Source organism: Roseivivax sp. GX 12232 (assembly GCF_021272185.1).
Taxonomy (GTDB): Bacteria; Pseudomonadota; Alphaproteobacteria; order Rhodobacterales; family Rhodobacteraceae; genus Roseivivax.
The window spans coordinates 55,266-255,605 of sequence record NZ_JAJSEC010000006.1 but is presented as its reverse complement, the minus strand read 5'-3'; the positions used below and the strand labels follow the sequence as shown (position 1 = coordinate 255,605).

Below are 200,340 nucleotides of genomic sequence, written 5' to 3'. Positions count from 1 at the left end.
AAGCTGCGTAAGCCCGCCCCTTACTCCGCGTAGTGCTGCGCCCAGTTTTGGTAACACTCCAGGCTCTCGGGGTAATCCGCCGGGCGCTGGTCGCCGTAGGCGCGCATGCGCAAGGGGGAGCCTAGCGCCTCGCGGTACTCCTCGACCGGCACGTAGTAGAGGAACTTCAACACCCGGCTTTCGAACCGCCAGACGCCCCCGTCGCGCCGGTAGCGGTCGTCGTAGCGCAGGCTGCCGATCAGCGTCTGGCCGTTCCGGTGGGCCTCGGCGTGGCAGAAACATTCGCCGGTGCCGCGGTCAGGGTTCCCATCGTCGAAGCTGATGATCGTGTCATGCGTCCAATGCACCGAAATATCGAGCACTTCGAAGCGTTTGCGGTAGGTCTGCATGACCGCCTCGAGGCCCTTGCCCTGCATCATGCCGTCCTGGGAGCGGACCTCGGCGTCCTCGGTGAAGAGCGACCGCAGGAGCGGCACGTCGCGGTCGTCGCAAGCCTTGCAGTATTTCGCGATCAGCTCGAGGATCTCGACCCGGCTTTCGAGCCGGTCGATGCGGTGCAAAAGGGCGTCGTCCATGGGGTCCTCCTCAGACAGTGGCCGATGTTCCGAAAACCAGCGTGGCCTGGCTCGAGAGCACGCCGCCGTTGCCGTGGCTGACGGCGATCTCGGGGGCTTCGAGCTGACGCTCGCCGGCCTCGCCGCGGAGCTGGCGGATGCTCTCCACCATGGTGAAAAGGCCGTACATCCCGGGGTGGCAGCAGGAGAGCCCGCCGCCATTGGTGTTGACCGGCAGGCTGCCGCCCGGCGCGATGGCGCCCGAGGAGACGAAGCCGCCGCCCTCGCCCTTGGCGCAGAACCCGAGATCCTCGAGGAAGAGGATCGTGTTGATCGTGAAGGCGTCGTAGAGCTGCAGGCAGTCCACGTCGCGGGGCGTGATGCCGGCCTGGCCCATGGCCTCGGGGCCGGTGCGGGCGGCGCCGGTCACGGTAAGATCCGGCATGGCGGCGATTTCCTTGTGCGTCACGGTCTGCGCCCCGCCGAGAAGGGGGACCGGCGCGCGGGTGTCCCGGGCGCGGTCGGCGCGGGTCATGACCACGGCGGCGGCCCCATCGGTGACAAGGCAGCAGTCCCGCGCGGTGAGCGGGCTGGAGATCATCCGCGCGCCCAGCACCTCGTCGAGGCTCATCGGGCCGCGCCGGAAGGCCTCGGGGTTGAGATTGGCCCAGGCCCGTGCGGACAGCGCGACCTGTGCCAGGTCCTCGCGCGTGGTGCCGTGGTCATGCATGTGCCGCGCGGCGGCGAGCGCGTAGCCGCCCACCGGCATCATCGCGCCATGGGGCTGCTCGTAGACCGAGGATTTCAGCGCCGAGACCAGCCCTCCCGAGGCGGTGCGCTGGTTCGAGCCATAGGCGATCAGCGCCACGTCGATCAGCCCGGCGTCGAGCGCCAGGGCCGCGTGGATCGCGTGGCAGAGGAAGGACGAGCCGCCGGTACGGTTGTTGTCGGTGATGCGCGGCGCGATGCCCAGGTATTCGGCGAAGGCCAGCCCGCCGAGGTAGTCGTCGGGCAGCGCCACGAAGAGCCCGTCGACCGCGTCGAGCGGCAGACCCGCGTCGTCGAGCGCCAGATGCGCCGCGCGGGCGGTCATCTCCAGCGCGGTGTAGCCGGGGCATTCCCCCAGGCCGAAGGTCGCGGCGCCGACGGCGGCGGTGCGGGCGCGGGGGAAGCCGGTCATGGCGCCTCTCCTTCGGGCTCGAAGACCACATGCGGCACCTCGGCCTCGCGCGCGATCCGGGCACGGACGGGCGCGCCGATGGCGATGTCCTCTGCGCCCGCGCCGGTGAGGCGCGAGAGCATCCGCCCGCCTTCGGCGAGGTCGATAAGGGCGATCACCCGGGGCGGCCCGTCGCGACGGTGCTGCAGGGTCACCGAATGCACGGTGCCGCGGCCCGACATCTCCTGCCAGTCCTCGAGCGGGGCCTGGCCGCCCGGCGCGCGCAGCCGCGGCGGGAAGACGGCCTGTCCGGTCTCGGGGCCGCGTTGCAGCATGAACCGGCCTTCGGCGAGATAGCCGAGGTAGCGGGCTTCGGGACCTAAGTCGGGCACGGGCGGACCTTTCAGATGACCTTGCGGCTGCGCAGAGCCTCGATCTCTTCCTCGCTGAGCGTCAGGCGCTCGCGCAAGAGCTGGGCGGTATGTTCCCCGGCGAGCGGCGGCGCGCAATTGTAGACCACGGGCGTCGCCGAGAACTTCAGCGGGCTGCCGACCACGCGCACATCGCCCATCTGCTCGTGGGTCAGGGTGACGAACATCTGGCGGTCGGCGAGCTGTTCGTCGGCCTCGATGTCGGGCATGTCGTTGATCGGCCCGCAGGACACCTTGGCGGCGTTGATGGTCTTCATCCAGTGCTGCTTGCCGTGATGCGAGAGCGCCTCGGTCATGTCGCGGGTCAGATCCCTGCGGTTGGCCAGCCGGTCGCGCGAGCGGGCGTATTTCTCGTCCTCGGCCCATTCCGGATGGCCCAGCACCTCGGCCAGGCGGGCGAACTCGCGGTCGTTGAAGGTTGCGATCAGGATATGGCCGTCGGCCACCTCGAAGACGCCGTTGGGCACCGCGGTCGGATGGTCGTTGCCGGTCCGGGGCAGGGGCGCGCGGGCGTTCAGCCAGGCCGACAGCGAGTTCAGCAGCAGCGCGACCTGCGAGTCGAAGAGAGAGATGTCGACGTGCTGGCCCTTGCCGGTCTTCTGGCGGTCGATGATCGCGGCCAGGATGCCGATCACCGCGTTGTTGCCGGCGGTGATATCGGCGATCGGCACGCCCACCCGCATCGGCCCGGCCCCGGTCATGCCGTCGGGCAGGCCGGTCACGGCCATCTGCCCGCCCATGGCCTGCACCAGGTAGTCGTAGCCGGAGCGGTCGGAATAGGGGCCGGTCTGGCCGAAGCCGGTGATCGAACAGTAGATCAGCCCGGGATTGATCTTGGCGAGATCCTCGTAGCCCAGCCCGTAGCGCGCCAGCGTGCCCGAGCGGAAGTTCTCGATGAAGACGTCGGATTCGGCGATCAGCCGGCGCAGGATCTCGGCTCCGTCGGGGTCGGAGAAGTCCAGCGTCAGGGATTTCTTGCCGCGGTTCACGGTCTGGAAATAGGTGCTCTGTTCCAGCGCCCGGTCGGGCGAGGTCACCCAGGGCGGCCCGAGGGTGCGCAGGTCGTCGCCGCCGTCCACCCGTTCGATCTTCACGACGTCGGCGCCGAGATCGGCCAGGGTCTGCCCGGCCAGCGGGCCGGCCACGACGCGGCTGAGGTCGAGGACCTTCACCCCGGCCAGGATCCCGCCGGAGGCCGGCGCGGAGACCGCGGCACTCTCGGGCGTGGGGCCCGGCGTCACCGAACTGTGGTTCATGCATGTCCTCCCTTCGGTTGGCGTTCCCCGGATTCGCACCGAAGATATTCGCAAGCCTGCTTTTAGGTATACAATAGTTTGGCGATCATATACATGTAAAGGACTATCCGCGGCTTTGCCGGTTGCGCCCGCGGGGCGGCCGTCAGACCATGGCAAAAAGGGAGGAGCAGAAGGATGGAGCTAGGCCTCAGCGGGATGAAGGCCGCAGTCACGGGCGGCAGCCGAGGCATCGGCAAGTCGATCGCCACGCATCTGGCCGCCGAGGGCTGCGACGTCTCGATCTGCGCGCGCGGCCCCGAGGCGATCGCAGAGACCCGGGCCGAGATCGAATCGCATGGGGTGGCCAGTTTCGGCACCGCGCTGCAGGGCCGCGACGGCGAGGCGGTGCGCCGCTGGACGCAGGACACCTGCGCGGAATTCGGCGGGCTCGACGTCCTGGTCTGCAGCCTTTCGGCGGGCGGCGGCACCAATGACGAACGCTACTGGTATCGCTCCTTCGAGATCGACCTCATGAGCGCCGCCCGCGCCGTCGAAGAGGCCTATCCCTATCTGAAGAAAAGCAAAAACGCCTCGATCCTGGTGGTCTCCAGCATGGCGGCGGCGGAAACCTTCGTGGCGCCCATGGCCTATAACGCCATGAAGGCTTCGCTGGTGACCTGGTCCGAGCAACTGGCCCAGCAGTACGCGCCCAAGGGCATCCGGGTGAACTGCCTCGAACCCGGCCCGACGATGTTCCCGGGCTCCAACTGGGAGATGATCAAGGTGGCCCGCTCGCGCACCTACGCGGGCGTGATGCGCCAGCAGCCGACCCGCCGCATGGGCACCGCCGAAGAGATCGCCCGGGCCGCCGTCTTCCTGTCGAGCCCCGCCGCGCGCTGGGTCGTCGGCGCCACGCTCCGGGCCGACGGCGGCTACACCAAGGGCGTGCAATTCTGACATCGCGTGAGGGAAAAGAGATGACCATCCAACGAGTGTCCGAGGGCGATTTCACCAAGACCCCGATCGACAAGACCCCCGATCCGGGGCTGGGAACCGAGATGATTCCCAAGGAACGGTATACAAGCCGGGAGTTCATGCAGAAGGAATGGGAGCGGCTCTGGACCAAGGTCTGGAACTGGGGCTGCGCCTCCGAGGACGTGGCCGAGCCGGGCGACTACATCGTCACCTCGCTCGGCAAGGAGGAGATCCTGATCACCCGCCAGCACGACGGGAAGGTGAAGGCCTTCTACAACGTTTGCCAGCATCGCGGGAACCGGCTGATGATGGGGCAGGGCAACGCCGAGACCTTCCGCTGCAACTACCACCACTGGGAATACCGGCTGAACGGCGAGTTCGAGAACATCCCCGATGCGGACAGCTTCCCCCAGGGCGCGCCGCCCTGCGGCGGGCTGACCGAGGTCCGGGTCGAGGAGTGGAACGGCTTCGTCTTCTTCAACCTCAACCCCGAGGCCGAGCCGCTTCTGGAGTTCCTGGCCCCGCTCGACACCCACCTCGGCCCCTATCACTTCGACCGGATGGTGAAGGTCACCGACTGGACGGTGGAATGGGAGTGCAACTGGAAGACCTCGGTCGATGCCTTCAACGAGTCCTACCACGTTCAGGGCATCCACCCCGAGCTTCTCTATTTCATCGAAGACAAGCACATCCAGATCGACACCTACGAGCGGCACAACCGCTATCTGATCCCCTTCTCGACCATCAGCCACCGGGTCAACGAGACCACCGAGATCCCGCATCTCATCAAGCACGCGATGAAGGAGGCGGGCATGGACCCGGCGGATTTCGACGGCCGGGTGAGCGAGGTGCGCCGCGCGCTGCAGCTCTACAAGCGCAAGCATGGCGCCGAGATGGGCATCGATTACTCGGATCTGAACGACGATCAGCTGACCGATGATTACCACTACATGATCTTCCCCAACATCACGATGAACACCCATGCCGAGGACCTCATGCTGTTCCGCCAACGCCCGCATGAGAGCGACCCGGACAAGATGTATTTCGACGTGCAGATGTTCCGCCTGCTGAAGAAGGACGAGCCGCGCCCGAAGAAGCCCAAGAACGAACGCTTCAAGCACGGCGAGCGCAGCATGGGGCTGGTGATCGACCAGGACGCCGCCAACCTGCCGGGCGTGCAGCGCGGCATGCATTCCGCCGCCTTCGAGGGGCTCTGGCTGGGCGACCAGGAGCTGCGCATCCGGCATTTCCACAAGGTGCTGATGGATTATGTCGGCGAAGACTGATCCTCACCCCGCCCGCAAGTGGGAAGACCTGGAGCTTGGCGAGACCACCCGCTCGGACCCGGTGACGGTCACCGAGGAAGACATGCTGGCCTTCGCGACCCGCTACGACCCGCAGTATTTCCACTCCGATCCCGAGGCCGCGAAGGACAGCCTCTTCGGCGAGCTGATCGCCTCGGGCATCTATACCGCGGCGCTCTGGCGGATCCTCGATCATTCGGTCAACGGCGACGTGGACTGGGTCTGCGGCGTGCAGTGGGACGAGGTGCGCTGGCGCAAGGCCGTGCGCGCCGGCGACGTGCTGACCGCCTGCTCCGAGGTCATCTCGAAGCGGCCCTCGAAAAGCCGCCCCGGGGTCGGGCTGGTGGTCCTCGCCCATCACGTCGAGAACCAGGACGGCGCGGTGGTCTTCAGCTTCACCTCGACCGACCTGGTCTACCGCCGCGACACGTCATGAGCCTGCCGCCGCGCTGCGAGGCCCTGCTGATCACCGGCGGCCCCTATCACGACATGGACCACGCGCGGCTCGCGCTTCTGGGCTTCATGGCCGAGGAGGAGCGCCTGCGGGTCACCTGTCGCGACAGCTACGACGCCGCGGCCATCGCGGCGGCCGAGGTCATCGTGACCTACACCTGCGACATGGTGCCCGATGCGGCGGCGCTCGACGCGCTCGAGGCCTTCCTTGCCCGGGGCGGCCGCTGGTTCGCCCTGCATGGCACCAATTCGCGCATGGTGCTCGACGGCGACGCCCCGGTTCGCTGCCCGCCGCTGCCCGAGCGGTTCCGCGCGCTTCTCGGCAGCCAGTTCGCCGCCCATCCAGCGCCCGGGCGCTACAAGGTCCGGGTCGCCTCTGACGATCCGCTGACCGAGGGGCTCGGCGACTTCCACGTCGAGGACGAGCAATACCTGCAGCACGAGGACCCCGGCAACGAGGTGCTGCTCTCCACCAAGTTCGAAGGCGCCACGCCGCTATTCGAGACCCGCGACTGGCCGCTGCGGGAGCACGCGGTGCTCTATCGCCGAAGTCACGGGCCCGGCGCGCTGCTTTATCTCACGCTTGGCCACAGCCGGGGGCGTTACGACATGCGCCCGCTGACCGAGCATTACCCCTTTGTCGAACGCGGATCCTGGCCGCATCCGGTCTTTCAGAGACTGGTCCGCCGTGGCATTCGCTGGGCCATGAAAGAGGAGCCCTTCGCATGACCCAGGCCCTGGCCGAGGACGACGCCCGGATCGTCGAGTTTCACACCGACGACGGGCTGCGCCTGCGCGGCGAAGCCTATGGCGACCCCGCTGCGCCGGGCGTGCTGCTGGCCCATGGCGGCGGGCAGACGCGCTATGCCTGGAGCCGCGTCGCCCGGCGGCTCGGCGCGGCGGGCTGGCACGCCCTGGCGCTCGATCTGCGCGGGCACGGCGAAAGCGACTGGGACGCGGGTGAGAACTACACGCTCGACCGCTACGGCGCCGACCTTGTTGCCGTGGCGCGGGAGTTCGCCGCGCCGCCGGTGCTGGTCGGGGCCTCGCTTGGCGGCAACTCGGGGCTCCTGGCCGCGGGCAGCTTCGGGCAGGAGGCCTTCCGCGCGCTGGTGCTGGTCGACATCACCCCGAAGATCGACGCCAAGGGTGTCGACAAGATCATCGACTTCATGGGCAAGCACCTCGACCGCGGCTTCGGCAGCTACGAGGAGGCGGCGCAGGCGATCTCGGACTACCTGCCGGAACGGCGCGGGCGGCGCTCGAACGTCACCTCGCTGGCGCGCTACCTGCGCGAACGCGAGGACGGGCGGCTGCGCTGGCACTGGGACCCGGCCTTCATCAAGGGCCGCCGCTCCTCGCGGCTGACCTCGGGCACGCTGGAGAAGCTGAACGCCGCGCTTGGCGCGATCTCGGTGCCGATCATGCTGATCCGGGGATCGAACAGCGAGCTGGTCAATGACGAGAGCGTCGCCGAGTTCCTGCGCATCGCCCCGCACGCGGAGTTCCGTGACGTGACCGGCGCCGGGCATATGATCGTCGGCGACCGCAACGACGTCTTTGCCCGGACGCTCGAAGACTTCCTCGGGGGGCTCAGCGGCTAGGCCGCACCAGCACCCGGCGTCCCTCGATCTTCACGTCGAAGCGCGGCAGGTTCGGGCAGGGCGTTTTCGCCCGGCCCGTCCGAATGTCGAAACGCGCCCCGTGGTGGGGGCAGGTGATCTCTCCGTCCTCGACCGCGCCGCCTTCGAGCTTGCCCAGCGAATGGGTGCAGAAGCCCGAGAAGGCCACGATCTCGCCCGCAGCATCGCGGGCAAGCATGACCTCCTGGCTGCCGATCGTGGTGAAGAAGACGCCGCTCTTCGGCACCTGCATGGTCGAACAGGCGTCCTGGTAGTCGGTCTGACCGCTCGGCAGCATGATCCCTCCTCAGCCGACACGCTGGTTGAACCGTCGGCCGATCATGGCCGAGGCGATGTTCACCTTCTGAATGTCGATGGCGCCGCCGGCAATGCCCCAGCCCCAGCTGTCGCGCAGGCGCCGCTCCATCGGGTATTCCTTGGAATAGCCGTAGCCGCCCATGAGCTGCACCGCCGTGCCGGTCACCTCGCGGCTGATCTCGTTGGCGTAGCATTTGGCCACCGAGCTCTCGAGGATCGAGGGCATCCCGTCCTGGGCGTTGCTGGCGGCGCGATGGATCAGCAGGCGGGCGCCTTCGACGCGGATCTTCATCTCCGCCAGCTTGATCTGCACGCCCTGGAAATCGACGATCGGGCGGCCGAACTGCTTGCGCTCCTGCACGTAGTCCTGGACGTCCTCGAGCGCGCCCGAGGCCTGGCCCAGCGACATGGTCGCATTGCCGCAGCGTTCGAGGTCGAAGGCCTCCATCAGCTTCTTGAAGCCCCCGGCGGGCACGATCACGCTGTCGAGCGGCAGCTCGACGTTGTCGAAGTTCAGATCCGAGGAGGGCACGCCGCGGAAGCCCATGAGCTCTTCCTGCGGGCCGAAGGACAGCCCCGGGGTGCCCTTTTCCACGTAGACCGCGCCGATGCCCTTGGCGCCGGGATCGTCGGACATGCGGCAGTAGACGACATAGCCGTCGGCATGGCCGCCGCCCGAACACCAGCGCTTGGTGCCGTTCAGAATCACCTTGTCGCCCGAGATCACCGCCCGGGTCTTGAGGTCCGTGAGCGCCGAGCCCGCGTCGGGTTCGGACATCGAGACCGCGACCACCGCCTCGCCGGCGCAGACCCGCGGGATCACCCGTTCCTTCAGGCTGTCCTGAGCGAAATGCTCGATCGCCCGGACCGGGCCGACGCAGCTTTCGAAGACCGGGAAGGCCACGGCCGAGCTGATCTTGGCGAACTCCTCGACCACCAGCAGCGCCTCGAGGTTGCCGAGACCCAGGCCGCCGTATTTCTCGGCCACGTTGATCCCGAGAAAGCCCATCTCGGCATAGCGGGAGAGCCAGTCGGCCGGCACGGGCTCGCAGGTCGCCTCGAGCGTCTTGGCCAGCTCCGGCAGTTGCTCCTGCGCGAACCGCCTGGCGGCCTCTTGCAGGCTTCGCTGATCATCGGTCAGTTTGAAGTCCATCTGACCTCCTCCTCCGCTGTGAATACAAAACTATACCTTTTCATATACACAAAAATCTGAGATGGGTATATGCAATCGCTGAAAATGCGGAAAGTCTGACGTTGTTGGGCGGCTAGGGAGGAGACAATGCAGCAAAACCCGGACCAGATCCGGCAGGCCTATCGGCAGATGCGGTTGATCCGCGAGTTCGAGGAACGCCTGCACGTCGAGAACCCCAAGGGAGAGATCGCGGGCTTCACCCATCTCTACGCCGGCCAGGAGGCCATCGCCGTCGGCGTCTGCGAGACCCTGCGCGACAGCGACTACATCATCTCCACCCACCGCGGACACGGCCACTGCCTGGCGCGCGGCTGCGACCCCAAGGGCATGATGCACGAGATCTACGGCCGCGCCGACGGGCTCTGCAAAGGCCGCGGCGGCTCAATGCATATTGCCGATCTGGACCGTGGCATGCTGGGCGCCAATGGCATCGTGGGCGGCGGCCAGCCGATCGCGGTGGGCGCCGCGGTGGCCTGCAAGGCGCGCGGCGACGGCTCGGTCTCGGTCAGCTTCACCGGCGACGGCGCTTCGAACCAGGGCACCGTCTTCGAGGCGATGAACATGGCGGTGGTGCTGAAGCTGCCCAAGGTCTTCGTGCTCGAGAACAACGGCTATTCCGAACACACCGGCGCGAGCTACGGCATCGGCGGCGAGCTGAAGACCCGCACCGAGGGTTTCGGCATCCCGGTCTGGGAGGCGGACGGCTTTGACTACTTCTCTGTATACGAAGCCGCCAGCCAAGCCGTGGAACACGCCCGGTCCGGCAAAGGTCCAAGCGCCATCCTGGCCACCGCGACGCGGTATTTCGGCCATTTCGAGGGCGACCCGCAGGCCTATCGCGCCAAGGACGAGGTGAAGACCTTCCGCGAGACCAAGGACGCGCTGATGCGCATCCGCGAGAAGGTCACTGGGGCGGGCATCTTCACCGCCGAGGAACTCGACAAGATCGACGAAGAGGTCCTCGCCCAGATCGAGGCCAGCGTCGAAAGCGCCCGCAGCGGGCCCACGCCGGACGCCGAGATCCTGATGTCCGACGTCTACATCGACTACTGAGAGGGCGCGTTATGGCTGAAATGACAATGCGCGACGCGCTGAACCAGGCGCTGCACGAAGAGATGGAGCGCGACCAGAGCGTCATCGTCATGGGTGAGGACGTGGCCGGCGGCTCGGGCGGCAGCTCGGGCAACCCCGAGGCCGCGGGCGGCATCTTCGGCGTGACCAAGGGGCTCAAGACCAAGTTCGGCGGCGACCGGGTGATCGACACGCCGATCTCGGAAAGCGCGATCGTGGGCCTGGCCAACGGCTCGGCGTTGGCCGGCATGCGGCCGGTGGCCGAGCTGATGTTCGCGGATTTCGTCGGGGTCTCGCTCGACCAGATCTTCAACCAGATGGCCAAGTTCCGCTACATGTTCGGCGGCAAGGCCAAGACCCCGGTCGTGCTGCGCATGTCCATGGGCGCGGGCATGAACGCCGCCGCCCAGCACAGCCAGACGATCTATCCGATGCTGACCATGGTGCCGGGCCTCAAGGTGGTCGTGCCCTCCAACCCCGCCGACGCCAAGGGCCTGATGAAACAGGCCATCCGCGACGACGACCCGGTGGTCTTCTTCGAGCACAAGGCGCTTTATTCCAAGAAGGGCGAGGTGCCCGAGGGCGAGCTGCTGACCCCCTTCGGCGAGGCCGCGCTTCTGCGCGAGGGCTCGGATGTGACCGTCGTGGCGCTGGCGCGCATGGTGCCCTTCGCCATGAAGGCGGTCGACAAGCTCGCCGCCGAGGGCATCAGCTGCGACCTGATCGACCTGCGCACGACCTCGCCGCTCGACGAGGAGGCGGTGCTGGAAAGCCTCTCGCTCACAGGGCGGCTGGTGGTGGTCGACGAGTCCAATCCCGTCTGCTCCATCGCCTCGGAGATCGCCGGGCTCGCCGCCTCGCGCGGGTTCAAGAGCCTGCGCGCGCCGGTTCAGAAGGTGACTGCGCCGCATACACCCGTGCCCTTCGCCCGAGAGCTGGAGCGCATGTATGTGCCCAGCCCCGCCGATATCGAAGCCGCGATCCGCCGCGCCATGGATGGAGTGTGAGATGACAGAGATTACACCGATCACGCTTCCCAAATGGGGGCTCGAGATGTCCGAGGGCACGGTGACCGGCTGGCATCTGTCCGAAGGCGACAGCGCCGAGAAGGGCGCCGAGCTGGTGGACGTGGAAACCGACAAGATCGTCAACGTGGTCGAGCTCGACCGCCCCGGCACGCTGCGCCGGATCCTGGTGCAGCCGGGCGATACGGTGCCGGTGGGCACGCTGATCGCGGTCATGGCCGACCCGGCGGTCGAGGATGCCGCGGTCGAGGGCTTCATTCGCGACTACAGCCCGGTGGATGCCTCCTTCGATCCCGACGAAGGGGCGGGTGAACCCAAGGCCGAGGCTCCCGCAGAGGCGCCCGCCGCCGAGGCCCCGCCCGCGACCGAGACGCGCGCCACCCCGCTGGCCCGCCGCGCGGCGGATCGCGCCGGGGTCGACCTCGCCGCGGTGCCCGGCAGCGGGCGCGGCGGCAAGGTCCTGCAGAAGGACGTCTCCGGTGCCGCCACCCCGCGCGACCCCGAGGCGGTCAGGGCCGAGAATGCCGCCATCCCGGCCAGCGTCATCGCGCGCAAGTTCGCCAATGGGCTCGGGCTGTCGCTCGCGGGCATCGCGGGCACCGGCCGCAAGGGCCGGGTTTCGCTCGAGGATGCGCAGGAGGCCGCCCGGGCCGCCGGGCTCTGGTCGCCGCCGGCGCCCAAAGCCGCCCCGGCCGGTCAGGTCGCGCCCGAAGCGGCCGCCGGACAGGAGCAGCCTTTCACCGGCATGCGCAAGTCCATCGCCGCGGCGCTGACCCGCTCCAAGCAGAGCATCCCGCATTTCTACACCACCGTGGACATCGAGGTCTCCGCGCTTCTCGACCTGCGCACCGCGATGAACACCGCCGCCGAAGAGGGCGCGCCGAAGCTCTCGGTCAACGACTTCCTGCTGCGGGCCTGCGGGCTGGCGCTGGCGCGTCACCCTGAGGTCAACGTGCATGTCTCGGAGACCGGCGTGACCGCCTTCGAGCAGGTCGACATCGCCATGGCCGTGGCCGTCGAGGGCGGGCTTGTGACCCCTGTTCTGCGCGACGTGGCGGGTCGGGGGGTGCGTGCGCTGGCCGCCGAGGCGCGCGACCAGGCGGCCCGCGCCCGCGACCGCAGCCTGACCAGCGCCGACCTCGCGGGCGGGACCTTCACGCTTTCCAACCTCGGGATGTTCGGCGTGCGCGAGTTCGACGCGATCATCAATCCGCCGCAGGCCGCGATCCTGGCGGTGGGCGGGCCCCGGCGCGAGCCGCGCGAGACACCCGAGGGCATCGCCTTCACCTCGGTGATCTCGGTCACGCTGTCGGCCGATCACCGCGCCGTCGACGGGGCGCTGGCGGCCCAGTTCCTGGCCACGCTCAAGGGTCTGATCGAGGCACCGGCGCGGCTCCTGTCCTGACGGGAGCCCAAGCTGGAAAAGCCGCCGGGACCTCCTCCCCCGGCGGCTTTTCCTATGCGCGGTGATGGGTCTTAACCGGCGGCGTTGGCCCGCAGCGCCTCGCGGTCGCCAAGCGCGATATACTCCGCCAGCACATCTCCCTGCACGTTGGTGTGCTTGCGGAAGAGCTCGGCCGCGAGCTCGTATTCGCCGCCGCAGATCGCTTCCATGATCTTCTCGTGGTCGCGCAGGTTGTTCTCGGAGCGGCCCGGGTAGGAGAGCTGGAAGCGCCGGTAGGGCACCAGCTTGATGCCCAGCCGATTGGTGGTCTCGATCAGCTCGTGGTTGTGCGTGCCCTCGATCACCATGAGGTGGAACTTGCGGCTGAGGTGGTAATATTCGTCCTCGCGCCCGGCCTTGAAAGCCGCCTCGGAGGCCTCGTGCAGCTTGCGCAGGTCGGTGCGCTCCTGCGGGGTCATGCGGCGGGCGGCGAACTTGGCGCAGATGCCCTCGAGCTCGGACATCACCTCGAAGAGCCGGATCATGTCCGACAGGTCGATCTGCGCCACGATCGCGCCCTGGCGCGGGCGTTTCTCGACCAGCCCGGACTGGATGAGCTGCAGCATCGCCTCGCGCACCGGCGTCCGCGAGACCGAGAAGCGCCGCGCCAGCGCCTCTTCGTCCAGCGAGGCCCCGGGGGCCAGCCGGCCGGCGAAGATGTCGTCTTCCAGTGCCAGCCGCACGGTTTGCGCGTGTGTCATGCCCGAAGTTTTCGCCATCGGCTACCAGCCCTTTCCGAAGTCCAGTGGATCAGCTTCCGTGTTTTTAGTCATACCAGTCTGAATACGTGCATTTCCAGAAAATTGCGCCGCCCCTGCACGATCGCCCCTAGGGTTGCAACATCTCCGGCACGGTTTTCAGCCAGGCAGGCGCCTGCGGCACCGTGAATTGCTTTGCATTGTATTCCATTGAAGTTGTATAAGTATACCCAGCAGGAGGGGCGATGAACAGCGTTTTCGGAGACATCCGCCAGATCGCCTATGTGAGCGACGACCTCGCGCGCAGCCTGGCCTATTTCACCGGGACGCTCGGCATCGGGCCCTGGTTCGTCAAATCCGACTTCCGCATCCCCGACTGCCGCGTCCGCGGCCTTGAGACGGAGGTGGTCGTCGACGCGGCGCTGGCAAGTGCCGGGACGCTGCAGCTCGAGATCATCGTGCAGAAAAGCCCCGCGCCAACGCTTTATTCCGAGTTTTTGGCGCAATTCGGCGCCACCCATCTGCCGCACAGCTGGTGCGCCTGGCCCGAGGATTTCGACGCGGTGCTGAGGGCGGCCAAGGCGCGCGGCTTCCGCCCGGTGCTCGAGGCGCGGCCCGGGCTTGGGCGGATCGCCTATCTCGAACACCCCGCGCAGCCGCATTTCGCCTACGAGCTGGCCGAATACACGCCCGAGCGCCGCTCGATCTTCGCGCAGATCCGCGCGGCGGCAGAGGCTTGGGACGGGTCGGACCCGATCCGCGACGCCTGGCCCGCACCATAACCAGAAGGACCAACAGGATGACCGGACGACTGCAAGGCAAACGGGCGATCGTGCTGGGCGCGGCGCAGGCCGGCAACCTGGGCCAGGTGACCGCCCGCCGCTTCGCCGCCGAGGGCGCGCGCGTGTTGGTGGCCGGGCGCCATGAGGCGCCGCTCCGGGCCCTGACCGAGGAGATCGGCGGCGCCTGGGTGCTCTGCGACATCACCGAAGAGGCGCAGCTCGAAGCCCTGGTGCAACGCTGCCTCGATGCCTTCGGCGGGCTCGACCTCGCGGTGAACTGCACCGGCTGGGGGCTTCTGACGCCCTTCCTCGACAACACCCGCGAGGAGCTCGAAGCCATGGCGGCGCTGCAGTTCGTCGGGCCCTTCCAGTTCTTCCAGGCGGTCCTGCGCGAGATGAGCGACGGCGGCGCGCTGGTGCAGGTCTCCTCGGCCACCGCGAAGATCATGATGGAGGACCACGCCGCCTATATGGGTACCAAGGCGGGCATGGATCACGTGATCCGCTGCATCGCCAACGAGTTCGGCGCCCGCGGCATCCGCGCCAACAGCGTGGCGCCGGGCTTCACCGCCTCGCCGATGACCGAACGGGCGGCGCGCAATCCCGCCGTGGTCGGCGCCTTCGCCAAGGAATACCCGCTGGGCCGGGTCGGCACGCTGGAGGACACCGCCGAGGCCATCACCTGGCTTTGCAGCGACGCCTGTTTCATGACCGGAGAGGTCCTTCAGGTGAACGGCGGCGTCACCCTGCGCCGCAACCCCACCAACGACGAGATCGTCGGCGCCGCCCGCAAGGCCCGCGCCGAGCGCGAAGCTCAGGGCTGACGCGCCCGGGCCTTGGGGTCGATCTTCTCGGAAGGCGCGAAGTCGCGGGGCAGCTTGAACTTCTGGATCTTGGTGGTCGACATCGGCCAGTCCTCGACGATCCGCACGTAGCGCGGGATCTTGTAGCTGGCGATCTGGCCGATGCAGTGGTCGACGACCTCCTCGGGGGAGAGCCGCGCGCCGGGCACCAGTTCGACGAAGGCGGCGGCGACCTCAAAAAGATGGTCGTCCGGCACGCCGATGACCTGGGCGATCTGGATCTCGGGATGGGCGCAGAGGAAGGTCTCGATCTCCAGCGCAGCGACATTCTCGCCGCCGATCTTGAGCATGTCCTTCAGCCGCCCGTCGTAGGTGATATGCCCGTCCGCCGAGACGTAGCCCATGTCGCCGGTGCGCAGCCAGCGGCCGCCCTCGACCAGCGTGCGGGCGGTCTGCTCGGGGTCCTTGTAGTAGCCCTGGAAGAGGCAGAAGCCGCCGATCCAGATTTCGCCACGGGTTCCCGGAGGCAGGTCCGCGAGGGTCTCGGGGTCGACGGCCTTGGCCCGCACCCCGTCGAAGACCCGGCCCGAGACACGCGGCGCGTCCTCGGGCGGGTCCTCGGGGTCGGTGAAGCAACAGACGCCGGTCGCCTCGGTCAGCCCGTAGGCGTTGATATAGGCCACGCCTGGGAAGGCGCGGGTGTATTTCCCCATCAGCTCCGAGGGGCCGACCACATGCAGGTGCCGCAGCGCCGAGAGGTCGCGCCGGGCGAACTCGGGGTGCTGCACGATCTGGTTCACCAGCGTCGGGAAGGAGAGATAGCCGAAGCTCACCCGCTCGCGTTCCATCTGCGCAAGCGTGCGCGTGGGATCGAAATGCCCGGTGCAGATCTGCGCCGCGCCCGAGGCCCGGCAGGCGGCCATGGGCAGCATGGTGGACATGTGGAAGAAAGGCAGGGGGTTCATAACCCGGTCGGCCTCGGTCAGTCCGAAGCGCTCGGCGAAGCTGGTGCCGATCATCGACAGGGTGCGGTGGTTGATCATGCAGGCCTTGGGCTGCGCGGTGGTGCCCGAGGAATAGATCATCAGCGCCGGATCCTCGGGGTGGACCGCCTCGCGCAGCGCGTCGATCCGCGCGGGCGGCACCGTCTCGGCCCCGGCCAGAAGGGCGTCGCGGTCCGGCCAGCGGTCCTCGCGCGGATCGTCGAGGTTGTAGACGGCCCGCAGCCGGGGCGCCTCCTCCAGGTCCAGCGGCCCGCCGTTCCAGATCCCGAGGTCGGGAAAGATTCGCGTCAGCATGCTGCGGAAGTCCATATGCGGCAGCGCCTGCCCGCCGATGAACAGCAGGTCCATGTCGGAATGGCGCACCGCGTAAGACAGATCGTCGTCGCGGAAGCGGGCGTTCAGCGTCAGCGTCACCGCCCCGATCATGCCCGCGGCGTAGAACAGCCGCACGTAATCCAGGCAATTGGGCATCAGCACGCCGATATGCGCGCCCGGCGCGACGCCCGCACCCCGAAGCGCCCGCGCCCAGAGATGGGCGTCGCGGTAAAGCTCACTCCAGGTCAGGCGGTCGTCGTCGAGGATGATCGCGGTGGCCTCGGGCCAGCTTTCGGCGGCGCGCGCCAGCATGGTGGCGGCGGTTTCCTGTCCCGCGGCGCGGAGGCTGTCGCTCAGATCGTCCATCGGTCCTCCCGCTCGTGGCTCCCGGGCGCGCCTCAGGCGGCGGCCCAGGCCGCGGCCTCCTCGCTTGTCACCCAGTCGATGGCGTTCCGCAGGAGCTTGCGGAAATTCGCGTTGCCATAGGTGTCGGCGTCATTGCCGCAGAGAATGGTCACCGTCGGCGCCTGTCCGGCCTTGCGGGCCCAGGCCACGAGGTCGGTGCCCGGCCCGTGGGACCAGCCGTCGCGGGTCCACATCCGCGCTTCCAGCGCATTGGCGGCGGAATAGAAGTTCTCCTGCGTGAAGTCGAACTCCGCCCGCAGAAGCGGCACGACATCCGGCTCGAGCAGCGGCATCAGGTAGAGCTCGTCGGTAAGGGTGAAGCCCTCGTCCAGACCCTCGGTGACCGGGTGCTTGCCCTCGGGGCGCAGGCGGTAGTCCACCGGGAAAAGGTAGCCGCTGTCGGGATAGTCCCGCCCCTTGTAGCGCCCCGGCTGGTAGAAGAACCGCGCGCCGATGGCCTCGGCGTAGTCGTCCCAGAGCGGCCAACCCGCCACCGCGTGGTGCAGGAAGATCATCGGCTTGCCCGCCGCCAGCAGCGCCCGGAAGCCCTGTTTCATGCGCTCGGGCGGCTCCTGCAGGGCGGGCGGCTGAGGCGTGCGGAACTGCAGCCCGGGCACGTCGTAGAACAAGAGCGCGTCGAAGTCCGACGCGCTCTCGGGGGTCAGCAGCGCCGCGGTGGCGGGCTGCTCCACATGGGTCCAGGTCATGCCGCGCATCGCGTCGAACATGCCGAAGAAGGCCGGCTTGTCGAACGGGTGCCCCTTGGTGGACACCAACAGGTTCAATGGCGCGTCGTAGCGGATGACCATGGGGCGTCAGAACTGCACGCGCTTGGTGAAGCCGCCGTCCACGATCAGGTTGGTGCCGGTCACCCAGCTGGCCGCATCCGAGGCCAGGAAGGCGATGCATTTGGCCACCTCGTCGGCCTCGCCCATGCGCCCGTCGGGCTGCTGCGCGAGGATCGAGTTGAAGAAGGCCTCGTCGGACTGGCGGATCTGGTCCCAGTTGCCACCCTCGATCAGGATCGGGCCCGGCGAGACCACGTTGAAGCGGATGCCGCGCTTGGCGTGGAACTGGCTCATCTGCTTGGCATAGGTGATGAGCGAGGCCTTGATCGAGTTGTAGGGCATCGGCGCGATGAAGGTCTCGACCGCGGCGGTGGTGGAGATGAAGACCACCGAGGCGTTGCCCGAGGCCTTCATGTAGGGAAACAGCGCGTCGAAGCCGCGGACGCAGCCCATGAGGTCGATCTCGAAGGCCTTGTACCAGCTCTTCTCGCCCTCCATGCCGCCGCCGGCGCTGACGCCGGGCACGAAGATGTCGCAGCCGCCCAGTTCCTCGGCGGCGTCCTTCAGCCACTGCTGGTAGCCCTCGACCTCTTTGACGTTGGCGCTGCCGCCGATCACCTTGACGCCAAAGGCTTTCAGCTCCTCGGCGGTCTTGGCGACCTCGTCTTCGCTGCGCGCGCAGAAGGCGATGTCGCAGCCCTCTTCGGCGAGGATCGTGAGCAGCGACCGGCAGATGCCCTTGGTGCCGCCGGTGACGATTGCCTTCTTGCCTTTCAGGCCAAGATCCATGCCTTTTCCTCCCATGTCAGTTGGCCCGTACCGGCCGCTGTCTTTCCGTATACACAGAAACGGTCTTTCTGTCCATTGGCAAGCCAAAACCAGGTGGGATTGCGTGGCGTGGCGCGTGACGCGTCTCTATTTGCCTGTAAAGGCTCACAAATATCGAGCATATCTCTGAATACGGAAATTGCCTTCTTTACACACAATGCGCGCATTCTGTATACGGGTCGGCAGGAGGAGCGACCGATATGACGGCGGAACGGGGCAGGAGATCCGGCTGTGCGGCTCGATGAGGTGATCTTCGGCGCCGGGCGGCGGACGCCGCTGGGCAACTTCGGCGGCGCGCTGCGCGGCGTGTCCCTGGCCGACCAGGCCGCCCATGCCATCCGGCACAGCCTTGCCGCTGCCGGGCGCGCGCCCGAAGAGGTCGACCACTGCGTTTTCTCCACCACCGTGCCCACCGACCGCGACAGCCTTTTCGCCGCCCGCGTCGTCGGCATGCGCGCGGGCCTGCCCGAGGGTGCTCCGGCGCTCTGCGTGACGCGCGCCTGCGCCTCGGGGCTGCAGGCGATGATCTCCGGCGCCCAGCAGATCGCCGAGGGCCAGAGCCGCCTGACCGTCGTCGCGGGCGCGGAGGCTTTTTCCCGCGTGCCGCACGCCGTCTCGGGCCTGCGCTGGGACGGCGCGCGCGGCAGCCGCCCCTTCGAGGACATGCTCGACTGGGCCTACCGCTGCCCCTTCAGCCAGGACTACATGGGCGACACCGCCGAAACGCTGGCCGAACGCTTCGGCCACGCCCGCGAGGCGATGGACGCCTGGGCCGAGATGAGCCAGTCCCGCGCGCTGGGCGCCCGGGACTTTCTCGCCCGCCAGATCGCCCCGATGGAGATGCTGGCCGAAGACGAAAGCCCGCGCGCCGATGCCGATGCCGACAAGCTTGCCCGCCTGCGCCCCGCCTTCCGCGAGGGCGGGCGCGTCACCGCGGGCAATGCCTCGGGCGTGACCGATGGCGGCGCGGCGATGGTCGCCTGCGCGCCGGGCGAGGCCCTGCCCGAGAATCCCTTCCGCATCCGCGCCTGGCGCGCGGTCGGCGTCCCGCCCGAGATCATGGGCATCGGCCCGGTCCCGGCGGTGCGCGCGGTGCTCGAGGCGACGGGTCTCGGCATTGCGGACGTGGACTACTTCGAGGTTAACGAAGCCTTCGCCGTGGTGAATCTGCACGCCGAGGCCGAACTCGGCATCCCGCGCGAGAGGCACAACCTCTACGGCGGCGGGATTTCCCTGGGCCATCCGCCCGCGGTGACCGGGCTGCGCATGGCGATGACCGCCGCGCAGCACCTGCACGAGACCGACGGGCGCCTGGCGATGCTGACCATGTGCCTCGGCGGCGGCCAGGGCATGGCCATGCTGATCGAACGCATATGAGGAGAGCTGCATGAGCGAGCTTGTGACGGTGACGATCGAGGGGGCGGTGGCCGAGCTGCGCTTCAACCGCCCCGAGGCGCTGAACGCGCTGGACCTGCCCCTGGCCCGGGCCTTCGCCGAGGCGGTGGACCGGGTCACCGCGGACCCCGCGGTGCGGGCGATCCTGCTGTGCGGCGCCGGCCGGGCCTTCGTCGCGGGCGGCGATGTCGCGGCCATGGCCGCCGATCCCGACCGCGGCCACGAGGTCGTCGACGCGCTGCTCGAGGTACTGAACCCCGCCGTGCTGGCGCTGCGCGCGGGCGACGCCCCGGTGATCGCCGCGGTGCGCGGGGTCGCGGCGGGCGCGGGGCTGTCGCTCGTGGCCAATGCCGACCTGGTCGTCGCCGATGCCGAGGCGCGCTTTGTCATGGCCTACGACCAGGTCGCCGGGGTGCCCGATTGCGGCGGCACCTGGTTCCTGACCCATCGGATTGGCCGGGCGAAGGTGCTCGAGATGATGCTGACCGGCGCGCCGATGACGGGCGCGGAGGCGCAGGCCGCGGGGCTGGTCACCCGGCTCTGTCCCGAGGATCAGGTCGAGGGCGAGGCCCGGAAGCTCGCCAGCCGCGTCGCGCGCGGGCCGACGCAGAGTTACGGGCGGTTCCGCCGGCTCATTGACGCCGCGCCGCACCACACGCTGGTTGAACAGCTCGCGGCGGAGCGCAGCGAGATCGTCGCCGCCGCCCATAGCGCCGACTTCCGCGAGGGGGTCAGCGCCTTCACCGAGCGGCGCAAACCCGAGTTCAGGGGGCAGTGATGGCTGACTACGACATCCTCGTCATCGGCGGCGGGCCGGGGGGCTATACAGCCGCGATCCGCGCCGCGCAGCTGGGCTTCAAGGCCGCCGTGGTCGAACGCGAGCACCTGGGCGGCATCTGCTCGAACTGGGGCTGCATCCCGACCAAGGCGATGCTGCGCTCGGCCGAGGTGCTGGGCCAGATGCGCCATGCCGCCGACTTCGGGCTGAGCCTCTCGGGCGATGTGAGCCCGGACATCGCCGCCATCGCCTCCCGTGCGCGGGGCATCGCCGAGCGGATGAATGGCGGGGTGGGGATGCTGTTGCGCAAGAACAAAGTCGACGTGATCTGGGGCGAGGCACGGCTGACCGGCCCCGGCCAGGTTAGCGTCGGCGCCCCCGGCAAGGCGCCCTGCGCGCCGCAGGCGCCGAAGCCGCGCGGCGTCAAACCCGAGGGTGACTACACCGCCCGGCACATCGTGCTGGCCACCGGCGCCCGCCCGCGCGTGATCCCCGGGCTCGAGCCCGACGGAGACCGCATCTGGACCTATTTCGAGGCGCTGAAACCCGAGGCGGTGCCCAAGCGGCTCGCCATCGTCGGCTCCGGCGCCATCGGGGTGGAATTTGCCAGCTTCTACGCCGCCATGGGCAGCGAGGTCACCGTCGTCGAGATGGTCGACCGCATCCTGCCCGCCGAGGATGCCGAGGTCTCGGATTTCATGCGCAAGGCCCTGGAAAAGCGCGGCATCATCTTCCGCACCGGCGCCGCGATCACCGGCTCCAAGGTCACCAAGTCCGGGGTCACGCTGACCCTCGGAGAGGGTGAGACGCTGAAGGTCGATCGGGTGATTTCGGCCGCCGGCGTGGTGGCGAACACCGAAGGTCTCGGGCTCGAGGCGCTGGGGCTCACGCTGACGGGCGGCGTGGTCCCGACCAGCGGCGCGGGGCGGACCTTGGTGCCGGGGCTTTACGCGATCGGCGACATCACCGGGGCGCCGATGCTGGCGCATAAGGCCGAACACGAGGCGGCGCTCTGCATCGAGGCCATCGCCGGCGAGCCGGGGCCCGAGCTGAACCGGAGCCGCATCCCGGCCTGCACCTATTGCGACCCGCAGGTCGCCTCGATTGGGCTGACCGAGGCCCAGGCCGAGGCCGCCGGGCACGCGCTGCGCGTCGGGCGCTTCCCCTTCCTGGCCAACGGCAAGGCCATCGCCATGGGCGAGGATCAGGGCATGGCGAAGGTGATCTTCGACGCTGACAGCGGCGAGCTTCTGGGCGCGCATCTCGCCGGGCCCGAGGTGACCGAGCTGATCCAGGGTTTCGCCATGGCGATGGAGCTCGAGGCCACCGAGGCCGAGATCATCGACACGGTCTTCCCGCATCCGACGATCTCGGAGGTGATGAAAGAGGCCGTCATGGCCGCCTTCGGCCGGGCGGTGAACATCTGAGACCCTCCCGCGCCCGGGCCTTGGGGTCCGGGCGTGGGGTGCCCGCGGGCGCGGGGCTCAGTCCGGCAGCGACCAGCTGCGGACCAGCGCCACTTCCTCGACCTCGGGCAGCACCAGCCGGCCCTCGCTGTCGAGATGGCCCAGAACGCCGGTGCGGAAGAACCGATCGGTGAAGCCCGCGCCGGGGCGTCCGGCGTATCCCTGGAACACGCCCGCGCCGCGCAGCCAGACCTCGCCGGTCTGATAGAGCAGCACGTCCATGCCGGTGCGGGGATCGACCACCATGACCTCGATCCCGCCGAGCGGGCGTCCACAGGTGGCCACGACGGTCGCCGCGGGGTCGCGCGGGTCGCTGGTCAGCGCCAGGCCGAAGGTCTCGGGCAGGGTCAGCCCGTTGACGAGCCGCGTGCCGGGCAGGGCTTCGGCGACCTCGGTGAGGTGCGCGCGCCCGGTGCGCAGATGCAGCCGCGCAAGCCCGGGGGCGGGGCGGTAGTCCGCGACGGCCCCGGGCTCGAGCAGCCAAGCGGTCGTCGCCGCCTTGAGCTCAGCCGACAGGTCGAGCTGCGCGCCCGAGGCCAGGCAGGCGGCCAGGACCGGCCAGAACCCCGGGTCCTCGGGCCGGGCGGCCAGCGCGACGCGGTCGTCCGCCGTGAGCGCCTCGCGCCGGGCCAGCGCGGCACCGAGATGCGCGGCGTCAGCGGAGGCATGGCAGAGCACCTCGTGCGCGCCGTCCCGCTCGATCGCGAAGCCCATGTCGCTTTGGCCGGACAGCGGATCCGTGGCATCGCCGAAACGGACGACGCTGCCCGAGCCCAGCTCGCCGAGCACCTCAAGCACCCGGCCCAAAGCCCCCGTGGCTGGCCCCCTGCCGGCGCGCACGGCTTCGGCGACCGCGCCCCAGGTCAGGCTGGTCTCGCCGTCGGTCAGCCCCGGGCGATCGGGGTGGTCTCCCGCAATCGAGCCCAGCAGACCCGCGAGGCCCTGCCGTTCCGATACTCTGGGCCTGTCCTGCGCATCCGCCGCCATGGCGCTTCCCTCACCTGATGAATTGTGTTTCTAATTACCTATTAGCGTATACAGGAGTTTCGGTCCATGCCATTGGCTTTCATCACGGGCGGCGCGCGGGGTCTGGGCCTTCGCATCGCACAGGAGGCCGCGGCGCGCGGCTACGAGGTCGCGATCTTCGACATGGCCGCCCCCGAGGCGCCCGTCGATCCGTCCTGGCGCTGCCTGACCGGCGATGTGACCGATCCCGAGAGCGTGACCCGCGCGCTCGAGGCGCTGGGCGCGGCGCCGGACCTGGTGGTGAACAACGCCGGCATCGTGCGCTTCGCCACGCTTCTGGAGACCTCGCCCGAGGACTTCGCCCGGACCATCGCGATCAATCTCAGCGGCGCCTACACGGTCGCCCGCCTGGCCGCGCCGGGGATGCTCGAGCGCGGCTCGGGCCATATCGTCAACATCACCTCGACCGGCGGCATCGCCACCTCGCCGGGCACCAATGCCTATGCCGGGGCCAAGCGCGGGCTGGCGGCCATGACCGAGCTCATGGCGCAGGAATGGGGGCCCATGGGCCTGCGGATCAACGCGGTCGCGCCGGGGATGATCGACGGCGGCATGTCCTCGGGGATCTACATGAACGAAGCGGCCCGCGCCCGCCGCGCCGGGGCCGTGCCTTCGCGCCGGCTGGGGCGCGAAGAGGACGTCGCCCACGCGGTGATGTGGCTCGACAGCGCCGAGGCCAGCTACGTCAACGGCCATGAGCTGGTTGTCGACGGCGGGCTGACCAAGGCCACCATGTCGATGATCCCGCGCGACTAGAACTTCTGGAAGGCCTCGGGCACGCCCGCGGGCCAGACCGTGCCCCACATCCGCATGCCGCCGTCGATGGTCAGCACCTCGCCGGTGATGAAATCGCCGCTCGGCGCGGAAAGGTAGACCACGCCCTCGGCCACGTCCCAGCTGTCGCCCATGCGGAACATCGGGTTCACGTTGTTGAAGCGCTGCGTGGCCTCCGGCGGATAGGCCGAGAGCCCCTCGGTCGCGATGGCGCCCGGGGCCACGCAGTTCACCCGGATGCCCAGCGGGCCCCATTCGGTCGCCACGGTGCGGCTGAGGTAGATCACCCCGGCGCGCGCCGCGCAGGTATGGGCCGCCTGCGGCATGCCGCGTTCCACATGCGCGACGTTGGAGACCACATGCCCCGGCTCGCCGCGGTCGCGCCAGCGCTGGGCCGCGCCCTGCATCATCCACCATGTGCCGTTGAGGTTCAGGTCGATCACCGATTTCCAGCCCTTGCGGGTGAAGTCGATGGCGCCCTGCGGATACTGCCCGCCGGCGTTGTTCACCAGGGTGTCGAGCCCGCCGAACTCCTCGAAGGTCTCGTCGAGCAGGGCGTCCACCTGGTCCTCGTCGCGGATCGACATGGGGCGGTAGTGGATCTCTGCGCCGATCAGCTCCTTCGCCTGGTCGCGGGTCTCCTGCAGAAGCTCCTCGCGGCGGCCGCAGATCATCACCTTCGCGCCGAGGCGGGCGCAGAGAAAGGCCATGGCCTTGCCCATGCCCATGGAGCCGCCGGTGATCAGGAAGCGCTGCCCTTCCAGCAGGTCGGGGGCGAAGATCGTCTTCTGGGTGGCAAGCTCCTGCGGCGAAAGCCCCCAATCGGGCTTCTGCGGGGTGGGGTCGGTCATGGGGTCCTCCCGAAGTCGGCGGCGCGCTTCTCGGCGTAGGCGGCGATTCCCTCGCGGCTGTCCTCCGAGCGCATGAGCCGGTCTGCATTGGCATGTCCGCGGTTGATCGCCGCGGGAAGCGGTTCGTTCTGCGCCTCGTTGAAAAGCGCCTTGGCGAATTGGATGGCCTGCCATGAGTTGCCCAGCATGGCCTCGGCGAAGGAAAGCGCCTCGTCGAGAACCCGCTCGGCGGGCACCACCCGGTTCACCACGCCCAACTGTGCCAGCCGTTCGGCGGGCAAAAGCGTGCCGCAGGTCACCAGCTCCATGGCGATCTGCCGGGGAAGCTGCTGCGCCAGCCGCTGCACGCCGCCGGTGAAGGCGACCATGCCGCGGGCGACCTCGGGCAGGCCGAAAAGCGCGCCTTCGCGGGCGATCAGGCAGTCGCAGGCCAGGGCGATCTCGAAGCCGCCGGCCACCGCCGCGCCGTTGATGGCGCCGATGACCGGCTTGGCGATCACCCGTTCGGTCACACCGCAGAAGCCCGCGCCCGGCACGAGGCCGTGCCCGGCCCCTCGGGCCGCGGCCTCCTTCAGGTCCATGCCGGCGCAGAACGCCTTGTCGCCTGCGCCGGTCAGAACGATGGCGCCGACCTCAGGGTCGGCCTCGGCGGCGCGCAGGTGGCGGTCGACGAGATAGGAGCCCTCGGCGTCCATCGCGTTCGAGGCCCGCGGCCGGTTGAGCGTGATGAGGCAGATGGCCCCCCGCCGCTCGACGCGGACCGGGGGCTCTGCGCCGGGCGCGGCCATGGGGGTCAGCCCTCGGCCGGCTCGGTGGTCTTGGCGGCCTCGGCGGGGGTGAAGGGGCTCACCCAGTCGCCCAGCCTGTCCGGCACCCGCAGCGTCTCGGGCACATCCGCGGCGCCGATGCATTTGTCGAGTTCGGCGTGCCAGTGGTAGATCCGGCGCTCCTGGTAGTTCAGCGGGAAGCCCCGCAGACCGGCGCTTTCCACCGACTTCTGGATCTTGTCGGCGAACTGCAGGTCTTCGTCGAGGATGTGCAGGAAGTTCTTCAGCCGCATGTCCCAGACCTCGGGGCGCGGGCCCTCGCCCCAGGAGGGGGCGAACCAATGCACCTCGATGGTCATCGTGTCGATCGAATCGGGCCAGAAGCACAGCACCGGGATGCCGGCGGGCGCGATCGGCGAGACGAAGTTCGGAAAGGCGAACATCGAGTAGTTGGTGCTTTCGAAGAAGGGGTCGGCGCCCTCGACCTCGGGCAGGCCCTTGACGCCGGGGTCTTTCCAGCCTTCGCGCTTGTAGGGGGTGACCATGCGGCTGTGGCCCTTGTCCCAGAGCGTGATCGCCGTGCCGCGATGGTCGAGGAAGCGATCCACCGTGTTCTGGTGGATGGACTTCAGGTGATAGGTCTCCATGAAGGCATCCAGAAGGATCTTCACGTTGCAGTTCACCTGGATCGCCTGCTTGTCGACCAGGATCAGCGTCTCGGGCTTTACTTCGTCGAGGTCGCGCGCCGCGGGGCCGAGGTAGTCGCGCAGCGGCTCGGCCTCGGGGTCGAGGTTGACGAAATAGAGGTTGCCGATGTTCTCGCAGCGCACCTGGATCAGGCCGCGGCAGGACATGTCGAGATCGACGAAATCGCGCCGGTCGCGCAGATTGATGAGCTCGCCGCGCGTGTTGTAGGTCCAGCCGTGGTACTTGCAGGTGACGCCGCGCGACTTGCCGTTTTCCTCGGTGACCACCGGCGCGCCGCGATGGCGGCAGGTGTTGTAGAAGCAGCGGACCTCCTGGTCCTCGCCGCGGATGAAGAACAGCGGCTCGCCGAGGCGCGTCCACTGCACGTAGGAGCCTACTTCGGGCACCTCGTCGGCATGGATCGCGTAGACCCAGGTCTTGTGCCACATGCGCGCGATCTCGAGGCGGTTGAACTCGGGGTCGACGTAGCGGCCGCCGGGGATGTCGGGCAGCTGCGGGAAGCCCTCTGGCGGTCCGCCGCGCTTGGATTCGTAGGCTTGCTGGTCCTTGATGGACTGGACTTCACGGGGATCCATAGGCTCTCCTCCCTGCCTTGCGGGCGCACCCGGCCGGATTTCTTGTATTTTACTCATGCCTCTCGTATATGCAAACCTCAATTACCGTATTTTTGAGGGCAGGTCAGATGGGGCAGCGTTTCGGCAGGATCATGCAGATGGGCTATGTCGTGCCCGACCTCGACGCGGCCGTGGACCACTGGGTCAACGTGCTGGGCGTGGGGCCGTTTTTCGTCACGGGAACAGTGCCCTACGCCGAGGTCACCTTTCGCGGCGCGCCCTGCGACGCCGAGACCCGCGTGGCGATTTCCAGCCACGAGGGCCTGCAGATCGAGATCATCGAACAGACCGGGGGCGGGGCCTCGACCTTCACCGAGTTCCTTGCGGCCACCGGCGGCGGGCTGCACCATGTCTGCGCGCTGACCGAGGACCTCGAGGCCGCGCTGGCCGACTGGCGCGCCAAGGGGGTGGAGCCGGTGCAACATGGTGTCACCAAGGCAAAAATCCCCTTTGCCTACCTGGAGACCGACGACCAGCACCAGGGCCGGATCCTGGAGCTGGTGCAGCCCAGCCAGGGCCTCCTGCGGTTTTTCGACAAGATCGAGGAGACCGCGGCGGCTTGGGACGGCGAGACCGCCCGCATCGAGCTGTGATTGTATGCGTTGACGGTGTTTTCTGGATACATTAATCCTGAAAGCCAGCAGAGGAGGACGCCATGCCGACGATTCACGCCACCGACCGCGACGGAACACAAAAGGTCATCGAGGCCGAAAACGGGCTCTCGCTGATGCTGAACCTGCGCGACAAGGGCGGGCTCGACATCGCGTCGATCTGCGGCGGCATGTGCTCCTGCGCCACCTGCCACGTCTATGTCGATCCCGACTGGCTGCCCAAGACCGGCGAGCAGTCGCCCGACGAGTTCGAGCTGGTCGAGTTCTCCGACCACTACCAGGAAAACTCGCGCCTCTCCTGCCAGATCGAGATGTCCGGCGAGCTGGACGGCATCAAGGTCACCCTCGCCCCCGAGGAGTGATCCGGCGCGGCCCTGAGGGCCCGCCCACCCTGAACGCAAAAAGCCCCCGGCCGGGGGCTTTTCTCGTCTCAAGGCCGGTGCCCGCGCGGCCCCGAGGCCGCGCACCGCCTCAGGCCAGCATGTCCTTCAGCTTGAACTTCTGGATCTTCGAGGATGACATCGGCCACTCGGTCACGAAATGAACCTCGCGCGGGACCTTGAAGCTGGAGATCTTGCCCTTGCAGTAGGCGATGATCTCCTCGGGCGCGATCTCGTTGCCCGGCACCAGTTCCACGAAGGCCACCGGCACCTCCTGCAGGCGCGGATCGGGCTTGCCGACCACCTGGCAGAGCTTCACCGCCGCGTGGCCCGCGACCATGGCCTCGATCTCCTGCGCGGCGACATTCTCGCCGCCGACCTTCAGCATGTCCTTCAGCCGCCCGTGGAACATCAGCGAGCCATTGGCGTCGAAGGCGCCCAGGTCGCCGGTGTGGAACCAGCCGTCGCGTTTGGCCTCGGCGGTCTTCTCGGGATCCTTGTAGTATTCGGTGAAGACCGAGAAGCCGCGCACGCAGATCTCGCCGATCTCGTCGGGGCCGCAGGGGCCGGTCTCGGGGTGCAGGATCTTCACCTCGAGCCCGTCGAAGGGCTTGCCGAGGCGGCGGGTGCGTTCCTCGTAGCTGTCGGTCGGGAAGCTGGTGGTCACCGTGCCCGAGGTCTCGGTCATCCCGAAGGTGCCGACCTGGATGGCATTGGGGATCTTCTCCTGCAGCGCCTTAGCAAAGCTCGGCGGCTGCATCGCCATGTTGGAGTTCATGATGCGGATCGAGGACAGGTCGCGGTCGTCGAAATCCGCATGGTAGATCATGTCGCCGATGAAGGTGCCGAAGCTCGGATAGGTCACCGTCGCGCGTTCGGCCTCGATCATCTCCAGCGCCACGCCGGCGTCGAAATACTGCATCGAGAGATAGGTGGCGCCGACCGAATAGGCGGCGCAGAGCGGGAACATCGCCCCGATGTGATACATCGGCAGCGGCGACCAGAAGACGTCCTCGTCGGTCATGTCGTAGCGCTTGGCCATGGCCTGCCCGGTGCGGATCAGGCTTTCATGCGCGATCATGCAGCCCTTGGGCTGGGAGGTCGTGCCCGAGGTGTAGAGCATCAGCGCCGTGTCGCGCACGCGCACGCGGTTGCGGATGGCGTGGATCTCCTCCTGCGGCACCTCGGCGGCGGCGCGGCGCAGCGCGGCCTCGGAGGTGAAGCCGGGCGCGCTCTCGTCGCCGGTCAGGAGGATGCGCTTCAGGCGCGGGGCCTCGGCCAGTTCCAGGGGCTGATCGGCGGGCGCCTCGGCGAGCGCCGGGAAGGCCTCGGTCAGCCGCGCGACGAAATCCACCGTCTCGGCGACCTTGCCCTGGGTGATCAGCGCGGTGAGATCAGCGTTCTCGACCACGAAGGACAGCTCCGAGCTGCGGTAGCGCGCGTTGATCGGCACCGAGACGGCGCCAAGGAGCGCGATGGCGAAAAAGCTCTCGACCGCCTCGATGCAGGAGGGCAGCAGCATGCCGACGTGATCGCCCGGCCCCACGCCCAGGGCCCGCAGGCCGCGCGCGCGCTGGATCGCCCGGGCCTCGAGCTCGCGGAAGCTCAGGCGCCGGTCGGGGAAGACGATGGCGTCTTTCTCGGGGAAGACCGAGGCCACCCTGAGCAGCAGGTCACCGACCGTGGTGATGGCCGTATACGCCTTGAAATCCAGCATGGTTGTTCCTCCCGTGGTCGCCATGATCAGCCCTCCCTGGCTTTTTGAGTATGAAAAACACTCGCTCCGTATACAAGAGCAATTCTCCAAAAGCCTCAGCCTGGCTTGGGTTTGGCGCGTGTTTACAGGGGGTCGGGAGGGGTGCGGCGTGCCGTGAACGCCACATTGCTGCGCCGCGGCGCGACAGAAATTCATTGATCAGTGTGTATATTTATGACCAACTCGCTAATACAAAGATGTGGGAATGGCATGGCCGTCAGCCCGATCCTAGCGAAAAGCGGACAGAGTGCACGGCTGTTTATAGGGAGGAAGACATGAAAATTCGGACACTTACGCTGACAGCCGCCAGTACATTGGCAATGACGCTCGCAGGGGCCTCTGCGCATGCGGAAGAGTACAAGGCCGTGATTCTGCAGTCCCTGACGGGCGGCGCAGCCTTCATCGGGAAGAACGTCGCCGACGGTGCGGTGCTGGCTGCGGAAGAGCTGAACGAACAGGGCTTCTTCGGCGAGGGCAACTCGCTGGTCTTCGAGGTCGAGGACGATGCCACCGATCGCACCCAGACGCTGTCGCTGATCACCCGGCTCGCCGCCGATCCCGAGGTGCTCATGGTGGTCGGCCCGACCTCCGGCTCGGTCGCCATGGCCGGTGCCAATGTCGCCAACGAGCGCGAGTTTCCGGTGATGACCACCACCAACTCCATGGAGGTGCTCGAGAACGGCCCTTGGTCCTTCATCATGACCCAGCCGGCCAGCATCACCATGCCCTTCATCGCCGACTACACCGCCGAGACGCTGGGCGTGGAGACCTGCGCGGTGATCGGCGTGAAGGACAACGAGGCCTATGTCGCCCTCCAGCGCATGTATGAAGATCTGATCACCGAGGCCGGTGTCGAGATCGTCTCGAACGATGGCGTGGCGCTGGCCGACAGCGACTTCTCGGCGGTGGCGACCAAGATTGCCACCTCCGACCAGGACTGCGTCTTCGTCGGCACCCCGGCGGCGCAGGGCGCGAATATCATCCTGCAGCTCAAGCAGGCGGGTCTCGACCCCGACACCGCGATCCTCGGGCACAACGCCTTCGCCTCGCCGACCTTCATCGAAAAGGGCGGCGCCGCGGTCGAGGGCGTCTACCTGATCGGCGCCTGGGTGCCGGGCGGCGACACCGAGTTCTCCTCGGCCTTCGCGACCAACTTCGAAGAGAAGATGGGCTTCCCCGCCGACGAGTGGAACGCCATGGGCTACTCCGGCATGCAGGTGGTCGCCCATGCGATCCGCGACGCCGCCGAGGCCGGCAATGCCACCCGCGAGGGCGTGCGTGACGCGCTGGGCGAGCAGAAGGACGTGCCGGTCGTGGTCGGCACGCACACCTACAGCCTCAATGAAGAGCGCGTCCCCTACTTCGGGATGAAGGTTCTGCAGGTGAAAGACGGTGAGTTCACCGTCGCGCCGCAGTAATCCTTGGAAAGACGGCGCGGCGCCCCGGTGCCGCGCCTCACCGGAAAGACAGGGTAGAACCCTGCTCAATTGGTGGATGACATGCTTGCACAGCAAATCCTGAACGGTCTGGTCTCGGGGTCGGTCTACGCGCTCTTCTCGCTGGGCTTCACGCTGATCTTCGGAGTCCAGAAGCTTCTCAACTTCGCCCATGGCGCGACCTTCATGGCGGGCGCCTTCATCGCCTACTACTGCACGATCAGTGGGCTGCCCTTCGTCATGGCGATCGGTTTCTCGATGCTGGCGACGGGGATCATCTCGATTCTGGTCGACCTCATCGCCTTCCGCACGCTGCGCAAGCGCGGCAACGCCGAGTTCCCGGCGCTGGTCTCCTCGATCGGGGTCGACCTGATCCTGGTCTCGATCGCGCAACAGGTTTCGAACACGCAGGTGCTGAACTTTCCCTTCGGCACCTTCCCGATCCAGTTCTACGACCTCTTCGGGCTGCGCATCTCGCTCTTGCAGATCGTCATCCTGGGCGTCGTCGCGGTGCTGGTCACGGCGCTGATCTTCTACCTCAAGAAGACCACCTTCGGACGCCAGGTCCGGGCGGTGGCCACCAACGAGCGCGCCGCGGCGCTGCTCGGGGTCAATGCGCAAAGCGTCTACATCCAGACCTTCTTCATCGCGGGGGCCCTGGCGGGGCTCGCAGGCGTGCTGATCGGGCTGCTCTTCAACTCCATCCAGTTCCTGATGGGCGAGCCCTACATGCTGCGCGCCTTCGTGGTCGTGGTGATCGGCGGGCTCGGCAGCGTGCAGGGCGCCATCGTCGCCTCGCTGATGCTGGGCGTCGCACAGTCGCTGACGGTCGCCTACTTGCCGTCGGGCCTGACCGACGCGATCATCTTCGGGCTTCTGTTCCTGGTGCTGCTCGTGCGGCCGAACGGGCTCTTCGGTGACATCAATGCCGTGGCCGGGGGGACGCGCCAATGATCCAGCTCTACTACGCCTATCAGCCGATCATCGACTTCTTCCTGCTGTCGGTGGGCTTCGGCTACAGCCAGCAGATCGCGCTGCGCGCCGGGGTCTTCTCGATCGCGACGGCCGGCTTCGCGGCGCTCGGCTCCTACTGCGTGGCGATCCTCGCGACGACCACCGGCGTGCCGATCTTCCTGACGGTGATCCTCGGGACCGCGCTGGCCGCGGTGATGGGCGGGCTCCTCGCCCTGCCGCTGGCCCGGCTGCGCGGCGCCTTCCAGGCCATCGCGACGCTCGCTTTCGTGCAGATCGTCCTGTCGCTCCTGCTCTATGGCGAGGGCTTCACCGGCGGCGCGCTCGGGATCGTCAACATCCCCCGCGAGGTGAACACCTGGATCCTGCTCCTGGTCACCGGCGCGACCATGTATGTGATCTGGAACATCGGCCGGTCCGGCATGGGGCGGGTCTTCAACGCCCTGCGCCAGGAGGAAAGCGTCGCTGCGTCCCTCGGAGTGAACATCGGCAAGTATCACATCCTTGCCTTCATCCTCTCGGGCGCGATCGGCGGGCTCTTCGGCGGGCTGCAGAGCCTCTATACCTTCCAGATCGAGCCACATAACTACGGCTTCGCCTTCATCGTGAATACGCTGACGGTGGTGATCCTCGGCGGCCGGACGACGCTGCTCGGCCCGATCATGGGCGCGCTGATCATGGCGCTTCTGCCCGAGATCGCCCGCCCGCTCGCAGAGCACCGCCAGGCGGTGAACGGCGTGATCCTGATCCTCGTCATCACCTTCCTGCCCAACGGCGTCGGCGACGAGATCGTCTTCTGGTTCCGCCGCCGTCGCCAGGCGCGCCTACAGCGCAAGACCGCAGCCGCAAGGGAGGCCCGCGATGCCGTCACTTCGTCTTGACAATGTCGCCAAGTACTTCGGCGGGCTGAAGGCCGTCGACGGGATCACCATGGAGGTCAAGCCCGGCGAGATCACCGGGCTGATCGGTCCCAACGGCGCCGGCAAGTCGACCGTGGTGAACATGATCTCGGGGGTGCTGGCGCTGACCAAGGGCGACATCACCGTGGACGGGGTCAGCCTGGCCACCGACCGCGCCGATGTCGTCGCCCGCAAGGGTGTCGCCCGGACCTTCCAGAACATCCGCCTCCTGCCCGAGGCGACGGTGCTGGAAAACGTGCTGATCGGCTTTCACCGGCGTGAGGAAGCCTCGCTTCTGAGCCAGCTCCTGGGCCTGCCGCAGGCGCGGCGTGACACCCGCCGCTTCGAGGCCAAGGCCTGGGACCTCTTGCACCGCTTCCGCATGGAGGAGTTCGCCGACTACGAGGCGGGCAATCTCGCCTACGGCCATCAGCGCCGGGTCGAGATGATGCGCGCCATCGCCGCCGAGCCGGACATCGTGCTGCTCGACGAGCCGGTCGCGGGCATGAACGACGTGGAGAGCGACGAGCTGGCCACGATCTTCCGCGAACTGGCCGAGAGCGGCATGGCGCTCCTGCTGATCGAGCACAACGTCGGCTTCGTGACCCGGCTCTGCCGGCAGGTCTACGTGCTCGACAGCGGGCGCATGATCGCCGCGGGCGATCCGGACAGCGTGACCCGCGATCCCGAGGTGGTCGCGGCCTATATCGGGACTTCGGGGCACTGACATGACCACATTGAAGATCAACGACCTGCATGTGTCCTACGGCGGCGTGAAGGCGCTGCGCGGGGTCTCGCTGCACATCGACGAAGGCGAGATGGTGGCGCTGATCGGCTCCAACGGGGCCGGAAAATCGACGCTGCTGAACGCCCTGTCGAACGTCGTCAAACGCCAGGGCGGCGAGATCGTCTTCGAGGGCCGCGAGACCCGGGGCATGTCGCCCTACGCGGTGTCGCGGGCGGGGCTCCTGCATGTGCCCGAGGGCCGGCAGGTGCTGGCCGACATGAGCGTCTACGAGAACCTCCAGGTCGGGCTCATCGCCCGCGGCAAGCGCGAGACGCTCTACACCCTCGACCATGTCTACGAGCTGTTCCCGGTCCTGCAGGAGCGGCGCGACCAGATTGCCGGCACGCTGTCGGGCGGGCAGCAGCAGATGCTGGCCATCGGCCGGGCATTGATGGGCGGGCCGCACCTTCTGCTGCTCGACGAGCCCTCGCTCGGGCTCTCGCCCCTGATCACCGACCAGGTCTTCGCCGCGCTCAAGCAGCTCAACGCCGAGGGGCTCACCGTGTTGCTGGTGGAGCAGAACGCCCACCGCGCGCTCGAGGCGACCAGCCGGGCCTATGTGCTCGACCGGGGGCAGATCTCCTTTGAAGGGGCCAGCGCCGAACTTGCGGGCAACAAGGCCGTGATCGACAGCTACCTCGGCGCCTGAGCGATGTTTCCGCTTGCGCTCCACCAGCTCTGCCTGCGCGACACCGGGCCGCTCGATCTGCCGGGCATCGCGCGGGGGGCGGGGCTCGACCGGGTGTCGGTCTTCGTCATCCCGCCGGCGCCGAACCTGGACATCTTCCCGCGGCTGACCGCGCAGGACCTGGCGGCCTTCCGCACCACCTGCGCCGCCCATGCGGTGACGGTGCACAACATCGAGGTCTTCTCGATCACGCCCGAAACCGAGGTCGCGGAGTTCACCCCGGCGCTCGACCTCGGGGCCGAGATCGGCGCGCAGCGGCTGACGGCCCTGGTGCAGGACCCCGAGGCCGGTCGCGCGGGCGCCCGGCTGGCCGAACTGGCCGATGCCGCCGCCGCGCGCGGCATGGCGGTGAGCCTGGAGTTCATGAAGTTCTCGCAGTGCCGCTCGATCGGCGCGGGCGAAGAGCTTTTGCGCGCCATCGGACACGAGAATCTCAGCCTGCTGGTCGATCCGCTGCACCTGTTTCGCACCGGCGGCACGGTGGCCGACTTGGCCGCGACCGACCCCGCGCTGATCGGGGCCGCGCAGCTCTGCGACGGGCCGCTGACCGCGCCCGAGAGCCCCTTTGCCGAGGCGGTCGAGGACCGCGGATTGCCGGGCGAGGGGGCCTTCCCGCTCGCCGCCTTCCTCGCGGCGCTGCCGCCGAAGGTGCCGCTCGATCTCGAGGTGCCGATGCAGCGGCTCGCCCGCGCCGGGCTCTCGCCCGGAGAGCGGGCCGAGCGCCTGGTCGCGGCCTCCCGGGCCGTGCTCGAGGCCGCCGCCCCCGCCGGGGCCTGAGCCCCGCGCGCCCTTACCCGTCACATCCTTTGCGAATGGACCAGCCATGACCCGAACAGCCTATATCGCCGGCTATACCCGCACGCCCTTCACCTTTGCCCGCAAGGGCGCGCTGGCGGGCACGCGGCCCGATCACCTGGGCGCCGCGGCGATCCGGGGCCTGCTGGCCCAGACCGGCCTCGCCCCCGACGCGGTTGAAGACGTGGTCTGGGGCTGCGCCTTCCCCGAGGGCGAGCAGGGGCTGAACATCGGCCGCGTGACCGGCCTGCTGGCCGGGCTGCCCGAGACTGTCGCCGGGGCCACGGTGAACCGCTGGTGCGGCTCCTCAATCCAGGCGGTGCAGATGGCGGCGGGCATGCTGATGATGAACGCCGGCGACTGTTTCATCGCCGGCGGCGCGGAAAGCATGTCGCGGGTGCCGATGATGGGCTTCAACGTCCTGCCTCCGCCGGAATGGGAGGCCGAGGCGGTGTCGGATTTCGTCAACGTCGGGCTGACCGCCGAACGGGTGGCGCGGGACTACGGCGTCGACCGCGCCGCGCAGGACGCCTTTGCCTATGCCTCGCAGCAGAAGGCGCTGGCCGCCCAGGCCGATGGCCGGCTCGCCGCCGAGATCACGCCCGTCGAGACCGCGGCAGGGCCGCTCGACCGGGACGGCTGCCCGCGCCAGACCACGCCCGAGAAGCTGGCCGACCTGGCGCCCGCCTTCCTCGAGGGCGGCAGCGTGACGGCGGGTTCCTCCTCGCCGATGACCGACGGGGCGACGGCGCTGATCGTCTGCACCGAGGAGGTCCTCGAACGCCACGGGCTCACGCCCCTGGCGCGGATCGCGGGCTTCGGCGTCTCCGGCTGCGCGCCGGGCATCATGGGCATGGGCCCGGTGGAAAGCTCGAAGAAGGCGCTGTCCCGCGCCGGGCTGGGTATCGCGGACATCGACATCGTGGAGATGAACGAGGCTTTCGCCGCCCAGGCCGAGGCCTGCCGCCGGGCGCTCGAGATCCCCGAGGAGAAACTCAACATCGACGGCGGCGCGATTGCGCTCGGCCACCCGCTGGGCGCCACCGGCGGACGGCTGGTCGGCAAGGCCGCGCAGCTTCTCAAGCGCGAGGGCGGGCGGCACGCGCTGGCCACGCAATGCATCGGCGGCGGCATGGGCATCGCCATGGTTCTGGAGGCAGCATGAGGACGGACATGAAAGCGGCATTCGGCAGCCAGGACACCGGCGTCCGGCGGGCGGCGGTGATCGGCGCGGGCTCCATGGGCGGCGGCATCGCGGCGCAATTTGCCAATGCCGGGATCCCGGTCGACCTTCTCGACATTCCCGGCTCCGACAGCCGCAACGGCCCCGCCGAGGCCGGCATCGCGCGCCAGCTCAAGAGCGGCGGCTTCATGGCCCCCGAGGCGGCGGCGCTGGTGCGCCCCGGCAACGTCGAGGACGACCTGCCGCGGCTCGCCGAGGCCGATTGGATCGTCGAGGCGATCATCGAGGATTTCGATCTGAAGCGCGATCTCTACCGCCAGATCGAGGCCCATCGGAAGCCGGGCAGCACGGTCTCGTCCAACACCTCGACGCTGCTGCGCCGGGACCTCGTGGCGGGTCTGCCCGAGAGCTTCGCCCGGGACTACGTGATCAGCCATTTCTTCAACCCGCCCCGGCAGATGCAGCTTCTCGAGGTGGTCGCGGGCGCGGATACGGCCAAGGAGAGCGCGACCCGCGCCTGGCGCGCGGGGCGCGGGCTCTTGGGCAAGACGGTGGTGGAATGCCGCGACACGCCGGGTTTCATCGCCAACCGCATCGGCTGCTACTGGATCGCCATGGCGGTGCTCGAGGCGGCGGAGCAGGGCCTGAGCGTCGAAGAGGCCGACGCGGTGATCGCCGCCTTCGGCGTGCCGCGCACCGGCGTCTTCGGGCTTCTGGACCTGATCGGCATCGACCTCATCCCGCTGGTCTGGGGCAGCCTGATCCGCTCCTTGCCCGCGGGCGACGGGGCGCATGCCTATGACCTGGCGGGCTCCGAGCTTTCGGCGAAAATGCAGGCGGCGGGGCGCTTCGGGCGCAAGTCCGGCGCGGGGTTCTACCGCAAGGCCGAGGACGGCAGCCGCGAGGCGCTGGACCTCGCAAGTTTCGAGTATCGCCCGCGCCGCGAGGTGGCGGATCTGCCGGGCGGCGGCCGCGACCTCGCCGCGCTGATCGCCGCGGGCGGGCCGCTGGGCGACTATGCCTGGTCGGTGCTGCGCAACCTCGCCCTCTACACCGCCTTGGTCGCGGGTGAGATCGCCCATGACCTGCCCGCCGTGGATACCGCCGTGGCGCTGGGCTACGGCTGGCGCGAGGGCCCGTTCCGGCAGATCGACCGGGTTGGCGCCGGTGAAGTGGTCGCGCGGCTCCGGTCCGAAGGCCGCGAGGTGCCGAAGCTGCTGGAGGGCGCGGCCCAAGCCGGCGGTTTCTACGACGGCACCGCGCCGCGCATCGACCTGTCGGGTGCGCCGCTGGCGGCGGATGACGCCCCGGGCGCTGCCGCCGAGGCCGCGCCGCGCATCCTGGCCGAGACCCCGGGCGGGCGGCTCGAGGATGGCGGCGAGGGGCTCGGCATCCTGCGCATCACCACCAAGATGGGGACCTTCGCGCCCGAGGTCTTCGACCTCTTCGAGGCGGTGCTGGCGCGCGGCGATCTCAAGGCGCTGGTCATCGCGCCGGGCTCGCCCCGGGCGCTGTCGGCGGGCGCGGATCTGTCGCGCTTCCTGGAACTGGCCGAGACGCCGGAGCGGCTCGAGGCCTTCCTGGCGCGCGGCCAGTCGGTCTTTTCCGCGCTGCGCCGGGCGCCCTTCCCGGTGGTCGCCGCGGTGCGCGGCTTGGCGCTGGGCGGCGGCTGCGAGGTGACGCTGCATGCCGACCGCGTGGTCGCCCATGCCGAGGCCCGGATCGGCCTGCCCGAGACGCAGCTCGGCATCCTGCCGGGCTGGGGCGGCTGCACGCGGCTCTTGGCACGGCTCGCCACGCCCGGCAGCGGCCCGCAGGGCCCCGGCGCGCTGGCCGCCCGGCTGGTCGAGACGCTGCTGCCCGGGCCCGTCGCCCGATCGGCGGTCGAGGCGCGGGGCCTCGGGCTCCTGCGCGAGGCGGACGAGATCGTCATGCACGCCGATGACGTCGAACCCGCCGCCTGCGCCATCGCGCGGGCCCTGGCGCGGGACTACAGCGCGCCGGAGGAGGAGCTTTTCACCCTCGCCGGGCCGTCGGGCCTTGCCGGGGCCCTGGCCGGCGCGCGGGCCGCGCGGCAGGCGGGCCGGATCGAGCCGGCGGCGCTGCGCGTGGCCGAGGACCTGGCCGAGGTCGTGACCGGCGGTCCCGAGGGCGACCCGTCGCGGCCGCTCTCCGAGGCGGAGATGCACGCGCTCGAACGCGCGGCGGTGCTGCGCATGGCCGCCCGGCCCGAGACCCGCGCGGCGATGCAGGCCACGTTGAAACGGTAGGAAGTGCACCGGCCTCGCGGAGGGCGGGGCCGGTGTTCAAGCCTTGGAGATCGTCGGAGACGGGGGTCTTGCTGCGGCTGTCGCGAGACTTGGTTGGGGTCCGAGGCTTTGCCGGGAGCGGTCCGCCGTCACCCCGGCCCCCGCAAGCCCGTCCTCAGACCAGCTTCTCCACCTCTTCGCGCAGGATCTTGCCGCTGACCGACCGGGGCAGCGCGTCCATCTCGACGAAATGCACGTCCTTCGGGCGCTTGTAACCCGCGAGCTCGGCGCGGCAGAGCGCCAGCACCTCCTCGGCCTCGAGCGGTGCGGCGCGGGCGACCACGGCGACCGGCACCTCGCCCCAGCGCGCATCCGCCCGGCGCACCACGATGGCATCGGCGACGCGCGGATCGGAGAGCAGCACCCGCTCGATCTCGGCGGGGTAGATGTTCTCTCCGCCGGACTTGATCAGATATTTCGACCGCCCGGCGAAGAGGTAGCCGTCTTCGGTCTTGCGGAACATGTCGCCCATGCGGAACCAGCCCCCGGCAAAGTCCTTTGCGGTGACCTCGGGGTTGTTCCAATAGCCCGAAAAGAGCGCGGGCCCGCGCACCCAGGCCTCGCCCGGGTCGCCCTCGGGCACCTCGCGGCCCTCGCCGTCGCAGAGCCGCAGCTCCACCAGGCTCGAGAGCCGTTTGGGAAAGCGCGTCGCGCGTGTGCCGGGCGGGATCACCGCGCCCGACAGGGGGCCCATGCCGGTCTCGGTGGCGCCGAAACTGTCGAGATAGGGGGCGCCGACCAGGGTGGTGATCTCGGCGATGACCTCCGAGGGCACGAGGTCGGCCATGCAGCCCACCGCGCGCACGCCCTGGATCGCGGGTTTCCGCGCCTTCAACTCGGCGATCAGCGGCTCGATGGTCGCGGGCACCAGCAGCAGCCAGCCCACCGGGAAGCGTTCGAGCGCGTCGAGGATCGCGCCCGCGTCGAAGCCGTCCACCACGTAGCCCGGTGCGCCGGACATCAGGGTCGAGACCAGGTGCTCGGTGCCGCCGATGTGGAACATCGGGGCCCAGGCGACATAGCCGTCGCCGGGCAGGATGCCGAGGTCGAGCCGCAGCGTGCTCATCCGCGCGATCTGCGCGCGATGGCTGATCACCGCCGCCTTGGGCCGCCCGGTGGTGCCCGAGGTGTAGATGATGAAGAGCCCGTCCTCGGCCTCGGCGGCGACCTCGGTCTCGCCGGGGGCGGAGAGCTCGGCGAACCCCGCGACGGGGCAGGGTCCGGCCACCGCCGCGGCCATCTCGGCGTGGCGCGGCGAGGCGACGATCAGGCCGGGGCCGACAAGCTCCATGCAGTAGCGCAGCTCGGGCTCGGTCAGGCGGGTGTTCTGGCAGGCGTTGATCAGCCCCAGCTTGGCGCCCGCGAGCTCCAGCACGGTGTAGTCGATCGAGTTCTCCGACAGGACCGCGACCCGGTCGCCGCGCCGGAGCCCGCGCTGGGCGAGGGCCGCGGCGCAGCGGTCCACCCGGTCGATCAGCTGGGCATAGCTCAGGTCGGTCGTCCCGTCGGTCAGTGCAAGCGCCCCGGGCCGTTCGTGGGCGCGCATCGCCACCAGCGGATAGACGGTCATCTGGGCGGCCCGGGCGGTGTCGGTCATTCCTGGTCTCCGAAGCGGAAGGTGGCGGTGAGAAGCGGCGCCTCCTCATCCGCGCGATAGAGCGCGGCGCTGCCGCCGTCGCGGCGCGCGCAGAGGTGATCGCCCTCGCGGACATTGCCGAGAAACCGCGCCTCGACCTCGCGCAGCGCGCCTTCGTTCTCGCCGTCGAGAAGCGCGTTCATCAGCACGGCAAGGTTCGCCGGGCCCGGGTTGATGCGCAGAGGCCCAAGCCCCGCCGCCTCGGCGGCGTCGCGCGACAGGTGGATCTCGTTGTCGTCGTTCAGAAGCGCGCACCATCGCGCCATGTCCGCGCCCGAGACCGGGCCGAAGCGGAAGGTCGGGGCGTCGGTCATTGGGCCTCCGGTGCGGGAAAGACGATGTGCAGCGCGATCTCGGACGCGGGGGTGCCGCCCTCGGTCAGCGCCACGGCGAGATGCAGGTGATCGGCGGCGCCATAGGCCCGGCTGGGCCGCCGCTCGAGGCCGGCCACTTTGGCCTCGACGGTGTAGTCGCGGTCGATCTGGAGCGGCGCATGCAGCGTGATCCGGCAGCCCGCCAGCACCGGGCCCGCGGCGAAGTCCAGCCCGAGGCTCTCGCTCAGCTCCTTGATCGGCTGCGGCAGCCCGCCGAGCGCGCCGAGGAAGGCGAAGATCGGATGCGCCCCTGCGCCTTGCCGGGCCAGCGCGCCCGACATCCGCCGCACCGCGTCGTCCGCCTGCCGGGTGAGGCGGTAACGGCTCTGAGGGATGGGCGGATGCGCGGCGGGGGCAGGCATGAGGTCAGGCGCCGGGTCCGAGGGCCGTGCTGGCAGAGCAGGGGCGTAGGGGCATGAGGCGAGACCTTCCGTGGCGCGTGGCGCGCGGTCTAGAAGCCGCGCGGTAGGGGTGTGACGCGCGGGTGAGAGGTGATGGGTGGGGCGATCATTGTGTGAATAGAGGTATCTGTCAATATGCAGATGAGGCGCATGTGTATGCAAATAGGGTAAGCCTGTGTGCGCTTGCGGGGCCTTTCGGCCGCCCGTGGCAGGAACAAATGCACGCACATAGCGTGGCATCGGGGGCTTTTGGAACAGCGGCGGTCCAACGGGTGGGCTCTGCGCGCCGCCTGCGGGGATGATGCGGCTGGTATCCGACCCGCTCTCGCGGACGCCGCTGGATCAAAATGAGCCGTTCTGGATACACAGGAGTGTCGCGCCCAAACCTTGCCGCGTTGCGGCGCAAACGGCGGGCGGCAGGGCAATCGCCAGCACTGCTTGGGTATCTCCCTCCCGGCCGCTCATGCCACGCCACCCAACCCCGACAAAGCCCTTTGACCACATCCCGGATTTCGCATACAAAATACTACCCGCGCTCCGCCTCGGGCCGTCCATCCGGCGGCGCGGCGGCACGCTTTCTTGCGCCGTCCCGGGCGCGCTTTCAGCACGGATCCGCGCCCCATGACAGCCGCTGCCCAGCCGAAGATGAACGCCACCGAGCAGGCCTACCAGATCATCCGCCGCGACATCCTGACCGGCAAGCTCGAAGAGGGCGAGCGGCTGACCGAGACGCGGCTCTCCGAGGACCTGGGCCTCAGCCGGACACCGATCCGCGAGGCCATCGGGCGGCTCATTCTCGAGGGCTTCATCGACCGGCAAAGCGGCTATACCACCAGGGTCGCCTATTTCCCCGAGGACGAGGCCGAACAGGTCTACGAGATCCGCCGCCTGGTCGAATGCTACTCGGTCCAGCGCGCCGCGCGGCTCGCGACCGAGGAGGACCTGGCCGAGCTGCGCCGCATCCACGCGGTCATGCAGGCCAACACCCCGCCGCGTGACGACAGTGCCTACCAGGTGCTGGTCACCGCCAACGAGGAATTTCACCGCACCATCGTGAATGCCGCACGCTCGCCGCGGCTGACGGCGCTGATGACCACTGTGCTGGATGTCAGCATGGTGGTGCGCACCTATTCGATGTTCTCCGAACACGACCTGCGGCGCAGCCTGCACCACCACGCCGAGATCATCGACGCCATCGAGGCGCGCTCGCCGGAATGGGCCTCCAGCGTCATGTCGGCGCATCTCCTGGCCGGGGCCTCGCGGGTGGCGACGCATATTCAAAGCTCGCAACAGGCGAAGGACGGGGCGTGAGCCTGCCCTTCGAGGAGATCGCCGCGCGCGCGACCCGCTGGGGCTTTTGCGAGGCGCCCGAGGTCTCGCTGCCGCTGGATGCGGCCAAGGCGCCGGGAGCGGGGCCCTTGGCGGGCCTGACCCTCGGGGCGAAGTCCAACTTCCGGGTCGCGGGCCAGGCCTGGACCGCTGGCATCGGCGCGCGCGCGGGCGAGCTGGCCGAGGCCGATGCGCCGCTGGTGGCGCGGCTGCGCGGCGCGGGGGCGCGCATCCTGTCGCGGCTTTCCATGGACGAGGGCGCGCTGGGGGCGGCCTGCGACAACCCGCATTTCACCCGCTGCGAGAACCCGGCCTGGCCCGGGCATTCGCCGGGTGGCTCCTCGGGCGGCTCGGCGGCAGCGCTGGCGGCGGGGGCGGTGGACCTCGCACTTGGCAGCGACACCATGGGTTCGGTGCGCATCCCGGCGGCCTATTGCGGGGTCTTCGGGCTGAAGTTCGGCGCGGGGGCGGTGTCCGATGCGGGGCTCTTCCCGCTGGCGCCGAGCCTCGATGCGCCGGGGATCTTCGCGCGGGATGCGGATGGGCTGACGGCGCTGCTGGATGTGCTTTTGCCCGAGACCCGCGCGGCGACGCCCCTCGGCTGGTACGCGCCGGACGCGGCGCAGCTGGCGGGCTGCACGCCCGAGGTCCAAGCGTTCTATGACGCCTGCCGCGATGCGCTCGGCGCCTCCCTCGGCCCGTCCGACCCGCTGCCGCCCATGGACTTCGAAGAGCTGCGCGGCACCGCCTTCCTGCTGACCGAGATCGAGGCGGCCCAGAGCCTCGGCGGCGTGCCCGGCCTCAGCCCGGGGCTGCGCAAGCTCATCGACTACGGCGCGGCGATCCCGGAGGAGAAGGCCCGCGCGATCCGCGCGTCGCTCGCGGAGACCGCATCCGCCGTGCAGTCCGCCCTCGAGGGCCCGCGCGTGGCGCTTCTGCCCACGGTGGCGGAGCCGGCCTTCCCGCTCGGGGGCCGCCCGCCGCGGGGGCAGGCGGATTTCACCGTCATGGCCAATGTCGCGGGCTGCCCGGCGCTGGCGCTGCCCGCCCCCGGGGCGCAGCCGCCGGTCTCGGCGCAGCTGGTCGGGCCGAAAGGCAGTGAGCGCCGTCTGGTGGCGCTTGCCGAAGAGATCCTCGCGCGGCTCTGAGCCGCGCTCAGCCGCCCGCCTGCCGGGCCGCGCCGGGGGCGAAAAGCTCGGCGCATTCCTCGCGCAGCACGTTCTTCTGCACCTTGCCCATGGTGTTGCGGGGCAGGGCCTCGCGCAAAACGTAGCGCTTCGGGCGCTTGTAGTTGGCCAGCCGTCCCGAGACCTCCTCGGCGATCCCGTCGAGGTCGGGGCCCGCGCCCTCGGCCACCAGCACCGCCACGACGCCTTCGCCGAAATCCGCGTGCGGCACGCCGATCACCGCGCTTTCGCGCACGCCCGGCAGATCGTCGAGCAGCTGTTCGACCTCCTTCGGGTAGACGTTGTAGCCGCCTGAGATGATCAGGTCCTTCTCGCGGCCGACGATGGTCACATAGCCCTCGGCGTCGATCCGCCCGAGGTCGCCGGTGATGAAGAAGCCGTTCTCGCGCAGCTCCTCGGCGGTCTTTTCCGGCATCTGCCAGTAGCCCTTGAAGACATTGGGCCCGCGCACCTCGATCATGCCGGTCTCGCCGGCGGGGAGCGGGGTGCCCTCCTCGCCCATGATGCGAATCTCCACGCCCTCGAGCGGGAAGCCCACGGTGCCCGCGCGGCGGTCGCCGTCATAGGGGTTCGAGGTGTTCATGCCGGTCTCGGTCATGCCGTAGCGTTCGAGGATGGCGTGGCCGGTGCGTTCGCGGAAGCGGTCGTGGGTCTCGGCCAGAAGCGGCGCGCTGCCCGAGGTGAAGAGCCGCATATGCCCGGCGCGGTCGCGGTCGAACGCGGGGGCGTCGAGAAGCCGGGTGTAGAAGGTCGGCACGCCCATCATCGAGGTGGCGCGCGGCAGTGCCTCGAGCACGGCCTCGGTCGAGAAGCCCGGCAGCCAGATCATCGACCCGCCGGCGTTCATCAGCACGTTGCAAGCCACGAAGAGCCCGTGCGCGTGGAAGATCGGCAGGGCGTGCAGCAGCACGTCCGCGTCGGTGAAGCGCCAGGTGCGGGTCAGCGTCTCGGCGTTGGAGGCGAGGTTGCCATGGGTCAGCATGGCGCCTTTTGAACGCCCGGTGGTGCCCGAGGTATAGAGGAAGCAGGCCAGGTCCTCTTGCGTGCAGGGGGTCACCTCGGTGACCGGGGCCGCCTCGGCGACCCGCGCGGCGAAGCTGCCCTGTTCCTCGGCGTCGAGCGTCAGGAGAAGCGCGCCCGCGGCCTCGGTGATCGGGCGCAGCGCATCCTCGGCGGAGGGGTCGGTGACGACGATCTTGGGCGCCGCGTCGCCGACGAAATAGCCGATCTCGTCGGGCGTATAGGCGGTGTTCAGCGGCAGGAAGATCACGCCCGACTGCAGGCAGGCGAGGTAGAGCGCCAGCGCCTCGGGGGACTTCGGGCATTGCATCGCCAGACGGTCGCCCTTCTCCAGCCCCTCGGCACTGAGCATCCCGGCGATGCGGGCGGCGCGTGCGGCCATATCTGCGTAAGACAGCACCTGCCCGCCCGGCAGATGCAAAAGCGGCGCCGGGCTGTCGGCGCGGCCTCCGATCAGCATGTCGTAGAGCGGATTTGTCATCTCGTCGTCTCCTGCAATGTCACGCCGCCGCGTGAAGCCTGACCGTCATCGCCGTGGTGCCATCGGGGCGCCGCGCCCAGAGCTCGGCCCCCTCGGTGCTGTCGCGCCCCTCGAGCGTGAAAGGCGCGGTGACGAAAAGCGGGGCCATGGCGCGGATCTTGATCGCCGAGAGCGCCCGGCCCTCCAGCCGTTCGAGGCCCAGCCCGATGAGCAGCGTCGCGGTCAGCGGGCCATGCACCACCAGCCCCGGGTAGCCCTCGGTGCCGCGGGTGTAATCGGCGTCGTAATGGATGCGGTGGCCGTAGAAGATCAAGGCCGAGTAGCGAAAGAGCAGCACCGGGTCGGGGTGGATCTCGCGGGTGAAATCGGCGTCCTCGGGCACGGGTTTGCCCGGGGGCGGGGGCGCGTCCGGGTCCGGCGCGGCGCGGTAGACGATGTTCTGGGTCTCGCGCAGCCGGTGTTCGCCCGCGACGCTGAAGTCGTGGTCGACGGTGACGAAGCAGAGCCGCCCCGAGCGGCCGGTCTTCTCTTCGACGCTGCGGATGGTCGAGAGCTTCTGCACGTGTTCGCCCAGGCGCAGGGGTTTGTCGATCTCGACCCGCCCGCCGGCCCACATCCGCCGCGGCAGCCCGAAGTCGGGGATGAAGCGCCCGAGCTTCTCATGGCCGTCGGCGCCCAGTTCCGAGGCGCGGATCTGGGGATTGAAATAGAGGTAGTGCCAGAAGGGCGGCAGCGGATCGCCCTCCTCCAGCGTGGCCTCCTGGTCGAGCGTCAGCTGCATGAGCCGCGCCTGGCGCAAATCGAGGCTGTCCTCGGCCCGCTCGCTGCGGCCGACGGCCTCCTGCAGGGCCTTGTCCCGGGTTTCGGTGCTCATGTCATCGGCCCTCGAACCGGGGTTTGCGCTTCTCGGCGAAGGCGCGCTGCCCCTCCTGGTAGTCGGCGCTGTCGAAACAGGCGCGCACCAGCGCCTCGACCCGTTCGGGGTCGCGGGCGCCCTCGGGGCGCGCCAGTTCCAGGAGCGCCGCCTTGACCGCCCGGATGGTCAGCGGCGCATTGGCGGCGAGCCGGTCGATATAGGCGGCGCATTCGGCCTCGAACTGGTCGACCGGGTAAAGGAAATCCGCGATGCCCGCCGCGCGGGCCTCCTCGGCGTTGAGCCGGCGGCCGGTGAAGAGCAGATCGGCGGTCCGCGCGTGGCCCAGCCGCGACAGGAGCGAGGCGACGCCCTCGTAGCCGTAACCCAGCCCCAGCTTGGCGGGCGTGATGGCGAAACGCGCATCCGCGGCGGCGAGCCGCAGGTCGCAGCGCATGGCGATGCCGAGCCCGCCGCCGATGCAGTAGCCCCGGATCAGCGCGAGGACCGGCACCGGCATGACCTCGACCGCGCGCTCGGCCCGGGCGACGGCGGCGTTGTAGCGCGCCGCCCCCGTGGCATCGCTGCGGGTCTCGCCGAACTCCGAGATGTCGGCGCCCGCGACAAAGGCCCGGTCGCCCGCGCCCTCCAGCACCAGCACCCGCAGGTCCGGGTCCGTGGCAAGCTCGTCGCAGATCTCGGCCAGCGCCTCCCACATGGCGAGCCGCATGGCGTTCATCTTCTCGGGCGCGTTGAAGACGATCCGGGCCACGCCGCCCGCGCGGCGCAGCAGGATGCGGCCCTCGGCAAAGGGCGTCTCGCGCGTCACGTCCCCGTCCATTGGCCGCCTCCGTCGATGTCCACCACGGTGCCGTTCAGATAGCCCGCGCGCGGCGACAGAAGCATGACCGCCAGGGCGGCGACCTCCTCGGGGTCGGCGGGGCGGCCATAGGGGAAGCGGTCCGGGTCGACCATCTCGCGCCAGCGGGCCGCGTCGCCGAGCTCGGCCTGGGCCTTGCGCTTCATGAAGTCGGTCATCCGGTCGGTCAGCGTCGGCGAGGGGTTGATGCCGAAGACCCGCAGCCCCGCGCCCTGGGCCTCGGCCCCCAGCGCCTGGGTGAAGGCGATGAGCGCCGCATTGGCCGCCGAGCCCGAGATATAGGCCGGCCGGTTCGCCCGTCCCGCCATGCCGATGATGTTCAGCATCGCGCCCGAGCCCCGCGCCGCCATCTGGGGCAGGAGCTGCTGACACAGGTGGATGTAGCCGAAGACCTTGAGCTCCCAGTCCTGCCGCCAGTCTTCGATCGACAGATCGCCCAGCCGCCCGGCGCGGATGGCGCCCGCGTTGTTGATCAGGATGTCCGGCAGGTCGACTGCCTCGAGCAGCGCCGCCCGGCCCGCGTCGCTGCCGAGATCGGCGGGCAGCACCGCGACCCGCGCGGGGTCCTCGGGGGCCAGCGCCGCCTGCGCCTCGGCGAGCCGCTCGGCGTCGCGGGCGACCAGCGTGACCCGCGCCCCCTCGGCCAGGAGCGCCGCGGCGATGGCCCGCCCGATGCCCTTGGAGCCGCCGGTGATCAGCGCGTGCCGTCCAGAAAGCCCAAGGTCCATCAGCCGTCTCCGTCGATGTAATACTGGATCTCGAAGAAGCTGCAGCCTGCCTCAGAGGTGAAGGGCCCGTGTTCGGTGCCGGGCGGGCGGCAGGCATAGGCGGGCGCCTCGAAGGCCGTGCCGCCTTTGCCTTCCGCGTCGCAGCCGGTGACCAGCACGCCCGAGAGCAGATAGACCTCTTCCCAGTAGTCATGCACGAAGACCGCAGGCGCCACGGCGCCGGGCTGGAAGCGGATCAGACGGGTGCGGACGCCGGTCTTGGCCTCTTCGTCCAGCGCGCCCGAGAGCATCTTCATCTCGACCCCCGGCGCGCCGCCGGGCACCGGCTCCCAGCCGGTCTCCTCGTTCAGGGCATGGAAGGGCACGGCGGGTTTCAGGGTCATGGCACGGGCTCCGGTTCGGGGGTGACGGCGCGGGTCAGCGCGCGGTGCAAGGCAAGAAGGTCGGGCGCCTCGGGCAGGGCGGTCACCGCCTCGGCCAGGGCGCGGGCGGCGGGCGGCGGCACCCGGCCATGCGCGGCGTTGAGGTGAAACTTTTCCAGTAGGTCCGCCTCGGACATCGGGTTTTCCGGGTCGCCCCAGGCCGCGGGGCATTCCGCGCTGCGCTCGGGCCCAGAGGACCGCGCGACGGTGACCCTGGCGCCATAGGCCTCCGGGAAGGCGGCGTCATGGGCCGGGTCCTGTTCCAGCCGCACGCGGGCGCGCAGCGCGGCGATGCCGGGATCGGTCAGCGCGGCGCCCTCGAAATCGGCCACGCCCGGCCGTCCGCGCAGGAGCGTCACCGCCACCGCGTGCTGCAGGCTGAAGCGCGCGGCATCGCCGCTCCGGGGCTCGGGCGCGTCGCAGAAGTCGATCGCCGCACCATAGGTGGCGACGCGGATCTCCGCGGCCTCGGTCACGCCGTCCTCGCGCAGCGCCAGCGCCGCCGAGATCGCGGGATGGGTGTGGCGGCAGGCCGGGAAGGGCTTGTAGCTCATCTCGGTGATCGCCCAGGGGCCCGGCGCGGTCAGCGGCGCGGGATCGGCGCCGGGGTAGTGGCTCGCGAAAAAGCCCATGCGCCCGGTCAGGATCGCCCGCGGCCCGCGGAAGCCCGCCGCGCCCAGTTCGGCCGAGAAGACGCCGGCGCGGGCGGCATGGGCGGTGGCGAGCTGCTTGGAAAAGCTGGGCTCCAGCCGGCACTGCCAGATCCCGGCGGCCTGCATGCCCGCCTGTCCCAGTGCATCGGCGGTCGCCTCGGCGTCGAGCCCGCGCAGCCGGGCAGCACTGAGCGTCGCGCCGAAGACCCCGCAGGTGCCCGAGTTGTAGAAGGGGGTATAGCCGCCCGAGGCCGCGACCCGACCGATCCGCGTGGCGATCTCGTAGCCCGCGACCAGCGCATCGAGAAGACCTGCGCCCGGGGTCTTGCGGCGCAGGCCCAGGGCCAGGGCGGCCGCGCAGATCGTGTCGCCGGGATGCAGGATCGAGGCGCGGTGCAGATCGTCCATCTCTAGCACATTGCCGAGCGCCCCCAGCGCCAGCGCCGCGGTCTGCGCGTCCGAGCGCAGGGGCGCGAAGGCCATGCCCAGAAGATCGCCGCCCTCGACCCCCAGCGCCGCCGCCAGCGCGCGGGCCTGCGGCGCGCCGCGCGCGGCCAGGATGCAGCCCAGCCAGTCGAGCAGGCAGAGCCGCGCCGCGGCCCGGGCCGGAGCGTCCGGCGCGGCGCTGGAAAGCGCGATCAGAGCCGATTCGGCGGAGGCGGGGTCATGGGTCATTTCGCATACAAAATCCGCTATACACCCTCAGGATTGCCCCGATTCTGCGTGCAGATCAAGCGCCATGAGCCTGCATATAACGCTGGAATCGCATGTTCTTGGGCGGGCCCCACATATTTCGCAATGATTTTCAGCAGCTTGCAGGAATCTTCATTCTGCATACAAAAAAATTTTGCAATCACGCCGTTTCGGGACATACTCGATGGCAAGAGCAAGGGCGTGTCCGGCCTGAACCGGGCCGCCCGGCGGCCGCGAAGATCGGCCGCCATGCCATTGGGGCAAGACGATCGGGACAGACGATCCACCCTGCCGGCTGGTCGGCGGGCCCAACCAACAGGAGAGTTCGCATGAACCAAGCTGAGTTTAACCGCCGCACATTCATGGCCCTGATGGGCGCCACCGCCGCCTCGGGCGCCTTCGGCACCGCGGCCCGCGCGCAGGAGGCGCTGAAGCTCTGGGCGCCGGGCATCGCCAAGGTCGGCGCGCAGGACTGGTCCGACATGGAGTCCCAGGCCGGGATCAGCATCAACGCCATCGCCAAGTCGGCCCGCGCCGATGAATCGATCCAGAAGATGGTCGTGGGCGACGGCAACGCGCTTTATGACGCCATGACCGACAACGGCGGCGGCATGGAGGACGCGCTGGCCTCGCAGGGGGCGATCGCCGAGCTCGACATCTCGCGGATCCCGAACTGGGCCAATATCCTCGAGAGCTACCAGGAGGGCGGCGACAGCGCCGACACCATCCGCCACGACGGCAAGGTCTATGCCGTGCCCTATATCTCCAACGCCGACAGCCTGGCCTTCAACCACGAGGTCATCGGCGAGGAGCTGACCTCCTGGGAGGCGCTTTTCGACAGCCAGTTCCGCGGCCGGGCGGCGATGCAGAACGACTTTGGCCCGACGCTGACCAATACCGCGATCTACCTCAAGCAGTCCGGCAAGGGCGACATCGACAACCCCTCGGACATGACCGAGGACGAGGTGCGCCAGACCTGCGAGTTCCTCATCGACCTCAAGAAGAAGGGCCACTTCCGCACCTTCTGGGACGGGGTGCAGAACGGCGCCGACCTTCTGTCCTCCGAAGAGGTGCTGGTCTCCTCCTGCTGGGAGGTGATCCAGATCTTCGCGGCCCGCAAGAACGGCCAGGACATCCGCTACGGCACGATGAAGGAAGGCCACCAGAGCTGGAACAACATCGTCATGCTGACCCGCGGCGGCCAGGAGCGCGGCATGGAAGAGGCCTTCTACAGCCTCGCCAATGTCTACCTCAGCCCCTGGTTCGGCGCGCAGACCCTGGCGGGCCTGGGCTTCACCCCGCAGATGACCGGCGTGTCCGAATTCGTCGAGGCCAACGGCGACATGTTCGACGATGACACCAAGGCGATCATGGCCGAGCGGCTCGAGCGCAAGCAGGCGCGCCGCGCGGTGGCCGGCAACTCCTGGCAGAACGTCTTCCCGACCAACATCCGGGCCTACCAGGACTGGTGGTCGCGCGTTCAGGCGGCCTGATCCACATGGCGGTGCAAAGCACAGAAACGGTCGGCGGGGCACGTCCCGTCGACCGGACCACGCCCCCCTGGCGCGAGCGGCTGGTGCCCTGGGTCTTCCGCGCACCGCTGATCTTCATGGTGATCTTCTTCGCCCTGCCGATGGCGATGACCGTGGTCTTCTCGGTCTTCGAGCGCACGATGTTCTGGATGGAGCCGGGCTTCACCCTGTTCTCCTACGAGAACTTCTTCTTCTCGGCACGGCTGACGAACTTCCTCAACTCGATGAAATACTCGCTGATCTCGGTGGCGATCTGCTTCGTCTTCGGCTTCCCCATCGCGGTCTTCGTGCGCAAGTCGATCCCGCAGGTGGCGCAGCACCGAGTGGTGCTGCTGTTCATCCTGCCCTTCATGGTCTCCGAGATCATCCGCGTCTTCGCCCTGCGCCCGGTCCTGCAGCGCAACGGGCTGGTGAACACCACGCTGATGGACCTGGGCATCATCGACGAGCCGATCACGGCGCTTCTTTACACCCATACCGGGGTGGTGATCGGCGAGGTGCTGTCCTTCCTGCCCTTCATCGTCTTCTCGGGCTTCCTCGCGATGGAGGCGGTGCCGAAATACATCTTCGAGGTCTGCGACGACCTGGGCGTCGGCCCCTGGCGGCGCTTCAAGGACGTGATCCTGCCGCTCGCGGCGCCGGGGATCTTCGCGGGCTCGGTCTTCATCTTCGTCAACGGGCTGGGCGTGGCGCTGCTGCCGAACATCCTGGGCGGGGCGGGGGCCGTGAACGCCGGGCTGATCGCCACGCAGGCGATCACCGCGCTCGACTTCCCGCTCGCCATGGCGGTGAGCGCGATCATGATGGCCACCCTGATGACGCTTCTGTGGATCGGGCACCGGCTTTTCGATCTCACCAAGATCCTCACCCCGCTGAGCTGAGGGCGCGCGCATGAACGACTACGACAATCCCTGGCTGCATCGCCTGAAGTGGGCCTACCTGCTCTTCGTGGTGCTGACGCTGATGACCCCGGTCCTCTACGTCATGTATGTCTCGTTCAACGCCAACGGTTTCGGCGCGAACGAATATGTCTTCACGCTCGAGTGGTACGGGCTGATCTTCTCGGACGAGCTGTTGATCGGCGCCTTGCGCTGGACGCTGATGCTGGCGGTGGTGGTGACCGTGATCACCGTGCCGATGGCGCTCTTGGCGGCCAAGCACTACAAGTCGGCGGGCAACAAGATCTTCCCGGTCTTCCTGCTGCTGGCGCCGCTGTTCGTGCCGCCGGACATCCTGGGCTCGGCGCTCCTGGTGTCCTTCAAGAACCTCAACATCGCCTTCATCTGGCTGGGCGACCAGCTCGGCACCGCGATGTTCGACGGCTGGTTCCGGCTGAGCTTCCTGACCGCGACGATCGGGCTGATCATCTACACGATCCCCTATTCCTTCGTGGTGATCCTGATCACCATGGGCCGTTACCGCCCCGAACAGACCGAGGCCGCGCGGGCCTGCGGGGCCAACGGCTGGCGCGCCTTCTGGGACATCGAGTTCCCGCAGATCCGCGCCGGTGTTTTCTCGGCCTGCGCCTTCACGGTGATCCTGGTCTTCAACGAATACACCCGCACGAGCCTTCTGAAGGGCGGGTTCGACACCTTCACCACGGTGCTGATCAGCCAGATGCTCAACACCGGCATGTCGCCGCAAAGCTATGCCATGTCCGCCATGGTCAGCTTCGTCGCCATCGCCGTGATCGGCTCCATCATCCTTTTCACCATGATCCGCGCCGAGAGCCTCTCGCGCGTGGCCCGCGCCAAGGCGGCGCCGGTGGGATCGTGACCCAGATCGAGACCCAGGGGACCCAGCAGATGACCGACAGCCAAGCTCCCGCCGTCGAGGTGCGCAACCTCGCCAAGCACTACGGTGACTTCGTGGCGCTCCAGAACGTCAATGTCTCGATCGGGGCGGGCGAGTATTTCGTCCTGCTCGGGCCCTCGGGCGGGGGCAAGACGACGCTCCTGCGCACCATCGGCGGCTTCCAGAAGCCGACCCATGGCGAGGTGCTGCTGCATGGCCGCAGCGTCGGCCACCTGCCGCCCGACAAGCGCCCGACCAGCATGGTCTTCCAGGCCTATGCGCTGTTCCCGCACATGAGCGTGGAGCAGAACGTGGGCTACGGGCTCAAGGTCGCGGGGCTGCCGCGCGCGCAGGTCGCCGAAAAGGTCGCCGCGGCGCTGGAGCAGGTCGGGCTCACGCCCTTTGCCGCGCGCCGTCCGCACGAGTTGTCGGGCGGCCAGCAGCAGCGCGTGCAGCTCGCCCGGGCCATCGTGCTCGACCGCGACATCCTGCTGCTCGACGAGCCGCTGGCGGCGCTGGATGCGCAGCTCCGCAAGGACATGTGCCTCGAGCTCAAGCACCTGCAGGAGAAGGTCGGCATCACCTTCATCCATGTCACCCACAACCAGGAAGAGGCGATGACCGTGGCCGACCGGATCGCGCTCATTGCCAATGGCGAGCTGGTGGAGTTCGGCCGCGCCCGCGACATCTACCGCGCGCCGGAGAAGACCTTCACCGCCAGCTTCGTGGGCGAGAACAACGTGCTGAAGGGCCGCGTCGCCGAGGCCGCGGGCAGCGAGATCATCGTCGACGTGGCGGGCTCGCGGCTGCAGGTCGACAAGCGCGGCCTCGCGGTCAGCGACGGGCAGGAGGTGACGCTCTCGATCCGTTCGGAATGCGTGGCGCTCGACCGGGTGAACGGGGCCGAGACGCCGGCGGACGGCTTCTCGATCACCGGGGCCTATGACGAGTCGGTCTACCTTGGCCTGACCACCTCGCACCTGGTGCATCTGCCCGACGGCACCGAGATGGTCAGCCGCGAGATCGCCGACAGCGACGAGCGCCTGCCCGAGGCCGGATCCCGCGTGCGGCTGTCCTGGAAGCCCTCCGACATCCGCCTGCACGTGGAGTGATCCCCATGCCCTCCAATCCGCGCATCCCCTTCCAGCTGTCCTCGGACCGCGCGCCGCTCGACGGGCCGGACGGCAAGCCGCTGATCGTCCATATCGTGATGAACATCGAATACTGGCCGATCGAGCGGGCCATGCCGCGCGGCATCATCCCCGCGCCGCATGGCGCCACCCCGGCGCCGCCGGATGTGCCCAATTTCTCCTGGGTGGAATACGGCATGCGCTGCGGCATGCCGCGCATCCTCGACATGCTCGACCGCAAGGGGCTGCCCTGTTCGGCCTTCATCAACGCCCAGGTTGCGGACGTCTACCCGACGCTCATGGGCGCGGTGAAGGACGCCGGCTGGGAGCTGGTGGGCCACGGCTGGTTCCAGCAGTCGCTGAAGCAGGCCGAGGACGAGGCCGACGTGATCCGCCGCAGCCTCGACCGGCTGGAGCGGGTGGCGGGCCACAGGCCCCGCGCCTGGCTGGGTCCGGGCCTCGGCGAAAGCGAGGACACCCCCGACATCCTCAAGTCCGAGGGCGTGGAGTTCCTGCACGACTGGGCGCTCGACGACCTGCCGGTCTGGATGAAGACCAAGCACGGGCCGCTTCTCGGGCTGCCCTATACCTTCGAGCTGAACGACGTGCCGGTCTACGCCATCCAGAACGGATCGAGCGACGAATACCTCAAGCGCGTCGAGGCGACGCTGGCCACCTTCGAGCGCGAGCTGGCCGCGCAGCCCCGGGTCATGACCCTGGCGCTGCACCCGCATATCATCGGCGTGCCGCATATCGCGCATTTCTTCGAGGCCGCGCTCGATCTGCTCATGGCGCGGGAGGACACCGTCTTCCTGACCTCGAGCGGCATCGGCGACTGGTATCTCGGGCAGGACCCCGACGGGGCCGCCCGGCTGATGGAGGCGCAGTGATGGCGGATCGTTCGCTTGCCCTCGACGGGCTCAAGGTTCTGGACCTCACCCGGGTGCGCGCCGGGCCGACCTGCTGCCGCGTGCTGGCCGATTTCGGCGCCGATGTGATCAAGATCGAGGCGCCGGTGGGCGCCGACCCCTCGGCCGGGGTTTCGGGGGCGCGGCACGGCTACGACATGCTGAACCTGCACCGCAACAAGCGGTCGCTGACGCTGAACCTCAAGGCGCCCGAGGGCCGCGCGCTCTTCCTGCGCATGGTCGAAAGCGCCGACGTGGTGGTCGAGAACTTCCGCCCCGACGTGAAGGACCGGCTGGGCATCGCCTATGACGACCTGAAGGCGGTGAACCCGCGGGTGATCCTGGCCTCGATCTCGGGTTTCGGACAGGACGGGCCCTATGCCCGACGGGCGGGCTTTGACCAGATCGCCCAAGGCATGGGCGGGCTCATGGGCGTCACCGGAGAGGCCGGCGGCGGGCCGATGCGCGCGGGCGCCGCGGTGGCCGACAGCGCCTCGGGGCTCTACGCGGCGATCGGCATCCTCGTGGCGCTGCAGGAGCGCGAACGCTCGGGGCAGGGGCAGTGGGTGCAAAGCTCGCTGCTCGAGGCACAGATCGCGATGATGGACTTCCAGGCCGCGCGCTACCTCGTCGAGGGCGAAGTGCCGCAGAGCTCGGGCAACGACCACCCCTATGTCACGCCCATGGGCGTGGTTGCGACACGGGACGGATACCTCAACCTCGGCATCGGCAGCGATGCCCAGTGGCGGGCCTTCTGCGGCCTGATCGACCAGCCCGACTGGGGCGAGGACGCGAAATGGGCGACCAATGCCGCCCGCTTCGAGCGCCGGGCCGAGCTTTGGGACCTGCTGAACCCGATCTTCGCCGAGCGCGACACCGCCGATTGGGTCGAAGCCCTCGAGGCGGTCGGCGTGCCCGCCGGGCCGATCTACAAGATGGACGAGGTCTTCGCCGATCCGCAGGTCACCCACCTCGGCATCGCCGCCCCCGTCCACCACCACGCCCGCGGCGAGACGCGGCTGGTGGGCCAGCCGGTGACGCTCTCGCGGACGCCGGCCTCGATCTACGTGTCCGCGCCCGATGCGGGCGCCCATTCCGAGGCGATCCTGGCCGAGGCCGGCCTGTCGCCCGAGGAGATCGCCGCGCTGAGGGCGCGCAACGTCATCTGAAGGACAGAGCCATGAACCACTACGATCCCGACATGATCACGATGCCGGTTGCCCCGGCCTTCGAGGATATCCGCGACGCGGTGGCGCGGCTCTGCGACGACTTCCCCAATGAATACTGGCTGAAGCTCGACAAGGAGGACGCCTATCCCCACGACTTCGTCACCGCGCTGACCGAAAGCGGCTTTCTCGGCGCGCTGATCCCCGAGGAATACGGCGGCTCGGGCCTGCCGCTCGCCGCCGCCGCCGCGGTGCTCGAGACGATCCACGCCAAGGGCTGCAACGCCGCCGCCTGCCACGCGCAGATGTACACCATGGGCACCGTGCTGAAGCACGGCTCCGAGGCGCAGAAGCAGAAATACCTGCCGAAGATCGCCACCGGCGAGCTGCGTCTGCAGGCCTTCGGGGTGACCGAACCCACCACCGGCAGCGACACCACCCAGCTCAAGACCCGGGCCGAGAAGACCGACAAGGGCACCTATATCGTGAACGGCCAGAAGGTCTGGACCTCCCGGGCCTTCGAGTCGGACCTGATGCTGCTCCTTGCGCGGACCACCCCGGCGGATCAGTGCAAGAAACGCTCGGACGGGATGTCGGTCTTCCTCATCGACATGAACGAGGCGCGGCAGAACGGGCTCTCGCTGACCAAGATCGACGCGATGATCAACCACAACACCTGCGAGGTCTTCTTCGACAACGTCGAGATCCCCGCCGACACGCTGGTCGGCGAAGAGGGCAAGGGCTTCAAGTATATCGTCGACAGCATGAACGCCGAGCGCATCCTGATCGCCAGCGAATGCATCGGGGACGCCAAGTTCTTCATCGAGAAGGCCTGCGAATACGCCAATGACCGCAGCGTCTTCGGCCGGCCGATCGGCGCCAACCAGGGCATCCAGTTCCCGCTCGCCGACGCCTATGCCAAGGCGCAGGCGGCCGAGCTGATGGTCTCCAAGGCGGCGGCGATGTTCGACGCGGGCCAGAAGGCCGCCGCCGAGGCGAACCTCGCGAAGCTGCTCGCCGCCGATGCCTCCTGGGCCTGCGCCGAGGCCTGCATGCAGGTCTATGGCGGTTTCGCCTTCGCCCGCGAATACGGGATCGAGCGCAAGTGGCGCGAGGCGCGGCTCTATCAGACCGCGCCGATCTCGAAGAACATGATCTTCGGCTACCTCGGCCAGCACGTCCTGGGGCTGCCGCGAAGCTACTGAGCGCCGGGCCCTTTCGGGGCGGCGTCACCGGCGGGCGGGGGGCAAGCCCCGCGCCGCCGGACCGCGCGGGTGGGCTCCCTGTGCCGTCCGCGCGTTTTTTCTCACCCGCCGGGTCCGGGCCCGGGTGGGAGGCCTTTCCGCGCCCGCGCGTCAGATGCTTCATGTTTAAATTATTGATTTATGAAGGATCTTTCCCGCGCCCCCGGGGCCGCATCTGCCGCCCGGCGCGGCTTTGAGCGCAAGACCAAGGCACCAAAGGCTTTCCGCGCCGCGAAAGTGACCCAGGGAAAGGCGCCGGCTTCCTTGCGGCCTGCTCTGACTTCGCTATCATCCCAATTCTCGAACGGGGCCAAAGAGCTCCGGTTCAGTCACAGGGAGTATTCTTATGAAATCCACCGGCATTCTTGCCGCGGCGCTTCTTGCCAGCACGGCATTGAGCGCGCAGGCCGAAACGCTGCGCTGGGCGCGCGCGGGCGACAGCCTGACGCTCGACCCGCACGCGCAGAACGAAGGTCCGACGCACACGCTGTCGCACCAGATCTACGAGCCGCTGATCATCCGCGACATGACGGGTGAGTTCCAGGCCGCCCTGGCGACCGACTGGGCGCCCAAGGAAGACGATCCGAACGTCTGGGTCTTCAACCTCCGCGAAGGCGTGACCTATCACGACGGCGCCGAGTTCACCGCCGAGGACGTGGTCTTCTCGATCAACCGCGCGAAGTCCGAGGACTCGGACATGAAGGAGCTGCTGAACTCCATCACCGAGGTGCGCGCGGTCGACGACCTGACCGTCGAGTTCGTCACTGACGGGCCGAACCCGATCCTGCCGGCGAACCTCACCAACCTGTTCATGATGGACAAGGGCTGGGCCGAGGCCAATGACGCCACCGACGTGCAGGACATGGAAGGCGGCGAGACCACCTTTGCCGCGACCAACGCCAACGGCACCGGCGCCTACAAGCTCGTCAGCCGCGAGCCCGACGTGCGCACGGTTCTGGAACAGAACCCCGATTACTGGGGCATGGACCAGTTCCCGATGGAGGTGACCGAGATCATCTACACCCCGATCCAGAACGCCGCGACCCGCGTCGCCGCGCTGCTCTCGGGCGAGGTGGACTTCATCCAGGACGTGCCGGTGCAGGACCTCGGCCGCGTCGGCGACACCGAGGGCCTCGTGGTCAAGACCGCCCCGCAGAACCGGGTGATCTTCTTCGGCCTGAACATGGGCGCCGATGACATCGCCAACGACGACGTCGAGGGCGAGAACCCGCTGGCCAGCAAAGAGGTGCGCCAGGCCATGTCGATGGCGGTGAACCGCGACGCGATCCAGCAGGTCGTGATGCGCGGCCAGAGCCAGCCGGCCGGCATGATCGCCCCGCCCTTCGTGAACGGCTGGACCGAAGAGATGGATCAGTCCACCACCGACGTCGAGGCCGCCAAGGCCCTGATGGAGGAAGCGGGCTACGGGGACGGATTCTCGATCCAGCTCGACTGCCCGAACGATCGCTACATCAACGACGAGGCGATCTGCCAGGCCGTCGTGGGCATGCTCGCCCAGATCGGCGTAACCGTGAACCTGGACGCCAAGCCCAAGGCCCAGCACTTCCCGCTGATCACCAACGGCGAGACCGACTTCTACATGCTCGGCTGGGGCGTTCCGACCTATGACTCGGAATACATCTTCAACTTCCTGGTCCACACCCGCGGCCCCGAGCGCGGCAGCTGGAACGGCACCGGCTTCTCCGACAGCGCGATCGACGAGAAGATCGTGAGCCTCGCCTCCGAGACCGACCTCGAGGCGCGGAACGCGACCATCGGCGAGATCTGGCAGACCGTCCAGGACGAGACGCTCTACATCCCGGTGCACCACCAGGTGCTGAACTGGGGCATGACCGAGGGCGTCGGCATCGAGGTCAGCCCGGAAGACGACCCGAAGTTCAAGTTCTTCGAGATGAACTGAGGTTTGGCCGGCGCCTGAGCGCGCCGCCCATGATCCCGGACCCGGACGCGGCTGGCCCGCGTCCGGGCAACCGCATTAGCTGAAGGATGACTGCCATGAGACTGCCCCTCGCTCTTGTCGCGGTTGCGGCGCTGACCGCGCCTGCCGCCGCCGAACCCTTCCGCTGGGCGGGACAGACCGACCCCAACACCATGGACCCGCATGCGGGCAACTCCGCGCCGGTCCTGGGTTTTCTGAACAATGTCTACGAAGGCCTCGTGCGCCGGAACCAGGACATGGAGATCGAGCCCGCGCTCGCCACCTCCTGGGAGCCGCTCGAGGACGGGCCGGGCTGGCGGTTCACCCTGCGCGAAGGCGTGACCTTCCACGACGGCGCGGAGTTCACCGCCGAGGACGTGGTCTTCTCCTATGAGCGCGCCTCCTCCGCCGAGGCCGATACCGCGAGCTGGTTCTCGGGGGTGACCGAGGTCACGGCGCCCGACGATTACACCGTGGTGATGCGCACCGAGGCGCCGAACCCGATCTTCCCCGACAGCATCGCCAACTGGATGATGATGGACAAGGGCTGGTCCGAGGCCAACGACGTGACCCGCCCCAACATCGAGCGCGGCAACTACGCGACGATCAACACCAATGGCACCGGCGCCTTCATGGTGACCGAGCGCGAGCCGGGCCTGCGCACCGTGCTCGAGCCGCACGAGGGCTGGTGGGGCGAGGCCGACCACAACGTCACCCAGGGCATCTTCACCCCGATCGAGAACTCCGCGACCGCGGTGGCGGCGCTGCTCTCGGGCGAGGTCGACATGATCAACCCGGTGCCCGTCCAGGACGCGCAGCGCATCGACCAGGCCGAGGGCGTGCAGCTCCTGCGCGGCATCGAGGCGCGGGTGATGATGTTCGGCTTCAGCCAGGACAAGGAGACGCTGCTGGCCTCCGATGAGGAGAACCCCTTCCAGGATCCGCGCGTCCGCCAGGCGGTGGGCCATGCGATCAACGTGCCGGCGATCCTGCAGACCACCATGCGCGGGGCGGCCGAGCCGGCGGCGCAGCTCGTCAGCCCGGCGATGCGCGGCTATTCCGACAGCCTCTCCGAGCGGCCGGCCTTCGACCCCGAGCGCGCCCGCGCGCTCCTGGCCGAGGCGGGCTACGAGGAAGGCTTCTCGTTCCAGCTCAAGTGCCCGAACGACCGCTACATCAACGATGAATCGGTCTGCCAGGCGGCGGTCGCCATGCTGGCCCAGGTCGGGCTCGACGCCCAGCTCGAGGCCATGCCGGTGCGCAACTACTGGCCCGAGCTTCGCGCCGACAACTACGACATGTATCTGCTCGGCTGGTCGCCCGGCACCTTCGACGCGGAACATCCCTTCCGCTTCCTGGTGCACACCCCGCAGGAGAACATCGGCACCTGGAACTTCGGCGGCTATTCCAACCCGCGGGTGGACGAGCTGATCCCGATGGTGCAGGCCGAGATCGACGAGGAGGCCCGCCAGGGCATGCTCGACGAAATCGCCGGCATCGTGCAGGAAGACGCGGTCTACCTGCCGCTTTATGTGCAGCCGCTCCTTTGGGGCGCGGCCGAGAACGTGGAACTCACCCAGCGCGAAGACAACTTCTTCATCCTGCGCTGGGTCACCGTGAACTGAGGGCTCATGCTCGCCTATATCATCCGCCGGGTCGCCCAATCGATCCTCGTGCTGTTCGTCGTGGGCCTGGTGGCCTTCTCGATGTTCCGCTTCGTGGGCGACCCGATCGACAACATGCTGGGGCAGGAACGCACCCAGTCCGACGTTGAACGCCTGCGCACCGAGCTGGGGCTCGATCAGCCCTTCCCGGTGCAATATTACCGCTTCCTCGAACAGGCGGTGCAGGGCAACTTCGGGCTGAGCTACCGCCAGGGGCGTCCGGTCTCGGAGATCCTCCTGGAGCGGCTGCCCGCCACCCTGGAACTCGCCACCGTCTCGGGCATCCTCGCGCTTGTCGGGGGCATCGGGCTCGGGATCTTCACCGCGATCCGAAGGCGGGGCACCGCGGCCAATGTCATCATGACACTGTCACTGGTGGGGGTGTCACTCCCGACATTCCTGATCGGCATCCTGCTGATCTACGTCTTCTCGGTGGAACTTGGCTGGCTGCCCTCCTTCGGGCGCGGCGAGGTGACCTGGATCGGCGGCTGGTCCACCGGCTTTCTGACCGAAAGCGGGCTGAAGGCGCTGATCCTGCCGGCGATCACGCTGGGGCTCTACCAGATGACGCTGATCATGCGGCTGGTGCGCACCGAGATGCTCGAGGTGCTGCGCATGGACTACGTGCGCTTCGCACGGGCTCGCGGCATCAAGGAACGCGCGATCAACTTCCGCCACGCGCTGAAGAACACGCTGGTGCCGGTGATCACCATCACCGGCCTGCAGCTCGGCTCGATCATCGCCTTCGCGATCATCACCGAGACGGTCTTCCAGTGGCCGGGGGTGGGGCTGTTGTTCATCAACGCCATCCAGTTCGTCGATATCCCCGTGATGGCCGCTTACCTGATGCTGATCTCGGTGATGTTCGTCGGCATCAACCTGATCGTCGACATGCTCTATTTCGCCATCGACCCGCGTCTCAGGGTCGACCGGACCGCAGGAGGTCACTGATGTCCGAAGTGCAGACCGAAGCCAAGGTGCGGCCGGGACGGCTGGCCCGCGCCTGGGACAGCGATCTGGCCTATTCCTTCCGCCATACCCCCGTCGCGGTGGTCTCGGCGGTGGTTGTGTCGATCCTGATCCTCGCGGCCGTCTTCGCGCCGCTGGTGGCGCCGCACAATCCCTTCGATCCCGCCACGCTGAACCTGATGAACGGTTTCACCCCGCCGGGGCAGCCGAACCAGTTCACCCAGGACTACTTCCTGCTCGGCACCGACGACCAGGGCCGCGACGTCTTCTCGACGATCCTCTACGGGATGCGGATCTCGCTTTTCGTGGGTTTCGCCGCGGTGATGCTGGCCATGGTGATCGGGGTGCTGCTGGGGCTGCTCGCGGGCTACCTCGGCGGCTGGACCGAGACGGTGATCATGCGCATCGCCGACATCCAGCTGACCTTCCCGGCGATCCTCGTGGCCATGCTGATCTTCGGCATCGCCAAGGGCATCACCCCGCCGGAATACCGCGACCAGATGGCGATCTGGGTGCTGATCCTGGCGATCGGCCTGTCGGACTGGGTGCAGTTCGCCCGCGTGGTGCGCGGCGCCACGCTGGTCGAGAAGAACCGCGAATACGTCCAGGCGGCGCGGCTCATCGGGCGCTCGCCCTTCTCGATCATGCTGCGGCACATCCTGCCCAACGTGCTGAACCCGGTGCTGGTCATCGCGACCATCAGCCTCGCGCTGGCGATCATCGCCGAGGCGACGCTGTCCTTTCTGGGCGTGGGCGCGCCGCCGACGAAACCCTCGCTCGGCACGCTGATCCGCATCGGCCAGGAGTTCATGTTCTCCGGCGAATGGTGGATCCTGTTCTTCCCCGCCGTGACCCTGCTGGCGCTGGCCCTGTCGATCAACCTTCTGGGCGACTGGCTGCGCGATGCGCTCAATCCGAAACTGAGGTGAGGCGATGAGCACACCCGTTCTGTCCGTCCGCGACCTGGTCGTGGAAATTCCAACGCGCCGTGGAGTCCTGCGGCCGGTGAACCAGGTGAGCTACGACATCCACGCCGGGGAGATCCTCGGCGTGGTGGGCGAATCCGGCGCCGGCAAGTCGATGACCGGCAACGCGGTGATCGGCCTTCTGGACCGGCCCGCGCGCATCGTCTCGGGCGAGGTGCTCCTGGGCGGCGAGCCCGTGCACCAGCTCAAGGGCGAGCGGCTGCGCAAGCTGCGCGGGCGCAAGATGGGGATGATCTTCCAGGATCCGCTGACCTCGCTGAACCCGCTTCTGACGGTGGGCGAGCAGCTGACCGAGACCATCACCGAGCACCTTGACGTGGGCCAGTCCGAGGCCCGCCGCCGCGCCATCGCGGCGCTCGACGAGGTCGGCATCCCGGCGGCCTCGCAGCGCATCGGCTCCTATCCGCACGAGTTCTCGGGCGGGATGCGGCAGCGCGTGGTGATCGCGCTGGCGCTCTGCGCCGAGCCCGACCTGGTGATCGCCGACGAGCCGACCACCGCGCTCGACGTCTCGGTGCAGGCCCAGATCGTGGCGCTCCTGAAGCGGCTCTGCCGCGAAAAGGGCGTGGCGGTCATGCTGGTCACCCACGACATGGGCGTGATCGCCGAGGCCGCCGACCGCGTCGCGGTGATGTATGCCGGCCGCCTGGCCGAGCTCGGCCCGGTGCGCGAGGTGATCACCAACGCCCGGCACCCCTATACCGCGGGGCTCATGGCCTCGACGCCGCTGGCCAGCCGCGGCCAGAAGCGGCTGCGCCAGATCCCCGGCGCCATGCCGCGCCTCGACAACCTGCCCGCGGGCTGCGCCTTCCATCCGCGCTGCGACCGGGCCGAAGCCGCCTGCCGCCAGGACCCGCCGCCGAGCCTCTCGGCCTGCGACGGGCGTGCGGCCTGCTGGTTCCCCCTGACCGACAAGACCAAGGCCACTGCATGAGCGCGATCGTCAAAGTCTCGGACCTCACCCGTATCTTCGATGTCTCGAAACCCTGGCTGAACCGGGTGATCGAGCGCAGCCCCCGGGCGCTTCTGACCGCCGTCTCCGAGGTCAGCTTCGAGATCGAGGAAAACTCCGTCTACGCGCTGGTGGGCGAATCCGGCTCGGGCAAGTCGACCATCGGCAAGATCATCGTGGGCCTGGTGCCGCCCTCCGAGGGCCACGTCGAGGTCGACGGCGTCGATCTCGCGACCGAGACCGATGCCGAGAAGATCGAGTCGATCCGCTCGGAGATCCAGATGATCTTCCAGGATCCCTATGCCTCGCTGAACCCGCGCTGGACGGTGCGCGACATCATCGCCGAGCCGGTCGCCGTGCGCGGCGGCAAGACCGACGGGCTGGCGGAACGGCTGCTCGAACAGGTGGGCCTCTCGGGGGCGGATGCGGGCAAATATCCGCACGAGTTCTCGGGCGGCCAGCGGCAGCGGATCTGCATCGCGCGGGCGCTGGCGGCGGGTCCGCGGATCATCGTCTGCGACGAGCCGACCTCGGCGCTGGACGTCTCGGTGCAGAGCCAGGTGCTGAACCTGATGTCCGACCTGCGCGAGGAGCTGGGGCTGACCTATCTCTTCATCAGCCACGACCTGACGGTGGTGCACCATATGGCCGACAAGATCGGCGTGCTCTACCTCGGCGGGCTGGTCGAGGAGGCGCCGCGCGACCGGCTCTTCGATGATCCCAAGCATCCCTATACGCAGATGCTCTTCGACGCCGCGCCGCGCATGGATGCCTTCGGGCGCGAGGTCGAACCGCCGAAGGGCGAGATCCCGGATGCGATCAACCCGCCGCCGGGCTGCCCCTATCACCCGCGCTGCCCGATCGCGGTGGACCGCTGCCGCAAGGAGCGTCCCGAGCTGCGCCGCCTGGGCGAAACGCGGGTCGCCTGCCACCTGGCCGAATAGGGCCGGGCGGGCGGTCTTGGGCGTGTCCTTGAAGAGGTTGTAGGACTGAGGCCGGGGGAGACCCCGGCCCGGGGCCTCAGCCCATCCGCTGCGCGTCGCTGGGAACCGCGCGGGGGTAGTCCTCCTGCGCGCCCTCGGCGAGCTGGGAGGTGATGCCCGCGGCCACGCGCATCGTCTCGGAGGCGTTGTTGCGCATCATCGCCACCACGACCTTCTGCAGGTTCTCCTGCAGCGCGCGCCAGCAGCCGTCGGGGTCGGCGGCGTAATCGGCCACCCGCCAGCGGATCACCCGCCAATGCGCCACGGTCAGCGCATGGGCCAGCACGTCGTCGGGCAGGATCGAGGCCATGGAGCGGCAGATGCTGATCGCGTAGCGGGCGTAGAGGTCCATCGAATGTTCGGTGGTGTTCTGGGCGACCAGCGACTGGCCGACCATCTCGATCTTGGCGCCGTCGTCGACCTTGGCGCCGACGCAGCAATTGGCGGCGGCGGTGGCGATCTCGGCGTAGACCTTGAAGGCCATGCCGCGGTCGGTGTCATAAAGGCTAGAGATCACCGTGCCGACGCCCGGCCGGGTTTCCACGAGCCCGGCGATGGCCAGTTCCTGAAGCACCTGACGGACTGGCGTGCGCGACACGCCCAGCTCTTCGGCCAGGGCGGTTTCATGCAGGACGGTTGTCGTGTCGGTGGGTGCGAGCAGGACCTTGGTCAGCACGACATCGAGCGTATCGTCGTAGGTGCGTAGCTCTGTGGTGGCCATGGGATTCCCAGATCAACTGCCGAAAACATGTATACAGCTGGACGCTGCAAGTCAAGCGTGTGTCGAAACGTGCTAAATACACGTTAATAGTTTAGGCCAACCCGCGAGAAAAAGGCGATAAAGCTTGCCATAGTCGCGAAAAAGCCACATTGTCGCCCGAAAGTGCCGAGCTATATCCCGGTATACAGGTAGATAAACTTTGAGCAGTATTGTGGCCATTTGTCCAGAGGACATGGGCGGTCACGCCCGCCTTTCCCGCGCCTCCGCGCGCGAGGAAACCCAGTGATTTTTCTGCGAATTTCCCTGAAATCCCGGGTATCCAGCCGGGGTGTCGGGGAATTCCCGGCGTTTTCAACGCCTTTCCCCACCCGCCCCGCGATCTGCCCGCGAACCGGGGCGGCACGACCCTCTGCGGGGAAAATGCCGAAAATCCCGCGCGCCAGCCGCGGACGTGAGCATTGTTTTACCTTCTCGCGATACAAAGAATCCGGCAGAATTGTGGAAACAGAACAATAATCCGAGGCAGTGCAAGATGACCGAGATCCTGACAGAGATCCTGACCGAAGGCGTGCCCGACACGTCGATCGACGCCTCCCTGCGCAGGCTCTACTACCTCGCCTCGGACGCCGATCGCACGATCGACGAAAAGGCGCAGGAACTGCTCGAGCTGGGGTGCAGCACGCTGGGCCTGTCGCTCGGCATCGTCAGCCGCGTGCAGGACGGCCGCTACGAGGTGCGCTACAGCGCCGGCCTCGAGCTCGATCCCCCCGAGCCGGGCACCATCTTCGAGGTCTCGGGCACCTACTGCTGCCACACGCTGGCCGCCGAGGATGTGACCAGCTTCCACCACGCCGGCAAGTCCGAGATCGCGGAACATCCCTGCTATCTCGACTTCGGGCTCGAAGCCTATATCGGCGCACCGCTGATCGTGCATGGCCAGGCCATCGGCACGCTGAACTTCTCGGACCCCGCCGCCCGCCAGCGCCCCTTCTCGATCAAGGAGGTCGAGCTGGTGCGCTTCTTCGGCAAATGGCTGTCGAAGGAATGGCAGCTCGAGGTCGAAAAGCAGGAGCTGCTGGATACATCGGCGCTTCTGAAGGCGGTGATCCAGGCCATGCCCGACGCGCTGATCGTGGCCGACCGCGAACGCCGGATCACGCTCACGAACGAGGCCTTCGGCAAGACCTTCGGCTACCGCACGCAGGAGCTGGCGGGCCGGCAGACATCGGTGCTTTACGCTGACCTCGACCAATATGATTCCACCGGGCAGCGCCGCTTCAACCCCGGCGCCAACGGCGTCGGCGACCCCTACGAGATGACCTACCGCCGCCGCGACGGCGAGGCCTTCACCGGCGAGACCCATGCCGCGCCGCTGACCACCCAGGACGGGCGACGTCTGGGCTATCTCGCGGTGATCCGCGACCTGACGCGCCGCAAGGCCATCGAGGCGCAGCGCGACCACGCCATCTCGGTGGTCAGCCACGAGATCAAGACGCCGGTCTCGGTGGTCTCGGGGGCGCTGCAGCTTCTGGGGAACTACGCCCACAAGCTGCCCGAGGAGGGTCAGCACCTGATCACCATGGCCGAGAACGGCATGACCCGGACCGAAAGCCTGATCGAGGACATCCTGACCTCGGGCCGGCTGCAGGCCGAGGACGGGCAGTCCCCCTTCGAGGAGGCCGACCTGGCCGTGGTGCTGAAGCAGGCGATCCAGGGCATCCAGCTTTTTGCCGATACCAACGACGTGAGCCTCGATTTCGTGGGCGCCGAGGGCGGTGGGGCGGAGGTCTTCGTGAACATCTCGCGGGTGCAGCAGGTGGTGACGAACCTCTTGTCGAACGCAATCAAGGCCTCGCCCAAGCACGGGCGGGTCAAGGTCGGGCTGGTGACCAACCCCGCCGGCTTCTGGATCAGCGACAACGGCCCGGGCATCCCCGAAATGCTGCAGCCGGTGCTCTACGACCGCTTCACCCGCAGCGGCGAGGAAAGCTTCCGCTTCGGCGGCGGCACCGGGCTGGGGATGAGCGTGGTGAAGGCCATCGTCGACCAGCACCGGGGCGAGATCACCTTCGACACCTCGAAATCCGCGGGCACGACCTTCGTGGTGCGCTTCCCCAACCTCTCCGCCGAGGCCACGCCCGGCGCCGAGGTGATCGACCTGCCGGGTGTCTCGGCGGAGTGAGGCCGGGGCAGGGCGGGGGCCTGCCGGGTGGATGCGTGATGTGAGGTCGGCGGCGGGCTCGCCGGATGGAAGAAGGCGTTGGCCCCGAGGCCGGGTGCAAGCCCAGCGTGCCGAGCCGCGCTGTCTTGGTCTGGATCAGGTCTGAACTCCCGCGAGCTTGCCGGTGCCAACCTCGCGCTCCCTCAAGCCTGCCCGGCGCCAATCTCGCCCTCCCGCGAACCGCTCGACCCCAAGCCGTCCCGACCCCTCACCCCCCGGGCCGCAGCACATGCGACTCCCGCGGCACCAGCGGGCATTCCAATCGCACCTGCTCGCCGTCCAGCTCCGCCGCCAGCAGCCGCTTCACGCAGAGCTGGCCCATCTCGCGGTGCGGCAGCAGCACCGTGGAGAGCTGCGGCGAGAGATGCTGCGCCACCTCCTGGTCGTCGTAGCCCATGACCGCGATGGTCTCTCCGATGGTCTCGCCCAGCTCCTTCAGCGCCTCGTAGCAGCCGAGCGCGGTCAGGTCGTTGGCGCAGTAGATCGCGTCGGGCCGCAGCGGCCCGCGCATCAGCTCCAGCGTGGCGCTGCGCCCGCCGCTGGGCAAGAAATTGCCCTCCTTCACCAGCGCCGGATCAACGGCGCGGCCCGCGGCGCGCAGGGCGCGCTCGTAGCCCTCGAGCCGCTGTTCGGAAGCCTCCATCCAGGGCTCGCCCGAGATATAGGCGATGCGCGCATGGCCCGCCGCGATCAGCGCGCGGACCGCGGCCTCGCTGCCGCGCCGCTCAGCGGGCACCACCGAGGGAAAGCGCGCCTCGGGATCGTGGCAGTTCAGCAGCACCGCGCGGTGCTGGGCCAGCCCCGGCGGCGGCTGCGCCTCGCGGGTCAGGATCGCGCCGTAGATCACCCCGAGCACCCCGTCCTGCTGCCATTTGCGCAGCACCGCGGCCTCGTAATCGGGGTCGCCGCCGGTCATCACGACCTCGGTCATCACGCCGCTTTGCCAGGCCTCCTCCTGGATGCCGTCGACCGAGATGGCGGCGAAGGGGCTGGTGGCGATCTGGTCGAACATCACCCCGATCACCCGCAGACCCAGCTGGCGCGGCGGTCGGCCCGCGCCGCGCGGGCGGTAGCCAAGGGCTTTCACCGCCTCGAGCACCCGGCGCCGGGTCTCGCCGCTGATGCGCATGTCCTCTTGCCCGTTCAGCACGAAAGAGACCGTGGACTGCGACACGCCGGCCTGGCGCGCGACGTCCTTCATGGTGACGCGCTGGGGTTTGCCTGTCTCCTCCGCGGCCATGCCTGGGCTCCCCGCCTGTTGCTCCCGTCACCGGCCATACACCGGCGCCCCCGCGCGCGAAACACCGGCCCCGGAGCCCCGGCGCAGGAATGTCTTGCGTCCCGCTAATAAATATTGCTAAAAATATTAGCACAAGCGGAATCAGCCCGCGGACCGCCCTTTGCGGCGGGTCCGGCGCGGCGATCACCGCAAGAGTCCGGGGCGGGCGCGCCAGAGGAGAGGCCGCGCAAGCCCCGAGGCAGAGGACACGGGCCAAGGACGGGGAGGAGACCGATGCCGCTGCGACCCAAGATCGGACGTTCGCTGAGCCAGGCGCAGGCGGCCTATGCGCTGCTTCTGCCCTTCCTGGCGGTCTACGCGCTGTTCCTGATCTATCCCTTCTTTCGCGGCGTTTGGATCAGCCTGCACGACTGGAACCTGCTCGAGGTCGCCTTCAACCCGGCGGCCAAGGAATACGTGGGCCTGCGCAACTACGAGCGGGTCATGTGGGGCAAGGACATCGAGTGGAGCCTCTTCGCCGCGCCGCTGATCCAGCTTGCCGGACTGGCCGCGCTGGCCGGTGCCGCCTTCACCGGCTGGACCGGGCGGCTGAGCCGGCCCACGGCCCTGGCGCTGGGTGTCGTGGCGGCGCTGGTGGTGCTGATCGCCGGGCTGCACCCGGGCGAGGAGGGCCGCTGGTACGACCGCCGCTTCTGGCCGACCGTCGGCAACACGCTGGTCTTCGTCGGGCTGGCGGTGCCGGGGGTGACGCTTTCGGCGCTCGTGCTGGCCGCGGCGCTCAACCGCGAGAGCCGCGCCATGGCGGCGCTGCGCACGCTGTTCTTCCTGAGCCAGGTGCTCTCGGTGACGGTGGTCACGCTGATCTGGCAGATCATGTTCTCGCCGCGCCAGGGGCTCATCGCCAATATCACCGAGCTCTTCGGCGGCACCCCGATCAACTGGCTGACGGATGCGCAGTTCGCCATGGCGGCCATCGTGATCGCCACGATCTGGTGGTCGCTCGGGATCGCGCTGATCCTCTTTCTCGCCGGGCTTCAGGACATCTCGAAGGACCTCTACGAGGCCGCGGCGCTGGACCATTGCACCGGCGTCCGGGCCTTCCGGCACATCACCCTGCCGAACCTCAAGCGCACCATCACGCTGGTGGTGATCCTGCAGATCATCCTGCACTTCCAGGTTTTCGGCCAGTCGCACCTGATGACCCAGGGCGGGCCCAACGACAGCACCCAGGTGCTGGTCCGCTACATCTACCAGACCGGCTTCCGTGACAGCGACCTGGGCCGCGCCTCGGCCATGGCGGTCTTCCTCTTCGTGGTCATGGGCGCCTTCTCGGTCATCCAATTCATCGTCGGAAGGGGGAAGAGCCAATGACCCGCGGAACCTCCTGGCTGGTGATCGCGCTGGCGATCCCGGCCTTCCTCTGGCTGGTGCCGACGCTCTGGATGGTCTCGCTGTCCTTCCAGCCGAACGACGTGCTTGCGCGGACCACCTCCTCGACGGCGCTGGGGCTGGTACCCTGGCCCTTCACCGCCGAGAATTACGCCGCGCTCTTCGCCTTCGGTCAGACGCCCTGGTGGTTTCTCAACTCGCTGATCGTGGCGACCGGCATGACGCTGGGGGTGCTGGCGGTCTCGACCACGGCGGGCTACGCGCTGGCGCGGCTCGAGTTTCCCTTCAAGAAGACCATCGCCACGATCTGCCTCATCGGGCTCATGGTGCCGGAACAGGCGGTCTTCATCCCGCTTTACACGATGTTCGCGGATTTCGGCTGGCACAACAGCTACCACGCGCTGATCCTGCCGCGCATGGCGGTGCCGATCGGCGTCTTCCTGATGATGCAGTTCTTCCGCGCCATCCCGCAGGACATCGAAGAGGCCGCGCGGCTCGACGGGGTCGGCTGGCTGCAGATCTTCTGGCACGTCATGCTGCCGCTGGCGCGCCCGGCGATGATGACGCTGGCGATCCTGACGTTTCTCTACGCCTGGAACGACTACCTCTGGCCGCTCGTGAGCGCCCAGCAGCGGGAATATTTCACCATCACGCTGGGCCTCGCCTCGATCCAGTCGAACTTCGCCCAGTCCGAGGGGCTGGGGCGGGTCATGGCCTCGGGGGTGATCGCCTCGCTGCCGGTGGTCGTGCTGTTCCTGATCTTCCAGCGCTACGTGGTCCAGGCGATGACCGCCGGCGGGACCAAGGGCTGACCCGGGGCAGGGGCCCCATCCATCTCAGAGGGAGGACACCATGAGACAACTCATCATCTGCGGGCTTGCCGCGGCCACGCTGGCCAGCGGCGCCACGGCCCAGGAGGTCACGCTGGGCCGCTTCTTCGGCGCCTGCGAGGACGCGGGCACCGACACCAAGGCCTCGGTCGGCGAGGCCTGCATCATCCAGTCGATCATCAACGCCGCCTCGGCCGAGATCGACGGCGTCTCGATCGAGACCCTGCCCACCGACTGGGGCAATTACTACGACCAGATCAAGGCGGCCTATGCCGGCGGCACCCCGCCGGATGTGCATGTCATGCACCGCCACCGGATCCCCGAGTTCGCGGGCATCGGCGCCCTGGCCGAGTTGTCGGGCGATCTCGAGGCCGCGGGCATCGACCCCGCCGACTGGAGCGAGGCGGCGCGCGCCGCGGTCACGCATGACGGCGGCATCTACGGCGTACCGATGGATATTCACGCCAACCTCTGGCACGTGAACATGGACATCATGGCCGAGGCGGGCCTGGTCGAGGACGGCAAGCCGGTGCTGCCCTCCTCGCCCGAGGAACTGATCGCCCATGCCGAACAGGTGAAGGAGGCGACCGGCAAGAGCTACCTCGCCGCCGATTTCGCGCAGTTCCCGCTTGGCGTGCGCATGGTGCTGGCGCTGCTCTGGCAGCAGGGCGACAACATCTTCACCGAGGACGGCACCGCGACCCTCGACACCGAGGCCGCCCGCCGCGCCGTCGAGACGGTCACCCAGCTCTTCGACGCGGGCCATGCCGATCCGCGGCTGAACTACGCCGACAGCCAGCAATCCTTCCTGAACGGCGAGGCGGCGGTTCTGGTCAACGGCACCTGGGTCGTGGATTTCTACGACGCCGAGGCCGCCAAGGAGGAAACCGGGCTCGACAGCTACTATGTCGCGGATTTCCCGACGCTCTTCTCGGAAGGGGCGACCTGGGCGGACAGCCACATGTGGGCGATCCCGGCGCCGCTCAAGGCCGATGACCCCGAGACCTATCAGGCCGCGCTCAAGGTCCTGGCCTTCATCAACGACCACAACATCGACTGGGCGCGCACCGGGCACATGGCCGTGCGCAACTCGGTGGTGGACAGCGCCGAATACGCCGAGCTGCCGCATCGCGGCGAATACGCCGGCACTGCCGCCATCGCCACGGACACTCCGCCGTCCGAGCGCTACGGCGCGATCCAGGACGTGCTGAACCGCGAGTTCCAGGCGATCTGGCTGACCGGCAAGCCGGTGGGCGACGCGCTGGCCGATGCCGAGATCGAGGTCCAGGACCTGCTCGACCGCTGAGACCCCGTGCCCCGCCGCCCGGAGCGGCGGCGGGGCCCCCAGAGATGCCGGAGACGACAGATGCAGGTTTGGAGCCCGAGCCGGGCGCAGGATTGGTGGCAGCGCCGCGGCTGGGTCTGCGGCGCCAATTTCCTGCCCTCGACGGCGGTCAACTTCCTCGAGATGTGGCACCCCGAGAGCTTCGACCGCATCACCATCGCGCGCGAGCTGGGCTGGGCCGCCGAGGCTGGGCTGAACGCGCTGCGGGTGAACCTGCACAGCCTGGCCTGGCGCCATGACCCCGAGGGGCTGATCCAGCGGCTCGACTGGGTCATGGACCAGGCCGCGCGGCAGGGGATGCGCGTCGCGCCCTGCCTCTTCGACGATTGCGGCTTCGGCGGGCAGGAGCCCCACTGGGGCCCGCAGCCGGACCCGCTTCCGGGCGTGCACAACAGCCGCGCCGTGGCCTCGCCGGGCCGCGACGTGGTGGTCGCGGGCACCGATCGGGACGCGCTCGAATCCTACGTGCGCGGCGTGGTGCGCGCCTTCCGCGACGACCCGCGGGTGCTGTTCTGGGACATCTACAACGAGCCCGGCAACCGCATGGAATTCACCGCCGAGGGCTTCGCCCAGTACCCCCGCGACCTCGAGCCCGCGGCGATCGCGCTGATGGAAATGGCCTTCGGCTGGGCCCGCGCCGAGGCGCCCGAGGCGCCGCTGACCGCCGCGGCCTGGAGCACGCCGCTCCCGGGCGAGGACGCGGCGCCTTACCAGACCGAGGCCGACCAAAGGGCGCTCGATCTCTCCGACATCGTGACCTTCCACGCCTATTGGCGCCGCGAGGCCGTGGCGGGCTTCATCGACCACCTGGCCGCGCGCGGGCGGCCGATGCTCTGCACCGAATGGATGGCCCGGGCGGTGGGCAGCACGATCCCCGACCAGCTGCCGCTCTTCCGCGCGCGGGACGTCGGCTGCTTCCAGTGGGGGCTGGTGCGCGGGCGCACCCAGACCCATCTGCCCTGGCCCGCCGACCTGGTGGCCGCGCATGGCGGCGACCCCCGGCGCGACATCTGGTTTCACGATCTCCTGCACCCCGACGGGCGGCCCTACGACCCCGAGGAGATCGCCACGATCAAACGGCTGCGCGCCGCGCCTCCCGGCGGAGCGCAGGGCGGGGCGGCTGCGGGGTAGGGGTACCCCGCGCCGCTCAGTCCAGACGGCGGCCCTCGACGATCCACATGGTGGCCGGCCAGGCCAGGGGCAGGGTCAGCCCCTGCGCCATGAGCCAGCGCCCCGAGGCCCGGATCGGGCCCGTCTTCAGGCGGTTCGGCCCGCGGCTCTGCGGCGGCGCGTCCTCGGGGTTGGCGAGGCGCAGCTCGTAGCGCGCCGCCGGGTCGAGCCCGGTCAGCCGCAGCGGGCGCGGCAGGCTCTGGCGGCTGGTCTGTGACTGGCCCGCAAAGAGCGCGAAGCGGCTGCCGTCGGCAGCGACCTGCAGCTCGCCGGTCATCGCCGGGTCGTCGCTGTCGAGCCGGTGCAGCGCCGCGCCGAAGAGCCAGCCGCGCGCGGCTTTCCACCAGGCGGTGAGCCGGGTCAGCACCGCCTCTTCCGCCTCGGTCAGATCGCGCAGGTCCATTTCGAAGCCCATGTGGCGGCTCGCGGCCACCCCGGCGCGAAAACCCATGGGCAGGCTGCGCCCGCTCGAATGGCTGTCGCGCGCGCCCACATGCGCGCCGGTCACCGCCGCGGGGAGGAAGAGCGCCGCGTCGTGCTGGATGCGCAGCCGCTCCAGCGCGTCGTTCGAATCCGACAGCCAGACCCGCTCGGTCCGGGACAGGATGCCGTAGTCGATTCGCCCTCCGCCCGAGGCGCAGGTCTCGAACTCGATGCCCGGATGAGCCGCGCGCAGCCGGTCGAAAAGCGCGTAGACCCCGCGCGCCTGGGCGGCATCGGCGACGGGCAGCACCCGGTTGTGATCCCATTTCACGTAGTCGATCCGATGCGCCGAGAAGACCGCGTCGAGGGCCTCGAACAGGTGGTCGCGCACCTCCGCGCGGCTCATGTCGAGCACGTATTGCGCCCGCCCCAGCGTCTGGTCGGCGGGCCCGAGGATCCAGTCGGGATGGGCGCGGAAGAGCGCGCTTTGCGGGTTCACCATCTCGGGCTCGACCCAGAGGCCGAAGCGCATCCCCAGGGCCTCCACCCGGTCGATCAGCGGGCCCAGGCCCTCGGGCCATTTCCGCGCATCGACCTGCCAGTCGCCGAGCGAGGTGGTGTCGTCGTCGCGCGCGCCGAACCAGCCGTCGTCCAGCACGAAGCGCTCCGCCCCGATGCGCGCGGCGCGTTCGGCGATGTCTGACAACACCTCGAGGTCATGGTCGAAATAGACCGCCTCCCAGCAGTTGTAATGCACCGGGCGCGGCCGCGCGGGGTCGCGCCAGGCGACGTGGTCGTCGCGCAGATAGGCCTGGAGCCGCACCGCCGCCGAGTTCAGCCCGGCGTTGCCATGCGCGGCGTAAAGCGTCGCGGTCTCGAAACTGGTGCCGGGGGCGCGTTCGGAGCCCGCCGCATGGCCGAACTGCACCTGCCGCCGCCCGTCCGACAGCTCCTCGGCGAGGAAGCGATGCCCGCCCGACCAGCCGTAATGCAGCGCCTGCACCGCGCCGCGGGTTTTGGCGGCTCCGGCCTCCAGCAGGTAGGCGCCGGGAAAATGCTCGTGCCCGGAGCGCCCGTTCAGCGCCTCCTGCAGGATCGCGCCCTGCCGCCAGGGCTGCCGGTCGAGCTGGAACTCCGAGAGCCAGCGCCCGCTCACGGTCAGCACCTCGGCGCTCGACTGCGGCGCGGCGAGGACCGGCGCGGAGAGCCACTGCAGCCGCACCGGCGCCTCCGAGGTCAGCCGCGCCGAGAGCTTCAGCACGTTCGAAGACGTGGTCTCGATCCGCGCCTCGTAGCTCAACCCCAGCGCCGCGTCGCGCCCGCGCACCCGCGCGCGCGTGCCGTCGCAGTCCACCGCCTCGAGGCTCAGACGGGGCAGCAGCGGCGCGCCATCCGCGTCCGCGAGGCTCAGCCCCGGCTGGCCCGGAAAGCCGGCGCCATGGGTCGGGCAGATCGTCAGCTCGGGCAGCGCGTCGAGCATCCCGCCGCCGATGTCCGAGCGCGTGGCCCGCGCCAGTTCGGCCAGGTCCTCCTCGGGGGGCAGCGGATCGCCCCAGTAGATCACGCCGGGCAGCTCCGTGCCGGTCGCGGCCAGAACCAGGGTTTGCGTCGCGTCGTCGATACGCCAGGGGCCGGTCATCGCGGGGCTCCTTCTGTCATGTGGGGGGATGGAAAAACCCCGGCCCCGCCCGGGAGGCGGGGCAGGGCCGGGCGGGGCCGGGGCCGTGGGTCGCCGCCTCAGCGCAGCCCGTCCCAGCGCTCCTGCACGCGTCCCGCCGCCTCTTCGGCGCTGGCGCCGACGGTGTAGTCGATCATCGCCGACCAGAAGGCCGAGGTGCCGATCTCGCCCGGCATCAGGTCCGAGGCGTCGAAGCGGAAGGTGGTGGCATCGGTCAGGATGCGCCCCTGTTCGCGCAGCATGTCGCTGGCATAGGCGTCGGGGTTCGCCTCGGTGAAGGGCGTGAGGAAGCCCGACTGCGCCATCCAGACCTCATGGGCGATCGGCGTCTTCAGGAACTCGATGAAGGCGCGCGCGGCGGGGCTGTCCTCGGTGATGACGAACATCGTGCCCGCGCCCAGCACCGGGCGGCCGAGGTCACGCTCTTCCGAGGCGGGGAAGTAGAAGAAATCCACGTCCTCGCCCATCTCGACGCCCTCGGGGAAGAAGGTCGGGATGAAGGTCGCCTGCTTGTGCATGTAGCACTCGTTCGGCACCGAGAAGAGGCCCGCCGGGCTGTCGCGGAAGTCGGTGGTGGCCGCCGCCTGGGCGCCGCCCGCGACGAAGCCCTCGGTGCGGGCGAACCAGCCGTATTCCTCGATCGCGTCCAGCACCTTGGGGTCGTCGAAGGGCATCTCGTTGGCGACCCAGGCGTCGTAGTCCTGCGGCGGATGGAGGCGCAGCATCAGGTCCTCGACCCAGTCGGTCGCGGGCCAGCCGGTGGCGTCGCTCGATCCCAGGCCGATGCACCAGGGGGTGCCGCCCTCCTCGGCGATCTCCTCGGTCAGTTCCTTCAGCTCTTCGAGGCTTTCGGGCACGTCGTAGCCCATCTCGTCGAAGGCGCGGGGCGAATACCAGACCAGCGACTTCACATCGACTTTGTAGAACAGCCCGTAGAGCCCCTGGTCCCCCTCGGGGCCCGCGAAGCTGGCCAGGTCGACCCAGCTTTCGCCCGCGGAATAGTTCTGCCGCACCCAGTCTGCGGTGTCCTGGCCCAGCGGCGTCAGCAGCCCCTTGGCGGCGAGGTCGCGGGCAAGGCCCGGCTGGGCCACCGCCGCGACACCCGGCGGTGTGCCGGCGTTGAGGCTCACCACCACCGATTGCTCGAAGTTGCCGGTGCCGGAATAGCGCGCATCGGCGCCGGTGGCTTCGGCGAAATAGGCGACCACTGAAGAGATCAGCGCCGCGTCATTGCCGGTCCAGGGCCCGAGGATCTCGAGGCTTTCGCCTGAGAGGTCATGCGCCTCGGAAAAGCTGGTGAAGCTGTTCCAGCTGAAACGGTCCTCGGCGCCGGGCGCAAAGGGCAGCTCTTGCGCCGTGGCGGGGCCCGCAAGGGCGCAGGTCAGCGCGGTTGTCGCGATCAGCTTGTGCATCAGTCAATCCTCCCGGTTGCTGGGCTTGAGGTAACGCGGCCCCGCCCCTTCGTTCTTCCGGGAAATGACGATAGTCTTCCGGGAATCGCCGGAGAGATGCCATGCCCCAGGAGGACGCGCCGCCCGTCACCGCCCACGAGGGCCGGATCGAGCCCTCGCTGTCGCCCGACAGCGGCTTCCTGATCGAGCGCCACCGCCCGCGGCGCTTTCGCGAACCCTATCACCACCACGCTTCCATCGAGGTGAACTACCTCGACGGCGTGTCGATGACCTATGCCTTCTCGGGCGAAGAGGTGACCCTGCCCGAGCGGCGACTGACGCTGTTCTGGGCCATCGCGCCGCACCGGGTGACCGAGGTCGCGGGCCGCGGGACGATCACCAATATCTACCTGCCGCTCGGGCATATGCTGCAAAGCGGGCCGGGTGGGGCCTTCCTGGATGCGCTGTTTCGGGGCGCGGTGCTGAGCGCCCGGCCGGGGGCCTCCGAGGACGGCGCCTGGCTCGACCGGCTCTTGCGCGAACAGGGCCAGAGCGATCCGCGCTGGCGGCGGCTGCACCTGGCCGAGATCGACGCGCGGCTGGCGCGGTTCGCGCTCGAGGGCTGGGAGGTTTTGCGCGCCCCCGCCCCCGGCAGCCGGCAGGAGGACCGCTCTGCCCGGGCGCTGGGCCAGGTGGAGCGGATGCTGCACCATATCTCGGAGCATTTTGCCGGGGATCTCTCGGTGAGCGATGTGACCGGCTGCACCGATCTCTCGCCCAGCCACGCCGGCGCGCTTTTCCGGCGCGTCACCCAGCGCTCGATCAAGCAGCACATCGACCGCACGCGGCTGTCGCATGCCTGGGTGCTTCTGTCGGAGACCGACCTGAAGATTTCCTCGGTGGCGATGGACGCAGGCTACCGCTCGCTCTCGAGCTTCTACGAGGCGGTGACGCGGCACTACGGCATGTCGCCCGGCGCGGTCCGCAAGGCGGCACGGCAAGGGCGGATCTGAGCGCGCGGGGCGCGGCCGGATATGCGGAAATTTTGGTGGGAGAGGCCCGGCGGGGCCAGTTTTCTCAACCATTTGCGGGGAAAGCCGCAAATGGTGCCCAGGAGAGAATTCTCGGCGGCGGAGACGCGATTTCCGCCGCCCTGAAAAAGCTCCCACTTTGTAGGCACTTGGAGCCAGATCGGGTCGCCTGAACGAGAGAGATCCGCGGCTCCGTTGTGTGGCAATCTGTGGAGCACCCTTATTATGACCGTAGCTAACTGTGTCGACGGCGTCGAGCGCCGCGGCAGTGTCTATTACCTGCGCTGGCGAGTTCCGGCCGAGTTCAAGGCTGTAGAGCCACGAACCGAGATCAATCAGTCTCTGAGAACCCGTGATGAAGCAGAGGCGCGGGGCGTCGCCCTCCTGAAAAAGAAGGCGCTGCAAAAGGTCTGGAAGGCGCGCTTGCTGCAGGAGGATCAGGGTCCTTCTCTCGAGGCTTTCGAAGCTGCAGTGGCATTGCTGGACGACCTTGAGCTACCCTATGTCCCAGTCGATGGCCTCCTCGCCGGGAAGATCGAGAAGCTGGTCAGCAGAATAGAAAAGCTCGCTGGAATACCGGCGGACTTGCCCATGATACCGGCAGCACTCGGCGTCCTCGACGTCCCTCACGTCAAGATCCTTGAAATGCCAGCGGTCATAGAGGATCGCTGTAAGCATAAGTTGAAGGGAATGCACGCTGACCAAAAGCGGCAATGGCGCAACCGATACAAGCACGCTGCTCGTATCTTCGCCGACGTCGTCTCCAATAAGTACGTGCACGAGATCACCGAGGACGACGCGCAGCGATATTGCAATCACTGGCAAGCAAGGGTGAATTCGGGGAGTATCTCTGATGATCAGGCGATCAAGCGTCTTCGCTACCTTCGCCAGATGGTTGCAGAATTTCACAGCCTTGCGGGGACTCTCCCGAGCCAGCTTGTCAATCCGGTCGTCGGGTTCAAGATCGAACCAAGGCCGAAGAAGGACAGATCCTCGAACCAAGGAGGCAAGGCCAGTCTTCCTGTCGCATGGGTGCGAGACCTGGTCAGCGGCACACTAACAGAAGGGATCGAAGTCGATGAGCGCGTCGACATCGCAATCGTTCTCGCTGAAACTGGAGGTCGGCAGACGGAAATCGTTCATGCACCGCCCGAGGACATCATCCTCGACCATGAAATTCCGCATATGTTGATCAGGTATGTCGAGGACGGTGAGTTTTGCCGTCACATCAAAAATGTATCATCTATCAGGGCTATTCCTCTCCTCGGCCGTGCTCTGGAGATAATGCGTCGCTATCCGGATGGGTTCTCTCGATATCGGGCGAAAGGGACGTTCTCAGGTGAGATCAACAAATTCATGCGGGACAACAACCTTTTCCCTGCACCACCCGAAGGCCTGAACGGGTACACGTTCGGCGGCACAAGGCACACATGGGAAGAACGGGGTCGCGCTGCAGGCATGGATAACGAGGAGCGCGCATTCATGCTCGGGCATTCGGTTGGCAAGGTCAGAGGGCGTCCGGTCTACGGCGATGGACCGAAACTCAAGCTCCGGGCCCTCCTGGCCGAGCTGGTTGCCTTCCCGACTGAATCATGGCGGCCCCGACCGCAAAAGGAGATCTGGCGTGTCATCAAAGCGGTGCTTGATGCCGAGGGTTTTCGCGTAGAGTAGGCACTTTTCCGTCCATCTCGAAACGATCCGACCTCTTCCAGAGGTAAGAGGAAGGATCGTTTTATGACCCCTGAAAGGCTGGAAGGCGCATATCAGCGCATCTTGGATATCCTACGGGCAAGGCCCGAAGATGGACGGAAGTTCGTTCCGATCGCGCAGCATCTGGAGCGCGAGCTTCAGAAGGTCAGGAGCAAGGAGGATGACTACGAGCGCTATATGCGCATGGAGGCTTGAGGCTTTACATTCACTTCACCACTCGCAGTCGTGGCGTGACCTGCGGCATTGGATGTAGCGCGTGAAGGTCCTCTTCGCTTGAACGGAGCGCTTGCGCGAGATCAGACACGCCGTAGCCGAGTTCCTCGAGATGCAGCCTCACGATCTCCGGAAGGACGGTGGGTGACTCGATCTTGAGATCGAGCTCGGTCGGCTCTGTTCGGCGATAGCCCATCGAGCTCATCTGCCGCCAGAGATACTGGCTCTGGTTGTCGGTAATCGCCCCGATCTCTTTTGCCCGGTAGAGAAGAGCTGCCATGGACACGTGCCAAACCGGTTTCAATGCGGCGAGTCGCTGGATCGTAAGGCGCCGGCCGGAAAGATGGGGCCGAACATCGCGCGCCGGCATGAGTAGCGCCGAAGCGAACTCGTTCGCCTCGTCTTCCATTTCCGGCGACGGCACCTGATGCATAACAACATGCCCAAGCTCGTGCGCGAGGCTGAACCGCTGCCGATCAGCCGGCATGTTGCGGTTGAGGAAGATGCACGGTGGCATGTCCGGTATCTGAACCGTGAAGCCATCCACCTTGAGCGCGGCGAAGTCGCAATGAACGACTATGCAGCCTGCTCGTTCTACCCATCCGACAAGTTCCCGGATCGGTCCCGAAGGTACGAGCCAGGTGCGCCTGATGAGATCCGCGATACGTTCTGGGTCGCCACCGTATTCGTCGACATCCAGGCGCGGAAGAGACAGCTCCGGCTCCAGTTCGGCTGCATCAAGCAGTCTTCGGATATGCAGGATCCTGATGTTGAGTTCGGCTTCCAGGCGCTCGATCGCCTTCTGTCCGACGCTCGCTCGCTTTCGGTATTGCACGCTCATCGGCAGGCCAATGACCCGGTCATTCTGGAAGAAGAAGTCGACCGGAAAACCCAAGGCTTTGCCGACGCTCTTCAACACGTCTTCGGTCGGCCCGATCAGCCCGTTCTCGAGTTTCGATAGATTGGCCTGTGACACACCTGAGCGCGAGGACAGCTCTGTCTGACTCCATCCTCGCGCCTGCCGCGCTATCCGCAGCAGGTCCTGATTGAAATCGGCGGGCATTAGTCTTGACGCTTCTTGCGGTCGTCCGCGGCGCCCTTGAGCTTGACGATGGGCGCAGCGGGACGTTCGGGTTTCGGCTCGGGCATCGGCAACGAAATCGTAGACTCGTCCGTATCCAGAAAGCTGTATTCCCAGGCGATCTGATCGCCGTTGCGGGCGACAACGCAGATATCGTCGATCTGCGTTTCAAGACGATTCAGTTTGTAGACGACCTCGACGCGCTGGACCTCCGGCAAACCGAACAGATCCTCGTCATGATCGTGAAAAGCGAGCGCCAGTTGGGTAGCAACGTTCGACGAGCGTCCCGTCTCATCTGCTTTCTTGAATCGAAACAGCACCGTGTCCCGAACGAGGAACTTCATCGTCTCGTGGCCGTCGATCACATGGACGGCATCATGTCCAAGGAGGGCATTATTCGCGCGTTCGATGATCTGCTCCCAGACGAAATTCGCGCGGCTGCGTTTGTAACGCCAGACGCCGTTGCGATCGCTGACCAGCCAGTCCTCCCACGCCTCTCGGATCGCGGAGACGATGGGGGCGCGGATTTCATCCAGAATGGACCGGACGGTAGCTTCACTGGGAACCGGCATGCTCAAGCCTCTTTCGTTTCCCAGACATATAGTGTCCGGGATCTACAAAAGCAACAGCAAATTATTCATGCGAAAATTCTCACCGCGCCTGTGGTTGATTGGTCCGATTGTCTGCTCCCCTATCAGTGCCCCAGACGGCGTGCCGACGCAGCGAACGGCCGGACTCCGCCCGTCCTGAAATCCACACCTATCAGAGCGCAGCAACTGCGTTCCTCATCTGATCAGTCATCTCGACGCCGTGGGCCACCTTCCGCACCATAAGGAAGACGTTCCCCGTGGTGCGGGCCCATATCCGCCCGATCGCATCTTTCTCGCGCGCCTCGGGCGCACCTATCAGGTGCTCGCCCTTGTATTCGACGACGAAGACGCGACCATCGCGGAGCTTCGCCACGAAATCCGGGTAGAACCGACGACTAATCCTGGGCAGCGAAAAGGAGTCCGGGTGCCGCGCCACGTTGCGGACCCACACATCGACGTCATCAAGGCTGTCGAGGCTCCAGGCGCACTGGAATTCCTCGCCGTTCAGGTCTCCATCGATGAGTGGGGCGCGATCGGCGCCCAGCAGGTGGCGCTTGAACCGGAAGGCCCCGATCGTCTGCGTAGGCACGTTCTGGTAGATCGTGTCGTCGAAGCGAACCACGCGGCTGTCGAACCACGTCGGTTTCGCCTGATCATCGAACAACGCAATCTGATGCGCTCGGATCTTCTCCTCGTTGCGGATCGTCTGGATCTTCCACCGGATCCGCGCGGCGATCTGGTGCTGCCAGTCGATCAAGGTGCGGATATTGACCTCCCTGTTCGTTACCAGGTCCGCCACCACGGCGACGATCCACGGCAGCATCTCGGCTTGGGGAATGTCCGACACCCGGCATTCCCGCTCCAGCCATTGCACGAGTGATGCCTCAAGGTCCGCATCCGAAGGGACATGCAGGCCGGACAGGATCGGCTGCTCTTCCGTCATCCGGCTGTAGACCAGCTTCTCTCCCTCGAGGTCGATTTCGATGACGTCCTGTGACCGGTGGAAGGTCAGCTCCTGTTCGGTCAGGCGCGCCGGATGGCGATCCAGGGACCAATCGACGCGCTCCATGATCGCATCGGTCTCGGCGAGGAAGGTCTCTCCCTCCATCTCCACCAGGAGCTGGGGGATCTCGATGACATGGCCCTTCTGGGCGAGCGTGCGGCTGGCCTCGATGGTAGCCCGATGTTTTTCGAGCTGAGCATTGAAGTGGGCATGATCCTCCTCGGGCGTCATTTCGCGGACCCCTTCGGCGACCTCGTCGGTCACCTCGCCCTTCACGCCGACGACCAGCGTCCCGTCGTCGCGGTGGATGTAGTCGACGCCCGCATCTTGCCATGCATTCAGGCGCTCACGGGCATCCTCGCTGTCAGGCACCGTGAACTGGAGGACGGGCTTCGGGCGCACAGGATCCGGGTCAAATAGCTCCCCTTGGTCATTTTGCTCGACCCCGCGCGGCTTCAGGGACTCTCGCACCTCCTCGTCAGTGAAGCCCATGTCGATCAACTTGTCGGTCAGGGCCTGAGCAGCCTCCCGGAACGATGGCTCCGAGACGTGGGCGTAGGCGCAGTTCAAGGCCGCGTCCCTCCTTCGGACCGCGTAGGGCATCCGCAGGACCCGCCCGAGGAGCTGTTCGACGGCACCCCGGCTCTGCAGCCTCTGGGTGGCGCAGAGGACATAGGCCGAGGGGCAGTCCCAGCCCTCCTTCAGCGCGTCCACCGTGATCACGTGGCGGGTCTGCTCCGCGGGGTCGCGCAGGTTGACGCCATCCAGCTCTCGCTGCTCCCCGGTGGCGATCTTAATCCGGTCCTCGGGGATCAACTTCTCTTCGATCAGGTATTTCTTCAGCTCTGCCACAGTCGGGTGCCCGTTCCTCGCCTGGGCCTGGTAGAGCACTACGGGCCGGATATGGTTGCGGTCCCGCTTCGCCTTCTCCTCAAGCATGTTGCGGGTCGCAACGGCGCCCGTGACAGCCTCACGCCAGTCATCATGCGGCCGGACCCGGATCGGGAGCTTGATCATCTCCTCGTCCTTGAGCGCGCTCGCCGTAACGGAATGAAGGATGTTGTTCCGGCCGCGCGGGGTCGCAGTAAACTCCACGATGGCAGCCGGCCGGATCCGGGCCTGGACCTCGCGTGTAAGGCCCGAGACAGCGTTGTGCGCCTCGTCGACGATCATCAGGGGCCGCTGATGGTAGAGCAGGTTGGCGAAGGAGAACTTCACCGCCCCTTCGGTCAGCATGTCGTTCTCGGTCGCCTCCTCGGGCGACACGACCTCCATTCCCTCGATGGGCACGCCGGAGAAATGGGGCTCCAGCTCCTCGTGATGGGAATATACCTTGCGGCCGGTTGTGTTGGCCACCCGGAACGCCTGGATCGTCGAGACGACGATGCAGGCCGACCTCGACAGGTCCTGCGGGCGCAACATCTCGAACTCTGCGATGTCGAGCACCCGGACATGGCCGCCGAAATTCTCGTCGAGCCGGCGTCGATAGGGGTGGGTCCGGTCCTTGAGCGCCTCCAGCGTCTGGCTCTTGATCGCGTCCGAAGGCACGAACCAGAGCGTCAAGGGCCATGTGCGGCGCAGGTAGCTTCGGGTGGCCAGGCGGATCGTCTCGGCTGCCAGCAGTGTCTTGCCGCCGCCGGTCGGCAGGCGCAGGCAGACGTAGGGCACGTCAGGAAGCGCCTCGAGGGGCTTGTAGGCCCGTGGCTCCGGTTTTTGACCCTCGAGGCGCGCGAGCTTCTCCTGCTCTTCCACGCAGTGCTGGAAGGCATCGGACGGCCCCGTGGCGAGGGCCCGGGTGAAGAAGGCGTCGAGAGTGTCCAGCGTGGCCTTCTGGTAGGTTTTGAGCTGCATGGTCACGTCCGCGCCGAGATGTCGTAGGGTGTCTGGCGGAACTGGATGCCCTGTTCCTTCAGCGTGGCCTCGGACAGGCGACAAGCGGCGCCGTAGACGACCAGATCGCCCTCGAAATCCGGCTCAGCCGCGGCGAGGTCGTCGCGGATCAGCTTCAGCACCGCGCGGGTCAGCACGTTGCCGCCACCGGGGCTGCGGTCTTTCAGGATGCCGTTGTAGAGCAAGGCGACGGCGCGCTCGCCATGCACGCCGAGGAGCGGGCCGGTGGGCGGGACAATCATGGGCTGCCGCGTCTCAGAGAACCAGACATGGTGGGCGAGGTCGGCAAAGAGGATGGCAGAATCGATCCGACCGTCCTCGTCGAACACAGCCGAGCCGAGGGCGCAGAAGCGAAAGCCGCCGCCGCCCTCCCAGCCGACGTCCTTTGAGATGCCGCCCTGTTCTCCTTCGACCACCTTCTGCAGGCGCAGGGCGCAGTGGGTGCGGGCATGCTCGCCCATTTCGACACCGATCCATCGGCGGCCCATCTTGTGGGCGACGGCCGCCGTGGTGCCGGAGCCGAGGAAGCTGTCGAGGACCAGGTCGCCCGAGTTCGTTGCGATATGGAGAATGCGTTGAATGAGGCGCTCCGGCTTCGGAGTTATGAATATCTCACCTTCGGAGAAAAGTCTCTTCGCTTCATCTTTGGCTTGCGCATTATGTCCCGCGTCTGAGTGTGTCCAAAGATTACCCGGGACCACCCCTTGTTTGACTTCGTCCAAGAAGGTTTTTTTTCGAGGGGCGTTAGAACCATGAGGACCCCACCAGATACGTGACTCTTGATCAAGACGCCGAAAATTCTCTTGTGAAACGCTCCAGTAGCGCCCCTGCGGCGGGCTGAACTTTTTGCCAGAAGGAGAAATTACTTCATAGCTACCTTTGCTATAGAAATTTCGGGCATGCATGGCGCTATCGATCCAACTCCCTCTCGGATCATTGTCCGGATTCTTGAAGTTTTTGTTCTGCTCCTCGCTGCGCGGAAGCATATTGAACAGCATCGAATCTTTATTCTTCGCGTATGGCAGAATGAACTCAGTCTGCCCGGTGAAGTAACGTGCAGAATTTTTCCGAGTATAGATCATTTGCCAGGTCACGGTATCGACGAAATTCCGCCGCCCAAAGATCTCATCCATGACGACCTTGAGGTAGTGTCCCTCATTGTCATCGATCGACACCCAGATCGAGCCGTCTTCGCTCAGGAACTCGCGCAGCAGCATCAGCCGAGGCACGATCATGGCCAGCCACTTCGCGTGTTCGAGGCTGTCGTCGTAATGCTCGAAGGCCGAACGGGTGTTGTAGGGCGGGTCGATGTAGATGCACTTCACCCGGCCCGCGTAGAAGGGCAGGAGCGCCTTCAGCGCCTCGAGGTTGTCCCCCTGCACCAGCAGGCCCTCGTCGCCCTCTCCGGCGCTCAGATCGGGCACCTCGTCAAGCAGCCGGTACGGCACCCGATCCGCCGCCCGCAGATCCTCGTCCCTCGTCAACCAATGCAAAAGCGGCATGCCCGTCCCCCGGTTCTTGATCCCGTCTTCGATGCCGGGTTCACCGAGACACTATCGCACCGAACAAAAACAGAAAAGACGCCGCGCGAAGCGGCGTCTTGAGGATCGTGGAGTGGCGTCGAGGCGCGACCTCACATGCTGGGAGAGAGCGCAGAGATCATGTCGAGTTTTTCTCGTAGCACACCTCCCGATAACGCAAGATGCACCGATCCTCTTCCGACAGGCCATCGAGTTGAAACGAAAGGTGGGGAGGATATCCTTCAGCCTTCTCACGCTCAAACCAGTCAAAGGCTGCTGCACGCTCATCTTCGAGGTGCTGGAGGACTTTGGCTGGAACGGGACGAGTTGCCCGTTCCAGACGTTGATGGGCGCTGCCGGTTTGCCGCAACTTCAACTCCCGCGTGGCCATGAGGTGGAGCATCAGAGCCGAAGCATCCTCCACCGAAAAATGGAGATGTTGCCGAAAATTGGGAAGCTTTCGAATGAGCTCGGCAAGAACTTCATCAGATATTCTGTCTGGTCTCAGAAGTCCGAGCGGTTCGAGCCTCTTTGCCTCCAGGCTGGCGCACCATCGCAGAAAAGGCACCCAGAGCTCCCTGGTGCCGTGCCACGACGATGAGAGAAAGCGAATGGTTGTTCCGAACTGGAAGGGCCATGGCTCTTTGGATTTAGTATTTTCGGCGATGTGGACCTTCTTTAGGGATCCATTCTTATGAAACGATAGCGAGCAATGCACGGGCATGCGGAAATCGTGACCCTTGAGCAATCGGCGAGCCTCGGCAAGGGTCATATCGTCGTATGTACGGAGAAATCTCGAGACTTCGGTCGTCAGTTTCTTCTCGAGGTTGAGCGGGATATCTGGTGCTGGAATGAGCATTCTTGCCTCCTGATCGCGACTGATGATCGGGAGATTGGCTTGGCCGGTCAGGTGCAGAAGCGGTTTGAGAAAAAGATTTCCGCAGAAATACAGGACATTCTTGCAAGTCAAAGTCGAACCTCGGTTACGGCCCTAATCCTGGCTGTCACCGCGGTCTCGCGGTGCAGGGGATATCGCCGACCTTGGACTACCGGTGGACCGTCGGTCTCGCGCAGGAACGGTGGCCGAGAAGGGGCGCGCCAGCATTGCCACCGAAGATACGAAGCACGCATGGGGGTTCCCCCTAATTCTATGGTTGCTACGTGATTCTCCTGTAGGATTTCAGATGCAAGGCAATGCTTTGCGCTTCATCGGAAGCCACCGGCACGTCGTAGAAGGCCGTGAATACGTACCAGCGCGCCACGCATGCGGGAAAAACATCTCAAAAACAGGACAGTATGACCGGCTGTAGAACCGGCCTGGCCAGCTCCGCGGGTCGTTTGGCTATTCGTGCGGTTGGTTTGACCACCTGAACGGGCAGGTCTTCGCATTTCCCTCTTCACGCCGTGAGACCCAGCTCCCGGTGGCAAGGCAAGGAGGTCCCCATGCATATAAGCCGGCAGTACAAGCTTCCCCACAACGCCGCTCGTTTTCTTTCGACCCGAATGCCATCGCTTCAGGCGGCGCGACTGGTGCACGGGCTACTATGCCAGGTGGCGATCTCCTGTGGAGGGCTACCCGCAGCAGGACCGTCGCTGATGCGAGAGCGAACGATCTGGTGCGCGGACATCGCCGATCTGACTGCCGCCCGGGGCTGTCGTGATCACCGCTGGATCGACCGAGGGCTTGCAGACCTTGCAGACGTGGGTCTGTTCAAAGCGCTAAGACGGGAGGATCCCAGACGCCTGACCTTCCTCTTCACAGAGCGCTTCCGCGACACCCTCAAGTCGAACAACTCGGAGGGCGGGTTCGGGATGTTGCAGACCGAAGACCTCGCCGCTGCCGTCACGACCGAGGAGGCCATATTCGTCATGTTGGTGCGGCTCGTCGAGGGGCGTGACTGGCCGGTCATAGACCTGCCGTTCCGGGCAGCGCCCTCGAAGGCAAGCCTCAGGCTGGGCAGTGCTGACGGCCAGAGACAAGATCGTTTCGGTACTGCGCGCGCGAGTGATCCGCAGAGCCCGAGCCAGCCGGACTGGCATGCTGTCAAAAAGCGCTGGTGCCGTGCCGTCGAGCGCGTCGCCAGCAGGCTGGACCATTCCTACCTGATCGCGCCCCAAAGAGGTCCGCTCGACGACAGGCCCACTCGTGTCGTCGTAAAGGTTCAGCACGCCAAGACGTCGTGGCAACCGGAGCGCCTCTACAAGTTCGGTGCGGGCACCGGGCGCGTGATCCAGATCTTGCCCGGACAGCCACATCGCAGTTTGAATGAGCGAGAACTCCGTGACCGCCTTCGTTCCACTGTCGTCAGATAGGACTCGTATAGCAGGGTCAGTCGATGCAGCTCACTCCGTCAAATCCAGGAGCCCTTGAAGAGGCCCGCTGTCGTCGTGCTCAGCACTTTCTTCTTCGAGCGGTTCTTCCAGCTCGAGGAATGTGCGGTCTTTTTCCTTGTGGATGTGCCTATGGATACGTCTTAGGAAATCTTCCTTTTTGTCTTCCGGCAGTGTGTCGATCAGACTGAGGATTGCTGCTCCATAGAGGATCTTCCGTCTTGTATCGTTTCTGCGCCTCTCCGCGGTCTCTCGGCTCTTCAGATCGCGCAGGCGCTGCTGATCCTGTGCCACCTTCTCCTCGATCCGAGCGATCTTCTCTCTGTATTTCGACATGTTGAGTCTCTTCCTCGTTTGGGTGCGAAAGGGAGATGGCGCCTGCACTCGATAATCGGGGGCATTATTCTGTAGAAAAGCATCGAGATCAGCCTGGCGTCGTAGCCCGCCGCCGGAACGGCAAGGGCGCAATTACGCATAGTTCCTATGCAGCGCGCCTGCCGCGGGCTTTTTCCAGGAGCGAAGATCACGAAGGGGCGCGACTTTCCGGGGTATGATACACCCTGCAAGCCACTGCCCACTTCTTGTGCTCTCTCGCGGCAAGGGCCGATCTGCCATCGCAGCTGCCGCTTACATTTCGCGGACAGGAATGACCGACGATCGTACCGGCCAGAGCTACAACTACCGCCGCACTCAGGGCCTACTCGGCGGCGGGCTGGTGAACTGGGCCGGCAGCGCGGAAGATCTCTGGAACACGGCTGAGGCCGCGGAGAAAAGGATCAATGCCCGCGTGGCACGGGAACTTCGCCCTGCGCTGCCCGCCGAGCTGCCGCTCGACGATCAGCGCAGGCTCGTTCATGGATTCTCATGTTGGCTGAAGGACCGGTATGGCGTTGCGGTTCACTATGCGATCCATGCTCCTACCTTTCGCGACAAGAAGTCCGGAAAGGCGCTCTGGCATTCACGAGGGACCACCCAGGGATGGAAAGACTACATCGTGGCGCTGAGGGACCCGGACAGGACGAACCGGAATTTTCATGCGCACATCCTCTTCACAACGCGAGACGTGGATCCGGAGACTGGCGTTTTCGGTCCAAAGACGCGCGTGCTCGACAATGTCAAAACAGGCCCGGAAGAACTGACCGCTATCCGGGCGGAATGGGAGAAGCGCACCAATGCCGCACTCAGAAAGCGCGGTTCTCGCGCCCGCATCGATCTTCGTTCCTATGCGACGATGGCCGAGGCTGGGGATGCGCCGGAAGGCCTCGTAGCGCAGCCGCACCTGGGACCGCGGGAGACCGCACGAGTGCGGAAGATGACTGGGAGCGGCGACGAGGCACCAGCATCCCGGCGATCTGAAAAGCGGGACCACATCCGGACCGACAACGCGGAACGATGGTCATGCTGGATGCGACTCCGGGCGCTACAACGAGAGCAGGCCCGACTCGAGGATTCCGCGCGGGTCGCTGCAGAACGGGAGCAAGAACGAAGAAAGCGGGCCGAAGTCGATAGGCAGCGGATTGCGGAGGCCAAGACCGACACTGAGCGCCAGATGGCCATCGATGAGGCCACGACGCTCGAGCAGCCGCGCATGAGGCCGCTCGATCCATACGCTGCAGCGATCGCTACCGTGATGGCAGAGGGCGTTCTCGCGCCAGAAACGCCGGACGTCGCGGACAAAGACAGTGACAAGAAGGCTGCGAACGAGTTCGAACAAGAAATCGACCCTGAAACCTTCACCTCCCCCGATCTCCGAGAGAGCACGCCTGAAGAGGCGAGATCCAAGCCCGTCATCCGCAAGCCCCAGCGCGGGAATCTTCAACGTAGCCGGGGCTAACGGGGCCCGCCCGCCGACGAGGGAGGAGGCCCCTCCCTCGACCCTCCCTTTTGTCCATCCCAGTGATCGTGGATCGGTCGCAAGATATGTGACACCGGCCAATCTGAAGTCGGCCTATCGAGCACGAGCATCCGTCGTGGGAGCACCGCGCCGCTCGGGATCCGCGTCGTCTCGGTGAGACGCGGCTCCAGAGCGGGGCGGCGCCTAATCGGTGGGGATCTCCAGTCTCACCGGAAATTCTGAGAGACCGAGATAGCGCGGATGCTGCTCCCGCGCGGGCTCTCAGATGGGTCGTCGTGCAATGCCGCACGGCGCTCCCACCGCCACGCCCCTCTCGCGGCGGTGTCTGACCGCGCCAGTTGAGCAACCACGGCACACGCCGCGGACTGGACGCGCGGGGTTCCGACATGAACCAACTCACGACTATCCCGACCTTTGCGGCCCTTCAGGCCGCCGTTCTTGAGCGCCTGCACGCCTATCTCGGTACCCACGGCGGCAGCCTCGAGAGCCTGCTCCGGCAGGCACGCGCCGACACCGATGTCGACGAGCGTGTGGCGCTCCAAGAGCTGGCAGATGGGGTCCTGGCGACCCGCGATGCCCGCAAGCTCGTCATCCGGATCCGGGCTCTCACGGACGAGCTCCTGTGTGTATTGGGAGAACCCATGGTCGAGATCGAAGGCGCATTCTGCGGCCGCGAAATCGACACGGGGTTTGCCTGGCATGCGGCTCGTCTCACCGATCTCGAGCGCGACATCAAATTCGCTTTCCGGGTGTAGAGGCGAGCTCACCCACTGGGGCGACCATGCAGACGTACTAAGAGCCGCTGCGTGGTGCAGATTGTGGGGCAGTTTTCGCTCGCCATCCGCTCAAAACCTAAGAAAACCAACGAATGTTGATCTTTAGGCTTGACGAATGGTGCCCAGGAGAGGACTCGAACCTCCACGTCCATACGGACACCAGCACCTGAAGCTGGCGCGTCTACCATTCCGCCACCTGGGCAGGTTGCGTGAGGGGCCGTTTAGACGTGGTGGCGGGCAGTGTCAACGCCGATTCCGAGACTTCCTGTCCTCACCGCCCGGCCTCCCTTGCCGCGCGGGCCGGGCAGGGTTAGGAACGTCGCAACGACAGCGCCTGGAGAGAAATTCGATGCCCAAATCCAAGCTCGTCACGATCTTCGGCGGCTCCGGCTTCCTGGGCCGCTACGTCGCGCGCCGCATGGCGCAGGACGGCTGGCGGGTGCGGGTTGCCTGCCGCCATCCCAACGACGCGATCTTCGTGCGGACCTACGGCGTGGTGGGCCAGGTCGAGCCGGTCTTCTGCAACATCCGCGACGATGATTCGGTGCGCAACGTGACCACCGGTGCCGATGCGGTGGTGAACTGCGTGGGCGTCCTGGCCGAGAGCGGCAAGAACAGCTTCGAGGCGGTGCAGACCGAGGGCGCCGAGCGCATCGCGCGCATGGCCGCCGCCGAGGGCGTGGGCGCCCTGGTGCATGTCTCGGCAATCGGGGCGGATTCGGGCTCGCGGTCGAAATACGCGCGCACCAAGGCGGCGGGCGAGGCGGCGATCCTCGAAGCCTATCCCGGCGCGGTGATCCTGCGGCCCTCGATCATCTTCGGCCACGAGGACGGCTTCTTCAATCGCTTCGCCCAGATGACCCGCTTCGGCCCGGTCCTGCCGGTGGTGGGCGCGGGCACCCGGTTCCAGCCGGTCTATGTCGACGACGTGGCCCATGCCGCCTTCAAGGCTGTCAAGGGCGAGGTCGCGCCGGGCACCTACGAGCTGGGCGGGCCGGACGTGAACAGCTTCCGCGAGCTGATGGACTACATGCTCGAGGTCATCGCGCGGCGGCGGTTGGTGCTGAACATTCCCTTCTTCGCGGCGCATGTGATCGGGGCCCTGTCCGAGCTGGTGACCAAGCTGACGCTGGGCGTGATCCCGGCGCAGATCACCCGCGACCAGGTGGCGAACCTGCGGACCGACAACGTGGTCTCCGGGGAGGCCAGGGGCTTTGCCGATCTCGGGATCGAGCCGACCTCGATGGAGGCCGTGCTGCCGGACTACCTCTGGCGCTTCCGGCCCTCGGGGCAGTATTTCGACATCAAGAAGTCGGCGGAATCGCTGAAGCGGCGGTGAGGGGCTGAGCGCGGCGCTGGCGGGGCGCTTGGCTGTCGGTTGGTGCTGGGAGAGCGGTAAGGCGCCCGGTTAGTGACGCGCGAGCTGCCGTGGTCAACGCTGCATAACTTGCGGCCGCTCTTCGGGCGAACCTAATCCAACGTCGCTATGACGTGAGGCATTCCTGGAGAATGCCTCGCTGCACCCCACTCAGGCCCTCGATGAACACCATCGCTTTCGAGCCCATGCTCCCCCAACAGCCCACGTTGCCCTTCCCCACTTAAGCGCCCTCTTGCGCCCGAACAGCACCGAAGGTGCCGGGCGCGCGCCGGACCGGCCCCTTGGGCCGGCGCTTTTGTGGACGAAGCGCATAGATCACCGCTCGCCCTGACCTTGTTGGGATAAAGCGCATAGCTCGGAGGTCCGTAGCGCCGGCCCTCGGTCCGGTGCGCGCCCTCTGTTGCGCGGGGTGAGAGGGGGCGGGTGGGGCTGGTCAGTGCTTTCAGCCACCCACTGGGCGCGCGGGACGGCAATCAGAAGGCGCCCACCGACCGGCCGCAAGGCCACTCAACCGCACGAAAATCCTCGGCCAAATCCCCCTTCAGATCGCCACCCTCAGATCGCCCCCATCTGCGCCGCGGTGCGCCGCACGATGTCGATCCGCGAGGCGTTCGGCGGATGCGTCCCGAGGAACCTATTGCCGGGATCGGGGATGCGCAGGAAGAACTCCGCCCCGCGCACCGGGTTGTAGCCCGCCTTGCCGGTGATGATCGTCCCGAGCTGGTCGGCCTCGAGCTCGAAATCCTTGGAATAGCGCCGCGCGCCGACCTGGGCGCCAAGCTGCTCGGCCTCGCGGATGTAGTCCGGGCTCGCCCCCGAGGCCGCCGCCAGGTTGGAGAAGATCAGCGCCCCCACCGTGGCATTCTGCTGCGTCCGCTCGAGATGGCCGAGGACGTGATGCGCCGCTTCGTGCCCCATCACGAAGGCCAGCTCGTCGGCATTTTCGACCGAGGCGATCAGCGCGAGGTTGAAGGCCAGGATCGGCCGGCCCGCCTGGTCCAGCGTCTGGTAGGCGTTGGGCTGCTGTCCGGGGCGGTCGTCCACGACAATGATGAAATTGCAGTTCGCCCGGGGCGCCACGCGGCGGCATTCGCTTTCGGCCACGGGCTCCACCGTCTCCACCACCTCGATGAAGGTATTGGCGGCACGCTCGGCGCGGCTGCGCGAGCCGTCGCTGCCGACCGGCGTCAGAACGCCCGAAGGCGGCATGGCCGGACCGGTCTGGGGCAGCGGCGCGCAGGCCGACAGGATCACGAGCAGAAGCGGGACGAGACGCAGCATGACACCTCTCATTGAGCCGATACCCTAGGCATATCTTCGCTCATATTGATGGGGAACCCACGAATCCGCGACTTGGCGGCAGCGCGCCGACGCCTATCTCTGCCGCCATGGATGGGACTTTGACCGTCATCTACAACGATACCTGCCCGATCTGCGCCCGCGAGGTGCAGGGCTACAAGCGGATCGCCGCGCGCCATGGGCTGGAGATCGGCTTCCGCGGGCTCTCCGAGGGCGACCTTTCCGCCTACGGGCTGACCCGCCGCGACGCCGCCCGGCGCTTCCACGTCGAGGCGGAGGGGCGGGTGCACGACGGGGTCGACGCCTTCGCGCTGGTCTGGGAGCGGATGCCCGGCTTCCACTGGCTCGCGCGGCTGGTGCGGCTGCCCGGCGTGCATCGCGCGGCGGAGCTTCTCTACGACCATGTCGCCGCACCGGCGCTCTTTGCCCTGCACCGCCGGCGGGTGGCGCGCGGCACCGCGGTGCGCCGCGGCTGAGGCGGGCTGTCGCGAAAAGGCGGTTCCCTGGGCGCCCGGGCCGGGCTAGGCTCGGGGCATGTTCAGCATAGAGCACGATTTCGACGCGACCGTCGTGACCCTCGTCGACGAAGGCAAAGCCCCGCTGATGGAGGATGTCGTCGTTCATTCCTTCGAGGAATGCATCACCATCGAACAGTTCGACGCGCGGACCGACAGGATGATGAAGATCACCCTCTCGATCAGCCAGATGCGCGACCTCGCCGCCGCGCTGGACCTGCCCGAGGGCGTCTACCGGCGCGATTGACCACGCGCTGGGGGCCTCTGGCGGACGCGTGGCGGGTGCGGATCACGGGCCCGGACCGCGATCCGCGGTTGATATTGCCGGCCCCTGCGCAGACATATCGCCCAGCACAGTCCGAGAGGTCACCATGCCCGACGCCAATCCCGCCGCGATGGAGTTCCTGCTCAGCCGCCGCTCGCGCCCGGCCAAGACGCTCACCGGCCCCGCGCCCGACCGCGCGGCGTTGATGCCGATCCTGACCGCCGCCTCGCGCAGCCCCGATCACGGCAAGCTCGAACCCTGGCGCTTCGTGGTGCTGGAGCGCGCCGCGCTCGACCGGCTGGCGGCGCTGGCGGTCACGCGCGGCCGGGCCGCGGGCCTCGAGGACGACCAGGTCGAGAAGGGCCGCACGCAGTTCGCCAATTCGCCGCTCTGCGTGGCGGTGGTGGAAAGCCCCAAACCCTCGCCCAAGGTGCCGGCGCTCGAGCAGACCTACGCGGTGGGCGGGGTGTGCCTGGCGCTTCTCAACGCCGCGCTGGCCTCGGGCTGGGGGGCGAACTGGCTCACCGGCTGGGCCGCGCATGACCGCGCCTTTCTGGCCGAGGGCCTGGGCCTCGCGCCCGAGGAGCGCGTCGCGGGCTTCCTGCACATCGGCACCGAGACCTCGGCCCCGCCCGAGCGCCCGCGCCCGGACCTCGAGGCCATCGTCGAATGGGCCGAGGCGTGATTCTCACCGCCTTCACCCGCGCGCTGGGCCAGCTCGGCGACCCGCGCTTCCGCCGCGTGCTGCTGCTGGGCCTGGGCCTCGCGCTGGGGCTGCTCGCGCTCTTCTACGCGGGGTTCGCCACGCTGGTAGGCTGGATGGTGCCCGAGAGCGTGAGCCTGCCGCTTCTGGGCGAGATCACCTGGGTCGACGACCTGGCGAGCTGGGGCTCGCTTGTGCTGATGCTGGTGCTGTCGGTCTTCCTGATGGTGCCGGTGGCCTCGGCGATGACCGGGATCTTCCTCGAGGACGTGGCCGAGGCCGTCGAGGCGCGCCATTACCCCGGCCTGCCGCCCGCCGGGCGCATCCCCTTCACCGAGGCCCTGCGCGATACCCTGGCGTTCCTGGGCGTGCTGATCGCCGCCAACGTGCTGGCGCTGGTGCTCTACCTGATGTTCGCCCCGCTCGCGCCGGTGATCTTCTGGGGGCTGAACGGCTTCCTGCTCGGGCGGGAATATTTCACCGTGGCCGCCATGCGCCGGGTCGGCCGCCAGGGCGCCGCCGAGCTGCGCCGCCGCCACCTGCCGGTGATCTGGCTCGCCGGCGTGCTGATGGCCGTGCCGCTCTCGGTGCCCCTGGTGAACCTGCTTGTGCCGATCCTGGGGGCGGCGACCTTCACGCATTTGTATCACGCGCTGACCGGCGCGCGGGGGTGAGTTGGGCGTTCTTCTGGGGAAGGATGGAAGGTGCACCTCGGGCTGGCCGGGGGCTGCGGCTTCTGGGGGGCGCTGGAGCACGACCTGCGGGACATGACGCATCTTGGGGAGCGTAACCCGCCCTTTTGCGTCGCTGCCGGTTCGCATGGCTTTCTAGCGCCACGCCACGGATCCTGTCCCTGTCCCTGTCCCTGTCCCGACGCAGCGCATCCTCTCCAGCCACGCCCAACGTCACCACCCCATCCCGACGCCCCCTCCGCCCTCTCAACACACCCCACCAGAGGGCGCGCGCCGGACCGGGGGACGGCGCTGCCGACCTCTGCGCGAGGCGCTTTATCCCAGCAAGGTCAGGGCTAGGGCCGAACTAAGCACGCCACCCACAAGAGCGCCGGCCCATAGGGCCGGTCCGGCGCGCGCCCGGCACCTTCGGTGCTATTCGGGCGCAAGAAGGGGCGGTCGGCTTCTGAGTTTACGAGAAGGCTGGGTGGAACTGGTGAGACACGGCTCTGCGACGGCGTGGTTCCGCTACACGGGAGGCAGGTGCGGATGCAGGCAACGGGCGCTTGTCGGAGAGGCGGGCGGCACCGACCTTTGCGGGCTAGAGGGCTAGAGGGCTAGAGGGCTAGAGGGCTAGAGGGCTAGAGAGCTAGAGAACCACACCCTCAAAACCCCCGCCAACCTCACACCCCCCCAAAACTCACTCCGCCGCCGGCGCCATCCGGCCGAACAGGTCGATGTCCTCGATCGTCAGCCACCCCGAGGTGATCACCACGAAAAGCACCAGCCAGATCACCGCCGAGACCCCCGAGGTGATCCAGGCCTTCTTCTTGAGGTGGTGATTCTCCGGGCTGCCCGCATGGGTGCCGGGCACCACCTTGCCGAGGTCGCCTTGGGTCTCGAGCCGGATCGGGATCACCACCAGGAAGGTGAGAAACCAGATCACCGCGTAAAGCACGATGGCCGAGGTAATGCTCATGTCGCCTCCTATCGGGGCCGGGACGCGTGGGCGGGCCTCAGACCTCTTCCAGCTCGATCAGGCAGCCGTTGAAATCCTTGGGGTGCAGGAACAGCACCGGCTTGCCATGGGCACCGATCTTCGGCTCGCCGGAGCCCAGGACCCGCGCGCCCTCGCCCTTGAGCTTGTCGCGGGCGGCCAGGATGTCCTCGACCTCGTAGCAGATGTGATGGATGCCGCCCGAGGGGTTCTTGTCGAGAAAGCCCTGGATCGGGCTTTCCTCGCCTAAGGGGTAGAGAAGCTCGATCTTGGTGTTCGGCAGCTCGATGAAGACCACGGTCACGCCATGGTCGGGCTCGTCCTGGGGCGCGCCGACCGTGGCGCCGAGCGCGCCGCGATACTGCGCCGAGGCGGCCTCGAGGTCGGGCACGGCAATCGCGACATGGTTCAATCTGCCGATCATCTGGCCAAGCTCCTTCTGGGCATTCCGTGCCGCCATATGGCCCGCGCCCGGCCCGGCGCGCAAGGCGGTGCGACCGTTAACCGCTCGTTAGCCATCCGCCCGCAAGCTGGGACGCGGCAGTTTCGCCCGGATCAGGAGGCCCCAAGGCATGCAGATGAACCCGCTCACCCCGACCCTGCGCCCGACCCCGGCGCGCCCGCTGCTGGGCCTGACGCTCCTGGTGGTCGAGGACAGCCGCTACGCCTGCGAGGCGCTGCGCCTCTTCGCGCTGCAAAGCGGCGCGCGGCTCAGGCGCGCGGACCGGCTGTCGGCGGCGCGGCGGCATCTCGGCGTCTACCGGCCCTCGGGGATGATCGTGGACATCGGCCTGCCCGACGGCTCGGGGCTCGAGCTGATCCGCGAGGCGGCGCAGGCGAGCCCCCGGGTGGCGGTGCTTCTGGCCACGAGCGGCGATCCCTTCACCGAGGATGTGGCGCTCGCCGCGGGCGCCGACGGCTTCCTGCCGAAGCCGGTGCCGGGGCTTGCGGTCTTCCAGTCCGAGATTCTCGCGCATCTGCCGCGCGGGCAGCATCCGCTGGGCCCGCGCCATGTCGCCCAGGTGCTCGACCGGCCCGACCCCGAGGCCTTCCGCGACGACGTGGCCCATGCGCTGAGCGTCTTGTCCGAAGACCCCGACGCCGCGCGCATCGACTATGCGGCGCGCTTCGTCGCGGGGCTGGCGGCGACGGCGGGAGATCATGTTCTGGGCGAGGCCGCCGAGGTGCTGGCCGGCGCGGGCGTCAGCGGCGCGCCCCTCGGCCCCGGGCTGACGCGGCTGCGGGCACTGCTCGAGGACCGGCTCGACCGGGCGCTGGCGGGCTAGGGCGCGGGGCTCAGAACCGGAAGCCCGCCGGGTAGTCGTGCAGCCCGTCGTAATCGGACTTGCCGATGTCGAGCCCCGCCTGCCGCAAGACGGCAAAGCCCATGCCGAGGTGGAAGAAGAAGTTCGGCAGCCCGAAGAGATGCAGGAAGTCGCTGCCGCTCTGGTCGAGCTCGGCAAAACCCGCGCGATGGCTGATGCGGCGGTCCTCGGCGCCCTCGAAGGCGCCTGGGTCCAGCGCGGCGAGCCCCTCGCGGGCGAAGGCGAAGCGCGCCCGCAGCCCCTCGGCATCGAGGCCCAGGTGCGGGGTCTCGGGCACCTCGCGCCCGGCCAGCGGGCAGGCGGTGCGCAGCGCGAAGCCCGCCGCGGTGGCGAACTGCTGGGCGCCGGTGAACATGTCGGGGGCAAGCTGGCCCTTCAGCGCCTCGGGCGCGGTCTCGGCCTGGGCGACCAGTGCCTCGGCGCGGTCGAGGTAATGTCCGAAGACCGGGACGGAGGCGGCGTAAAGCGGCGGGGTCATGGCGGGTCCTTCCTCGGGGCGGGCGCCCTCTTCGGACGCCTCCCCGACGAAGCCTCGCGGCAGGGCCGGCGTCAAGCCGGCCCGCGCCTATTCGTGGAGTGCTGAACCCGGGGTCTCATGTCTCGGGCCCTGGTCCCGGAGCGTATGCCCCGATGCCTCGCGTGACGCGGGCCTTGGTCCCGGGCCTCACGCCCCCGAGGCCTCGTGACGTGGGCCTTGGTCCCGGAGCTCACGCTCCGAGGCCGCATGACGCGGGCCCACTGCCCGGGGCTCGCGCCCCGCGCCCAAGTCCCCGGGGCCCGGGCCCCGAGCCTCACTCCTCGGGCATCACCCGCAGGCGCAGCTCCATGAGCTGGTCGCTGGTGGGCTCCGAGGGGGCGCCCATCATCAGGTCCTCGGCGCGCTGGTTCATCGGGAACATGATGACCTCGCGGATGTTGTCCTCGCCCGCGAGCAGCATGACGATCCGGTCGATGCCCGCCGCGCAGCCGCCATGCGGAGGCGCGCCGAAGCGGAAGGCGTTGACCATGCCGCCGAAGCGCTTGCGCACCTCTTCCTCGCCGTAGCCGGCCAGCTCGAAGGCGCGGAACATGATCTCGGGCTTGTGGTTCCGGATCGCGCCCGAGACCAGCTCGTAGCCGTTGCAGGCCAGGTCGTACTGGTAGCCCTTGACGCTGAGCGGGTCGGCCTCCAGCGCTTCCATCCCGCCCTGCGGCATCGAGAAGGGGTTGTGGCTGAAGTCGATCTCGCCCGAGTCCTCGTCGGCCTCGTACATCGGGAAGTCGACGATCCAGGCGAAGGCATAGCGGTCCGCCTCGGTCAGGCCGAGCTCTTCGCCGATGGTGACCCGGGCCTTGCCCGCGACACGCTCGAAGTCCTTGGGCTTGCCGCCCAGGAAGAAGGCCGCGTCGCCGACACCCAGGCCGAGCTGCTGGCGGATCGCCTCGGTGCGCTCGGGCCCGATGTTCTTGGCCAGCGGGCCGGCGGCCTCGGTCTCGCCGTCCTTGTCGCGCCAGAAGATGTAGCCCATGCCCGGCAGCCCTTCCTTCTGGGCGAAGGCGTTCATCCGGTCGCAGAACTTGCGGCTGCCGCCCGTGGGCGCGGGGATCGCGCGGATTTCGGTGCCTTCCTGCTCGAGGAGCTTGGCGAAGATCGCGAAGCCCGAGCCGCGGAAGTGGTCCGAGACCACCTGCATCTTGATCGGGTTGCGCAGGTCCGGCTTGTCGGTGCCATACCAGAGCGCCGCATCCGCATAGGAGATCTGCGGCCAGTCCTCGGGCTTGTCGACCTTGGCCGAGCCGCCGAACTCCTCGAACACGCCGGCGATCACCGGAGAGATCGTGTCGAAGACGTCCTGCTGCTCGACGAAGCTCATCTCCATGTCGAGCTGGTAGAAGTCGGTGGGCGAGCGGTCGGCGCGCGGGTCCTCGTCGCGGAAACAGGGCGCGATCTGGAAATACTTGTCGAAGCCCGAGACCATGATCAGCTGCTTGAACTGCTGCGGGGCCTGGGGCAGCGCGTAGAACTTGCCCGGGTGCAGCCGCGAGGGCACCAGGAAGTCGCGCGCGCCCTCGGGGCTCGAGGCGGTGATGATCGGGGTCTGGTATTCGCGGAAGTCCTGCTCCCACATCCGCCGCCGGATCGAGGCCACCACATCCGAGCGCAGCACCATGTTCTGCTGCATGACCTCGCGCCGCAGGTCGAGGTAGCGATACCGCAGGCGGGTCTCCTCGGGGTATTCCTGGTCGCCGAAGACGATCAGCGGCAGCTCCTCGGAGGCGCCGAGCACCTCGATGTCGCGGATGTAGACCTCGATCGCGCCGGTCGGCAGCTTGGGGTTCACCAGGCTCTCGTCGCGGGCCTTCACCACGCCGTCGATCTTGACGCACCACTCCGAGCGCAGGCGCTCGACCTCGGCGAAGACCGGGCTGTCGGGATCGCAGAGCACCTGCGTCATGCCGTAGTGGTCGCGCAGGTCGACGAAGAGAACGCCGCCATGGTCGCGGATGCGGTGGACCCAGCCGGAAAGCCGGACCTCCTGGCCCACGTGCTCTTTGCGAAGATCGGCGCAGGTCTGGCTGCGATAGGCGTGCATTGGGTCGGCCCCTCGGAACTAGTTCGGGAAGTCAGGCGCCGATACACCGCCCCGCGCGCGGGAAGTCAAGCAGAAGCCCGGGGCAGGGGCCTCGTGAGCGGGGTTTGATGGGCCTGCGCGGGCTGCGGGACGGGTGCGGGCCCTGGGCGGGCCGTCCCGCGCCGGTTCCCGCCGCGCGGGCGCGCCGCGGGGCGGGACTCAGCGCCCGCGTGCGAGCCGCGCGAGGGGCCCTCATGCGGGTCGCGCGTCCACCCGGTTCGCCGCCAAAGCCCGCAAAATTGCCGCTTTTCGTGGCCGTCCTGCGACAACATCCCCCGCAACCCGTGGCCCTGACACGGAAAATTTGTCGCGCGGCCCCTTTCTGGGGTAATTTGGGGACGCCCGGAACGGCGGACCCGGCTGACAGCCCTTGTTTTGGGGAGGCGACGATGTGGGACCGTATTCTGAACGACATGCTGCGCCGCCTGGTGACGCTGGGCGATCTGCGCGTCACCTGGCCCGACGGCAGCGAAACGCGCTACGGCGCCGATGAGCCGCCGCGCGCCAGCCTGCGCCTCAAGGACCCTGGCATCGTCCGGGCGCTTTGCCTGAGCCCGGTGCTGGCGCTGGGCGAGGGCTACATGGACGGCCGGATCGAGATCGCCGACGAGATGCTGAACCCCGCGCTCGGGCTTCTGCAGCGCGCCCGCGAGCGCGGCGGAAGGATGCCCGCCTGGATCGAGACCCTGAACAGCGCGCGCATGGCGCTCTCGGTCTTCCTGCAGCGCAACACGCCGCTCACCGCCCGGGCCAATGTGGCGCATCACTACGACATCTCGGACGATCTCTACCGGCTCTTTCTCGATGCCGACATGCAGTATTCCTGCGCCTATTTCACCGACCCCGAGATGAGCCTCGAGGCCGCGCAGGAGGCCAAGAAGGCGCTGATCGCGCGCAAGCTCCGGCTCGAGCCGGGGATGCGGGTGCTCGACATCGGCTGCGGCTGGGGCGGCATGGCGCTGACGCTCGCGCGGGATCATGGCGCGCGGGTTCTGGGGGTGACGCTTTCGCAGAACCAGCTGGCCACCGCGCAGGCCCGCGCCGAGGCGGCGGGGCTCGCGGACCGGGTGGAGTTCCGGCTGCAGGATTACCGCGACGTGCGTGACAGCTTCGACCGGATCGTCAGCGTCGGCATGCTGGAGCATGTCGGCCGGCCGCAGTTCCGCACCTATTTCCGCAAGGTCTCGGAGCTGCTTGCCCCCGAGGGCGTGGCGCTGATCCACACCATCGGGCTGTCGAGCCCGCCCTCGCCGACCTCGCCCTGGCTGGCGAAATATATCTTCCCCGGCGGCTATGTGCCCGCGATGTCCGACCTCGCCCCCGAGATCGAACGGGCGGGCCTCTGGATGGCCGACATCGAGGTCCTGCGGCTGCATTACGCCTGGACGATTCGCCACTGGCGCCAGCGCTTCGAGGCCAGCCGCGACCGCATCCGAGAGATGCACGACGACCGCTTCGTGCGGATGTTCCGCTTCTACCTGGCGGCCTGCGAGACCGCCTTCGAGGAGCAGCGCCAGGGGGTGTTCCACTTCCAGCTGACCAAGGAACACGCCGCCGTGCCGGTGACCCGGGATTATCTGGCCGAACCGCCCGGAGAACGGGGCGCGCGCCGCCACGGCCGGACCCGGCAGGCGGCGGAGTAGGGGGCTTCTTCTGGCGCCCGAATAGCACCGAAGGTGCCGGGCGCGCGCCGGACCGGCCCCTTGGGCCGGCGCTCCTGCGGGTGGTGCGCTTAAATCATCGCTAGTCCTGACCTTGCAGGGATAAAGTGCGCCGCTCGATAGTCGGAAGCGCCGGCCCCCGGCCCGGCGCGCGCCCTCTGTAGTGCTGGTGGAGAGGGCAGCGGGATGATCACTGCGCGAGCCTTGCTGGCCAACTGCCCGCCCCAGCGCGTTCCGTTCCAGCCCGCGCCTCTTGCGCCCGAACAGCATCGAAGATGCCGGGCGCGCGCCGGACCGGCCCCTTGGGCCGGCGCTCTTGTGGGCGATGCGCTTAAATCATCGCTAGCCCTGACCTTGCTGGGATAAAGCGCGCCGCTCGGCAGTCGGCAGCGCCGGCCCCCGGCCCGGCGCGCGCCCTCTGTAGGTGCTGGTGGAGAGGGCAGACGGCTGTACGCAGCGGCTGGGAGCCTGTTCCTCGGCTCCGCCTAATTCTAAGCAATCACCAGCATCTTCCACGCGGACCACAACCTCGACGTATTTCTCCCTGATCTTTGGCATTGTTGCGCCGCCTTGCGCCCGAACAGCACCGAAGGTGCCGGGCGCGCGCCGGACCGGCCCCTAGGGCCGGCGCTCTTGTGGGCGATGCGCTTAGATCATCGCTAGTCCTGACTTTGTTGGGATAAAGCGCGCCGCTCAACAGTCGGTGGCGCCGGCCCCCGGTCCTGCGCGCGCCCTCTGGTGGGGCATGTGGAGAGGGTGTTGGGTGGGTTTGTGCTTGGGGCGCGTGAGCGGGTCGAGCGTCGGGGTGCGTTGTCCGGTGGGGGGCGTGGCGTTCAAAGCTCGGATGTGCGCTTGGCAATGGCCACCGGAGCGGCCTCAATCCCAGCCATCAGCCATCAGCCATCAGCCATCAGCCATCAGCCATCAGCCATCAGCCATCAGCCATCAGCCCTCGTCACCAACCCGAAACCCACCCCTCAAAGCGTCACCTCGAACACGCAGTGCCCGTGCCCGGTCGCCTGGCAATGCGTCTCGCGGCAGATGAAATCGCGGTGCGACAGCCGCTGCAGCGTGTGCTCGAAGAGCGCGGCGTAGAACTGGCAGATCGGCCGTTCGGCCTCGATGCCGGTCGCCAGCGGGTTCTGGAACATCGCGAAGCGGCTGGTGGTCTGGATCGCGAAGAGCCCCGAGCCCGCGAAGGTCTCGGAGTTGAGCCGGATCGACTTGCCGACCAGCCAGGCCGAGACCGACCAGGGCATGTTCTGCAACAGAAGCCGGGCCTTGGGCGGGATGCGCTCGGTCACGAAGACCTCGGCGGCCACGCGCCCGGCGGTGTCCAGGACCTCGTCGGCGGCCTCGGGCCAGTTCTCGCGCACCCGGCGGTGCAGGAAGGCGACCTGGCCCTCGGGCAGAAGGCTGTCCTCGGCGGGAAGGTCTTCGAGCCCGGCCTCGGCGAAGACCGCGTCGCGATCGGCCTTGGAGACGTGCCGCTCCAGCACGGCATGCAACGGCGCCACCATGTTCGCACCCATCAAGCGCGCCTGACGAGACGGCGATTGAGGCGGTTCGAGGACGGTGGCCATGTGGCTTCTCCCTTCAAAGAAGCGGTCCGGGTTGCGATGACGCCTGCTTAGGTGTCCCATGCGTCCGGGAAAGTATAGACCGATAGACAGATTCGAGTGTCATAATAAATTGACAGCTTTTGCGCCTGCAGCGCCCGGACCACCCCGCGCCGCCTCTGCCCAAGCCTGCGGCAGCGCGCGCCCGGGCGACGGGGCTTGAACCGCACCGCTGCATCTCTATAAGGCACGACAATTTGCGCCCCGGCCGGCTTCGCGGGCGCGCGCACCATCGCTGTCAGACGAGGTTCACATGCCCAAACGCACCGATATTCAGTCCATCATGATCATCGGCGCAGGGCCCATCATCATCGGTCAGGCCTGCGAGTTCGACTATTCCGGCGCCCAGGCCTGCAAGGCCCTGAAGGAAGAAGGCTACCGGGTCATCCTGGTGAACTCCAACCCGGCCACGATCATGACCGACCCGGGCATGGCCGATGCCACCTACATCGAGCCGATCACCCCCGAGGTGGTCGCCCGGATCATCGCCAAGGAAAAGCCCGACGCGCTCCTGCCGACCATGGGCGGGCAGACCGGGCTCAACACCGCGCTGAAGCTCGAGGAAATGGGCGTCCTCGCCGAACACGGGGTCGAGATGATCGGCGCCAACCGCGAGGCCATCGAGAAGGCCGAGGACCGCGCGCTCTTCCGCGAGGCGATGGACCGGATCGGGCTCGAGAACCCCAAGGCGACCATCGTCACCGCGCCGAAGAAGCCCGACGGCAACGCCGACCTGAAGGCCGGCGTGCAGATCGCGCTTTCCGAGCTCGAGCACATCGGCCTGCCGGCGATCATCCGCCCGGCCTATACGCTTGGCGGCACCGGCGGCGGCGTGGCCTACAACCGCGAGGACTTCGAGTATTACTGCCGCTCGGGCATGGATGCCTCGCCGGTCAACCAGATCCTGATCGACGAGAGCCTCCTGGGCTGGAAGGAATACGAGATGGAGGTGGTCCGCGACCGCGCGGACAACGCCATCATCGTCTGCGCCATCGAGAACGTCGACCCGATGGGCGTGCATACCGGCGATTCGATCACCGTCGCCCCGGCGCTGACGCTGACCGACAAGGAATACCAGATCATGCGCTCGGCCTCGATCGCGGTCCTGCGCGAGATCGGCGTCGAGACCGGCGGCTCGAACGTGCAATGGGCGGTGAACCCCGAGGACGGCCGCATGGTCGTGATCGAGATGAACCCGCGGGTATCGCGCTCCTCGGCGCTGGCCTCCAAGGCCACCGGCTTCCCGATCGCCAAGATCGCCGCGAAGCTGGCCGTGGGCTACACGCTGGACGAGCTCGACAACGACATCACCAAGGTGACGCCGGCGAGCTTCGAGCCGACCATCGACTACGTCGTGACCAAGATCCCGCGCTTCGCCTTCGAGAAGTTCCCGGGCTCCGAGCCGCTCCTGACCACGGCGATGAAATCGGTGGGCGAGGCCATGTCCATCGGCCGCACGATCCACGAATCGATGCAGAAGGCGCTGGCCTCGATGGAAACCGGGCTTTCGGGCTTCGACGAGGTGCAGATCGCCGGCGTCTCGGCCCCCGCCGAGGGCGGCACACCCCTTGACGAGGCCGAGCGCGCGGCGGTGGTCAAGGCGCTCTCCATGCCGACGCCCGACCGGCTGCGCACCATCGCCCAGGCCATGCGCCACGGGCTGGGCGACGACGAGATCCAGGGCGTCACCAAGTTCGACCCCTGGTTCCTCGCCCGCATCCGCGAGATCGTCGAGGCCGAGGCCAAGATTCGCGCCGAGGGCCTGCCGCAGGACGCCGACGGCCTGCGCGAGCTGAAGATGATGGGCTTCACCGACATGCGGCTTTCGCGGCTGACCGGCCGCGAGGAGATGGAGATCCGCGCCCATCGCACCGGGCTTGGCGTGACCGCCGTCTTCAAGCGCATCGACACCTGCGCGGCCGAGTTCGAGGCCCAGACGCCCTATATGTATTCGACCTACGAGGCGCCGCTTCTCGGCGAGGTCGAATGCGAGGCGCGCCCCTCGGAGGCCAAGAAGGTGGTGATCCTCGGCGGCGGGCCGAACCGGATCGGCCAGGGCATCGAGTTCGACTACTGCTGCTGCCACGCCTGCTTCGCCCTGACCGAGGCGGGCTACGAGACCATCATGATCAACTGCAACCCCGAGACCGTGTCGACCGACTACGACACCTCGGACCGGCTCTATTTCGAGCCGCTGACCTTCGAACACGTGATGGAGATCCTGCGCGTCGAGCAGGAGGCCGGGACGCTGCACGGGGTCATCGTGCAGTTCGGCGGCCAGACGCCCTTGAAGCTCGCCAACGACCTCGAGGCCGCGGGCATCCCGATCCTCGGCACCACGCCCGACGCCATCGACCTCGCCGAGGACCGCGAGCGTTTCCAGGCGCTGGTCAACAAGCTGGGCCTGCGCCAGCCGAAGAACGGCATCGCCTCCTCGGACGCCCAGGCGCTCGACATCGCCGAGGAGATCGGCTTCCCGCTGGTGATCCGCCCCTCCTACGTGCTGGGCGGCCGCGCAATGGAGATCGTCCGCGACATGGATCACCTCAAGCGTTACATCGCCGAGGCGGTCGTGGTCTCGGGCAAATCGCCGGTGCTGCTCGACGGCTATCTCTCCGGCGCGGTCGAACTGGACGTCGACGCGCTCTGCGACGGCAAGGCCGTGCATGTCGCGGGCATCATGCAGCACATCGAGGAGGCGGGCGTCCATTCGGGCGACAGCGCCTGTTCGCTGCCGCCCTATTCGCTGCCGGCCGAGATCATCGAGGAAGTGAAGCGCCAGACCGTGGCGCTGGCGCTGGAGCTGGGCGTGGTCGGGCTGATGAACGTGCAGTTCGCGGTCAAGGACGGCACGATCTTCCTGATCGAGGTCAACCCGCGCGCCTCGCGCACCGTGCCCTTCGTGGCCAAGGCCACCGACAGCGCCATCGCCTCGATCGCGGCGCGGATCATGGCCGGAGAGCCGCTCTCGGCCTTCCCCGAGCGTCCGCCGCATGGCGACAAGATCGACTATGACACCGATGTGCCCATGGCCGATCCGATGACCCTGGCCGACCCGATGATGCCCTGGTTCTCGGTCAAGGAGGCGGTCATGCCCTTCGCGCGCTTCCCCGGCGTCGACACGCTGCTTGGCCCCGAGATGCGCTCCACCGGCGAGGTCATGGGCTGGGACCGCAACTTCCCGCGCGCCTTCCTGAAGGCGCAGCTCGGCGCCGGCAACATGCTGCCCGAGGCGGGCCGGGTGTTCCTCTCGATCAAGGACGAGGACAAGGGCCCGCAGCTCATCGAGACCGCCAAGACGCTGATGGAGCTCGGCTTCACCATCGTCGCGACCAGCGGCACCGCGGCCTACCTCGAGGCCGAGGGCGTCCCCGCCGAGATCGTCAAGAAGGTCTACGAGGGCCGCCCGAACGTGGTCGACCAGCTCAAGGACGGGGCGATCCAGCTGGTGATGAACACCACCGAGGGCGCTGCGGCCATCGCCGACAGCCGCGAGATCCGGTCGGTCGCGCTGTACGACAAGATCCCCTACTTCACCACGCTCGCCGGCGCCCATGCCGCCGCCCAGGCGATGAAGGCCCGGGGCGAGGGCGAACTGGTGGTGAAATCCCTGCAGGGCGGCGCGCTGCCCGCCTGAGGGGAGCCGCATCGCGACATCCCGACGGGCCCGCCTTCACCGGCGGGCCCGTTGCCGTTTGCGCGCCAGCCGATCAGCAAGTCCCCGCGTGCCGCCGCGCGCGGGCACGCGGGCCTTTTCGTGTCCCCGCCTTCGCGTTAAGCGGGTTCTGTAGCAACTCAGCGAGGTGCCCATGCCCAAACCCGTCATCCTGACCATCCTCGACGGCTGGGGCCTGTCCGAGCGCCGCGAGGCCAATGCCCCGGCGCTGGCCGAGACGCCGGTGATGGACCGGCTCATGGCCGAATGTCCCAATGCGACGCTGACCACCCATGGGCCGGACGTGGGGCTGCCCTCGGGGCAGATGGGCAACTCCGAGGTCGGCCATACCAACATCGGCGCGGGCCGCGTGGTGGCCATGGACCTCGGCCAGATCGACCTCGCGATCGAGGACGGCAGCTTCTTCTCCAACGAGGCGATCCTGGACTTCGCGGGCCGCGTCTCCGAGGCCGGGGGCCGGGCGCATCTCTTCGGGGTGGTCTCAAACGGCGGGGTGCATGGGCATCTCGACCATATCGTCGCCGCCGCGCGGCTCCTGACCGACAAGGGGCTCGAGGTGGTCGTCCACGCGATCACCGACGGCCGCGACGTCGCGCCGAAATCGGCCGACGACTTCCTGCCCGAACTGCAGTCCAAGCTGCCCGAGACAGCGATGATCGGCACGGTGATCGGGCGCTACTTCGCCATGGACCGCGACAACCGCTGGGGCCGGGTGAAGACCGCCTATGACGCCATCGCCAAGGGCGAGGGCGAACTGGCGCGCACCGCCCCCGAGGCCGTCGCCGCGGCCTACGAGGCGGGCACCTCGGACGAGTTCATCCCCGCCACGGTGATCGACGGCTACGCGGGGCTCGCCGAGGGCGACGGGCTCTTCTGCCTGAACTTCCGTGCCGACCGCGCCCGCGAGATCCTCGCCGCGCTGGGTGATGCGGAGTTCGACGGGTTCGAGCGCGAGGCGCCCGCGCTTTCGGCGCTGCTGGGCATGGTGGAATATTCCGACCGTCACAATCGCTACATGACCACCGCCTATCCCAAGCGGCCCGTGGTCAACACGCTGGGCGCCTGGGTGGCGGGCAAGGGGCTGACGCAGTTCCGCCTCGCGGAGACCGAGAAATACCCTCATGTCACCTTCTTCCTGAACGGCGGCAAGGAAGAGCCCGAGCCGGGCGAGGACCGGCACATGCCGAAAAGCCCCGACGTGGCGACCTACGACCTGCAGCCCGAGATGAGCGCCCCCGAGGTGACCCGGGCCTTCGTCGAGGCCATTGAGAAGGGCTACGACCTCATCGTGGTGAACTACGCCAACCCCGACATGGTCGGCCATACCGGCGACCTGGAGGCCGCCAAGGCCGCCTGCGCGGCGGTCGACCAGGGGCTCGGCGCCGCGCTCGAGGCCATGGAGAAGGCCGGCGGGGCGATGATCGTCACCGCCGATCACGGCAATTGCGACGTGATGACCGACCCCGAGACCGGAGGGCCGCATACCGCGCACACGCTGAACCCGGTGCCGGTCATCATGGTCGGCGGACCCGAGGGCGCGCGGCTCGACAAGGGCCGGCTGGCCGACCTCGCGCCGACGCTCCTGGAGCTCATGGGCCTCGATCAGCCCGAGGAGATGACCGGCCGGAGCCTCATCCGCAGATGATCCGCGCGGCGCTCCTCTGCCTGGGGCTGACCCTCGCGCTCGGGCCCGCGCCCCTGGCGGCGCAGGAGGCAGCAGCGCGAGCGCGCGGCGCGGCGGAGGCGCTCGACCAGGCGGCGGCGCGCCTCGATGCGGCCGAGCGGTCCTCGGACCGGGTGGCGTCGTTGACCGAGACCATCCGCGCCTATGAGGACGGGCTGGCGGCCATGCGCGACGGGCTGCGCGACGCGGCGATCCGCGAAACCCAGCTGCGCCGCAGCCTCGCCGGCCGCGAGGGCGAGCTGGCCGAGCTCTTGGCGGCGCTGCAGACCCTGGGGCGCAGCGATGTGACCCAGCAGATGCTGCACCCCGAGGGCCCGGTCGGCGCGGCGCGCTCGGGGATGCTGGTCGCCGCGGTGACCCCCGGGCTCGTGGCCCAGGCGGTGGCGCTGCGCGGCGATCTGGAAGAGGTCGAGACCCTGCGGCTCCTGCAGGAGAACGCCGCCGAGGACCTGCGCGACGGGCTGGAGGGGCTGCAGACCGCGCGCGCTGCGCTGAGCCAGGCGGTGGCCGACCGGACCGACCTGCCGCAACGCTTCACCGAGGACCCGGCCCGGATCGGCGCGCTGATCTCGGCGACCGAGACGCTCTCGGGCTTCGCCAGCGGGCTTTCCGATCTGACCGAGGGCGCCGTGGCCCCCGCCGAGGAAGACGCCGCGCTCAAGCCCGGGGCGGTGCCGCTGCCGGTCGCGGGCCAGCTGTTGCGCCGCGCCGGCGAGGCCGATGCCGCGGGCGTCACCCGTCCGGGCGTGGTGCTCGCGACCGCGCCGGGCGCGCTGGTGACCACCCCGGTCTCGGCCACGATGCGTTACCTCGGGCCGCTTCTCGACTACGGGCTGGTGGCGGTCCTGGAGCCGAAGCCCGACCTGTTGTTCGTGCTGGCCGGGCTCGGCACGGTCTACGGCGCGGCCGGGCAGGTGCTGCCGGCGGGCGCGCCGGTCGGGCTGATGGGCGGCGCGGAAGACAACACCTCTGTGTTACAGGGCGGCGCGGGGGGTGGAAACGCCAGACCCGAAACGCTCTATATAGAGGTAAGAGAGGGAGACCGGCCGGTGAACCCGCTGGACTGGTTCGCAACCGACAAGGGATAATCAAGGCATGAAGAAATTCGTCATGGCCGCGATCGGCGGCACGCTCGCCGGTATCGTCGCGACGACCCAGTTCGTGGGCCCGCTTCTGGCGCAGGAAGAGGCGAAGAAGGCCAGCGTCTACGAACAGCTCGACCTCTTCGGCGACATCTTCGAGCGCATCCGCGCGCAATACGTCGAGGTGGTCGACGAGGAGGAGCTGATCGAGGCGGCCATCGACGGCATGCTGACCTCGCTTGATCCGCATTCGAGCTACCTCTCGCCCGATGACGCCGCCGACATGCGGGTGCAGACCCGCGGCGAGTTCGGCGGGCTTGGCATCGAGGTCACCCAGGAAGACGGCTTCGTGAAGGTGGTCTCGCCGATCGACGGCACCCCCGCCGAAGAGGCCGGGATCGAGGCCGGCGACTTCATCACCCATGTCGACGGCGAGTCGGTCCTGGGCCTGACCCTCGACGAGGCGGTCGACCTGATGCGCGGGCCGGTGGGTTCCGAGATCCTGATCACCATCGTCCGCGAGGGCGAGGCCGAACCCTTCGACGTCGAGATCGTGCGCGACACGATCACCCTGACCGCCGTGCGCACCCGCACTCAGGGCCAGTCGGTGGTCCTGCGGGTCACCACCTTCAACGACCAGACCTATCCCAACCTCGAGGAGGGTCTCGCCGAAGAGGTCGAGACGCTGGGCGGCATGGAGAACGTCAACGGCTTCGTCATCGACCTGCGCAATAACCCCGGCGGGCTCTTGAACCAGGCGATCAAGGTTTCCGACGCCTTCCTCGAGGCCGGCGAGATCGTCTCGACCCGGGGCCGCGATCCGGCCGACGGCGACCGCTACAACGCCACCCAGGGCGACCTCGCCGAGGGCAAGCCCATCGTGGTGCTGATCAACGGCGGCTCGGCCTCGGCTTCCGAGATCGTCGCGGGCGCGCTGCAGGATCACCGCCGCGCCATCGTCGTGGGCACCAAGAGCTTCGGCAAGGGCTCGGTGCAGACGGTCATGCCGCTGCGCGGGCAGGGCGCCATGCGCCTGACCACGGCGCGCTACTACACGCCCTCGGGCCGCTCGATCCAGGCGCTCGGCGTCTCGCCCGACATCATCGTCGCCCAGCCGCCCCGCCAGCCCGAAGAAGAGGAGGACGAGGAGGCCAACGGCCTGCCGACCCGCTCCGAGGCCGACCTGCGCGGCGCACTCGACAACGACTCGCTCTCCGAAGACGAGATCCGCCAGATCGAGGAGGACCGCGAGAAGGCCGAACAGGCCGCGGCCCTGCGCGAAGAGGATTACCAGCTGGCCTATGCCATCGACATCCTCAAGGGCCTCTCGGCGCTGGGGCCCGAGGTGCAGGCCCTGTCCCAGGGCGCCGGCGTCACCGCCCCCGAGAATGGCGACGGCGAGAGCGAGAGCCAGTAAGCCGATGAGCGGCGCGGGGCCCCGTCCGGGGTGCCGCGCCGCGTTTCCGTTCCAGAGATCCCGAACAATTCCGACGAGGTGCCGATGACCCCGGCCGAGATCGACGCGCTGCCCTACCGTCCCTGCGTGGGGGTGATGCTGGCCAATGCGAAGGGCGAGGTCTTCGTCGGTCAGCGCATCGACAGCGAGCTGCCCGCCTGGCAGATGCCCCAGGGCGGGATCGACCCCGGCGAGGCCCCGCGCGAGGCGGCGCTGCGCGAGCTTCTCGAAGAGACCGGCATCCCCGCCGAGCGCGTCCGCGTCGAGGCCGAGACCGCCGATTGGGTCACCTACGACCTGCCGCATGAGATCGTGCCGCGGATCTGGAAGGGCCGCTTCAAGGGCCAGAAGCAGAAGTGGTTCCTGCTGCGCTTCCTGGGCTCGGACGACGAGGTGACGATCGAGACCGACCACCCGGAATTCTCCTCCTGGCGCTGGCTGCCCGTGGCCGAGCTGCCGGGCCAGATCGTGCCCTTCAAGCGCGCGGTCTACGAGGCGGTGGTCGCCGAGCTGGGCCCGAAGCTGTGAGCGCCCCGGCCCGGAGGCGGCGCGGGACGGCTCCGGCGCGGCGCTTCGGGTTCGGGTGGTGTGAGTGGGTGGGGCGTCTTGGCTCTCCGAGCAAGCGGCCAATGGCGGCCCCGGCACGCCCTCGCGGCCTCGCCGCAGCCCTTCTTCCCACGCTCCTTGCAGCGTCATTTCTGCCCGGACCCGCGCGGGCGCTCTCCTGCATGCCCGCCGATGTCGCCCGCGACTACCTGATGGCCGAGGCCGACAACGACCTCTGGGTCGTGGTCACGGGTGTCCTGACCTTCGACGAGGCGCGGCTGCCAAAGGAGGACCTCGGCACCGAGGGCAAGGCCGCGTCCACCGACATTCCCGCCCGGCTGACGGGCCAATCGCTCGGCCCCGACGGCTTCGCCCGGGCTTTCGACCGCGACATCGTGCTGCGCGCGATCTGCCTCGGCCCCTGGTGCGGGCGCACGGAAAGCGGGCTCAGGCACCTGGTATTCCTGGAACAGCAGGGCGCGGACTACGTGGCGCAGCTGAGCCCCTGCCCGGCGGGCCTCTACCCCGAGCCCGACCCCGAGGACCTCGCCCGCGTCACCACCTGTTTCACCGGCGGGCGCTGCGCGCCCGAGGCACTGCGCTAGGGCCAAGGGCTTAAAGCCTCAGCCCTCCCGCAGGTGCTCCAGCACCCTGAGCGAGACGTAGCCGTCCGGCCGCAGCCCCTCGGCGTCCTGGTAGTTGCGCACCGCCGCGATGGTCAGCGGACCGATCCGCCCATCGATCTTCTCGGGGTCGAAACCCGCCGCGCGCAGAAGCTCCTGCAGCTCGATCCGCTCGTCGTAGGTCAGCGCCCGGTCCTGCCGCGGCCAGGAGTTGGTCAGCGGCCCCGCGCCCGCCAGCCGCTGCGCCAGGTGGCCCACTGCGATCACGTAGGCATCGGCGGTGTTGTAGCTCTCCAGAACCTCGAAATTCTCCGAGATCAGGAAGGCCGCGCCATCGGCGCCGGCGGGCAGGAGCAGCGACAACTCGGTCTCCGCGGGCACCTCGGGCTGGCCCACCGGGGCGACGCCCAGCCCGCGCCAGCCCTCGAGCGTCTTGGTGTTGTCGCGCCGCGCCTGAAGGTAGTCGAAATCCGAGGGCAGCAGCACCTCGAAGCCCCAGGGCACGCCGGTCTGCCAGCCGCGCTCGGCCAGGTAGGCCGCGGTCGAGGCCAGCGCGTCGGCGGGGTCCTCGCCCCAGATGTCGCGCCGCCCGTCGCCGGTCCAGTCGACCGCGAGCTCCAGATAGGACGAGGGCATGAACTGCGTGTGCCCCATGGCCCCGGCCCAGGAGCCGCGCAGGTTCGGCGCGCTGGTCTCTCCGGCCTCGAGGATCTTCAGCGCGGCGATGACCTCGGCCTCGAAGAAGGCGGCGCGGCGGCCCTCGTAGGCGAGGGTGGCAAGCGCGCCCAGCGTCGGCGTGGTGCCCTTGAAGCCGCCGTAGGCCGATTCCAGCCCCCAGATCGCGGTCACGATCTCTTTCGAGACGCCGTATTCCGCCTCGATCCGGTCGAGCGTCGCGCCCTGCGCCTTGAGCGCCGCGCGGCCATTGGCGACCCGCGCGTCCGAGACGGCGGTGTCGAGGTAGTCCCAGATGGTCTTGGTGAACTCGTTCTGCCGGCGGTCCTTCTCGACGATGCCGGGATCGAAGCGCGCGCTGGCGAAGGCCTCGTCGTAGGTCGTGGCCGAGATGCCCTCGGTCAGGGCATAGGGCCGGAAGGCGGCGATCCAGGTCTCGAAGCCGGCCTGGCTCAGGTCCGAGAGGTCCTCGGGCCGCAAGAGCACCTCGATGGGCGAGGGCGCCTGGCCCGCGCCGGGGCGGGCCTCGGGACGGATCGAAAGCTCGGGCGCGGCCTGGGCCAGGGTGCCAAGGGCGGCCAGGGCAAGGGACAGCGGCGCAAGTGTCATGGGCCTAACCGGGTCTGCTGCTCGTTTGCGCGGCACTCTATCCGCTGCGCGGGCCCGCGCAAAGCGCCGCCTGCAGGGCGGGCAAGGCCTTGCCGATCACCCGCGCGACAGACGGCGCCGCTTTTCCTTGGTCTTGCCCGCGGCGTCCTTCTTCTTGGCGCGTTCGAGCTTGCGCTTGGGCGGCTTGCCGGGCTTGCCGCGCGTCTTCCGGGGCGGTTTGCTGCCGCCGCGCCGGCCGCCGCCGCCGCCCTGCGGCATCTCCTGGTCCTCGAGCTCGAGCAGGTCGAAGGCGATGCCGCCGGTCACCGGAGCGGCTTCGATCAGCTTGACCCGGGCGCGCTGGCCCAGCCGCACGACGGTGCCGGTCTCGGCGCCCATCAGTGTGCCCTCGTCGCGGTCGAAGTGGAAATACTCGCGCCCGAGGTTGCGCATCGGGACCAGCCCGTCGGCGCCGGTCTCGTCGAGCTTCACGAAGACACCGAACTTGGCGATGCCCGCGATCCGCCCGGTGAACTCCGCGCCCACCCGGTCCGAGAGATAGGCCGCGAGGTAACGGTCGGTGGTGTCGCGTTCGGCGACCATGCTGCGCCGCTCGGTGTCGGAGATATGCGTGCCGGTCTGCTCCAGCGTCTCGACGTCGGTCTGGGACAGCCCGTCCTCGCCCCAGCCATGCGCCGAGATCAGCCCGCGGTGCACGATCAGGTCGGAATAGCGCCGGATCGGCGAGGTGAAATGCGCGTAGTTCTGCAGCGCGAGCCCGAAGTGGCCGAAGTTCTTCGGCGCGTAATAGGCCTGGGTCATGGCGCGCAGGGTCGAGAGGTTGATCAGCTCGGCCTCGTCGCCCGCCGCCGCATCGGCGAGCAGCTGGTTGAGGTGCCGGGTCTTCAGGACCTGCCCCTTGGCCAGCGTCAGCCCCGCCGCATCGGCGGTGTCGCGCAGGCTTTCAAGCTTGTCCTGCGGCGGTTCCTCGTGGACCCGGAACAGCAGCGGCGTCTTCTTGGCGATCAGCGTCTCGGCGGCGGCGACATTGGCCAGCACCATGAATTCCTCGATCATCCGGTGGGCGTCCAGCCGGTCGACGAAGTTGACGCTGGTGACCTTGCCGTCCTCGGACAGCTGGATGCGCCGCTCGGGCAGGTCCAGCTCCAGCGGCTGGCGGCGCGCGCGCGCGGCGCGGAGCGCGTAATAGGCCGCGTAGAGCGGCTTCACCACGTCGTCGAGAAGCGGCGCCACGTGGTCGGCGGGCTCGCCGTCATAGGCCGCCTGCACCTCCTGGTAGGTCAGCGAGGCGGGCGAACGCATCAGCGCGCGTTCGAACGTGTGGCTTTTCTTGTTGCCCTCGGCATCCAGCACCATGCGCACCGCCAGGCAGGCGCGCGGCACGCCCTCGTGCAGCGAGCAGAGATCGCCCGAGAGCCGGTCGGGCAGCATCGGCACCACCCGGTCGGGGAAATAGCTGGAATTGCCGCGCTTGCGCGCCTCGCGGTCGAGCGCGCTGCCGGGGCGCACGTAATGCGCCACATCGGCGATCGCGACCCAGAGGATGTGCCCGCCCGGGTTCTTCGGGTCCTCGTCGGGCGCGGCATAGACCGCGTCGTCGTGGTCGCGCGCATCCGAGGGGTCGATGGTCACAAGCGGCAGCTCGCGCAGGTCGGTCCGGCCCTTGAGGCCCGCGGGCTTCATCCGGTCGGCCTCGGCCAGAACGTCCTCGGGGAAATCGTCGGGGATGCCGTGCTGGTGGATCGCGATGAGCGAGACCGCGCGCGGCTCGGAGGGATCGCCGATCCGGGCGGTGACCCGGGCGCGGGGCGCGCCCATGCGCCCGCGGGGGCCGATCTGCTCGGCCTCGACCAGTTCGCCGTCCTTGGCGCCGCCCGCGGCATCGGCGCCGACGCGCCATTCGCGGTCCGAACCCTTCTCGATCGGGGCGATGCGCCCGCCCTCGGCGCTTTTTCGGAAGATGCCCACCACCTTCTTGGGGTTGGTGCCGATGCGCCGGATCAGCCGCGCCTCGTAGTCGTGGTCGGTGTCCTTGACCTGCTGGAGCCGCGCCAGGATGCGGTCGCCGGCCCCGAGCGCGGGGTCGCTGTCCCGCGCCACGATCAGCACCACCGGCTCGCGCCCCTCGCCGTGCCATTCCATCGGCTTGGCGAAAAGATCGCCGTCCGCGCCGGGCTCGAGCACCTCAAGGACGCTGACCGGCGGCAGCCGGTCGGGGTCACGGTAGGTCTTCTTGCGCTTCTCGAGATGCCCCTCGTTCTCGAGCTCCTTGAGCATCTGCTTGAGGTCGATGCGCTGCGCGCCCTTGATCCCGAAGGCCTTGGCGATGTCGCGCTTGGCCGTCTGGGTCGGGTTCTCGGCGATCCAGTCGAGGATCTCTGCCTTGGTGGGAAGCTGTGCCATGGATGCGCAGTTAGCACGCGGGCCCGGGGTCGTCACGGGGCCTTTCAGGGCGCGCGGCGCATCATCCTGTGCGGCACGCCTTCGTCGTCGATGATCCCACCGTAGGCGGTGAAGCCCAGCCCCTCGTAGAAGGCCGCCGCCCGGACCTGGGCGGAAAGCGCGACCGTGGCCAGCCCGCGCGCGCGGAAATGCGCGAGCCCCGCCTCGACCAGGGCTGCGCCGATGCCGCGGCCCCGGCCTTCGGAGAGGACGCAGATCCGCCCGATCCGGCCTTCGCCCGCCACCTCGTAGAGCCGCGCGCAGCCCACCGGCGCGCCGTCAAGCCGGGCCAGGAGATGCACCGCCGCGTCGTCGATCGCGTCGAACTCGCCGGCCGGGTCGAAGCCCTGTTCGGTGACGAAGACCACCTCGCGCAGGGCGCGGACCGGGGCGAAATCGGGGCTCGGCGCGATCTCCAGGCTCATGCGAAATAGGCCGCGAGGATGCGGCGGTAGACGGCGGAAAGCTGGGTGATCTGCGCCACCGGCACATGTTCGTCGACCTGGTGCATGGTCTTGCCGACGAGGCCGAACTCGACCACCGGGCAGTGGTCCTTGACGAAGCGCGCGTCCGAGGTGCCGCCGGTGGTCGAGAGCAGCGGCCGCCGCCCGGTCTCGGCCTCGACCGCCTCGGCCACGAGGTCCGAAAGCGGCCCCGGCGGGGTCAGGAAGGCCTCGCCCGAGACCTTGATCTCGAGCCGGGTCTCGGTGCCGAAGGCGCGGTCGACCTCGGCGGCCTCGCGGGTCAGCCAGTCGGTGAGCGACGCGCCGTCGTGCAGATCGTTGAAGCGGATGTTCAAGAGGCCGCGCGCCTCGGCGGGGATGACGTTCGTCGCGGGATTGCCGACATCGAGGCTGACCACCTGCAGCGAGGAGGCGTCGAAATGGTCGGTGCCCTCGTCGAGCCGCCGCCCGGCCAGCCGGTCGAAGAGCCGCACCAGCGCGTGGCAGGGGTTCCTGGCGCGGTGCGGATAGGCGGCATGGCCCTGCACGCCCTTGACCGTGACCCAGGCCGAGAGCGAACCGCGCCGGCCGATCTTCATCATTTCGCCCATTTCTTCGGGGCAGGTGGGCTCGCCCACGAGGCAGACCGACATGCGCTCGCCCTCGGCCTGCATGTGATCGAGAAGCGCCTTCGTGCCGTCCTGCGCGGGGCCTTCCTCGTCGCCGGTGATGGCCAGGATCACCGCGCCCTCGGGCGGGGTCTCGGTGACGAAATGCGTGGCCGCCGAGACGAAGGCCGCGACGCCGGACTTCATGTCGGTCGCGCCCCGGCCCCAGAGGATGCCCGCGTCGATCTCGGCGCCGAAGGGGTCGCGGCTCCAGGCCGCGCGGTCGCCCACCGGCACCACGTCGGTATGGCCGTTGAAGCCGAAGGTGCGGGCGTGGCCCTTTTCGCCCCAGCGCGCGAAGAGGTTCGCGACCCCGCCCCGGTCGGCGCGGGCGCAGGCGAAGCCCGCCGCGGTCAGCTCTTCCTCAAGGAGCTGGAGCGCGCCGCCCTCCTCGGGGGTGACCGAGGGGCAGCGGATCAACTCGGCGGTCAGCGCGACGGGATCTTTGGGCATGGGGAGGCTCCGGCTCTGGCGTGGTCTTGGGCTAATCCAGCCGCCCCGGCAATGCAATTGCCGCGCGGAGCGGGCCGGGGCGGGGGCTCTTGCGCCCTGCGCGCCGTCTGTCGCAGAAATCGCGCCCTGCGGGGTCTTTGCCGGTGCCCCGCGCGGGGAACTGGCGTATAGCTGGGCGCATGGTTCTGCCGTTTGCCGTCCTGCCCAAGCCGCCTGTCCGCAGCGCCCCGCGCGCCGCGTCTGAAAGCGCGGCTGACGGCTCCGCCCGTGGCCGCCCCGCATGAGCTGGATCGCCGTCTCCGACGCCGAACGGCGCTGGTCCGATGCCGCGGTCTTCGGGCCCGACGCCCAGGCGCGCTACCGCTTGCAGACCCGCGGCTCCATCGTGATCGAGACCAGGCTCTCGCCCGAGGGCCGCCCGCAGACGCTTCTGGGCTACGAGCGCCGCCACCCCTGGGCCGGGCGCATCTCCTTCCAGGCGGTGCCCGGCGGCGGGGTGGTGGTGATCCTCGCCCAGGGCGACGCGGTCTTTCACTCCGTCGTCCCGCCCGAGAGCGAGGAGCGCACCGACACCCTGCGGCTCACCTTTTCCTGGGACGCGCCGGCGCGCTGGGGGCGGCTGACCGTCGAACGCCCCGAGAGCGACCGGGTGCGGATGCTCGAGACCCCGCCGCCGCCGCCGCTCATGCTCGAGGATCTCTACACGATGATCGAGCGCCCCGAGCTCTGCGAGCGCGACCGCGACGTGATCTACTGCGCGATCTCCGACGCGGTGGAGCCCGTGGGCCCGATGCCGAGCCTGACCGCCGGCACCCCGGTCGAGACCCCGCGCGGGCCGCGCCGCGCCGATGCGCTGCGCCCCGGCGACCGCGTGCTGACCCTCGGCGGCGTGCAGGAGGTCGTCGCACTGGCGACCCGCGAGGTGCCCGCCATGGGCGCCTTCGCCCCGGTGACCCTGCGCGCGCCCTACCTCGGGCTGACCCGCGACATCACCATCGCGCCGCAGCAGCGGCTGGTGATCGGCGGCTCGGACGTGGAATATCTTTTCGGCCGCGAGGCGGTGCTGATCCCGGCCGAGGCGCTGGCCAACGGCTTCACCGGCTACCGCGCGCAGACCGGCGCTTTCCTCAGCTACGTGCAGGTGGTGCTGGCGCGCCATGACGCGCTGCGGGTGGCGGGCGCGGGGCTCGAGAGCCTCTATCTCGGCCGCCTGCGCCGCGACCGCGCGCTGCGGGCGGCCTCGCTGTTTGCCGGGCTCGAGGACGCGCGCTTCCCCGAGCACCTGCGCGCGGGATACCAGACCTTGCGGCCCTTCGAGGCGGTGACGCTGGCGGAGGCCCGGGCGGCGTGAGCCCGGGCGCCTGAGGGCGGTCTTGCGGACGGCTCGAGGCCCCCCCGTTCAGTCCTTGTCGAAGAACGGCGTGATCTGCGCCACGATCACCGAGTTTTCCTCGAGCGCGCGGGCCATGAGCGCGGCTTCCTCGGCGTCAATCTCGTGGCCGGCCTCGCGGCGGTCCTCCTCGGTGCCGTGGCCGGTCACGTCGAGGGGCGCCAGGTCGGCCTGCTTCAGGATCGCCACGGTCTCGCGCACGGCCTCGGCCTCGTCCACGCCCGAGGCGTAACACATCAGCGCCGCGCCCGAGGCGCCCTCGGGCAGCCCGTCGCCGGACTTGCGCCCGACCTGGACCACCAGGGTGTAGACCTTCTGCTTCTTGCCGCTCTCGCTTGCCATATGCGCTCCCTCGGGTCTGAGGCCGGGGTTGTCAAGCGTGGGTCGGGGGCTGGTGGTGTTTAGAGAGGTGACGGTATGCCGAGGCGCGGGTCTTGCGGCCGAACAGGACCGGAGGTGCCGCGCTTGAGCCATAGCGCACTCCTGCGCCCGAACAGCATCGAAGGCGCCGCGCTTGGGCATTAGCGTTCTCTTGCGCCCGAATAGCATCGAAGATGCCGGGCGCGCGCCGGACCGGCCCGATGGGCCGGCGCTCCTTGGGGGGGCGTGCCTAGATCGTCTTTCGTCCTGACCTTGTTGGGATAAAGCGCGCAGCTCGGAGGTCGGTAGCGCCGGCCCCCGGTCCGGCGCGCGCCCTCTGGTGGGGCGTGTTGGTGCGGGGGCTGCGGGCCGCACTTGGTGGTGTGGCGGCTCTTGGGGTGGTCCAAGGTCCGGCCCTTTGACCCGAGCGCCCCAAGACCCCCCGGCCACCCTCACCGCCGGATCGCCCGCCACAGCCAGATCAGCAGGCACGCCCCGCCGGCGCCGACCACCAGCTGGCCCTGCCAGCCGTGCAGCGTCCGGTCGATCAGCGCGTAGAGCAGCCAGTTGCCCACCACCGCGCCGAGGATGCCGAGCACGATGTTCGTCAGAAGCCCGTGCCGTGCCTTCATGATCTTCTCCGCGATCCAGCCGGCGATGGCGCCGACGATCAGGGCCGCGAACCAGCCGATACCTGTCATCTCCCGTCTCCTTTGCTCATGTCATGCCTAGCGTAAAAAAACCTCAGCTCCCGCCCGCGCCGGAGGGGCTGCGCGCAAAGATCTCGATCACCATGGCGGTCAGATAGATGCCCATCATCAAGACGCTCTCGATGCCGATCCGGCCCGGGCCCTCGCGCTGGCGCAGGATCAGCCCGCCCAGCAGCACCGCGGTCATCAGAAGACCCGTGGCCAGCCAGTAGAGGTCGTTGGCCTGGGTGGCGTGGTAGATCGAGCCGTCGCGATAGGCCATGTCGGCGGCCACCAGGAAGAGCGTGTCGAAGGTATTGCCGCCGATGATGCCGCCCACGGCGAGCTGCAGCGCGCCGCGGCGCACGGCGACCAGCGTGGTGACGAACTCGGGCAGCGAGGTCACGACCGCGGTGACCAGCGCGCCGACAAGGCTCGAGGAGAGCGAGAAGCGCTCGATGAAGACCCCGCCGGTCTGGCTGATGACCCAGCCGCCGAGGCCCATGATGGCCACCAGCCCGACGAAGCTCATGGCCGGGCCGCGGGCGGATTTCTGCGGTTCTTCAGTGTCCTCGGGCTCGTCGTGGCGGGTGTCGGAGGTGCGCACCGGCCGCCACATCGGGTCCTCGCGCACCGAGGAGGCCAGCTTCACCCCCGCGAGATAGGCGAGAAACAGCGCCAGCGAGACCGGGTGCACGCCGAAATAGGCCACGTCCGGCCCGGAGATCGCCAGAAGCGGCATGCTCAGCAGCACGATCAGCATCACCGCCTGGAAGAGGTTGGCGGGCTCGGCGGCGGCATGTTCGAGATTGGCGCGGCGGTGCAAGAGGTCGGCGATAGCGAGGAAAAGCGTCTGCGCCGCGATGCCGCCGACGGCGTTCGAGAAGGCGTAGCTGCCGTCGCCCGACCAGGCGGCATTGACCGAGACCACCACGCCCGCCAGCGATGTGGCCGCGCCGAGGATCAGCCCGCCGGCCATGGCCTCGCCGATCTGGGTGCGGTCGGCCAGGATGTCGGCCAGCGCGGTCGCCCGGATCGAGGCCAGGATCACCGCCAGGGCGGCCAGGGCGAACACCCCGAAAAGAAGCGGATTGGATAGCTCAGAGATCATGGCGCGGCCCGGTCATTCCTCGCACAACGACCGGGCCGGGCTTTGGTTTCCCGCAAGATGCGGGGGAAGGTCGCGCTCAGTCGCGCAGAAGCTCGTTGATGCCGACCTTGGAGCGGGTGCGCTCGTCCACGCGCTTCACGATCACCGCGCAGTAGAGGTTGAGGTTGTTCTTGGTCGGCATGGAGCCCGAGACCACCACCGAATAGGGCGGCACCTCGCCCATGAAGACCTCGCCGGTCTCGCGGTCGACGATCTTGGTGGACTGGCCGATGTAGACGCCCATGCCGAGGACCGAGCCCTCGCGCACGATGCAGCCCTCGACCACCTCGGAGCGGGCGCCGATGAAGCAGTTGTCCTCGATGATCGTGGGGCCGGCCTGCATGGGCTCGAGCACGCCGCCGATGCCGACGCCGCCCGAGAGGTGCACGTTCTTGCCGATCTGCGCGCAGGAGCCGACCGTGGCCCAGGTGTCGACCATGGTGCCTTCGTCGACATGCGCGCCGAGGTTCACGAAGGAGGGCATCAGCACCACGCCGGGCGCGATATAGGCCGATTTGCGCACCACCGCGTTCGGCACCGCGCGGAAGCCCGCGGCGCGCCACTGGTTGTCGCCCCAGCCCTTGAACTTGCTGTCGACCTTGTCCCACCAGCCGCCGCCCTGCGGGCCGCCGGGCTGGATTTCCATGTCCTTGATGCGGAAGCCCAGGAGCACGGCCTTCTTGGCCCATTGGTTGACGTGCCAGTCGCCGTTCGCCTGCTTCTCGGCGACGCGGAGCTCGCCGCGGTCGAGCGCGTTGAGCGTGTCCTCGATGGCCTCGCGGGTTTCGCCGCCGGTGGCCGGGGTGATCTCGGCGCGGCCCTCCCAGGCGGTTTCGATCGCGGTTTCGAGCTGGGCGATATCCATGGGGTTCCGTCCTTCGCGTTGTGCTGCTGTTGCGCCCTCATAGCCTGTGATCCGGGCGGCGAAAAGTATCGGGGTGGCGGGGGGGATGTTGGGGGGAAGGGGTCGCCTCCCGGGCAACAGGCACACCAGAGGGCGCGCGCCGGACCGGGGGCCGGCGCTGCTGCCCTTCGAGCGAGGCGCTTTATCCCAACAAGGTCAGGACTAGGGGGAAGCTTAGCACGCCGCCCCAAGGAGCGCCGGCCCAAGGGGCCGGTCCGGCGCGCGCCCGGCATCTTCGATGCTATTCGGGCGCAAGGGGGCGCGAGGGTGATCGACGGTCTTCTCTAGGCAAAGGCGGGGCCCTTGCACGGCTTCCTCGTTCGGCCCGGCTACTCCACGCACCCCCAGCCCCACCCCCCACCACCTCACTGGCGGCCACCGGCAAAGCGGGCTAGGTCAGGGGCGACCAGTGACCGAGAGGCCCGATGAAGGACAGACGCAAGACCCAGTTCCGCGACGCCGGGCGCGACCGCAAGGCCGCCCGCGAGGTGCCGGACACGCCGCAGACGCGCTCGCCGGCCTATAGACTCGCCTTTACCGACGACGATTTCCTCTGCCGGCCCGAGCTGCGCCCGGTGCGGCTGCAGCTCGAACTCCTGAAGCCCGAGATGCTGCTCGACGAGGCCGGGATCGAGACCACCGTGGTGCTATTCGGCGGTGCCCGCATCCCCGCGCCCGACCAGCGCGACAAGGCCCGGACCAAGACGCTGGCGGATCTGTCGAAATACTACGAGGAGGCCCGCGTCTTCTCCCGGCGGATGACGGAATATTCGCTCGAACACCTGGGCGGGCGCGACGTGATCGTGACCGGCGGCGGCCCCGGCGTCATGGAGGCCGGCAACCGCGGCGCCGAAGAGGCCGGCGGCCGCTCGATCGGGCTCAACATCGTGCTGCCGCACGAACAGGCGCCGAACGAATACGTGACGCCCGAGCTGGCCTTCAACTTCCATTACTTCGCGCTGCGCAAGATGCACTTCCTGATGCGCGCCCGCGCGGTCTGCGTCTTCCCCGGCGGCTTCGGCACGCTCGACGAGCTCTTCGAGGCGCTGACGCTGATCCAGACCGGGCGGATGAACCGGATGCCGGTGCTGCTCTTCGGCGAGGAATTCTGGCGCCGCATCGTCGACTGGGAGGCGCTGGCCGAGGCGGGCACCATCGGGGCCGAGGACCTCGAGCTGTTCCGCTTCGTCGAGACCGCCGACGAGGCGCTCGAGGAGATCGCGAAATGGCCCGTCGAGCCGGCCCGCGACCGCATTCCCGACCGCTGAACAAAGCTCCGGAGCGGGGGCGCCGCGTCGGTGCCCCCTTTCCGTCCGCCCCCGGCTGCGCTAGTTAGCGCGCCAATCTCGCGCCGGGCACGCCGCCCGGACCTGACCGAAGCCAAGACCCAAGGAGGGATCTGATGGGCTATAGAATCGCCGTCGTCGGCGCCACCGGCAACGTGGGCCGCGAAATGCTGAACATCCTCGCCGAGCGCGAGTTTCCGGTCGACGAGCTGGCCGTTCTGGCCTCGCGCCGCTCGCTCGGCACCGAGGTCAGCTTCGGGGACCAGACGCTGAAGACCCAGGACCTCGACACCTTCGACTTCACCGGCTGGGACATGGCGCTCTTCGCCATCGGCTCGGACGCCACGAAGAAATACGCCCCCAAGGCCGCCGAGGCGGGCTGCGTGGTGATCGATAACTCCTCGCTCTACCGCTACGACCCGGACGTGCCGCTGATCGTGCCCGAGGTGAACCCCGAGGCCGTCGAGGGCTATGCCAAGAAGAACATCATCGCCAACCCCAACTGCTCGACCGCGCAGATGGTGGTGGCGCTGAAGCCGCTGCACGACCGCGCCAAGATCAAGCGCGTGGTGGTCTCGACCTACCAGTCGGTCTCGGGCTCGGGCAAGGACGCCATGGACGAGCTCTGGGACCAGACCAAGGCGGTCTACAACCCCACCGACGAGGTGAAGCCCAAGGTCTATCCCAAGCAGATCGCCTTCAACGTGATCCCGCATATCGACGTCTTCCTCGAGGACGGTTCCACCAAGGAAGAGTGGAAGATGGTCGCCGAGACCAAGAAGATCGTCGACAGCTCGATCAAGCTGACCGCGACCTGCGTGCGCGTGCCGGTCTTCGTCGGCCACGCCGAGGCGATCAACATCGAGACCGAGGAGTTCCTCGACGAGGACGAGGCCCGCGACATCCTGCGCGAGGCGCCCGGCATCATGGTGATCGACAAGCGCGAGGACGGCGGCTACGTCACGCCGGTCGAATGCGTCGGCGATTTCGCCACCTTCATCAGCCGCATCCGGCAGGATTCGACCATCGAGAACGGTCTGAACTTCTGGTGCGTCTCGGACAACCTGCGCAAGGGCGCGGCGCTGAACGCGGTTCAGATCGCCGAGACCCTGGGCAACCGGGTGCTGAAGAAGGCCTGATCCCGGCCCGACGGGATTGTTGACAGCGCGCCGCCGCCCGGGGTCCTCGGGCGGCGGCGTTTCTTTTGGGGGATGCGGTCGGATCTTGGGGGGCCTTGGCGCCCGCCCACAGGATCTGCGCCGGGTGCCTGTCCGTGCCTTCTGTCACGCCCTGCGGCAGCCGCCAAAACCGTCGCTCTCTCGGCAACGCGACTGCCCCGCGCGCCCCACCCGAGGGGCGCAAATGGTAACCATAGCGACACATTGCCGGAAAAAGGCCCGGATCGGCCATATTCGCGCGCCGATTCTCTGTCACACTCCGAGACAGGCAGAAAAACGGGCAAAACCAATGCAACAGATGGCATCTCCCTCCGGTGGGCCGGAGGATTTCCTTCCCGGTCACATCGACTGCGAGACCGCGGCGCTGATCCGCGGCTTTCTCGGACCGATCTTCGCCCATGCGCGCAGCTGGCAGGGGCTCCGCGCGGCGCTGGGCGCGCGCGGCTACCGGCTGGAGTTCCGCGACGGGCGGCTGGTGGTCATCGCCCGCGAGGCGGAGCGGCCGCTCTGCACCGGGCGCGACCTCGGGCACCCGCTGATCGAGCTGGCCCGCCGCCTCGGACGGCCGCAGCTCCGGATCGGCCGCGAGGGTCGGACCGGCTGGCTGGTCTGAGAGAGGCGACGGTCAGGCCGGCGCGCGGATCGGCATTCGGGCCGGCGCGCAGACCGGCGCGCAACCAGGCACTCGGGCCGGCGCGCGAATAGACCCCAAGACCGGCGCTCAGACCGGCTGGAAGACGCGCTTGTCGGTGTCGTAATACTGCAGCCCGCCTTCGCCGATATCGGTCCAGAGCCCGTGCAGCGACAAGGCCGAGCTGTCCACCGCCTCCTTCACGAAGGGGAAGGTCATCAGGTTCTCGAGGCTGACCAGCACCGCCTCCTTCTCGAGCGCGCGGGGCGCCTCGGCCTCGGGCAGGCCGCGCTCCTTCACGCGCTCGTAGCCCGGACGCAGCAGGTCCATCCAGCGGCCCACGAAGCTCGAGGTCTCCTCGAGCTGGGGCGCCTTGCCGGAGCACATGTCGAGGCAGCCCTGCACCCCGCCGCAGCTCGAATGCCCCAGCACGATCAGATGCGAGACCTTGAGCGCGGTCACCGCGTATTCCACCGCGGCGGACGTGCCGTGCTGGTTGCCGTCGGGCTCATAGGGCGGCACCAGGTTGGCGATGTTGCGGTGGATGAAGAACTCGCCCTGGTCGGCGCCGAAGATCGAGGTCACATGCACCCGGCTGTCGCAGCAGGAAATCACCATGGCGCGCGGGCGCTGGCCCTCGGTGGCGAGCCGCCGGTACCAGGAACTGTTCTCGGCGTAGGTCGTCGCCTTCCAGCCGTGGTAGCGGGTCACCAGGTAGCCGGGCAGGGGGCGCGCGTGTTGCATCTCGGTCTCCTTCGCAAGCGAGGTGGCGCCTTGAATAGGATCGTTTTTCAAGGAATTCGAGGGGAAAAGCCGGTGCGGCGAAACCTTTTGGGAAGGGTCTCGGGCCTAACTGATCCCGGGTATGGGGGTTTTGAGGCAAGGGGTTGTCATGGCTCAGGTGACACGTCTGGCGCCGGAGGAACCGGCACGACTGGATACGGAAACATTGGTGCGCTTCTGCGCCGCGCGCGATCCGCAGGGCGCCGAAGAGGCGGTCTGCCGCGCGATGGAGGCGCTGGCGCGCGGGCTGGCCGAGGCCGAACGCGCCTGGTCGCGGCAGGACTGGACGGCGCTTGACCAGGCCGCCGCCCGGGTCGCGGTGCATGCGCGTGCCACCGGCATGACCGGGCTTCTGCGCAGCGCGGGCGACATCCGCGCCTGCCTGGCGGCGGGTGACGCGGTGGCGCTGGCGGCGACGCTGGCGCGGCTTTTGCGGGTCGGGGAACGTTCGCTCTACGCGCTCTGGAACCATGACGCGGCGACGGTCTGACCGGCGGGGGTCAAGCCCCTTGCCGCTGCGGATACGGCCGCTAGGCTGGCGCCGGAATTCAGCCAGCACGAGGACCCCATGCCGCTTCGTTTCGCGTCGGAAGACAGCGCCGCCATCGACCTTCACTTGATCGAACAGGGCGGCGCCGCGGCCTGGGCCGAAGGCCAGGACGCCCGCACCCGCGCCTGGGTCGCGGCCTCGTGCTTCGACGGGGCGCTGGGCGAGGCGCTCCTGATCCCCGACGGGGAGGGAACGCCCCGGGCCGCGCTCGCGGGCTACGGCAGCGCCGCGCAGCGCGCGCGCCAGCGCTTCCCGCTGGCCGCCGCCGCGCCGCGCCTGGCCGGGCAGACCCTGCGCGTGGCCTCGGGCCTGCCGGCCGAGGTGGCCGAGGCCGAGGCGCTGGGCTGGCTCCTCTCCGGCTACGGCTTCTCGCGCTACCGCGACCAGAGCCCCAGCGTCGGCGCGCTCATCGCCCCCGAAGGCGTGGACGCCGCCCGCGTCGAGGTCCTGGCCGAGGCCGAGGCCCTGACCCGCGACCTGATCAACACCCCCGCCGCCGACATGGGCCCCGAAGAGCTCGAGGCCGCCGCCCGGACGCTGGCCAAGCGCTTCGACGCGGGCATCGAGGTGACCACCGGGCAGGCGCTCCTCGACAGGAACTTCCCGATGATCCACGCGGTCGGCCGCGCCGCCGCCCAGGAGCCCCGCCTGATCGACATGCGCTGGGGTGAGGAAGGCCCGCTCCTGACGCTTGTCGGCAAGGGCGTCTGCTTCGACACCGGCGGGCTGAACCTCAAGCCGGCCTCCTCGATGGGGCTGATGAAAAAGGACATGGGCGGTGCGGCCAACGTGCTGGGCCTCGCCCAGGCGATCATGGCGCTCGGGCTGAAGTTGCGCCTGCGGGTGCTGATCCCGGCGGTGGAGAACTCGGTCTCCTCGGACAGCTTCCGCCCGCAGGACATCCTGACCTCGCGCAAGGGGCTGACGGTGGAGATCAACAACACCGACGCCGAGGGCCGGCTGGTCCTGGCCGACGCGCTGGCCCTGGCCGACGAGGAAGGGCCGGACTTGATGCTCTCCATGGCGACACTGACCGGCGCGGCGCGGGTCGCCGTGGGCCCGGACCTCGCGCCTTTCTTCGCCACCGACACCGCGATCACCACGGCGCTGGCGGCTGCGGCCGAAGGGACCGCCGACCCGGTCTGGCCGCTGCCCTTCCACGCGCCCTACGAGGCGATGATCGAGCCGGGGGTGGCGGATCTCGACAATGCCCCCAAGGGCGGCTTCGCAGGCGCGATCACCGCGGCGCTCTTCCTGCGGCGCTTCGTGACCGACACGCCGCGTTACGCGCATTTCGACATCTACGGCTGGCAGCCCGCGCCCGCGCCGGGCCGCAGCAAGGGCGGGATCGGCCAGGGACCGCGCGCGATCCTGGGCGCGCTGCCCGAACTGCTGGGCCTGTGATGCCCGACCGGCGGCTCTTGCCGGCCAATGCCCGGGCGGCGCTCGCCGGGACGCCCGGCGCGCCTTCGGGCGCGCGCGCGGTGCCGGGCAAGGCGCTTCGGGTCACGGCCCCTCTGGCGGATCTCTGCGCCGCGCCCGGCGGGCCCCGCGACCGGCAGCTCCTGATGGGCGCCCTGGTGACCGAGATCCACCGCGCGGACGGCTGGGTCTTCCTGCGCGCCGAGGCGGACGGTTACGTCGGCTACATGCGCGCCGAGGCGCTGGGCCCGGCCCCGGCGCCCACCCACCGGGTCGCCACGCGCGCCACCCATGTCTACAGCGCCCCCGACATGAAGTCGCCCGAACGCCTCAGCCTGAGCCTCGGCGCGGCCCTCACGGTCCAGCGCACCTCCGGCAGCTTCTGCGAGACCCCCCTGGGCTTCGTCCCGGCGGTGCACCTCGTGCCCCTGGACAGCCCCGTCCCCGACCCTGTGGCCCTGGCCGAGACGCTGCTCGGCACGCCCTATCTCTGGGGCGGCAATTCCGCCTTCGGGATCGACTGCTCGGGCCTCGTGCAGATCGCGCTCTCCGCCGCCGGGCGCGCCTGCCCCGGCGACAGCGACCTGCAGGAGGCGGCCCTCGCGCCCTATGCCACCAAGGCCCCCGCCGCACGTGGCGATCTGTTGTTCTGGAAAGGCCATGTCGCCTGGGTCACGGGCCCCGAGACCCTCCTGCACGCCAATGCGCACCACATGGCCGTGGCCTACGAGGACCGCGCCTCCGCCATTGCCCGGATCGCCGCGCAGGGCGACGGCCCCGTCACCGCCCATATCCGCCTGCCCGCAAAGGAGACGCCATGAGCCAGGACGATTTCTTCCACCCGGTCTCGGGCTTTGAGCTGCCGCGCTTTGCCGGGGTGCCGACCTTCATGCGCCTGCCACATGTGCCGCCCGGCCACGCGCGCTTCTCCGAGGTCGAGATCGGCCTGACCGGCGTGCCCTGGGACAGCGGCACCACCAACCGCCCCGGCCCGCGCCACGGGCCGCGCCAGCTGCGCGACGCCTCGACGATGATCCGCGCCCAGCACCCGGTCAGCGGATTGCGCCCCTTCGAGGCCGCCCGCTGCGCCGACCTGGGCGATGTCGGCCCGAACCCGGCTGATATTCCCGACTCGCTCGAACGGATCACCGCCTTCTACAAGGAGCTCCGCGCCGCGGGCATCCGCCCGCTGACCGCCGGCGGGGATCACCTGAGCAGCCTGCCGATCCTGCGCGCGCTGGCCGCCGAGGCGCCGCTCGGCATGGTGCATTTCGACAGCCACACGGACCTCTACAAAGGCTATTTCGGCGGCACCAAATACACCCATGGCACGCCCTTCCGCCGCGCGGTGGAGGAGGGGCTGCTCGATCCCAAGCGGGTGGTGATGATCGGCATCCGCGGCACCGCCTACGACATGGAGGACCGCGATTTCGCCCGCGCCGAGGGCATCCGCGTGATCCCGATCGAGGAGTTCTTCGCCCGCGGCATCCCCGACGTCATGGCCGAGGCGCGCGAGATCGCGGGCAGCGGGCCGACCTACGTGAGCTACGACATCGACTTCGTGGACCCGGCCTTCGCGCCCGGCACCGGCACGCCCGAGGTCGGCGGCCCGAACGCCTTCGAGGCGCTCTCGGTCTGCCGCGAACTGGCCGGGCTGCAGATCGTGGGCGCCGACATGGTCGAGGTCTCGCCGCCCTTCGACGCAAGCGGCGGCACCGCCTTCTTGGGCGTTTCAATCATGTTTGAACTTCTTTGCGCGATGCTGTCGGAGAATCGAAACCTTTAATTAAAGGGTTTCGATAACGATCTTAGATAAGATCGTTACCTAGGAAGGGGCGATCAAACGGCGCGCGGCCCCGGCCGCGCCGCCCCCATCGCTCCCCATCACACAGCCCCCGTCACTCCACCGCGCGGATCAGCTTGCGCTCCAGCACCCGCAGCACCGCGCGCAGATCCTGCCCGCGCTTCAGCACTTGTCCGTCCATGCCTAGCACCGAATACATGCCCTGCCGGTTGCGCAGCTTCGGGCGTTTCTCGATGCGGTAGATCGGGTGTTCCGCCGCCCGGCGGAAGACCGAGAAGACCGCCGCGTCGCGCAGCGAGGAGATGCCGTAGTCCCGCCATTCCCCGGCCGCGACCATGCGCCCGTAGATCGACAGGATTTCGTTCAACTCGATGCGATGGAACATCACCGTCTCGGTGTGCTCGGGGCGGCCGGGAAAGGGCGTGAGCGAGTTCATCCTCAAAACTTGCGAGGGGCGGCGCCCAAAATCAAGCGTGTTCCCGCCTCAGAGATGCGTGCGCGACTGCCGCCGCCCGCGCGGCTCGAGATGCGGGCAGGCGTTGAACTGCGCCAGCGCCAGCCCCTCGGGCAGCACCATCAGCCGGTGGATCGAGCTGTTCTCGATCGACAGGCAGAGATGCGACAGCGCCGCCACGTCGAGCCGCAGCGCCACCTTCAGCGCCATGCCGATCACCCCGCCCGAGGTCACCGCCACCACCGGCCCGCGCCCGCGCGCCAGGTCGGCCAGGGCTTCGGCCACCCGGGTCTCGAAGGCCTCGAAGGGTTCCGGCGCGCCGGCGATCTCGCCGCGCGACCAGGCGCCGAACATCGCCGGCAGATGGCGCAGGAAGGCCGGGCGGTCGGGCGGCATGGGCACCCCGTGTTCCGCCTCGAAGGCCTGGGCCATGGTGAAATACTCGAGCTCGTTCAGCCGCGGGTCCTGCTCGGGCGCGGTCTCGGCCACATCCATCTCGCGCAGGGTCTCGGCCTGGCGGCGCAGCGTCCCCGAGGTCGCCCGCGCGAAGCGCTCGCCGCAGTCGCGCAGATGCGCCCCGAGCCAGCGCGCCTGTTCGCGGCCCAGGGGGCTCAGCCGGTCGTAATCGGCCTCGTCGCGGGCGGCGGAATTGGCCTGCCCGTGCCGGACAAGAAGGATCTGGGTCATGCTGCGCCGCCTTGTTGGGGAATGCCCCGACCGGTTATCCTATGGCGGCGTCGGGGAAAACCGTCCGCCGGCCCGCTCGGAGCGACGCGGATCGGAAACCCCAGGGCGCAAAATCCGGCCGAGGCGTCGGAAATGACCCGGGCAGGGCGCGGAGGAAGCCGCTACACCCGGGGTCAGACCGGGAGGACGACCATGGCAGAGACGATCCGCTTCACGCTCGACGGCGATACGGTCGAGGTGCCCGCAGGCACCACGATCTGGGAGGCGGCGCATGGCCGGGGCCTGGTGATCCCGCATCTCTGCCACCGGCCCGAGCCGGGCTATGCGCCGGACGGCAACTGCCGCGCCTGCATGGTCGAGATCGAGGGCGAGCGCACGCTGGCCGCCTCCTGCATCCGCACTGCGACCGAGGGCATGGAGGTCCGCACCGCCACCCCGCGCGCCGAAAGCGCCCGGCGGCTGGTGATCGAGATGCTCATGGCCGACCAGCCGGAACAGGCGGCCGCGCATGACCGCTCCTCGCAGTTCTGGAAGATGGCCGAGGCCGCGGGGGTCGCGGAAAGCCGCTTCCCGACGCTCGAGGCCGACCGCATCCCGCTCCTTGACGACAGCCATGTGGCCATGCGGGTCAACCTCGATGCCTGCATCCAGTGCAATCTCTGCGTCCGGGCCTGCCGCGACGTGCAGGTCAACGACGTCCTCGGCATGGGCGGGCGCGGGCATGACGCGTTTCCGGTTTTCGACCAGGACGACCCGATGGGCGCCTCGACCTGCGTGGCCTGCGGCGAATGCGTGCAGGCCTGCCCGACCGGTGCGCTGATGCCGGCCTCGGTGCTCGACGCCCAGGAGGTCGGTGACAGCGCGGATTACGACGAAGAGGTCGCCTCGGTCTGCGCCTTCTGCGGGGTCGGCTGCCAGGTCTCGCTGAAGATCAAGGACGGCCAGGTGCGCGACGTCGAGGGCATCAACGGCCCCGCCAACGAAGGCCGGCTCTGCGTCAAGGGCCGCTTCGGCTTCGACTACATCCGCCACGCCCACCGGCTGACCAAGCCGCTGATCCGCCGCAAGGACGCGCCGGACAAGGGGCTGAACGTCGACCCCGCCGATCCCTGGACGCATTTCCGCGAGGCGAGCTGGGAAGAGGCGCTCGAGGTCGCCGCGCACGGGCTGGTGGACATCCGCTCCTATTACGGCGGCCGCGCGGTGGCGGGCTTCGGCTCGGCCAAATGCACCAACGAAGAGGCCTATCTCTTCCAGAAGCTGATCCGCCAGGGCTTCGGCCACAACAACGTCGACCATTGCACCCGGCTCTGCCACGCCTCCTCGGTGGCCGCGCTGATGGAGAACGTGGGCTCGGGCGCGGTGACCGCCAGCTTCAACGAGATCGAGAACGCCGACATCGCGATCGTGATCGGCGCCAACCCGACCGAGAACCACCCCGTCGCCGCGACCTATTTCAAGCAGTTCGCCAAGCGCGGCGGCGAGCTCATCGTCATCGACCCGCGGCTGCAGAACGGGCTGAAGCGCCACGCAGCCCACAACCTGCAATTCCGCCCCGGCACCGACGTGGCGCTGCTGAACGCCATGATGCATGTGATCGTCGAGGAGAAGCTCTACGACCTGCAATACGTCCAGGGCTTCACCGAGGGCTTCTTCGAGTTCCGCGACCACATCCGCGCCTTCCCGCCCGAGAAGATGGCCGAGATCTGCGGCATCGACGCCGAGACCATCCGCACCGTCGCGCGCAGCTTCGCGCGGGCCCGCTCGGGGATGATCTTCTGGGGCATGGGCGTCAGCCAGCACATTCACGGCACCGACAACTCGCGCTGCCTGATCTCGCTGGCGCTGCTTTGCGGACACGTCGGGCGGCCGGGCACCGGGCTGCATCCCCTGCGCGGTCAGAACAACGTGCAGGGTGCCTCGGACGCGGGGCTGATCCCGCAGGTCATGCCGGACTACCAGTCGGTGACCGACCGCGAAGTGCGCGAGCTCTTCCGCCACATCTGGCGCGGCACCGAGATCGACGCCGAACCGGGGCTGACCGTGGTCGAGATCATGGACCGGGTCTACCGCGGCGAGATCCGCGGCATGTATGTGCTGGGCGAGAACCCGGCCATGTCCGACCCCGACGTCGACCACGCCCGCCGGGCGCTGGCCAAGCTCGATCACCTGGTGGTGCAGGACATCTTCCTGACCGAGACGGCGATGTTCGCCGATGTGATCCTGCCGGCCTCGGCGCTCTACGAGAAGTCCGGCACGGTGACCAACACCAACCGCACGGTGCAGGTGGTGCGCCAGGCGGTGACGCCTCCGGGCGAGGCCCGGCAGGACTGGGAGATCCTGGTCGACCTGGCGCGCGGCATCGGGCTCGACTGGGATTACGACGACCCGCGCGAGGTCTTCGACGAGATGAAGATGTCGATGCGGGCGCTGCACCACATCACCTGGAAGCGGCTCGAGGCCGAGGGCGCGGTGAGCTACCCCTGCCTCGGCCCCGAGGACCCAGGCCAGTCGGTGGTCTTCGGCGACGGCTTCCCGCGCCGCGCGGGCCGAGCCAAGTTCACCCCCGCCCGCGTCACCCCGCCGGCCGAGACGCCGGACGCGGATTACCCGATGATCCTGATCACCGGGCGGCAGCTCGAGCATTGGCACACCGGCTCGATGACCCGGCGGTCGGTGACGCTCGACGCGGTGGAGCCCGAGGCGACCTGTTCGCTGCATCCCGCGACCCTGCGCGAGATGGGCGTGGCCCCGGGTGGGCTGGTGCGGCTGACGACCCGGCGCGGCAGCCTCGAGGTCATGGCCCGGGCCGACCGAAACGTGGCGCCGGGCACGGCCTTCATGCCCTTCGCCTTTGTCGAGGCGGCGGCCAACGTGCTGACCAACCCGCAGCTCGATCCCTTCGGCAAGATCCCCGAGTTCAAGTATTCCGCGGTGCGGATCGAAGCCGCCGAGACCCGCGCGGCGGCGGAGTAGGGCGGGGGCTGCGGCACGGCCCGTCGGGTGCGGGTTGGCCGGGGCGGACGCCTTGGAGGCTGAGAGGCGGAGAGGGGGGTAGATGCCTGCGCCCGACGTGCTGGCCGGGCTGCTTTCCCGTGCAGCGCGTGGCTCCGCGCCCTCTGGCGGGGCCGTCTCCTCGCAAGGAACGGCTGGCGACCCTCTCTCCGCGCGCGACACTGCCGACCAGCCCCAAACCCCCGCGCTGGACCGGTGGGCGGGGCTGGCCTAGACTGCTCCGATGGACCCGGTTTCGGTCACCTATTACGCCGCGATCTGCGGTTGCCTCTCGCTCCTGTCGCACCGGCTGGGGCGCGCTTGGATGCGGCTGGCGCTGGGCGTGGGTGTCGGCGTGGCCGCCGCGCTTGTCCTGCCGCTGCTCCGGCCCATGGTCTGGTAGCGCCACCAGCGCCCGCAGCCCCCCTGCCGTGCGTGCCGGGCCGAATCATCCACAGGCCAAAATGTATGCCGGTTTTGGCGAATTTTCCCTGCATCACGCGGATTTTAACCGGGCCCGCGGCCCCCGCATCCGCCGCTTCTCACTGCATTAATTTAATGCCCGTTCAATTTTTTTCCCCGAAGCGTCACGCGAGCCTTGACCGGAGGGTCCGCAGCGGACCTAATACATTCCGAGCCTTGTGGAGGACCCGGCGGCAACCCCCGCCGGTCTTGGCTGAGAGGGGCTGGTAAACGGCCTCCGGGGAGGAGAAAGTTTGGCACAATCGTCCGAGGCCGCAGGCGACCTGCGGTCGGTTCCCGCACTGTTGCGGCGCAACGCGGCGCGTTTCGGATCGCGCCCGGCCTACCGCGAAAAGGAATTCGGCATCTGGCAAAGCTGGAGCTGGTCCGAGGCCGCCGACGAGATCGAGGCGCTGGCGCTGGGGCTGCTCAAGATGGGCGTCCAGAAGGGCGACTTCATCGCCATCATCGGCCGCAACCGTCCGTATCTCTACTGGTCCGTCGTCGCCGCCGAGATGGTCGGCGCGATCCCGGTGCCGCTCTACCAGGACGCGGTCGCCGAAGAGATGGCCTATGTGCTCGATCACTGCGGCGCCAAGCTGGTGATCGCCAGCGACCAGGAACAGGTCGACAAGGTGATCGAGATCCAGGACCGGCTGCCCGAGTTCGAGCGGATGATCTACCTCGACCCGCGGGGCCTGCGGAAATACGACCATTCGGCGCTTTTCGCCTTCGACCAGGTGCAGGCCGAGGGCCGCGCCGCGCGCTCCGAGCTGGGCGCCGAGCTGAAGGCCCGCGAAGAGGCGATCGGCTACGACGACACCTGCGTGATGCTCTATACCTCGGGCACCACCGGCAAGCCCAAGGGCGTGGTGCTGTCCAACCGCAACATCATCGAGACCGCCAAGGCCTCCTGCAGCTTCGACCACCTGAGCGAGAGCGAGGAAGTGCTGGCCTATCTGCCCATGGCCTGGGTCGGCGACTTCATCTTCTCGATCGGGCAGGCCTATTGGGCGGCCTTCTGCGTCAATTGTCCCGAAAGCGCGGACACGATGATGACCGACCTGCGCGAGATCGCGCCCTCCTACTACTTCGCGCCGCCGCGGGTCTTCGAGACGCAGCTGACGCAGATCATGATCCGCATGGAGGACAGCGGGAAGCTCAAGCAGAAGCTCTTCCACTACTTCCTGAACCACGCCCGCGGCATCGGCCCGCGCATCCTCGACGGCCATCCCGTCGGCGCGCTCGACCGGCTGAAATACCGCCTCGGCGAGTTCATGGTCTACGGGCCCCTGAAGAACGCACTGGGCTTCAGCCGGGTGCGCGTGGGCTATACCGCCGGCGAGGCGATCGGCCCGGAGATCTTCGATTTCTACCGCGCGCTCGGGATCAACCTCAAACAGCTCTACGGCCAGACCGAGGCCTCGGTCTTCATCACCCAGCAGCCCGACGGCGAGGTCCGCTCGGACACGGTGGGCGTGCCTTCGCCCGGGGTCGAGCTGAAGATCGGCGAAAGCGGCGAGGTCTACTACCGCTCGCCCGGCACCTTCGTGGAATACTACAAGAACGCCGAGTCCACCGCCGACACCAAGGACCCCGAGGGCTGGGTCGCCACCGGCGACGCGGGCTTCATCGAGGAGGACACCGGCCACCTGCGGATCATCGACCGCGCCAAGGACGTGGGCAAGATGGCCGACGGGGCGCTCTTCGCGCCGAAATACGTGGAGAACAAGCTCAAGTTCTATCCCAACATCCTCGAAGCGGTGGTCTTCGGCTCGGGCCGCGACCGCTGCGTGGCCTTCATCAACATCGACCTGACCGCCGTCGGCAACTGGGCCGAGCGCAACAACATCGCCTATGCGAGCTACCAGGAGCTGGCGCAGAACCGCGAGGTGCTCGACACCATCCAGGCCCATGTCGAGGAGGTGAACGCCAGCGTCGCCCAGGACGAGATGCTCTCGGGCTGCCAGATCCACCGCTTCTTCGTGCTGCACAAGGAGCTGGACGCCGACGACGGCGAGCTGACCCGCACCCGCAAGGTGCGCCGCAAGATCATCGCCGAGAAATACGCCGACCTGGTGGAGGGTCTCTATGCCGGCGACGACAGCGTCTACACCGAGACGGAAGTGACCTACGAGGACGGCCGCAAGGGCAAGATCAAGGCGACGCTCTACGCCCGCGAGCCCAAGGTCGTGCCGGTCACCGCCAAGACGCTGGAGGCGGCGGAATGAGCCCCCGCGCCAGCGCCGCAAACCGTCCCGCCCCGCAAACACCGGCCCGCCCCGAGAAGGAGAGCACCCATGCTTGACAGCTCCGAAGGCTACACCACGGCCGACGGCCGCCAGATCGGCGGCGTGCTGATGGAGATGAAGAACATCACCCTGCGCTTCGGCGGCGTGGTGGCGATCAACGACATCTCCTTCGACATCCGCGAAGGCGAGATCCGCGCCATCATCGGCCCGAACGGGGCCGGCAAATCCTCGATGCTGAACGTGATCTCGGGCTTCTACACGCCCTCCGAGGGCGAGGTCTTCTACAAGGGCTCCAAGCGCCCGCAGATGAAGCCCTTCGAGGTCGCCCGCATGGGCGTCGCCCGGACCTTCCAGAACATCGCGCTCTTCGAGGGCATGACCGTGCTCGACAACGTGATGACCGGGCGGCTGACCCACATGCATTCGGGCGTCTTCTCGCAGGCGCTCTGGTTTGGCCGCGCCCGCGACGAGGAGATGGACAACCGCGAGAAGGTCGAGCGCGTGATCGACTTCCTCGAGATCCAGAACATCCGCAAGACGCCGGTCGGGCGGCTGCCCTACGGCCTCAAGAAGCGGGTCGAACTGGCCCGCGCGCTGGCCGCGGAGCCCTCGCTCCTGCTGCTCGACGAGCCCATGGCGGGCATGAACGTCGAGGAGAAGGAGGACATGAGCCGCTTCATCCTGGACGTGAACGACGAGTTCGGCACCACCATCGCGCTGATCGAGCACGACATGGGCGTGGTCATGGACCTCTCCGACCGGGTGGTCGTCATGGATTACGGCAAGAAGATCGGCGACGGCACGCCCGACGAGGTGCGCGGCAACCAGGACGTGATCGATGCCTACCTGGGGGTGTCGCATGACTGAGGCGCAGCCGGGCGGCGGGGCCCTGACCCGCATCCCAGAGCGGAACCAGCGGAACCAGCAGAACCAAAAGGCGGCGCGGGCCCCGGTCCCCGCCGCACAGCCTGAGGGGGCGGCATGCTTTACGACTTTCTGATCCAGCCATTCGTCGACATGGCCACGGCGCCGGACTTCTTTCTCCAGGTGCTCTGGGAAGGGCTGGTCTCGGGCGTGCTCTACGCGCTGATCGCGCTGGGCTTCGTGCTGATCTTCCGCTCGAGCCGGATCTTCAACTTCGCGCAGGGCATCATGGTGGTCTTCGCCGCGCTGACCCTGGTCGGGTTGCACGCCATGGGCGTGCCGGCCTGGATCGCGGTGGCGCTGACCCTGGCGGTGATGTTCGTCCTGGCGGTGACCATCGAACGGGTGGTGCTGCGCCCGTTGGTGGGCCAGCCCGACATCATCCTGTTCATGGCGACCATCGGCATCACGCTGTTCCTGATCGGCCTGGGCGAGACCATCTTCGGCGGCGAGAACAAGGTGATGATCAGCGAGGAGCTGGGCATCCCGACCGGCGACACGGTGCTGGAACCCTGGGGCGGCCTCTTGATCCTGCAGCACCTCGACATCACCGTGGTGGTGGTGGCGACGCTTCTGGTCGCGGGGCTCCTGGCCTTCCTCAACTACACCCAGATGGGCCGGGCGATCCGGGCGCTGGGCGACGATCACCAGGCGGCGCTCTCGGTTGGCATCTCGCTGCAGACGATCTGGGTGCTGGTCTGGTTCATCGCGGGCATCATCGCGCTGGTGACCGGCATCGCCTGGGGCGCCCGGGCGGGCGTCAGCTTCGCGCTCGAGGTCATCGCCTACAAGGCGCTGCCGGTGCTCATGCTGGGCGGCCTCGAAAGCATCACCGGCGCCATCGTCGGCGGCTTGATGATCGGCATGCTCGAGAAGCTCTTCGAGATCTACTGGGGCCAGCCCTTCCTCGGCGGCAACACCGAGACCTGGTTCGCCTTCGTACTGGCGCTGATCGTGCTTCTCTTCCGGCCGCAGGGCCTCTTCGGGGAACGCATCATCGAGAGGGTCTAGGGCGGGCCTCGGCCCGCCGCCCCACACCCCCCGACGCGCGGCCCCGGCCCCGCATCCCGGCAGACGATTAACGGAAAGACCCAAAGATGCTCTACCGCACGGCAGGACAGTTCAAGACCAGCTACACCGCCGACCAGGCGCTGTTCCCGGTCCGGCAGGATGCGATCCTTCTCGGGGTGATCCTCGTCTTCGCCTATCTCATCTTCCCGCTCACCGCCTCGGAGTTCGCCTTCCAGACGCTGCTGATCCCGATCCTGATCTACGCGCTGGCGGCCATGGGGCTGAACATCCTGACGGGCTACGCCGGGCAGCTCTCGCTCGGGACCGGGGCCTTCATGGGGGTGGGCGCCTATGCCTGCTACAAGCTGATCACCATCTTCCCCTGGATGAACCCGATCGTGGCGATCCTGCTCTCGGGTGTCTTCTCGGCCGGGGTGGGTGTGGTCTTCGGCATCCCCTCGCTCCGGATCAAGGGCTTCTACCTCGCCATCGCGACGCTGGCGGCGCAGTTCTTCCTGGTCTGGCTCTTCGAGAAATGGGCCTGGCTCTACAACTACAACGCCTCGGGCGCGATCCAGGTGCCGAACCTCGACATCTTCGGGCTTTATGTCTCGGGCCCGCAGGCGGCCTCGGTGACGCAATACTACCTGGTGCTGGGGGTGGTGACGCTGATGTCGATCCTCTGCATCAACCTGACCCGCGGCAACCTCGGGCGGACCTGGAAGGCGACCCGCGACATGGACATCGCGGCCGAGCTGATCGGCATCAACCTGATGCGCTCCAAGCTCGTGGCCTTCGCGATCTCCTCCTACATCGTGGGCGTCGCGGGCGCGCTCTATGTCTTCATGTGGAAAGGCGCCGCCGAGCCCAATGTCTTCGACATCCCGCTGAGCTTCCAGGTGCTCTTCATCGCGATCATCGGCGGGCTGGGCTCGATCCTCGGCAACTACCTGGGCGCGATCCTGATCGTCGGCCTGCCGGTGGTGCTAAACCTCGTGCCCTCGGCGCTGGGGCTGCCGATCTCCTCGGCCATGGTCGAGCACCTCAACGTCATGATCGTCGGCGGGCTCATCATCTTCTTCCTGATCGTGGAGCCCCACGGTCTGGCGCAGCTTTGGCGGCTCATTCGTGAGAAGCTGATCATCTGGCCCTTCCCGCACTAGGCGGGCGGCCCAACAGCAAAACCCGGACAACCGGGGTCACATCCAAGGGAGGATACCCGATGAAGACCATCACCAAACTGGCCACCGCGGCGGTTCTGGGCACGACGCTCGGCACGGCGGCGGTCGCTCAGGAGCTTTACGTTCCGAACCTCGCCTACCGGACCGGCCCCTTTGCCGCCACCGGCATCCCGCTGATGAACGGCCAGGCCGACTATTTCACCATGCTGAACGAACGCGACGGCGGCATCGGCGGGCTGACGGTCAACGCCGAGGAATGCGAGACCGGCTATTCCACCGAGAAGGGCGTGGAGTGCTACGAGAAGACCAAGGGCAAGGCGATCGTGACCCAGCCCTGGTCGACCGGCATCACCCTGCAGGTCCTGCCCAAGACCAACGTCGACGAGATCCCGATCTTGGCGCCGGGCTACGGCTTCTCGCCGATGGCCGACGGCACGGTCTTCCAGTGGGCCTTCAACATGCCCGCCGGCTACTGGGACGCGGCCTCGATGATCGTGCAATACCTCGAGGAAGAGGGCTCGCTCGAGGGCAAGAAGGTCGCCTTCCTGCATCTCGACCACCCCTACGGCAAGGAGCCGCTGCCGCTTCTCGAGACGCTCTCCGAGAACAAGGGCTTCGAGCTGCTGCCGATCCCGGTGGGCCTGAAGGAAATGCAGAACCAGTCGGCGCAGTGGCTGCAGATCCGCCGCGAGCGTCCCGACTACGTGGTGATGTGGGGCTGGGGCGCGATGAACGCCGGTGCCATCACCGAAGCGGTGAAGACCAAGTTCCCGATGGAGAACTTCATCGGCGTCTGGTGGGCCGGGCATGACGCCGACCTGCGGCTCGTCGGCGAGGACGGCAAGGGCTACAAGTCGATCTCCTGGTCCTTCCCGAACCTCGAAGCGCCGGTGATGCAGGACATCCGCGAGCATGTGATCGACGCGGGCCTGTCGAACACCAACCCCGAGGAATCCTCGGGCGTGTTCTACTCGCGCGGGATCGTGATCTCGGCGATCCTGGCCGAGGGCATCCGCACCGCCCAGGAGGAATACGGCACCGCCGAGATCGACGCCGCGCAGCTGCGCTGGGGCCTCGAGAACATCAACATGACCGAGGAGCGGATCACCGAGCTGGGTCTTGACGGCATGGTGCCGCCCTTCTCGACCTCCTGCGCCAACCACACCGGCCATTCCGGCGGCTGGATGCTGGAATGGGACGGCGAGCAGTTCGTGAAGGTCTCGGACCTGATGAACGCCAATACCGACACCTACCAGGACCTGATCTCGGCCAAGGCGACCGAATACGCCGACGAGAACGCGCCCTGGCCCACCAACGAGGAATGCTCGGCCACCAACTGAGCCTGACCTTTTTCCCGGCGGCGGCCCGCCCGCCGCCGGGGCATCGCAACTGACCCAGAAGACGCATGAAGGGGCGCCCCATGCTCGACGCCGCGAAGACCGACGAGGCCCTCCTCGAGGTGAACAACATCGAGGTGATCTACAATCACGTCATCCTCGTTCTGAAGGGCGTGTCGCTGAAGGTGCCCAAGGGCGGCATCACCGCGCTGCTCGGCGGCAATGGCGCCGGCAAGACCACGACGCTCAAGGCGATCTCCAACCTTCTGCATTCCGAACGCGGCGAGGTGACCAAGGGCTCGATCCTCTACCAGGGCGAGCGGGTGCAGCATCTCGACCCCGCGGCGCTGGTGAAGCGCGGGGTGATCCAGGTGATGGAGGGCCGGCACTGCTTCGGCCATCTCACCGTCGAGGAGAACCTCCTGACCGGCGCCTATACCCGCCGCGACGGCAAGGCCGCCGTCGAGGCCGACCTCGAGATGGTCTATTCCTATTTCCCCCGCCTGAAAGAGCGCCGCCGCAGCCAGGCCGGCTATACCTCGGGCGGCGAGCAGCAGATGTGCGCCATCGGCCGGGCGCTGATGTCCCGGCCCGAGACGATCCTTCTCGACGAGCCCTCGATGGGCCTGGCGCCGCAGCTCGTGGAGCAGATCTTCGAGATCGTGAAGGCGGTGAACGAAGGCGAGGGGGTGTCCTTCCTCCTGGCCGAGCAGAACACCAATGTCGCGCTGCGCTTCGCCCATACCGGCTACATCCTCGAATCCGGCCGCGTGGTCATGGAAGGCACCGCCGAGGGCCTGCGCGAGAACCCCGACGTGAAGGAGTTCTACCTCGGCATGTCGGACGAGGGCCGCCGTTCCTTCCGCGACGTGCGCTCCTACCGCCGCCGCAAGCGCTGGCTCTCCTAGAGCGCGAGTGCGGTCGGAACACTCAAAAATGCGTGTTTGAGGGCAATATTTTTTCAAGCCCAGCGGAACTTGGGCAATCTCCGGTCGTTATGGGTCGACGTCACAATCGTGACGCGAAACATTGGGAGAATGTCATGAAGACCACCGCATCCATCGCCGCCGTTCTCGGCCTCGCGCTGTCGACCTCCGCCGCCTTTGGCGCCGCACACGCCATGGACCCCAACGAGGTGACCTGCGCGGATTTCCTGAGCATGGACGATGAAGGCAAGATGGGCGTCGCCGAGGCCGTCGTGGCCGAGCTCGAGTCCATGGAAGACGCCGATGCCGCGATGATCGAGATCGACGGCGCCTGCCAGGAAGACGAGTCGATCTCGGTGCTGACCGCCGCAACCGCCGGCGCGAACGAGTAATCGTTTCCCGTCGCACCGATGGTTTCCGCCGGCCGCGCTGTTTGCGCGGCCGGTTTTGGTTTGGGGGGTGGTGGTGTGGCGAAGGGCGGGTTGGCGAAGGCGGGGTTTGCGGCCCGCTAGGGCGGGAGCGCCTGAACTCCTCCGGGGTTGGCCAATTGCCTTCCTCGCGGATCATGCCCCAAATCCCCCTCTCACCCAGCCCAACAGAGGGCGCGCACCGGACCGGGGGCCGGCGCTGCTGACCTCTGAGCTATGCGTTTAATCCCAACAAGGTCAGGACTAGAGACGAACTATGCGCGTCAACCACAAGAGCGCCGGCCCAAGGGGCCGGTCCGGCGCGCGCCCGGCACCTTCGGTGCTGTTCGGGCGCAGGAAGCGCGAGCTTGTAGTGTCGGCGGATACTCAGGCGAAGAGGCACGCGGCACGTATCCGGACGCTTGCCCCCATCGGCCCCGGTTCAGGCCCGCCACTTCCTGCCCACCGCAAAGGCGCACCAACCCTGCCCACCGCGACAGCCCACCACCCCAGCGCACCCCCACCTGCCGCCCCCTTCCTACCCCGCCCTCCTCGGCGCGAAACCGCCCGCGCGGCCTGTTGCAGCCCTTGTTATCTGATAGCCTCACCCTCGACATGGCATGACCGGACGCGCGTCGTCAGGTCCTAGGAGGAGGAATGCCCGCGATGACCGAACCCGATTTGCTCGAGAGCCGCAGCCCGGCCGACCGCGACGCCGCCTTGGCCGAGGCGCTGCCGCATCAGATCGCCCGCGCCCAGGCGCTCGAGGGCTTCGCCGCCCTGCGCGACTACGAGGCGCAGGAGATCACCTCCCGCGCGGCGCTGGCGCGGCTGCCGGTCCTGCGCAAGTCCGACCTCGCCGCGGCCCAGGGCGCGACCCCGCCCTTCGGCGGGCTGGCCGGGCCGCTCGGCACCTTCACCCATGTCTTCCAGAGCCCCGGCCCGATCTACGAGCCCGGCAAGATCGAGGACGACTGGTTCCGCCTCGGCCGCTTCCTGCGCGCCGCGGGCTTCCATGGCGGCGACGTGGTGCAGAACTGCTTCGGCTACCACCTGACGCCCGCGGGCATGATGTTCGAAAGCGGCGCCCGGGCCGTCGGCGCCACGGTGCTGCCCGCGGGCACCGGCCAGACCGAGCTGCAGGCCCGCGCCGCCGCGGACATCGGCACCACGGGGTACGCGGGCACGCCGGACTATTTGAAGGTCATCCTCGAGAAGGCCGATGAGATGGGCCTGGAGCTTGCCTTCAGCAAAGCCGCGGTCTCGGGCGGGGCGCTCTTCCCGAGCCTGCGCGAGTATTACGCCGAGCGCGGCATCGACTGCCTGCAGTGCTACGCCACAGCCGACCTGGGCCTCATCGCCTACGAGAGCGAGGCCAAGGAAGGCATGATCGTCGACGAGGACGTGATCGTCGAGATCGTCACCCCCGGCACCGGCGACCCGGTCGCCGAAGGCGAGGTCGGCGAGGTGGTGGTGACCACGCTGAACCACGACTACCCGCTGGTGCGCTTCGCCACCGGCGACCTCTCGGCGGTGCTGCCGGGGCAAAGCCCCTGCGGACGCACCAACATGCGGATCAAGGGCTGGATGGGCCGCGCCGACCAGACCACCAAGATCAAGGGCATGTTCGTGCGTCCCGAGCAGGTCGCCGAACTGGTCGCCCGCCACCCCGAGATCGACCGCGCCCGCGTTGTCGCGGGCCGCGAGAACGACGCCGACACGATGCTTGTCCGCGTGGAAACCAGCGCCTCGGACGCCGCGCCCTTCGAGGCCAGCGTCGCCGAGGTGCTGAAGCTCAAGGGCCGGGTCGAGATCGTCGCCCCGGGCGAGCTGCCGCGCGACGGGCTCGTGATCGAGGATACCCGAAGTTACGACTGACAAAGGAGACGCCATGTCCCGCTTCGCCCTGACGCTTGCCGCCTGCCTCTGGTCCTCGACCGCCCTGGCCGAGAATGCGGCGCTTCTGATCGAGAACGCCGCGCCCTCGGTGCTCGACCGCATCCGCGGCGCCGATGGCGTCGCCGGCGCCGTCGAGCCGCTGCGCGAGGCGGGGGTCGACGTGCTGGCCCTGCGCGGTGCCGGCGGGGCGGAGCTGCGCGAGGGGCTCGGGCGCTTCCTCGGCACGCTCGATGCCGAGACCGAGGGCGTCGCCGTGGTGCTCTCGGGGCGCTTCGTCTCGACCACGCGCGAGACCTACCTTCTGCCGCCGGACGTCGAGGCCGAGACCGCGGCCGAGGTCTTCGCCGAGGGACTGCCGCTCTCGCCGCTGCTCGCGGTGCTCGCCGATTTCCCCGGCCGGGCGGTCCTGATGCTGGCCGAGGGCGGGCCCGAGACGCTGGAGGCGCGCTTTCTCGACGATGGCGCGGGGGCGATCGACCTGCCGCAGGGGGTGACGCTGATCCGGGGCGCGCCGGATGTCATCGCCGCGCTGGCCCGCCGCGACCTGCCGCGCCCGGGCCGTGCGCTGGTGGCCCGCGCCCGCGAGGAAAGCCTCGCCGTCGAGGGCTACGCACCGCGCGGCTTCTCCTTCCTGACCGAGGTGACGGTGCCCGCGCCGAACCCCGAGCCCGAGCCGGAGTCCGCGCCGGAACCCGAGCGCGAAACCGACGCCGAGGCCGAGGCGCGGCTCTGGGCCGACGCCCGCCGCCGCGACACCCGCGACGCCTATGCGCTCTATCTCGCGGCCTTCCCCGAGGGGCCGAACGCCGCCCGCGCCGAGGCCCGCATCGAGGAGATCGACGGCGAGCCCCTGCGCGAGGCGCGGCTGACCGAGGAGGCGCTGGAGCTCAATCGCGACGAACGCGCCGAGATCCAGCGCAATCTGGCGCTGCTCGACTATGACACCCGGGGCATCGACGGCATCTTCGGCCCCGGCACCCGCGGCGCCATCGAGGCCTGGCAGGAGCGCGAGGGCTACGAGGTCACGAGCTATCTCACCGCCCGCCAGGTGGCGCGGCTCGACACCCAGGCCGAGGCCCGCGCCGAGGAGCTGGAACGCGAGGCCGCCGCCCGCGAGGAAGAGCGCGCCCGCGAGGACCGCGCCTATTGGCGCGAAACCGGGGCCTCGGGCGCCGAGGCCGACCTGCGCGCCTATCTCGACCGCTACCCGGACGGCGATTACGCCGATGTCGCCGAGGAGGAGCTGTCCCGCATCGAGGAGGCCGCCCGCGCCGATGCCGCCCGCGAGGACCGCGCCGCCTGGGACCGCGCGCGCCAGGTGGGCACCGCCCAGGCCTACCGCGAATACCTGCTCGAATTCCCCGACGGGGCCTTCGCGGGCGAGGCGCAGCGCCGTCTGGTCGAGGACGACCGCGACGCCGGGGAACGCGCCGCCGAGGCCCAGGCCCAGGCGCAGGAGGCGGCGCTGAACCTCTCGCCCATGGCGCGACGGCTGGCCGAGGCGAAGCTGGGGTCTCTGGACCTCGGGCCCGGGCGGGTCGACGGCAATTTCGACGCCGACACCCGCCGCGCGATCCGCCGCTACCAGAACGCCCGCGGGCTGCAGGTGACGGGCTACCTGGACCAGCCGACGGTGGTGCGGCTCCTGGCGGATTCGATCCTGCCGCGGTGAGGGGGCGGCGCCCCGTCGGGAGGTGCCGTCTCCAAGCGGCGAGGCTGGGTGCGTCGAGTGTGTAGGCTCGGCGCTATGGGGCCCGACGACCACCCGGCCCGTGGCTTGTCGCGACGGAGGGCGCGCGGCGGGCCGGGGGGCGGCGCTGCTGAGCGTGGAGCCAAGCGCTTTATGGCGGCAAGGTCAGGGCTGGATGTGAGCTATGCGCGCCGCTTCGAGGAGCGCCGGCCCATCGGGCCGGTCCGGCGCGCGCCCGGCATCTTCGATGCTATTCGGGCGCAAGTGGGGGCGTGCGTCGGGGGAAGTGTGGCGGTAGGAGTTGCGACCCCGAAGCTCGTGCCAACAACCAACGTCCTCAAGACCCCACCACCGCCAAAAGAAAAAGCCGCGCCCGGCGGGGCACGGCTTTCTCAACTCGCAAGATCCGGTCGGATCAGCCCTGGCGGGCCTTGAAACGACGCTGGGTCTTGTTGATCACGTAGACTCGGCCCTTCCGGCGCACAACGCGGCAGTCGCGATGGCGGGACTTGAGCGAGCGAAGCGAATTCCGAACCTTCATCGGTCTTCTCCTCTTGTCGCGGCGCCAGGCGCGCCTTGGGGTTGCGTTGCACCCCTGGCACCTGCGCCGGGGGCGGTAAATTCCATGGTGGGCGGTACTGGGTTCGAACCAGTGACCCCTACGATGTCAACGTAGTGCTCTACCGCTGAGCTAACCGCCCTTACCGACCCCGCGCCATCGGAAACGTGCCCCTTAAACGAAAGGGGCGCGGATGGCCCCGCGCCGGTGGACGGGTCTTTAAAAGGAGTCGGAGCGGAGATCAAGGGCTTTTGGACCTAGAAAAATTCGGTCTATCTTAAGCCTGACCGCGAGGAGCAGAGATGCCGAAATCGGCCTTCCAGTTATACCGCCCCGAGGCGCTGACATCCTGCGTGGTCTTTGCCTCGCCGCATTCGGCGCGCGACTATCCCTGGTCCTTCCTGCGCCATACCGTGCTGGACGAACACGCCATCCGCTCCTCCGAGGACGCCTATGTCGACCGGCTCTTCGACGGGGCGCCTGATTACGGCGCGCCCTTCCTCAAGGCCGGGGCGCCGCGCGCCTTCGTCGATCTCAACCGCGCGCCCGACGAGCTTGACCCCGCGCTGATTGAAGGGGTGCGGCGGATCGGCCACAACCCGCGGGTGGCCTCGGGGCTTGGCGTGGTGCCGCGCGTGGTGGCCAATGGCCGCGCGATCTACCGCGGCAAGCTGCCCATGGCCGAGGCCGACCGCCGCATCGCGGGCTACTGGCGGCCCTATCACGCCCAGCTCCAGGCCTTGCTCGACGAGGCGCAGGCAGGCTTCGGCGCGGCGATTCTCGTCGATTGCCACTCCATGCCGCACGAGGCCGCCGACGGGGCGGCGCGTTCCAGCGGGGTGCGTCCCGAGATCGTGATCGGCGACCGTTTCGGCGCCTCGGCGGATGGCGACATCGTCGACCGGATCGAGGCGGCCTTTTCCCACGCCGGACTGGTCGTGGCCCGCAACACGCCCTTCGCCGGGGCTTACAGCACCCAGCACTACGGCCGGCCCGCGCGCGGCCAGCACGCGGTGCAGATCGAGATCGACCGCGCCGTCTACATGGACGAACGCGCGATCCGCCCGAGCGCGAATTTCCACGCCTTCCGCAAGCTCCTGCGCGGGGTCATCGCCGAAATCGCGACGATTCGCGCCGAGGAGGCCCCGGGGCTCGCCGCCGAGTGATCAGAAGAGCGCGTCGAGCGCCGCCTCGAGGGGCGCGTCCTCGGTCAGCTCCAGCCGCACCGGCAGGGTCAGCACCTTCATCCGAAAGTCCTGCGGCAGCCGCACGGCGTCCTTCTCGGTGGTGACGAGCTGAGCGCCCTGGGCGCGGGCCTCGGCCTCGAGCCGGGCCATGAGCGCGGGCGTCAGCGGCTGGTGATCCTCGAGCGCCTCGGCGCGCAAAAGATCGACGCCGAGGCCGCGCAGGGTGCGGAAGAATTTCTCCGGGTAGCCGATGCCGGCGAAGGCCAGCGCCGGCAGACCTTCCCAGGGCATGCCGGTTTTGAGCGGCGCCAGCGCGCCCCGGAGCCGCGGCAGAGGGGCGCTTCGCCCCCAGGTGGCGTCGAAGCCCGCCTGCGCCTCGGGTCCGCCGATGGTAAGCAGGAGGTCCGCCCGGGCCAGCCCCGTGGCGACCGGCTCGCGCAGCGGCCCCGCGGGCAGGCAGCGCCCGTTGCCGAAGCCCTGCGCCGCATCGGCCACCACGATCGAAAGGTCTTTTGCCAGCGCCGGGTTCTGAAAGCCGTCATCCAGCAGGATCACTCCGGCGCCCTCAGCCACCGCCGCCTTGGCGCCTTCCGCCCGGTCGCGCGCCACCCAGACCGGCCCGAAGGCGGCCAGCAGGAGCGGCTCGTCGCCCACCTCGCGGGCGCTGTGGCGGGCCGGATCGACGCGCAGGGGCCCGGCCTCGCTGCCGCCATACCCGCGCGAGACCACATGCGGGGTCACGCCCCGGCTGGTCAGCCGCTGGATCAGCTCCATGACCGTGGGCGTCTTGCCGGTGCCCCCGGCGCTGAGGTTGCCGACGCAGATCACCGGCACCGGCAGGCGCAGCCCGGGGCGCGCGACGCGGCGCGCCGTGGCCCAGGCGGTCAGCGCCCCGAGAGGCGCCAGCGCGCGGGCCCGGAGGCCCGGGGTCGCGGGCGGGTTGTCCCAGAAAAGCGGCGCGCGCATCAGGGCTCTCCTTCCTCGGGCGGGCGGTCGTCCAGAAGCTCGGCGATGCGGGCGACGATCCGGTCCTCGGTTTTGGCCCCCGAGGTGACCACGTCCCAGCCCGCATGGGCCATGGCCGCGGCGCGGTCCGGGGCGATCAGATGCGAGACCGCCGAGGCCAGCGAATGCGCGTCACGCACGATTCGCGCGGCGCCGGCCTCGACCAGCCGCGAATAGGTGCCGAGGTGGCGCCCGACGTTCGGCCCATAAAGGATGGCCGAGCCGAGCGCCGCGGCCTCGAGCGGGTCGGTGCCGCCGTGGCGCGGCGCCAGCGAGCCGCCGAGGAAGGCCAGGGGCGCGACGCGATACCAGAGTCCCAGCTCCTCGGTGCCCTCGACCAGCAGGATCTGGGTCATGTCGTCGGGCATCTCTCCGGCCTCCCAGCGCGCGGCGCGCAGGCCCGTGGCCTCGGCGGCGGCGCGGGCGGCCTCGGCGTCCTCGGGGCGCTCTGGCACGACCACCAGAAGCAGCCGGTGGGCCAGCCGCGAGGCCGAGACATGGGCGTCGAAGATCCGCCGCATCTCGTCGGCGCGGGCCCGGGCAGCCAGCCAGACCGGGCGGCCGCCGAGGGCCGTGGCGACCTCTTCGTGGCTTTCGGGCGCGCAGTCGAGCGGCGGCGGCGCGGCGCTGAGCGCGCCGCTGCGCTCGATCCGGGGGCCGGGCAGGGCGAGCCGGCGCACCCGCCGCTCGGCCTCGCGGGTGGCGCAGAAGATGTCCGAGAAGCGCGCCAGCGCGGCGGGGGCCGCATCGGGCAGCCAGCGCGGCGCGGGCGTGGTGAAAGGCGTGTCCTCGGCGTTGACGAGGATCGCCGGCAGCCGGGCGTGATGGACCGCCTCCATGAGCGCGGGCCGCAGGGCGTGGCCTGCCCAGACCATCAGGTCGGGCCGCCAATGGGTCAGGAAGGCGCGGGCCTGGGGCAGGCTGTCCTCGGGTAGGGCGGCGGTCTCCTCGCCGTCCCAGGCGCCGGTCCTGAGGATGTTCAGCTCGGGCATCTGTTGCAGGAGCCGGGGCGCCAGCGCGGCCAGCGCCGGGCGGTCCTCGCGGCTGGCCGCATGCAGCCAGAGGATCCGCCCCGGGGGCCGTGCGCCCGGGGGCGCGCCCGCGCCCGTGCCCGCGCTCTCCGGGCCGCTGCCGGGGCGCGGCTCTGCGGGCCGGACCAGCGCCAGGTAGGCCGAGAGGGAGAAGGGGCGGCGGGACATGCGCGGGCCTCGGGCCTCAGCCCAGCTCCTCGGTCGGGGAGACCTCGCGCTCCTCGTCGCGGAGGCGATGCAGATGGGCGATGAAATAGCGCATATGGGCGTTGTCCACGGTGCGCTGCGCCTCGCGCTTCCAGGCGTCATAGGCGGTGGCGTAATCGGGGAAGATGCCCACGACATGGATGTCGTCGACATTGCGGAACTGGGTTTTCTGCGGATCGACGAGCTCGCCGCCGAAGACCAGGTGAAGGCGTTGCATGGGGCGTGAGGCTCCTTTGCCGAGGGTTTGGGCCGGGGTGACGCTGCGCCCGATTAGGACAGGCCCGCGTGGAAAGGCAAGGCGTGCGGGGGGATGGGGGGTGGCGGTTGGGCTGGCGGAGTGTGCGGGGAGGGCGGTGCGAGGAGGTGTCTCGGTTGGGGGAAGCGGTCTGGCGGGTGGTCTTGGCGAGCCGATCTGCCCGTCTGCTCCCTCGCACCACCCCAACCACCCCGCGCCCGACTTGCGCCCGAACAGCACCGAAGGTGCCGGGCGCGCGCCGGACCGGCCCGATGGGCCGGCGCTCCTACGAGTGGCGTGCCTAGCTCACAGCGTGTCCTGACCTTGCTGCCATAAAGCGCGTAGCCCAGAGGTCAGGAGCGCCGGCCCCCGGACCGGCGCGCGCCCTCTGGTGCGCGGGGTTGAGAGGGGGAAGGGTTGGAGCGGTGAGCGATGCCGATAGGTGTCGTGGTTTCCGAAGCCGTTTGCTGCGGGAGTTGTCGTTGCCGGGTTCTGGGGACACTCCCGGGCCCGCAAAACCATCGCCCTGACATGAACGACGCGCCCCTCTTGCGCCCGAATAGCACCGAAGGTGCCGGGCGCGCGCCGGACCGGCCCGATGGGCCGGCGCTCGTACGAGTGGCGTGCATAGCTCACAGCGCGTCCTGACCTTGCTGCCATAAAACGCGTAGCCCAGAGGTCAGAAGCGCCGGCCCCCGGTCCGGCGCGCGCCCTCTGTTGGGGAGGGCTGAGAGGAGGCGTGATCCCGGCGACTTCTCTCCGGGAAAGGGAGAACTGCCGGGGATAGCGGTGCCTTCTTTTTGGGAGGAAGTGTGGAAGGCGGTTCGATAGCGCCCGCATCGCGCCACGCTCACCCCGCCCGCTTCCCCAGCGCGCCCTTCAAGAAGATGTGCAAAGCAGGGCCGACAGCAGCCATCCCCCACCAGCCCTCACCCCGCCGGCATCCCCAGCGCGGCCATGGTGCCCTGCCAGAGCGGCGGCGGCGCGGCGACGATCCCGGGCAGGAGCGCGTCGGGGCGGTTGAACCGCAGCGCCTGGCCCTGGCGGTCGGAGACCTGCCCGCCGGCCTCGGCCACGATCAGCGTGCCGGCGGCCACGTCCCATTCCCAGGCGTCGCGGAAGGTCAGCATGGCGTCGAAGGAGGCATCCGCCACCAGGCAGAGCCGATAGGCCAGCGAGGGCCGATGCGCGCGGTGGAAGGGCGGCACCCCGCCGGGCCAATGCTTCGGATCGACGTTGGGCTTGGTCGCGAGCACCTGCGCGCCGGCGATCTCGGCCCGGCCCGAGGCGCGGATCGGGGCGCCGTTCAGCCGCGCCCCGCCCTCCGTCTCGGCAGTGTAGAGCTTGTCGCGCATCGGCAGGTAGACCACCGCCGCGGTGATCCGCCCGGCCTCGGCCACCGCCAGCGAATGCGCCCAGGTGTCCGAGCCGTCGATGAAGCTGCGCGTCCCGTCGATCGGGTCGATGATGAAGGTCGCGGGCGAGGTCAGCCGCAGCGGGTCGTGCGGGCTTTCCTCGGAGAGCCAGCCATAGCTCGGCCGCGCGGTGCGCAGGGTGTCCTCGAGGATCTCGTTCACCGCCAGGTCGGCGGCGGTCACCGGGCCCTGGCCGTCGGGCTTCTCCTCGGTGCCGAGCGGCCCGCCGATGAAGGTCGTGGCGACCTCGGCCGCGGCCTGGGCGGCGCGGGTGAGCAGCGCAAGATCACTCTCCGGCAAGGGTCAGCCCTTCGACCAGGAGCGAGGGCACCACCCGGCTGAGCCAGGGGCGCGCGTCATTGGCGGGGCGCAGGCTGCGCAGCATCTCGGGCAGGCTGCCGGCCACGGTCACGCCCGAGACCGGGTAGACGACGTCGCCGTTCTCGACCCAGAGGCCCGAGGCGCCGCGCGAATAATCCCCGGTGTTGGGATTAATCGTCGCGCCGATCATCGAGGTGACGATCAGCCCGGTGCCCATCTCCGCGATCAGATCCGCACGCGAGGACGCGCCCTGGGTCAGCGCCACGTTCCAGGCGGCGGGCCCGGGGCCCGAGGCGACCGACCGCGCGGCATTGGCGGTGGGCTCCAGCTCGAGCTTGCGCGCGCAGGCCAGGTCCAGCGTGTAGCTTTGCAGCACGCCCGCCTCGACCACGGCGCGGCGGCGGGTCGGCAGCCCCTCGGCGTCGAAGCGCCGCGAGCCCATGGCGCGGGGGCGGTGCGGATCCTCGATCAGCGACAGCCCGGCCGGCAGCACCTCGCGCCCCAGCGCGTCGCGCAGCCAGGAGGCCCCGCGCGACACCGCCTGGCCCGAGGTCGCCTGCAAGAGGTGCCCGATCAGCGAGGCGGCGATGCGCTCGTCAAACAGCACCGGGTAGGCGCCGGTCTTCGGGCGGCGCGGGTTCATGCGTTCGACGGTGCGCTCCCCGGCGCGGCGGCCGATCTCCTCGGGGCTGCGCAGGTCGGACTGGAAGACCCGCGAATCGCCGTCGTAGTCGCGCTCCATGCCGGTGCCCTCGCCGGCGATGGCGACGCAGGAGGTCGAGCGCTGGCTGCGCGCGTAGCCGCCCGAGAACCCGTTCGAGGCCGCCAGGTGCACCCGGGTCGCCCCGTAGCCCGCCGAGGCGGCGTCGATCCGGGTCACGCCCTCGACCGCCAGCGCCGCGGCCTCGGCGCGGCGGGCGTCCTCTTCCAGCGCGGCGGGATCGGGTTCGGCGGCGGGATCGCACAGCTCCAGCGCCGAGACGTCGAGGTCCCGCGCGAGCTGATCGGGATCGGCCAGGCCGATGTACGGGTCCTCGGGCGCCTCGCGGGCCATGGCGACGGCGCGGTCAGCCATCTCAGCCATGGTCTCGGGGCGGGTGTCCGAGGCCGAGACCGTCGCCGAGCGCCGGCCCAGAAGCACCCGGAGGCCGATCTCCACCGCCTCGGAGCGTTCGGCCTGTTCCAGCGCGCCGCCGCGCACATCGGCGCTGATCGAGGTGCCATCCACCGCCATGGCATCGGCGCTTTCCGCGCCGGCTTTGCGGGCGGCGTCGATCAGCGCCTCGGTCAGGCGGGACAGGTCATGCGGCATGGGCTCTCCTCGGGGTCGCAACCTGGCCAGAGACCTAGGCCGGGGCGGGGGGAAGCGCAAGTTCGGGGCCCCCTCAGGGGGTCTTGGGCACCACCACGCCCAGGATCGGGCCCATCGGCCGGCCGATGTCGGCGCGGTTCAGCGCCGGGGCGTAGAGCCGCGAGATATTGCCGTCGAGAAACAGCGCCTGGTCGATGCCGAGCCCGTCGCGGTAGAGCCGCCCGAACTCGTGGAAGGTGACCGGCCGCTTGGAGATCGCGAAGATCACCTCGCGCCCGTCGGCGCTGCTGCCGACGCCGTTGCGGATGTAGCGGCTATCGCTGTCGGGCAGGAAGCGGGGATGCAGCTCGCCGTCGATCACCAGCATCGGGCCGGACTGGGTGGCGAAGCGGCAGTCGGGCGCCTCGGCCTGGTAGCGCGAGGTCTCGATAACCTCGGCGCGGTCCTCGCGGATGCAGAAGACGCCGTTCGGGAGCAGCCCGAAGTTGCCCGGCCCCTCCGAGGTGATGAGCCGCTGCAGCTCCTCGCCCTCTTCGATGTAATGGCCGACCGGGGCGCGGTCGGGGTGATACATGCCGCCGTTCATTGCGAAGGCCAGCCGCCCCTCCTCGGCGCCGAGCGCCTGGTCGAGCCGCCCGAACTGGGCGTAGGGCTTGCCGTCCTCGGCATAGAGAAAGAGCCGCAGGTCCTGCGCCGCGGCATCGACCCGGCAGAGCGTGTAGGGCGTGTTCTCGAAGACGAACTCGCGGCAGTCCACGGCCTCTTCGGCCGCCGCCGGAAGGGCGCCGAAGATCAGCGGGAACAGAAGGCCGGGCCAGCGCATCGCGTCAGTCGTCCAGGTCGCGGCGCACGTCGTCCTGGTTGAAGAGCCGCCGGGTCTCGTCGAGCTTGTCGAAGGTCTCGTCGAGACGGAAGCGCAGCTCGGGCGCGAACTTCAGCTTCACGTTCTTGGCCACCAGCTTGCGCAGCTCTCCGGCGTTGCGCGCCAGGAGCTTGACCAGCGTGTCCTGCCCGCGCCCGCCCAGCGGCACGACATAGGCGGTGGCGACCTTGAGGTCGGGAGAGACCCGCACCTCGCCCACGGTGATCGACATGCCCGCAAGATCGGGATCATGCAGATCGCCGCGCATCAGCACGTCCGAGAGCGCGCGGCGCACAAGTTCGCCCACGCGCAGCTGGCGCTGGCTGGGTCCGGGTCCATCGTTGAAGCGGTTCTTGGCCATGAGGCGCAGATACGCCTTCGTCCCGGCTTTGCCAAGCCGCCCGGCGCGCGGTAAAGGGGCGGCAGAGCGAAGGAGAGGCAGCAGTCATGAGCGAGACAACCCGCGTTGTGGTCACCGGCGTGTCGGGCCGGATGGGGCAGATGCTGGTCCGGGCCCTGGCCGAGGCCGATGGGCTGGAGCTGTCGGGCGCGGTCGAGCGCAGCGGCCACGACTGGGTCGGGCGCGACCTGGGTGCGGCCATGGGCGGGGCCGAGAGCGGCCTTCTGGTCACCGACGACGCCGAGGCCGCCTTTGCCGAGGCCCATGCGGTGATCGACTTCACCGCGCCTGCCGCCACCATCGCCTTCGGCCGGCTCGCCGCCGCGCGGGGCATGGTGCATGTGATCGGCACCACCGGCTTTTCTGACGAGGAGCTGGACGAGTTGGCCACCGCCTCCGAGGGCGCGGTGCAGGTGCGCGCGGGCAATATGTCGCTCGGGGTGAACCTTCTGACGCTGCTGACCCGCAAGGTCGCCGAGGCGCTCGACGCCGATTTCGACATCGAGGTGGTCGAGGCCCACCACAGCCGCAAGGTCGACGCGCCCTCGGGCACGGCGCTGATGCTGGGCGAGGCCGCCGCCGAGGGGCGCGGCGTGGCGCTGGGCGATGTGGCCGACCGGGGCCGGGACGGCATCACCGGTGCCCGCAAGCGCGGCGACATCGGCTTCACGGCGATTCGCGGCGGCGACATCGTGGGCGAGCACGACGTGATCTTCGCGGGCCCCGGTGAGCGCATCGTCCTGCGCCATGTCGCCTCGGACCGGGCGCTCTTCGCGCGCGGCGCGCTCAAGGCGGCGCGCTGGGGCGTCGGCCAGGCGCCGGGCTTCTACGACATGATCGACGTCCTGGGGCTGAAGTAGGGGCCTGCGGTCTGGCTCCGGGGCAGAGGCGCCGGGCCGGTCACAACCCTGTCATAGCCCGCCATGAGCGCAAAAAAATGAAACCGATCGGCCTCGGTCCGCGTAGTTCCCGCAAGACCGAGGAGATCCGACATGCGCTTTTCCCTGATCCCGAGCTTGATCCTGGCCCTGATGCTGCCTGCTGCCGCGGCTGCCGAACGGGTCGACACCCGGGCCGAGTTCCTCTCGGCCGTGGAGGGCAAGCGGCTGGTGCGCCCGCTGGTCAACCTGCAGGTCCTGTCGAACGGCGGCATCGCCGGCAATGGCGCGGCCTGGGACGTGACCGGCAACTGGACCTGGCAGGATGGCTTCTTTTGCCGCGACCTGAACTGGGGCGGCGATGACCTGGGCTACAACTGCCAGCTCGTCGAGCTGGACGCCAACCGCATCACCTTCACCGCCGACCGCGGCGCGGGCCGGTCGGAAGGTTTCACGCTGAAGTGAGACCTGCGGGGCCGGGGGCGTCGGTTTAAACGGACGCCCGGCCCTTTCGCACTGAGTTGAGAGCCGCGTTTGGCGCGTTGAGACGCGCTTGCGCCCCTCGGTTCACCTGATTCTAGGTAAGTATTGCTGACAGGCTGTGCGCCCGCGCCATAACGCGCGTCACCACCACCGACCTCTTCAGAAGTCGATCGCCAGCCCCTTCTTCTCCCAGTCGCCGTAGCGCACGGGTTCCAGCCCCTTGCGGCCGCCCAGTTCCACCGGGCGGGGGTTGGCGGCCTCGGCCTCCTCGGCCTTGCGGCGGCGCTCTTCGGCCTCGGCAAGCGCCCGGCGGGCGGGTTCGGGCAGATCGGCATTGTCGTCGCGCATCGGCGGTTCCTCCGGTCGTCTGCCCCTGATATATCGCCGCGACGCAGAGGAACAAGGCAGGCAAGATGGATCAGGCACGGCGCGCGGGCGTGGATCTTCTGGACGGGGTGCTGGGCGAAGGCCGGCTGATGAGCGAGCTTCTGGCCGGCCCGGCGCTGCGTCGGCTGGCGCCCGAGGACCGCGCGGCGGCCCAGCGGCTGGCGACCGAGACGCTGCGGCATCTCGACCGGGCCGACCGGCTCCTGCAGCCGCATCTGCGCAAGGCGCCGCCCCTGCGGGTGCGCAACATCCTGCGGCAGGGCGCGGTGGAGCTGGCGCTGGGCGGCGCGGCGCATGGCGTCGTCTCTTCCGCCGCCGACATCGCCGACGGCCACAAGCGCACCCGCGCGATGAAGGGGCTGGTGAACGCCGTCCTGCGCAAGGTGGCGGGCGCGGCGCCGGAAGCTTGGAATGATCTGCCGGTCTCGCGGCTGCCCGACTGGCTGCGCGGCCCGCTGCTCGAGGCCTGGGGCCGCGAGGCGGTGCGCGGCTTCGAGGCCGCCCATGCCGCGGGCGCGCCGCTCGACCTGACGCTGAAGGAGCCCGCCAAGGCCGCGTCGCTGGCCGAGGCGCTGGGCGCCGAGCCTTTGCCCACCGGCTCGCTGCGGCTCTCGGCGCGCGGGCAGGTCTCGGCGCTGCCGGGGTTTGAGGCGGGCGACTGGTGGGTGCAGGACGCCGCCGCGGCGCTGCCCGCGCGGCTCCTGGGCGACCTGACGGGGCAGACGGTCCTCGACATGTGCGCCGCCCCGGGCGGCAAGACGCTGCAGCTGGCGGCTGCGGGGGCGAAGGTCACGGCGCTCGATCTCTCCGAGGCGCGGCTGGCGCGGGTCTCGGAGAACCTGGCGCGGGTCGGGCTCTCGGCCGAGGTCGTGACCGGCGACGCGCTGACCCATGAGGGCAGCTATGACGCCGTGCTTCTCGATGCGCCGTGCTCGGCGACCGGCACCATCCGCCGTCACCCGGACCTGCCCTATGCCAAGGACGGCGCGGGCATCTCCGAGCTGATCGCCCTGCAGGCCGCGATGATCGACCGCGCGCTGACGCTCCTGAAGCCCGGCGGGCGGCTGATGTTCTGCACCTGCTCGCTGATCCCCGACGAGGGCGAGGTGCAGGTCGAGGAGGCGCTGGAGCGCCATCCCGGCCTCACGGTCGCGCCGCTCGAGGCGGCCTGGATCGCCGAGGATTGGCGCAGCCCCGAGGGCGGCCTGCGCCTGCGCCCGGATCTCTGGCCCGAGTGGGGCGGGATGGACGGCTTCTACATGGCGCTTCTGACCAAGCCGTAAGCGGCGCGCTGCCCTTACCGGTTCCGCGGCGGGCGGGCCTTGTAGGTCGGCAGCCGCCAGCCCCGCGCCAGCGTGCCTGCGCGCAGCGTGAAGGTCACCGCGGCGCAGGCCAGCGCCGCCAGCCCGTCTCCGAGCCCCAGCCAGGCCCCGAGCAGCGTCGCCAGCGAGCCCGCCAGCGCGCAGGTGACGTAAAGCTCGCCCTGGCTCAGCACCACCGGCACGTCATTGGCGACCACGTCGCGCATCAGGCCGCCCAGGCAGCCCGTCGCCATGCCCATGACCACCACGATCGGCGCCGGCTGCCCGGCCTCGAGCGCGATGCCCGAGCCTGCCGCCGCCGCGACCGAAAGCGCCGCCGCGTCGAGCCAGCGCAGCGTCGCCAGCCGGTTCTCGAGCCGATGCGCGGTCACGAAGACCACCAGCGCCGCCAGGCTTGCCACCGCGAGGTAGAAGGGATCTGCGATCCAGAACACCGGGTTCCGGTCAAGAAGCAGGTCGCGTACCGTGCCGCCGCCCAGCCCGGTCAGCGCGCCGAGGAAGACGAAGCCCACCACGTCGAGCTGCGCGCGGCTGGCCGTCAGCGCGCCGGTGGCCGCGAAGACCAGCACGGCGGCATAGTCGAGCAGCGTGAAGAGGCTCATTTGCCACGCGGCTTGAAGGGCGCCATGCCGTCCCGCGCGAGCTGGTCGGCGCGTTCGTTCTCGGGGTGGCCGGCGTGGCCCTTCACCCATTCCCAGGTGACCTGGTGGCGGCCCTGCGCGGCGTCGAGCCGCTGCCAGAGCTCGGCGTTCTTCACCGGCTTCTTCGAGGCGGTCTTCCAGCCGTTGCGCTTCCAGCCGTGAATCCAGCCGGTGACGCCGTTCTTCACGTAGGCGCTGTCGGTGACCACGGTGATCTTCGAAGGCCGCGCGAGGCTTTCCAGCGCGTTGATCGCGGCCAGAAGCTCCATGCGGTTGTTGGTGGTCGCGGCCTCGCCGCCCGAGAGCTCGCGCTCCTTCACGACGCTTTCGCCCTCCTTCGCCTGGAGCAGCGCGCCCCAGCCGCCGGGGCCGGGATTTCCGGAGCAGGCTCCGTCGGTGAAGGCAAAAAGATCGGCCATGGCGCGCGGTGTCGCCCGCGCGTGGCCCGCCGTCAAGTGGGCGCGGGGCCGCGACGAAAGGCACCGGCGCGAAACCCCGCGGCGCAGGAACGTGGACCGGGGGCAGGCGTTTTGCCCCGGAACGGCGGGCACGCCCCCCATGCAAGCTCAATAGACCCGAAGGAGACCTGTCATGCCCAAGATTTCCGACGCGAAGATCCTGCTGATCGCCACCCATGGTTTCGAGCAATCCGAGCTGGAGGTGCCGCGCGACCGCCTGCGCGAGCATGGCGCGGTGCTGCATGTGGCCAGCCTCGACGGCAAGGAGATCAAGGGCTGGGATGGCGACGACTGGGGCCGCACCGTGCCGGTCGACACCGGGCTGAACGCGGTGGACCCAAGCGACTACGACGCGCTGGTGCTGCCCGGCGGGCAGATCAACCCCGACCTCCTGCGCGTCGACGAGCGGGTGATCGAGACGGTGCGCGCCTTCCACCAGTCCGGCAAGACCATCGCCGCGATCTGCCATGCGCCTTGGGTGCTGATCGAGGCGGGCATCCTGAAGGACCGCAAGGCGACCTCGTATCCGTCGGTGAAGACCGACGTGGTGAACGCCGGCGCGCACTGGGTCGATGAGACCGCGGTGGCCGACCAGGGCATCGTGACCAGCCGCAACCCCGGCGACCTCGAGGCCTTCGTGGCCAAGATCGTCGAGGAGGTCGAGGAAGGCACCCACAGCCGCCGCGCGGCCTGAAGGTCGTTAGCGCCGGGGCAGGGCAGCTGACCCCGCCCCGGCGCCTCTGATCACTCCACCGTCACGCTGATCTGGTCGGACGCCACGACGGGATCATGCGGGCGGTGATTGGCATCTCCCAAGACAAGCTGCAGCGTGTGGGTGCCGGGCTCCAGGTCCAGCGTCACCTGCGTCTGCCCGCCGCCGAAATGGCGGTGGTTGTCGTCCGAGGGCAGCCCGTTGCCCATGGCCTCCTCGTCGCCCTCGGCCTCGCCGAAAGGCGCGCGGTCGATCAGCACGTGGTGGTGGCCGGTGGCCTCGCGCTCGGTGCCGGCGGGGGCGACACCCATGCCTTCGAGCCCGAAGCGCAGGGTCAGCGGGCTGCTCACGCTGGCGCCGTCCTCGAGCCCGATGAAATAGACCCGCGCCGCATCCGGGGCGGGCGTGGCCTCCTGCGCGAAGGCCGGGGCGGCCAGCGTCCCGAGCGCGAGACAGGCGGCGAAAGTGGTTCGTGCAAACATAGCGAATCCTCCCGATTTCAGTGCCCTGGGCACCAGTTGGACTGTAGCGCGAATGCCCCCTTGTCGACAGCTGCGCCTGTTTCCAAGTGTCAAACAGAGCCTTCAAATACCTTCCAATTGTCTGCCCCACGCCGCGATTGTGCCCAACTTCGCCGCGATACCTTGGCCAAGACAAAAGTTGCGAAGATGCGAAGGAGCGCTCCATGGATCGGCTCACCGAAATGGAAGCATTCGCCACCGTGGTGGATCAGGGCGGGTTCACGGATGCCGCCAAGAAGATGGGGATTTCCAAGTCCGCCGTCTCCAAGCATGTCTCCTCGCTCGAGGCGCGGCTCGGCGCGCGGCTCCTGAACCGCACCACGCGGCGGGTCAGCCCGACCGAGATTGGCCTGGCCTATTACGACCGCGCTCGCCGGGTGCTGAACGACGCCGGAGAGGCCGACGCGCTGGTGACCTCCATGCAGTCGGCGCCCTCGGGGCTTCTGCGGATCTCGGTGGCGACGGACTTCGGGGTGAATCACCTCTCGCCGATCCTCGGCCGGTTCCTGGCCGAGTTTCCCGACATCACCGTGAACATGGTGCTGAACAACCGCTACGTGGAGCTGATCTCGGAAGGGTTCGACATGGCGGTGCGGATCGGGGAGCTTGAGGATTCGACGCTGCGCGCCCGCAAGCTCGCCGAATGCACCAAGCGGATGATCGCCGCGCCCTCTTACTTCGAGAAGTTCGGCCGCCCGGATCGCATCGACGATCTGAACGAGCACAAGCTTCTGCACTACTCCAACCAGTCCTCGGGCAACGTCTGGAAGGTCACCGCGCCTTCGGGCGAGAAGCGCCAGGTGCGCACCGCGGGCTGGCTTTCGGTCAACGACGGGCAGTCGCTTCTGAACGCCTGCATCGCGGGCCTGGGCATCGCCTACCTGCCGTCTTTCCTTTACTCCGATGCCATGGCCAGCGGCCTGGTCGAGGATGCGATCCCCGATCTGCCGCAGGAGACCCAGGGCATCTACGCCGTCTATCCGCCGGGCCGGTTCACCCAGCCCAAGGTCCGCGCCTTCATCGACTTCCTCGTGCATGAGTTCGCCGAGAAGGGCCCGACCGACTGGTAGTCTTGTCCCGAAGCCTGTTCCAAGGCCGACTGGCCCCGGTTGCCCTGTGGCACCGGGGCGTTTTTATGCCCGCGCCGTCCGGCGCACCGGCCAGACCTCCAGCACCCCGGCCAGGAGCACCAGCGCGCCGCCCGCGAGTTCCAGCGGCGCTGGCACCTCGCCCGCGAGCCAGGCCGCCGAGGCGGTGCCGACCAGCACCTCGATCATCAGGAGGATCCCGACCCTCGGCGGATCGAGCCGCACCGTCGCCCACATCAGCGCGGTCATGCAGAGCGCCCACCAGATGGCGCCCGCCGCCACCGCCCAGCCGAAGGCGGGCAGGGCGGCGGTGAGGCTTTCGAGCGCCGGCGGCGCGGCGAGGAGCGGCGCGAGCGCCGCCGCCGCGAGGACCGCCCCGCAGGAGAAGACGAAGGAGGCCTCGACCGGCGGCACCGCCGGGCGCACCCGCATGCCGACCGTCGCGACGGCCCAGAGAAGCCCCGAGAGGAGCGCCATCCATTCGCCCAGGCCCCGGGGCAGCGGCAGGTCGCCCTCGGCCCCGAGCATCAGCGCCAGCCCCGCGAGCCCCGCCGCGATGGCTGCGAGCCGGAGCCCCGGCGTCGGCCAGCCCATGACCAGCCGCCCGATCAGCGTCGACCAGACCGGGGTGAGGAAGAACAGCAGGATGATCACCGCGACCCGCCCGTAGATCAGCCCGACGGAATAAAGCACGAAGCTGCCGCCGCCGAGCGCCACGAAGGCCAGCGCCGCCCGGTCCGCCCGCGCCAGCATGTCCCGGTGCCGCAGCGCCTGCGGCAGAAGGCAGAGCGCCGAGATCGCCACGATCGCCAGCGTGCCCCAGGCGCCGGCGAGCCCGGCCTCCTCCAGGCGCCGCACCGGCACCCAGTAGAACCCCCAGAAGGCCCCCGCCGCGACCACGTAGAAGGTGGCGCGCGAGATCGGATCGCTGAAAACCATGGCTGCCCGCTCCTGCCCGAGATGACGCTCCCCGCCCGATAGCGTGCGGGGGCGGGGAGGGCAATCTGGGGGGGGCTTGGGAGAGGGGTGTGAGAGGCGTGAGTGGTTGGGGGCGGTGTGGGGGTGAGAGGTGGGGGCGGTGGCTTGTGTGATGTTCGGCGGTTGTGCCAGGCGGCGGGCCAGCGTGAGGTTTGGCGAACGCGCGCGGATTGGGGCCTTGGGCGGTTTTTGGGTGTGGCTTGGGTGGTGTTCGGCGGTTGCGCAGGTTTTGAAGCCTTAAGGCGGCGGAAGGCCGATGATTCCCGGGAAGACAGACCTCGGGCCGGAGCGAATAGCCTCGCAGCCCTTTGTCGCAGAACCTTACATCTAGGAACGAGGGCGCGCGCCGGACCGGGGGCCGGCGCTGCCGACCTCTCAGCGAGGCGCTTTATCCCGGCAAGGTCAGGACTAGTGGCGATCTATGCGCGCCACCCACAAGAGCGCCGGCCCAAGGGGCCGGTCCGGCGCGCGCCCGGCACCTTCGGTGCTGTTCGGGCGCAAGAGGATGCAGGGATTTGGCTCCCGCCTCCAAGCCTCAATTCGGCCGGCAGCGCGCGCCTTCGAGCCTCAGGCGGCATTCGACGCAAAGGAGCGGCAGCGCCACGCGCGAGGCGGCGAGGGTCAGGGGCAGGATCGCCTCGGGGCGGACCAGGAAGATCGCCTCTTCCAGCGCCGCCTCGCGGTCGGCCTCGAGCGCGCGGAGGACGAAGCGGCAGAGCCCGTCCTCGTCCGGCGTCAGCGCCGGGGTCTCGGGCTCGGCCATCTCCGGCAGCGCCCAGGCGGCGCGTTTCAGGATCGCCTGCAGGGTCTCGAAGGCCGACAGGCAGGCCCGCGCGCGGCCGGCGCCCAGCTCGTGACTGAGCTCGGACCAGAGCAGCGTCTGGGCCTCGGGCCCGAGCGGCCAGAGCCGGAACATCGCCAGGAGCCGCGCCTCGGGCGGGCGGAGCTCGGCGATGCTGCGGGTCGCGGGCGCATCCAGGAGGGAAGCTAAGGGCATGGCGGATCCTCTTCTGAGGATATTCCTGATGGAAATGATAAGGTAAGTCAATCACGGGATGTGGCGGGGCGGCGGTGGGGCGCCTTGGCCCGGCGAAGGGGATGAAAACTTGGGCAGGGGATGCGGGTCTCGCCAGAGCGCGCCCGTCGTGTCGGCGCTTGCATCGCGTGTTGCCGAAGCCGCCACGCGTCGCCGACGAGCCAGTCGCGTGCGCGGATCTCCTGTTTCTGCTCCGAACTGCACGCGAGGCTGCCTGTCTCGCCCGCGAACGTTCGGCACCCCCTCAAACCCAACCTGCGCAACCTAGCGCAGGCCCCTCACCCCGGCACGCCGCCCCGCGCGGGGTGGCGGAGAACCGCCCAGCCGCCGCGCCCGGCTGCGCGGGGCGGCGCCCAGAGCCGCCCCCGCGGCAGTGCAGCCTTGCGCCGCCCCGCGCGGGCCAACAGGCATTTGCCCACAGAGCAGGAAAAGGAGCTTTGACATGCGACTGACATCCACCGCCCTCGCCGCGACGCTGACCCTGGCCGCAGGCGCCGCCCAGGCCCAGGGCATGGCCTTCGCCGACCTCGACATCGACGGCAACGGCACCGTCAGCGCCAGCGAGTTCGCCGAGGGCTTCGGCGCCGACCGCGCGGCGGCCTTCGCGCAATACGACCTCGACGGTGACGGCCAGATGACCCGTGCCGAGGCCCGCGCCGCCGCCCAGGCCCGGCTCGAGGCCGAGACCGACGCCGGCGTGAACGGCGATGTCCTCGGCGCCGCGGAAGCCGCGCTCGGCGACGACGAGGACGAGATGGACGCGGATGACGACGCGGACGAGGGCTTCGACGAGGACGACGGCGCCGACGGGGATGACGACGACGGCGCCGATGATGACGACGGTGACGACGGCGACGACGACTGATCCGCGCAAGTGATCCGGGAGGCGCCGCACTCTCCCCGGTGCCCCCGACGCCCCGCCAGCCCGGCGGGGCGTTTTTTTGTTTGTGGCGGGTGGGCGGTTATTCGAGCGAGGCGACGGGTGTAGCGGACATGATTGTTTGTCCGGGCCGCCTGCGGCGTCCCGGACCGGGGCAGGGGGCTCTGCCCCCTCTGCGGGCGTGCCGCCCGCATTCACCCCCGAGGTATTTGGACAAGCTGAAGCTGGTGGGGGGCGCTTGGTGGGGGGGGGGGCGCCCGGGATGTGTGAGGTGGGCGCGGTGTTGCGCGGGCGGGGAGGGCGCCTTGGGCGTGCCGGGGCTTTGGGGCGCCGTTGGGAAGTGGCCGCGCGCAGCGCGTTGCCCGACGCCTCAGCCTTCGGCGCGGAGGAGCGCGGCGAGGCCTTCGCGGTAGGTGGGGTAGCGCATCTCGAGGTTCAGCACCTCTTTCACCTTGGCGTTGGAGGTGCGCTTGTTGTCGGCGTAGAAGCTGCGCGCCATGGGGCTCATCTCGGCCTCCTCGAAGGGCACCTCGGGGGGCACCGGCAGGCCCAGGAGCTCGGCGGCATGGGCGATCACGTCCTGCGGCGGCGCGGGTTCGTCGTCGCAGAGGTTGAAGGCCTCGCCGGGGGTCGGCGCGGCGATCGAGGCTTCGAGCACCCGGGCGATGTCCTCGACATGGATGCGCGAGAAGACCTGGCCAGGCTTCACCACCCGCTGGGCGCGACCGGCCTTGACCTTGGCGAAGGGGCCGCGGCCGGGGCCGTAGATGCCCGCGAGGCGGAAGATATGCAGCGGCAGGCCGGGGATCGCGGCCCAGGCGGCCTCGGCCTCGACCCGGGCGCGGCCGCGCCGGCTGTGGGCCTTGAGCGGCGCCCTCTCGTCGATCCAGGCGCCGCCGGCGTCGCCGTAGACCCCGGTGGTCGAGAGATAGCCGGCCCAGCGCAGCTTTGGCGCGCGGGCGGCGATGGCCTCACGGGCGAGCGCCAGCGCCGGGTCGCCGTCTTCGTTTGGGGCGGCGGACATCAGGAGGTGATCGGCCTCGGCCAGCGCCTCGGTCACCGCCTCGCGGGTGAAGAGGATCGGCTCGATGCCGGTCTCGGCCAGGGCGGAGAGCTTCTCGGGGTCGCGGCTGGTGCCGATCACCCGCCAGCCCAGCGGCAGGAGACGGGTCGCAAGCGCGCGGGCGGAATAGCCGTGGCCGAGGGAGAGGAGCGTGCCGGTCATGCCGGGAAAACTGGCGCGGAGCGCGGGCTTTGGCAAGCCATGCGCGGGCTGCCGCCGACGGCGGATCCCCGCGCTCGCGCGAATCAGGCCGGGAGAGGCAGGATCCGCGCCGGAGCAACAATCCGGACCTCGATCCATGACCCGACCCCTGCTGGCCGTCCTGATCTGCCTGAGCCTGGCCGCCTGCGCGGCCCCCAGCGACGAGACCGTCGCGCGTTTCGCCGCCGAGGGCGCCGAGACCGGCTACAACCCGCCCCTGCACCCCAATGAGACCGAGGAGCTGCGGCGGCTCATCAACCGCTATGCCGACCGCTACGAGGTGCCGCGCGCGCTGGTCCACCGGGTGGTGATCCGCGAGAGCACGCATCGCCCCTGGGCGCGCAACGGGCCCTATTACGGGCTGATGCAGATCCTGCCCGCGACGGCGCGCAGCATGGGCTTCCAGGGGCAGGCCACGGACCTGCTCGATGCCGAGACCAACCTGCGCTACTCGGTGAAATACCTGCGCGGGGCCTGGCTCTTGTCGGACGGCAGCTTCGACACGGCGGTGAAATGGTATTCCCGGGGGTATTACTACGAGGCCAAGCGGCAGGGGATGCTGGTGGAGACCGGGCTGCGGCCGGGGTGAGTGTGCTGGGCCGGTAGGGGGCGCGTTGCGCGGGTCTCGCGCTGGCAGGTGCCGCTTAGCCGCGTCGACGGCGCGGATCGCACGGCCTGGGTCTTCCGAGAGCCCTCAAGTCGCCCCGGGCAGGACGAGGGCCAAGACCCCCGCCTAGCGCCCCTCGCGCGCCATCAGCCTCGGCAGCTCTCCGGTCAGACCGGCGGCCTCGCGCATCGCGGCGCGGCGCAGGCCGGGGGTGGCGTTCACCGCCCGCATGCCCAGATCGCGCAGCGCCCGGAGCCCCGCGCTGTCGTTCGAGAAGAGCCGGTTGAAGAGATCGGTCGCCAGCCCCAGCGAGGCATTGTCGAAGCGCCGCCAGCGCGCGTAGCGGTCAAGCACCGGCGCCGCGCCGGGGTCCTCGCCCCGGGCGCGGGCCTCTTCCAGCACATGGGCCAGCGCGCCGACGTCGCGCAGCCCCGCGTTCAGCCCCTGGCCCGCCAAGGGATGCACGCCATGGGCGGCATCGCCCACCAGCGCCAGCCGCGGCGCGGTCAGGGCCTGCGCAAGCGAGAGCCCCAGCGGATAGGTGAAGCGCGCCCCGGCCAGCGAGACCGCGCCCAGGAAATCGCCGAAGCGCGGGCGCAACACCGTCAGGTAGTCGGCCTCGGGCAGGGCGTTGATACGCTCGGCCAAGCCGCGCCGCTCGCTCCAGACGATCGAGCTGCGGTTGCCCGTGAGCGGCAGGATCGCCAGCGGCCCCGAAGGCAGGAAGAGCTGATGCGCGACGCCCTGGTGCGGGCGCTCGTGCGCGATGGCGCAAACCAGCGCGGTCTGCGGGTAGTCCCAGCCGGTGCGGGAGATCCCGGCGCGGGAGGCGGTGCCGCTCGTCCGACCGTCGGCACCCACCGCGAGCCGGGCGGTGAGCGTCTCGCCACCCTCCAGCTCCAGCACCTGGGCGGCCGGTTCGGCGCGCTGGCCGGTGACGCGGGTGCCGCGGCGGTGGGTGATGCCCGGGTGATCGGCCAGACGGTCCAGGAGCACGCGGCGCAGGTGCCGGTCCTCGACCATGAAGCCCATCGGCCCCTCCTCGAGCTCGGCGCCCTCGAAATGCAGCCCCAGCGCCACGCGGGCCTCGCCGACGCGGCCGTCGGTGACCTTGATCTCGCGCATCGGCTGGGCGCTCTCGGCCAGCCCGGACCAGAGCCCGAGGTTCGCCAGAAGCCGCTTCGAGGCCTGGGCCAGCGCGTAGGAGCGGCCGTCGAAATCCGCCGCGCGATGGGTCGCTTCGGGGGCGGCATCCAGCAGGCAGACCGAGAAGCCGGCCTCTGCCAGCGCCAGGGCCAGGGTGCCCCCGGCCAGGCCGCCGCCGATGATGGCTATGTCGCAATCGGGTGTCATGCCGCGAAATATGCCCCGGGGCGCGGCATTGTCCATGCGCCCTCACGCCGCTAGCGTCGCGGCCGGACCACAGGGCAGGGAGGACGCGGGGCATGAGTGACTGGACCGAGATGGAGGCAATCGCGCTGGGCGACGGCATCGCGCGGGGCGAGATCGACCCGGTGGCGCTGACCGAGGCGTATCTAGAGAAGATCGCCGCCCATCCGCTGACCGACCGGATCTATGCCCGGGTGACGCCCGAGCGCGCCCGCGCCGAGGCCCGCGCCGCGGCAGACCGCGCGCGGATGGGGCGGCGGCGCTCGGCCCTCGACGGGGTGCCGGTCAGCTGGAAGGACCTTTTCGACAGCGCCGGCACCGCGACCGAGGCGGGCTCGGCCATGCTGAAGGGCCGGGTGCCGGGCCGGGACGCGCGGGTCCTGCGCGAGGCGACGGCGGCGGGGCTCGTCTGCCTCGGCAAGACGCATATGTCGGAGCTGGCCTTCTCGGGGCTCGGGCTGAACCCGGTGACCGCGACGCCGCCCTGCGTGAATGACGCGGGCGCGGTCTCGGGCGGGTCCTCCTCGGGGGCGGCGGCCTCGGTGGCCTTCGGGCTGGCGCCCGCGGCCATCGGCTCGGACACCGGCGGCTCGGTGCGGGTGCCCTCGGCCTGGAACGACCTGGTGGGGCTGAAGACCACCGCCGGGCGGGTCTCGCTTGAGGGCGTGGTGCCGCTGGCGCCGCGCTTCGACACCGTGGGGCCGCTGACCAAAAGTGTGGCGGATGCGGCGCTGCTCTTGCGGCTTCTCGAGGGGCGGAAGGCGCCGGACCTCGGGCAGGCGGGATCGCTGAAGGGGCGGCGCTTTGCGCGGCTGACCACCATCGTCGAGGAGGACCTCGCCCCGGAGATCGCGCGCGCCTACGAGGCCGTGCTGCGCGCCTTCGAGGCGGCGGGCGCCACGATCAGTGATGTCGCCGCGCCCGAGATCGAAGGGCCCATGGCCGACGCGGGCGTGCTTTACACCGGCGAGGCCTGGGCGCTCTGGGGCGAGACCATCGAGGCCGAGGGCGCGGCGATGTTCGACCCGATCCGGGCGCGATTCGAAGGCGGGCGGGAGGTCTCGGCGGCGGAGTTCCTGCGCGCCTGGGCGCGGCTCGAGGAGGCCCGCCAGGCCTGGGGCGCGCGCATGGCGGGCTTCGACGCGGTGCTCTGCCCGACGACGCCCAACCTGCCGCCCGACGCGGCACGGCTGATGGAGGATGGCGACTATTACGTCGCGGAAAACCTCAAGACGCTGCGCAACACCCGGGTGGGCAACCTCATGGGGCTCTCGGCGGTGAGCCTGCCGGGGGGCACGCCCTCGGCGGGGATATCGCTGATGGGCGCGCCATGGGCGGAGGAACGGCTTCTCTCCCTGGCCGCAAGCGCCGCGCGCGCGCTGGGTTAAGCGCCCGGCGCGATGCGGATTTCCTGCCACAGGTCCTTGAGACTTCGGCAAGATTCTGGACGATCGGGCGCGCTGCGATGTATCTTTGTCACAAAGCGGGGCGTCAACGATCCCGCCACCACGAGGCAGTAGAGCATGTTTCCCGAACGGTTTTCGGACCTTCCGGCCTATGCGTTCCCGCGCCTGCGCGCGCTGTTGGACGCAGATGAGCCCGGCGGGCCGGTCGTGCATATGACCATCGGCGAGCCGCGCCACGCCTTCCCCGACTGGGTGGGCGAGGTGCTGGCGGCGCATGTCGGCGAGTTCGCCCGCTACCCGGTCAACGAGGGCACGCCCAAGCTTCTGGGCGCAATCCACGACTGGCTGGGGCGGCGCTACGGCGTCGACATCGACCCGGCGCGGCGGATCATGGCGCTGAACGGCACGCGCGAGGGGCTTTATAACGCCGCCATGGCGCTATGCCCGGAGCGCAAGAACGGCCAGCGCCCGGTGATCCTGACGCCCAATCCCTTCTACCAGGTCTACGCGGTGGCGGCGCTGTCGGTCGGCGCGGAGCCGGTCTTCGTGCCCGCGACCGAGGCGACGGGCCATCTGCCGGACTACGCCGCCCTGCCCGAAGAGCAGCTCGACCGGGTGGCGCTGGCCTATATCTGCTCGCCCGCGAACCCGCAGGGCGCGGTCGCCGACCGGGCCTATTGGGAGCGGCTGATCGGCCTGGCCGAGCGGCATGATTTCCAGATCCTCGCGGATGAATGCTATTCCGAGATCTTCCGCGGCAAGGCGCCGACCGGCGCGCTCGAGGTGGCCCGGGACATGGGCGCCGACCCCGAGCGGGTCGTGGTCTTCCATTCGCTCTCCAAGCGGTCGAACCTGCCGGGCCTGCGCTCGGGTTTCGTCGCGGGCGGGCCCGAGACCATCGCCCGGATGCGCCAGCTCCGGGCCTATGCCGGGGCGCCGCTGCCGCTGCCGCTGCAGCGCGTGGCCGAGAAGGTCTGGGCCGACGAGGTCCACGTCGAGGAAAACCGCCGGCTCTACGCCGAGAAATACGAGATCGCCGACCGGGTCTTCGAGGGGATCGAGGGCGCGGGCGCGCCCGAGGCGGGATTCTTCCTCTGGCTGCCGGTCGACGACGGCGAGACGGCGGCGCGGCAGCTCTGGCGCGAGACCGGCGTGCGGGTCCTGCCCGGCGCCTACCTGTCGCGGGACACCGCGGCGGGCAATCCGGGGGCGGGCTACATCCGCGTGGCCATGGTCGCCCCGCGGGACGAGATGCGGGACGGGCTCGAACGGCTCAGGGCCTGTCTCTACGGGTGACGAGATAATCAGAAGAAACGAAGGCGAGGCAAGAATGGCTTATCCGGCACGGGGACGCGAACCGCTGTTCGACAGCGACATGCAGGCGGCGATCGAACGACGCGGCAAGGAGCTGGTGGGTCTCGCGCTGGTCGTCCTGGGCCTCATGGCGGGCGCGATGATCGGCTCCTACGCGCCGGACGATCCCTCCTGGATCGCGGCCACCGATGCGCCGGTCGAGAACTGGATGGGCCGCTTCGGCGCGGCGATCTCGGCGCCGCTCTACATGATCGTCGGGCGCGGGGCCTGGGCGATCCCCATGGTGCTCATCGCCTGGGGCGCGCGGCTGCTTCTGCACCGGGGTGAAGAGCGCGCCGCGACCCGGGCGATCTTCGCACCGATCTGGATCGCGCTTCTGTCGATCTTCGCCGCGGGCCAGGCGCCCGGGGCAGACTGGACCCACAGCTTCGGCATGGGCGGGCTTTTCGGCGACATGGCCATGGGCGCGGTTCTGACCTTCCTGCCGCTAGGCGCCGGGGCCTCGCTGAAGCTGGCCATGGTGGTCTTCGCCGTGGGCATCGTGGCCTTCGGGGCCTTCGTCCTGGGCTTCACCCGCGACGAGCTTTCGCGCCTCGGGCGCAGCGCGCTGATCGGGCTGATCATGGGCTATGCCGCGCTTCTGAAGCTCTTCGGCCGGGGCGCCGCCGGGGCCATGCAGGGCGCGCGCGCCATGCAGGAGGCCCATGCCGCCCGCCGCGCCGCCCGCGAGGACATGCTCATCGACGAGGACGACGACGCCGCCTGGGATGTGCCCGAGGACCAGCCCCGCAGCCAGCGCGTGGTGCGGGCCGAGCCGACCTTCGGCGCCCCGCGCGCGGTGCAGGGTGAGGAGGCCTACGAGGCCCCCGCTCGCGAACCCGAGCGCCAGGGCTTCCTCGCCCGGCTGATGCCGGGCCGCGGCTCGGACGACCTCGAGCCCGAGCTGATCGAGCCCGATCTGGCCCCCGACGCCGAGATGCCCGAGGGCTCGCGCGTGCAGGCCAAGATCGCCGACGCGGTGCGCAACAAGCTGCGCCGCGCGCCCGAGGCCCGCGCCCCCGAGGACACGCCGCTGACCCGCGGTCGGGGCCGCCGCCCCGATCCGCTGATCTATGCGCCCGCGCCGGTGGGCCTGCGCCCCGAGCCGCCGCTGACCGCCCGCGACGGCGGCGAGGCGGGCGACGAGGCGCCGGAGGATTTCGCCGAGGACAGCGCGCCTGCGCAGGGCCGCGTGCTGAGCCGCGGCATCCCCAAGGCCGAGCCGCTGCCCGAGGACCGCTTCGTCGCGGTCGAGGACGAGGATGACGACGGCTACGGCGAGGATTACGGCTATGGCTACGGCTACGACGCGGGCCCCGAGGAGGCGCAGCAGACCGCCGCGCCCGCGCGCCCCGCGGTCCCCGTGGCCCAGCCCAAGAAGGTCGTGGAACACAGCCCGCGCAAGCAGGTGCAGCCCTCCAAGCGCGCCCGCGCCGAGGCCCAGCCGAGCCTCGCCTTCGAGGACCGCGTGGCCGATTTCGAGCTGCCGCCGCTGTCGCTTCTGACCAACCCCGCCAAGATCGAGCGGCTGCATCTTTCCGACGAGGCGCTGGAAGAGAACGCCCGGATGCTCGAGACCGTGCTCGACGACTACGGCGTGAAAGGCGAGATCGTCAGCGTCCGTCCCGGCCCTGTGGTCACCATGTACGAGCTGGAGCCCGCCCCGGGCCTCAAGGCGAGCCGCGTGATCGGCCTGGCCGACGATATCGCGCGCTCCATGTCGGCGCTTTCGGCGCGGGTTTCCACCGTGCCGGGCCGCTCGGTGATCGGCATCGAGCTTCCGAACGACAACCGCGAGATGGTCTCCTTCCGCGAGATCCTGTCGTCGCGGGCCTATGGCGACGGCAACCAGCGCCTGCCGCTCGCGCTGGGCAAGGACATCGGCGGTGACCCGGTGGTGGCGAACCTCTCGAAGATGCCGCACCTCCTGATCGCGGGCACCACGGGCTCGGGCAAGTCGGTGGCGATCAACACGATGATCTTGTCGCTCCTCTACAAGCTCACGCCCGACGAATGCCGGTTGATCATGATCGACCCGAAGATGCTGGAGCTTAGCGTCTACGACGGCATCCCGCACCTCCTGAGCCCGGTCGTCACCGACCCCAAGAAGGCCGTCGTGGCACTGAAATGGGTCGTCGGCGAGATGGAGGACCGCTACCGCAAGATGTCCAAGATGGGCGTGCGCAACATCGACGGCTACAACGGCCGCGTCGAGGAGGCCCAGAAGAAGGGCGAGATGTTCTCGCGGACGGTGCAGACCGGCTTCGACGACGAGACCGGCGAGCCGGTCTTCGAGACCGAGGAATTCGAGCCCCGGAAGATGCCCTATATCGTCGTGATCGTCGACGAGATGGCCGACCTGATGATGGTCGCGGGCAAGGAGATCGAAGCCTGCATCCAGCGCCTCGCGCAGATGGCGCGGGCCTCGGGCATCCACCTGATCATGGCCACGCAGCGGCCCTCGGTCGATGTCATCACCGGCACCATCAAGGCGAACTTCCCCACCCGGATCTCCTTCCAGGTGACCTCGAAGATCGACAGCCGCACGATCCTGGGCGAGATGGGCGCCGAGCAGCTCCTGGGCATGGGCGACATGCTCTACATGGCCGGCGGCGCGCGGATCACCCGGTGCCACGGGCCCTTCGTCTCGGACGAGGAGGTCGAAGAGGTGGTGAACCATCTCAAGGCCTTCGGGCCGCCCGATTACGTCGGGGGCGTGGTCGAGGGCCCGGCCGACGAGAAGGCCGACAACATCGACGCGGTGCTGGGGCTGAACACCGGCGGCAACACCGGCGGCGAGGATGCGCTTTACGACCAGGCTGTGGCGATCGTCATCAAGGACCGGAAGTGCTCGACCTCCTACATCCAGCGCAAGCTGGGCATCGGCTACAACAAGGCCGCGCGCCTGGTGGAGCAGATGGAGGAAGAGGGCGTCGTCTCGGCCGCCAACCACGTCGGCAAGCGCGAGATCCTGGTGCCCGAACAGGCGTGACCGCCCCCGCGGGGACCTGGTTGCCGGGACATATCAAGGGCTTGGCCCCCCTCCCCTGCCGGGTGGGGGGCTTTTCTTTGCGCGCGGTCCTGTCCGGGGCTTCAGCGGGCCTCCGCCGATCGCGGGGCGCCGGGAACCGCCGTCGTGAAGGCGGCGTTTCGGAGCCATGACAGCGGCCAAGGCAACACCCGATGCAGAGGACCTCAAGGCGCTCGCCGCCCCCGGCGGGACCGAGGTCTGCGACGTCGTCGTGCACCTGCGCGAGCGCGTCTCCGAGGACGAGGCGCGGCGCGACAGCGTGACCCTGGGCGACGTGGTGCGCGCCATCGGCGAGCGCGGCTTCGGGCCGATCTTCCTGGTGCTCTCGGCGCTGATCCTGACGCCGCTCGGCGGCATTCCCGGCGTGCCCACGGTGACCGCCACGGTCATGGCCATCGCCGCGCTCCACCTTCTGGCGGGCAGCGATCACATCTGGACCCCGCGCATCCTGCGCGAGCGCCCGGTGCCCGACCGCCGGCTCTGCCAGGCGCTTGACCGGCTGGAGCCTTTCGCCGAGCGCATGGACCGCTGGTTCGGCCAGCGCTTCACCGCCTTCGCGGGGCAGGGCGCGCGGCGGCTGGCGGCGCTGGTGATCCTGGCCCTCTGCCTGACCGTGCCGCCGCTCGAGCTGGTGCCTTTTGCCGGGGTGATCCCGATGATCGGCATCTTCATCTTCGGCCTGGCGATCACCGCGCGCGACGGCGCGCTGATGATCCTCGGCCTCGCCGCGGCGGTGCCGGCGCTGATCGGCGCACCCTTGCTGCTTTTATCACAATGAAATCCTGCGCTATCGCATAACGCGCGGGCCCGGCCCATATCCGCCTTCAGGTTCACATCGTGCAAAAGGACGACATTCCGATGCGTTTTTCCGCCTTCATCGCCGCGCTCGGCCTCGGGCTTCTCACCGCCGGCCAGGCCGCCGCGGACAAGCTGTCGCTGAACGAGATTTCAAACTACCTCAACGGCATCCGCACGGCCGAGAGCGACTTCACCCAGATCAACGCCGACGGCACGATCTCGACCGGGGACCTGGCGCTGTCGCGGCCGGGCAAGATGCGCTTCGACTACAACCCGCCCGAGCAGGCGCTGGTCATGGCCGGGCGCGGCACGGTGGTGATCATCGACAAGAAGGTCGGCGGCCAGCCCGAGACCTACCCGCTGAACCAGACGCCGCTGTCGATCATCCTGGCCTCCAACGTGAACCTCGCGCAGGACGGCATGGTGGTCGCGCATGACTACGACGGCACCGCGACCATCGTCACCGCGCGCGACCCCAAGCGGCCGGAATACGGGACCATCCAGATGAAGTTCACCGACGAGCCGGTGGAACTGAAGCAATGGGTGGTGACCGACCAGGACGGCCAGAAGACCACCGTGGTTCTGGGCGCGCTGCAGAAGAAGGAGCTGCCGAACTCCCTCTTCAACATCGACCGCGCCGTGGCGGAGTCGAACTGAGGACGGACCTCTAGGGCAAAGGGCGCGCGCAGGTCCGGGGGCCGGCGCCGCTGCTTTTTGAGCTGGGTGCGTTATGGCTGCAAGGTCAGGGCTGGCGCAGACCTAAGCGCGCCACCCGCAAGAGCGCCGGCCCAAGGGGCCGGTCCGGCGCGCGCCCGGCGCCTGCGGCGCTGTTCGGGCGCAAGTTGGTGATTGGTGGCTAGAGAGATCGCCGAACTGACGGGTTACAGAGGGCGGCCCTCAAGCCGCCCCCGCTTACCCCGCAAGCCTCACCGCGCGTGGCGGCAGCCCACGAGTTGCGCCTGGTAGGTCGTCGAGCGCTGCCCGACCTCGTCGGCCACCCGCAGGAGCCAGGACTTGGCGTTGTAGCTGCCCCGCCGATAGCCGGTCCGGCCCTCGTGATAGGCGAGATACTGGTTCCGCGCGTCCCAGGTCGAGATCCCCAGCTCGCGCTGGGTCTGGGCCATGTACCAGCCCATGAAATCCGTCGCATCGCGGATGTCGTCGCGCTGGGTGCGGCGGCCGCCGTGCTGGTCCTGGTATTCCTTCCAGGTCCCGTCGAGCGCCTGGCTGTAGCCGAAGGCCGAGCTTTGCCGGCCCACGGGGATCACCCCCAGGGAATAGCGGAACGGCGTGCGCGCATCGCCGATAAACTTGCTTTCCTGGTAGATCGTCGCCATCTGCACATGGACGGGCACGCCCCATTTGCGCTCGGTGGCGCGGAAGGCGCGGATGTAATGCGGGCGTTCGCGAAGGATGGCGCAGGCATCGTCCAGGTTTGACGGCGCGGTCTTGGGGCCGCCGCCCCCGCAGGACGCCGCCAGCAACACGATCACGAGCGCGCGAAAGAAACTGCTCATCTGCCTCTCGCTCTGTCTGGCCGTTTGGGCTCTTGGCAGGCAGTCTAGCCGATCGGGCCGGGCGATGAAATCACAAACCCCGAAACCCGCGAGAGGGGGGTTGCAACCGGCGGGATGCCGCCCGATGTGGAGGCAAATGTCAGACCCGGCCGCTTTGTCCGACTCACCTGCACAGAGTGTTTCCGGCGAAAATGCGGCGAAAAAATGGACAAACTGGCGCGCGGAGCGCTAGCTTTGCGGTCAAGAGGTATAGGCCAATGTACACACAACGCGCGAAATACAAGCTCGGCCAGGTCGTTCGGCACCGCAAACACCCCTTCCGCGGGGTGGTCTTCGACGTCGACCCGGAATTTGCCAATACCGAGGAATGGTACCAGTCGATCCCCGAGGACAGCCGCCCGATGCGGGATCAGCCCTTCTACCACCTCCTGGCGGAAAACGACCAGAGTTTCTACGTCGCCTATGTGTCGGAGCAGAACCTGGTCGCGGATTACTCCGGCGAGCCGGTCGACCATCCCGACATCTCCGAGCTTTTCGGCCAGTTCACCGATGGCTCCTACGAGCCGCAGTTCCAGATGAACTGAGCGCCGGGGGCGCGGGCGTGAGGCGCCGCGCTTTGGCCTGCTGCGCGCCACGCGTCTGCGCATGGAGCGGAGACCCAAGCCTTCCGCCCGAAGCTGTCCCGAGAAAATCCCGCTGATGTTTCCGCCGGGCGCCCCGTCTCAGGGCGCCCGATCTTGTCTCTGACGGCGCGGCGCCTCAGGCGCCGATCACCTCGAGATAGCGGTCGATCTCGGCGTCCTCGATGGACCAGTCGCAGACGAAGCGCGCCTTGACCGGCTCTTCTGGGTCGCCCTCGGCGATGTCGCCCATGCAGTAGTAATAGGCGCCCGCCTCGAAGGCCCGGGCGTGCAGCTTCCGCGGCAGCCGCGCGAAGATCATGTTGACCCGCGGGTCGCCCTCGATCTTGCCCACCTTCTGCAGGCCCGCCAGAAGCCGCGTCGACTTGGCGTTGGCGGTCCGCGCCAGTTCGGCCCAGAGGTCATCGGCCAGATAGGCCTGCATCTGCGCGGTCAGGTAGCGGTGCTTGGAGAAGAGATGCCCGCCGCGCTTGCGGCGCAGCTCGAACTCGCGGGCCTTCTCGGGGTCGAAGAAGATCACCGCCTCGACGCCCATGAGCCCGTTCTTGGTGCCGCCGAAGACCGCCACGTCGACGCCGGACTTCCAGGTCATCTCGGCCGGGGTGCAGCCCAGGGCGACGCAGGCATTGGCGAAGCGCGCCCCGTCGAGATGCACCGGCAGGCCGAACTCGCGCGCCACGCCGGTCACCGCGCGCAGATCGTCTAGGCTGTAGATATTGCCCTTCTCGGTCGCCTGGGTGATCGAGACCGGCCCGCGCTGCGCGTTGTGCACCGAGCCACCCGAGCCGCCGATCGCGCGGCGCAGGACCGAGGGCTCGAAGCGGTCGCTCTCGCCCACCAGCGTCAGCTTGGCGCCGCCGGTGTAGAACTCGGGCGCGTTGCACTCGTCTTCCTCGATATGGGCGGGCGGGGTGCAATAGACCGTGTCGAAGGGCTGGGCGTAGCAGGCCAGCGCCAGGCAGTTCGCCACGGTGCCGGTGGCCACCAGGTAGACCGCCGCCTCGGGCGCCTCGAAGAGGTCGCGGAGCTGCTGGGTGACCTCTTCGGTCAGCGGATCGGTGCCATAGCCCTTGGCGTGACCTTCGTTGGCGCGGGTCAGCGCCTCGAGCACCTGCGGCGGCACCGGGCCGGAATTGTCGGAGGCAAAGAACATGGCGGCTCTCCTTTAGTGGGGTTCGTCGATGATGTGGTCTTCCCAGTCGTCGTCATCGACCTCGAACTCGGGAACGGTCATGCCCCGGACCGAGACGCCGGCTTCGTGCACGCTGTCCGCGCGGCCCGAGATCAGCGGGTGCCAGTCGTAGAGCCCCCGCCCTTCCCAGAGCAGCCGGTAGGCGCAGGTCCGGGGCAGCCAATAGGCGTGCTGCTCGATGGTCTTGGGGCTGAGCACGATGCATTCCGGCACGAAGCTGTGGCGGGTCTCGTATTGGCCGCAGCGGCAGCTGGCGTCGTCGAAGAGCCGGCAGGCGACGCGGGTCAGGGCGACCTCGCCGCTGTCCTCGTCCTCGATCTTGTTGAGGCAGCATTTGCCGCAGCCGTCGCAGAGCGCCTCCCATTCCGGGGCGCTCATCTTCGAGAGCGATTTGGTCTCCCAGAAGCGGGGCGCGAGGCCGCTCCGGTCGATCGGGTCGCGGTCGCTCATGTCTCGGCCAGCACCGACCGGGCGCGGGTGCAGTCGTCGTCCATCTGGGTGATCAGCGCCTCGAGGCTGTCGAAGCGTTCCTCGGGGCGCAGGAAATCCACCAGCCCGACCGAGAGCCGCGCGCCGTAGAGGTCGCCTTTGAAGTCGAAGAGATAGGTCTCGATGTTGGCCTGGTTCTCGCCGAACATCGGGCGGATGCCGACCGAGGCGGCGCCGTGGTAGCTGCCGCGATGCGGCCCGTCGAGCACGTCGACCATGACAGCATAGACCCCGAAGCGCGGCGGATGCAGTCCGTCGATGGACATGTTTGCGGTGGGATAGCCCAGCTCGCGGCCGCGCTTCTCGCCGTGCAGGACCGGGCCCTCGATCCGATGCCAATGGCCCAGGAGCGCCTTGGCGTCGCGCGGGCGGCCCTCGCTCAGCGCTTCGCGGATCGCGGTCGAGGAGACCTGCCCGCCGGCGCCTTTGAGTAGCGGCGCCACGGTCACGCCGAAGCCCATGGCCTCACCGAAGAGGATCAGGTCCTCGGCGCCGCCCGCGCGGCCCTTGCCGAAGCGGAAATCCGCGCCGACCACCACATGCGAGAGGCCCAGCCCCTCGGCCAGCACCTCGCGGGCGAAGGCCTCGGGGGTGAGCCCGGCGAGGCCTGCGTCGAAGGGCAGCTCGAACAGCGTCTCGACGCCGATCTTCTTCAGCCGCGAGGCGCGCGCCGCGGCCGAGGTCAGCCGGAAGGGCGGGGCCTCGGGGGCGAAGAACTCGCGCGGATGCGGCTCGAAGGTCAGAACGCCCAGCGGCGCCTCGGGCGCGGCCTGGCGCGCCAGGTCCAGCACCGTGCGGTGGCCGCGATGCACGCCGTCGAAATTGCCGATCGCCGCGCTTGCGCCGCGGGCGTCCTCGGGAATCTGCCTGTGATCGCGGTAGATGCGCATGGCCCGCACTTAGCCCCGCGCAGGGGGTGGCGCAAGGCGGGCCCGACGCTCAGTCGAACTTGCGCGTGGGGGCAAGCACCGTGGCCTCGCCGATCAGGACCTTCTTGCCGTCGACGGCGCAGTGGCATTCCAGCGTGACGCGGCGCTTGCCGACCTCGATGCCGGTCACCTTGACCTCGGCATGGACAAGATCGCCGGGCCGCACCGGGGCCAGGAACTTCAGCGTCTGGCTCATGTAGACGGTGCCATGGCCGGGCAGCTGCTCGCCGATCACCGCCGAGACGAGCCCCGCGGTCAGCATCCCGTGGGCGATGCGGCCGCCGAAGATCGTGTCGCGGGCGTAGCCGTCATCGAGGTGCACCGGGTTCCGGTCGGTGGAGACATCGGCGAATTTCTCGATATCGGCGTCGGTGATCTCCTTCTGGAGATACCGGGTCATGCCCATCTCGATGTCCTCGATCGGGATCGTGCCCCGCGGCTGATTGTCCAACACTGTGGCCTCCGGATTCACCCTGCCCGCGCGCGAGCAACAAATTGCCCTCACCGGGCGTGTATCCGGCAACAATATTACTTTGCAGGTGCAGAAATCAACCCCCGGCGCGAGGGTGGGGCGGGGCTTGTGGGCGGTGGTGGTCGCAGGGTCGAGATGCCCGCGTCGGGCAGCGGGACGATCCCGGGCCGGGATCGCCGCGCGCAAGGCGGGGACGACCGCGCGAAGCGGTACGGATCACCCCAGCGCAAGTTTCCCGCCCCCCGGCCTGCCAGACCGGGGGGCGGAGCCTCAGCGCAGGTAGCCGATGGCGAAGCTCGGAGAGATGCCCTCGCGCGCGAGGTAGTCGCGCAGCGCCTTGGGGTCGGGCTGCTCCTCGGTACGCGTCTCCGCCGCCGCGAGCCCGCCGGTGATGAAGAGCGAATCGATGTCTTCGCCCATCGCGCCGGTGATGTCGGTCTGCGGCCCGTCGCCCACCGCCAGGATCGCCGCGTCGCCGGGCACCGTGCCGAGCGCCGCGAGCCGGGTCCGCGCGAGGTCGTAGATCGGCGGATGCGGCTTGCCGAAATAGAGGCTTTCGCCGCCCATCTCGGTGTAGAGTCGCGCCAGCGCGCCCGCGCACCATTCCCGCCGCTCGCCGCGGTCGACCACGATGTCGGGGTTGGCACAGAGGAGCTTCAGCCCCTTCTGCTTGGCGTAAAGGAACTCCGGCCGCATGACCTCGGGTTCGGCATGCGGGTCGAAGGGGCCGCAGCAGACGATGCCCTCGGCCTCTTCCAGCGGCACGCGCTGGATGTCGAGCGGGTCCGAGATGATCTTCAAGGGCTCGAAGAAGCTCTGGTCGTGGTCCTCGCCGATGAAATAGACCTTGCGGCCCACCGCCCCCTGGAACATCGCCGCGCGAGCGGAATCGCCCGAGGTGGCGATCGTGTCCCAGGCGTCGTCGGGCACGCCGAGCTTGGCGATCTGCCGGGCGACGCTGTCGCGCGGGCGCGGCGCATTGGTCAGAAGCACCACTGTGCCGCCGGTCGCGCGGAAGGCCTGCAGCGCGGTCACCGCGTCCTCATGGGCGCGCAGCCCGTCGTGCACGCAGCCCCAGAGGTCCACGAAAAGCGCCTCGTAGCGCGCGGAAATGTCGGACAGCTGCCGGATGATCTCGGTCATGGGGTGTCTCCGGCGCGCACCCCCCGCGGCGCGCGCATGATCTGGCCGGACCGGTGCGCGGGGGTGCGGGGGACGCCAAGGCCCCCCGCCCGCAGGTCGGCGTTACGCCTTGAGGTTCGGGATGATCTGCTTCTTGCGGCTCATCACGCCGGGCAGGACCACGGTGTCGCCCGCGACCTGGGTGTCGAAGCTCTTCTCGGCGATGGTCTTCACCCGGTCGTTCGGCACCAGGAGGGTGGCTTCCTCGTTCAGGATGTCGACGACGAAAAGCGTCACCTCGTCGACGCCGTCCTCGGCGGCCACATCCGTCATCGAGGCCATCAGGCTCTCCTTGCGCGACAGCACCTGCTCGGGTGCCGTGGTCTCGAGGACCGAGACCCGCAGCTTCACGCCGTCCACGGTGTATTCCTTGGAATCCATGCGGATCAGCTCGGCGTCCGAGAAGGCCGAGACGTCGGATTTCGCGGCAAACATCTCGGCGGCATAGGCCGGGATCTCGAGCCCCAGGTCCTCGGCCAGCGCATGGGCGACGGCCTTGTCTTCCTGGGTGGTCGTGGGCGAGCGGAATTCCAGCGTGTCGGACAGGATGCAGGTCAGCATCGCGCCCTTGATGGCCTTGGGCGCCTGCGCCATGTCCTTGCCGATCATCTTCCACATGATCGTGGCGGTGCAGGCCAGCGGCTCGATGCGGATCTCGATCGGGCCCTTGGTCTCGAGCCCGCCGACCAGCCTGTGGTGGTCGATGATGCCGCGGATGTCGGCGGAATTGACCGAGGCCGGCAGTTCGGCGGGGTTGTTGGTGTCGACGATCACCACCGGTGCGTCGGCTTCAACGTCGGCGATGATCTCGGGCTTCTCGAAGCCCCAGCGCTCGAGCATGAAGGCGGCCTCGGTGTTCGGCTCGCCGAGCAGCACGGGCTTGGCCTCTTCGCCACGGATCTCGTTGAGATACCACGCCCAGATGAGCGGGCTGCCGGTGGAATCGGTGTCGGGCGATTTATGGCCGAAAACCTGAAGCGTCATGATCGTCCTCGTAAGCGTTTGGCGATGTCGCGCGCCTTATAGGGGCGGGCGCGGGGGTTGTCACCCGGGCGCGGACCGCCGCCCCGGGGCCTCAGTCGTAGACGCGTTCGCCGAAGATCGCGGAGCCGACGCGGACATGGGTCGCCCCGAAGGAGATCGCCTCTTCGAAGTCGCCCGACATGCCCATCGACAGGCCGGAAAGCCCGTTCCGCTCGGCCAGTTTCGCCAAGAGCGCGAAGTGCAGCGAGGGCGTCTCTTCGACCGGCGGAATGCACATCAGCCCTTTGACCGGCAGCTGCATCTCGCGGCATTCGGCCAGGAAGCCGTCGACATCGGCGGGCGCGATGCCGGCCTTCTGCTCTTCCTCGCCGGTGTTCACCTGCACGAACAGATCGGGGCACTGCCCCGTCTCCTCGGCGATGCGCGCGATGCTGCGCGCGAGCTTCGGGCGGTCGACCGAATGGATGGCGTCGAAAAGCTCCATCGCGCGGCGGGTCTTGTTCGATTGCAGCGGCCCGACAAGATGCAGCCGGGTCTCTGGGAAGCGGGCCTGGAAGTCGGGCCATTTGCCCTCGGCCTCCTGCACCTTGTTCTCGCCGAAGACGCGGTGGCCTTCCTCGAGCACGGCCTCGACCCGGGCGTTGGGCTGGACCTTCGAAATGGCGATCAGCTCGACCGAACCGGCGCTGCGGCCGGCGGCCTCCTCGGCCTTGCGGATGCGGGTGGTGATGTCGCTCAGTCCCATGGATCGTCTCCCCAGGCCTCGATGAAGGGGGCCAGCTGGTGGGCGTGTTTCTCCCAGGCCGCGCGGCGGCCGGCGTGGATCGGCTCGCGCACCTGCGCGACCGAGAGGGTCTTCACCGCGCCGCCCGATTCGTGGAAGCGCAGGCAGCCGTCTTCCCAGTCGAGCCCTGCGGCGGCGACGAGGCGCGGGGCCTCGGTGTCGGGGGCGGAGACCAGGTCCTCGTAGCGGAATTCCTGGATGCGGTCGCCGAGCCGGCCCTTCCAGTAGGTGACGCTGGCGCGGAAGTCCTTGATGACGCCCGCGATGTCGCCCAGGTCGTTGGCGTAGCGATGCGTGCCCGTCGCGAAGTGGTTGCGGTAGATCGAGAGCGCGATGTCGCGCGGATCGCGGTGGATCACGATGAACCGTGCGCCGGGCAGGGCGCGGGCGAGGTAGCCGTAGACCAGGTGGCTCTGGATCGACTTGTCGGTGAAGACCCCGGTCTGTGCCCCGGTGTCGCGCCGCGCCAGCGTCAGATAGGCCCGCGCGAGGTCGCGGATCTGCGTCTCGCTGGCGCTGCGGAGCGGCGCGAGGCGGCCCTGGGCGGTGAAGGACTTCCAGACCAGTTTCAGCGCATGGGCCAGCTCGCCCCCGGCGGCGGCCTGGCTGTGCGCGCCGATGATCTGTTCGGCGAGCGTCGTGCCCGAGCGCGGCAGCCCGGTGACGAAGACCGGGCGGGGGTCTGCCGCCTCGCCTAAAGGCGTCAGGTCGGCGCCCTCCTGCGCGGCGCGGATCGCCTGCTGCTCGGCGCGCCGCGCCTCGACGTCATAAGGCGCGAGCTTGCGTTGCAGGCGGTTGGCGCGGGCCAGCTCGTCGAAGGCGGTGTCGTGCTCGCCGAGATCGAAGCGCGCCTTGGCCATGGCGAAATGCCCCTGCACCCGGGCCTCGCCGCTGACCTGGCTGTGTCGCAGCGCCTGGCCGAGGCTCTTGAGCGCCGGGTCGTCGGCCTTCAGCTTCGCCGTTGCGAAGAACATCCGGTAAAGCGCGCCTTCGCGCGGGTGTTTCGCCAGGAGTTTGCGGAAGATCGTCTCGGCCTCGGCGAAGCGCCCGATGCGCTGGAGGTAGAGCGCCTTGTCGGCGCGCGGCTTGATCTGCCCCGGGGCCTTGGCGATCAGCCGGTCGAAGGCCGCCAGCGCATCCTCGGGCCGGTCGGCGCGGGCATAAGCCTCGGTCGCCTCCTGCAGGAGCGCGGGCTCATCAGGCTTCTTGGCAAGGGCGCTGTCGAGATGCCGGGCCCGGGCGGCTCTGTCGCCTTCCAGATGCGCCAGGCGCGAGAGCTGGAACTGGATTTCCGGCTGGTCGGGATGCGCGCGGTCGAGGGCGGCGAAGGTGCTGCGCGCCTCGGTCAGCCGCCCCGCCTGCAGCGCCGCGAGCCCCGCCTGGTAGCGGGCGGCGGCGGGATTTGCGGTGCGGGATTGGGGCGCGCGCGACATGGCTTCGGTCTAAGCCGCCCCCGCACAAAAGAAAAGAGCGGGCCCGAAGGACCCGCTCTTCCGTCCAAATCTCCGTGGGGAGATTAGAAGGACATCTTCGCGCCGAGCGAGAAGGTGTCGAAGTCTTCGGTCGCGCCGCCGAAGCCGCCGATCTCGTCTTCGCTGGACCAGCCGTAGCCTGCGCGCAGCGAGATGCCGCCGCCCAGGTCGTAGACGGTTGCGAGGCCCCAGCCGCTGGTCTGGTCGCCGTCGAGCTCGTACTGGCCGTAGTTGAAGCCGATGGCCAGAGCGTTCATCTCGTAGCCGATGCCGAGACCGGTGTGGGTCGCGTCGTCGGAAACGCCGTCGATGTCCCAGTTGCTCACGGTGGCGCCCAGGGTCAGGCCGTTGGCGAAGCCGCCGGTGACAGCGAACGAGGTGACCGCCCGGTTGTCTTCCTGCTTCTGGTAGCCGAGGCCGACGTTCATGTCGATGCCCGACACGTCAGCTGCGTAGCTGACACCAACGCCGATGACCGGCTCGTCGCCTGCGCCGTTTGCGTCCTGCTCAGCGGAGAGCGAGAAGACGGCTGCGCCGAAGGCGTAGTCGAAGCGTGCGATCTGGCCGTCGCCGCCGGCGCCGTCGAGGATCGCGCCGTTGTCGAAGCCGTTGTGCGCGGTTTCGTCGTCAGCAAGCGAGCCGCCTGCCAGCGCCATTTCCGGAACGCGTGCGTCGAGTGCGCCGTCGGTGTCGCCCATGGTCAGGGTCGCGCCGCCGAAGGACACGAAGATCGACTCGCCGCCCTGCACGTTCGGGTCGAACGCGTCGGAGTCGCCGTTCACGGCGCAGGTGGTGCCGGCAGCGTTGTCGCCCAGGCCAACAGCGTCGTCGCAGGTGGAGTCGGCGCCGTCGGACTCGTCGAGGTCGATCGACGCGCCGAAGGTCAGGCCGTTGTCGGCTTCACCGGACATGGTGAAGGTGACGTCGACGTCGGTGAAGAACTGAGTATCGATGTCCTCGCCGCCGTAGATACCCATCTCGGCGGAGCCCGACAGAGCCACATCGGCTTGGGCAACCCCGGCGGTAGCAACCAGCGCGGTGGATGCAAGAAGAAGCTTTTTCATTGTTTCCCTCATGTGTTCGTAAGGCACATACCAATCCGGATGCCCCGGCCTTGATGCGGTCTCTATGCGCCGTCGGGGGCTGGCCTTGCAAGCGGCGGCGGGACGGCCTCGGGAACATCTCGTTCCATGATGCACATTTGCCACAAAGCCGCCGCAGACGGGGCGGGGCGCTCCTGCAGGGGCCAAATGCTCCCATGAGCGCGGGGCATTGACCGCTTGTCGGGGGGCGACGCGGCCGTTAATGAGGTCTGCGACGAAACGGGCCGTAAGGGACGGGGGACATGGCAGGACTGCGCATCGCAAGAGGGCTCTGGCTCATTCCGGCGCTGGTGGCGCTGGCGGGCTGCGGCATGTTCCAGCGCAGCCCCGACGCGGCGCCGGTCGAGACCCGGCCTGCCCAGGAGATCCTCGACGAGGAAGTCTACGGCCGCGAGGGCCCGCCCGAGAGCACCATCTGGGACATCTTCCGCAACCGCGGCGACGCCCAGGACATCGGCGCGGTGAACCGCTACATCTGGAACGCCTCGCTCGAGACGCTGAATTTCCTGCCGATCGAATCGATCGACCCCTTCACCGGCGTCATCACCACCGGCTACGGCACGCCGCCGGGCGGCGGGCAGCCTTACCGCGCGACGATCTATGTCACCGACCCGGCGCTGGACGCGCGTTCGTTGAACCTGGCGCTGCAGACGCGCTCGGGCCCGGCCAGCGCGGCGACGGTGCTGGCGGTCGAGGATGCGATCCTGACCCGCGCGCGGCAGCTGCGGCAGCAGGATTCGCGCTTCTGATTCAGGTGCCCTGCGGGGGTGTGACGAGATTTTGGGAAAGCCCGCCGCCTCGGATCGAGAGTGGCGGGCTTTCTTTTGGGCGCCTGATGGAGGTGGCTTGAGCGGAGGGTGAGCGCGGGCGGCTTTCTCCGCCGCTAGGTGAGATCGCCCTCAGTCGCGGCGCACCTCCCCACGATCAAAGCCAAGCGGACTGCATTGCGCACGCGGCGCTGCCCAAGCACCCCACCTCAATCCTTCGGCAACCGACCCTTCTTCTTCGCCAGCTGCTCCACCCAGGCCAGATGCTGCGGCAGGCAGACCCGCCGCAGATCGTAGTGCCCGACAACATGCGCGCGCGCCGCGGCGCCGAGGCGGGCGCGGGCGTCGCCGTCCTCGAGAAGCGCCGTGACCTCGGTCAGCAGCGCCTCCTGGTCGAAGAAATCCACCAGCCGGCCCGTGACGTCATGGTCCAGCACCTCGCGCACCGGGGCCACGTCGCTGGCGACCACAGCCGCCCCCGCGCTCATCGCCTCGAGAAGCGACCAGCTCAGCACGAAGGGGTAGGTCAGATAGACATGCACCCGGCTGACCTGGATCACCGAGAGGAACCGCTCGTAGGAGACCCGGCCGAGGAAATGCACCCGCGCCCAGTCGGCTTCGGGGATCCGGTCGCGGACCTCCTCGATGAAGATCTCCTTCCAGCTCTTGCCCGAGGCCGAGCGCGACCCGTAGCTCACCCCGTCGCCGCCGAGCAGCACCACCTGCGCCTCGGGCCGGGCCTTCAGCAGCGAGGGCAGCATGCGCATGAAGACGTGGTAGCCCCGGTGCGGCTCGAGGTTGCGGTTGATGAAGGTCACCACCTCGTCGGCGCGGGTTAGCGCGCGGCCCTCGTCCAGGTCGAGCCACGCCTCGGGGTTCGGGCGCACCGCTTCGGTGTCGATGCCGTCGTGAATGACGCTCAATCGGTCCTGGAAGACCTCCGGGAAGGTGTCGGCCTGGAACCGCGTGGGCGAGAGGCCCGAATCCATGATCTCTTCGTGCATGCGGTTGTTGAAGTTCTTCAGCCGCAGCTTCAGCGGCTGGTCGGCCATGTTTTTCGGCGCGAACTCCGGGTCGAAGGCGGTGATCGCGGGGTCGGAGCTGTAGTAGAGCTCGCAGTAAAGGCCCAGGCGCGCCTCGGGCCAGACATCCTTCAGGAACAGGCTCTCGCCCCAGCCGTGATGGGCGAGGATCACGTCGGGGCTGAAGCCCTGGTCGCGCAGGGCCAGCGCGGCGCGGTAACAATAGGTCGCGCGCATCAGCTTGGTCTCGAAGTCGGCGGCCAGCGGGAAGACGCCCTTGGTCGAGCGGCCCTCGACCTTGTAGGGCAGCACGTCGACGCCCTTCCAGGTGGTGCGCTCCTTGACGCGCAGGGTCAGGGCGCGGACCTCGTGGCCGCGCGCCACCAGCGCCGGGGCGAGGTGCTTGTACTGGCCGGGAAAGTTCTGGTGGATGCAGAGGATCTTCATGCGCGCCTGTGATCGAAGCTGTCCCGGGGGCGGGCCCCCGCGCCCGATCTGACACGGCGCGCCCCGCCGCGCCAATCCTCGCGCGGCGGTTGGCGGGTGACCTGTGCCCATCCTGCCCGTTGGGCGGGCGTAGTGAGGGAAGTCATTGGTCGGGCGAGGGCCGGACTGCAGGCCGGAGCCCGGCGCTCGCACAGAGGAGAGGCGCAGGGCGGGGCGGAGACTTGGCCGCTGGCCGGGACGCGCGACGGGTCGCGGTGCAGACCTGGGCCTGAGCGGAGCGCGCGACAGCCGAGGGTAGAAGCCAAACCGGGAGCTGACCGGACCACGCGAAGCCCCAGGGGCAGGGGCCCAGCCGAGGCGCGCCCGGAGCCTCCCCGCCACGGCGCACCGCCCTCCGACCACCCCGGACCGCCAAAACCGCGACCCGGGCGCCCAAGGCCGCCGCCACGGTGGGCTGGACGCCGCCGCCCCCGCGCCCTATCACGCGGCCTGCAACACCCGACTGACAGCCGCTGGAAAAGGACGCCCCGATGTCGCGCTACAGCCCCGCCGAGATCGAGCCGAAATGGCAACAGGCCTGGGACGAGGCCGGAACCTTCGAGGCCCGGCGGTCGGACGACAAGCCGAAGTATTACGTCCTCGAGATGTTCCCCTATCCCTCGGGCCGCATCCACATCGGCCACGTGCGCAACTACACGATGGGCGACGTGGTGGCGCGCTACAAGCTGGCGACCGGCCACAGCGTGCTGCACCCGATGGGCTGGGACGCCTTCGGCATGCCGGCGGAGAACGCGGCCATGGCCTCGGGCGGGCACCCGAAGGACTGGACCTATTCCAACATCGCCGACATGCGCGGCCAGATGAAGCCGCTGGGCCTGTCGATCGATTGGAGCCGCGAGTTCGCCACCTGCGACCCGGACTACTACGGCCAGCAGCAGGCGCTGTTCCTCGACTTCCTGGAAAAGGGGCTGGTCTACCGCAAGAACGCGGTGGTCAACTGGGACCCGGTGGACATGACGGTGCTCGCCAACGAGCAGGTCGAGAACGGCCGCGGCTGGCGCTCGGGCGCGCTGGTCGAACGGCGCGAGCTGACCCAGTGGTTCTTCCGCATCTCCGACTATTCCGAGGAACTGCTCGAGGCGATTGAGGGGCTCGACGACTGGCCGGCCAAGGTCAAGGCCATGCAGGCCAACTGGATCGGCAAGAGCCGCGGCCTGCAGTTCGCCTTCTCGACCTCGGATGCGCCCGAGGGCTTCGACCGGATCGAGGTCTATACCACCCGGCCCGACACGCTCATGGGCGCGAGCTTCGTCGGCATCTCTCCCGACCACCCGCTGGCCCGGGCGCTGGAGCGCGACAACGACGAGATCGCCGCGTTCAACGCCGACTGCCGCCGCATGGGCACCTCGGAGGAAGAGCTGGAGACCGCCGAGAAGCGCGGCTTCGACACCGGCATCACCGTGCGCCATCCCTTCGACACCTCCTGGGAGCTGCCGGTCTATATCGCCAACTTCATCCTGATGGACTACGGCACCGGCGCGATCTTCGGCTGCCCGGCGCATGACCAGCGTGACCTCGAGTTCGCGCGGAAATACGAGCTGCCGGTCAGCACCGTCTACGCCCCCGCCATGGGCGAGGAGGGCACCTTCATCCTGCCCGAGGAGGGCGGCCCGGCCTATGTGCCCCCGAAGCAGGAAACCGTCCGCTACATCAAGGGCTTCGCCGGCGAGGAAGCGCAGACCGGAGAGCAGGGCGTCGATGCCGCCATCGCCTTCTGCGAGGAGAACGGCGTCGGCCAGGGCGTGACCAAGTTCCGCCTGCGCGACTGGGGGCTGTCGCGGCAGCGCTACTGGGGCTGCCCGATCCCGGTGGTGCATTGCGAGACCTGCGGCGTGGTGCCCGAGAAGAAAGAGAACCTGCCGGTGCGCCTGCCCGACGACGTCTCCTTCGACCAGCCGGGCAACCCGCTCGACCGGCACCCGAGCTGGCGCGACGTGAGCTGCCCCGCCTGCGGCGCGGCGGCCAAGCGCGAGACCGACACGATGGACACCTTCGTGGACAGCTCGTGGTATTTCGCCCGCTTCACCGCGCCCCGGGCCGAGACCCCGACCGACCTGGCCGAGGCGGAGTACTGGATGAACGTCGACCAGTATATCGGCGGCATCGAACACGCGATCCTGCACCTGCTCTACTCGCGCTTCTTCGCGCGGGCGATGCAGATGACCGGCCATTTGCCCGCGAAGTCGAGCGAGCCGTTCAACGCGCTCTTCACCCAGGGCATGGTCACCCATGCGATCTACAAGACCACCGGCGCCGACGGGCGCCCGGTCTACCACTACCCCGAGGACGTCGAGCTGAAGGACGGCAAGGCGCTCCTGCGCGCCGACGGCAGCGAGGTCGAGGTGATCCCCTCGGCCAAGATGTCGAAGTCCAAGAACAACGTCGTCGACCCGGTGGCGATCATCGGCCAATACGGCGCCGATACCGCGCGCTGGTTCGTCCTCTCCGACAGCCCGCCCGAGCGCGACGTGGAATGGACCGCCTCGGGCGCCGAGGCGGCCAACAAGCACCTCGCGCGGGTCTTCCGCATCGCCTCCGAGGCCGCGGCCTCCGAGGCGCCGGCCAAGCCCGGCGACGAGGACCTCCTGCGCGAGATGCACAAGGCGATCCACGATGTCACCCAGGGCATCGAGAGCTTCGGCTTCAACGCCGCCATCGCCCGGCTCTACGCCTTCACCAGCACCTTGTCGAAGGCCGAGGCGGGCGGCGAGGCCAAGCGCCAGGCGGCCCGCGCGCTGGCGCAGCTCATGTCGCCCATGACCCCGCATCTGGCCGAGGAGCTCTGGGCGCTCCTGGGCGGCGAAGGGCTGATCGCCAACGCGCCCTGGCCGGTCGCCGACGAGGCCATGATGGTCGAGGACACGGTGACCCTGCCGATCCAGGTCAACGGCAAGCGCCGCGCCGAGATCGCCGTGCCGAAGGACATGGACAAGGGCGAGGTTGAAAAGACCGCGCTGGCTCATCATGCTGTGGTCAAGGCGCTCGACGGCGCCGAACCGAAGAAGGTGATCGTGGTGCCGGGACGGATCGTGAATGTGGTCATCTGAACGCCGCCGCCTTCTGGCCGGCCTGGTGCTGGGCCTGGTGCTGGCCGCCTGCGGCTTCGCGCCGGCCTATGGGCCCACGGGCGGCGCCATGGCGCTGCAGGAGAGGATCCGCGTCGAGGCGCCGGACAACCGCAACGGCTACCTGTTGCGGCGGCGGCTCGAGGACCGGCTGGGCCGGGCTTCCGGGCCCTACAGGCTTGAAGTGACGATCCGCGCCGAGGAACAGGACTTCGGCACCACCTCGGCGGGCTTCACCACCCGGTTCCGCCTTGTCGGCACCGCGGGCTACCGGCTGCGCGACGCCACCGGCACGGTGATCGACGCGGGCCAGGTCGAGGAGTTCGTGGGCTATTCCGCCACCGGCTCCATCGTCTCGACCCCCGCCGCCCAGGCCGACGCGCAGGAGCGGCTGACCACGATTCTCGCCGACCGCATCGTCGAGGAGCTGATCTTCATGTCCGACCGGCTGCCGCCCGCGACATGAAGCTTTCGGCCCGCGACGCGCCCGCCTATTTCCGCAAGCCCGATCCCGAGGCCGCGGGGCTCCTGATCTTTGGCGAGGACGCCATGCGCGTCGCGCTGAAGCGCCAGGAGGTGGTGGCGGCGCTCCTCGGGCCGAACGGCGAGGAAGAGATGCGCCTCACCCGGATGTCCGGCGGCGATCTGCGCAAGGAACCTTCGCGGCTTCTGGATGCGATCAAGGCGCAGGGCTTCTTCCCGGGCCCCCGCGTGGCCTTCGTCGAGGAGGCCAATGACAACGCCGCCCCCGCGGTGATCGCCGCGCTCGAAGACTGGCGTCCGGGCGACGCGCAGATCGTGGTGACGGCGGGGCAGCTCAAGGCCTCCTCCAAGCTGCGCAAGGCCTTCGAGGGCCACAAGCGCGCCTATGCCGCGGGCATCTACAACGACCCGCCGAGCCGCGCCGAGATCGAGGCCGACCTCGAGCGCGCCGGGCTGACCGGCTTCGACCGCGCCGCCGGCGATGCGCTTTTCGCGCTGGCGCGCACGCTCGATCCCGGCGATTTCCGCCAGACCATCGAGAAGGTCGCGCTTTACAAGATCGGCGACGAGAGCCCGCTGAGCGCGGCGGAAGTGGCGCTCATGGCGCCGACCTCGACCGAGGCGGATGTCGACGAGATCCTGCATGTGGTGGCCGAGGGCCGCACCGACGAGATCGGCCCGGTGATGCAGCGCCTCGGCGCCCAGGGCACCAACGCGGTGACGCTGGTGATCATGGCGACCCGGCATTTCCGCGTGCTGCATGCCGCCGCCGCCGATCCCGGCGGGCCGCAGGCGGGCATGGGCCGGGCCCGGCCGCCGGTCTTCGGGCCGCGCCGCGACCGGATGATCCGCCAGGCCCAGGGCTGGGGCGGGCGCAAGCTCGAACAGGCGCTGACGATCCTGACCGACACCGACCTGTCGCTGCGCTCGGCGGGCCAGAAGGCCCCGCAGATGGCGCTGGTCGAACGCACGCTGATCCGGCTCGCGATGCTGGCGCGGCGCTGATCGGCGCTGGGTCGTCTCAGGCCGCCCCGGATCGGCGCTGTTGCGGAGCCGGGGGGCTTCGGCCACTCTGAAGGCAGGGCTGGCAGCCTCCGGCCCCGACTTGCAAGAAGGCCGTCTTTCCCATGCGCTACACCCTGATCGGCACCGCCAAGACCCGTGCCTTCCGCCCGCTCTGGCTGCTCGAGGAGCTGGGGGTCGATTACGAACATCTGCCCGTCGGCCCGCAAAGCGCCGAGGTCCGCGAAGCGAGCCCCCTCGGCAAGGTGCCGGTGCTGCTGGCCGATGGCCGCGCGATCCCCGATTCGGCGGCGATCCTGACCTTCCTGGCCGACCGCCACGGCGCCTTCACCTGTCCTGCCGGCACGCCCGAGCGCGCGGTGCAGGACAGCTGGACCTTCCGCATCCTCGACGAGCTCGACGCGATCATCTGGACCGCCGCGCGGCACAGTTTCGTGTTGCCCGAGGACAAGCGCGTGCCCGAGGTGAAGGACAGCCTGAAGTCCGAGTTCGCCGCCAACCTCGAACGCATCACCGCGGGCATCGAGGGGCCCTATATCATGGGCGAGGAGATGACCGTGCCGGACATCATCCTGTGCCATTGCGGCGGCTGGGCGCGGGTGGCGAAGTTCCCCGACCCGCCCGAGGCCTTCAAGGCCTACACCCGCCGCCTGCGCGACCGCGAGGCCTACCGGCGGGCGGCCGCGCTGCCCTAGGGCGCCGCGCGGGCAGACGTGAGGGCGATGGAGGCGCTTGGGTGACGCGCGACATGCGCAGGCATGACGCCGATCGTTAGAATGCCGTGCTGCCCGGCCGCGCCGCCTGCGCCAGCCTGAGCTCTAGCCACCATACCGCGCCGCCTGCGCCCGCCTGAGGCTTACCCGCCATGCCGCGCCGCGTGCCTCCCGGCCCAGAGGCCGGTCGCCATGCAGGCGGTCAGCAGGTAGCCGCCCGTCGGCGCTTCCCAGTCGAGCATCTCTCCGGCGGCGAAGACCCCGGGCTTGGCGCGCAGCATGAGCCCCTCGTCCAGCGCCGCCCGCGGCAGCCCGCCGGCGGTGGAGATCGCCTCGTCCAAAGGCCGCAGCCCCGCGTGCGCGACCGGCAGGGCCTTCAGGAGCCGGGCCAGCGCCTCGGGCTCCCGGGGCAGGGGGCGGGCGCATTCCATGACCAGCGCCTGGGCCTGCGGCGAGAGTTTCAGCGCCTTGCGCAGCCAGTTCGACAGGCTGTCCTTGCCGCGCGGCCGCGCGAGCCGCCGGGCCAGCGCCTCCACCGTGCGGTCGGGCGCGAGGTCGAGGGTCAGCGCCGCCCCCTGCCGCAGCGCGGGCGAGAGCGGGTAGAGCCCGCCGCCCTCGAGCCCCCGGGCGGAGATCACCGCCTCGCCGCGTGCGGTGATGTCGCCTGCCGTCAGTGCGATGTTCTTCAGGGGCGCGCCGAAATGGCGGGTCATATGCGGCGACCAGTCGACCTTCAGGCCCGCGTTGGCTGGCGCGAAGGGGGTGAGCTCCAGACCCTCGGCCTCGAGATGTCCGGCCCAGGCGCCGTCCGAGCCGAGCCGCCGCCAGCTCGCCCCGCCGGCGGCCAGCACCGCGACATCCGGTGCGCGCGTGACCGGCCCCTCGGGCGTGTCGAAGATGAAGGGCCCCGCGCCGCCCGTCCAGCGCCAGCGGGTGCGGACCTCCAGGCGCTTGGCCTCCAGCCGCGCCAGCCAGGCGCGCAGGAGCGGCGAGGCCTTCATGACTTTCGGGAACACCCGCCCGGTGGAGCCGGTGAAGACCTCCTGGCCCAGCTCCTCGGCAAAGCGCACCGCCGCCTCGGGGCCGAAGGCGGCGAGCATCGGCGCGAGCCAGTCGGCCGCCGCGCCATAGGCCTTCAGGAACTCCTCGGCGGGCTCGGCCTTGGTCAGGTTCAGCCCGGATTTCCCCGCCATCAGGAACTTCCGCGCGAGCGAGGGCTTCTGCTCGGCCAGGGTGACTCGCCAGCCGGCATCGAGCAGGGCCTCGGCGGCCATCAGCCCCGCCGGCCCGCCGCCGATCACCAGCGCGCTTGATCCCCCGCCGGGGGCTGCCATCTTGGCTGTCATGGTTGACGATCCGATCTGCCCGCTTTGCCTGCGGCCCATTCCGCCCGAGGCGAAGAGCAGCCTGCATCATCTGGTCCCGAAGCTCAAAGGCGGCAAGGGCGGGCCGGTCGTGCTGTTGCACCAGATCTGCCACAACGAGATCCACGCGCGGTTCACCGAGGCCGAGCTGGCCCGCGAGCTAAACACGCCCGAGGCGCTGCGCGCGCACCCGGAGCTCTCGGGGTTCCTCGCCTGGGTCGCCAAGCGCCCGCCGGCGTTTCACAAGCGCTCGGCCGGAGGGCGGCGGAAGCGGTAGGGGGTGGCCCTCGGGTGAAGGTGCCGGGCGCGCGGGGGACCGGGCGGCCGTAGAGCGGGCGTCTGGCTGGGGCTCAGGGTCGCCGTTGAGGGGCAAGCCCGGTGGGATTTGGAGACGGTTGATGTTGGGTGAACCCGGGCGCCCCCTGTGATCCGGCAAGGAGCGCCCCAGGCCGGGGTGAAGGTGCCGGGCGCGCGGCGGGCCGGGGGGCGGCGCTGCTGCGCTCTGAGCGAGGCGCTTTATCCACGCAATGTCAGGGCTAGGGGGGGAGCTGAGCGCGCCATCCCAAGGAGCGCCGGCCCATCGGGCCGGTCCGGCGCGCGCCCGGCACCTTCGGTGCTATTCGGGCGCAGGCAGGGGGTAAGGTTGTGAGGGGGTATGATGGAGCAGCTTTGGGGGTGTCGTCGGGTCTTCAGGAGCAGAGGCCGACGGTTGTGATCCTGGGGCCGGGCTTCAGGCCGGGGCTCATCCAGTCACGCGCGACAACCGACCTCTCCAACAGCGGCAGCCATTCAGGCAGCGGACGATCCCGTCGGATTAGCTCCCAACAGCCCCCCTCACCCGCTCGCCTGCGAGCGCTCCAAATAGGCGCGCAGCTCCTCGGCCTCGTGGCGGGCCTCGCGCAGGCCCTCCATGGCGGCGGCCAGCTCGGCTTCGGTCTGGGCAAGCTGGTTGGTCAGCTCGGCCTCGCGCTGCTGCAGATAGGTGATCGCCTGGTCGCGGGTCTCCTCGGCCTCGTGCAGCTCTTGGCTCATCTTCTCGAGCTCGGAGAGGTCGGTCTGGCTGACCCGGGTGAAGCGATGCACGAGCCAATTGGCGAACCAGCCCAGGCAGAAGGCCACGAAGAGGATGATCGCCGTGGTGATGATGAATTCGATCCGGTTCACTCCGTGTCCTCGTCCGACCCTGCCCCGCCGTCTTCTTCTGCCCCATCTTTGGGCGCGGCTTCAACGCTTTCGAGCGTTGTTTCTTCCTCGGGCGTCTCTTCGGGCTGGATCAGGGTGAACTCGATCCGGCGGTTGGCCTCGCGGCCCTCCTCGGAGTCGTTGTCGGCGATCGGCTCTTCCTCGCCGTAGCCCACCGCGCGGTAGGAGGAGGTCAGCACCCGCCGGTCGGCCAGGGCGATCAGCACCGCCTGGGCGCGTTCCTGGCTGAGCTGCTGGTTCATCACCTCGCGGCCCTGGCTGTCGGTATGGCCCTGGATCTCCAGCGGGATGTCGCCGCAGATCTTCAGAAGTTCGGAGACCTCGTCGAGGATGTCCTTGGCCGAGCCGTCCAGCGTCGCCGAGCCGGGCTCGAAGGTGATCTTGCGCTCGCCGATGATGACGCTGATCTGCGCCACGCATTCCTCGGGCGTCGGGATGCCCTTGGTCGGGTCGAGTTTCTCCTTGTAGGTCACGTCGAGCTCGAAATTCTCGGTGCCGAGCTTCTCGGACAGCAGCGCGGTGATCTCGGCCGAGGCGTCGGGGTTGCCGGTGTCGCCGGAAATCTCGATCCGCCCGGGCGTCACCACCGCGGCGCCGTTCTCGAGCCGCGACAGCCCGTCGAGGGCGGCCAGCACCCGCGCGCGCCAGCCCTCGGGCAGTCGGTCGTCGACGCGGGCACCCAGCTGGATCGAGGCCGAGCCGAAGGCCGCGCGGGCATAGCCGTCGATCGCGGTGCGGGTGACCTCGTTGTCGATCAGCCCGCGCAGGGCGACCTGGCCCTCGGGGCTGAGCGTGGCCACGAACTCGAGCGGAGCGTCATCCTCGTTCGGCGGCTCGGGCAGCACGGCATCGAGCACGAAGGCCTCGGGCAGATCGCCCTTGAGGCTGCCGATCACCCGGTCGAAGCGGTCCGCGGGCGTGCCCTCGGCGGCCACCAGCGCGATGTCGGCGTTGGAGAAGGTCAGGCTGCCCTGGCCGATGTCCGAAAGCGCCCCGATGGCCTCGGCCACGGCCTTGCCCCATTGCGGGGAGGGCACGCCAAGCGCCAGGGTGCATTCGCTCTCGGGCGCCGCCCCGGCCAGCCGCGCGGCGTTCAGGATCTGCGCGCGGGCGGTCTCGGAATCGGCGGCGCAGGCGGTGAGCCGGGCGCCCTCCTCGTCGATGACCATCTGCAGCGGGAAAGGCGAGAAGACCGGCCGCGGCGCCTCGATGGCGAGTTGCAGCTCGACGTCCTCGGGGGCGGCCTGCTTGAGCTTCGAGGTCAGCCGCAGCTTGTCCTCGGCGCTTTCGGTCATGGCCTCGATCAGCACCCGGTCGGCATTGACCGAGATCTTCGCGCGCGGCAGATCCGCGAGCGCGAAGGCGGCGAACCGCATCGCCGGGCCCCAGGTCTCGGGCGCGGGGAAATCGGCGCTTTCCAGCAGGTCCGAGAGATCCTCGGGGTCGTCGGCCAGCGGCATCAGCCCGTCGATCAGCGCCTCGCGGTCGTAGCTCGTGGGCACCAGCCCAATGAGCGAGATCCGGTCGTCGTTGCGCAGCATCTCGACCGAGAAGCGCGGCGCCTTGATCGCCTCGGGCTCGACCACGTTCAGCTCGTCGATGACCCGGGCGGCATCGACCACCTGGCCCGCCAGCGAAAGCGCGCGGAAGCGGTCGGCCTCGGAAGGGGCGGTGCCATGCACGAAAAGCTGGAGCCCGTTGGCGTCCACCCCGGCCCAGGTGATGCCGTCCTCTTCGAGGATGCGGGCCACTCCGGCGGCGGAGCTGTCCTCGACCACACGGGCCGAAAGGCTGGCGGCCACCACCGAAAGCGCGGCGGCGCCGACGAATGTGCCGGTCAGCGTGGCGAAAGTCGAAAGGCGCATGTCAAACCTGCAATTGCCTGAACCGGAAGTGTCTTAAGCGGCGGCGGGCAAGGCTGCAATCACAGGATCGCCGCACAGGCGAAAAACAGCACAGGCAGAAGCCCCGCGTCCCGGTTGGATCTGAAGAGTGCCAGAAGCACGTCGTGATTGTCGAGGTCCACCCGCGAGAGCTGCCAGGCCATATGCGCCCCGAAGGCCGCGACGCCGGCCAGCGCCAGCCCCAGCGAAGCCGCCCCCGCCGCGCCGAGCGCGCCCCAGACCGCCGTCGCCATGAGCGCCAGCGCGGTCACGAGGAAGATCACCAGCACCCGGGGCGTCATCTCTCCGAAGAGCCGCGCGGTGGATTTCACCCCGATCAGCGCGTCGTCTTCCTTGTCCTGGTGGGCGTAGATCGTGTCGTAGAAGAGCGTCCAGGCCATGCCCGCGACATAGAGCAGCACCGCCGGCACCCCGAGGCTGCCGGTATGCGCCGTCCAGGCCAGGAGCGCACCCCAGTTGAAGGCGAGCCCCAGGAAGATCTGCGGCCACCAGGTGAAGCGCTTGGCGAAAGGATAGATCGTCACCGGCACCAGCGCGAGGATGCCGAGAAGGATCGCTGCGGCGTTGAAGCTCAAGAGGATCAGGAAGGCCAGGAGGCACTGTCCCACGCCCCAGGCCAGGGCCTGTTTCGCGCTGACGTCACCCGCCGGGATCGGGCGCTTGGCGGTGCGCGCGACCGAACCGTCGATGTCGCGGTCGGTGATGTCGTTCCAGGTGCAGCCCGCGCCGCGCATCAGCACCGCGCCGATGCCGCAGCCCGCGAAGATCCAGGCGTCGTGCCAGGAGGCGGTCCCGGTCGTGGCCATGGCCAGGAACAGCCCCCACCAGCAGGGCAGCAGCAGGAGCCAGGTGCCGATCGGCCGGTCGAGGCGCGACAGCCGGAAATAGGGCTTCAGCGCCTCGGGCGCGTGGCGGTCCACCCAGTTGCCTTTGACCGCATCGGCGATCTGGCCCTCTGGCACTTCTCCCGGTCGGGTCATAGGGTCCCCCCATGGCTCAGGTCAGGCTCTATGTAGACGAGCCCCTCGGGGCGGGACAACAGCTGGCGCTCGCGCGGGAGCAGGCGCATTACCTTTTCGGGGTGATGCGGCTGGCGCCGGGGGCCGTGCTGCACCTGTTCAACGGGCGTGACGGCGAATGGCGCGCCAGCGTGGCCGAGGCGGGCAAGCGCGGCGGCACGCTTGTCGTCGAGGAGCAGACCCGGGCCCAGCAGATGCCGCCCGACCTCTGGCTGCTCTTCGCGCCGGTGAAGAAGGCGCGCACCGATTTCATCGTCGAAAAGGCGGTCGAGATGGGGGTGCGGCGGCTCCTGCCGGTCACGACCGAGTTCACCAATTCCGAACGCATCCGCCAGGACCGGCTGCAGGCCCATGCCCGCGAGGCGGCCGAGCAATGCGGCGCCTGTTTCGTGCCCGAGGTGGCGCCGCTGGCCAAGCTCTCGCAGCTCCTGCGCGACTGGCCCGGGGACCGGCGGCTGATGTTCTGCGACGAGGCCGAGGCCCATGGCCCCGAGACACGCGCCGCCCGTTTCGCCGAGGCCGAGGGGCGCGGCGCGCCCTGGGCGGTGCTGATTGGCCCCGAGGGCGGCTTCTCGGAGGGTGAACGCGCCCGGCTGCACGGGCTCGATTTCGCCGCCGTGGCGGGGCTCGGCCCGCGCATCCTGCGCGCCGATACCGCCGCAGTGGCGGCGCTGACGCTCTGGCAGATGCGGCTCGGAGACTGGACGTGATCCGGCCCGAGGCGCACGCGGCCCTGATGCGCTGGCGCGAGGCGCTGGCGGGGGGCGCGGTGCTGGCCCTGGGGCTTCTCGTGGCGCTCGGCGCGCTTGGCTGGCTCGCGGCGGCCTTCGGCTGGGCGCTGGTGGCGCTGGGCCTCCTGCTTCTCGGGCTCGGGGTGCAGCGCGGACGGTTCCGCGGCGCGGGCGACGGGCCCGGCATCGTCGAGGTCACCGAGCGGCAGCTCAGCTACTTCGGCCCGCTCTCTGGCGGCACCGCGGCGCTCGACGAGGTGACGGCGGTCTCGCTCGACCGGGCCTCGCATCCCCGGCACTGGCGCATCGACCACGAGGGCGGGCCCGCGCTTCACATTCCGGTGACGGCCAGCGGCGCCGACCGGCTCTTCGATGCCTTCGCGGGGCTGCCGGGCTTCGACACGGGCGCCATGTTGCGCGCGCTCGAGGCCGGCGGCGGCGGGATCGCCCCGCTGTGGCGCCGGGACGGGCCCGCGCCCCGCGCCCGGCGGTTGCATTGACACCCAGGAAGAACCTGCCCATGCCTGTCGCCCAAACCCGGGGCTGAGTTGAACGGAGCGTCCAGATGTCCATACCTCAAAGCGGCGGCGGTCCGATCGAGCATCACGGCCAGCTCGCGGAATACCTCGAAGCCGGCTGCAAGCCGCGCGAAGACTGGCGCATCGGCACCGAGCACGAGAAGTTCGGCTACCTGAAGGACACGCTGGAGCCGCTGCCCTACGAGGGCCGGCAATCGGTGCGCGCGGTACTCGAGGGGCTGCGCGACCGCCACGGTTGGGCCCCGATCGAGGAGTCGGGCCATCTGATCGGGCTCGAGAAGGACGGGGCCAACGTCTCGCTCGAACCCGGCGGACAGCTCGAACTGTCCGGCGCGCCGCTCGAGACGATCCACCAGACCTGCGACGAGGTGAACCTGCACCTCGCCCAGGTGCGCGACGTGGCCGACGAGCTAGACGTTGGCTTCATCGGCCTCGGCGCCGCGCCGCATTGGCGCCACGAGGACATGCCGATGATGCCCAAGGGGCGCTACCGGCTGATGACCCGCTACATGGACGAGGTCGGCACCATGGGGAAATCCATGATGTACCGGACCTGCACCGTGCAGGTGAACCTCGATTTCGCCTCCGAGCACGACATGGTGCAGAAGCTGCGCGTGGCCTTGGCGCTGCAGCCGGTGGCGACCGCGCTTTTCGGCAATTCGCCGTTCTTCGAGGGCGGGCTGAACGGCCACAAGTCCTGGCGCAGCCGGATCTGGCGCGACCTCGACGCCGACCGCACGGGCATGCTGCCCTTCGTCTTCGA

General features: G+C 69.0%; 187 protein-coding genes and 2 tRNA genes (1 of these 189 cut by a window edge). 105 read left to right on the top strand and 84 right to left on the bottom strand.

All coding sequences use genetic code 11. From position 1 onward, the window contains the following. Nucleotides 1-20: 20 nt before the first annotated feature. From LR948_RS12555 to LR948_RS12540, 4 genes are read right to left on the bottom strand one after another with little or no spacing between them, the layout of a single operon-like run. A complete protein-coding gene (locus tag LR948_RS12555; protein ID WP_232754377.1) occupies nt 21-575 on the bottom strand; it encodes a nuclear transport factor 2 family protein in 555 nt (184 codons plus the stop codon). A 10-nt stretch (nt 576-585) separates the two neighbouring features. After that, nucleotides 586-1,734, bottom strand: a complete 1,149-nt coding sequence (locus LR948_RS12550) for an acetyl-CoA acetyltransferase (protein ID WP_232754376.1) — start codon at nt 1,732-1,734, stop codon at nt 586-588. Then, nucleotides 1,731-2,105, bottom strand: a complete 375-nt coding sequence (locus LR948_RS19015; RefSeq protein WP_232754375.1) for an OB-fold domain-containing protein — start codon at nt 2,103-2,105, stop codon at nt 1,731-1,733. Before LR948_RS19015 ends, LR948_RS12550 begins: the two co-directional genes overlap by 4 nt. Before the next feature lie 11 nt (nt 2,106-2,116). Next, nucleotides 2,117-3,400 carry a CaiB/BaiF CoA-transferase family protein gene (locus LR948_RS12540; protein ID WP_232754374.1) on the bottom strand — a complete coding sequence of 428 codons (1,284 nt, stop codon included), beginning with the start codon at nt 3,398-3,400 and terminating at the stop codon, nt 2,117-2,119. Between the two features lie 174 nt (nt 3,401-3,574). On the opposite strand from LR948_RS12540, the gene LR948_RS12535 reads away from it, so the two are divergent. The 5 genes from LR948_RS12535 to LR948_RS12515 are packed head-to-tail and all read left to right on the top strand — an operon-like array spanning nt 3,575 to nt 7,715. Continuing rightward, nucleotides 3,575-4,336: an SDR family NAD(P)-dependent oxidoreductase gene (locus LR948_RS12535; RefSeq protein ID WP_232754373.1), complete on the top strand. Its 762-nt coding sequence runs from the start codon at nt 3,575-3,577 to the stop codon at nt 4,334-4,336. 20 nt (nt 4,337-4,356) lie between these two features. After that, the gene (locus LR948_RS12530) at nt 4,357-5,640 is read left to right on the top strand and encodes an SRPBCC family protein (RefSeq protein WP_232754372.1); all 1,284 of its coding nucleotides are present in this window, start codon (nt 4,357-4,359) and stop codon (nt 5,638-5,640) included. Then, nucleotides 5,624-6,094, top strand: coding sequence for a MaoC family dehydratase (locus tag LR948_RS12525; protein WP_232754371.1), 471 nt, complete (start codon nt 5,624-5,626; stop codon nt 6,092-6,094). Before LR948_RS12530 ends, LR948_RS12525 begins: the two co-directional genes overlap by 17 nt. Then, nucleotides 6,091-6,840: a ThuA domain-containing protein gene (locus LR948_RS12520; RefSeq protein ID WP_232754370.1), complete on the top strand. Its 750-nt coding sequence runs from the start codon at nt 6,091-6,093 to the stop codon at nt 6,838-6,840. Before LR948_RS12525 ends, LR948_RS12520 begins: the two co-directional genes overlap by 4 nt. Next, nucleotides 6,837-7,715, top strand: coding sequence for an alpha/beta fold hydrolase (locus tag LR948_RS12515; protein WP_232754369.1), 879 nt, complete (start codon nt 6,837-6,839; stop codon nt 7,713-7,715). The genes LR948_RS12520 and LR948_RS12515 overlap by 4 nt, the downstream gene beginning before the upstream one ends. Here LR948_RS12515 and LR948_RS12510 read toward each other — a convergent pair. Further along, the gene (locus LR948_RS12510; protein WP_232754368.1) at nt 7,705-8,031 is read right to left on the bottom strand and encodes a Rieske (2Fe-2S) protein; all 327 of its coding nucleotides are present in this window, start codon (nt 8,029-8,031) and stop codon (nt 7,705-7,707) included. The genes LR948_RS12515 and LR948_RS12510 overlap by 11 nt on opposite strands. A gap of 9 nt (nt 8,032-8,040) precedes the next feature. Continuing rightward, on the bottom strand, nt 8,041-9,204 hold the full coding sequence (locus LR948_RS12505) for an acyl-CoA dehydrogenase family protein (protein WP_232754367.1): 1,164 nt from the start codon (nt 9,202-9,204) through the stop codon (nt 8,041-8,043). 126 nt (nt 9,205-9,330) lie between these two features. On the opposite strand from LR948_RS12505, the gene LR948_RS12500 reads away from it, so the two are divergent. Genes LR948_RS12500 through LR948_RS12490 form a run of 3 tightly spaced genes read left to right on the top strand, consistent with a single transcriptional unit; the run spans nt 9,331 to nt 12,744 of the window. After that, nucleotides 9,331-10,296: a thiamine pyrophosphate-dependent dehydrogenase E1 component subunit alpha gene (locus LR948_RS12500; RefSeq protein ID WP_232754366.1), complete on the top strand. Its 966-nt coding sequence runs from the start codon at nt 9,331-9,333 to the stop codon at nt 10,294-10,296. An 11-nt stretch (nt 10,297-10,307) separates the two neighbouring features. Next, nucleotides 10,308-11,321 carry an alpha-ketoacid dehydrogenase subunit beta gene (locus tag LR948_RS12495; RefSeq protein ID WP_232754365.1) on the top strand — a complete coding sequence of 338 codons (1,014 nt, stop codon included), beginning with the start codon at nt 10,308-10,310 and terminating at the stop codon, nt 11,319-11,321. Between the two features lies 1 nt (nt 11,322). Beyond that, nucleotides 11,323-12,744: a 2-oxo acid dehydrogenase subunit E2 gene (locus LR948_RS12490; RefSeq protein WP_232754364.1), complete on the top strand. Its 1,422-nt coding sequence runs from the start codon at nt 11,323-11,325 to the stop codon at nt 12,742-12,744. A 71-nt stretch (nt 12,745-12,815) separates the two neighbouring features. On the opposite strand, the gene LR948_RS12485 is transcribed toward LR948_RS12490, so the two are convergent. Beyond that, entirely contained in the window at nt 12,816-13,484 is a 669-nt protein-coding gene (locus LR948_RS12485) for a GntR family transcriptional regulator (protein ID WP_232754363.1), read from the bottom strand. 242 nt (nt 13,485-13,726) lie between these two features. Here LR948_RS12485 and LR948_RS12480 point away from each other — a divergent pair, with 242 nt between their 5' ends. Both LR948_RS12480 and LR948_RS12475 read left to right on the top strand, forming a co-directional pair. After that, nucleotides 13,727-14,263, top strand: coding sequence for a VOC family protein (locus LR948_RS12480; protein ID WP_232754362.1), 537 nt, complete (start codon nt 13,727-13,729; stop codon nt 14,261-14,263). 17 nt (nt 14,264-14,280) lie between these two features. Further along, nucleotides 14,281-15,087 carry an SDR family NAD(P)-dependent oxidoreductase gene (locus LR948_RS12475; RefSeq protein ID WP_232754361.1) on the top strand — a complete coding sequence of 269 codons (807 nt, stop codon included), beginning with the start codon at nt 14,281-14,283 and terminating at the stop codon, nt 15,085-15,087. Here the strand turns inward: LR948_RS12475 and LR948_RS12470 are convergent. Genes LR948_RS12470 through LR948_RS12460 form a run of 3 tightly spaced genes read right to left on the bottom strand, consistent with a single transcriptional unit; the run spans nt 15,078 to nt 18,367 of the window. After that, on the bottom strand, nt 15,078-16,751 hold the full coding sequence (locus LR948_RS12470) for a class I adenylate-forming enzyme family protein (protein WP_232754360.1): 1,674 nt from the start codon (nt 16,749-16,751) through the stop codon (nt 15,078-15,080). The genes LR948_RS12475 and LR948_RS12470 overlap by 10 nt on opposite strands. A 32-nt stretch (nt 16,752-16,783) precedes the next feature. Further along, complete coding sequence (locus LR948_RS12465) at nt 16,784-17,599, bottom strand: ThuA domain-containing protein (protein ID WP_232754359.1); 816 nt, start codon at nt 17,597-17,599, stop codon at nt 16,784-16,786. A gap of 6 nt (nt 17,600-17,605) precedes the next feature. Further along, on the bottom strand, nt 17,606-18,367 hold the full coding sequence (locus tag LR948_RS12460; protein WP_232754358.1) for an SDR family NAD(P)-dependent oxidoreductase: 762 nt from the start codon (nt 18,365-18,367) through the stop codon (nt 17,606-17,608). A 270-nt stretch (nt 18,368-18,637) separates the two neighbouring features. Between LR948_RS12460 and LR948_RS12455 the strand changes: the two genes are divergently transcribed. From LR948_RS12455 to lpdA, 3 genes are read left to right on the top strand one after another with little or no spacing between them, the layout of a single operon-like run. Next, the gene (locus LR948_RS12455; protein ID WP_232754357.1) at nt 18,638-19,783 is read left to right on the top strand and encodes a thiolase family protein; all 1,146 of its coding nucleotides are present in this window, start codon (nt 18,638-18,640) and stop codon (nt 19,781-19,783) included. Nucleotides 19,784-19,793: 10 nt separating this feature from the next. After that, a complete protein-coding gene (locus tag LR948_RS12450) occupies nt 19,794-20,579 on the top strand; it encodes an enoyl-CoA hydratase/isomerase family protein (protein WP_232754356.1) in 786 nt (261 codons plus the stop codon). Further along, nucleotides 20,579-22,006, top strand: a complete 1,428-nt coding sequence (gene lpdA, locus LR948_RS12445; protein ID WP_232754355.1) for a dihydrolipoyl dehydrogenase — start codon at nt 20,579-20,581, stop codon at nt 22,004-22,006. Before LR948_RS12450 ends, lpdA begins: the two co-directional genes overlap by 1 nt. A 57-nt stretch (nt 22,007-22,063) precedes the next feature. Here lpdA and LR948_RS12440 read toward each other — a convergent pair whose 3' ends face one another. After that, nucleotides 22,064-23,032, bottom strand: a complete 969-nt coding sequence (locus LR948_RS12440) for an AMP-binding protein (RefSeq protein WP_232754354.1) — start codon at nt 23,030-23,032, stop codon at nt 22,064-22,066. 66 nt (nt 23,033-23,098) lie between these two features. Here LR948_RS12440 and LR948_RS12435 point away from each other — a divergent pair, with 66 nt between their 5' ends. Further along, nucleotides 23,099-23,827 (top strand): SDR family NAD(P)-dependent oxidoreductase, encoded by a 729-nt coding sequence (locus tag LR948_RS12435; RefSeq protein ID WP_232754353.1) that lies wholly within the window; start codon nt 23,099-23,101, stop codon nt 23,825-23,827. On the opposite strand, the gene LR948_RS12430 is transcribed toward LR948_RS12435, so the two are convergent. The 3 genes from LR948_RS12430 to LR948_RS12420 are packed head-to-tail and all read right to left on the bottom strand — an operon-like array spanning nt 23,824 to nt 26,746. Then, a complete protein-coding gene (locus LR948_RS12430; RefSeq protein WP_232754352.1) occupies nt 23,824-24,696 on the bottom strand; it encodes an SDR family oxidoreductase in 873 nt (290 codons plus the stop codon). The genes LR948_RS12435 and LR948_RS12430 overlap by 4 nt on opposite strands. Further along, entirely contained in the window at nt 24,693-25,484 is a 792-nt protein-coding gene (locus tag LR948_RS12425) for an enoyl-CoA hydratase-related protein (protein WP_232754351.1), read from the bottom strand. The genes LR948_RS12430 and LR948_RS12425 overlap by 4 nt, the downstream gene beginning before the upstream one ends. 5 nt (nt 25,485-25,489) lie before the next feature. Further along, nucleotides 25,490-26,746, bottom strand: a complete 1,257-nt coding sequence (locus tag LR948_RS12420; RefSeq protein WP_232754350.1) for an aromatic ring-hydroxylating dioxygenase subunit alpha — start codon at nt 26,744-26,746, stop codon at nt 25,490-25,492. A gap of 107 nt (nt 26,747-26,853) precedes the next feature. Between LR948_RS12420 and LR948_RS12415 the strand changes: the two genes are divergently transcribed. Next, a complete protein-coding gene (locus tag LR948_RS12415; RefSeq protein WP_232754349.1) occupies nt 26,854-27,378 on the top strand; it encodes a VOC family protein in 525 nt (174 codons plus the stop codon). Between the two features lie 62 nt (nt 27,379-27,440). Next, a complete protein-coding gene (locus tag LR948_RS12410; RefSeq protein ID WP_232754348.1) occupies nt 27,441-27,758 on the top strand; it encodes a 2Fe-2S iron-sulfur cluster-binding protein in 318 nt (105 codons plus the stop codon). Nucleotides 27,759-27,867: 109 nt separating this feature from the next. Here the strand turns inward: LR948_RS12410 and LR948_RS12405 are convergent, their stop codons facing one another. Further along, a complete protein-coding gene (locus LR948_RS12405) occupies nt 27,868-29,517 on the bottom strand; it encodes a class I adenylate-forming enzyme family protein (protein ID WP_232754347.1) in 1,650 nt (549 codons plus the stop codon). Between the two features lie 380 nt (nt 29,518-29,897). Here LR948_RS12405 and LR948_RS12400 point away from each other — a divergent pair, with 380 nt between their 5' ends. From LR948_RS12400 to LR948_RS12365, 8 genes are all read left to right on the top strand, one after another. Continuing rightward, the gene (locus LR948_RS12400) at nt 29,898-30,950 is read left to right on the top strand and encodes an ABC transporter substrate-binding protein (RefSeq protein ID WP_232754346.1); all 1,053 of its coding nucleotides are present in this window, start codon (nt 29,898-29,900) and stop codon (nt 30,948-30,950) included. 81 nt (nt 30,951-31,031) lie between these two features. Beyond that, nucleotides 31,032-31,922: a branched-chain amino acid ABC transporter permease gene (locus LR948_RS12395; protein WP_232754345.1), complete on the top strand. Its 891-nt coding sequence runs from the start codon at nt 31,032-31,034 to the stop codon at nt 31,920-31,922. Next, the gene (locus LR948_RS12390; RefSeq protein WP_232754344.1) at nt 31,919-32,821 is read left to right on the top strand and encodes a branched-chain amino acid ABC transporter permease; all 903 of its coding nucleotides are present in this window, start codon (nt 31,919-31,921) and stop codon (nt 32,819-32,821) included. Before LR948_RS12395 ends, LR948_RS12390 begins: the two co-directional genes overlap by 4 nt. Next, complete coding sequence (locus LR948_RS12385) at nt 32,802-33,566, top strand: ABC transporter ATP-binding protein (RefSeq protein ID WP_232754343.1); 765 nt, start codon at nt 32,802-32,804, stop codon at nt 33,564-33,566. The genes LR948_RS12390 and LR948_RS12385 overlap by 20 nt, the downstream gene beginning before the upstream one ends. Before the next feature lies 1 nt (nt 33,567). Continuing rightward, on the top strand, nt 33,568-34,275 hold the full coding sequence (locus LR948_RS12380; RefSeq protein ID WP_232754342.1) for an ABC transporter ATP-binding protein: 708 nt from the start codon (nt 33,568-33,570) through the stop codon (nt 34,273-34,275). A 3-nt stretch (nt 34,276-34,278) separates the two neighbouring features. Next, entirely contained in the window at nt 34,279-35,091 is an 813-nt protein-coding gene (locus tag LR948_RS12375) for a sugar phosphate isomerase/epimerase (RefSeq protein ID WP_232754341.1), read from the top strand. A gap of 46 nt (nt 35,092-35,137) precedes the next feature. Continuing rightward, entirely contained in the window at nt 35,138-36,274 is a 1,137-nt protein-coding gene (locus LR948_RS12370; RefSeq protein ID WP_232754340.1) for a thiolase family protein, read from the top strand. Nucleotides 36,275-36,282: 8 nt separating this feature from the next. Continuing rightward, a complete protein-coding gene (locus tag LR948_RS12365) occupies nt 36,283-38,562 on the top strand; it encodes a 3-hydroxyacyl-CoA dehydrogenase/enoyl-CoA hydratase family protein (RefSeq protein ID WP_232754339.1) in 2,280 nt (759 codons plus the stop codon). 154 nt (nt 38,563-38,716) lie between these two features. Here the strand turns inward: LR948_RS12365 and LR948_RS12360 are convergent, their stop codons facing one another. Genes LR948_RS12360 through LR948_RS12350 form a run of 3 tightly spaced genes read right to left on the bottom strand, consistent with a single transcriptional unit; the run spans nt 38,717 to nt 40,973 of the window. Then, nucleotides 38,717-40,198, bottom strand: a complete 1,482-nt coding sequence (locus LR948_RS12360; RefSeq protein ID WP_232754338.1) for a class I adenylate-forming enzyme family protein — start codon at nt 40,196-40,198, stop codon at nt 38,717-38,719. Further along, nucleotides 40,195-40,551, bottom strand: a complete 357-nt coding sequence (locus LR948_RS12355) for a MaoC/PaaZ C-terminal domain-containing protein (protein WP_232754337.1) — start codon at nt 40,549-40,551, stop codon at nt 40,195-40,197. Before LR948_RS12355 ends, LR948_RS12360 begins: the two co-directional genes overlap by 4 nt. Beyond that, nucleotides 40,548-40,973 (bottom strand): hypothetical protein, encoded by a 426-nt coding sequence (locus LR948_RS12350; protein WP_232754336.1) that lies wholly within the window; start codon nt 40,971-40,973, stop codon nt 40,548-40,550. Before LR948_RS12350 ends, LR948_RS12355 begins: the two co-directional genes overlap by 4 nt. A gap of 660 nt (nt 40,974-41,633) precedes the next feature. On the opposite strand from LR948_RS12350, the gene LR948_RS12345 reads away from it, so the two are divergent. Continuing rightward, nucleotides 41,634-42,323 carry a GntR family transcriptional regulator gene (locus LR948_RS12345; protein ID WP_232754335.1) on the top strand — a complete coding sequence of 230 codons (690 nt, stop codon included), beginning with the start codon at nt 41,634-41,636 and terminating at the stop codon, nt 42,321-42,323. Beyond that, entirely contained in the window at nt 42,320-43,489 is a 1,170-nt protein-coding gene (locus tag LR948_RS12340; protein WP_232754334.1) for an amidase, read from the top strand. Before LR948_RS12345 ends, LR948_RS12340 begins: the two co-directional genes overlap by 4 nt. A gap of 7 nt (nt 43,490-43,496) precedes the next feature. Here LR948_RS12340 and LR948_RS12335 read toward each other — a convergent pair whose 3' ends face one another. The 6 genes from LR948_RS12335 to LR948_RS12310 are packed head-to-tail and all read right to left on the bottom strand — an operon-like array spanning nt 43,497 to nt 49,240. Beyond that, on the bottom strand, nt 43,497-45,029 hold the full coding sequence (locus LR948_RS12335; RefSeq protein WP_232754333.1) for a malonyl-CoA synthase: 1,533 nt from the start codon (nt 45,027-45,029) through the stop codon (nt 43,497-43,499). Nucleotides 45,030-45,048: 19 nt separating this feature from the next. Beyond that, a complete protein-coding gene (locus tag LR948_RS12330; protein WP_232754332.1) occupies nt 45,049-45,903 on the bottom strand; it encodes a MaoC family dehydratase N-terminal domain-containing protein in 855 nt (284 codons plus the stop codon). Nucleotide 45,904: 1 nt separating this feature from the next. After that, nucleotides 45,905-46,723 (bottom strand): enoyl-CoA hydratase, encoded by an 819-nt coding sequence (locus LR948_RS12325; protein WP_232754331.1) that lies wholly within the window; start codon nt 46,721-46,723, stop codon nt 45,905-45,907. Further along, nucleotides 46,708-47,490: a short-chain dehydrogenase/reductase gene (locus LR948_RS12320; RefSeq protein WP_232754330.1), complete on the bottom strand. Its 783-nt coding sequence runs from the start codon at nt 47,488-47,490 to the stop codon at nt 46,708-46,710. The genes LR948_RS12325 and LR948_RS12320 overlap by 16 nt, the downstream gene beginning before the upstream one ends. Further along, complete coding sequence (locus LR948_RS12315) at nt 47,490-47,873, bottom strand: cupin domain-containing protein (protein WP_232754329.1); 384 nt, start codon at nt 47,871-47,873, stop codon at nt 47,490-47,492. The genes LR948_RS12320 and LR948_RS12315 overlap by 1 nt, the downstream gene beginning before the upstream one ends. Further along, a complete protein-coding gene (locus tag LR948_RS12310; protein ID WP_232754328.1) occupies nt 47,870-49,240 on the bottom strand; it encodes an MmgE/PrpD family protein in 1,371 nt (456 codons plus the stop codon). Before LR948_RS12310 ends, LR948_RS12315 begins: the two co-directional genes overlap by 4 nt. Nucleotides 49,241-49,587: 347 nt before the next feature. Here LR948_RS12310 and LR948_RS12305 point away from each other — a divergent pair, with 347 nt between their 5' ends. The 13 genes from LR948_RS12305 (at nt 49,588) to LR948_RS12245 (ending at nt 64,486) form a co-directional block, all read left to right on the top strand. Further along, nucleotides 49,588-50,751 (top strand): PotD/PotF family extracellular solute-binding protein, encoded by a 1,164-nt coding sequence (locus LR948_RS12305; RefSeq protein WP_232754327.1) that lies wholly within the window; start codon nt 49,588-49,590, stop codon nt 50,749-50,751. Next, entirely contained in the window at nt 50,727-51,671 is a 945-nt protein-coding gene (locus LR948_RS12300) for an ABC transporter permease (RefSeq protein WP_232754326.1), read from the top strand. Before LR948_RS12305 ends, LR948_RS12300 begins: the two co-directional genes overlap by 25 nt. A 10-nt stretch (nt 51,672-51,681) precedes the next feature. Then, the gene (locus tag LR948_RS12295) at nt 51,682-52,566 is read left to right on the top strand and encodes an ABC transporter permease (protein WP_232754325.1); all 885 of its coding nucleotides are present in this window, start codon (nt 51,682-51,684) and stop codon (nt 52,564-52,566) included. After that, nucleotides 52,563-53,696 (top strand): ABC transporter ATP-binding protein, encoded by a 1,134-nt coding sequence (locus tag LR948_RS12290; RefSeq protein WP_232754324.1) that lies wholly within the window; start codon nt 52,563-52,565, stop codon nt 53,694-53,696. Before LR948_RS12295 ends, LR948_RS12290 begins: the two co-directional genes overlap by 4 nt. Nucleotides 53,697-53,701: 5 nt before the next feature. Further along, entirely contained in the window at nt 53,702-54,604 is a 903-nt protein-coding gene (locus LR948_RS12285) for a polysaccharide deacetylase family protein (RefSeq protein WP_232754323.1), read from the top strand. After that, nucleotides 54,604-55,791: a CaiB/BaiF CoA-transferase family protein gene (locus tag LR948_RS12280; RefSeq protein ID WP_232754322.1), complete on the top strand. Its 1,188-nt coding sequence runs from the start codon at nt 54,604-54,606 to the stop codon at nt 55,789-55,791. The genes LR948_RS12285 and LR948_RS12280 overlap by 1 nt, the downstream gene beginning before the upstream one ends. 11 nt (nt 55,792-55,802) lie before the next feature. Next, nucleotides 55,803-56,993 carry an acyl-CoA dehydrogenase family protein gene (locus LR948_RS12275; RefSeq protein ID WP_232754321.1) on the top strand — a complete coding sequence of 397 codons (1,191 nt, stop codon included), beginning with the start codon at nt 55,803-55,805 and terminating at the stop codon, nt 56,991-56,993. A gap of 385 nt (nt 56,994-57,378) precedes the next feature. Further along, nucleotides 57,379-58,953, top strand: a complete 1,575-nt coding sequence (locus LR948_RS12270) for an ABC transporter substrate-binding protein (RefSeq protein ID WP_232754320.1) — start codon at nt 57,379-57,381, stop codon at nt 58,951-58,953. A 95-nt stretch (nt 58,954-59,048) separates the two neighbouring features. Continuing rightward, on the top strand, nt 59,049-60,596 hold the full coding sequence (locus LR948_RS12265; RefSeq protein ID WP_232754319.1) for an ABC transporter substrate-binding protein: 1,548 nt from the start codon (nt 59,049-59,051) through the stop codon (nt 60,594-60,596). A 6-nt stretch (nt 60,597-60,602) separates the two neighbouring features. Beyond that, nucleotides 60,603-61,586, top strand: coding sequence for an ABC transporter permease (locus LR948_RS12260; protein WP_232754318.1), 984 nt, complete (start codon nt 60,603-60,605; stop codon nt 61,584-61,586). Continuing rightward, nucleotides 61,586-62,533 carry an ABC transporter permease gene (locus tag LR948_RS12255; protein WP_232754317.1) on the top strand — a complete coding sequence of 316 codons (948 nt, stop codon included), beginning with the start codon at nt 61,586-61,588 and terminating at the stop codon, nt 62,531-62,533. Before LR948_RS12260 ends, LR948_RS12255 begins: the two co-directional genes overlap by 1 nt. A 4-nt stretch (nt 62,534-62,537) precedes the next feature. Next, complete coding sequence (locus LR948_RS12250) at nt 62,538-63,524, top strand: ABC transporter ATP-binding protein (RefSeq protein ID WP_232754316.1); 987 nt, start codon at nt 62,538-62,540, stop codon at nt 63,522-63,524. Then, nucleotides 63,521-64,486 (top strand): ABC transporter ATP-binding protein, encoded by a 966-nt coding sequence (locus LR948_RS12245; protein WP_232754315.1) that lies wholly within the window; start codon nt 63,521-63,523, stop codon nt 64,484-64,486. The genes LR948_RS12250 and LR948_RS12245 overlap by 4 nt, the downstream gene beginning before the upstream one ends. 76 nt (nt 64,487-64,562) lie before the next feature. On the opposite strand, the gene LR948_RS12240 is transcribed toward LR948_RS12245, so the two are convergent. Beyond that, a complete protein-coding gene (locus LR948_RS12240) occupies nt 64,563-65,246 on the bottom strand; it encodes a winged helix-turn-helix domain-containing protein (RefSeq protein ID WP_232754314.1) in 684 nt (227 codons plus the stop codon). A 532-nt stretch (nt 65,247-65,778) separates the two neighbouring features. On the opposite strand from LR948_RS12240, the gene LR948_RS12235 reads away from it, so the two are divergent. Further along, nucleotides 65,779-67,428 (top strand): ATP-binding protein, encoded by a 1,650-nt coding sequence (locus LR948_RS12235; protein ID WP_232754313.1) that lies wholly within the window; start codon nt 65,779-65,781, stop codon nt 67,426-67,428. Between the two features lie 247 nt (nt 67,429-67,675). Here LR948_RS12235 and LR948_RS12230 read toward each other — a convergent pair whose 3' ends face one another. Next, a complete protein-coding gene (locus tag LR948_RS12230; protein WP_232754312.1) occupies nt 67,676-68,707 on the bottom strand; it encodes a LacI family DNA-binding transcriptional regulator in 1,032 nt (343 codons plus the stop codon). 273 nt (nt 68,708-68,980) lie between these two features. Here LR948_RS12230 and LR948_RS12225 point away from each other — a divergent pair, with 273 nt between their 5' ends. Genes LR948_RS12225 through LR948_RS12210 form a run of 4 tightly spaced genes read left to right on the top strand, consistent with a single transcriptional unit; the run spans nt 68,981 to nt 73,402 of the window. Beyond that, on the top strand, nt 68,981-70,078 hold the full coding sequence (locus LR948_RS12225; RefSeq protein WP_232754311.1) for a carbohydrate ABC transporter permease: 1,098 nt from the start codon (nt 68,981-68,983) through the stop codon (nt 70,076-70,078). Further along, nucleotides 70,075-70,908, top strand: a complete 834-nt coding sequence (locus tag LR948_RS12220; RefSeq protein WP_232754310.1) for a carbohydrate ABC transporter permease — start codon at nt 70,075-70,077, stop codon at nt 70,906-70,908. The genes LR948_RS12225 and LR948_RS12220 overlap by 4 nt, the downstream gene beginning before the upstream one ends. 40 nt (nt 70,909-70,948) lie before the next feature. Continuing rightward, a complete protein-coding gene (locus LR948_RS12215; RefSeq protein WP_232754309.1) occupies nt 70,949-72,232 on the top strand; it encodes an extracellular solute-binding protein in 1,284 nt (427 codons plus the stop codon). A 60-nt stretch (nt 72,233-72,292) separates the two neighbouring features. Further along, nucleotides 72,293-73,402 (top strand): hypothetical protein, encoded by a 1,110-nt coding sequence (locus LR948_RS12210; protein ID WP_232754308.1) that lies wholly within the window; start codon nt 72,293-72,295, stop codon nt 73,400-73,402. A gap of 16 nt (nt 73,403-73,418) precedes the next feature. On the opposite strand, the gene LR948_RS12205 is transcribed toward LR948_RS12210, so the two are convergent. Both LR948_RS12205 and LR948_RS12200 read right to left on the bottom strand, forming a co-directional pair. Next, nucleotides 73,419-75,503: an alpha-galactosidase gene (locus tag LR948_RS12205; RefSeq protein WP_232754307.1), complete on the bottom strand. Its 2,085-nt coding sequence runs from the start codon at nt 75,501-75,503 to the stop codon at nt 73,419-73,421. Nucleotides 75,504-75,601: 98 nt separating this feature from the next. After that, the gene (locus LR948_RS12200; protein WP_232754306.1) at nt 75,602-76,954 is read right to left on the bottom strand and encodes an ABC transporter substrate-binding protein; all 1,353 of its coding nucleotides are present in this window, start codon (nt 76,952-76,954) and stop codon (nt 75,602-75,604) included. Between the two features lie 101 nt (nt 76,955-77,055). On the opposite strand from LR948_RS12200, the gene LR948_RS12195 reads away from it, so the two are divergent. From LR948_RS12195 to LR948_RS12185, 3 genes are all read left to right on the top strand, one after another. Then, a complete protein-coding gene (locus tag LR948_RS12195) occupies nt 77,056-77,946 on the top strand; it encodes a helix-turn-helix domain-containing protein (protein ID WP_232754305.1) in 891 nt (296 codons plus the stop codon). 243 nt (nt 77,947-78,189) lie between these two features. Then, nucleotides 78,190-79,635, top strand: coding sequence for a DUF6538 domain-containing protein (locus tag LR948_RS12190; protein WP_232754304.1), 1,446 nt, complete (start codon nt 78,190-78,192; stop codon nt 79,633-79,635). 63 nt (nt 79,636-79,698) lie between these two features. Continuing rightward, the gene (locus LR948_RS12185; protein ID WP_232754303.1) at nt 79,699-79,869 is read left to right on the top strand and encodes a hypothetical protein; all 171 of its coding nucleotides are present in this window, start codon (nt 79,699-79,701) and stop codon (nt 79,867-79,869) included. 10 nt (nt 79,870-79,879) lie between these two features. Here LR948_RS12185 and LR948_RS12180 read toward each other — a convergent pair whose 3' ends face one another. The 5 genes from LR948_RS12180 to LR948_RS12160 all read right to left on the bottom strand — a co-directional run bounded on the left by LR948_RS12180 (nt 79,880) and on the right by LR948_RS12160 (nt 86,830). After that, nucleotides 79,880-80,950 carry an ImmA/IrrE family metallo-endopeptidase gene (locus LR948_RS12180; RefSeq protein WP_232754302.1) on the bottom strand — a complete coding sequence of 357 codons (1,071 nt, stop codon included), beginning with the start codon at nt 80,948-80,950 and terminating at the stop codon, nt 79,880-79,882. Beyond that, nucleotides 80,950-81,540, bottom strand: coding sequence for a hypothetical protein (locus LR948_RS12175; protein ID WP_232754301.1), 591 nt, complete (start codon nt 81,538-81,540; stop codon nt 80,950-80,952). The genes LR948_RS12180 and LR948_RS12175 overlap by 1 nt, the downstream gene beginning before the upstream one ends. Before the next feature lie 190 nt (nt 81,541-81,730). After that, nucleotides 81,731-84,412 (bottom strand): DEAD/DEAH box helicase, encoded by a 2,682-nt coding sequence (locus tag LR948_RS12170; RefSeq protein WP_232754300.1) that lies wholly within the window; start codon nt 84,410-84,412, stop codon nt 81,731-81,733. Between the two features lie 2 nt (nt 84,413-84,414). Beyond that, entirely contained in the window at nt 84,415-85,953 is a 1,539-nt protein-coding gene (locus LR948_RS12165) for a site-specific DNA-methyltransferase (RefSeq protein ID WP_232754299.1), read from the bottom strand. A 157-nt stretch (nt 85,954-86,110) separates the two neighbouring features. Further along, a complete protein-coding gene (locus LR948_RS12160) occupies nt 86,111-86,830 on the bottom strand; it encodes a hypothetical protein (RefSeq protein ID WP_232754298.1) in 720 nt (239 codons plus the stop codon). 584 nt (nt 86,831-87,414) lie between these two features. On the opposite strand from LR948_RS12160, the gene LR948_RS12155 reads away from it, so the two are divergent. After that, on the top strand, nt 87,415-88,284 hold the full coding sequence (locus tag LR948_RS12155; RefSeq protein WP_232754297.1) for a hypothetical protein: 870 nt from the start codon (nt 87,415-87,417) through the stop codon (nt 88,282-88,284). A 30-nt stretch (nt 88,285-88,314) separates the two neighbouring features. Here the strand turns inward: LR948_RS12155 and LR948_RS12150 are convergent, their stop codons facing one another. After that, the gene (locus LR948_RS12150; protein ID WP_232754296.1) at nt 88,315-88,638 is read right to left on the bottom strand and encodes a hypothetical protein; all 324 of its coding nucleotides are present in this window, start codon (nt 88,636-88,638) and stop codon (nt 88,315-88,317) included. Nucleotides 88,639-88,852: 214 nt separating this feature from the next. Here LR948_RS12150 and LR948_RS12145 point away from each other — a divergent pair, with 214 nt between their 5' ends. Next, the gene (locus LR948_RS12145; RefSeq protein WP_255702965.1) at nt 88,853-90,136 is read left to right on the top strand and encodes a MobA/MobL family protein; all 1,284 of its coding nucleotides are present in this window, start codon (nt 88,853-88,855) and stop codon (nt 90,134-90,136) included. Between the two features lie 407 nt (nt 90,137-90,543). Continuing rightward, entirely contained in the window at nt 90,544-90,912 is a 369-nt protein-coding gene (locus LR948_RS12140) for a hypothetical protein (protein WP_232754294.1), read from the top strand. Between the two features lie 137 nt (nt 90,913-91,049). Here LR948_RS12140 and LR948_RS12135 read toward each other — a convergent pair. After that, nucleotides 91,050-91,135 (bottom strand) — tRNA-Leu (locus LR948_RS12135). Between the two features lie 147 nt (nt 91,136-91,282). Here LR948_RS12135 and LR948_RS12130 point away from each other — a divergent pair. Beyond that, nucleotides 91,283-92,272, top strand: coding sequence for a complex I NDUFA9 subunit family protein (locus tag LR948_RS12130; protein WP_232754293.1), 990 nt, complete (start codon nt 91,283-91,285; stop codon nt 92,270-92,272). 594 nt (nt 92,273-92,866) lie between these two features. Here LR948_RS12130 and LR948_RS12125 read toward each other — a convergent pair. Continuing rightward, nucleotides 92,867-93,592, bottom strand: coding sequence for a M48 family metallopeptidase (locus LR948_RS12125; RefSeq protein ID WP_232754292.1), 726 nt, complete (start codon nt 93,590-93,592; stop codon nt 92,867-92,869). Between the two features lie 119 nt (nt 93,593-93,711). Here LR948_RS12125 and LR948_RS12120 point away from each other — a divergent pair, with 119 nt between their 5' ends. From LR948_RS12120 to LR948_RS12105, 4 genes are all read left to right on the top strand, one after another. Continuing rightward, nucleotides 93,712-94,086, top strand: coding sequence for a thiol-disulfide oxidoreductase DCC family protein (locus LR948_RS12120; protein ID WP_232754291.1), 375 nt, complete (start codon nt 93,712-93,714; stop codon nt 94,084-94,086). Nucleotides 94,087-94,144: 58 nt separating this feature from the next. Next, on the top strand, nt 94,145-94,372 hold the full coding sequence (locus LR948_RS12115; RefSeq protein WP_232754290.1) for a hypothetical protein: 228 nt from the start codon (nt 94,145-94,147) through the stop codon (nt 94,370-94,372). A 124-nt stretch (nt 94,373-94,496) separates the two neighbouring features. Further along, nucleotides 94,497-95,075, top strand: a complete 579-nt coding sequence (locus LR948_RS12110) for a nitroreductase (RefSeq protein WP_232754289.1) — start codon at nt 94,497-94,499, stop codon at nt 95,073-95,075. Next, on the top strand, nt 95,072-95,767 hold the full coding sequence (locus tag LR948_RS12105; RefSeq protein ID WP_232754288.1) for an EI24 domain-containing protein: 696 nt from the start codon (nt 95,072-95,074) through the stop codon (nt 95,765-95,767). The genes LR948_RS12110 and LR948_RS12105 overlap by 4 nt, the downstream gene beginning before the upstream one ends. A gap of 697 nt (nt 95,768-96,464) precedes the next feature. Here the strand turns inward: LR948_RS12105 and LR948_RS12100 are convergent. Together LR948_RS12100 and mce are read right to left on the bottom strand one after the other, a co-directional pair. Then, entirely contained in the window at nt 96,465-96,743 is a 279-nt protein-coding gene (locus tag LR948_RS12100; RefSeq protein ID WP_232754287.1) for a DUF1467 family protein, read from the bottom strand. Between the two features lie 37 nt (nt 96,744-96,780). Further along, nucleotides 96,781-97,185 (bottom strand): methylmalonyl-CoA epimerase, encoded by a 405-nt coding sequence (gene mce / locus LR948_RS12095; protein ID WP_232754286.1) that lies wholly within the window; start codon nt 97,183-97,185, stop codon nt 96,781-96,783. 148 nt (nt 97,186-97,333) lie between these two features. On the opposite strand from mce, the gene LR948_RS12090 reads away from it, so the two are divergent. Beyond that, complete coding sequence (locus LR948_RS12090; RefSeq protein ID WP_232754285.1) at nt 97,334-98,047, top strand: response regulator transcription factor; 714 nt, start codon at nt 97,334-97,336, stop codon at nt 98,045-98,047. A gap of 10 nt (nt 98,048-98,057) precedes the next feature. Here the strand turns inward: LR948_RS12090 and LR948_RS12085 are convergent, their stop codons facing one another. Beyond that, nucleotides 98,058-98,564 carry a DUF1993 domain-containing protein gene (locus LR948_RS12085; protein ID WP_232754284.1) on the bottom strand — a complete coding sequence of 169 codons (507 nt, stop codon included), beginning with the start codon at nt 98,562-98,564 and terminating at the stop codon, nt 98,058-98,060. 313 nt (nt 98,565-98,877) lie between these two features. Further along, nucleotides 98,878-100,659 carry an aspartate--tRNA ligase gene (aspS, locus tag LR948_RS12080; RefSeq protein ID WP_232754283.1) on the bottom strand — a complete coding sequence of 594 codons (1,782 nt, stop codon included), beginning with the start codon at nt 100,657-100,659 and terminating at the stop codon, nt 98,878-98,880. A gap of 428 nt (nt 100,660-101,087) precedes the next feature. On the opposite strand from aspS, the gene LR948_RS12075 reads away from it, so the two are divergent. After that, nucleotides 101,088-102,341, top strand: a complete 1,254-nt coding sequence (locus tag LR948_RS12075; protein WP_232754282.1) for a cyclopropane-fatty-acyl-phospholipid synthase family protein — start codon at nt 101,088-101,090, stop codon at nt 102,339-102,341. Between the two features lie 995 nt (nt 102,342-103,336). Here the strand turns inward: LR948_RS12075 and bchJ are convergent. Beyond that, nucleotides 103,337-103,891, bottom strand: coding sequence for a bacteriochlorophyll 4-vinyl reductase (gene bchJ, locus LR948_RS12070; protein ID WP_232754281.1), 555 nt, complete (start codon nt 103,889-103,891; stop codon nt 103,337-103,339). A gap of 340 nt (nt 103,892-104,231) precedes the next feature. On the opposite strand from bchJ, the gene carB reads away from it, so the two are divergent. The 6 genes from carB (at nt 104,232) to LR948_RS12040 (ending at nt 113,027) form a co-directional block, all read left to right on the top strand. Further along, a complete protein-coding gene (gene carB, locus LR948_RS12065; protein ID WP_232754280.1) occupies nt 104,232-107,615 on the top strand; it encodes a carbamoyl-phosphate synthase large subunit in 3,384 nt (1,127 codons plus the stop codon). Nucleotides 107,616-107,781: 166 nt separating this feature from the next. Further along, complete coding sequence (gpmI, locus tag LR948_RS12060; protein WP_232754279.1) at nt 107,782-109,299, top strand: 2,3-bisphosphoglycerate-independent phosphoglycerate mutase; 1,518 nt, start codon at nt 107,782-107,784, stop codon at nt 109,297-109,299. After that, on the top strand, nt 109,296-110,426 hold the full coding sequence (locus tag LR948_RS12055; protein WP_232754278.1) for a murein hydrolase activator EnvC: 1,131 nt from the start codon (nt 109,296-109,298) through the stop codon (nt 110,424-110,426). Before gpmI ends, LR948_RS12055 begins: the two co-directional genes overlap by 4 nt. A 7-nt stretch (nt 110,427-110,433) precedes the next feature. Next, a complete protein-coding gene (locus LR948_RS12050; protein ID WP_232754277.1) occupies nt 110,434-111,837 on the top strand; it encodes a S41 family peptidase in 1,404 nt (467 codons plus the stop codon). A gap of 84 nt (nt 111,838-111,921) precedes the next feature. Then, nucleotides 111,922-112,404 (top strand): RNA pyrophosphohydrolase, encoded by a 483-nt coding sequence (locus LR948_RS12045; protein WP_232754276.1) that lies wholly within the window; start codon nt 111,922-111,924, stop codon nt 112,402-112,404. A gap of 200 nt (nt 112,405-112,604) precedes the next feature. Beyond that, nucleotides 112,605-113,027: a hypothetical protein gene (locus LR948_RS12040; protein WP_232754275.1), complete on the top strand. Its 423-nt coding sequence runs from the start codon at nt 112,605-112,607 to the stop codon at nt 113,025-113,027. 18 nt (nt 113,028-113,045) lie between these two features. On the opposite strand, the gene LR948_RS12035 is transcribed toward LR948_RS12040, so the two are convergent. The 4 genes from LR948_RS12035 to dapE form a co-directional block, all read right to left on the bottom strand. After that, the gene (locus LR948_RS12035) at nt 113,046-114,329 is read right to left on the bottom strand and encodes a lytic murein transglycosylase (RefSeq protein WP_232754274.1); all 1,284 of its coding nucleotides are present in this window, start codon (nt 114,327-114,329) and stop codon (nt 113,046-113,048) included. A gap of 96 nt (nt 114,330-114,425) precedes the next feature. Next, nucleotides 114,426-116,732 carry a ribonuclease R gene (gene rnr / locus LR948_RS12030; RefSeq protein ID WP_232754273.1) on the bottom strand — a complete coding sequence of 769 codons (2,307 nt, stop codon included), beginning with the start codon at nt 116,730-116,732 and terminating at the stop codon, nt 114,426-114,428. A gap of 44 nt (nt 116,733-116,776) precedes the next feature. After that, nucleotides 116,777-117,196: a GNAT family N-acetyltransferase gene (locus LR948_RS12025; RefSeq protein ID WP_232754272.1), complete on the bottom strand. Its 420-nt coding sequence runs from the start codon at nt 117,194-117,196 to the stop codon at nt 116,777-116,779. Then, nucleotides 117,193-118,335 (bottom strand): succinyl-diaminopimelate desuccinylase, encoded by a 1,143-nt coding sequence (gene dapE, locus LR948_RS12020; protein ID WP_232754271.1) that lies wholly within the window; start codon nt 118,333-118,335, stop codon nt 117,193-117,195. Before dapE ends, LR948_RS12025 begins: the two co-directional genes overlap by 4 nt. Nucleotides 118,336-118,615: 280 nt before the next feature. Here dapE and LR948_RS12015 point away from each other — a divergent pair, with 280 nt between their 5' ends. Then, complete coding sequence (locus tag LR948_RS12015) at nt 118,616-119,686, top strand: Hint domain-containing protein (RefSeq protein ID WP_232754270.1); 1,071 nt, start codon at nt 118,616-118,618, stop codon at nt 119,684-119,686. A gap of 48 nt (nt 119,687-119,734) precedes the next feature. On the opposite strand, the gene LR948_RS12010 is transcribed toward LR948_RS12015, so the two are convergent. The 4 genes from LR948_RS12010 to dapD form a co-directional block, all read right to left on the bottom strand. Beyond that, nucleotides 119,735-120,067, bottom strand: a complete 333-nt coding sequence (locus tag LR948_RS12010; RefSeq protein WP_232754269.1) for a hypothetical protein — start codon at nt 120,065-120,067, stop codon at nt 119,735-119,737. A gap of 470 nt (nt 120,068-120,537) precedes the next feature. Further along, the gene (locus LR948_RS12005) at nt 120,538-120,786 is read right to left on the bottom strand and encodes a GlsB/YeaQ/YmgE family stress response membrane protein (protein ID WP_232754268.1); all 249 of its coding nucleotides are present in this window, start codon (nt 120,784-120,786) and stop codon (nt 120,538-120,540) included. 43 nt (nt 120,787-120,829) lie between these two features. After that, on the bottom strand, nt 120,830-121,885 hold the full coding sequence (locus LR948_RS12000; protein WP_232754267.1) for a sodium:calcium antiporter: 1,056 nt from the start codon (nt 121,883-121,885) through the stop codon (nt 120,830-120,832). A gap of 76 nt (nt 121,886-121,961) precedes the next feature. Continuing rightward, entirely contained in the window at nt 121,962-122,789 is an 828-nt protein-coding gene (gene dapD, locus LR948_RS11995) for a 2,3,4,5-tetrahydropyridine-2,6-dicarboxylate N-succinyltransferase (protein ID WP_232754266.1), read from the bottom strand. 464 nt (nt 122,790-123,253) lie between these two features. Here dapD and LR948_RS11990 point away from each other — a divergent pair, with 464 nt between their 5' ends. The 3 genes from LR948_RS11990 to LR948_RS11980 all read left to right on the top strand — a co-directional run bounded on the left by LR948_RS11990 (nt 123,254) and on the right by LR948_RS11980 (nt 125,905). Then, complete coding sequence (locus LR948_RS11990; protein ID WP_232754265.1) at nt 123,254-124,096, top strand: TIGR00730 family Rossman fold protein; 843 nt, start codon at nt 123,254-123,256, stop codon at nt 124,094-124,096. A 134-nt stretch (nt 124,097-124,230) separates the two neighbouring features. Beyond that, complete coding sequence (locus tag LR948_RS11985; RefSeq protein ID WP_232754264.1) at nt 124,231-125,253, top strand: aspartate-semialdehyde dehydrogenase; 1,023 nt, start codon at nt 124,231-124,233, stop codon at nt 125,251-125,253. Between the two features lie 337 nt (nt 125,254-125,590). Then, complete coding sequence (locus LR948_RS11980) at nt 125,591-125,905, top strand: hypothetical protein (RefSeq protein WP_232754263.1); 315 nt, start codon at nt 125,591-125,593, stop codon at nt 125,903-125,905. Between the two features lie 108 nt (nt 125,906-126,013). Here LR948_RS11980 and LR948_RS11975 read toward each other — a convergent pair whose 3' ends face one another. Continuing rightward, nucleotides 126,014-126,667 carry a carbonic anhydrase gene (locus tag LR948_RS11975; RefSeq protein WP_232754262.1) on the bottom strand — a complete coding sequence of 218 codons (654 nt, stop codon included), beginning with the start codon at nt 126,665-126,667 and terminating at the stop codon, nt 126,014-126,016. Nucleotides 126,668-126,815: 148 nt separating this feature from the next. On the opposite strand from LR948_RS11975, the gene LR948_RS11970 reads away from it, so the two are divergent. The 4 genes from LR948_RS11970 (at nt 126,816) to speB (ending at nt 130,464) form a co-directional block, all read left to right on the top strand. Beyond that, nucleotides 126,816-127,196, top strand: a complete 381-nt coding sequence (locus tag LR948_RS11970) for a hypothetical protein (protein ID WP_232754261.1) — start codon at nt 126,816-126,818, stop codon at nt 127,194-127,196. A 78-nt stretch (nt 127,197-127,274) separates the two neighbouring features. Beyond that, a complete protein-coding gene (locus LR948_RS11965; RefSeq protein WP_232754260.1) occupies nt 127,275-128,660 on the top strand; it encodes a M17 family metallopeptidase in 1,386 nt (461 codons plus the stop codon). Next, nucleotides 128,660-129,499, top strand: a complete 840-nt coding sequence (locus LR948_RS11960) for a C40 family peptidase (RefSeq protein ID WP_232754259.1) — start codon at nt 128,660-128,662, stop codon at nt 129,497-129,499. Before LR948_RS11965 ends, LR948_RS11960 begins: the two co-directional genes overlap by 1 nt. After that, nucleotides 129,496-130,464 (top strand): agmatinase, encoded by a 969-nt coding sequence (gene speB, locus LR948_RS11955; RefSeq protein ID WP_232754258.1) that lies wholly within the window; start codon nt 129,496-129,498, stop codon nt 130,462-130,464. The genes LR948_RS11960 and speB overlap by 4 nt, the downstream gene beginning before the upstream one ends. Before the next feature lie 112 nt (nt 130,465-130,576). On the opposite strand, the gene LR948_RS11950 is transcribed toward speB, so the two are convergent. Next, nucleotides 130,577-130,918, bottom strand: a complete 342-nt coding sequence (locus tag LR948_RS11950; RefSeq protein ID WP_232754257.1) for a DUF2794 domain-containing protein — start codon at nt 130,916-130,918, stop codon at nt 130,577-130,579. A 48-nt stretch (nt 130,919-130,966) separates the two neighbouring features. Continuing rightward, nucleotides 130,967-131,623 carry a histidine phosphatase family protein gene (locus LR948_RS11945; protein WP_232754256.1) on the bottom strand — a complete coding sequence of 219 codons (657 nt, stop codon included), beginning with the start codon at nt 131,621-131,623 and terminating at the stop codon, nt 130,967-130,969. A 192-nt stretch (nt 131,624-131,815) separates the two neighbouring features. Here LR948_RS11945 and fdhF point away from each other — a divergent pair, with 192 nt between their 5' ends. From fdhF to LR948_RS11890, 11 genes are all read left to right on the top strand, one after another. Next, a complete protein-coding gene (gene fdhF / locus LR948_RS11940) occupies nt 131,816-134,599 on the top strand; it encodes a formate dehydrogenase subunit alpha (protein ID WP_232754255.1) in 2,784 nt (927 codons plus the stop codon). A gap of 262 nt (nt 134,600-134,861) precedes the next feature. Then, nucleotides 134,862-135,020, top strand: a complete 159-nt coding sequence (locus tag LR948_RS11935; RefSeq protein ID WP_232754254.1) for a hypothetical protein — start codon at nt 134,862-134,864, stop codon at nt 135,018-135,020. Between the two features lie 313 nt (nt 135,021-135,333). Further along, nucleotides 135,334-137,310: an AMP-binding protein gene (locus tag LR948_RS11930; RefSeq protein WP_232754253.1), complete on the top strand. Its 1,977-nt coding sequence runs from the start codon at nt 135,334-135,336 to the stop codon at nt 137,308-137,310. 69 nt (nt 137,311-137,379) lie between these two features. Further along, entirely contained in the window at nt 137,380-138,198 is an 819-nt protein-coding gene (locus tag LR948_RS11925; protein WP_232754252.1) for an ABC transporter ATP-binding protein, read from the top strand. A 114-nt stretch (nt 138,199-138,312) separates the two neighbouring features. Next, nucleotides 138,313-139,266 (top strand): branched-chain amino acid ABC transporter permease, encoded by a 954-nt coding sequence (locus LR948_RS11920; protein WP_232754251.1) that lies wholly within the window; start codon nt 138,313-138,315, stop codon nt 139,264-139,266. An 86-nt stretch (nt 139,267-139,352) separates the two neighbouring features. Continuing rightward, nucleotides 139,353-140,429, top strand: a complete 1,077-nt coding sequence (locus tag LR948_RS11915; protein ID WP_232754250.1) for a branched-chain amino acid ABC transporter permease — start codon at nt 139,353-139,355, stop codon at nt 140,427-140,429. A gap of 59 nt (nt 140,430-140,488) precedes the next feature. After that, nucleotides 140,489-141,787, top strand: coding sequence for an ABC transporter substrate-binding protein (locus LR948_RS11910; protein WP_232754249.1), 1,299 nt, complete (start codon nt 140,489-140,491; stop codon nt 141,785-141,787). Between the two features lie 80 nt (nt 141,788-141,867). Then, entirely contained in the window at nt 141,868-142,692 is an 825-nt protein-coding gene (locus LR948_RS11905; RefSeq protein WP_232754248.1) for an ABC transporter ATP-binding protein, read from the top strand. 134 nt (nt 142,693-142,826) lie between these two features. Next, nucleotides 142,827-143,102, top strand: a complete 276-nt coding sequence (locus LR948_RS11900; protein WP_232754247.1) for an HdeA/HdeB family chaperone — start codon at nt 142,827-142,829, stop codon at nt 143,100-143,102. Nucleotides 143,103-143,783: 681 nt separating this feature from the next. Next, nucleotides 143,784-144,995 (top strand): phenylacetate--CoA ligase family protein, encoded by a 1,212-nt coding sequence (locus LR948_RS11895; RefSeq protein ID WP_232754246.1) that lies wholly within the window; start codon nt 143,784-143,786, stop codon nt 144,993-144,995. 13 nt (nt 144,996-145,008) lie between these two features. Continuing rightward, nucleotides 145,009-146,688 (top strand): peptidoglycan-binding domain-containing protein, encoded by a 1,680-nt coding sequence (locus LR948_RS11890; RefSeq protein WP_232754245.1) that lies wholly within the window; start codon nt 145,009-145,011, stop codon nt 146,686-146,688. A gap of 433 nt (nt 146,689-147,121) precedes the next feature. On the opposite strand, the gene ykgO is transcribed toward LR948_RS11890, so the two are convergent. Further along, on the bottom strand, nt 147,122-147,247 hold the full coding sequence (gene ykgO, locus LR948_RS11885; protein ID WP_028287243.1) for a type B 50S ribosomal protein L36: 126 nt from the start codon (nt 147,245-147,247) through the stop codon (nt 147,122-147,124). Nucleotides 147,248-147,332: 85 nt separating this feature from the next. Beyond that, a tRNA-Val gene (locus LR948_RS11880) sits at nt 147,333-147,407 on the bottom strand. A gap of 160 nt (nt 147,408-147,567) precedes the next feature. On the opposite strand from LR948_RS11880, the gene LR948_RS11875 reads away from it, so the two are divergent. Then, on the top strand, nt 147,568-148,431 hold the full coding sequence (locus tag LR948_RS11875; protein WP_232754244.1) for an N-formylglutamate amidohydrolase: 864 nt from the start codon (nt 147,568-147,570) through the stop codon (nt 148,429-148,431). On the opposite strand, the gene lpxK is transcribed toward LR948_RS11875, so the two are convergent. From lpxK to rbfA, 7 genes are all read right to left on the bottom strand, one after another. Next, nucleotides 148,432-149,418: a tetraacyldisaccharide 4'-kinase gene (gene lpxK / locus LR948_RS11870; protein ID WP_232754243.1), complete on the bottom strand. Its 987-nt coding sequence runs from the start codon at nt 149,416-149,418 to the stop codon at nt 148,432-148,434. It abuts the gene before it with no gap. Beyond that, nucleotides 149,418-150,656 (bottom strand): 3-deoxy-D-manno-octulosonic acid transferase, encoded by a 1,239-nt coding sequence (locus LR948_RS11865; RefSeq protein ID WP_232754242.1) that lies wholly within the window; start codon nt 150,654-150,656, stop codon nt 149,418-149,420. Before LR948_RS11865 ends, lpxK begins: the two co-directional genes overlap by 1 nt. A 16-nt stretch (nt 150,657-150,672) precedes the next feature. Next, the gene (locus LR948_RS11860) at nt 150,673-150,912 is read right to left on the bottom strand and encodes a DUF4170 domain-containing protein (protein WP_232754241.1); all 240 of its coding nucleotides are present in this window, start codon (nt 150,910-150,912) and stop codon (nt 150,673-150,675) included. A 947-nt stretch (nt 150,913-151,859) separates the two neighbouring features. Further along, a complete protein-coding gene (locus LR948_RS11855) occupies nt 151,860-152,645 on the bottom strand; it encodes a 3'(2'),5'-bisphosphate nucleotidase CysQ (RefSeq protein ID WP_232754240.1) in 786 nt (261 codons plus the stop codon). Then, nucleotides 152,632-153,978 (bottom strand): TldD/PmbA family protein, encoded by a 1,347-nt coding sequence (locus LR948_RS11850; RefSeq protein WP_232754239.1) that lies wholly within the window; start codon nt 153,976-153,978, stop codon nt 152,632-152,634. The genes LR948_RS11855 and LR948_RS11850 overlap by 14 nt, the downstream gene beginning before the upstream one ends. 73 nt (nt 153,979-154,051) lie before the next feature. Further along, complete coding sequence (locus tag LR948_RS11845) at nt 154,052-154,801, bottom strand: phosphodiester glycosidase family protein (protein ID WP_232754238.1); 750 nt, start codon at nt 154,799-154,801, stop codon at nt 154,052-154,054. A gap of 4 nt (nt 154,802-154,805) precedes the next feature. Continuing rightward, a complete protein-coding gene (gene rbfA / locus LR948_RS11840; protein ID WP_232754237.1) occupies nt 154,806-155,201 on the bottom strand; it encodes a 30S ribosome-binding factor RbfA in 396 nt (131 codons plus the stop codon). Between the two features lie 86 nt (nt 155,202-155,287). On the opposite strand from rbfA, the gene dapB reads away from it, so the two are divergent. Both dapB and LR948_RS11830 read left to right on the top strand, forming a co-directional pair. After that, nucleotides 155,288-156,100 (top strand): 4-hydroxy-tetrahydrodipicolinate reductase, encoded by an 813-nt coding sequence (gene dapB, locus LR948_RS11835; protein ID WP_232754236.1) that lies wholly within the window; start codon nt 155,288-155,290, stop codon nt 156,098-156,100. 132 nt (nt 156,101-156,232) lie between these two features. Then, nucleotides 156,233-156,583: a dihydrodipicolinate reductase gene (locus LR948_RS11830; protein WP_232754235.1), complete on the top strand. Its 351-nt coding sequence runs from the start codon at nt 156,233-156,235 to the stop codon at nt 156,581-156,583. A 177-nt stretch (nt 156,584-156,760) separates the two neighbouring features. On the opposite strand, the gene LR948_RS11825 is transcribed toward LR948_RS11830, so the two are convergent. Next, nucleotides 156,761-156,949, bottom strand: a complete 189-nt coding sequence (locus LR948_RS11825) for a DUF1674 domain-containing protein (RefSeq protein ID WP_232754234.1) — start codon at nt 156,947-156,949, stop codon at nt 156,761-156,763. Nucleotides 156,950-157,014: 65 nt separating this feature from the next. On the opposite strand from LR948_RS11825, the gene LR948_RS11820 reads away from it, so the two are divergent. After that, nucleotides 157,015-158,271 carry an RsmB/NOP family class I SAM-dependent RNA methyltransferase gene (locus LR948_RS11820; RefSeq protein WP_232754233.1) on the top strand — a complete coding sequence of 419 codons (1,257 nt, stop codon included), beginning with the start codon at nt 157,015-157,017 and terminating at the stop codon, nt 158,269-158,271. Between the two features lie 14 nt (nt 158,272-158,285). Here LR948_RS11820 and LR948_RS11815 read toward each other — a convergent pair whose 3' ends face one another. Together LR948_RS11815 and rnhA are read right to left on the bottom strand one after the other, a co-directional pair. Further along, entirely contained in the window at nt 158,286-158,912 is a 627-nt protein-coding gene (locus LR948_RS11815; protein ID WP_232754232.1) for a trimeric intracellular cation channel family protein, read from the bottom strand. Then, complete coding sequence (gene rnhA, locus LR948_RS11810; protein ID WP_232754231.1) at nt 158,909-159,370, bottom strand: ribonuclease HI; 462 nt, start codon at nt 159,368-159,370, stop codon at nt 158,909-158,911. The genes LR948_RS11815 and rnhA overlap by 4 nt, the downstream gene beginning before the upstream one ends. 172 nt (nt 159,371-159,542) lie before the next feature. Between rnhA and LR948_RS11805 the strand changes: the two genes are divergently transcribed. Beyond that, nucleotides 159,543-160,103 (top strand): type 1 glutamine amidotransferase domain-containing protein, encoded by a 561-nt coding sequence (locus LR948_RS11805; RefSeq protein WP_232754230.1) that lies wholly within the window; start codon nt 159,543-159,545, stop codon nt 160,101-160,103. A gap of 50 nt (nt 160,104-160,153) precedes the next feature. Here LR948_RS11805 and LR948_RS11800 read toward each other — a convergent pair whose 3' ends face one another. Further along, nucleotides 160,154-160,603 carry a DUF4399 domain-containing protein gene (locus tag LR948_RS11800; protein WP_232754229.1) on the bottom strand — a complete coding sequence of 150 codons (450 nt, stop codon included), beginning with the start codon at nt 160,601-160,603 and terminating at the stop codon, nt 160,154-160,156. 203 nt (nt 160,604-160,806) lie between these two features. Between LR948_RS11800 and LR948_RS11795 the strand changes: the two genes are divergently transcribed. Further along, nucleotides 160,807-161,712: a LysR family transcriptional regulator gene (locus LR948_RS11795; protein WP_232754228.1), complete on the top strand. Its 906-nt coding sequence runs from the start codon at nt 160,807-160,809 to the stop codon at nt 161,710-161,712. Between the two features lie 63 nt (nt 161,713-161,775). Here LR948_RS11795 and LR948_RS11790 read toward each other — a convergent pair whose 3' ends face one another. Beyond that, nucleotides 161,776-162,669: a DMT family transporter gene (locus LR948_RS11790; protein ID WP_232754227.1), complete on the bottom strand. Its 894-nt coding sequence runs from the start codon at nt 162,667-162,669 to the stop codon at nt 161,776-161,778. A gap of 574 nt (nt 162,670-163,243) precedes the next feature. Beyond that, a complete protein-coding gene (locus LR948_RS11785; protein ID WP_232754226.1) occupies nt 163,244-163,705 on the bottom strand; it encodes a hypothetical protein in 462 nt (153 codons plus the stop codon). Between the two features lie 481 nt (nt 163,706-164,186). Between LR948_RS11785 and LR948_RS11780 the strand changes: the two genes are divergently transcribed. Beyond that, nucleotides 164,187-164,609: a hypothetical protein gene (locus LR948_RS11780; RefSeq protein ID WP_232754225.1), complete on the top strand. Its 423-nt coding sequence runs from the start codon at nt 164,187-164,189 to the stop codon at nt 164,607-164,609. 385 nt (nt 164,610-164,994) lie between these two features. Here LR948_RS11780 and LR948_RS11775 read toward each other — a convergent pair whose 3' ends face one another. Continuing rightward, a complete protein-coding gene (locus LR948_RS11775) occupies nt 164,995-165,849 on the bottom strand; it encodes an SDR family oxidoreductase (RefSeq protein ID WP_232754224.1) in 855 nt (284 codons plus the stop codon). Between the two features lie 136 nt (nt 165,850-165,985). Between LR948_RS11775 and LR948_RS11770 the strand changes: the two genes are divergently transcribed. Then, nucleotides 165,986-166,477: a lytic transglycosylase domain-containing protein gene (locus tag LR948_RS11770; protein ID WP_232754223.1), complete on the top strand. Its 492-nt coding sequence runs from the start codon at nt 165,986-165,988 to the stop codon at nt 166,475-166,477. 144 nt (nt 166,478-166,621) lie between these two features. Here LR948_RS11770 and LR948_RS11765 read toward each other — a convergent pair whose 3' ends face one another. Beyond that, entirely contained in the window at nt 166,622-167,848 is a 1,227-nt protein-coding gene (locus LR948_RS11765) for a UbiH/UbiF/VisC/COQ6 family ubiquinone biosynthesis hydroxylase (RefSeq protein WP_232754222.1), read from the bottom strand. A gap of 92 nt (nt 167,849-167,940) precedes the next feature. Here LR948_RS11765 and LR948_RS11760 point away from each other — a divergent pair, with 92 nt between their 5' ends. The 5 genes from LR948_RS11760 (at nt 167,941) to LR948_RS11740 (ending at nt 175,129) form a co-directional block, all read left to right on the top strand. Next, nucleotides 167,941-169,272 (top strand): amidase, encoded by a 1,332-nt coding sequence (locus LR948_RS11760; protein WP_232754221.1) that lies wholly within the window; start codon nt 167,941-167,943, stop codon nt 169,270-169,272. Between the two features lie 135 nt (nt 169,273-169,407). After that, entirely contained in the window at nt 169,408-170,586 is a 1,179-nt protein-coding gene (locus LR948_RS11755) for an aminotransferase class I/II-fold pyridoxal phosphate-dependent enzyme (RefSeq protein WP_232754220.1), read from the top strand. A 34-nt stretch (nt 170,587-170,620) separates the two neighbouring features. After that, nucleotides 170,621-173,635, top strand: coding sequence for a DNA translocase FtsK (locus LR948_RS11750; protein ID WP_232754219.1), 3,015 nt, complete (start codon nt 170,621-170,623; stop codon nt 173,633-173,635). Between the two features lie 166 nt (nt 173,636-173,801). Further along, complete coding sequence (locus LR948_RS11745; protein ID WP_232754218.1) at nt 173,802-174,452, top strand: exopolysaccharide biosynthesis protein; 651 nt, start codon at nt 173,802-173,804, stop codon at nt 174,450-174,452. An 80-nt stretch (nt 174,453-174,532) separates the two neighbouring features. Continuing rightward, entirely contained in the window at nt 174,533-175,129 is a 597-nt protein-coding gene (locus tag LR948_RS11740) for an outer membrane lipoprotein carrier protein LolA (RefSeq protein ID WP_232754217.1), read from the top strand. Nucleotides 175,130-175,398: 269 nt separating this feature from the next. On the opposite strand, the gene LR948_RS11735 is transcribed toward LR948_RS11740, so the two are convergent. Beyond that, a complete protein-coding gene (locus LR948_RS11735) occupies nt 175,399-175,989 on the bottom strand; it encodes a lytic transglycosylase (RefSeq protein ID WP_232754216.1) in 591 nt (196 codons plus the stop codon). 257 nt (nt 175,990-176,246) lie between these two features. Here LR948_RS11735 and hspQ point away from each other — a divergent pair, with 257 nt between their 5' ends. Beyond that, nucleotides 176,247-176,573: a heat shock protein HspQ gene (gene hspQ / locus LR948_RS11730; protein WP_232754215.1), complete on the top strand. Its 327-nt coding sequence runs from the start codon at nt 176,247-176,249 to the stop codon at nt 176,571-176,573. A 175-nt stretch (nt 176,574-176,748) separates the two neighbouring features. Here the strand turns inward: hspQ and LR948_RS11725 are convergent, their stop codons facing one another. From LR948_RS11725 to LR948_RS11685, 9 genes are all read right to left on the bottom strand, one after another. Then, nucleotides 176,749-177,783, bottom strand: coding sequence for a low specificity L-threonine aldolase (locus LR948_RS11725; protein WP_232754214.1), 1,035 nt, complete (start codon nt 177,781-177,783; stop codon nt 176,749-176,751). 12 nt (nt 177,784-177,795) lie between these two features. Next, nucleotides 177,796-178,272 carry a YcgN family cysteine cluster protein gene (locus tag LR948_RS11720; protein WP_232754213.1) on the bottom strand — a complete coding sequence of 159 codons (477 nt, stop codon included), beginning with the start codon at nt 178,270-178,272 and terminating at the stop codon, nt 177,796-177,798. Then, nucleotides 178,269-179,201 (bottom strand): bifunctional riboflavin kinase/FAD synthetase, encoded by a 933-nt coding sequence (locus LR948_RS11715; protein ID WP_232754212.1) that lies wholly within the window; start codon nt 179,199-179,201, stop codon nt 178,269-178,271. Before LR948_RS11715 ends, LR948_RS11720 begins: the two co-directional genes overlap by 4 nt. Nucleotides 179,202-179,250: 49 nt before the next feature. Further along, entirely contained in the window at nt 179,251-179,694 is a 444-nt protein-coding gene (locus LR948_RS11710; RefSeq protein WP_232754211.1) for a MaoC family dehydratase, read from the bottom strand. 288 nt (nt 179,695-179,982) lie between these two features. Beyond that, nucleotides 179,983-180,855 (bottom strand): TIGR01459 family HAD-type hydrolase, encoded by an 873-nt coding sequence (locus tag LR948_RS11705; RefSeq protein WP_232754210.1) that lies wholly within the window; start codon nt 180,853-180,855, stop codon nt 179,983-179,985. 102 nt (nt 180,856-180,957) lie between these two features. Then, on the bottom strand, nt 180,958-181,878 hold the full coding sequence (locus tag LR948_RS11700; RefSeq protein ID WP_232754209.1) for a manganese-dependent inorganic pyrophosphatase: 921 nt from the start codon (nt 181,876-181,878) through the stop codon (nt 180,958-180,960). A gap of 91 nt (nt 181,879-181,969) precedes the next feature. Next, the gene (locus tag LR948_RS11695; RefSeq protein WP_232754208.1) at nt 181,970-182,623 is read right to left on the bottom strand and encodes a YggS family pyridoxal phosphate-dependent enzyme; all 654 of its coding nucleotides are present in this window, start codon (nt 182,621-182,623) and stop codon (nt 181,970-181,972) included. Further along, nucleotides 182,614-184,095 (bottom strand): sulfotransferase, encoded by a 1,482-nt coding sequence (locus tag LR948_RS11690; RefSeq protein WP_232754207.1) that lies wholly within the window; start codon nt 184,093-184,095, stop codon nt 182,614-182,616. Before LR948_RS11690 ends, LR948_RS11695 begins: the two co-directional genes overlap by 10 nt. Before the next feature lie 83 nt (nt 184,096-184,178). Next, nucleotides 184,179-185,198 carry a porin gene (locus LR948_RS11685; RefSeq protein WP_232754206.1) on the bottom strand — a complete coding sequence of 340 codons (1,020 nt, stop codon included), beginning with the start codon at nt 185,196-185,198 and terminating at the stop codon, nt 184,179-184,181. 281 nt (nt 185,199-185,479) lie between these two features. Here LR948_RS11685 and LR948_RS11680 point away from each other — a divergent pair, with 281 nt between their 5' ends. After that, the gene (locus LR948_RS11680; protein ID WP_232754205.1) at nt 185,480-185,986 is read left to right on the top strand and encodes a DUF3576 domain-containing protein; all 507 of its coding nucleotides are present in this window, start codon (nt 185,480-185,482) and stop codon (nt 185,984-185,986) included. A 227-nt stretch (nt 185,987-186,213) separates the two neighbouring features. On the opposite strand, the gene LR948_RS11675 is transcribed toward LR948_RS11680, so the two are convergent. Further along, a complete protein-coding gene (locus LR948_RS11675) occupies nt 186,214-187,473 on the bottom strand; it encodes a glycosyltransferase (RefSeq protein ID WP_232754204.1) in 1,260 nt (419 codons plus the stop codon). 530 nt (nt 187,474-188,003) lie between these two features. On the opposite strand from LR948_RS11675, the gene leuS reads away from it, so the two are divergent. The 4 genes from leuS (at nt 188,004) to LR948_RS11655 (ending at nt 192,799) form a co-directional block, all read left to right on the top strand. After that, entirely contained in the window at nt 188,004-190,580 is a 2,577-nt protein-coding gene (gene leuS, locus LR948_RS11670; RefSeq protein WP_232754203.1) for a leucine--tRNA ligase, read from the top strand. Beyond that, nucleotides 190,567-191,064 (top strand): LPS assembly lipoprotein LptE, encoded by a 498-nt coding sequence (lptE, locus tag LR948_RS11665; protein ID WP_232754202.1) that lies wholly within the window; start codon nt 190,567-190,569, stop codon nt 191,062-191,064. Before leuS ends, lptE begins: the two co-directional genes overlap by 14 nt. Further along, nucleotides 191,061-192,086, top strand: a complete 1,026-nt coding sequence (holA, locus tag LR948_RS11660; protein WP_232754201.1) for a DNA polymerase III subunit delta — start codon at nt 191,061-191,063, stop codon at nt 192,084-192,086. Before lptE ends, holA begins: the two co-directional genes overlap by 4 nt. Before the next feature lie 122 nt (nt 192,087-192,208). Continuing rightward, nucleotides 192,209-192,799, top strand: coding sequence for a glutathione S-transferase family protein (locus LR948_RS11655; RefSeq protein ID WP_232754200.1), 591 nt, complete (start codon nt 192,209-192,211; stop codon nt 192,797-192,799). A gap of 161 nt (nt 192,800-192,960) precedes the next feature. Here LR948_RS11655 and LR948_RS11650 read toward each other — a convergent pair whose 3' ends face one another. Then, nucleotides 192,961-194,163: a TIGR03862 family flavoprotein gene (locus LR948_RS11650; RefSeq protein ID WP_232754199.1), complete on the bottom strand. Its 1,203-nt coding sequence runs from the start codon at nt 194,161-194,163 to the stop codon at nt 192,961-192,963. On the opposite strand from LR948_RS11650, the gene LR948_RS11645 reads away from it, so the two are divergent. Further along, nucleotides 194,162-194,458 (top strand): HNH endonuclease, encoded by a 297-nt coding sequence (locus LR948_RS11645; RefSeq protein WP_232754379.1) that lies wholly within the window; start codon nt 194,162-194,164, stop codon nt 194,456-194,458. The genes LR948_RS11650 and LR948_RS11645 overlap by 2 nt on opposite strands. Nucleotides 194,459-195,015: 557 nt before the next feature. Here LR948_RS11645 and LR948_RS11640 read toward each other — a convergent pair. Genes LR948_RS11640 through ubiA form a run of 3 tightly spaced genes read right to left on the bottom strand, consistent with a single transcriptional unit; the run spans nt 195,016 to nt 198,268 of the window. Then, nucleotides 195,016-195,345 (bottom strand): hypothetical protein, encoded by a 330-nt coding sequence (locus LR948_RS11640; RefSeq protein ID WP_232754198.1) that lies wholly within the window; start codon nt 195,343-195,345, stop codon nt 195,016-195,018. Beyond that, nucleotides 195,342-197,249, bottom strand: a complete 1,908-nt coding sequence (locus tag LR948_RS11635) for an OmpA family protein (RefSeq protein ID WP_232754197.1) — start codon at nt 197,247-197,249, stop codon at nt 195,342-195,344. Before LR948_RS11635 ends, LR948_RS11640 begins: the two co-directional genes overlap by 4 nt. Before the next feature lie 59 nt (nt 197,250-197,308). Further along, nucleotides 197,309-198,268, bottom strand: a complete 960-nt coding sequence (gene ubiA, locus LR948_RS11630; protein WP_232754196.1) for a 4-hydroxybenzoate octaprenyltransferase — start codon at nt 198,266-198,268, stop codon at nt 197,309-197,311. A gap of 11 nt (nt 198,269-198,279) precedes the next feature. Between ubiA and LR948_RS11625 the strand changes: the two genes are divergently transcribed. The 3 genes from LR948_RS11625 to LR948_RS11615 all read left to right on the top strand — a co-directional run. Further along, nucleotides 198,280-199,017, top strand: a complete 738-nt coding sequence (locus tag LR948_RS11625; RefSeq protein ID WP_232754195.1) for a 16S rRNA (uracil(1498)-N(3))-methyltransferase — start codon at nt 198,280-198,282, stop codon at nt 199,015-199,017. After that, the gene (locus LR948_RS11620; protein WP_232754194.1) at nt 199,014-199,538 is read left to right on the top strand and encodes a hypothetical protein; all 525 of its coding nucleotides are present in this window, start codon (nt 199,014-199,016) and stop codon (nt 199,536-199,538) included. Before LR948_RS11625 ends, LR948_RS11620 begins: the two co-directional genes overlap by 4 nt. A gap of 65 nt (nt 199,539-199,603) precedes the next feature. After that, nucleotides 199,604-200,340 carry the 5' portion of a glutamate--cysteine ligase gene (locus LR948_RS11615; RefSeq protein WP_232754193.1) on the top strand. Its footprint extends 634 nt past the window's final position, so 737 of the gene's 1,371 nt are visible here — the first part of the coding sequence; the start codon lies at nt 199,604-199,606; its stop codon lies off the right edge, out of view.

What these genes read in the sequence shown, in the direction of transcription:
- LR948_RS11875 (WP_232754244.1), top strand. Translation starts at nt 147,568, where the DNA reads ATGCCGAAATCGGCCTTCCAGTTATACCGCCCCGAGGCGCTGACATCC.
- LR948_RS11850 (WP_232754239.1), bottom strand. Translation starts at nt 153,978, where the DNA reads ATGCCGCATGACCTGTCCCGCCTGACCGAGGCGCTGATCGACGCCGCC.
- fdhF (WP_232754255.1), top strand. Translation starts at nt 131,816, where the DNA reads ATGGCAGAGACGATCCGCTTCACGCTCGACGGCGATACGGTCGAGGTG.
- leuS (WP_232754203.1), top strand. Translation starts at nt 188,004, where the DNA reads ATGTCGCGCTACAGCCCCGCCGAGATCGAGCCGAAATGGCAACAGGCC.
- LR948_RS11970 (WP_232754261.1), top strand. Translation starts at nt 126,816, where the DNA reads ATGGCTCAGGTGACACGTCTGGCGCCGGAGGAACCGGCACGACTGGAT.
- LR948_RS12460 (WP_232754358.1), bottom strand. Translation starts at nt 18,367, where the DNA reads ATGGATCTTGGCCTGAAAGGCAAGAAGGCAATCGTCACCGGCGGCACC.
- LR948_RS12010 (WP_232754269.1), bottom strand. Translation starts at nt 120,067, where the DNA reads ATGGCAAGCGAGAGCGGCAAGAAGCAGAAGGTCTACACCCTGGTGGTC.
- LR948_RS11690 (WP_232754207.1), bottom strand. Translation starts at nt 184,095, where the DNA reads ATGTCGCGCGCGCCCCAATCCCGCACCGCAAATCCCGCCGCCGCCCGC.
- LR948_RS11845 (WP_232754238.1), bottom strand. Translation starts at nt 154,801, where the DNA reads ATGCGCTGGCCCGGCCTTCTGTTCCCGCTGATCTTCGGCGCCCTTCCG.
- LR948_RS12490 (WP_232754364.1), top strand. Translation starts at nt 11,323, where the DNA reads ATGACAGAGATTACACCGATCACGCTTCCCAAATGGGGGCTCGAGATG.
- aspS (WP_232754283.1), bottom strand. Translation starts at nt 100,659, where the DNA reads ATGCACGCCTATCGCAGCCAGACCTGCGCCGATCTTCGCAAAGAGCAC.
- dapE (WP_232754271.1), bottom strand. Translation starts at nt 118,335, where the DNA reads ATGCCCAAAGATCCCGTCGCGCTGACCGCCGAGTTGATCCGCTGCCCC.
- LR948_RS12480 (WP_232754362.1), top strand. Translation starts at nt 13,727, where the DNA reads ATGAACAGCGTTTTCGGAGACATCCGCCAGATCGCCTATGTGAGCGAC.
- mce (WP_232754286.1), bottom strand. Translation starts at nt 97,185, where the DNA reads ATGATCGGCAGATTGAACCATGTCGCGATTGCCGTGCCCGACCTCGAG.
- LR948_RS11915 (WP_232754250.1), top strand. Translation starts at nt 139,353, where the DNA reads ATGCTCTACCGCACGGCAGGACAGTTCAAGACCAGCTACACCGCCGAC.
- LR948_RS12225 (WP_232754311.1), top strand. Translation starts at nt 68,981, where the DNA reads ATGCCGCTGCGACCCAAGATCGGACGTTCGCTGAGCCAGGCGCAGGCG.
- LR948_RS11960 (WP_232754259.1), top strand. Translation starts at nt 128,660, where the DNA reads ATGCCCGACCGGCGGCTCTTGCCGGCCAATGCCCGGGCGGCGCTCGCC.
- LR948_RS11790 (WP_232754227.1), bottom strand. Translation starts at nt 162,669, where the DNA reads ATGGTTTTCAGCGATCCGATCTCGCGCGCCACCTTCTACGTGGTCGCG.
- LR948_RS12005 (WP_232754268.1), bottom strand. Translation starts at nt 120,786, where the DNA reads ATGACAGGTATCGGCTGGTTCGCGGCCCTGATCGTCGGCGCCATCGCC.
- lpdA (WP_232754355.1), top strand. Translation starts at nt 20,579, where the DNA reads ATGGCTGACTACGACATCCTCGTCATCGGCGGCGGGCCGGGGGGCTAT.
- LR948_RS11760 (WP_232754221.1), top strand. Translation starts at nt 167,941, where the DNA reads ATGAGTGACTGGACCGAGATGGAGGCAATCGCGCTGGGCGACGGCATC.
- LR948_RS12045 (WP_232754276.1), top strand. Translation starts at nt 111,922, where the DNA reads ATGACCCCGGCCGAGATCGACGCGCTGCCCTACCGTCCCTGCGTGGGG.
- LR948_RS12550 (WP_232754376.1), bottom strand. Translation starts at nt 1,734, where the DNA reads ATGACCGGCTTCCCCCGCGCCCGCACCGCCGCCGTCGGCGCCGCGACC.
- LR948_RS11990 (WP_232754265.1), top strand. Translation starts at nt 123,254, where the DNA reads ATGAAGGACAGACGCAAGACCCAGTTCCGCGACGCCGGGCGCGACCGC.
- LR948_RS11830 (WP_232754235.1), top strand. Translation starts at nt 156,233, where the DNA reads ATGCGCTTTTCCCTGATCCCGAGCTTGATCCTGGCCCTGATGCTGCCT.
- dapB (WP_232754236.1), top strand. Translation starts at nt 155,288, where the DNA reads ATGAGCGAGACAACCCGCGTTGTGGTCACCGGCGTGTCGGGCCGGATG.
- LR948_RS12040 (WP_232754275.1), top strand. Translation starts at nt 112,605, where the DNA reads ATGCCCGCCGATGTCGCCCGCGACTACCTGATGGCCGAGGCCGACAAC.
- LR948_RS11745 (WP_232754218.1), top strand. Translation starts at nt 173,802, where the DNA reads ATGACAGCGGCCAAGGCAACACCCGATGCAGAGGACCTCAAGGCGCTC.
- ubiA (WP_232754196.1), bottom strand. Translation starts at nt 198,268, where the DNA reads ATGACCCGACCGGGAGAAGTGCCAGAGGGCCAGATCGCCGATGCGGTC.
- LR948_RS11770 (WP_232754223.1), top strand. Translation starts at nt 165,986, where the DNA reads ATGACCCGACCCCTGCTGGCCGTCCTGATCTGCCTGAGCCTGGCCGCC.
- LR948_RS12000 (WP_232754267.1), bottom strand. Translation starts at nt 121,885, where the DNA reads ATGATCTCTGAGCTATCCAATCCGCTTCTTTTCGGGGTGTTCGCCCTG.
- rbfA (WP_232754237.1), bottom strand. Translation starts at nt 155,201, where the DNA reads ATGGCCAAGAACCGCTTCAACGATGGACCCGGACCCAGCCAGCGCCAG.
- LR948_RS12195 (WP_232754305.1), top strand. Translation starts at nt 77,056, where the DNA reads ATGCCCCAGGAGGACGCGCCGCCCGTCACCGCCCACGAGGGCCGGATC.
- LR948_RS12525 (WP_232754371.1), top strand. Translation starts at nt 5,624, where the DNA reads ATGTCGGCGAAGACTGATCCTCACCCCGCCCGCAAGTGGGAAGACCTG.
- LR948_RS12555 (WP_232754377.1), bottom strand. Translation starts at nt 575, where the DNA reads ATGGACGACGCCCTTTTGCACCGCATCGACCGGCTCGAAAGCCGGGTC.
- LR948_RS12265 (WP_232754319.1), top strand. Translation starts at nt 59,049, where the DNA reads ATGAGACTGCCCCTCGCTCTTGTCGCGGTTGCGGCGCTGACCGCGCCT.
- LR948_RS11715 (WP_232754212.1), bottom strand. Translation starts at nt 179,201, where the DNA reads ATGCGCATCTACCGCGATCACAGGCAGATTCCCGAGGACGCCCGCGGC.
- LR948_RS11705 (WP_232754210.1), bottom strand. Translation starts at nt 180,855, where the DNA reads ATGACCGAGATCATCCGGCAGCTGTCCGACATTTCCGCGCGCTACGAG.
- LR948_RS12505 (WP_232754367.1), bottom strand. Translation starts at nt 9,204, where the DNA reads ATGGACTTCAAACTGACCGATGATCAGCGAAGCCTGCAAGAGGCCGCC.
- LR948_RS11825 (WP_232754234.1), bottom strand. Translation starts at nt 156,949, where the DNA reads ATGCGCGACGACAATGCCGATCTGCCCGAACCCGCCCGCCGGGCGCTT.
- LR948_RS11775 (WP_232754224.1), bottom strand. Translation starts at nt 165,849, where the DNA reads ATGACCGGCACGCTCCTCTCCCTCGGCCACGGCTATTCCGCCCGCGCG.
- LR948_RS12335 (WP_232754333.1), bottom strand. Translation starts at nt 45,029, where the DNA reads ATGACAAATCCGCTCTACGACATGCTGATCGGAGGCCGCGCCGACAGC.
- LR948_RS12310 (WP_232754328.1), bottom strand. Translation starts at nt 49,240, where the DNA reads ATGACCCATGACCCCGCCTCCGCCGAATCGGCTCTGATCGCGCTTTCC.
- LR948_RS12295 (WP_232754325.1), top strand. Translation starts at nt 51,682, where the DNA reads ATGAACGACTACGACAATCCCTGGCTGCATCGCCTGAAGTGGGCCTAC.
- LR948_RS12485 (WP_232754363.1), bottom strand. Translation starts at nt 13,484, where the DNA reads ATGACACACGCGCAAACCGTGCGGCTGGCACTGGAAGACGACATCTTC.
- LR948_RS12325 (WP_232754331.1), bottom strand. Translation starts at nt 46,723, where the DNA reads ATGGACGGGGACGTGACGCGCGAGACGCCCTTTGCCGAGGGCCGCATC.
- LR948_RS11625 (WP_232754195.1), top strand. Translation starts at nt 198,280, where the DNA reads ATGGCTCAGGTCAGGCTCTATGTAGACGAGCCCCTCGGGGCGGGACAA.
- LR948_RS12280 (WP_232754322.1), top strand. Translation starts at nt 54,604, where the DNA reads ATGGCGGATCGTTCGCTTGCCCTCGACGGGCTCAAGGTTCTGGACCTC.
- LR948_RS12215 (WP_232754309.1), top strand. Translation starts at nt 70,949, where the DNA reads ATGAGACAACTCATCATCTGCGGGCTTGCCGCGGCCACGCTGGCCAGC.
- LR948_RS12145 (WP_255702965.1), top strand. Translation starts at nt 88,853, where the DNA reads ATGATACACCCTGCAAGCCACTGCCCACTTCTTGTGCTCTCTCGCGGC.
- LR948_RS12245 (WP_232754315.1), top strand. Translation starts at nt 63,521, where the DNA reads ATGAGCGCGATCGTCAAAGTCTCGGACCTCACCCGTATCTTCGATGTC.
- LR948_RS11860 (WP_232754241.1), bottom strand. Translation starts at nt 150,912, where the DNA reads ATGCAACGCCTTCACCTGGTCTTCGGCGGCGAGCTCGTCGATCCGCAG.
- LR948_RS12115 (WP_232754290.1), top strand. Translation starts at nt 94,145, where the DNA reads ATGTTCAGCATAGAGCACGATTTCGACGCGACCGTCGTGACCCTCGTC.
- LR948_RS12405 (WP_232754347.1), bottom strand. Translation starts at nt 29,517, where the DNA reads ATGGCGACCACGGGAGGAACAACCATGCTGGATTTCAAGGCGTATACG.
- LR948_RS11965 (WP_232754260.1), top strand. Translation starts at nt 127,275, where the DNA reads ATGCCGCTTCGTTTCGCGTCGGAAGACAGCGCCGCCATCGACCTTCAC.
- LR948_RS11890 (WP_232754245.1), top strand. Translation starts at nt 145,009, where the DNA reads ATGTCCCGCTTCGCCCTGACGCTTGCCGCCTGCCTCTGGTCCTCGACC.
- LR948_RS11985 (WP_232754264.1), top strand. Translation starts at nt 124,231, where the DNA reads ATGGGCTATAGAATCGCCGTCGTCGGCGCCACCGGCAACGTGGGCCGC.
- LR948_RS12130 (WP_232754293.1), top strand. Translation starts at nt 91,283, where the DNA reads ATGCCCAAATCCAAGCTCGTCACGATCTTCGGCGGCTCCGGCTTCCTG.
- LR948_RS12110 (WP_232754289.1), top strand. Translation starts at nt 94,497, where the DNA reads ATGCCCGACGCCAATCCCGCCGCGATGGAGTTCCTGCTCAGCCGCCGC.
- LR948_RS12035 (WP_232754274.1), bottom strand. Translation starts at nt 114,329, where the DNA reads ATGACACTTGCGCCGCTGTCCCTTGCCCTGGCCGCCCTTGGCACCCTG.
- LR948_RS12355 (WP_232754337.1), bottom strand. Translation starts at nt 40,551, where the DNA reads ATGACCGACGCCCCGACCTTCCGCTTCGGCCCGGTCTCGGGCGCGGAC.
- LR948_RS11755 (WP_232754220.1), top strand. Translation starts at nt 169,408, where the DNA reads ATGTTTCCCGAACGGTTTTCGGACCTTCCGGCCTATGCGTTCCCGCGC.
- LR948_RS12470 (WP_232754360.1), bottom strand. Translation starts at nt 16,751, where the DNA reads ATGGACGATCTGAGCGACAGCCTCCGCGCCGCGGGACAGGAAACCGCC.
- LR948_RS12220 (WP_232754310.1), top strand. Translation starts at nt 70,075, where the DNA reads ATGACCCGCGGAACCTCCTGGCTGGTGATCGCGCTGGCGATCCCGGCC.
- LR948_RS12510 (WP_232754368.1), bottom strand. Translation starts at nt 8,031, where the DNA reads ATGCTGCCGAGCGGTCAGACCGACTACCAGGACGCCTGTTCGACCATG.
- LR948_RS12255 (WP_232754317.1), top strand. Translation starts at nt 61,586, where the DNA reads ATGTCCGAAGTGCAGACCGAAGCCAAGGTGCGGCCGGGACGGCTGGCC.
- lpxK (WP_232754243.1), bottom strand. Translation starts at nt 149,418, where the DNA reads ATGCGCGCGCCGCTTTTCTGGGACAACCCGCCCGCGACCCCGGGCCTC.
- LR948_RS12430 (WP_232754352.1), bottom strand. Translation starts at nt 24,696, where the DNA reads ATGACCGACCCCACCCCGCAGAAGCCCGATTGGGGGCTTTCGCCGCAG.
- LR948_RS12440 (WP_232754354.1), bottom strand. Translation starts at nt 23,032, where the DNA reads ATGGCGGCGGATGCGCAGGACAGGCCCAGAGTATCGGAACGGCAGGGC.
- LR948_RS12305 (WP_232754327.1), top strand. Translation starts at nt 49,588, where the DNA reads ATGAACCAAGCTGAGTTTAACCGCCGCACATTCATGGCCCTGATGGGC.
- LR948_RS12175 (WP_232754301.1), bottom strand. Translation starts at nt 81,540, where the DNA reads ATGCCGGTTCCCAGTGAAGCTACCGTCCGGTCCATTCTGGATGAAATC.
- LR948_RS12155 (WP_232754297.1), top strand. Translation starts at nt 87,415, where the DNA reads ATGCATATAAGCCGGCAGTACAAGCTTCCCCACAACGCCGCTCGTTTT.
- LR948_RS11695 (WP_232754208.1), bottom strand. Translation starts at nt 182,623, where the DNA reads ATGGGACTGAGCGACATCACCACCCGCATCCGCAAGGCCGAGGAGGCC.
- LR948_RS11785 (WP_232754226.1), bottom strand. Translation starts at nt 163,705, where the DNA reads ATGCCCTTAGCTTCCCTCCTGGATGCGCCCGCGACCCGCAGCATCGCC.
- LR948_RS12140 (WP_232754294.1), top strand. Translation starts at nt 90,544, where the DNA reads ATGAACCAACTCACGACTATCCCGACCTTTGCGGCCCTTCAGGCCGCC.
- LR948_RS12395 (WP_232754345.1), top strand. Translation starts at nt 31,032, where the DNA reads ATGCTTGCACAGCAAATCCTGAACGGTCTGGTCTCGGGGTCGGTCTAC.
- LR948_RS12170 (WP_232754300.1), bottom strand. Translation starts at nt 84,412, where the DNA reads ATGCAGCTCAAAACCTACCAGAAGGCCACGCTGGACACTCTCGACGCC.
- LR948_RS12320 (WP_232754330.1), bottom strand. Translation starts at nt 47,490, where the DNA reads ATGGACCTTGGGCTTTCTGGACGGCACGCGCTGATCACCGGCGGCTCC.
- LR948_RS11975 (WP_232754262.1), bottom strand. Translation starts at nt 126,667, where the DNA reads ATGCAACACGCGCGCCCCCTGCCCGGCTACCTGGTGACCCGCTACCAC.
- LR948_RS11910 (WP_232754249.1), top strand. Translation starts at nt 140,489, where the DNA reads ATGAAGACCATCACCAAACTGGCCACCGCGGCGGTTCTGGGCACGACG.
- LR948_RS12050 (WP_232754277.1), top strand. Translation starts at nt 110,434, where the DNA reads ATGAAGAAATTCGTCATGGCCGCGATCGGCGGCACGCTCGCCGGTATC.
- LR948_RS11780 (WP_232754225.1), top strand. Translation starts at nt 164,187, where the DNA reads ATGCGACTGACATCCACCGCCCTCGCCGCGACGCTGACCCTGGCCGCA.
- LR948_RS11645 (WP_232754379.1), top strand. Translation starts at nt 194,162, where the DNA reads ATGGTTGACGATCCGATCTGCCCGCTTTGCCTGCGGCCCATTCCGCCC.
- rnr (WP_232754273.1), bottom strand. Translation starts at nt 116,732, where the DNA reads ATGGCACAGCTTCCCACCAAGGCAGAGATCCTCGACTGGATCGCCGAG.
- LR948_RS12435 (WP_232754353.1), top strand. Translation starts at nt 23,099, where the DNA reads ATGCCATTGGCTTTCATCACGGGCGGCGCGCGGGGTCTGGGCCTTCGC.
- LR948_RS11900 (WP_232754247.1), top strand. Translation starts at nt 142,827, where the DNA reads ATGAAGACCACCGCATCCATCGCCGCCGTTCTCGGCCTCGCGCTGTCG.
- LR948_RS12450 (WP_232754356.1), top strand. Translation starts at nt 19,794, where the DNA reads ATGAGCGAGCTTGTGACGGTGACGATCGAGGGGGCGGTGGCCGAGCTG.
- LR948_RS12200 (WP_232754306.1), bottom strand. Translation starts at nt 76,954, where the DNA reads ATGCACAAGCTGATCGCGACAACCGCGCTGACCTGCGCCCTTGCGGGC.
- ykgO (WP_028287243.1), bottom strand. Translation starts at nt 147,247, where the DNA reads ATGAAGGTTCGGAATTCGCTTCGCTCGCTCAAGTCCCGCCATCGCGAC.
- LR948_RS12085 (WP_232754284.1), bottom strand. Translation starts at nt 98,564, where the DNA reads ATGACCCCGCCGCTTTACGCCGCCTCCGTCCCGGTCTTCGGACATTAC.
- LR948_RS12375 (WP_232754341.1), top strand. Translation starts at nt 34,279, where the DNA reads ATGTTTCCGCTTGCGCTCCACCAGCTCTGCCTGCGCGACACCGGGCCG.
- holA (WP_232754201.1), top strand. Translation starts at nt 191,061, where the DNA reads ATGAAGCTTTCGGCCCGCGACGCGCCCGCCTATTTCCGCAAGCCCGAT.
- LR948_RS12150 (WP_232754296.1), bottom strand. Translation starts at nt 88,638, where the DNA reads ATGTCGAAATACAGAGAGAAGATCGCTCGGATCGAGGAGAAGGTGGCA.
- LR948_RS11675 (WP_232754204.1), bottom strand. Translation starts at nt 187,473, where the DNA reads ATGAAGATCCTCTGCATCCACCAGAACTTTCCCGGCCAGTACAAGCAC.
- LR948_RS11655 (WP_232754200.1), top strand. Translation starts at nt 192,209, where the DNA reads ATGCGCTACACCCTGATCGGCACCGCCAAGACCCGTGCCTTCCGCCCG.
- LR948_RS11820 (WP_232754233.1), top strand. Translation starts at nt 157,015, where the DNA reads ATGGATCAGGCACGGCGCGCGGGCGTGGATCTTCTGGACGGGGTGCTG.
- LR948_RS11945 (WP_232754256.1), bottom strand. Translation starts at nt 131,623, where the DNA reads ATGACCCAGATCCTTCTTGTCCGGCACGGGCAGGCCAATTCCGCCGCC.
- LR948_RS11815 (WP_232754232.1), bottom strand. Translation starts at nt 158,912, where the DNA reads ATGAGCCTCTTCACGCTGCTCGACTATGCCGCCGTGCTGGTCTTCGCG.
- LR948_RS12540 (WP_232754374.1), bottom strand. Translation starts at nt 3,400, where the DNA reads ATGAACCACAGTTCGGTGACGCCGGGCCCCACGCCCGAGAGTGCCGCG.
- LR948_RS12055 (WP_232754278.1), top strand. Translation starts at nt 109,296, where the DNA reads ATGATCCGCGCGGCGCTCCTCTGCCTGGGGCTGACCCTCGCGCTCGGG.
- LR948_RS11700 (WP_232754209.1), bottom strand. Translation starts at nt 181,878, where the DNA reads ATGACGCTTCAGGTTTTCGGCCATAAATCGCCCGACACCGATTCCACC.
- LR948_RS12180 (WP_232754302.1), bottom strand. Translation starts at nt 80,950, where the DNA reads ATGCCCGCCGATTTCAATCAGGACCTGCTGCGGATAGCGCGGCAGGCG.
- LR948_RS12370 (WP_232754340.1), top strand. Translation starts at nt 35,138, where the DNA reads ATGACCCGAACAGCCTATATCGCCGGCTATACCCGCACGCCCTTCACC.
- LR948_RS12315 (WP_232754329.1), bottom strand. Translation starts at nt 47,873, where the DNA reads ATGACCCTGAAACCCGCCGTGCCCTTCCATGCCCTGAACGAGGAGACC.
- LR948_RS11805 (WP_232754230.1), top strand. Translation starts at nt 159,543, where the DNA reads ATGCCCAAGATTTCCGACGCGAAGATCCTGCTGATCGCCACCCATGGT.
- LR948_RS12270 (WP_232754320.1), top strand. Translation starts at nt 57,379, where the DNA reads ATGAAATCCACCGGCATTCTTGCCGCGGCGCTTCTTGCCAGCACGGCA.
- LR948_RS12520 (WP_232754370.1), top strand. Translation starts at nt 6,091, where the DNA reads ATGAGCCTGCCGCCGCGCTGCGAGGCCCTGCTGATCACCGGCGGCCCC.
- LR948_RS11740 (WP_232754217.1), top strand. Translation starts at nt 174,533, where the DNA reads ATGCGTTTTTCCGCCTTCATCGCCGCGCTCGGCCTCGGGCTTCTCACC.
- LR948_RS12185 (WP_232754303.1), top strand. Translation starts at nt 79,699, where the DNA reads ATGACCCCTGAAAGGCTGGAAGGCGCATATCAGCGCATCTTGGATATC.
- LR948_RS12495 (WP_232754365.1), top strand. Translation starts at nt 10,308, where the DNA reads ATGGCTGAAATGACAATGCGCGACGCGCTGAACCAGGCGCTGCACGAA.
- LR948_RS12165 (WP_232754299.1), bottom strand. Translation starts at nt 85,953, where the DNA reads ATGCCGCTTTTGCATTGGTTGACGAGGGACGAGGATCTGCGGGCGGCG.
- LR948_RS12530 (WP_232754372.1), top strand. Translation starts at nt 4,357, where the DNA reads ATGACCATCCAACGAGTGTCCGAGGGCGATTTCACCAAGACCCCGATC.
- dapD (WP_232754266.1), bottom strand. Translation starts at nt 122,789, where the DNA reads ATGGATATCGCCCAGCTCGAAACCGCGATCGAAACCGCCTGGGAGGGC.
- LR948_RS12500 (WP_232754366.1), top strand. Translation starts at nt 9,331, where the DNA reads ATGCAGCAAAACCCGGACCAGATCCGGCAGGCCTATCGGCAGATGCGG.
- hspQ (WP_232754215.1), top strand. Translation starts at nt 176,247, where the DNA reads ATGTACACACAACGCGCGAAATACAAGCTCGGCCAGGTCGTTCGGCAC.
- LR948_RS11680 (WP_232754205.1), top strand. Translation starts at nt 185,480, where the DNA reads ATGGCAGGACTGCGCATCGCAAGAGGGCTCTGGCTCATTCCGGCGCTG.
- LR948_RS12420 (WP_232754350.1), bottom strand. Translation starts at nt 26,746, where the DNA reads ATGGATCCCCGTGAAGTCCAGTCCATCAAGGACCAGCAAGCCTACGAA.
- LR948_RS11650 (WP_232754199.1), bottom strand. Translation starts at nt 194,163, where the DNA reads ATGACAGCCAAGATGGCAGCCCCCGGCGGGGGATCAAGCGCGCTGGTG.
- LR948_RS12360 (WP_232754338.1), bottom strand. Translation starts at nt 40,198, where the DNA reads ATGACCGACACCGCCCGGGCCGCCCAGATGACCGTCTATCCGCTGGTG.
- LR948_RS11800 (WP_232754229.1), bottom strand. Translation starts at nt 160,603, where the DNA reads ATGTTTGCACGAACCACTTTCGCCGCCTGTCTCGCGCTCGGGACGCTG.
- LR948_RS12410 (WP_232754348.1), top strand. Translation starts at nt 27,441, where the DNA reads ATGCCGACGATTCACGCCACCGACCGCGACGGAACACAAAAGGTCATC.
- LR948_RS12385 (WP_232754343.1), top strand. Translation starts at nt 32,802, where the DNA reads ATGCCGTCACTTCGTCTTGACAATGTCGCCAAGTACTTCGGCGGGCTG.
- LR948_RS12475 (WP_232754361.1), top strand. Translation starts at nt 14,281, where the DNA reads ATGACCGGACGACTGCAAGGCAAACGGGCGATCGTGCTGGGCGCGGCG.
- LR948_RS11720 (WP_232754213.1), bottom strand. Translation starts at nt 178,272, where the DNA reads ATGAGCGACCGCGACCCGATCGACCGGAGCGGCCTCGCGCCCCGCTTC.
- LR948_RS12285 (WP_232754323.1), top strand. Translation starts at nt 53,702, where the DNA reads ATGCCCTCCAATCCGCGCATCCCCTTCCAGCTGTCCTCGGACCGCGCG.
- LR948_RS12350 (WP_232754336.1), bottom strand. Translation starts at nt 40,973, where the DNA reads ATGCCTGCCCCCGCCGCGCATCCGCCCATCCCTCAGAGCCGTTACCGC.
- LR948_RS12365 (WP_232754339.1), top strand. Translation starts at nt 36,283, where the DNA reads ATGAAAGCGGCATTCGGCAGCCAGGACACCGGCGTCCGGCGGGCGGCG.
- LR948_RS12125 (WP_232754292.1), bottom strand. Translation starts at nt 93,592, where the DNA reads ATGCTGCGTCTCGTCCCGCTTCTGCTCGTGATCCTGTCGGCCTGCGCG.
- LR948_RS11980 (WP_232754263.1), top strand. Translation starts at nt 125,591, where the DNA reads ATGGCATCTCCCTCCGGTGGGCCGGAGGATTTCCTTCCCGGTCACATC.
- LR948_RS11750 (WP_232754219.1), top strand. Translation starts at nt 170,621, where the DNA reads ATGGCTTATCCGGCACGGGGACGCGAACCGCTGTTCGACAGCGACATG.
- lptE (WP_232754202.1), top strand. Translation starts at nt 190,567, where the DNA reads ATGTGGTCATCTGAACGCCGCCGCCTTCTGGCCGGCCTGGTGCTGGGC.
- LR948_RS12390 (WP_232754344.1), top strand. Translation starts at nt 31,919, where the DNA reads ATGATCCAGCTCTACTACGCCTATCAGCCGATCATCGACTTCTTCCTG.
- LR948_RS12275 (WP_232754321.1), top strand. Translation starts at nt 55,803, where the DNA reads ATGAACCACTACGATCCCGACATGATCACGATGCCGGTTGCCCCGGCC.
- LR948_RS11865 (WP_232754242.1), bottom strand. Translation starts at nt 150,656, where the DNA reads ATGTCCCGCCGCCCCTTCTCCCTCTCGGCCTACCTGGCGCTGGTCCGG.
- LR948_RS12090 (WP_232754285.1), top strand. Translation starts at nt 97,334, where the DNA reads ATGCAGATGAACCCGCTCACCCCGACCCTGCGCCCGACCCCGGCGCGC.
- LR948_RS12075 (WP_232754282.1), top strand. Translation starts at nt 101,088, where the DNA reads ATGTGGGACCGTATTCTGAACGACATGCTGCGCCGCCTGGTGACGCTG.
- LR948_RS11795 (WP_232754228.1), top strand. Translation starts at nt 160,807, where the DNA reads ATGGATCGGCTCACCGAAATGGAAGCATTCGCCACCGTGGTGGATCAG.
- speB (WP_232754258.1), top strand. Translation starts at nt 129,496, where the DNA reads ATGAGCCAGGACGATTTCTTCCACCCGGTCTCGGGCTTTGAGCTGCCG.
- LR948_RS12465 (WP_232754359.1), bottom strand. Translation starts at nt 17,599, where the DNA reads ATGGTCATCCGCTACGACGCGCCATTGAACCTGTTGGTGTCCACCAAG.
- LR948_RS12100 (WP_232754287.1), bottom strand. Translation starts at nt 96,743, where the DNA reads ATGAGCATTACCTCGGCCATCGTGCTTTACGCGGTGATCTGGTTTCTC.
- carB (WP_232754280.1), top strand. Translation starts at nt 104,232, where the DNA reads ATGCCCAAACGCACCGATATTCAGTCCATCATGATCATCGGCGCAGGG.
- LR948_RS11895 (WP_232754246.1), top strand. Translation starts at nt 143,784, where the DNA reads ATGACCGAACCCGATTTGCTCGAGAGCCGCAGCCCGGCCGACCGCGAC.
- LR948_RS11920 (WP_232754251.1), top strand. Translation starts at nt 138,313, where the DNA reads ATGCTTTACGACTTTCTGATCCAGCCATTCGTCGACATGGCCACGGCG.
- LR948_RS12345 (WP_232754335.1), top strand. Translation starts at nt 41,634, where the DNA reads ATGACAGCCGCTGCCCAGCCGAAGATGAACGCCACCGAGCAGGCCTAC.
- LR948_RS12235 (WP_232754313.1), top strand. Translation starts at nt 65,779, where the DNA reads ATGACCGAGATCCTGACAGAGATCCTGACCGAAGGCGTGCCCGACACG.
- LR948_RS12250 (WP_232754316.1), top strand. Translation starts at nt 62,538, where the DNA reads ATGAGCACACCCGTTCTGTCCGTCCGCGACCTGGTCGTGGAAATTCCA.
- LR948_RS12380 (WP_232754342.1), top strand. Translation starts at nt 33,568, where the DNA reads ATGACCACATTGAAGATCAACGACCTGCATGTGTCCTACGGCGGCGTG.
- LR948_RS11765 (WP_232754222.1), bottom strand. Translation starts at nt 167,848, where the DNA reads ATGACACCCGATTGCGACATAGCCATCATCGGCGGCGGCCTGGCCGGG.
- bchJ (WP_232754281.1), bottom strand. Translation starts at nt 103,891, where the DNA reads ATGGGTGCGAACATGGTGGCGCCGTTGCATGCCGTGCTGGAGCGGCAC.
- LR948_RS12015 (WP_232754270.1), top strand. Translation starts at nt 118,616, where the DNA reads ATGAGCTGGATCGCCGTCTCCGACGCCGAACGGCGCTGGTCCGATGCC.
- LR948_RS11935 (WP_232754254.1), top strand. Translation starts at nt 134,862, where the DNA reads ATGGACCCGGTTTCGGTCACCTATTACGCCGCGATCTGCGGTTGCCTC.
- LR948_RS12205 (WP_232754307.1), bottom strand. Translation starts at nt 75,503, where the DNA reads ATGACCGGCCCCTGGCGTATCGACGACGCGACGCAAACCCTGGTTCTG.
- LR948_RS11905 (WP_232754248.1), top strand. Translation starts at nt 141,868, where the DNA reads ATGCTCGACGCCGCGAAGACCGACGAGGCCCTCCTCGAGGTGAACAAC.
- LR948_RS11685 (WP_232754206.1), bottom strand. Translation starts at nt 185,198, where the DNA reads ATGAAAAAGCTTCTTCTTGCATCCACCGCGCTGGTTGCTACCGCCGGG.
- LR948_RS11925 (WP_232754252.1), top strand. Translation starts at nt 137,380, where the DNA reads ATGCTTGACAGCTCCGAAGGCTACACCACGGCCGACGGCCGCCAGATC.
- LR948_RS11635 (WP_232754197.1), bottom strand. Translation starts at nt 197,249, where the DNA reads ATGCGCCTTTCGACTTTCGCCACGCTGACCGGCACATTCGTCGGCGCC.
- LR948_RS11725 (WP_232754214.1), bottom strand. Translation starts at nt 177,783, where the DNA reads ATGTTCTTTGCCTCCGACAATTCCGGCCCGGTGCCGCCGCAGGTGCTC.
- rnhA (WP_232754231.1), bottom strand. Translation starts at nt 159,370, where the DNA reads ATGGCCGATCTTTTTGCCTTCACCGACGGAGCCTGCTCCGGAAATCCC.
- LR948_RS12160 (WP_232754298.1), bottom strand. Translation starts at nt 86,830, where the DNA reads ATGCTCATTCCAGCACCAGATATCCCGCTCAACCTCGAGAAGAAACTG.
- LR948_RS11735 (WP_232754216.1), bottom strand. Translation starts at nt 175,989, where the DNA reads ATGAGCAGTTTCTTTCGCGCGCTCGTGATCGTGTTGCTGGCGGCGTCC.
- LR948_RS12515 (WP_232754369.1), top strand. Translation starts at nt 6,837, where the DNA reads ATGACCCAGGCCCTGGCCGAGGACGACGCCCGGATCGTCGAGTTTCAC.
- LR948_RS12210 (WP_232754308.1), top strand. Translation starts at nt 72,293, where the DNA reads ATGCAGGTTTGGAGCCCGAGCCGGGCGCAGGATTGGTGGCAGCGCCGC.
- LR948_RS12415 (WP_232754349.1), top strand. Translation starts at nt 26,854, where the DNA reads ATGGGGCAGCGTTTCGGCAGGATCATGCAGATGGGCTATGTCGTGCCC.
- LR948_RS12230 (WP_232754312.1), bottom strand. Translation starts at nt 68,707, where the DNA reads ATGGCCGCGGAGGAGACAGGCAAACCCCAGCGCGTCACCATGAAGGAC.
- LR948_RS11950 (WP_232754257.1), bottom strand. Translation starts at nt 130,918, where the DNA reads ATGAACTCGCTCACGCCCTTTCCCGGCCGCCCCGAGCACACCGAGACG.
- LR948_RS12240 (WP_232754314.1), bottom strand. Translation starts at nt 65,246, where the DNA reads ATGGCCACCACAGAGCTACGCACCTACGACGATACGCTCGATGTCGTG.
- LR948_RS12330 (WP_232754332.1), bottom strand. Translation starts at nt 45,903, where the DNA reads ATGAGCACCGAAACCCGGGACAAGGCCCTGCAGGAGGCCGTCGGCCGC.
- LR948_RS12190 (WP_232754304.1), top strand. Translation starts at nt 78,190, where the DNA reads ATGACCGTAGCTAACTGTGTCGACGGCGTCGAGCGCCGCGGCAGTGTC.
- LR948_RS12535 (WP_232754373.1), top strand. Translation starts at nt 3,575, where the DNA reads ATGGAGCTAGGCCTCAGCGGGATGAAGGCCGCAGTCACGGGCGGCAGC.
- LR948_RS12025 (WP_232754272.1), bottom strand. Translation starts at nt 117,196, where the DNA reads ATGAGCCTGGAGATCGCGCCGAGCCCCGATTTCGCCCCGGTCCGCGCC.
- LR948_RS12260 (WP_232754318.1), top strand. Translation starts at nt 60,603, where the DNA reads ATGCTCGCCTATATCATCCGCCGGGTCGCCCAATCGATCCTCGTGCTG.
- LR948_RS12425 (WP_232754351.1), bottom strand. Translation starts at nt 25,484, where the DNA reads ATGGCCGCGCCCGGCGCAGAGCCCCCGGTCCGCGTCGAGCGGCGGGGG.